Genomic DNA, 225193 nt, shown 5'->3' with positions numbered 1-225193 from the left:
GCCGGCGCCGCCGCCGGAGGGCGGCGGGCAGGGCGCGCAGGGCGGCCAGGGGGCGCCGGACGGGCAGGACGGGCAGGGGCAGCAGCCGCAGGGCGGGCCGCAGTACGGGCCCGGGCCTTACGGTGCGCCGCCGCAGGGGCCGCCGCAGAACGGTCCCGGGCCGCAGGACGCGCCGCCGCAGGGGCAACCGCCGCAGGGCCCGCAGGGATCGCCCGGCGGCGGCCAGGGCGGGCCGCAGCACGGTGGCCCGGGTGGTCAGGACGGCCACGGCAACGGGCACGGCAACGGGCAGAACGGCGGGCAGGACCAGCCGCCGCCCCCGTGGGGCAGCCAGTGGAGCAGCCACCAGCCGCCCCCGGGGCACGGCGGCTGGGGCGGCGGCGACCACGGCCAGCAGGGACCCGGCGGCCCGCAGCACCAGGGTCCTGGCCCCGACGGCTCCGGCGACGGGCCGGGGCCCGGCCGCGACAACGGCCGGGGCAACGGCGACGGGCCGGGGAAGAACCTGCGCTGGGACCCGACCGACCCCGTGCAGCGCCGCTCGCGGTACGCGCTGCTCGCCGGCATGTGGGGCTTCTTCTTCGCCCTCTTCAACTGGTGGCCGCTGGCCCTGCTCCTCGGCTCGCTCGCCCTCTACTGGGGCATCGACGCGCTCCGCGGCAAGTCGCGGGCGCCGGGCAACGGGGCGGCGGCCAACGGCCGTGCCAACGGCGGCGGTACGGACGCCTACGGCCAGCCCGTGCAGCGCCAGGCCCGGGGCGGCCGTCCGCACACCACGGCGGCGATCACCGGCATCGTGGCGGCGGGCATCACGCTGTCCATCGTGCTCATCGGGTTCTCGGTGCAGATCGCGTACCGCGACTACTTCAACTGCCGCAGCGACGCGCTCACCGAGGCGTCGAAGGAGCACTGCAGCAACGAACTGCCCAAGCCCCTGCGGACGTTCTTCGAGCGCGACTGAGCGCGAGCCGCGGAGCAGTCATTCGCGTACGTGCCCGGGCGCCCCGCTGCGGCGGCGCCCGGGCACGGTGCGTACGGCAGGGGCTCCTGCCCGTACGGCGTCGATCTTTCTCGTACGGCGTCAGTCGCCGCCCGGGTCCTCCTCCCACTCCTCCGCCAGCCGGGAACGGGGCTCCCACAGCGGCCAGCCCTGCCGCCCCCACCGCCACCGCCGCGCCCGCATCCGCCCGCCGGGCGCGGCGACCGACGTCGGCATGGGCAGCGGCGCCGCGCCGAACAGCCGGACCGCCCGTACCGTGAGCGCCACCGGCACCCCGACCACCGCCGTCCACGCCACCGCCGCACCGCCTGCCTGCCACCACACCGGGCCGAAGGCGGCGAGCGTCCGGGTGCCGAGCGGCCCGCCGGCGAGCCACGCGACCGCGGCCGTGCCCGCGCCGCAGCAGAGCGCCGCCAGCGCCGTCACCCACACCGTGGGCCACCACCGCCAACTCGGCTCCCGCTCCCGCACCACCGGCGCCGCGGCCGTCCCGGCGAAGCACCCGACGACGATCCCCGCCACCACAGGCACCGCCGCGGCAGCCCAGGTCAGCGGCCCGCCGGGGCCCTCCCCCGGCACCGCGGCGAGCAGCGGGAAGACGGGCTGCACGGGGTAGTCGGCGGCGCTCAGCGGCGTCACCGTGCTCCCCGCCCCGACCGCGAATCCCGGCCCGAGCCCGTACGCCGCCGCCCACATCGCCGCGTTCGGCAGCAGCGCGAGCGCGAGGAGGAAGACGCCGAACCGGCCGGAGACCGTCGTGGACAGGGAGAGGAAGTGCTCCTGCGCGACGGCCGCGTGCGCCACCAGCGCGACCGCGCAGAGCAGGGCGCCGCCGCCGAGCAGCGCGACGACCCCCGCCACCCCGGCCCGCGCGGCGGCCTCCGCGCGCGGCGCCGCGCCGGCCCGGGCCTCGGCCGCGCCCGGATGCCAGCGGCGGGGCAGCAGCACGACGGGCGTCCCGGCCGCGGACCACACGCCTGCGGCGGTGGCCGCCGCCACCGTCAGCGGCACCACGGCGGCGACGCTGAGCGGCGCGGCGTGCAGCGGCCCGGCCAGCGCGTAGCCGGTGACCCCGGCGGCGACGGCGAGGTAACCGCAGGCCACCCACGCGCCCGTGGCCAGTGGCGCGAGCTGCGGCCTGCCGTCCTGCGGGGTGAGCGCGTCGCGCGCACCGCGGTGCAGGAGGAAGACCGGCAGCGCCGTGAGCAGCAGCGGGGTGAGGCCGAGGGGAGCGGGGGTGCCGGTGCGCGTCTCGGTGCGTACGAGATCGGCGCCGTGGGCGAGCAGCCACAGGTCGGCGACGATGTGCAGGGCGCCGCCCGGGCCGCTGTCGGGATACGGGGACGTGATCCACAGCAGCAGCACGAGCACGGCGAGAAAGCCGAGGCCGAGGCCGGCGGCGAGGAACCCGCTCGCCAGCGCCGCGACGACGGCGGCGCTGCGGGCGCCCCGGGTCTGGTGCCGGGGCGATAACGACGGGGCGAGATCGGTCACGTGGCTCACGGCCGCCATGGTGCCAAATTAACCCGTTTCGCCCTGGTAAAGAGCGTTTGCCCGTCGTGTTGGCCACGATAGTGCTATGGACCCTGACATATCCCCGCCGCCCGGGCCGCAGGTCCCGCTCGGGCCCCGGGAGAGGCGCCGGCGGCGGCGCGGGCAGGGGCGGTCTCCCGATCTGGAGGACACCGAGGAGATCCCGGTCGTGGGCGTGGCCGGGGCGGGGGCGGAGGCGTGGACCGGCGGGACTGGAGCATACGGTCTGGGGCCGGGCGGCGGGACGCCCCGGAACCGGGCCGCGGCGGGCCGGGCGCACCGGGTCGGCGTCTACGGGAACAGGGCGTACCTGGCGGGCCGGCGGGCCGCCGCCGCGCGCAACTCCGCCGCCGCCGCCGACACCGCGGCCGCCGCCGCGGAGGCCGCGTACGACGCGCTCTACCAGCGCTGCGCCGCCGACGTCACGCGGCACACGTTCCTGCTCACCGGCGACCACGCCCTGACCCGCGAGGCCGTCGAGCACGCCTTCCACCTGGCGTGGGAGCGGTGGCCGGAGGTGGCCTCCGACCGCGATCCGCCGGGGTGGGTGCGGGCGGCCGCGTTCGGGTACGTGCAGGAGCCCTGGGAGTGGCTGCGCGCCCGGTGGCGGCGCCGGGTGCGGCGCGGGGAGACGGACCAGGAGGAGCTGGGCGCGGAGGAACCGGGCGAGGAGGCGGACCGGCGGGTGTTCGCCGCGCTGCGGGCGCTGCCGCAGTCGTACCGCAGCGCCGTCGTCGTCCACGACGTCGTCGGGCTCGACCTGCCCGAGGCCGCCGCCGAGCTGGAGGCCAGCACCCTCGCCGCCGCCGGGCGGGTCACGCACGCGCACGAGGCACTGGCCGAGGCCCTACCGGAGCTGGGGGCGCTGCCGGAGGACAGGCGGGCGGAGGAGCTGCGGGCCCGGCTGCGGCGGTTCGCCGCGGCGCAGCCGATACGCACCCTGCCCCCGGGCGCGGCGCGGCAGCGCAGCGAGAGCCGTACGGACCGGCAGTTGCGCCGCTACGCCCTGCTGGCCGCCATCATCTTCCTGCTCGCCGCCGTCGTCTCCGTCATCGGTGAGGTCCAGGCCCGCAACAGAGCCACGTCACCGGCACCGCCCGCGTGGCTGACCAGCCGGTCCGTCTGGCCGCCCGCCCCCGGCCACGGCGCCCCGCCCGCCCCTCCCGCCACGCCGCTCGCGCCGGGTCCAGCCGCCGCGCCCGCCGGCGAGCAGGACCACCCGTCCGTGGGACACGTCCGCGGCACGCCGGGTTGACGCGCGCCTGCCCCGGCGCGCGAGAGCGGGCCCGCCCCGGGTGGGACGGGCCCGCTCTCGTTCCGTAACGGGGGCCTCTGCCGAGACCTGCGCGGCGAGGCGCGTCAGCCCGCCAGCACCTCGCGGGCCAGCCGCGCCGTCTCCGACGGCGTCTTGCCGACCTTCACGCCCGCGGCCTCCAGGGCTTCCTTCTTCGCCTGGGCCGTGCCCGAGGAGCCGGAGACGATGGCGCCGGCGTGGCCCATGGTCTTGCCCTCGGGGGCGGTGAAGCCCGCGACGTAGCCGACGACCGGCTTGGTCACATGTGCCTTGATGTAGTCCGCGGCCCGCTCCTCGGCGTCGCCGCCGATCTCGCCGATCATCACGATCAGGTCGGTGTCGGGGTCGGCCTCGAAGGCTTCGAGCGCGTCGATGTGGGTGGTGCCGATCACCGGGTCGCCACCGATGCCGACGCAGGTGGAGAAGCCGATGTCGCGCAGCTCGTACATCATCTGGTACGTCAGCGTGCCGGACTTCGACACCAGGCCGATCCGGCCGGGCTTGGTGATGTCCGCGGGGATGATGCCGGCGTTGGACTGGCCCGGGGTGATCAGACCGGGGCAGTTGGGGCCGATGATGCGCGTCTTGTTGCCCTTGGCGCCCGCGTACGCCCAGAAGGCGGCGGTGTCGTGGACCGCGATGCCCTCGGTGATGACCACCGCGAGCGGGATCTCGGCGTCGATGGCCTCGATCACGGCGGACTTGGTGAACTTCTCCGGCACGAAGATGACGGTGACGTCGGCGCCGGTCGTGTCGATGGCCTCCTTGACGGAGCCGAAGACCGGAATCTCAGTGCCATCGAAGTCGACCTTCTGGCCCGCCTTGCGGGGGTTGACCCCGCCGACGACGTTGGCGCCGGAGGCCAGCATCCGCCGCGTGTGCTTCTGGCCCTCCGAGCCGGTCATGCCCTGGACGATGACCTTGGAGTCCTTGGTGAGGAAGATAGCCATGGTTTTCTTCTGCCCTCTGTCCTTACTTGGCGGCCAGCTCGGCGGCGCGGTCGGCGGCGCCGTCCATCGTGTCCACCTGCTCGACGAGCGGGTGGTTGGCGTCGCTGAGGATCTTGCGACCCAGCTCGGCGTTGTTGCCGTCGAGCCGCACGACCAGCGGCTTGGTGACGTCCTCGCCCTTGGTCTTGAGCAGTTCGAGGGCCTGCACGATGCCGTTGGCGACCGCGTCGCACGCGGTGATGCCGCCGAAGACGTTGACGAAGACGGACCGGACGTCCGGGTCGCCGAGGATGATCTCCAGGCCGTTGGCCATCACGTCGGCGGAGGCGCCGCCGCCGATGTCGAGGAAGTTGGCGGGCTTCACGCCGCTGTGCTTCTCGCCCGCGTACGCGACGACGTCGAGGGTGGACATGACCAGACCCGCGCCGTTGCCGATGATGCCGACCTGGCCGTCGAGCTTCACGTAGTTGAGGCCCTTGGCCTTGGCGGCGGCCTCCAGCGGGTTGGCGGCGGCCTTGTCCTCGAAAGCGACGTGGTCGGGCTGGCGGAACTCGGCGTTCTCGTCCAGCGACACCTTGCCGTCCAGCGCCAGCACCCTGCCCTCGGCGGTCTTCACCAGGGGGTTCACCTCGACCAGGAGGGCGTCCTCCCGGACGAAGACGGTCCACAGCGTCTGCAGGACCTCGACGACCTGGTCGGCGATCTCGGCGGGGAAGCGCGCGGCGTCGACGATCTCGCGGGCCTTGGCCTCGGTCACGCCCTCGTTGGCGTCGACGGGGATCTTGGCCAGCGCCTCCGGCTTGGTGGCCGCGACCTCCTCGATGTCCATGCCGCCCTCGACGGAGGCCATGGCGAGGAACGTGCGGTTGGCGCGGTCGAGGAGATACGACACGTAGTACTCGTCGGCGATGTCCGCGGTCTGGGCGAGCATCACCTTGTGGACCGTGTGGCCCTTGATGTCCATGCCCAGAATCTGGCCGGCCTTCTCGACGGCGTCGTCGGGGTCGGACGCCAGCTTCACGCCGCCCGCCTTGCCCCGGCCGCCGGTCTTGACCTGGGCCTTGACGACGGCGCGACCGCCGAGCTCCGCGGTCACCTGGCGCGCCGCCTCGGGCGTGTCGATGACTTCGCCGGCCAGCACCGGTACACCATGCTTGGCGAAGAGATCCCTCGCCTGGTACTCGAACAGATCCACGCGCGTCCGTCCCTTGTGATTCAGTCGTGTCGCGTTGTAATGGCAGGGTCGCCTTGCAGGTTAGCCCTGCCCGACAGCCCGGCATAAATTCGGGGTCACACCGGCGCGGTGAGAACGGTCACAAGTGCGGTTCCCGTGTGAGCGGATACGGAGGGGGCGCGGGTGACTGCTGTCCGTGTCTTTCCGAGTCTTTCCGTGTCTTTCCGTCTCTCCGCGTCTCTCCTCGTCTCTACGTCGCCGCGGGGACGGGCAGCGGGCGGCCCTCGAGCGCCGCCGCCATCACCTCGGGGAACAGCTCGGGCGTACAGGCGAACGCGGGTGCGCCGAGAGCGGCGAGCGCGGCCGCGTGATCACGGTCGTACGCGGGCGCCCCCTCGTCGGAGAGCGCCAGCAGCGCGACGAACTGCACGCCGGACGCCTTCATCGCGGCGACCCGCTTCAGCATCTCCTGCCGTATGCCGCCCTCGTACAGGTCGCTGATGAGCACGACCACGGTGTCGGCGGGGCGGGTGATGCGCTGCTGGCAGTAGGCGAGCGCCCTGTTGATGTCCGTACCGCCGCCGAGTTGGGTGCCGAAGAGCACGTCGACGGGGTCGCTGAGCTGGTCGGTGAGGTCGACGACCGCGGTGTCGAAGGCGACGAGGCGGGTGGCGAGGGAGCGCATCGAGGCGAGGACGGCGCCGAAGACGGAGGCGTAGACGACGGAGGCGGCCATGGAACCGGACTGGTCGATGGCGAGGACGACTTCCTTGCGGACGGAGCGGGCGGCGCGCGCGTAGCCGACGAGGCGCTCGGGGACGACGGTGCGGTGCTCGGGGACGTAGTGCTTGAGGTTGGCGCGGATGGTGCGGTCCCAGTCGATGTCGCGGTGCCGGGGGCGCTGCACGCGGGCGGCCCGGTCGAGGGCGCCGGTGAGGGTGGCGCGGGTGCGGGCGGCGAGCTTGCGCTCCAGGTCGTCGGTGACCTGCCGGACGACGGTGCGGGCGGTCTCGCGGGCCTCGTCGGGCATGGCCTTGGCGAGGGAGAGGAGCGTGCCGACGAGATGCACGTCGGGCTCGACGGCGGCGAGCATCTCGGGCTCCAGGAGGAGCGAGGCGATGCCGAGGCGGTCGATGGCGTCGCGCTGCATGACCTGGACGACGGGCGTCGGGAAGTACTCCCGCACGTCGCCGAGCCACCGGGCCACCTGCGGGGCGGACCCGCCGAGCCCGGCCCGCCGCCGGCCGCTGCGGCCGGGCTGCTCGGCGCCGCCGTAGAGAGCGGCGAGCACCTGGTCCATCCCGGCGTCGTCCCCGCCCAGCGCGGCCCCGGTCCCGTCGCCGCCGCCTTCGCCCCCCAGCACCAGCCGCCACCGCCGCAACCGCTCGCCCGCGGGGACGGGGGGAGATGGCGGTGCGGGGGGCGGGATCGTGGGAGGGAGGGCAGGGGCGCGCCGGGGATCAGAGGCAGAGGGTGTCGGGGGGAGGGGAGAAGGGGGCGCGGGGACGGGGGGAGATGTGGGTGAGGGGGGCGGGATCGCGGGGTCGGGGTCGGCGGGGGTGAGGGTGCCGGGGGTGGGGTTGCCGGGGGTGGCGGGGGTCGCGTCTGCGGAGCGGACAGCGCTGGGGGAGACAGAGGAGGCCGGCGGGGCGGGAGTTGGGGTGACGGGGGCCGCGGTCTCGGCGGGGTCGGCGGCGGGGCGCCGGGCGGCGCGACTCGTGGCGGGCCGGGGGGTGGGCATCGTGGGCTCCTCTGCCGGGGGGTGGCGGTCTGGAGACGAACCGGGGGCGGGGTTCACGGTTGTTCCTCCTCGGTGCCGAGCAGGGCGCGGAGCGTGGGCAGGACGGCGGCCGCGCGGGCGGGGTCGATCTCGTCGGCGAAGCCCGGCAGGCCCTCCGGCTCCGCCGGGCCCGCGGCGGAGGCGCCGCGGCGTACCAACTCGCCGAGGGCGCGCCGGGCCCCCGGCTCGTACTCGGCGAACGTCCGCCGCAGCAGCGGCAGCACGTCCGTGAAGGCGTCGCCGGACAACCCGGTCAGCCAGCCGTCGACCAGCGCGAGCAGCCGCTCGTCGTGGACGAGGAGCATGCCGCCGTCGCCGCCGAGGAAGCCCTCGACCCATGCGGCGGCGTCCGCGGGCGGCACGGCGTGCGACAACGCGAGGCCCATGACCCGCTCCGCCTCCGCGGCCGGCATCCGGCCACCGTCGAGGAGCAGCCGCACGGCCCGGCCCCTGATGAGCCCGGGCACGGCGTCCCGGCCCGCCAGCACCCGCAACGCACCGGCCCACCGCCCCCGCAGCGAACCGGACGGGTCAAGGGCCGCCGCCTCCGCCGCCGCACCCTCACCGGCTGCCTCGCCGTCCTCACCTCCGGCCTCTGTGCCACGCCCGCCGTTCACCGCACCGCCGGAGGCGCCCGCCTCCGAACCGGCGGCCCCCGACCCCGCGCCCGCGTCCAGCAGCGCCACCGCCGCGTGCACCGCGTCGACGTGCGTGCGCATCTCCTGCGCTCCGTCCGCGTCGAGACCCACGCACGCGGCCGGGAGGCCGACGAAGACGCGATCGGCCAGACCCGTGGCGACCTCCGCGAGCGCCGCGGTCTCCGTGCCGCGGACGTCGCCGTAGCGCACGGAGCGGGCCAGCGCCGGGAGGGCCGCGGCCAGGTGGCCGACGTCGGTGTCGAGCGCGGCGCGGTCGGCGAGAGCCTGCATGGCGACCGGCAGGGCGTCGGTCAGCTCGGCGAGCAGGCACTGCTCGGCCAGCGCCGTCACCTGCGCGAGCGAACCGGCCTGCGCCGCCTCGTACTCGGCCTTGGCCGTGGCCGCCGCCACCACCGTCGTACCCCAGAGTGCCGCCTCCACGACGCGTACGGACAGGTCGGGCTCCCACCGCAGGCTCCACGTCTCGCGGAACGTGCCGGTGCTCGCCCGGGAGGCCGCGGGCACACCCCAGTCGATGCCGAGCAGCCGCAGCCGGTGCAGCAGGCGGCTGCGCCCGGCGTCGGTCTCCTTGCGCAGGTCGAGCTGGAGCTCGCGCTCCTCCGCCGCCGGCTTGAGCCGCAACGCCCGCTGCGTACGGGCCAGATCCCGCTGCAGCGGCACGGCGGGCGCCGACTCCGGCACCTCGCCGAGCGCGTCCCCCACGACGAGCCGGTCGGCGACGAGCGCCAGCGGCACCTCGGAGCCGTCGCACATCACGGCCCGTACGGCGTCGAGCGTCTCGGCCAGCCCGGCGAGCGGGCGGCCCCGCATCGTGGCCAGCGCGGTGGCGAGCCGGACGGCCTCGATGACGTGCGCCGACGAGACCGTGCGGCCCTCGGCGCGCAGCAGGTCGGCGACCTTGATCAACCAGCGCTCGATGGGCCGGTCCCGCACCTCGAAGAGGTGCGCGTACCAGCCGGGGGAGTCGATACCCGCCCCGTAGCCGCTCTGCCGCGCCAGCCGGCGGTGGGTCCACGGCACCCAGGCCACCTCGGTCTTCACCTTGGGCAGGCCCTTGAGCAGGCGGCGGTCGGCGGTGACGGTGGTGCGGGCCCGCAGCGCCGGCACGTGCCACGCGCCGCAGACGACGGCGACCTGCCCGTCGAACTCGCGCCGCGCCTCCCGCAGCCGCAGCCGCATGTGCGCTTCGCGCACCAGGTCCCGGTCGTGCCCTCCGTCCCCGTACCGCTCGCGCAACGCGCCCATCGCCTCGCCCAGCGCGACGAACGTGGCGGCGGCCGGGCCGCGGGCACCGGTGGGGGCGGCGGAGCCGTCGGCGTCCGGGGCCGCAGCGCCCCCGGTACCGGTCGCCGGCACCGTGCGACCGCCCCGCTCCCCTGCTTCCACGCCCGCGTGCGGCATGCGGTGCTCGATCGCGTCCTCCCACCACCTCTCCGGGTCGTCGTAACCGGCGGCCTCCGCGAGGACCGCCAGCGGGTCGATGCGGAGCGCCTCGGGGTCGAGCCCCGGTCCTGCCCCTCCCTTGCCTTCTGTTCCGCCCCCGTCCTCGGACCGGCTCTCCTCCGGCCCCTCGTCCGGGTCCGGCCCGCCGGGGGCCGGCCGGCCGGCGCCGGCCATCGCGAGAGTGTGGGCGGCGGGGAGGTCGATGAAGCGGACCGGGGCGCCGTGGCGCAGCGCCCAGCGGATCGCGACCCACTCCGGCGAGAAGTGCGCCAGCGGCCAGAATCCCGCCCGCGCCGGCTCGTCCACGGCGTGGGCCAGCAGCGCGACGGGCGGCCGCATGTCCTCGTCGCCGGCGAGGCCGACGATCGCGTCCGCCTCCGGCGGCCCCTCGATGAGCACGACCCGCGGCCGGTACGCGTCCAGCGCCGCGGCGACCCCGCGCGCTGAGCCGGGCCCGTGGTGCCGCACGCCGAGCAGCAGCGGCTCGACGGCCGCGGCGCTCCGCGTGCTCCCCTCCTGCACACCGCTCACGGCCCGCTCCCCCTCCACGACCCCGACTCCCCCGCCCAAGCGCTCCGCACCCCTCTCTGCCACGCCTGCGGCGACTCCCCCGGCCACGGCTCCCGCGCGCCTGCCCGCCGGGCGCCCCGCGGCTTCCCCGGCCACGGGCCCGGTGCCGCTCGCGGCCACGGCCCGCGCGGCTCCCCCGGCCGCGGGCGCCGCGCCTCCCTCTGCCACGGGCCCCGTGCCCTCCTGCCGTGCGTCGGCGAACTCCTCGCCCGCATTCGCCTCTTCCGCCACCTTCACCCCCTCACTCCCTTTCCCTACTTCTTTATGTGCGGCACTGCGGTGGGGTCACGCCGTGAGCTCGCGGCAGGCGCGGTAGAGGTCCTTCCAGCCCTCGCGCTCGCGGACGACCGTTTCCAGGTACTCCTGCCACACCACGCCGTCCGCCGCCGGATCGCGGACCACCGCGCTCTGGATGCCCGCCGCCACGTCGCTCGCGCGCAGCACCCCGTCGCCGAAGTGCGCCGCCAGCGCGAGGCCGCCGGTGACCACGGATATCGCCTCGGCCGTCGACAGCGTCCCGGACGGGGACTTGACCTTCGTCCGGCCGTCGGACGTCTCCCCGTCCCGCAGTTCGCGGAAGACCGTGACGACCCTGCGGATCTCGTCGACCGCCTCGGGGACCGGCGGAAGCTGGAGGGAGGCGCCGATCTGGGCGACGCGCTGGGTGACGATGCCGACCTCGTCCTCGGGGGACGCCGGGAGCGGCAGCACCACCGTGTTGAAGCGGCGGCGCAGGGCGCTCGACAGCTCGTTGATCCCGCGGTCGCGGTCGTTGGCCGTCGCGATGACGTTGAACCCCCGGACCGCCTGGACCTCTTCGCCCAGCTCCGCGATCGGCAGGGTCTTCTCCGACAGGATCGTGATGAGCGAGTCCTGCACGTCGGCGGGGATACGGGTCAGCTCCTCGACCCGCGCCGTCATGCCCTCCGCCATCGCCCGCATCACCGGGCTGGGCACCAGCGCCTCCCGGCTGGGGCCCGCCGCCAGCAACTGCGCGTAGTTCCACCCGTAGCGGATCGCCTCCTCCGGCGTGCCCGCCGTCCCCTGGACGAGCAGTGTGGAATCGCCGCTGACGGCGGCGGCCAGATGCTCCGAGACCCAGGTCTTCGCGGTGCCGGGCACGCCGAGGAGCAGCAACGCCCGGTCCGTCGCCAGCGTGGCGACGGCCACCTCCACGATCCGGCGGGGGCCGATGTACTTGGGCGTGATGGCCGTGCCGTCCGGGAGCGTGCCGCCCAGCAGATACGTGGACACCGCCCACGGCGACAGCCGCCAGCGCGGCGGCCTCGGCCGGTCGTCCGCGGCGGCGAGGGCCGCCAGTTCATGCGCGAAGGCGTCCTCGGCGTGGGGCCGCAGCGCGGCGTCCGCGGCCGCGGACCCGCCGGTGCCCGCGGACCCCGCGGACTCCGGAGCCCCGCCCGCCTCGCCGCTGCCCCCGATGGCCGCGCCTGCCCCTGTCGTGGTCGTCATCGTCCCCTCCTCGCCGACTCGGTCGCAGCCGCCGCCCGCTACCGCCGCGGTGACTGCGGAAACCACCTTGCCGCACGGCACTGACACCGCCCCCGCGCCTGTGGATATCGCAGGTCAGGGCCGTTGTCAGTGGGGGGTCGTAGCGTCGTGGGCATGGAGGGGCTGAGCGAACGGTGGAGCGTGGATCAGGTGTGGGGGCTGGCGCCTGACGCCTCGTCGCGTACGGCGGGCGGCAAGCTCGCCGCGGCCGGGCCGTGGGCGGAGTCGGGGGCCGCGGGCGAGGCGGTGTGGGGGCTGTGCCGCGGGAGCGGCAGCAGGCCGTATCAGACGGTGGTGGATCTGCAGGGCCCGGCGTACAAGTGCAGTTGCCCGAGCCGGAAGTTCCCGTGCAAGCACGCACTGGGGCTGCTGCTGCGCTGGGCACAGGGCGACGTGCCCGAGACCCCGGCGGAAGCGCCTGTCCCGGAGTGGGCGGCGGAGTGGCTGGCGAGCCGCCGGGAGAAGGCGGGGCGCAAGGCCGTGGCCGAGCCCGCGGCGGAGCGGGCCCCGGATCCGGCGGCGGCGGCCGAGGCCCGGCGGCGGGCGGAGCAGCGGCGGCAGCGGATCGCCGCGGGCGCCGTGGAGCTGGAGCAGCGGCTGGCGGACCTGCTGCGCGACGGGCTGGCGGCGGCGCCGCGGGGCGCGGTGTGGGAGGAGACGGCGGCGCGGATGGTCGACGCGCAGGCGCCCGGACTGGCGGCGCGGGTACGCGAGTTGGGGACGCTGCCGGCTTCGGGGCCCGGGTGGCCGGCGCGGCTGCTCGCCGAGTGCAGCCTGCTGCATCTGCTGGACCAGGGGTTCCTGCGGCTGGACGAGCTGCCCGAGCCGCTGGCGGCGACGGTGCGGTCGCGGGTGGGCCTGACGGTCGACGCCGCGGGGCTGCTGCGCGGCGGCACGCTGCGGGACGACTGGCTGGTGCTGGCCCAGGAGGACGCCGACGACGGCAAGCTGGTCACCCGCCGCATCTGGCTCAGGGGCGCGGGCACCAAGCGGATGGCGCTGCTCCTGGCGTACGGGGCCGCGGGCCGGGCGCCGCAGCAGTCGCTGCCGACGGGGCTGGTGCTGGACGCGGAGCTGGCCTATTACCCGGGCGCGTATCCGCTGCGCGCGGCGCTCGGCACGGTCCACGCGGGCCCGCGGACCCCGGCGGCGGTGGGCGGCCGGGAGGAGCGGGCCGTGCCGCCGGGGTCGGGGGTGGCGGCGGTGGCCGCGGCGTACGGGGCGGCGCTGGCGTCGGATCCGTGGCTGGAGGGGATACCGGCGGTCCTGACGGACGTGGTTCCGGTGCCGGAAGAGGGGGGCGAGGGCTGGCAGTTGGCCGAGCGCACGGGCGACCGCGCGCTGCCGCTCCACCCGGCCGCGGGGCGCGGCCCGGGCGTGTGGCAGCTCCTCGCGGTGTCGGGGGGCGGCCCGGTCACGGTCTTCGGCGAGTTCGGCCACGCCGGCTTCCGCCCGCTGACCACGTGGTCGGCGGGCACGGCGGTCCCGCTGACGGGCGCGGTCGCCGCGGCGGCGGAGGCGGGCGTGCCGATCGCCGCGGCGAAGGGCGGAGCCGCATGGCGCTGACGCGGGATCGGGAGGAGCGGCGGCGCAACGGACCGGCGGGGGCCGGCCCGCGGCGCGCGAGGCGTACGGGACAGGCGGCGGCCGTCGTGACGGGGGCGCGCCGGTGCGGGGTCCGGGCGGGGTGCGGGTCTTCTGAGGGGGTCGTATGACGGTGGGGGCGCAGGTCTTCGAGGGCTGGGGCGAGTTGGTCGGTGCGGCTGTCGTCGGGGGCGGGCGGCGGGGGGTCGACGAGGGGGCGCTGCTCGACGCCGCCGCGGCGGCCACCGTGCGGCGGCGGGCCGGGGTCGTGCCGGCACCCGCGCGGCGGCTGCCCGAGCCCGCCGCGCACGATCCGCGGCCCCGGCTGCCCTCCGCCGCGCGGCGGCGGCTCGCCGCGCTGCTCGCGGACCGCTCCGGCACGGGCGGCGGCGCCCGGCGGCGCGGGCCCACGCCCGACCTCGCCGAGCTGATACCGGAGTGGCTGCGGCACGCCGTCGAGTACGGCTACCAGGCGCCGCCCGAGTTGCTGCCCGCGCTGCTCGACGCCGCCCGGGCCCGTATCGACCTGCGGCCGCACGCGCTGGCCCTCGCCGGGCCGCGCGGGCTGTGGCTCGCCGAGCGGGCCCCGCAGTGGGCGCCGCTGCTGCGCGACGGCGCGGCCGGGCCCGCGCTGCCCGACCCGCGCGACGCGGGCGCCGTCCGCGCGCTGTGGGAGGAGGGGCCGCGGACCGGCGGGCCGGCGACCAGCCAGGTGCGCGGTGCGCTCTTCGCCGAGGTGCGCAGGGCCGACCCCGCGGGCGCCGTCGAGTTGCTGACCACGACGTGGTCCGCCGAGAAGGCCGAGGACCGGCTCGCGTTCGTGGAGCTGCTGCGCACGGGGCTCTCCCTCGCCGACGAGCGGTTCCTGGAGGACGCCCTGGCCGATCGCAGCCGCGGCGTGCGGGCCGCGGCGGCCGAACTCCTCGCCGGGCTCCCCGGATCCGCGCTGGCCGGGCGGATGGCGGCGCGGGTGCGGTCGCTGGTGATGCTCGACCGCAGCGAGGAGCCGCCGGTCGTCGCGGTGGAGGCGCCGTACGAGTGCGACGCCGCCATGGAGCGGGACGGGATCGTGGCCACGCCGCCTGCGGGCATGGGCGAGCGGTCGTGGTGGTTCGGGCAGTTGGTCGCGGCGGCGCCGCTGGCGGTGTGGACGGAGGTCTTCGACGACCGGACGCCCGCGGAGGTCGTCGAGCTGCCCGTCGCCGACGGCTGGCGGCCCGACCTGCTCGCCGCCTGGAGCCGCGCCGCCGCCCGGCAGCACGACGCCGTCTGGGCCCGCGCCCTCCTCGGCACCGCCCCGACCTCGCCCCCGAACGAGCCGCCGCCCTTCACCGCGGGCCCGCCCTCCCCCGCGCGCATCCCCGCCCCGGGCAGCACGTCGGGCGGCGGCGAGCACGTCCCCGGGCGGGACCCGGCGCGGCTGCTCACCGCGCTGCCCGAGGCGGAACGGGCCGCGTGGGTCGCGGAGTTCATCTCGGCGCACGGCCTGTCCGAGGCGTTCCGCCTCCTCGGCGCCTGCGCCGTGCCGTGGCCGGAGGAGCTGGGCCGGGCCGTGGTCGACGCCCTGGAGATCGCGCGCGACGGCGGCAGTTACCCGTGGAGCTTCAGCGGCGTGATGGGCCTCGCGGAGCGCTGCCTCGACCCCTCGTACGCCGTCCGCCTCGAACCGCTGGCCGCGATGCACGAGGAGGCGGAGGAGAGTTCGCCCGGCGCCGCCGGTTACTGGTCGGAGGCGTTCCAGCGGCTGGTCGCCACCTTGCGGATACGCGCCGCGATGCGCGACGAGCTGACCACCCCCGCCGCCCTGCGGCCCTGAGGGACGCGGGCGCGCAGCGGGTCACGCGCCGCTCCCGGTGGCGCAACGCGCCACCGGGTCGCGCGTCCCCGGGGCGTACGCCTCAGGCGCCCGCCGGCTCCCGCACGTGCGTCCGCACCCACTCCACCACTTCGGTGGTCGCCGCCCCCGGCGTGAAGATCGCCGCGACACCCAGCCCCTTCAACTGCGGGATGTCGTCCTCCGGGATGATCCCGCCGCCGAAGAGCTTGATGTCCAGCGCGTCCCGCTCCCGCAGCAGCTCCACGACCTTGCCGAAGAGCGTCATGTGCGCCCCGGAGAGGATGGAGAGGCCGATCGCCTCGGCGTCCTCCTGGATCGCGGTGTCGACGATCTGCTCCGGCGTCTGGTGCAGGCCCGTGTAGATGACCTCCATACCGGCGTCGCGCAGGGCCCGCGCGATGACCTTGGCCCCGCGGTCGTGGCCGTCGAGTCCCGGCTTGGCCACCACCACGCGGATCGGACCGGTGCCACTCATCGCTGCCTCCATCGCGCCGTCCCGCGCGTCCGTGAGTCCTTCGAGGGTGTGAACGAACGTTATCCCCAGCATCGCGCACCCAGGCAGAACGCAACATCCGGGGAGGGGGAAATCACACGTGCGGCCACCAGCAAATCGGACAGCCGTGGCCCCGGTCTTACCCTCGGGTACTCGAAAAATCGGGCAAGTGCCCCGAACGCGCCCCGGCGAAACCAAGGAAAGATTGTCGAGCCGTGGGACGCCCGGTACAGTCGCGGCAGTCTCCTGCTCCCGAGGCGAAAGAGAAGTGGTGAACGACCGTCCCCCGCCGGGCTTCCCCACCCCGGCCTCTCCCGCTGGCGACGCCTCCGCCTATGGAAGCCTCGACAGCTACGGGTACGGCTACGACACCTCCGGCCACGGCGGCGGTTCCGGTGAAGAGCCTCTCCATCACGGCTATCAGAGCTACGACCAGAGCTATGACGGCTACGACGCGAGCCACTCGGCCGCGTACGACTCGGGCACCTACGCCACCACCGGCTACGAAGCCGGCGGCTATCCGACGCCCGACGCCACCTCGTCGTGGGACACCGGCACGCAGTCGGCCGACTTCGGCACGTACGGCGCGAACGGCCTCTACGCCACGGCCGATCCCTACGCCGGCGACGCCAACGCCTCCGGCGGCTACGACGTCTCCGCGCTCTGGACGGAAGCCGCCACCGACACACCGGCCGGCGGCATCCCGCGGCAGGCGGGCCCGGCCGACGACTACGACTACGGCTACCCCTCGGCGGGCGCCCCGGCCGCGCAGTGGAACACCACCGGCGAGTGGTCCGACTGGGACACCGGCGCGCAGCACGAGGCCGCGGCGTACGACGGCACGCAGTTCGACGCCGGGCAGCACGAGGTCCCGCAGCACCAAGGCGCGCAGTACGACACCGCCGCCGGCTGGGACACCGGCCACTACGACACCGCGGTGTACGCGGAGGCGGCCACGGACACGACGGGGTATCCGGACGCCACGGCGTACGCCGAAGCCACCGCGTATCCCGAGGCGTTCGGCGACGCCACGGCGGCCGCCGCCGCGTACGACGAGCACGCGGCCTACGCCCAGGACCTCGCGAACGCCGCGCACGCCGACCCCGAGGCGGCCTCCGCCTGGGACTTCACCACCGCACTCGCCGAGCACGACGGCATCGAAGGCAGCGACAAGCAGGGCGGGTTCGACCACCCCGACGCGCCCGAGACCCCCGCGGCGCCCGACCCCGCCCCCGCCGCCGCGCGCCGCCCGGCCGGCGTCCCCGTCGGCCGCGCCGTACGCGCCCGCCGCCGCTGTCCCAAGCGCTCCGCGCTGCTGACCGTGGCCGTGCCGTCCATCGCCGTCGTCGGCGTGGCCGGTGTCGCCGCCGCGAGCGTCACCGGCAAGGGCGGCGCCGAGGGCGACGGCAAGACCACGCAGGCGGCCCCGGACCCGGGCTCCGCGAAGCCCTCGCAGGCCAACGCCGCGCTCGACACGCAGCTTCGCGGCGTCACCGAGGACGCCGACGACTTCGCCGACCGCGCCAGCCGTACCCAGGAGCGCATCGACCTCAAGGAGAAGCAGGAGGCCGAGCGGAAGCGGGAGGCGGAGGAGGCGGCGCGCAAGGAGGCGCTGCGGCCGAAGTTCGCGGTTCCGGTCGACAGCCCGGGGCTCAGCGCGTACTACGGCCAGGCGGGCGTCAACTGGATGTCCGTGCACACCGGCATCGACTTCCCCGTCTCGTACGGCAGCGAGGTGAAGGCCGCCACCGACGGCACGGTCACCACCCGCTACGACTACTCGTACGGGAACATGCTCGTCCTCACCGCGGCCGACGGCACCGAGACGTGGTACGCCCACCTCGACAGCTACGCGATCACCACCGGCCCCGTGCAGGCGGGCGACGTCGTCGCCTACTCCGGCAACTCCGGGAACTCCACCGGACCGCACCTGCACTTCGAGGTGCACCCCGGCGGCGGCTCCGCCATCGACCCGCTCGCCTGGCTGCAGGAGAAGGGCCTCGACCCGCAGTAGGCCCGCACGAGGTGCATGCCGCGCGGGCCGCGCGGCACGGACGGACCGGGGCGCAGCCCCCGCAAACGGGGGCGCGCGGCCCCTACAGCTTCTCGACCGGCGCGTACCGCAGCAGCAGCTTCTTCGTCCGTCCTCCGTCGCCGAAGTCGATCGTCGCCTGCGCGTTCGCGCCCGAGCCCGACACCTCCACGACCGTCCCCATCCCGAACTGGTCGTGCGTCACCCGGTCCCCCACCGACAGCGCGATCACCGGCCGCTCCGTCGCCCGCCCCGTGGCGAAGCCCGAAGGGCCCTGCCGCGTACGGGCCGAGGACGTGGACGACGCCAGCGCCGCCGCCGCGGACTCCATCGGCGACCGCCCCCCGCCGCCGCCCCGGGTGGCCGAGGCGCCCGTGCGCCGCCACTCCACGTAGGCCGGCGGGATCTCGTCCAGGAAGCGCGACGGCGGGTTGTACGACGGCTGGCCCCACGAGCTGCGCATCACCGAGCGCGTCAGATACAGCCGCTCCTGCGCGCGCGTGATGCCGACGTACGCCAGCCGGCGCTCCTCCTCCAGCTCCTTGACGTCGCCGAGGGCCCGCATGTGCGGGAAGACGCCGTCCTCCATGCCGCTGAGGAACACCACGGGGAACTCCAGGCCCTTGGCGGTGTGGAGCGTCATCAGCGTTATCACGCCGGAGCCGTCCGTCTCCTCCTCCGGGATCTCGTCGCTGTCGGCGACGAGCGCGACGCGCTCCAGGAAGTCGGCGAGCGTCCCGGGCCCCTCCTCGCCGCGCTCCTGCTCGAACTCCAGGGCCACGGCGGCCAGTTCTTGCAGGTTCTCGATACGGGTCTCGTCCTGCGGGTCCGTCGACGCCTGCAGCTCGGCGAGATAGCCCGTCTGCTCCAGCACCGCCTCCAGCACCGTGGCGGGCCCGGCGCCGGATTCGACGACCGTGCGCAGCTCCTCCATCAGCGCGTTGAACCGCTTGACGGCGTTCACCGAGCGGGACGCCATCCCGTACGCCTCGTCGACGCGCACCAGCGCCTGCGGGAACGAGATCCGCTCGCGCTGCGCCAGCGCCTCGATCATCGCCTCCGCGCGGTCGCCGATGCCGCGCTTGGGCACGTTCATGATGCGGCGCAGGGGTACGGAGTCCTCGGGGTTGGCGAGCACGCGCAGGTACGCGAGGACGTCGCGGACCTCCCGGCGCTCGTAGAAGCGGACGCCGCCGACGACCTTGTAGGGCAGGCCGACGCGGATGAAGACTTCCTCGAAGACACGGGACTGGGCGTTGGTCCGGTAGAAGACGGCGACGTCGCCGGCGCGCGCCTCGCCGGCGTCCGAGAGCCGGTCGATCTCGTCGGCGACGAACTGCGCCTCGTCGTGCTCGGTGTCGGCGACGTAGCCGACGATGCGGGCGCCGGCGCCGGCGTCCGTCCACAGGTTCTTGGGGCGGCGGGAGGCGTTGCGCTCGATGACGGCGTTGGCCGCGTTGAGGATCGTCTGCGTGGAGCGGTAGTTCTGCTCCAGGAGGATCGTGCGCGCCTCGGGGTAGTCCTCCTCGAACTGCAGGATGTTGCGGATGGTGGCGCCGCGGAAGGCGTAGATCGACTGGTCGGCGTCGCCGACGACGCACAGCTCCGCGGGTCCCTCCGGGCCCGACGTACGGACCGCGCCGCCGTCCTCCGCGGCGGTCTGGTCCTCCTCCGCGGCCCCGCCCTCCCCCGGCGGACCGGCCGGCGGGCCGACCAGCTCGCGCACCAGCATGTACTGCGCCCGGTTGGTGTCCTGGTACTCGTCGACCAGCACGTGCCGGAACCGGCGGCGGTAGTGCTCGGCGACGTCCGGGAACGCCTGCAGCAGGTTCACGGTCGTCATGATCAGATCGTCGAAGTCCAGCGCGTTGGCCTCGCGCAGCCGCGACTGGTAGAGCGCGTACGCCTCGGCGAGGGTCTTCTCGAAGCCGTCGACGGCCTGGGCGGCCCAGCTCTCCTCGTCGATCAGCTCGTTCTTCAGGCTGGAGACCCTGGCGCTGAGCGCCTTCGGCGGATACCGCTTCGGGTCGAGGTCCAGGTCCCGGCAGACCAGGGCCATCAACCGGCGCGAGTCGGCGGCGTCGTAGATCGAGAAGGAGGACGTGAAGCCCAGCTTCTTCGACTCGCGGCGCAGGATGCGCACGCAGGCGCTGTGGAAGGTGGAGACCCACATCGCGTTCGCCCGCGCGCCGACCAGCTCCTCGACGCGCTCCTTCATCTCCCCGGCCGCCTTGTTCGTGAACGTGATGGCGAGGATCTGGCCGGGGTGGGCCCGCCGCTTGGCGAGCAGGTACGCGATCCGGTGGGTCAGCACCCGGGTCTTGCCGGAGCCGGCGCCGGCGACGATCAGCAGGGGCGAGCCGGTGTGCTCCACGGCGGCGCGCTGCTGCTCGTTCAGCCCCGTGAGCAGCGCTTCCGGGTCCGTCACGGGGCGGGGCGCGCCATCGCGGTAGTACGGCTCGGGGGTGCTCGCGGCGAGGGCGAGATGACTGTCGTCGAAGAGGCTGCTCATCGTCCACAGAGTCTAGGGCGCCGCACCGACAACCCAGTCCCGCAGCCCTCTTTCCACCCCCGCCGGGCGACCCGGCCGCCGGCGCCACCGCCCGCCCCGGATGTCCCCCTTGCGCGGAACTGTGCCTCGGATCACGAAACGGTTTCGGGCATATCGAACATCAGACTTCACAGCAGTCCCACCGAGTGGCTACCGTGCACGGCACTGCCCGGACGGAAGGAGTGGCCTGCCTTGGCTTCCCACCGAAAGCCGCGGACCCGGATCCTCGAGTCGCCGGCGGGGCGGCGTACCGCCGTCGGCGTCGGCTCCGCGGCGCTGGCCTCAGCGACGCTCCTCACCCAGGAAGCCGGCGCGACCCCGGCCGAGCGGTCGATCGAGGACGTGCAGAAGGAAGTCGACCACCTCTACCACGAGGCGGAGCGGGCCACCGAGCGCTACAACGGCGCCAAGGAGCGCACCGCGCAGCAGCGCACCCGGGTCGAGCAGCAGCTCGACGAGGTGGCCAAGGAGACCGCGCGGCTCAACGAGTCGCGGCGCGAGCTGGGCCGGCTCGCCGCCGCCCAGTACCGCACCGGGGGCGTCACGCCCACCGCGACGTTCATGCTCGCGCCCGACCCGCAGACCTACTTCGACCAGGCGCACCTCATGGAGCGGCTGACGAACCGCGAGAAGGCCGCGGTCGACCAGTTCCAGGTGCGCCAGGCCGAGGCCGCGAAGAAGCGCACGGAGGCGCAGGAGAGCCTGCGCACCCTCACTGACTCGCAGGAGCAGCTCCAGGAGTCCAAGCAGGAGGTGCAGACCAAGCTGTCCGACGCGCGCAAGGTGCTGGACCGGCTCACCGAGGCGGAGAAGAAGCGCCTCGCCGAGCTGGAGCGCAAGCGCGAGGAGGAGGCGCGGCGCAAGGCCGAGGAGGCCGCGCGCCAGGCGGAGCTGGAGCGGCAGCAGCAGGCCGAGCAGGAGCGCCGCGAACAGCAGCAGCGCGAGCAGGAGCAGCAGCAGGAAGAGGAGCAGCAGGAGGACCCGCCGCCCGCGGACCCCGCTCCCTCGAAGTCGGCGCAGGTGCTGGCGTTCGCCGAGGCCCAGTTGGGCAAGCCGTACGTGTGGGGGGCCACGGGCCCGGACTCGTACGACTGCTCGGGCCTGACCCAGGCGGCCTGGCGGGAGGCGGGCATCTCACTGCCGCGTACGACCTACGACCAGGTCAACGCCGGCACGCAGGTGGCCAAGGCGGATCTGCAGCCGGGCGACCTGGTCTTCTTCTACGACGACGTCAGCCACGTCGGGATCTACGTGGGCAACGGGCAGATGATCCACGCTTCCAAGCCGGGCGACGACGTGAAGTACGAGTCGATCGACTACATGCCGTTCCACAGCGGGGTGCGCCCGGCCTGAAGGCGTGGGTTGCCGGAGGTCGTTGCAGGGGTTCCGAGGGCCGGAGGAACGGTACCGCCCTCAGGTCCAGGTGGTGGCGATGACGACGTTGGCCATGGTGAGGAGTCCGATGGCGGCGAAGTAGGGCTTCGGGATGCGCTCTTCCTTCCGCTTGATGAAGACCGCGACGAGGATGGCTATCAGGATCACGCTCTTGACGCTGATCTTCGTCTGATTGAGTTCCACGTCATCGGCCTCGTTGAGGCTGACGAGGATGAATCCGGTCACCAGCATGACCAGCGCGCCGTGCACCATCGAGGGCGCGATGCGCACGTCGCCCGTGCTCAACGACTTCAACTGGGTGAGCCAGCCGCCCAGCAGTGCGGCGACACCGATGATGTGCGAGGCGACGAAGAGGTTGATGAGTACATCCATGAGACGGGAGCGTAGCGGTCCGTAACAGCTCGCCCCAATGGGGGTGACCACTTCCGGAACATCGGTCACGGAGACCAACCCGCAGATCACTTCGCCGTGTTCGCCTGATCACGATTGGTCACCGCCAGACAGGTCCGGTAAGTCTCTTTCATCCTCTCCTCTCGCGGCGCGCCCTCGGCTTAGCGTCTCCGCTCAGGTGGTCGGCTTCTCACCGCCGCCCGCGTCACCGGCGCGGCAGCCGGCCACCTCCGCCGAGAGCCGGCGGCGGCCCGCTCCCCCGTGCGGGGCGCCGCCGGACCGCAAGGAAGGGGTGAACGCCCGAGTGGCGTCCCACAGAAGGACCAGGGCCCGTACCGCCGGGGCGATCGTGCTCGTCGGCGCCGCCACCGCCACCGCGCTCGGCGGCTTCGCGCACGCCGACCCGCAGCCGACCCCCGCGGAGGTCAGGGCCAGGGTCGACCGGCTGCACCACGAGGCCGAGCAGACCGTCGAGGAGTACAACGGCGTCAAGGAGAAGGCGGACCGTGCCGAACGGACCCTGGACGACCTCCGCGACGAGGCCGCCCGCAAGACCGCGCGGCTCAACGACGCCCGCAACGCGCTCGGCTCCTTCGCCACCGCGCAGTACCGCAACGGCACCGCCGACCCCACCGTGCAGCTCGCCCTCTCCGCCGAGCCGGAGGACTACCTGCGCCAGGCGGCCCTCCTCGAACGGGTCGGCAACAGGCAGGCCACCGCGCTCGAAGGCGTCGGGCGCCGGTTACGGGAGGTGGAGCAGGTGCGCGCGGAGGCCCGTGACCGGCTGGCCGAACTGAAGGAAGCGCGGGCGGAGCTGAAGCGGCACAAGAGCGCGATCGAGGACAAGCTCTCCGAGGCCCGCGCGCTGCTCGACACCCTCACCGCCGAGCAGCGCGACGCCGTCCTCGGCGCCGACGGGCACGGCGGCGCGGCGGGCGACCGGGCGGCGCGCGGCGCCCCGCGCGGCCCGGTGCAGGCGCCGAACGCCCGCGCCGCGCGCGCCGTGTCGTACGCCCAGGGCGCGGTCGGCAGCCCGTACGTGTGGGGCGCCGTCGGCCCCGCCGCCTTCGACTGCTCGGGGCTCACCCAGGCCGCCTGGGGCGCCGCGGGCGTCTCCCTGCCCCGTACGACCTACACCCAGGCCGGGGCGGGCAGCACCGTCCCGCGCTCCGCGCTGGCGCCCGGAGACCTGGTCTTCTACTACTCCGGCCTCAGCCATGTCGGCATCTACGCGGGCGGCGGCCAGATCATCCACGCGCCCCGGCCGGGGGCGACCGTGCGCTACGCGCCGGTGGACTCGATGCCGTTCGTGACGGCGGTACGTCCCGCCTGAGCGCGGGGGGAGGCGCGCGGGGGCGGTCCGTCAGACCAGGCGGCGGGCCGTCGCCCAGCGCGTCAGCTCGTGCCGGTTCGACAACTGGAGCTTGCGCAGCACCGCCGAGACGTGCGATTCGACGGTCTTCACGGAGATGTAGAGCTGCTTCGCCACTTCCTTGTACGCGTACCCCCGGGCGATCAGCCGCAGCACCTCCCGCTCCCGCTGCGTCAGCCGGTCCAGGTCCTCGTCCACCGGCGGCGCGTCCGTCGACGCGAAGGCGTCGAGGACGAAGCCGGCGAGCCGCGGCGAGAAGACCGCGTCGCCCTCCGAGACCCGGAAGATCGCGTCGACGAGGTCCGTGCCGGTGATGGTTTTCGTCACGTACCCGCGCGCGCCGCCGCGGATGACGCCGATGACGTCCTCGGCGGCGTCCGACACCGACAGCGCCAGGAAGCGCACCGGCGCCTCGCCGCTCGGCGACTCCCCCATCAGCCCGGAGCACCGGCGCAGCACCTCGACGCCGCCGCCGCCCGGCAGGTGCACGTCGAGGAGCACGACCTCGGGGCGGGTGGCGGTGATGACCGTCACGGCCTGCTCGACGTCCGCCGCCTCGCCGACGACCTCGACGCCGGTCTCGTCGGTCACCCCGATCTCCGCCTGCACCCCGGCCCGGAACATGCGGTGGTCGTCGACGAGCACCACCCGTACCCGGCGGCCCCCCTCCGGGCCCGCGCCGCTCGCCCGGATCCCGGCCGCCGGGGTCCCCGCCGCCGGTGTGCCGCCCGCTGCGTCGTCCGTCATCGTCCGCTCCTCACTGCGCCCACCGCGTCCGCGTACGCGCTCACTCCGCGCGCTCCATCTCCAGCTCCACCTCGGTGCCCCCGCCCGCCGGCGTGCGCAGCCGGGCGGTGCCGCCGTTGCGCTCCATCCTGCCGATGATGGACTCGCGTACGCCCATTCTGTCGGCCGGGACCGCGTCGGGGTCGAAGCCGGGACCGCGGTCCTTCACCGAGATGAAGACCTGCCGCCCCTCGACCTCCGCGAAGACCTGCACCGGCCCCGCCTCGCCACCGTACTTGGCCGCGTTCACCATCGCCTCACGCGCCGCCTGCAACTGCGCGCTCAGCTTGTCGTCCAGCGGGCAGTCGCCGACGCACACCACCTCCACCGGCACCCCGTGGTGGTCCTCCACCTCCGCCGCCGTCCTGCGCACCCCCTCGGCGAGCGTCCCGGGCCCCGCCCCCTCCTCCTCGTCCTTGCCAGTCCCCTCCGGCTTGTAGAGCCAGGTGCGCAGCTCCCGCTCCTGCGCGCGGGCCAGCTTGCGCACCTCGCCGGCGTTGTCCGCGTTGCGCTGGATGAGCGTGAGGGTGTGCAGGACGGAGTCGTGGACGTGGGCGGCGACCTCCGCGCGCTCCTGCGCCCGGATGCGCATCAGCCGCTCCTCTGACAGGTCCTGCACCATCCGTACGAGCCAGGGCCCCGCCAGCAGCGCCACGCCCACCAGCACCGCGAGCGACGCCTGCACCACCGCGCCGATGTGCCGCGTGGAGCCCTGCATGACGAATATCGCGCTGACCCCCGCCCCGACCAGCAGCACCCCGGCCGCGCCGCGGGCCAGCGGCAGGAACTTCGTGCGCCGCGTGACCGCCGCCCACTTCGCCCGCCGCGCGTTGTCCGCCTGCCGCCAGACCAGGGCCACACCGGCGCCGATGAGCAGCAGCGGCCAGACGAAGGCGTTGGAGCGGCCCAGGTCCAGGCTGCCGGCGAAGATGCCGGCGCCGATGAGCAGGGCGAGGAGGGCGAGGAGTTGGCCCTTGTCGGGTTTGCGGAGCCGCTTGCGCCCGTCGGCGTCGACGTCGACGAGCGGCTTCTCCGCCCTGCCGCCCTGGCCGAGCGGGACGACGAACCAGAAGACCGCGTAGAGCAGCACGCCCAGGCCGTTCGCCATGAGCAGGCCGACGAAGACGATCCGCACCCACGACACCGGCAGCCCGAGGTGCCCGGCGAGACCGCGCGCGACGCCGCCGAGCCAGCGCCCGTCGGCGCTGCGGTACAGGCGCCGGACGGGCCGCTCGTACGGGTCGTACGGGCCGCCGGGCGGGGCGGCGCCCTCGGAGGCGGGCGCGGCGGTGGGGGCGGTCATGCCATGCATCGTCACACGGGTGGGGCGGCGCTGGCATCAGGGTTGGCCCCCATCGGTCCCCGGAGGATTTCAGGGTGGGCTCGGGGTGATCCCGCCTCCCGCGCCGCGGCGGCGTCCGCCACCATGGACCCATGACGGACACGAGCCCCGGCGCGGACGGGGGTGCATCCCCGGGCGCGGGTGCGTCCCCGGACGCGGGCGCGCGGGACGCGGCGGGCGGTCGCGCCGCGGCGGAGGCCCGTATGCGTACCGCACGCGCGGGGGCACGGGACCGGACCGACGGCGCCGCCGGGGACCCGGCTCCCGGGACGCCCGACGGCTCCCCGGCCCGGCCGCGGCTGCGGCGCAGCCGCCGCTACAAGGTCGTCGGCGGCGTCTGCGGCGGCCTCGGCCAGTTCTTCGGCATGGACCCCGTCATCTTCCGCGTCGTCCTCGGCGTGCTCACCGCCACCGGCGGCCTCGGCCTCGTCGCGTACGGCTTCGCCTGGCTGCTGATGCCGCTGGCCGGGGAGGACGACAGCGAGGGCCGCAGGCTGCTCTCCGGCCGGGTCGAGGGCCCGGCGCTGACGGCGCTGCTCTTCGCCATCGTCGGCTGCGGCCTCTTCCTGTCCGTGCTGAACTCGGCGGACACCCACTTCTTCGCCGCGCTGCTGCTCCTCTGCCTCGGCGGCGCCGCCTACTGGTCGCACCACCGCCGGGCGGCGGAGGAGCTGGCCGCCGACGGCGTCCCGGTGGACGACGCCACCGCCCACGCCGTGGCCGACGCACCGCCGGAGACCGCGCCGCCGCCCGTGCCGTACTCCCCGTCCTGGTGGCGCGACCCGCTCACCAAGGACGGCGACTTCCCGCCCTACCTCTGGGGCCCCGACGACGGCGAGGACGCCGGGGACGCGGCGCCGGGCGGACCGCCGGGCACCGGCTCCCGCACGCAGAAGGGGGCGCCGTCCGGCGGCGGCCCGGACGAGCACGAGGCGGCCGGCATCGGCGGCTGGACGTTCCTCGCCGCCGCCGGCACCTGCGCCGTCGTCGTGAACGCCACCTGGGGCGCGGAGCCGCTGGGCACCACCCTGGCGTACGGCCTGGCGAGCGCGCTCGCCGTCTTCGGCGCGGGCTTCACGCTCAGCGCCTGGATCGGCCGCACCGGCGGCGGCACCGCCTTCTGGGCGCTGCTGACGACGGTCCTGCTGGCCGTCGCGCTGTGGCTGCCCGACACCATCACGGCGGAATGGGGCACGCGGAACTGGCAGCCGGCGGCGGCCGCGGACGTGCGCGACCGGTACGAGCTGGGCAGCGGCGAGGCCCGGCTCGACCTCAGCAGGATCGATCCGGGCAGGGACCGGCGGGTCGAGACGGCGGCCCAGGTGGGCCTCGGCCAACTGACGGTCCGGGTCCCCGACGACGTACGCGTGGAGGTGCACTCCCGGGTCGACATCGGCGACATGCAGCTCCCGCCCACCACGGCCACCGAGGACCCCGGCGACAGCGACATCGACGTCTCCCCGGGGCAGGAGCGCACGACGGTGCTGGAGCCGGCGGCCGGGAGGTCCGGAGGGCCGAAGGGGACGCTGGTGCTGGACCTGACGGTCTCGATCGGGCAGTTGGAGGTCCAGCGTGCGGCGTCATAGGTTCGAGCCCGCGAAGCTCGTCGCCGGGCTCGTGCTGCTCTCGGGCGCGGCGTTCGCCCTGCTCGACGCGGCGGACGCGCTGCGGCAGCCGGACTGGGTGCCGCTGGTCGTGGTGCCGCCGGGGCTCGCGCTGGCCGGGCTGGTCGCCGCCGTCGGCTACGGCGCGCGCCGCGCACGCCGGCGGGCGCGGGAGGCGCGCGCGGCGGCGGCGCGGGACCGGGACGTGGACGTGGACGTGGGTGCGGACCTGCGGGGGCTGCCGATGGACGAGCTGCGCGGGACGTACGACGCACGCTTCGGCACCCGGGACGCGGACGGCCCGGGCGCGGGTGGCTCCGGTGCGGACGACTCGGGTGCGGACGACTCCGGTGCGGACGGGGACGTGGACGCGGGCGGCCGGCGGCGCGGGCCGGGGAGCCGGGCGTAGCGGCGGGGAGGGCACATGCGTGATCCGGCGCGGACGCCGGAGCGCCCGCGCTAGGCGAAGAGCTGCTGGCCCTTCCTGCGGCGGCGGACGGCGAGCACCGAGTCCAGTGACCAGTACGGCGCGCCCGCCAGGATCAGCGGGATCCACGCGATCATGTACGGCAGGTCCTGGCCGTAGTAGTACGGGTCCGCCGACCAGCTCATCGTGAACCACAGCGTCATCGACAGCAGCGCCCCGCCGGCCGCCGCCAGCCTCGCCCACAGCCCGGCGAGCGTGCCGAGCCCCACCGCGATCTCGCCGAGCGAGATGGCGATCCCGAACTCCGTCGGCGCCCGCTGCGCCAGGTCCACCAGCGCCGGGATGGCGACGTCGGGCAGGGTGTCCAGGGTGTCGTGCAGCGAGCCGGGGCCGCTGGAGTCGAGGAACGCGTCGTCGGTGAGCTTGTCGAAGCCGGCGTAGACGAACGTGATGCCGAGGAAGATCCGCAGCGGCAGCAGCGCGAACCGGGCGGCGGCGGCGCGGAGGCCGCCGGGCGGCTCTCCCTGGGGCACCCGCCCGAGAACAGTGGTGCCGGACGCTTGGTCCTGTGCCATGTGTAGTCCGCCTCTCCTGCCGTGGACCGTGCCGGTGATCGCCCCGGCGCCGATACTTCATGTGTGGGAGGGGATACGTAAAGCGTTTCGTGAACGCTCAACCGGATCGGGTCGTTCGCGTCCGCTTCAGTCGACGATGTCGAGCAGGTACGGAGCGGACTCCGCGCCTCCGGCGGTGACGACCCGCAACTCCGTGCGGCCCGGCTCCACGTCCACCGGCACCGGGACCGTCAGCCGGGTGGCCGCGGGGTTGGCGAAGCCGCCGGGCACGGGGACCAGCGGTACGTGCACGTGGACGGCCCCGATCCGCACGACCACCCGCGCCAGCAGCTCCGGCGACTCGGCGCCCGGCGGCACGAAGCCGGTGCCGCGGACCTCGATGTCGTCGCCGGTACGGATGGCGGTGTGCAGGTCACCGGGCTCGCGGACCCGGACGACGGAGAGCACGGCGGGCCGCCCGCCGTCGACGAGCCGGGCGGCCAGGTGCACCGCCGCGCTCACCGCGACCAGCGCGGCCACGCCCCAGGGCAGCCCCGGCAACTGCTCGGGCCGGCGGCCGAGTTGCACCAGGGCGAAGAGCAGGGCGGCGGCGGAGACGACGACGTACTGGACGTCGACGGCGGCGGCACGCCCCGCGTCGTCGGTGAGCAGGTCGGCGCCGCGGGGGCGAGCGGCGCGGGTCTTGGTCAGCCCGCCGCTGCGCAGCCGGTACGCGACGACGGCGCGGGCGCCGAGGGCGGCGGCCCACACGACCGCGACGGTGACGACGAGCCCGGCGGCGCCGCCCGCGCCGGCGCCCGAGCCGGACCAGCCGAGGCCGTCGAGGAGCCGGTCGCGGGCCGCGGAGCCGTCGGCGAGGGCCAGCGCGAGGGCGAGGTGCAGCAGGGCGTACCCGGCGAGCAGCGTCCAGGCGCCGGCCGCCGCGCGGCCGGTCGACAGCCGGCCGTCCTCGCCGGCGACGGGGGCGAGGAGCCCCCCGCGGGCGCGGTTGAGCCACGCGGCACCGGCGAGGAGTCCCGCGGTCAGCACGGCGGCGAGCAGCGCAGCGGTACGGGCCCGGGTCCAGCCGGGTCCGAGGGCGGTGAGCCCGATGACGAGGAGGAGGGCGAGCAGGCCGGCGCCGATGACGTACAGACTGCGCCGCCACAGCGACGCCGGCCACGTCCCGCCCGCGGCGGCGCCGCGGGCGGCGAGGGTGTCGGCGGAGCGGGTCAGCTCGTCGGAGACCCACTGGCGGGAGGCGCCGGGCGAGTGGGCGACCCCGGCGGGCACGCCTTCGCCGGCGGCGAAGCCGTCCCGGCGCCGGGCGAACTCGACGGCGGGGTCGGGGGGTTCGGGGGCGGAGGCGGAGGCGGGTTCGGCCCCCGGGGCGACGGAGCCGGACGGCTCGCCACCGGGCCGGGCGGCACCGGATCCGGACGGCTCGCCGGACCCCGGCGGCCCGCCCGCTGTGCCGCTGGCGGGCGGGACGTTCGCGGCGGCTGCCTCGCCCGCCGCCGGCGTACCGCGCGTGCCCGAATCCCCGGAGCCGGGCTGCGCAGGGACCTGCGCGGTCCTCGTGGCCCTTTCGGCGTCCCCCGGCGGCATGCCGCCCGCGGAGCCTCCGTCCGCCGGCCCACCTGCCGCGCCGGCACCGAGCGGTGCCGCGTCGCCCGCACCCGCCGGGCCCGCCGCAGGCGGCCGCGCGTCGTCGCCCCCCGCTTCCACCGCCACCTCGTGCCCCCTTGACCGCAAGCCGTCCATGTGATGAGAGCGAATTCTGCCCTACCGCCGCCGCGGCGAGGGCGCCGGGCCGCTCACTCCCACTCGATCGTCCCCGGCGGCTTCGACGTGACGTCCAGAACCACGCGGTTGACGTCCGCGACTTCGTTCGTGATCCGCGTCGAGATCCGGGCCAGCACGTCGTACGGGAGCCGCGACCAGTCCGCCGTCATGGCGTCCTCCGACGACACCGGCCGCAGCACGACCGGGTGCCCGTACGTGCGCCCGTCGCCCTGGACGCCCACCGACCGCACGTCGGCGAGGAGCACCACCGGGCACTGCCAGATGTCGCGGTCGAGCCCGGCGGCGGTCAGCTCCTCGCGGGCGATGGCGTCAGCCTCGCGCAGCAGGTCGAGCCGGTCCTTCGTGACCTCGCCGACGATCCGGATGCCGAGCCCCGGGCCCGGGAACGGCTGGCGCTGCACCATCGCCTCGGGCAGCCCCAGCTCCTTGCCGACCATCCGGACCTCGTCCTTGAAGAGCCGCCGCAGCGGCTCGACCAGCTCGAAGTCCAGGTCTTCCGGCAGCCCGCCGACGTTGTGGTGGGACTTGATGTTCGCGGTGCCCGTGCCGCCGCCGGACTCCACGACGTCCGGGTAGAGCGTGCCCTGGACGAGGAAGCGCACGGGCGCCCCGGTCTCCCCCGCCGCGGCCACGATCTCGGCCTGCGCCTGCTCGAAGACCCGGATGAACTCCCGGCCGATGATCTTCCGCTTCTGCTCCGGGTCCGACACCCCGGCGAGCGCGGTGAGGAACCGCTCCGCCGCGTCGACGACCTTGAGCTGCACGCCGGTCGCGGCCACGAAGTCCTTCTCGACCTGCTCGGACTCGCCCTTGCGCATCAGCCCGTGGTCGACGTACACGCAGGTGAGCCGGTCCCCGATGGCCCGCTGGACGAGCGCCGCGGCCACCGCCGAGTCCACGCCGCCGGAGAGCGCGCAGATCGCCTGCGCGTCGCCGACCTGCGCGCGGACGGCGGCGACGGACTCCTCCACGACGTTCGCGGTGGTCCAGGTGGGGGCGAGGCCGGCGCCGCGGTAGAGGAAGTGCTCCAGGACGAGCTGGCCGTGGGTGGAGTGCACGACCTCCGGGTGGTGCTGCACCCCGTACAGCTTCCGCTCGTCGTCCTCGAAGGCGGCGACGGGCACGCCCTCGGTCGACGCGGTGACCGTGAAGCCCGCGGGGGCGGCGGAGCAGGCGTCGCCGTGGGACATCCAGACGTCCTGGCGCTCGGGGGTGCCCGTGAAGAGGGTGGAGTCGGGGCGGGTGACGTCGAGTCGCGTACGCCCGTACTCGCGGCTTCCGGTGTTGTCGACCGTGCCGCCGAGGGCCTGGGCCATGAGCTGGAACCCGTAGCACATCCCGAAGACCGGAACGCCGGCGGTGAAGATCGCCGGGTCGATGCCGGGGGCGTCCTCCGCGTACACCGAGGAGGGGCCGCCGGAGAGGATGATCGCCTTGGGGTTCTTCGCCAGGATCTCCGGCACCGGCATGGTGTGCGGCACGATCTCGCTGTAGATCCGGGCCTCGCGCACGCGGCGCGCGATGAGCTGGGCGTACTGGGCACCGAAGTCCACGACGAGAACGGTGTCGGGGGTCGCTGAGGTCACTGCTGCGGCCTTCCGGCGGTGGGCGGGGGAGATGATGCCGAGTCTATCGGCTGGCGCCGTCTCACCATGCGGGCCGCCTTTGGCCACCGGGGGCCGGGGGTGAATACTGGCGGCCATGCGCACGCGGAGCTTCGTCTTTACCTATGGCAACCGGCCCGTCCGGCTGCCATGGTCGTGCGCTTGAGCTGACAAGCGACTTCCCAGGCGCCCCGGGCCGGCAGGCCCGGGGCGCGCTGCGTTTGCCGCCGCCGGGCGGCGGGCTCCGGGGCCTCGACCCCAGGAGTGACGAGATGAACGCAACCCAGTCGGGCGACCGCACCACGGCCCCCGCGAAGACCGGCACCACGGAGAGGACCGGGGCCCGCACGGACGAGGCGGCGACGGAGATCACGGACGCTCGCGAGCGGATCGACGACCTGGACACGCGGATCATCGCGCTGGTCGAGGAACGGATGGCGGTCTCGGCCCGCATCCAGCAGGCCCGCATCGCCTCGGGCGGCCGCAGGGTGAACCTCTCCCGCGAAATGGAGATCCTGGCCCGCTACCGCGACCACCTGGGCCGCCCGGGCACGACCCTGGCAATGACGCTCCTGGAACTCAGCCGCGGCCGGGTATGACGCGGCCGCGGGTACCGGGTGAGGCCCCGGGCCGGGGCTGCTCACGTCACCTTGCCGCCCTCCGGGGCCCACACGCTCGACGCGTCGCGCACCTCCCGAGTACGTCACACCGTGGGAGGGAGACCCCGGACTGGGAGCGGGAGGCCGCGGAGGTCGTGTGCCGTCAGGTCCGGGGGCTCATCGAGGTGCCCGGCGGCAGCACGGGGCGGCTGAGCAGGGAACGGCGCGGGCTCAGCCCTGTGAATGGAGCCTGTCCAGGACGGCTCGGACGCGGTGATCATCACTGCCGCGGCGTGTCAGCGTCGCAAGGCGAGATCGCTTGCCTTGAACAAGAGGGGCACCCCGACTGCACGCCCCGTACTGCAATGCCGGCTCAAGCTGCGATGTCGGCTTCGGGTTGGAGTGCAGGGCCGAGCAGCAGGCCGCCGTCCAGGACGAATTCCGAGCCCGTGGCGAAAGAGGCGTCCTGGGAGGTGATGAAGAGCAACAGGCGGGTGATCTCGGAGGGTTCGGCGAGGCGGGGGATGGCGAACGGGTCGGGTGAGTAGAAGTCGGCGATGGCCGGCCGGCCTGCGACGGTGGGTTCGTTGATCAGCGGTGTGGAGACGACGCCGGGGTGGATGGAGTTGACCCGGATGTTGTCCCGTCCCAGCTCCAGCGCGGCCGTCTTGGTCAGTCCGCGCACGGCCCACTTGCTGGCGGTGTAGGGGGCGTAGAAGGCCGTGCCGGCGTGGGCCACGGTCGAGGCGATGTTGACGATGGTTCCGCCACCGCCCCCGCGCATCGACGGAGTCACGGCCCTGATGCCGAGGAACTGGCCGGTGACGTTGACGCCGAAGGTGTGCTCCCAGGTACGGAGTTCGGTGTGTTCGATAGGGGCCGCCGGGTTCTGGACGCCCGCGTTGTTCACCAGGATGGTGATCGGCCCGAAGTGGCCTTCGACGTCTCGCACCACCGCCGCCCAGTCGTCCTCACTGGCGACATCCAGGTGGACGGAGAGAGCCCGTTGACCGAGCCGAGCAGCGAGATCGCGGCCGGCGTCGTCGTCGCGGCCGGCGATGACGACGTTCGCCCCCTCGGCGTGGTAGCCGTGCACATGACTGCTGCCCATGCCCCCGGTGCCACCGGTGACGATGACGGTCTGACCCTCAAAGCGTCCCATGATGCTTCCCTCCAGGCTTGCATAATGGTGAGCCGAGTGACTCACCTCTTCTCTCACGGTAGGAGCAGGGCCGGAGGTGAGTCAAGTGACTCACCTCGCAGTGGGAGGCATACTGGAGGTCATGACGGCACAGCCTTCGGAATACCACCGGCGCGTCGCAGCCCAGAAGCGGACGTCCATCATCGAGGCGGCGACGAAGCTGTTCCTCGACTCCGGCTACGACGGCACCTCGCTGGCCCGCATCGCGGAGGCGGCCGGAGTGTCGAGGGCGACGCTGTTCAAGCAGTTCACCACCAAGGCGGCCCTCTTCGAGGCGATCGTCACCGAGTACTGGAAGGTCGACGACGGGGAGGCGCCCCTCCCCGAGCCGGGGAACCTCCGCGCAGGGCTTGAGACCATCGGACGCCGATACGTGGCGCTGCTCACCCAGCCCGGCATGGCCGCCCTCTTCCGCATCGTCATCGCCGAGGTACCGCGCTTCCCGGAGCTCGGCGAGACCCAGTTCAAGCTCGGCAAGATGCCCTACTTCGAATCGGTCCGCCGCTATCTGGCAGCGGAGAACGCCGCCGGTACGGCCCGGCTTGACGATGCGGAGATGGCGGCGACCCAATTCCTCGGGATGATCTCCAACTACGTGTTCTGGCCGCGGATGCTGCTCGCACGCTGGGAACCTGACGACTCCGCCCTCACCAACGCGGTCGACCAAGCGGTGCTGACCATGCTCGCCCGATACGGCGCGCCGAGGGCCGACGGCACCTGAGGCACCAGGTGCCCCCATCGCTCTGCGTCACCACCCGATATCTCCCGCACGGGCAGGCGCGTTCGACAGCCCGCGGCCCCGCAGTCGATCGAAGCCACAGGCCGATTGCGGGACAGCCCTTACCGCCGAGGGTGCAGGCGATGGCGGTCGATCGTGTGGTCAGCCGCTCGCGGTGCGGGCGTGGGTGGTGAGGCCGGCGAGGACAAGGGTGAGCCAGCGGGCGCGGGCGGCGGGTGGCTGGTCCGTGGGGGCAGTGGAGAACAGCAGGTAGATGTCGTCCACCGTGACGTCGGAGTGCAGGTCGCCGTCGGACTGGCCGGCCTGGATGAGTCTGGTCAGGGCCGCGCCGGCACGTTCCTCCGTGGCCTTGTGGTCCGGGTCGGCGCCGAGGGCGCGGGCCGCGGCCTTGACGGCCTGGTCGGTGGCGGCGGCCTCGATGACGCGGCCGAAGAAGCCGGTGATCTCGTCCAGAGCGCGGGAGCCCGCCTCCACGCGGGCGCAGGCGGCCTCGGCATCGTCGGCGACAGCCGCGACGGACTGGGCGACGGCGGCGGCGACCAGGTCGGTCTTGGTGGGGAAGTGCCGGTAGAGGGTGCCGACGGCCACTCCGGCAGCGGCGGCGATCTCGTCCATCCCGGCGTCCGGCCCATGCCGGGTTATCTGTTCGTGGGCGGCCGCCAGGATCTTCTGGCGGTTGCGGACCGCGACGGGACGGGGCGTTCGGGGCTGGGCCATGGAAGCTCTCCAGCGGATGGGTGATCGGTGCTTGCGCGTAGGTGAACCACGGTTCATGCTGGTGGGTGAACCACGGTTCACCATCATATTCGTCGGGACATGAGTCGTAGGGAATATGCCATGACCGCCAAGATCGCCCTTGTCACCGGTGCCTCCTCCGGCATCGGCGAGGCCACCGCACTGAAGCTCCAGGACCTCGGCTACACCGTCTACGGCGCCGCCCGCCGCACGGAGCGCCTTGAACCGCTGGCTGACCGTGGTGTCCTGCCGCTGGCGATGGACGTCACCGACGACGCGTCCATGCGTGCCGGCGTCGAGCGCATCATCACCGACTCGGGCCGGATCGACGTGCTGGTCAACAACGCCGGCTACGGCTCCTACGGCGCCATCGAGGACGTGCCGATGGACGAGGCGCGCCGCCAGTTCGAGGTGAACGTCTTCGGCGCCATGCGGCTGGCTCAGCTCGCCCTGCCCCACATGCGTGCCCAGCACGGGGGCACGATCGTCAACATCAGCTCCATGGGCGGCAAGATCCACACTCCGCTGGGTGGCTGGTATCACGGCACCAAGTTCGCCATCGAGGCCCTCAGCGACTGCCTGCGCATGGAGGCCAAGCCCTTCGGTGTCGATGTCGTCGTCATCGAGCCCGGCGGTATCGCCACCGAGTGGGGCGGCATCGCCGCTGACCACCTGCGGGAGACCTCCGGCACGGGTCCCTACGCCAAACAGGCCGACGCTGTGGCCACCTCCCTCAGTTCCGAAGCCAACGCCAAGCGCAACTCCCCACCCCAGGTCATCGCCGACGCCATCGGCAAGGCCGTCACCGCCCGCCGCCCCAGGACCCGCTACGCGACCGGCTTCGCCGCCCGCCCCATGATCGCCGTGCGGCGCATCCTGCCCGACCGCGCCTTCGACGCCGTCATGAGGCGCGCGACGGGGATCCCCGCCTGAACGCCCGCTCGCACACTCGCGACACCGCGGGTTCTTCGCAGGCCCGCGGTGCCGCAGGCGCCTCGTACACGTGACCGCGGGCCGGTCACCTCGTGCCCGCTACGCCGATCAGATGGCCCTCCGGGTCGGTGAAGTGGCCGACCACCAGGGTTCCTGGGGTGCCCTCCGGGCCCATGCGGCGGGTGCCGCCCAGGGTCTCGGCCTTCCGGAGTGCGGCCTCTACGTCGGGGACGCCCACGTAGAACAGGACGCGGCCCTCGTAGCCCTCGCCGCCGCCGACGCCGCCGTTGATCCCTCCGTCCGTCGTGCTGCCGTCCACGAAGCCGTAGTCGCCGGGCTGGGAGACCGCCTCGGTCGCCGCGTCGCCGACGCCGAACTCCCAGCCGAACAACTCGCCGTAGTAGCTCCGGAGCTTCCTGGGGTGGCGTCCGATGATCTCGAAGTGCACCACGGGGTTTCCCATCGGATGTCCTTTCTGCGCTGATTACCGGGTCGCCCATCATCGACCCGGGCCGGCGGCGAAAGTCATCGGTCAGGCGCGTTCCAGGAGCGCGGCGATCTCCGTGAAGCCGCGGTCGGCCGCGTGCTGGAGGGGCGTCACGCCGTCCTTGTCGGCGATGTCCGGGTCCGCGTCGGCGGCGAGGAGGAGCGCGACGATCTCCTGGTGGTCCTTGCCGCCGTCGCCGAGGATCACCGCTTCGAGGAGGGCCGTCCAGCCGAGGTCGTTGACGTGGTCGACATCCATGTCGGTGTGCTCGGTGACCCAGCGGACGTACGCGACGTGGCCGCGTTCCGAGGCCGGGATCAGCGACGTGCCGCCGAAGCGGTTGGTGACCGTCAGGTCCGGGGTGCGGTCGCCGGACATGAGGAGGCGGGCCATCTCCGTGCTGCCGGTGACGCCGGTGACGAGCCAGGCGCTGTCGCTGCGGTCGTCCTGGGCGTCGGGGTCGGCGCCGGCGGCGACGAGGGGGCGGGCGGCGGCGACGTGGTCGCCGAGGGCGGCGAGGAGGAGCGGGGTGCGGCGGTGGTCGTCGCGGGCCTCCGGGCGCGCGCCGGCGTCGAGCGCGGCGCGTACGGCATCGGCGTCGCCGCGCTCGGCGGCGTCGAGCAGGTCGCGGTCCCTGGCCGGGTCGCGGGGGGTGGCGCGGGGGGTGGGGCTGTCGGTCACGAGGTCTCCCGGGGTGGTGGAGGCGGGCGCTGAGCGGGCCGGGGTGGGCGTGGCGGAGTCCGGTTCCGCGGCGCCCGCGCAGCCGGCCGCCGCGACGAGCACCGCGAGCACCGCGCCGGTCGCCGCCCCGCCGCCCGCGCAGCACGCGGCGGCGGGGGGACGGTGCGTACGGACGCCGGGCCATCAGCGGCCCAGTGCGGCGACGCCGGCTTCCGCGTACGCCTCGTCCTGGGCGCCGCTCGGCGCGCCGGCCACGCCGATGCCCGCGATCGGGGCGTCGTCCGCCTGCACCGGGACGCCCCCGGCCAGGAAGAGCGTGCCCGGGATGTCCTTCAGGTTCGGGGCGTCGTCCAGCCGCTCGACGAGGTCGGAGGTGGGGGCGTTCCAGGAGACGGCGGTGTACGCCTTGCGCTCCGCGGACTCGTACGACTGCGGCCCCGCGCCGTCGCCGCGGACGGTGACCAGGGTGTTGCCGTTGCGGTCGACCACGGCGACCGTCACCCTCTGGCCGTCCTTCTCCGCCGCCTTCAGCGCCGCCTGCGCGGCCTCCAGCGCGGCGTCGTCGGTCAGGTGGCGGGTGGTGGTGAGGTCCTTGCCTGCGACGCCGCCCTTGGCGGGTGCCGAGGCCGCAGCCGCAGCCGGCTCCGCCGTCGCGGTCGCGGCGGCGCCCAGGACGCCGCCCCCGGCGACGGCCGCCGCGGCGGCTCCGGTCAGGACTCGGGCGCGGATCGAGAGCTTCTTCATGGTGGGCGTTCCCTCCGGTACGTACGGTACGTGGACTGCGGCCGGGCACGGCGGCCCGCGCCTCCCGGCCCGTACCGCCTGCTCCGTGCCTCCACCCTCCGCCCGCCCCCCGCCCCCGCGGATCGGCGGTGCGGATGCCGTCGGGCGGCAGGTCGGAGGAGACCTGGGTCAGCCGAACGGTTGATGCGGCGTGCTGCCCCCGCGAGGTACTAAACGAAGATGGACGTGCCCACCGACCCCCTCGGCCCGCTCCGGGCCGACCCGGACGCGGGGCGGCTGCGCGCGGTGCTCCACGCCGCCTTCTTCCTGCTGCTCGCCGCCTCCCTCGCCCGCTACCTGCTGCGCCACCCCGGCAGCGGGCTCATCCCGTGGGTCGTGGGGCTGACGGCGGCGCTGGTCGCGGTGTACGTGATCGGGCGCGGCGGACTCGGCGGGCGCGACGGCCCCGGCGGCGGGCCCGCGGGGCGGGTGTGGCTGGGGGTTCTGGTGGGGGTGTGGGTGGTGCTCGTCGTCTTCGCGCCGAGCTTCGCCTGGAGCGGGGTCCCGCTCTTCTACGCCGCGCTGCGGATCCTGCCGACCCGCGCCGCGCTCTGGCTCATCGGGGCGCTCACGGTGCTCGTGGTCGCCGCCCAGGTGCGTATCGCCGGGAACGACGGCGACCTGCCCATCCTCGTCCTCGGCCCGCCCGCGGTCGCCGCCCTGGCCGCGGCGGTCTTCGTCTCCATGCAGCGGCAGTCCGCGCGGCAGCGCGCGCTCATCGACGACCTGGTGCGTACCCGCCGCGAACTCGCCGCCACCGAACGCCGCGAGGGCACCCTCGCCGAGCGGCAGCGGCTCGCCGCGGAGATCCACGACACCCTGGCGCAGGGGCTGTCCAGCCAGCGGATGCTGCTCCAGGCGGCGGAGCGTACGTGGCGGACGGATCCCGCCGCGGCGATGCGGCACGTCGAGGTCGCCGCCGCCGTCACCGACCGCAACCTCGCCGAGGCCCGCCGCTTCGTGCACGACCTGGCCCCCGCGGACCTCGCCGGGGGCGGCGGCCTCGCGGAGGCGCTGGCGCGGCTGGCGGAACGCGAGAGCGGGGCGGGCGGGGGGCCCGAGGTGGTCTTCCGGCAGGACGGTACGCCGCCGGAGCTGCCGGAGCGTACGCAGGCGGCGCTGCTGCGCGTCGCGCAGGGGGCCGTCGCCAACGCCCGCGAGCACGCCGGCGCCGCGCACGTGGCGCTCACCCTCAGCGACCTCGGCGACCAGGTGGTGCTGGACGTCGCCGACGACGGCCGGGGCTTCGACCCGGAGGCCCTCCCGGGCCCGGGGGCGGCGCGGGGGCACGGGCTGCCCGCGATGCGGGCGCGGCTGCGGCAGCTCGGCGGAGGGCTGACGGTGGAGTCGGCACGGGGCGAGGGGACGGTGCTGTCGGCGGCGGTGCCGGCGGGGGGTGCCGTACGCGACGGGAGTCCGGGGGCGGACCCGGGACAGGAGCCGGACCCGGGACAGGAGCCGGGGCCGGGTTCCGGGCGGGGCCCGGGTACGGCGGCGGGTTCCCGGCCGGGTCCCGGGCAGGAGAGGGAAGGGACTTCGTCATGACCGTCCGCGTACTGCTCTGCGACGACCACGCCGTCGTCCGCGCCGGGCTGCTCGCGCTGCTGTCGAGCGCCCCGGACATCGACGTCGTCGGCGAGGCCGGCACGGGAGAGGAGGCGCTCGCGGCGGCGGCGAAGCTGCGCCCGGACGTCGTGCTGATGGACCTCCAACTCGGCCCCGGCATGGACGGCGTGACGGCCACGCGCCGCATCGTCGCCGGACTCCCCGGCACCCGGGTGCTGGTGCTCACGACGTACGACACGGACGCGGATGTCACCCGCGCGGTCGGCGCGGGCGCGACGGGCTATCTGCTGAAGGCGGAACGGCCGGAGGAGCTGTTCTCAGCGATCCACGCGGCGGCGGAGGGCCGCACGGTGCTGTCGCCGCCGGTCGCGGACCGCGTCATGGCCCAGCTCCGCACCCCGCGCCCGGCGCTGACGGACCGCGAGCGCGACATCCTGGCGCAGCTCGCCCGGGGCAGCTCGAACCGGGAGATCGCGCGGGCGCTGTTCATCAGCGAGGCGACGGTGAAGACCCACCTGGGCCGGATCTACGGCAAGTTGGGCGTGGACTCCCGCGCTGCCGCGGTGGCGGTCGCGAACGAGCAGCGGCTGCTGGGCTGAGGGAGCGGCCGGGCGGGGCCCGGCCTCAGGAGATCGGGTCCGGGCCCGCCTGGGGCGTGGTCGGGCGGGAGGGCGGGTCGGCGGGTGTGGGGGCGAAGAGCGGGGCCAGCGCCGCCAGATCCAGGGCCTGGAGCGCCTCCGCCAGCGTGCTGCGGGGGCGGCGCGTGCCCGCCGTGCGCAGCACGCCCGTGAGCGGTCTGGCGTCCGCGACCGCCAGCGCCGCGGCGATCGCCTCCGCCGTGTCCCGTACCTCCGCGAACTGCGCCACCCGCCCCGCGCCGCCCCGCGGCGCCCGCTCAGGACCCCCCGGCGCCGTGCCGCCGCCCGGCGACGCGCTCTGCGCCACGTCCCGTACGGTCGCCGCCACCGCCGCGCCCGACGCGCGCCACGTGAACTCCGCCGTCCGCTCCCCGCCCCGGTACACCGCGATCCCCGCCGCGCCGTCCGCCGCGTACAGCGCCACCGCGGGCCAGCCCTCGCCCCGCGTCATCGCCGCCGCGGCGGCGAGCAGCGCGTCCGGCGACGGCGCCTCCCCCGCCGCCGTACGGCCCCGCGGCCACCGGCCCGAAGCCCGCCCCGGCACGCGCACCGGCGGCCTGCCCGGCGCCGGGCGCTGCCGGGTGCGCAGTTGGGCGCAGGTGCGGGCGCCGCCGGTGGGCGTCAGGCGCAGCCGCAGGTCCGCCGCGTGGGCCGCCTTGGCGACCGCGGCCGGGGGCGCGGTGCAGACGACGATCCCGGCGTACGGGGCCGGCGCGGGCCGGGTGCCGGGCCCGGCGGGCCCGAAGGGGGCCCCGGGGCCGGAGGCGTTGTCCGGGCGGGGGCCGAAGAGCGGGACGCGCCGGGCGAGTTGGGCACGTACCTCCTGGCGGGCGAGGAGGAAGCGGCGCCTGATGGTCTCGGTGTCGTCGCCGGGCCGTGCCCAGGGCACGCCGCGGGCGTCCGAGCCGACAGCGCGGAAGACCTCCAGCGCCTCGTCCCAGCGCCGGGCGCGGACGAGCGCGGCGGCGAGGCAGTTGCGGAAGCCGGCGGCCTCGGCGTCGCCGGGCTCGTAGTGCGCGGACAGCTCCAGCGCGCGTTCGACCGCCCAGGTGGTGGACGAGCCGGGCGCGTCGGCGGGGTCGGGGCCGCCGGACGGTGTGCTACGGGCCCGGCACACGCCGAGCGACGCGGCCTCCAGCGGCAGCGCGTGCAGCAGGGAGCCCGGCAGCGCCTCCTCCGCCGACTCCTCCGCGAAGACCATCAACTCCTCGACGTCCGCGTCTCCGACGATGGCGAGGTAGCGCAACGCCGCGACGTGCGCGCCGTGGTGTCCCGGCGCGCGGACGACCGCCTCGGCGAACCGGGAGACGAACGCCTCCCGCGGCGCGCGTACGGCGGTGGCGTGGTCGAGGGCGATGCGCCACGGCACGGGGTCGCCGGGCGCCTGGGCCGCGGCCAGCCGGACGAGGGGCAGGACGTCGCGCAGCACGGCCCGGGGGTCGGTGGCGGGAAGGCCGCCGGCGCCGTACGGGCCCCGGGAGCGCCGCCCGCCGCCGGGGCCGGCCGCACCGGCGGCTCCGGCGGTCCCGGCGGTTCCTCCCACGCCGGTACGGGGATCCCCGCCCCCCGGCGCCGGTCCCCCCGGTCCGGCGCCGGAGCCGCCCCCCGCCCCCGCGCCCGGTCTGTCGTGCTCCGTTCCCGAACCCGGCCGTCCGTCCCCGGGCCCCGCGCCCGGCACCCCGTACCACGGCCACGACTCCGCGTCGGCCACCCCGGCCCACGCGCCACCCGCCCCGTCACCGTCACCGCCCCCGGCACCGGCCCCCCGGCGGACCCCGCGTCCGCCCACGGCCCCGGGACCGCCCCGCCCCGCCGCCGTACGCCCCAGCCCTCGAACCTCCGTCTGCGCGGCCCGTACTGCTCCGCCCGCCACGCCCGCAGCAGCCGCTCCGCCTCGACCACCGCCGCGTCCCCGCACTCCGGGTCCCGCTCCCGCCACCGCCGCAGCCACCCGTCATCGTCGAGGGCCGCGGTCGCCAACTCCGCGACGTAGGTGTCCCGGCGCTCCCACTCCGCCGCCCGCCCGGCACCGGCGAGGAGTTCGCGGGCCGGGCGGAAGTCGCCCGCCTCGGCGGCCGGGAGCACCGCCCGGACGCGGTGTCCCGGAGCGTCCAGCAGGACGTCTTCGTCGAGGGGCAAGTCGGCGCCGACCCAGGAGTAATGGCGCACCACGCGCGGGAACGTCACAAGGGGCCGGAGGAAGTGCATGGCACTGCATTCAAGGCCATACGAACCCCCGCGTTCCAGACTCCTACGGTGACGATCCGATATCCGAAGGGGAGTCCGGTCCATCCGGTCACAGAATGGTTTCAGCAAGGGGGACGGGCGGGGGCAAATCCGTTCTCACCGGTCACCCGGTCGGCGTCCGGGTGGCGTGACCGCCGCCACACCCGGTTCGTTGGACCGGACGCGGTGACCGGATGCAGGGGACAGCTTCCCGGTCCCGGCAGGATGCGGTCGGCTCCGGGGACGCCCGGACCGGCCGCCCCGCGCCCGCCCCGGCGCGACCGCCCGGGTGCGCGCCGCCCGCGTACGCGCGGCGCGCAACGGCTCGGTACGCACACCCGCCTCAGCGGAACCGCAGCGCCTTCAGCGCGCGCAGCCCGCGGCTCATGAAGGCCGCGTAGCTCTTGTCGTCGTCGTACCGCAGCGGCCCGAGCGCGAACGGCGCCAGCGGTACCACCCGCTGTTCCGCCACCGTCTGCGACTCCGTGTACTTCAGGATCCCCTCCGAGCCGTGCCGGCGGCCGATCCCGGAGTCCTTCATTCCGCCCATGGGCGCCTGCACGCTGCCGTACGCGGCCCCGTACGCCTCGTTGACGTTCACCGTGCCCGACCGGATCCTGGCCGCGATCCGGCCGCCCCGGCGGCCGTCCTTCGTCCACACGCTCGCGTTCAGCCCGTACGGCGTCGCGTTGGCGCGCGCGACGGCGTCGTCCTCGTCGCGGAAGCGGTAGACCGAGACGACGGGCCCGAAGGTCTCCTCGTCGCAGACGGTCATGCCGGGCTCGACGCCGTCGAGGATCGTCGGCTCGTAGAAGTACGGGCCCACGTCGGGCCGCGCCCGCCCGCCGGCCAGCACCTCGGCGCCCTTGCCGACCGCCTCGTCCACGTGCCGGGTGACGGTCTCCAACTGCTGGGCGCTGACCAGCGAGCCCATGTCGGCGCCGTAGCCGAGGATGTTGCCCAGCCGCAGGGCCTTGGTCCTGGCGACGAAGCGGGCGAGGAAGGCGTCGGCGACCGACTCGTGCACGTACAGCCGCTCGACGGAGATGCACAACTGCCCCGCCGACGCGAACGCCGCCCGCACCGCGCCCTCCGCCGCCTTCTCCACGTCGGCGTCGGCGAGCACCAGCATGGGGTTCTTGCCGCCCAGCTCCAGCGAGGCGCCGACGAGCCGGGCCGCGGCGCCCTGGGCGACCTCGCGTCCGGTGCGGGTGGAGCCGGTGAAGGAGACGTAGTCGGCGTGCCGGACGATCTCGGGGCCGACGACGGGCCCCTGGCCGATCACGACCTGCCACACCTCCTCCGGCAGCCCGGCCTCGACCAGCTTCCGGCGCGCCCAGAGGGCGGTCAGCGGGGTCTTGGAGTCGGGCTTCATGACGAGGGCGTTGCCCGCGACGAGGGCGGGCAGGGCGTCGCCGACGGAGAGTTCGAGCGGGTAGTTCCAGGGCGCGATCTGGCCGACGACGCCGCGCGGGTGGCGCAGTTCCGTGACCTTGGTCAGCGTCGGCAGCGCACCGGTGTGGCGCTTGGGGCCGAGGTAGGCGGGGGCCCTGCGGCCGTAGTGGCGGGCGGCCAGCGTGACGGACTGCACCTCCTCGTGCGCGTGCAGCCGCACCTTGCCGGTCTCCAACTGCACGAGGTCCAGCACCTCGTCCTGGTCGCGCAGGAGCAGGTCGTGGAAGCGCAGCAGCACGGCGGCCCGCTCGCGTACGGGCCTGGCCGCCCAGGCGCGCTGCGCGGCGCGGGCCCGCTCGAACGCGGCCTCCACGTCCGCGGGCCCGGCCTCCGGCACGTCGGCCAGCACGTCGCCGGTGAGCGGGGACCGGACGGCGACGGTGCCGGTGCCGGCGACGCCGCGGGTGAGGCGCTCGACGAGCGCGGGCGTGACGAACTCGGCGGCGACGGCGCCGGCGGTGCGGGCGCCGTCGGAAGCGGAAGCGGTGGGGTTGCCTGCGGCGGTCTCCGTCATAAGGCCGAGGGTAGGACTCCGGCGGCGCCTTTGGATACCTGCCGGTAACCGAATTCCGCCAGCGATTGCTGGCTCATACGTGCGGGGCGGTACCGGCGCCGGTCACGGCCGGCGCCCCGGCACCCGCCGGGGCGCACCGGCCGCCGCCACCGGGGCGTCCCGACGACCGCCCCGCCCCCGTCACAGGTCCTGGATGTCGAGCGAGTCGACGACCTCCTCGAAGACCCGGTCGCCGTCCCGCTTGCCCTCGCCCGCGGCCGGCATCTCCACGGTCAGGTGCCAGCCGATGTTGTCGTCGTTGACGTAGAAGAACTCCCGGCTGCGCATCTCGGTCTCGGTCTCGTACCCCTCGTCGCGGGTCCACGTCGTGACCATCACGGCGGCGTCCTTGCCCCGGTACTCGAACTCCTCGACCGCCCCGTCGACGTCGGAACTCAGCTCGGTGCACTCCAGGTTCTCGCCCTTGTCGCACTTCAGCGTCTGGTTGGCCTCGCCCAGCGCACTGTCCTCGTTGCCGGAGGAGCGGGTGAGCCAGAGGCTGGGCGTGCCGCCCGGGTCCGTGTACGTGACCGTGCCCTCGTCGACGCTGCGCCTGTAGTCCTCCGGCACCGCCAGCGACGCCTTGAGCTGTTCCGTCTCGTCGTACGTCTTCCAGCCCTCCGGCGCGCCGTCGCCACCGCCGAACGGGTTCGCCAGCGTCAGCACCAGCGCCGCCGCCACGGCTATCGCCCCGCCCAGCACGGCCAGCCTCCCGCCGCGCCCCTTCGGCAGCGCCGCCGCCAGCTTCCCGCCGCGCCCGCCGCCCGCGCCGCCCGCGCCGCCGCCCACCGGGGCGATCATCGTCGGCGCCGGCACCGGCCTGGCCACCGCCTCCAACTGCCGGCGCACCTCGTCCGGCGCCGGCCGCGCCGCCGGGTCCTTGCGCAGCAACTGCATCACGACCGTGCCCAGCGCCCCGGACCCGCGTGCGGGCGCCGCCGGTTCGGCGGAGAGCACGGCCTGCAGCGTCGCCGGCGCGGTCTGCCTGCGGTACGGGGACATGCCCTCCACGGCCGCGTACATCACCACGCCCAGCGACCACAGGTCCGACTCGGGGCCGGGCCGCTGGCCGAGCACCCGCTCCGGCGCGATGTACTCCGGCGACCCGACGAACGCGCCGGTCTCCGTCAGCCCCTGCTCCCCCTCGATCTGCGCGATGCCGAAGTCGGTGAGCACGACGCGGTCGTGCCGGCCGAGCAGCACGTTGTCGGGCTTGACGTCGCGGTGCAGGATCCCCGCCTCGTGCGCGGCGGTCAGCGCGCCGAGCACGGCGACGCCGATGCGCGCCACCTCGCGCGGGTCGAGGGTGCCCTCGGTGAGCTGGTCGCCGAGGGAACGGCCGCGGACCAGCTCCATCACGATCCAGGGCCTGCCGTCCTCCATCACCACGTCGTGCACGGTGACGACGGACGGGTGGTCGATCCGGGCGGCGGCGCGGGCCTCGCGCTGCATCCGCTCGTACGCCGTCTGCCGCGTCCGCTCGTCGAGGTCGGCGGGCAGCCGGGGCTCCTTCACGGCGACGTCGCGGTCGACGACCTCGTCGTGGGCCCGCCAGACGGTGCCCATGCCGCCGACGCCGAGGCGGGCGGCGAGGCGGTAGCGCCCGCCGATCAGCCGGCCCACCGAAGGATCACCGACGACCTGGGTGGCCGCGGGCCCCTGCGCGATTCCGTCGGCGTTCTGCTGCGGTGGCCGCAGGCCGTAGCTCGTGGGCTCGTCCCCCACCTTGTCCCCCTCGTCCGTCATGGCACCATCAATAGCGCACTACCGCGCGGTCGTTCCCCGGGATATCAGCTCTGTAGAAAACGTGCGACATCCGCGGCCTCCGCCGTGACATCCGCCGCAACCCGGTCGGGGCCCCCGGCGAAGATGCTGACCTGCACGTTTCCGGGCCGCGGGCGGGTCCATGTGCCGGCCGCGCGGCCATTTACGGTAACAGCGGCGCGAATCTGCCCGCCGCCGGGGCGGACGGAGCGGACGAAGTCCCGGGGGATGGCGGCGTCGCGGTCGCGCCAGCCGAGCCAGTAGTCGTCGTAGGCGGGGAGGAGACGCACGTCGGGAGGCGGGCCGGGCTCGTCCGGGCGCCGGTCGTCCGTTCCGGGTTCTTCCGTGCCCTGCCCGTACGGCGCCGGCTCCGGCCAGACGCGGCGGGCCGTGCCCGGTGGCAGGCCGGACCAGGCGGCGAAGTCGCCCGGGGCGGCGGGTCCGTGGCCGCGGAGGTAGCGCCGGACCAGCTCGCGCACCGCGGCGTCGCCGGCCGGCTGCGGTCCTGCCGGGGGCGGCAGCCAGTCGCGCAGCGCGACGTACGTGGGCTCCCCCGCCCGCAGCGGCCCGTGGCAGACCAGCCCCGCGAGCGCCGCCCTGCGGATGACGTGGAACGGTGCCTGCCCGCCGGGCTCGACGCCGGCGCGCGCCAGCCGCTCGGCCAACTCGGCGCGGGTCAGCGGCCCGTGCGCCGCGACGGCGTCCACCACGACGCGCTCCGCGCGCGCGTACACGTCCTCGTCCAGACCGAGGTCGCGGTAGCGCCGGGCGGCGCGGGAGACGAGGCGGGGGCCGTAGAGGGCGAGCAGCCAGTGCACGTCGGCCGCGGGTACGAGGTGCAGCGTGCCGCGCATGAACCAGCCGCGGACCAGGGTCCGCCGCTCCTCCAGCGCCTCGCGCACGGCGGTGCGCGTGAGCCCGTACGCGCGCGCCCGCAGCCCGAGCGCCGCGGCCTCCAGGTCCTGCGCCTGCACGGCGAAGACGCGCGCCACGACCTCCTCCGCGCCGGCGCACCGCACGCCTCCCGCGATGCACTGCGCCCGCGCCCGCGCGAGGAGCACCGCGGAGCCGGTCACCGCGCCGCCTTCCGTCACCGCTCCGCCCACCGTCCCCGTACCGCATACGCCACCGCGCCCGCCGCCAGCACCCCCGCGCCCGCCGCCACCGACACCGGCGGCAGCGAGAACGCCAGCACCACGCACCCCGCCAGACCCACCGCCGGCACCACGCGCGGCGGGCGGCCCTCCTCCGGACGGAGCGTCCACGCCGAGGCGTTGGCCACGGCGTAGTACAGCAGCACCCCGAACGACGAGAACCCGATCGCCCCGCGCACGTCCACTGTCGCAGCCACCACCGACACCGCCGCGCCGACCGCGAGCTCCGCCCGGTGCGGCACCCGGAACCGCTCGTGCACCGCGGCGAGACCGTGCGGCAGATGGCGGTCCCTGGCCATCGCGAGCGTCGTACGGGAGATCCCGAGGATCAGCGCCAGCAGCGAGCCCAGCGCCGCCACCGCCGCCCCGACCCGGACCACCGGCTCCAGCCACCCCGCGCCCGCCGCGGCCGCCGCGTCCGACAGCGGCGCCGTCGCGTGCGCGAGACCGCCGGCGCCGAGGACGGCGAGGACGGCCACCGCCACCGCCGCGTACGCGACGAGCGTGATGCCCAGCGCCACCGGCACCGCGCGCGGAATGGTGCGCTCCGGGTCGCGCACCTCCTCGCCGAGCGTGGCGATGCGCGCGTACCCGGCGAAGGCGAAGAACAGCAGCCCCGCCGCCTCCAGCACCCCCCACGGCGAGGTGTCGCCGCCCGGCCGCAGCCGGTCCGCCTCGGCGGCGCCGCTGGTGAGCGCCGCCACGACGACGGCGGCCAGCACCGCGAGCACGGCCGCGACGATCACCCGGGTGAGGAGCGCGGACTTCTGCACCCCGCGGTAGTTGACGGCCGTCAGCGCCACGACGGCGGCCACCGCGACGGCGTGCTTCTGCTCCGGCCAGGCGTACGCGCCGACCGTCAGCGCCATCGCCGCGCACGACGCGGTCTTGCCGACCACGAACGCCCACCCGGCGAGATAGCCCCAGAAGGGGCCGAGGCGCTCGCGGCCGTAGACGTAGGTGCCGCCGGAGGCGGGGTAGCGGGCGGCGAGACGGGCGGAGGAGGTGGCGTTGCAGTACGCGACGACGGCGGCGGCGGCGAGCCCGATGAGCAGCCCGGAGCCGGCGGCGCGGGCGGCGGGCGCGAGGGCGGCGAAGATCCCGGCGCCGAGCATGGCGCCGAGCCCGACGAGCACGGCGTCGCCGACGCCGAGGCGGCGGGCGAGAGGGGCGGCCTGGTCGGACATGGGCCGGAGGGTAGCGGAGCGAAGTGACGGGAAGGGGGCGCGCGGGATCACGCGGGGGGCGTGTGGCGCGTACGGGACGGAAGGGGCGGGCCCGGCCGGAGGGCCCGCCGCCCCGTCACCCCGTGGGCCGGTAGCTCTCCGCCGCGATCCGGTGGAACCGCTCCACCTCGTCGTTCTTCCCGTCCGGGCCGATCAGCAGGACCACGTGGTAGTGGTCGTCCCAGATCATCGCCAGGTTGCGGGCGTGCACCTGCCGCCCGCTGCCGTCGGTCCAGTCGAACTCGCCCTCCGCCATGACCCGCTGCCCGACCTCGATCCGCCGCAGCCCGTCTGCCTGCGCCCACGCGGAGTCGCGGTACTCGTCCAGCTCCGGCTCGCTCTGCTGCTGGTACGCCATCGGGTCACTGCCGAACTCGCCGACGCCGTCGCGGCCGGGGACGACGAGGAGTTCGTAGTCCCCGCCGACGTAGCTGACCCGGCCGTCGCTCCCGGCGGTGCGCTGCCAGTCGTCGCGGACGGCGACCTCGAAGCCCGCCGGGTCCTCGCGGAGCACGAAGCCGTCGGGCAGTTCGGAACCCTCGCCGCTGCCCTGCCCGTCGTCCTTCGGCTTGTCGGGGGCGTCCCCGGACTCCTTCGGCTGCCCGCGCTCCCCGGCCTCGTTCGTGTCGTCGGGGTCCGCGGGCGGTGCCGCCGACTCCCCCGGCTCGTCCCCGCGGCCCGCGCCGACGGCGCTGCGCTGGTCGCGGCCCGCCTCGTCGGCCCCGGGCATGAACATCGCCGCGTACGCGATCGCGCCCGCCATGGCGACGAAGATCAGCGCGATGAGCGTACGGCCGAGGCTGCGCGGCCCGCGCGGACCGCGCCGCGCCCGGCGTTTGTGCCGCTTCCGCACCGGCACCGGCGACTTGTTCGCGCGCCGTCTGCGCATCAGCTCGCCGCGCCTGCGCAGTATCGGCAGCCGCCGCGGATCGCCGCCGCGACCGGTGCCGTGCTGCGGCACGGTGACCGTACGGCTGCCGATGCCGGGCTCGGGCGCGGTCCGGATCAGGGACCGCAGCCAGCCGCGCAGCTCCTCGAAGTCCGGCCGCTCCGTGGGGTCCTGGCGCAGCAGCGACTCCACGACGGGGCGCAGGGCCCCGCACTCCTCCGCGTGCGCGGGCGGCTCGGAGCAGACGAGCTGCACCAGCTCGGCGACGTCCTCCTCGGGGTACGCGGAGTGCCCCTGGACGGCGCGGAAGAGCAGCGCGCCGAGCGCCCAGAGGTCGGCGGCGGGGCCGACGGGGGGCGCGAGCTGCCAGTGCTCGTGGATGGGCCCGGCCTGCTCGGGCGCCCACCGCTCGGTGACGGCGCCGACGACCTGCATCCGCGTCTGCCGCGCCCGCTCGGCGGCGAGCCGGGTGCTGGGCCCGGGGTAGCGGGTGGCCCCGCCGGCCTCGGGTCCCGGCGGGGCGTCGCGGTCCGCGGGCACGGCCTGCGCGCCGACGGGGACGGCGATGGACGCCCCGGGGCGCACCCCGGGCAGGCTGCCGCCGTAGGAGGCGCCGCCGGGGAGGGAGTCGGGGAGGGACTGCTGCTCGGGCTCGGCGAACTCGGCGGGCCTGGCGCCGGGGTTGCCGTAGGCACCGGGACCGCGACCGCCGGGCCGGCCGGCGGCGGGGTGAGCCCCGGGGGCGCCGGGCGGGCGGGCGCGGTCGGCGGGGTGGTGGCCGCCGGGGCCGGCGCCGCCGGGCGCGGGTCCCGGTCCCGGTCCGCGGGATGCGGCGGGCCCGCCGGGCGCGGGAGTTCCGCCGGCCGTACCCGGACCGCCGTAGGCGGGACCGGAGTGGTCGTAGGAGCCGGACTCGATGCCGCCGTGGGCGCCGGGTGCGCCCGTACCGCGATACGGACCGGGCCCACCGCCCGCGGGCGCACCCGCGGGTACCCCGCTGCCACCGCGCTGCGCGGCACCGCCGGGCGGGCCTGCGCCGTACGAGCCGGGCGCACCGGTGGCGCCGGGCGCGCGGCCGGGCACGGGCGCACCGGGCGCACCGCCGGAGCCGGGGGCGCCGGGCGGGACGGGGCCGCCCGCGTGGGGCGCCGGGGCTGTGGACCCGTACGGGCCGCCGGGGGCGGCCGTCTGCGTGCCGTAGGGGTCCGCGGTGCCGTACTCGTCGTAGCCGTCGTCGCCCGCGTCGTGCGGCAGGTCGTCCCAGGGGGCGCCGGTATCCGGCGAACCGGCGGTCTGCGGGGGCCGGTTGGCGGCGCCGCCCTGCGCGGGAGGACCGCCGCCGATGTCGATGCGGTCGCTGTACGCCGGACCCGCCCCCGCGCCGGGAGGCCGGCCGGCCTCGGGCGTACGCGCGGCCTGCCCCGGCACCACCGGGGGTCTCGCCCCGCCGGCGCCACCGGCGAGGCGCGCCTCGGCGGCCCGCGTACCGGCCTGGTACGCGGCCATCACCCCGGCCCGCGCCGCGGGCACGTCCCCGCCACCGGCGGGGGCCGGGCGACCGCCCGCCTGCCCCTCGCGCGGGACCGGACCGGCACCGCGAAGCCCCTGCCCCGCGGGAGGGCCGCCCTGCGGCCCGCTCCCGTACGGCTGTTGAACCGGCCCACCGCCCGGCTGCCCACCCGGCGTACCCTGCGCGGCGCCGCCCTGCGCACCACCCGCGTACGGCCGTTGGGCCGGGCCTGCGCCCGGGACCCCGGATCCTTGCCCGCGCGCCACAGGGGCACCGCCCTGGTGTCCGCCCTGCGGCGCACCGCCCTGCGGGCCGCCCGCGGGCGGTCGTTGAGCCGGGCCGCCGCGCTCGCCGCCCGTCGCACCCGCTGCCGGGCCGCCCTGTTGCCACGCGCCGAACGGCCAGCCCTCCGCCGCGGCTTCGCCGGTGCCCGCTCCGGTGGCGGAGCCGCCCGGCGCGCCCCGGCCCGGTTCGCGGCCGTCGCCGCCCCGCGGCTCGCCCTCCCCCGGATCGGGGCCGCGGCCCGCCCCGTACGGAGCCGAGCGCCACACCTCGTCGTCCTCGTCGTACGGCGGCGTGCCGTACGGGCCCGCACCGCCGCGCGCCTCCGCGCCGTCGCCGTACGGTCCCCCGCGGTCGTCCCACCCCGGCGGTAAGACACCGCCCTCCGGCCCGCCGGCCGCACCCCGCGGAGCGCCGGGCGCGCCCTGCGCCGGCAGGAACCCCGTCGCCGGGTCCGGGAGTTGCGGCAGGCCCGGCGCGTCGCCGGGACCCGGTTCCGGTCCCGCCGCCTGCTCCACGGTGACGCCGGGGCGGGGCCCCGGGCTGCCCGACGGGCGCGGGGGTTCGCCGCGGCCCGGCGGCGGGGGCAGCGGATCGTAGCCGCACAGCGCCTCTTCCGCCGCGCCCGACGCCAGGCCCGTCAGGACCACCCGGCCGTCGTCGCAGACGAGCACCGTGCGCGTCGTGATGTTCCGGTGCGTCCAGCCGTGCGCGTGCAGCGCGCGCAGCGCCGTGAGGATGTCCGCCGCGACCTCCGCCCCGCGGTACGGGCTCAACGGCCGCTCCTCCAGCAGCCCTTCGAGCGTGCGCGCGGGCACCAGCTCGCTGACGATCCAGAGGCTGCCGCCCTCCTCGAAGACGTCGAAGACCTGCGCCAGCCGGGGGTGGTCCGGAATGGCCGCCGCCGCGCGGGCCGCGTCCATCGCGCGCTGCACCACCGCGCTCGCCGCGCCGCGGCCCGCCCCGTCGCCGTACCCGGAGGGATCCGCGCCGCCGCCGTCCTCCAGGAACTCGGCCTCGACGATCTCCGGCAACGGCACCTGTCCGATGAGGACGTCCTGCCCGCTGTAGGTGTCGAAGGCGCGCGTGTGGATGGGTTCGGCGTCGACGGCAGCCGGTAGCCGGTAACGGTCGGCGAGCACTCGGCCCGCGTAGTCGTCCACGAACGCCTCCCCACAACCGCGCAATGAACCTGAGACCGGGCCAAATGCGGTCGGTATTCAGCCTGGTCCGGATGCGTACGGTCCGCGAGACATCACGATACGTGCTCGACGGGTGGTCTGTGCCCCGCTCGCGCGGGTTAGTCGACCGGCTTGAAGGTTTCGAACGCCGTGTCGCGCAGCCCGCGGCACTCCGCGCCGTTCCACTCGCTCTCCGGACAACTGATCATTATCGCGTAGCCGTGGTTGTCGTCCACGGCGAATCCGCGGTCCAGGACCCTGATCCTCTGGCCGTCCTGCACGCGGCTGAACTGCCAGTCCGCGACCGTGGGATAACCGCGCCACTCGATTTCCTTCATCGAGATCTTGCGGTATCCGGAGCTGGAGGAACTCACGTCGCCCTCTATCTCCTGCCAGTTCGACAGCGCGCCGCCCTCGGTGTTGTTGGGCTGGGACGTGAAGTCGATCTGTACGCGCGGGAAGGAGGACGATCCGCTGAAGATCGCGCCGCCACCGCCCGGCGAGGTGGCGGTGCGCTTCCAGCCGTCGGGGAGGGCCACGGAGAACTTGAACTCCGGCTCCGTGAGCGTCGCGTAACCGTCGGGTGCGTTCGCGGAGCCCTTCCCGGAACCGGATCCGGAACCGTCGTCGCCCTCGTCCTCCTTCTTTCCGGACCCCGGGCCCGAGGAGTCGTCGTCCTCGTCGCCCGCCGCGCCGTCGTCGTCCTGCTTCCGCTCGTCCTCCTGGGCGTCGTTCTCGCCGCTGCCGCCCTGGCCCTTGTCCTGCTTCGCTTCCTTGCCGTCCTGCGTGCCCGCGCCCGCGCTCTGCCCGCCGTCGTTGCCGGACGTGCCCGCGTCGGAGTCGTCGCCGCCGAGCGCCACGGCGAGCACCGTGCCGAGGATCGCCAGCGCCACCACGGCGGCGATGATCGCCAGCGTGCGCCGGGGCAGCGCCGCCACGCGCGCGGCGAGGTCACCGGCGCCCGCCCGCGCCCGGGCCGCCGGCGGTGCGGCGCCCGTGACCGTCGTACGGGCGGCGGGGCCCTCGGCGCCGTACGCACCGGTCTCCTGGCCCGCGGCCCCGGCCGGCCCCGAACCGGCGGCGGCCTCGCCCGGGGTCCCGGCGGCAGCCGCCCCGGACCGCGGCGGTGCCGTCGGCCGATCCGGCGTACCGGGCGCGGCGTCGGGTCGCGGCGGCGTCTGCGGCGGTGCCGGCGCGTCGGCCGGAGCCGCCGCCTGGGCCGCCGCGGCGGCGGAACCCGCACCGGCAGCGGCGGCACCGGCGCCCGACGCGCCCGCGGCCGTCCCGGCCCGTCCCGCCGTACGCCTGCTCCCCTGCGCCCCCGAAGTCTGTCTGCGCGACGTCTTCTTCCGCTCCGTCTTCCGCCGCGCGGGCGCCGCCGTGCCCTGCCCCGCGTCCGGCACCACCGGCAGCGGCACCATCGTCGTGGGCGCCGTCGCCGCCGAGGGCTCGCCCGGCACGTCCTCCGGCGCGTCGACGACGGCGCGCAGCAGCGCCCGCGCGCCCGCGTCGTCGAGCCGCTCGCCCGGGTCCTTGCGCAGCAGTCCGTAGATGACGTCTTCCAGCGGACCGGCGTTCTTGGGCGGGTCGATGGGCTTGGTCATCACGGCGGTCAGGGTGGCGATCGCCGACCCCAGGTCGTACGGAGGATGCCCCTCCACCGCCGCGTACAGCAGCCCGCCGAGCGACCACAGGTCAGCCGGGGGGCCCGGCTTCTGCCCGCGGGCGCGCTCGGGCGAGATGTACGACGGGGCGCCGACGAGCATGCCCGTCGACGTGATGGACGGGTCGCCCTCGACCTGCGCGATGCCGAAGTCGCTGAGCACGACGCGGCCGTCGTCGGAGATGAGCACGTTCGACGGCTTCACGTCGCGGTGGAGGATGCCCTCGCTGTGGGCCGCGCGCAGCACGTCGAGCACGGCGAGGCCGACCTCAGCGGCGCGCCGCGGGGTCAGCGGGCCGTCGTCGCGGGTGAGGTCGGAGAGGGAGCGGCCCTCGATCAGCTCCATGACGATCCAGGGGCGGTCGTCCTCGTCCACCACGTCGTAGACCGTGACCGCGCCGGTGTTCCTGATGCGGGCGATCGCCTTCGCCTCGCGGAGCGTACGCGTGACGAGGCGGCGCTTCTCGTCCTCGTCCACACTGGTGGGCAGCCGCAGCTCCTTGACCGCCACCGCACGGCCCAGCACTTCGTCCGTGGCACGCCAGACGGTGCCCATGCCACCGCGGCCGAGCACCTCCCCGAGCCGATAGCGGCCGGCCAGCAGCCGACCCGTCGCGCCGTCCCCTTCGCGCCCCATCGATCCCCTCAGCGATTCACCCCGGCAGGACCTCCATTGTGTCTTATCGCACGGACACCCCTGAGCGCCGGGCGAGGTTTGCCACGATCGATCTCCCGCCGCGGGCGGCCCGGTCTGCGGCGTTGACCCTGCCCAAGTCCCGTGCCGCGGTTGCTTACATGCACCTGCAACCGGCATGCCGCCACCGCGGCGCCGGCCCCCCGCGGCACCCGCGGGAGCACCGGCGCGCGCACCCCCGCGGGGGCACGGTCACAGCGGAACGTTCACAACGGCACGATCTCCGGCGCGCCCAGCCGCGCCGCGTCCGCCGTCTGGTCGTCCGGCTGCCGCTGCGACTCGCGCTCGGCCTCGACCCGCTTGTCGTAGTGCGCCACCTCGCGCTCGACCTGGTCGCCGTCCCAGCCGAGCACCGGCGCCATCAGCGCGGCGACCTCGGCGGCACACTGCGTACCGCGGTCGAAGGTCTCTATGGAGATCCGGGTACGCCGCGTCAGCACGTCGTCGAGGTGGCGCGCGCCCTCGTGCGAGGCCGCGTAGACGATCTCCGCGCGCAGATAGTCGTCGGCGCCCGTGAGCGGCAGGCCGAGCGAGGGGTCCCGCTCGATCAGCTCCAGCACCTCCTCCGCCAGCGACCCGTACCGGTTCAGCAGGTGCTCCACCCGCGCGACGTGCACCCCCGTCCGCGCCGCGGTCCGTGCCCGCGCGTTCCACAGCGCCTGGTACCCCTCCGCGCCCAGCAGCCGCACGTCCTCCGTGACGCACGGCCCGACGCGCTGGTCGAGCCCGTGCACGGCCTCGTCGACGGCGTCCTGGGCCATCACGCGGTACGTCGTGTACTTGCCGCCCGCGACGACGACGAGCCCGGGCACCGGGTGCGCCACGGTGTGCTCGCGCGACAGCTTGCTGGTCGCGTCGGACTCGCCGGCGAGCAGCGGCCGCAGGCCCGCGTACACGCCCTCGACGTCGTCTCGCGTCAGCGGCACCGCGAGCACGGCGTTGACGTGCTCCAGCAGGTAGTCGATGTCGGCGGAGGAGGCCGCGGGATGGGCCTTGTCCAGGTCCCAGTCGGTGTCCGTGGTGCCGATGATCCAGTGCCGCCCCCAGGGGATGACGAAGAGCACGCTCTTCTCGGTGCGCAGGATGAGGCCGGAGGTGGAGTGGATGCGGTCCTTCGGTACGACGAGGTGGATGCCCTTCGACGCCCGCACGTGGAACTGCCCGCGCTCGCCGACCATCGCCTGCGTCTCGTCCGTCCACACCCCGGTGGCGTTGACGACCTGCCGCGCCCGTACCTCGAACTCCCCGCCCTGCTCCAGGTCGTGCACCCGCGCGCCCACGACGCGCTCGCCCTCCCGCAGGAAGCCCACGACCCGCGCGCGGTTGGCGACCTGCGCCCCGTACTGCGCGGCGGTGCGCACGAGCGTGGCGACGTACCGGGCGTCGTCGACCTGTGCGTCGTAGTACTGCAGCGCGCCGACGAGCGCGTCCTTCCGCAGACACGGCGCGACGCGCAGGGCGTGCGAGCGGGAGAGGTGGCGGTGCGCGGGCATGCCGCGGCCGTGTGCGCGGGAGACGGACATGGCGTCGTAGAGGAGCACGCCGGAGCCCGCGTACGCCCGCTCCCAGGCGCGGTGCTTGAGGGGGTAGAGGAACGGCACCGGCTTGACGAGGTGCGGCGCCAGGCGCTCGGTGAGCAGCCCGCGCTCCTTCAGCGCCTCGCGGACGAGCGCGAAGTCCAGCATCTCCAGATAGCGCAGCCCGCCGTGGATGAGCTTGCTCGACCGGCTCGACGTGCCCGACGCCCAGTCCCGCGCCTCGACCAGCCCGGTGGCCAGGCCGCGGGTCGCCGCGTCCAGCGCGGTGCCCGCGCCGACCACGCCGGCGCCGACGACCAGCAGGTCCAGCTCGCGCTCGGCCATCTGTGCGAGGGCCGCGCCGCGCTCGGCCGGCCCCAGTACCGCTGTCTTCACGGATGCCTCCCGTCCTGTCGCCCCGTTGCGGCAGTCCACGTGCCCACGTCGATTCTGTCCGCACCCGCGCCGTACAGCCACCGTGCGTCGGCCTTCGCGGCGCGGCGCGCGGCCGCCGTACGGCGGGCGCTCGCGGCGCCACGGGCGCCGCAAAGCGCCCAATACTGAATAACAGTCATATATGCCCGTAGCCTGACAAGAGCCTCTATCCACCCCGGGCCCGGCGCCCGGGGCCCTCCGGGAAGGAACGTCCCCCAGACATGCCCGCAGACGTCGCCGTCATCGGACTCGGCCACCACGGCCTGCCGCTCGCCCAGGCCGCGGCGGCGGCCGGCTTCTCCGTCGTCGGATACGACCCCGACCCCCGCGCCGTCGAGGCCCTCGCCACCGGCCGCCCGCCGGTCGGCGGCTCGCTGACGGCCGCCGAGGTACGCAGACTCCTCACCACCGGGTTCCGCGCCTCCGCGGACCCCGCCGACCTCGGCGGGGTCCGTACCGCCGTCATCTGCGTGCCCACCCCGCTCGCCGAGGACGGCGCGCTCGACCTCGGCCCGGTCGCCGACGCGGCGCGCGAACTGGCGCGGCACCTCAAGCCCCGCACCACCGTGCTGCTGGAGTCCGCCGCCTACCCGGGGAGCACCGAGGACCTCCTGCGGCCCCTCCTCCAGCAGGGCTCCGGGCTGCGCGCCGGGCGCGACTTCCACCTCGCCTACTCCCCCGGCCCCCTCGACCCCGCCGACACCGCCTCGGCGCCGAAGGTCGTCGGCGGGCTGACCCCGGGGTGCACGGAGGCGGCGGTCGCGTTCTACGGGCGGTTCGCGGAGCGGGTGGTACGGGCCAGGGGGCCGCGCGAGGCGGAGACGGTACGGCTGCTGGAGGGCAACGTACGGCACGTGAACTTCGCCCTCGTCAACGAGCTGACGTGGTTCTGCCACGACCGGGGCATCGACCTGTGGGACGTCGTCCGCTGCGCCGAGACCCGCCCCTTCGGCACCGCGCACAGCTTCCGCCCGGGCCCCGGCGTCGGCGGCCACGGGGTGCCGGTCGACCCGGGCCGCGTCCCCGTCCCCGTACCGCATCCGGGCGGCAGGACCGCGCCCGGCTTCGACCACCCGCTGCGGATGGTCGACCTCGCCCGCGAGGTCAACGGCCGGATGCCGCGGTACGTCGTCCAGCGCTGCGCCCAGCTCCTCAACGAGCACGGCAAGTCCGCCCGCGGCGCCCGCGTGCTGCTCCTCGGCGTCACGTACGACCCGGACGTCGCCGACCTGGAGCGCACCCCGGCGACGGACGTCGCGGCGCGGCTGACGGAGCTGGGCGCGCGGGTGGGGTTCCACGACCCGTACGTCACGACGTGGCAGGTGCTGGGCCGGCCGGTGCCGCGGACGGGGTCGGTGTACGACGCGGCGGCGGACGCGGACCTGACGGTGCTGCTCCAGCCGCACCGGACGTACGACCTCCAGGCGCTGGCGGTGAAGGCGCAGCTCCTCCTCGACACCCGGGGGGCGACGCCGCCGGGAGCTGCGCACCGGCTGTGAGCGGCGAGCGGCGGGGCGGCGTGCGGCAGGGCGTGCGGCAGGGAGCGTAACCACCTCGGGATCACCCGTCCCGCAGGGTGCCGGAACCCGAGGTGCCGCGGCGGAACTGCTACCGTTCGGCCGTATGGGTGATGCGGTGATGACGGCGGCCGACAGCCGCGCCCGGCTGCTGCAGGCGCTCGCCGTCGGCGCCGCCGCCACCGTGGCGGGAGCGCTGGTTCTGGGCGGGACGCAGGGCCTGGTGGGCGAACGCGGCCTGGAGCTCGGCTACTGGGCGCTGGCCCTCGGCCTCCTCGTCGGCGCCGCCGTGGGCCGCGCGGGCGCGGAGGCCCGCGGCTCGGCGTTCCTGGCGATCCCCGTGGCGCTCGCCGGCGTCTTCCTCACCCAGCTCGCCGCGACGGCCGTGCACCTCGGCACGGTGGACGTGGGCGCGGCGTACGACTTCTGGCGCAGCGGGGTGCTGGGGAAGAACGACATGACGTTCTACCTCGTGGCCGCGGCGGAAGCGTTCCTGGTCAGCCAGCGAGTGTCCGAAGTTCGAAACAGCATGTCGCAGTCGCGTCACGACTCCCCTTAAGGGCTTGTTGTCGGGCACCGCTCAACTGCTAGCGTGCCGCGGGTTGTCCCACTGACCGCGCCCACCACACTGTCCCCGGGCACGGCAGACTCATCTCTCCGGGGGGAAATACCCATGTCCCAGCCCTACCAGCAGCAGCCAGGTCCAGGCGCCCCGGGCCAGCAGCCGTACGGCGCCCCGCCGCCCTACGCGCAGCCGCCGGCCGCCTCCGGCAACACGGGCCTCGCCGTGGGCGTCGGCATCGTCGCGATGATCGTCGGCGCCGTCATCTACGGCGCCATCATGCGCGCGTCCGGGGGAGACGCCGGCGAGTACACGCTGTACGCCTACCCCGCCGCCGCGGCGGGCATCCTCGTCGGCCTCGCGTTCGGCAAGCTCGGCGGCCGGAACCCGGCGCTGCCCTTCGTCGCCATCGTCCTCGGCATCCTCGGCGCCATCATGGGCCAGTTCCTCGGCTACGCGATGCTGATCAACCACTGGACGGACGGCCAGATCGGCATCGCGACCGCGTTCACCGACGAGTTCGACCTGCTGAAGGAAGCCTTCAAGGAGGACTTCGACGCCCTGGTGGCCGCGATGTACGCGGTCGGCGGCGCGGCGGGCTTCGCCCTCACCAAGCGCCTCGGCAACGGCTGAGGCAGCAGCAGACGGCACACGACGCAGGGCCGGGACCGCGTACGTCGCGGTCCCGGCCCTGCGTCGTCGCGCCGTCCGGTCCGGGCGGCGCGTGCTCTGCGTCAGGCGGGCGGCAGGGCGGTGCTCAGCCGGCCGTGCAGCAGCAGGTAGAAGACGTACAGCGACTCCCGGCCGCCCTTGCCGCGGTCGTAGCGGCGCAGGGCGCGGCCGAGGGGGTTCCACACCCGCCCGTCCGGCATCCGTACGCCGACGGGCTGCTCGAAGTAGTCGCGCTGCCGGTCGTCGAGGTCCACCCAACTCCCGCCCCCGGCCCGGACCATGACCTCCCCGACGTACGCCCCGACCCCGCGCAGCGCCTGCGCCACCGCCCGCTCGTCGGCCCCGTGCCCGGCGCGGATCCCGGCGACGATCCGGTCCGCGACGCGGAGGCTCTCCACGGAGTAGTCCAACGGCAACCGCCGCGCCCCCCGCAACCACTCGGCCACCACCCCCTCCACGTACCGGCTCATCCCGGCCGCTTCGGGTAACACATCGCTCGCACGCCCCATGGGAATCCCCTCCACGCTCGTCGGTAGCGACCTTCACATGAACAGCGCCGGGACCCCGATTAAACGTCACACCTCCGAGGCGTGACACTTCCCACACGAGGGGTCACCACCCAGGTCTGGACAAATCCACAACCTGCCGGGTCCGGCAATCAGGAAGACGGCGTGGACCAGCGGGACTTCGGGAATCCCGCGGATATGTCCGGCTTGGCAGGGATGTCCGTGAGCTTGCGGTCGTCCGGTGCCGGGCGTTAATCATGCGGGGGCCGCCATCGGCGTCGTTGCCGGGGAGTTCGCCGATGCGGGAGCCGGTACGGGCGGGGGCGTACCGGGAGCGGGGAGAGCCGGGCCGCCGGGGGGCGGTTCGTGAGCGCACCCCCTGGCCCCGCGGGACTGCCCTCCCGCCGGGGCCGGGGTGGTGCTCGTCAGCGGGAGGCGGCCACCGTGACCTCGACGCGCTGGAACTCCTTCAGCTCCGAGTAGCCCGTCGTCGCCATCGCCCGGCGCAGCGCGCCGAAGAAGTTCATCGATCCGTCCGGGGTGTGCGACGGGCCCAGCAGGACTTCCTCCGTCGTGCCCACCGTGCCCAGGTCCATCACCTTCCCCCGCGGCACGTCCTCGTGGACCGCCTCCATCCCCCAGTGGTGCCCCCGCCCCGGCGCGTCCGTCGCGCGGGCCAGCGGCGAGCCCATCATCACCGCGTCCGCCCCGCACGCCACCGCCTTCGGCAGGTCGCCGGACCAGCCGACGCCGCCGTCCGCGATCACGTGCACGTAGCGGCCGCCGGATTCGTCCATGTAGTCCCGGCGCGCCGCGGCGACATCGGCCACCGCCGTCGCCATCGGCACCTGGATGCCCAGCACGTTGCGCGTCGTGTGCGCCGCGCCGCCGCCGAAGCCGACCAGCACGCCCGCCGCGCCCGTGCGCATCAGGTGCAGCGCCGCCGTGTACGTCGCGCAGCCGCCGACGATGACCGGCACGTCCAGCTCGTAGATGAACTGCTTGAGGTTCAGCGGCTCCGCCGCCGACGAGACGTGCTCCGCGGAGACCGTCGTGCCGCGGATGACGAAGATGTCCACCCCCGCGTCCACGACCGCCTTGGAGAACTGCGCCGTGCGCTGCGGCGACAGCGCCGCCGCCGTGACCACGCCCGACTCGCGGACCTCCGCGAGCCGCCGGCCGATCAGCTCCTCCTTGATCGGCTCGTCGTAGATCTCCTGCATCCGCCGCGTCGCGTCGCGCTCGTCCAGCCCGGCGATCTCGGCGAGCAGCGGCTCCGGGTTCTCGTAACGGGTCCACAGCCCTTCGAGGTTGAGCACCCCGAGGCCGCCGAAGCGCCCGATCCTTATGGCCGCCTCCGGCGAGACGACGGAGTCCATCGGGGCGGCGAGGAAGGGGAGCTCGAAGCGGTAGGCGTCGATCTGCCAGGCGATCGAGACCTCCTTCGGGTCCCGGGTGCGCCTGCTCGGCACGATGGCGATGTCGTCGAACGCGTACGCCTTGCGCCCGCGCTTGCCCCGGCCGATCTCGATCTCAGTCACGGATGCTGCCCTTTCCAGACGGTTGCCGCCCCAGTATCCCCCGGTCGGTCCGGTCAGACCTTGCGGGAGTAGTTCGGGGCCTCGGTCGTCATCTGGATGTCGTGCGGGTGGCTCTCCTTCAGGCCCGCGGAGGTGATGCGGACGAACCGGCCGCGCTCCTTCATCTCCGGGACGGTGCGCCCGCCGACGTAGAACATCGACTGCTTCAGCCCGCCGATGAGCTGGTGCACGACGGAGGCGAGGGGGCCGCGGTACGGGACCTGGCCCTCGATGCCCTCGGCGATGAGCTGGTCGTCGCTCTTCACCTCCTCCTGGAAGTACCGGTCCTTGGAGTACGACTTGGTGCCGCCGCGCGACTGCATCGCGCCCAGCGAGCCCATCCCGCGGTACGACTTGAACTGCTTGCCGTTGATGAAGAGCAGCTCGCCCGGCGACTCCTCGCAGCCCGCCAGCAGGCTGCCGAGCATCACCGTGTCCGCGCCGGCGACCAGCGCCTTGGCGATGTCGCCGCTGTACTGCAGGCCGCCGTCGCCGATGACCGGCACGCCGGCGTCCCGGGCCGCCTGCGCGGCCTCGTAGATCGCGGTGACCTGCGGGACGCCGACGCCGGCGACCACGCGGGTGGTGCAGATGGAGCCGGGGCCCACGCCGACCTTGATGCCGTCGACGCCCGCGTCGACGAGCGCCTGGGCGGCGTCGCGGGTGGCGACGTTGCCGGCGACGACGTCGACCGCCGCGTTCGACTTGATCTTCGCGGCCATGTCGGCGACGAGCCGCGAGTGGCCGTGCGCGGTGTCCACCACGATGAAGTCGGCGCCCGCCTCCACCAGCGCCTGCGCGCGGTCGTACGCGTCGCCCGCGACACCGACGGCGGCGCCGACGATCAGCCTGCCCTCCGTGTCCTTGGCGGCGTTCGGGTACTTCTCGGCCTTGACGAAGTCCTTGACCGTGATGAGGCCCTTGAGCACGTCCCGGTCGTCGACCAGCGGCAGCTTCTCGATCTTGTGCCGGCGCAGCAGCTCCATGGCCTCCGCGCCGGAGATCCCGACCCGGCCGGTGACCAGCGGCATCGGCGTCATGATCGACCGCACCTCGACGCTGCGGTCGGGCTCGAAGGCCATGTCGCGGTTGGTGACGATGCCGACGAGCCGGCCGCCGTCGTCGGTCACCGGTACCCCGCTGATCCGGAACCGGCCGCAGAGCGCGTCCGCCTCGGCGAGCGTCGCGTCGGGGCGGATGGTGATCGGGTCGGCGACCATGCCGGACTCGGAGCGCTTGACCTGGTCGACCTTCTTGGCCTGGTCCTCGATGGAGAGGTTGCGGTGCAGGACGCCGACGCCCCCCTGGCGGGCCATGGCGATGGCCATCCGGGACTCGGTGACCCGGTCCATGGCGGCGGAGAGAAGCGGAATGTTCACCTTGACGTTCCGCGACACATGGCTGGCGGTGTCGATCTCGCCCGGGGCCATGTCGGCGGCGCCGGGCAGCAGCAGCACGTCGTCGAAGGTGAGTCCGATGGTCGCGAACTTGTCAGGGACGTCGGCGGCGCGCTCTGTCATGACACCCTTCCGGTGGGTCTTGCCTGATGGGACTGACCATGGTAACGGCGCGCCGGAGCGTCACGTAACGGGGCTGGTGGCCGGTGCACGAAGGTACGAGGTCCGGGGCCGGCGGGACCTTCGGACCGGCGCCGCGGCCCGCTCTCCGTACGCCGTACGCGCCCATGCCGTACGCCCCGGGCGACGGCCCGTACGCCCCCGCGCCACGGCCCGTCCGTCCGGCGCCTACTGCCGCGCCAGCGCCCGCAGCCTGCTCAGCGCCCGGTGCTGCGCCACCCGCACCGCGCCCGGCGTCATGCCGAGCATCCGGCCCGTCTCCTCCGCGCTGAAGCCCGCCGCCACCCGCAGCAGCAGCAGCTCCCGCTGGTTCGCCGGCAGGCTCGCCAGGAGCTGCTTCGCCCACTCCGCGTCGCTGCTCAGCAGCGCCTGCTCCTCGGGGCCCAGCGAGTCGTCCGGCCGCTCCGGCATCTCGTCGGAGGGCACGGCGGTGGATCCCGGACCGCGCATCGCGGCGCGCTGGAGGTCCGCGACCTTGTGCGCGGCGATGGCGAAGACGAACGCCTCGAAGGGGCGGCCGGTGTCGCGGTAGCGCGGGAGCGCGCAGAGCACCGCGATGCAGACCTCCTGCGCGAGATCGTCGACGAAGTGCCGTGCGTCGCCGGGCAACCGGTGCAGCCGCGTGCGAACATAGCGGAGCGCCAGGGGGTGCACGTGGGCCAGCAGGTCGTGCGTCGCGCGCTCGTCCCCCTCGGCCGCGAGCTGCACGAGTCCCCTGATCTCGACGGGCCTTTCGGCCGTCTGGGAAACAGTGGTCTCGTTGCCGCGCATCCGTCCATGGTGCCTCGCCCCCGAACGTTCCGCGGTGTCGCGGCCGTCGTTGTAGACCGAAGCGTTATGCGCAACCGCGCGGACGGTCACCACGCGCGCCCTCCCTTCGCTGCCCCCGTGCGGGATTCGGCTGTGCCCGATGCGCCTCGTTCCGGAGAACCCATGCCTCAAGCATGCGCCTTCGCGCGGGAAACCGGATCGCCCCGTGGCCCGCGGCCCCGTTCCGCGGGCCCGCCGCCGGCTACGGGGCGGGTGTGCCGGCCCGGGGCGCGAAGCCCCGGCGCGGCGGATGCGCAGCAGGTCAGCGTACGAGACCCCAGCGGAAACCGAGCGCCACCGCGTGCGCCCGGTCGGAGGCGCCGAGCTTTTTGAAAAGCCTGCGCGCGTGGGTCTTCACGGTGTCCTCGGAGAGGAACAGCTCGCGGCCGATCTCGGCGTTGGACCGTCCGTGGCTCATGCCTTCGAGCACCTGGATCTCACGCGCCGTGAGCGTCGGCGCGGCCCCCATCTCGGTGGAGCGCAGCCGCCGCGGCGCGAGCCGCCACGTCGGGTCGGCGAGGGCCTGCGTGACGGTGGCCCGCAGCTCGGCGCGGGAGGCGTCCTTGTGCAGATAGCCGCGGGCGCCGGCGGCGACGGCGAGGGCCACGCCGTCGAGGTCCTCGGCCACGGTCAGCATGATGATCCGGGCCCCCGGGTCGGCCGAGAGCAGCCGGCGCACCGTCTCGACGCCGCCGAGCCCGGGCATCCGTACATCCATCAGAATCAGGTCCGAACGATCGGCACCCCAGCGGCGCAGTACTTCCTCGCCGTTAGCCGCCGTCGTCACGCGCTCGACGCCGGGCACGGTCGCAACCGCACGGCGCAGCGCCTCTCGGGCGAGTGGGGAGTCGTCGCAAACGAGGACGGAAGTCATGGCCGCCCTCCGGAGCTGATGCGCGTCACCTTGAGCCTCCAGGGCTGGTACGTATCGTCACCTTCGGCGGTCGACCGCGCGTCGGGCGCGCCCGGGACGAACGCGCTCGCAGTCAACCGCTTCCGCACTCTCAACGACGGTCACCCGAAAGAGTTACGGGGGCTGGTGGCACCTGTTGCAACGGCCGTCGCCACGGGGACCGGGGCCACACACGTCGCCACTCTACGTGAGGAAACGGTCACGGAGAAGCAGTCACCGCGCCGCGCCGCGCCATGACCCGAATGCACCTATTCCTGCCGCTCTGATCAGCTCTTTTCCATTTTCCCTATGAGTACTATTTACATCTGGTAAGCCCGGAAGGGTAGTGTCACGACCGATAAGGGTCCCCACGGCGCTCCCAAGGTGATACAAAATGGCTGATTTCTCCCGGCTGCCGGGCCCGAACGCCGATCTGTGGGACTGGCAGCTCATCGCGGCGTGCCGCGGTGTCGACAGCTCGTTGTTCTTTCACCCGGAAGGGGAGCGGGGCGCCGCCCGGAGCGCGCGGGAGGCCTCCGCCAAAGAGGTCTGCATGCGCTGTCCCGTGCGCGCGGAGTGCGCGGCGCACGCGCTGGCGGTTCGTGAGCCGTACGGCGTGTGGGGTGGGCTGACGGAGGACGAGCGCGAGGAGCTGCTGGGGCGCGCCCGGCACCGGACGCCGGCCCCGGGGTCCGCGTCCCCGGCACCCGCGGCGGCACCCGCCCCGGAAGAAGCGCCGACGCGGACGCCGACACCCCACAACTGAGGCGGACCGCCGCGGGGAGTCGCCGGGGCGGCGTCGTCCGTATCCCGCGCGCCTGCTCCGGGTCTTCTCCGCGTCCTACGCGTCCTACGCGTCCCGGGCGTCCTTCGCCGCCGCCGCCAGGCGGTCGAGCATCGCCGCCACCGCCGGCACCCGCGCCAGGTCCGGCAGCGTGAGCGCGACCACCTCCCGCCGCGCCTCCGGCGTCAGCGGCACGGTGACGACCCCCCGCGGCGGCACCGCGCGCACCGCGAGCCCCGGCAGCACCGCGGTCCCCAGCCCGGCGCGCACCAGGCCGACGACGGCGGGGTAGTCGTCGGTCGCGAAGTCGATACGGGGCGCGAAGCCGGCCCGTTCGCACAGCTCCACCAGATGCCGCCGGCACCGCGGGCAGCCCGCGATCACCGGCTGCGCGGCCAGCTCCGCCAGCTCCACCCGGCCCGCCGCGGCGGCGGGGTGGCCCTCCGGCACGAGGCACAGCAGCCGGTCGGCGAGGAGCGGCCGCAGGACGAGGCCGTCCCAGCCGTCGACGGGGTCGCCGACGGGACCGCCGCCCGCGGCGGCGGCGTCGGCACCGCGCTCCGGCACGGTCCCGCCGGCCGGCGGGTAGTGGAACGCCAGCGCGATCTCGCACTCCCCCTCCCGCAGCATCTCCACCGACCGCGGCGGTTCCGCGTCCACCAGCGAGATCCGTGTCCCCGGGTGCGCCTCCCGCATCGCCGCCAGCGCGCCCGGCACGATCGTGGAGCTGCCGCTCGGGAAGGACACCAGCCGCACCCGCCCCGCGCGCAGCCCCGCGAGCGCCGCGACCTCGTCCTCCGCCGCGGCCAGCCCGGCGAGGATGCCGCCCGCGTGCCGGACGAGCGCCTCCCCCGCCTCCGTCAGCCGCAGCTCGCGGCCGGCGCGGACGAGCAGCGGCGTGGCCGCCGTCTGTTCCAGCGCCTTCATCTGCTGGCTGACGGCGGGCTGGGTGAGGCCGAGTTCGCGGGCGGCGGCGGAGAACGAGCCGGTCGCGGCGACGGCCCGGAGAACACGCAGGTGGCGGGCGTCGAACATGCCCCCAGCCTAGGCGAGTCGCGCGCTCGGGCCCGCGCGATCGAAAAGCTCGTTGAGCCTGGCGGGACGGCGCGGTTACGGTCGGGGGATGCAGGTGCTCTCCGTGAACCTCGCCCGCCCGCAGACCGCGCCCGAGATCACCGACGCCCCCGGCTTCCTCACCGGCATCGACAAGCGCCCGGCCGACGGTCCGGTGCGCGTCGAGGAGCCGGGCCCCAAGGGCGTCGGCGGCAGCGCGCTCGCCGGCGACGTCATCGGCGACCTGCGCCACCACGGGGGCACGTACCAGGCGGTGTACGCGTTCGCGCGCGAAGACCTCGACATCTGGGGCGCCGAGCTGGGCCGCGAGCTGCCGAACGGCGTCTTCGGCGAGAACCTGACCACCTCCGGCCTCGACGTCTGCGGCGCGCGCATAGGCGAGCGCTGGCGGATCGGCCCCGACCTGCTGCTGGAGGTCACCAGCTCGCGCATACCCTGCCGCACCTTCGCCGGCTGGCTCGGCGAGCAGGGCTGGGTCAAGCGCTTCACGCAGGCGGCCCGCCCGGGCGCGTACCTGCGGGTGATCGAGCCGGGCGAGATCCGGGCCGGGGACGGGATCCGCATCGAGCACCGCCCGGACCACGAGGTGACGGCCGCGTTCTGGTTCCGCGCGAGCACCCTGGAGCGGGAGTTGCTGCCCCGGCTCCTCGCCGCCGGGGACGCGCTGCATCCGGAGTCCCGGGAGAAGGCCCGCAAGGCGGCGGCCCGCGCGTCCTGACGGCCGCGGTTCTCAGGGCTGACCCGGAGAGCGGGCTCAGGGTTCCCTCCGGGACGTACCCGTGCGATACCCGATGCCCGCCCGCCCATGTGTCAGAAAACTCTGACACATGACAAAGACGAGCGGACCGCGACCGCGGCTCAAGCGCGTACTCCTCACCCTCACCGCGGTGGCGGTCGCGATCGTGACGGTGGTCGTCGGGGCCGGAGCATGGTTCTACGCCACCGCGGACGTCTCCACGGTCGGCAAGGTCGACTTCACCGAAGAGCTGCGGATACCCCCGCTGGAGGAAGGCGAGGTGGAGGCGGACGGCACCCGGGTCTTCCGGCTGGGGATGCGCGCGGGCGAGACGGAGTTCGGGCCCGGCAGGACCACGCCGACCTGGGGGTTCACCAGCCCCGCCACGGCCGCGGACGCGCGGTGGCCCGGGACGTACCTCGGGCCGACGCTGCGCGCCGAGCGCGGCGAGAAGGTCCGCGTCGAGGTGGACAACGGGCTCGACGAGCCGTCCACCGTCCACTGGCACGGCATGCACCTGCCGGCCGCCATGGACGGCGGCCCGCACCAGATGGTCGGGGCCGGCGGCGAATGGCGGCCGCACTGGACCGTCGACCAGCCCGCGGCCACCCTCTGGTACCACCCGCACCCGCACGGACGGACGGAGCGGCACGTGCAGCGCGGGCTCGCCGGGATGTTCCTCGTCGACGACGCGAAGGCGCGCAAGCTCGGGCTTCCGGACGAGTACGGCGTGAACGACGTGCCCGTCGTCGTCCAGGACGTGCGCTTCGACGGCGACCGGTTCGACCACGGCCACCGGATGATGCGGAACACCGGCTTCCTGGGCGACGAGACGATGGTCAACGGCACGCTCGCCCCGTACCAGGAGGTACGCGACGAGGTCGTCCGGCTGCGGCTCCTCAACGCCTCCACCGCGCGCGTCTACGACTTCGGCTTCGCCGACGACCGGGCCTTCGACCTCGTCGGCACCGACGGCGGGCTGCTCGGGGCCCCGTACCGCACCGACCGCGTGCTCCTCTCCCCCGGCGAACGCGCCGAGATCCTGGTGCGGATGCGGCCGGGCGAGCGGACCGTCCTGCGCAGCAGCCCGCCGGGCGGCGGCGACTTCTGGCAGTCCCGCTTCGCCGGCGGCGACGACTCCTTCGACGTACTGGAGCTGCGCGCCGCCCGCACCCTGCGCCCGGCGCCCGCCGTGCCGGCGCGCTTCGGCGACGTGGAGCTGCCGGACCCGGCCGACGCCTCCCGCGAGCGCCACTTCGACCTGCGCACGAGCGGCATCAACGGGCAGCCGATGGCGATGGACCGGATCGACGCGACCGTCGAGCGCGGTGCGACCGAGATCTGGACGGTGCGCAACCGGGACGGCGTCACGCACAACTTCCACGTCCACGACGTGCAGTTCCGGGTCCTGGCGGTGGACGGCGAACCGCCGCCGCCGGAGCTGCGCGGGCGGAAGGACACGGTGTACGTGCCGAACGGGCGGGAGGTGAAGCTCGTGCTGCGCTTCGACGGGCCGCCCGACCCGGACGTGCCGTACATGTACCACTGCCATCTGCTGTCGCACGAGGACGGCGGGATGATGGGCCAGTTCGCGGTCGTGAATCCGGGTGAGAAGGCCGGGCGCCCGCCGGGCGGCGGGGAGGGACACGGCGGGCACTGACCGGGCCCACCGGCCGGCCGCTGACCTCGTGCCGACCGGGATGCCGACCGTGTCCTGACCTCGGACCGCTAGCGTGCGGACATGACGACTGCGCTGATTACGGGATCGACGGCCGGCCTGGGCGCCGCGTTCGCGCGCCGGCTGGCGGCTTCTGGGTACGACCTGGTGCTCGTCGCCAGGACGGCGGAGCGGCTGCACGCACAGGCCGCGGAGCTGCACGAGCGGTACGGCGTCGAGACGTCCGTGCTCCCCGCGGACCTGGCGACGGACGAGGGCATCGCGGCGGTGGAGAAGCGCCTCGGCGAGGCCGGGGCGGGGCAGCCGGTGGATCTGCTGGTGAACAACGCGGGGTTCGGGCTGAAGGGGCGCTTCCTCCAGGTCACGCTCGCCGACGAGCTGACGATGCTGAAGGTGCACTGCGAGGCGGTGCTGCGGCTGACGACGGCCGCGGCGGCGGCGATGCGGGAGCGGTCGCGGGGCGCGGTGCTGAACGTCGCGTCGGTGGCGGCGTTCGTGCCGCGGGGGACGTACGGGGCGAGCAAGTCGTGGGTCGTGCAGTTCACGCAGGGCGTGGCGCGGGATCTGGCGGGGAGCGGGGTGCGGCTGATGGTGCTGTGCCCGGGGTTCATCCGGACGGAGTTCCACGAGCGGGCGGGGATGGGGACGGACGACATCCCGGGGTGGATGTGGCTGGACGCGGACAAGGTGGCTGCGGAGGGGCTACGGGACTTGAGGCGGGGACGTACGGTGTCGATCCCGGATCCGCGGTACAAGGCGCTGATGGGGGCGGCGAAGCTGGTACCGCGGGGGTTGCTGGGACGGGTGTCGACGGGGGCGGGCCGCAAGTACGGGCCTCAGTAGGGATCTGGCCGCCGCCCGGCCGGGCCCGGCACCGTGGGGAGGAGATTTTGTTCCCCGGCCCCGCCCCTTTCCGGGCCCCGGGGGCGCACGCCGCAGGGCCTCGCCCCCTTCGCGGAGGCGAGGCCCTGCGGTGTGTGTTGCCGTGCTACCGACCGGAGGTCAGTGGGAGTGGCCGTGGCCGTGGCCGTGGCCCGCGTCCTCCTCGGGCTCCGGCTTCTCCACGACCGCGCTCTCCGTGGTGAGCAGGAGGGAGGCGATCGACGCCGCGTTCTCCAGCGCCGAACGGGTCACCTTCACCGGGTCGATGACGCCGGCCTTCACCAGGTCGCCGTACTCGCCGGTGGCGGCGTTGAAGCCCTGGCCCTCGGTGAGCTCCGCGACCTTGGAGGTGATGACGTAGCCCTCCAGGCCCGCGTTCTCCGCGATCCAGCGCAGCGGCTCGACCGACGCGCGGCGGACGACCGCCACGCCGGTGGCCTCGTCGCCGGTGAGGCCGAGGCCGTCCTCCAGCACCTTCGCCGCGTGCACGAGCGCCGAGCCGCCGCCGGAGACGATGCCCTCCTCGACCGCCGCGCGGGTGGCGGAGATGGCGTCCTCCAGGCGGTGCTTCTTCTCCTTCAGCTCGACCTCGGTGGCCGCGCCGACGCGGATGACGCACACGCCGCCGGCCAGCTTCGCCAGCCGCTCCTGCAGCTTCTCGCGGTCCCAGTCGGAGTCCGTGGCGTCGATCTCGGCCTTGATCTGCGCGACCCGGCCGGCGACCTCGTCGGCCTTGCCGGCACCGTCGACGATCGTGGTGTCGTCCTTGGTGATGACCACGCGGCGGGCGGTGCCCAGCACCTCGAGACCGACCTGGTCGAGCTTGAGGCCGACCTCCTCGGAGACCACGGTGCCGCCGGTGAGGGTGGCCATGTCGCCGAGCATCGCCTTGCGGCGGTCGCCGAAGCCGGGGGCCTTGACCGCGACGGAGTTGAACGTGCCGCGGATCTTGTTGACGACGAGGGTGGACAGCGCCTCGCCCTCCACGTCCTCGGCGACGATCAGCAGCGGCTTCGCCGAGCCGGCCTGCATGACCTTCTCCAGCAGCGGCAGCAGGTCCTGGATGGAGGAGATCTTGCCCTGGTTGATCAGGATGTACGGGTCCTCCAGCACCGCCTCCATGCGGTCCTGGTCGGTGACCATGTAGTGCGACAGGTAGCCCTTGTCGAAGGCCATGCCCTCGGTGAAGTCCAGCTCCAGACCGAAGGTGTTGGACTCCTCGACGGTGATGACCCCGTCCTTGCCCACCTTGTCCATGGCCTCGCCGATGAGCTGGCCCACCTGCTCGTCCTGCGCGGAGAGCGCGGCGACCGCGGCGATGTCGGACTTGGAGTCGATCGGGCTGGCGGCCTTCAGCAGCTCGTCGGAGATCGCCGCGACGGCCGCGTCGATGCCGCGCTTGAGCGCGGAGGGGGAGGCGCCCGCGGCCACGTTGCGCAGGCCCTCGCGGACCAGGGCCTGGGCCAGCACGGTGGCGGTGGTGGTGCCGTCGCCCGCGATGTCGTTGGTCTTGGTCGCCACCTCCTTCACGAGCTGCACGCCCAGGTTCTCGTACGGGTCCTCGACCTCGATCTCCCGGGCGATGGTCACGCCGTCGTTGGTGATGGTCGGGGCGCCGAACTTCTTGTCGATGACGACGTTGCGGCCGCGGGGGCCGATCGTCACCTTCACGGTGTCGGCAAGCTTGTCCACGCCGCGCTCAAGAGCGCGGCGGGCGTCCTCGTCGAACTTCAGAGTCTTCGCCATGGAACGTGGGTCCTCTCAAGGGGCGCCGTAGGGAGCGCCGACGCCCCGGTCCGTTTCGATATGTCCTGCTCGGCGAACGGATCCGGGGCGCGGCCTGGTGTGGGAAGAAACGGGAAGCGCCCCGATTACTTCTCGATGATCGCGAGCACGTCGCGGGCCGAGAGGACGAGGTAGTCCTCGTTGTTGTACTTCACCTCGGTGCCGCCGTACTTGCTGTAGAGAACGACGTCGCCGACGGAGACGTCGAGCGGAAGCCGGTTGCCGTCCTCGAAGCGGCCGGGGCCAACGGCAAGGACGACGCCCTCCTGGGGCTTCTCCTTGGCGGTGTCCGGAATGACCAGGCCCGAGGCCGTGGTCTCCTCGGCGTCGAGCGGCTGGACCACGATGCGGTCCTCAAGCGGCTTGATGGCAACCTTGGTGCTGGCGGTCGTCACGATCCGACCTCCCCCTTCGGAGATCTCGCGGGGTTGAATGTCTGGGGTGGCGATCCTGGAGGATCCGTCGTCGCGGGTGCCGGATCCGCCTCGTCGCTGTGTTGGCACTCTCCCCGGGGGAGTGCCAGAGCCGAGGTTATGCCGCCCTTTAGCACTCGGTCAAGCCGAGTGCCAGATTGCCACCCGCATCGCCCGCCGCCGGCCGTACAGTCGTACCGGCCGCGCCCCCGTCCGGGTCACATGTAGTCCTCCAGGCGGGCCACCGTGAAGCCCTGCCGCTGGACTTCGCGGACGAACTCCGCCGTCACGTCCGTCATCGTCCGTCCGCCCTGCTGCTCGGGCCCCCGGAAGTGCGCCAGCACGATGTCGCCGGGGCGCAGCCGGTCGCCGCTGCGGTACTCCAGACCGCTCGCCTTCATGTCGGCCCGCCACAGCGGCATCGCGCGGACGCCGCAGGAGGCCGCGGCCCGCAGCGTCGCCGCGTCGTACGTGCCGTAGGGCGGCCGGAAGAGCGTCGGGCGGACGCCGAAGGCGCCGGCGACGCGCTCCTGCTGCCGGCAGATCTGGCGGCGCTGCGCGGCGTACGGGAGGGAGGTGAGGTCGGGGTGGGTGAGGGTGTGGCCGTGGACGGAGTTGCCGAGGCGCCGCAGTTCCTCGAAGTAGCCGTAGTCCCCGCCGGCCGCCGAGTCGGAGAGGAACATGCTGAACGGCAGCCGCAGATCGGCCGCCATCCGGATGAACGCGGGGTCCTTCTCCCAGCCGTCGTCGATCGTGAGGAAGACGACCTTGTCCCGGGTCGGCACCCGGCCCGTGACCGCCGGCAGCCCGGAGTCCCCCGGCCGCACCGGGCGGCTCGCGGGGGGCGTGGGCGGGGCGGCGAGGGGACGGTCGAGGCCCCAGCGGCGGTACGCCCCGGGGCCGGTGGCGCGGGCGGCGTCCTTGCGGGCCGTGCCGTCGCCGCCGGGCAGCGCCCGCGGCGTACGCCCCGCGTGCCGGGCGCCCGGCTTGCCGTCCGCCCGGCCGTCCCCGGGCGCCGCGGACTCCTCCGCGCCCTGCGGGAACCATTCCTCGGTCGGCCTGGCCGCGTCCGCGCAGGCGGTGAGCGCGAGCAGGCAGACGGCGGCTATCGCGGCGGCTGACGACCGCCGCCCGGAGCGGCGGGTGCGCCTCATACGTAGTCCTCCAAGCGAGCAACGGCGAAGCCCTCGTCGTTCGCCTTACGGAGCACCGTACGGAGCATATCGGTCATCGTGCCGCCGAATTCGGAAGGTCCTTCGAAGTGGGTGAGCACGATATCGCCGGGGTGGAACGCGGTGTCCCCGCGGGAGTACGTCCAGCGTCCGGGGAACGCCTCCTGCTGCCAGAGCGGTACGAGATCGATGCCGCACTCCTTCGCGGCGCGCAGGGTGTCGGCGTTGTAATTGCCGTACGGCGGGCGGAAGATCCGCGGCCTGACGCCCATCTCGCGCTCCAGGACGCGCTGCTGGCCGCAGATCTCCTCGCGCTGGGCCGCGTAGGGCAGTTCGCGGAGGTTGGGGTGGTGGAGGGTGTGATTGCTGACGGTGGTGCCGAGGTCGCGGAGGTCGCGGAAGTAGCCGTAGTCGTCGCGCGCGACCTCGTCGGCGAGGAAGGCGCTGACGGGCACGCCGAGTTCGCGCAGCATGCGCAGCAACTCGGGGTCCTTGCGGTAGCCGTCGTCGATGGTCAGGAAGATCACGCGGTCGTCGGTCGGCACCCGGGTGATGACGGGCGGCAGGCCGGTACCGCCGCCGTTCGCCTCGAAGCCGGGTTCGGTGGCGAGCGCGGGTTTGCTGCGCGGCGGGGCCGGCGGCAGCAGCGGGGCGGCCTTCAGGCCCCAGGTGCGGGCGGCGGCGAGCCGCCGCGCGTGGACGCGCTGCTGGTGCTCCGCGGTGCGGGCGAGCGCGCGGGCGGGGGCGACGGCCGGGCCCCCGGCGATGGCGGGCTTGGCGTCCCCGTGGGGGTGGGTGAGGGGGCGGGGGTGGTCGCGCCCGGCGGTGCCGGAGGAGCAGGCGGAGGCGAGGAGCGCGGCGGTGGCGGCCAGGGCGACGAGGCCGGTGCATGGTCGGGCACGTGGGAGCATTTTATCCTTTTGTCGTATTAGTTCCGGAGCCCGCATCCTTCCAGTACGGAACGGGGTGTCACGGCGCCACGCCGTACGGGCGCCCGTACGGCGGACAGCGGACAATGGGCCCATGCACGGCCCCGACGCCCCCGACGACCCCCTCGCCGCCCTCCTCACCCCCGAGGGGCAGGCGCTCCTCGCCGAACTGCGGGAGCACGACCCCGCCGACGAACTGGCCCTCGCCACCCGGCTGCGCCGCACCCACCCCGCGGAGCTGGTCTCCGCCGCGCTCGGGCAGGCCCGGCTGCGGCAGCGCGCGGCGGCGAAGTTCGGGGCGGACGCGGCGCGGATGTACTTCACCCCCGACGGCGTCGAGCAGGCCACCCGTACGGCGGTGGCGGCGCACCGCGCGGCCCGGTTCGCGGCGCTCGGCGTCGACCGGGTCGCCGACCTGTGCTGCGGCATCGGCGGCGACGCGGTGGCGCTGGCGCGGGCCGGGATCGCGGTGCTCGCCGTCGACCGGGACCCGGCGGCGGCCGCCGCCGCGCGCGCCAACGCGACGGCGCTGGGGGTCGCGGGGCGGGTCGAGGTGCGCTGCGCGGAGGTGGGGGACGTGGACATCTCCGGGTACGACGCGGTCTTCGTCGACCCGGCGCGGCGGGTCAGAGGGCGCGGCCGGGTCTTCGACCCCGAGGCGTACTCCCCGCCGCTCTCCTGGGCCGTCGAGGTCGCCGGCCGGGTCTCGCACGGAGCGCTGAAGGTCGCCCCCGGCATCCCGCACGAGGCGGTGCCGGAGGCCGCGGAGGCGGAGTGGGTCTCCGACGCCGGCGACGTGAAGGAGGCCGTGCTCTGGTTCGGCGCCGCATCCGGCGCCGTCTCCCCCGGCCGCCGCCGCGCGACCCTGCTGCCCGGCGGCGCCACCCTCGTGGGCCGCGGCCTGCCCGACCCGCCGCCGGGCCCCGTGGGGCGCTATCTGTACGAGCCGGACGGCGCCGTCATCCGCGCGCACCTCGTCGCCGAGGTGGCGGCGCAGGCCGGCGGGCGGCTGCTGGATCCCACCATCGCGTACGTCACGTCCGACGACCTGGTGCGGACCCCGTACGCCACCGCGTACGAGATCACCGACACGCTCCCCTTCAACGTCAAGAAGCTCCGCGCCCTGCTCCGCGAACGCGGCGTCGGCAGCGTCACCGTCAAGAAGCGCGGCTCCGCCGTCGAACCCGAGGAGCTGCGGCGCAAGCTGAAGCTCACCGGCCCGGCCGCGGTGTCCTGCACCGTCTTCCTCACCCGCGTCGCCGGCGCCCCTACGGTGCTTCTGGGCCGTCCGGCCCCAGCGACGTGAACCGCCACCGGTGCACCGGCCGGGCCAGCAGTCCCGCGTCCGGGTCCCCGAGTTCCGGCATGGGAGCCTCGCGGTTGCCGCAGCCCGCGTCCCACCAGGTGATGACCAGCACCCGGTCCCCCGGCGCGCGGAACGTCTCGCGCCGCAGCGGCCGAACGGGCAGGCGCTCCGCCCGCGCCCACGCCAGCAGTTCGTCGCCACGCCCGGCCGCGGCCTTGGCCTCCCACATCAGCGCGATGACGGTCACGAGTACAGGTTGTCCTTCGCCAGCTCGTGCACGTGGTCGTGGCCGTGCCCGGGTGCGTGCTCGTGCCCCGGTACGTGCGTCTCCGTGACCGGCAGCGACGAGTCCGCCGACAGCTCCCAGTCCGACGCCGCCCGCCCCCGCGCCACCATCTCCGCGCCCAGCGCCGCGACCATCGCCCCGTTGTCCGTGCACAGCTTCGGCCGCGGCACCCGCAGCACGATCCCCGCGTCCTCGCAGCGCCGCTCGGCCATCGCCCGCAGCCGCGAGTTCGCCGCCACGCCGCCGCCGATCATCAGGTGCCCGACGCCGTTGTCCCGGCAGGCCCGTACCGCCTTGCGCGTCAGCACGTCCGCCACCGACTCCTGGAACGACGCCGCCACATCCGCCACCGGCACGTCCTCCCCCGCCGCGCGCCTGGCCTCCACCCAGCGGGCGACGGAGGTCTTCAGACCGGAGAAGGAGAAGTCGTACACCGGATCGCGCGGGCCCGTCAGGCCGCGCGGGAAGCGGATCGCGGCCGGGTCGCCCTCGCGCGCGGCCCTGTCGATGAACGGGCCGCCGGGGAAGCCGAGTCCGAGGACGCGGGCGACCTTGTCGAACGCCTCGCCCGCCGCGTCGTCGATGGTCGCGCCGAGGGGGCGGACGTCGGCGGTGATGTCGGCGGACATCAGCAGCGAGGAGTGGCCGCCGGAGACCAGCAGGGCCATCGTCGGCTCGGGCAGCGCGCCGTGTTCGAGCTGGTCGACGGCGATGTGCGAGGCGAGGTGGTTGACGCCGTAGAGCGGCTTGCCCAGCGCGTACGCATACGCCTTGGCCGCCGACACCCCGACGAGCAGCGCCCCGGAGAGCCCCGGGCCCGCCGTCACCGCGATCGCGTCCAGGTCGCGGGCCGCCACCCCGGCGTCGCGCAGCGCCCGCTCGATCGTCGGGACCATCGCCTCCAGGTGCGCCCGGCTCGCCACCTCGGGCACCACGCCGCCGAAGCGGGCGTGCGCGTCGACGCTGGAGGCGATGGCGTCGGCGAGCAGCGTGTGCCCGCGGACGATCCCGACACCGGTCTCGTCGCAGGACGTCTCGATGCCGAGCACCAGGGGTTCGTCTGCCATGGGGGGCGTCACTCTTTCTCGGTACGGCGCATGACGAGCGCGTCGACGTTTCCTGGCTGGTAGTAGCCGCGCCTGACGCCGATCACGGCGAAGCCGTGGCGCTCGTAGAGGCGCTGCGCGCGCACGTTGTCGACGCGCACCTCCAGCAGCACCTCGCGGCAGCCGAAGCGGCGGGCGGCGGCGAGCAGCGCCTCCAGCAGGCGCGGGCCGAGGCCGGTGCCCCAGTGGTCGCGGGCGGCGGCGATGGTCTGGATGTCGCCGGTGCCGTCGAGCGCGGCGAGGCCGCCGTAGCCGACGACGCGGCCGTCCTCGTCCTCGGCGACGAGGTACGCGCGGGTGGCGCCGGGGCCGCGGGCGTGGGCCAGCTCGGACCAGAACATCGCCGGGGACCAGGCGTCCTCGGGGAAGGTGTCCCGTTCGAGGGCGAGCACGGGGTCGATGTCCCACCACCGCATCTCACGCAGGGCGACGATGGTCATGGGCCGCTCTCGTACGTGTCCGGGCGCGCGGTCATCGCGGGGTGACCGCCTTGTACGCGGCGGGGACCTGCGCGTCGGGGCGGCGCAGGTACAGCGGGCGGGGCGGCAGCAGCTCGGCGCCCGCCGCAAGGCGCTCGGCGGCCAGCGCGGCGAGGGCGGCGGCGTGCGGGTGCGCCGGGGGCCGGGCGTCGGGGAACGCCTCGGGGTACAGCTCCGCGCCCGCCCCGGCGGCGGGCAGGCCCGCGACCTGCGCGGCGAGGTCGGCGGGCCGGTCGACGGCCGGGTCCGTGACGCGGGTGCGGGCGTCGGCGTAGCGCGCCCAGTACACCTCTTTGCGCCGGGCGTCGGTGGCCACGACGAACGGGCCGTCAATGCCGCCGGCGACGCCGTCGACGCCACCGTCGCGGCCGGCGGCGTAGGCGATGCCGTCCAGCGTGCAGACCCCGTACACGGGGACGCCGAGCGTCATGCCGAGGACCTCGGCGGTCACCAGCCCCACCCGCAGCCCGGTGTAAGGACCGGGGCCGACGCCCACGACGAGGCCGGTCAGCTCCCCGAGCCCGCGGCCCGCCTCGGCGAGCACCCGGTCGACGGCGGGCAGCAGCAGCTCGCCGTGGCGCCGGGCGTCGACCTGGTGCGACGCGGCGAGCGCGGGCGACGCGGGGTCGCCGTCGTGGAGCGCGACGGTGACGGCGGGGGAGGCGGTATCCATGGCGAGCAGCACGCCCTTCAGGGTAGTCGCGCGGAAGGGGTGCCCGGAGCGCGTCCGCCGGGCCGGTGACTCCGGCCGCCGCCGCCCCGGGGCGCGCGGCGGCGGGTGCTACCGTCGGGCGGAGCAGGCGGGGCGGACCGGCACGTGCAGAAGAGGACGGGCCGGGGGAAGACTGCGGAAGAGCGGCCCTGCGGCCGCCGTACCGGAAGGGGCGTACCGCGTGGCAGGCAGCGGGAAATTCGTGGCCGGGCTGACGGCCGCCGCCCTGGGCGTGGTCGCCTTCCTCGCCTACCAGGCCAACGCCAACGCCCCCGACTCCCTGGCGCGCAGCCGCCCGGGCGTCGCCAGCCCCGAGCCGACCAAGGCCAAGGAGAAGAAGCTCGAACTGCCCGCGCGCTCGGGGTCCGGGCTGCGGGTGGTGTACGCGCTGAAGGACAAGCGCGTGTGGCTCGTCGGCGAGGACAACTCGGTGCTGCGGACGTACAAGGTGACCCCGAGCACCGTCGACCCGCCGCCCGGCATGTACACCGTGACCTCGCGGTCGCGGCAGATCACCGGCTCGGACGGGGTGCCGGTCGAGCACGTGGTGATCTTCACGGAGTCCGAGGGCACGGTCATAGGGTTCAGCGCCGCCATAGACGGCTCCCGGCCGGAACCGGACGCGACGGAGAAGACGGGCGGCGTGCGCTCGTCGCGGGTGGACGGCAGGGCGCTGTGGCGCTTCGCGACCGTGGGCGTCCCGGTCGCGGTGGTGAAGTAGCGGGGATCCGCCGCCGGACCCCCGCCCCTTCGTCCGTACGTCCTACAGCCCGGCGGCCTCCGCGATGAGCGGGACCTGCGCCACGTCCGGGTTGCAGGGGAAGAGCACCAGCTCGCCGCAGCCCGCGTCCGCGAACGCGGCCTTCGCGGCGGCGACCGCCTCCGGCGAGGTCAGCGCCCCCGCGGCGATCTTCTCGGCGAAGTCGCCGAGGAACCCGTAGTAGTCCAGCAGGTAGCGGCGGGCGTGCTCCTCGGCGTCGGGGCCGAGGCTCACGTACGCCAGCGCCGCCACCCGCGGCTCGCCCTCCCGGCCCGCCTCGCGCCAGGCCGCCCTGGCCTTCTCGGCGCCGCCGGCCAGTTGCTCGGGGCTGCCGCCGCCGAGGATCCACCCGGCGCCGTACTCCGCGACCCGCCGGAAGGTGGCGGGCGCGTTCCCGCCGAAGAGGATCGGCGGCCCGCCCGCCTGCACCGGCGCCGGGCCCACGGGGTGGGCGCGGCCCCGGGGGTCCTGCCGCCAGACGGCGCGCATCTCGGCGAGCTGGTCGTCGAAGATCCGGCCCCGCTCGGTGAACGGCACGCCCGTCGCCTCGTAGTCGTCCTCCCGTCCGCCGACCGCGGCGCCGACGGTGAGCCGGCCGCCGGAGAGCGCGTCGACGGAGGCGAGCTGCTTGGCGAGCAGGGCGCCGTTGCCGCGGTACGGGGCGATGAGGATGGTCGTCGTCAGGCCGATGCGCTCGGTGACGGCCGCCGCGGCGGCGAGGGTGGGGATCGTTTCGAGGTTGCCGTAGACGACGCGGTCGATGGTGCCCAGGGTCGAGAACCCGGCCCGCTCGGCCGCGGCGGCCCACTCGGGGATCAGCGTGCCGGGGATGCCGGGGATGGTGGAGGGAAGTCCGATGCCGATGTCCATGCAGCGCAGCCTAGATGCCCCGGGGCGGGGCAGCGCGATCTTGCGCTACGCGGCGTGCTGTTCCGGCTCGGCGGGGCCCTCCGGGGCCTGCCGCCCGTCCGTCCCGGCCGCCTCGGGTTCGGGCGCGGGCGGCGTCGAGACCGCCTCTGCCGCCGCGCAGGCGGCGAGGAGCTCGGCGACTCCCACGGCGGGGCGCTGCCCGTCTTGCTCAGGTGCCATACGCCCATGGGACCACGCCCGCCGACCTGGGGCAACGATATGCCGACAGCACGTCGGCATATTTGTCGGAACGTCCAGCACTGCTGTTCAGGTGCGGGCGAGCGCGGCCAGCGCGCCGTGCGCCCAGCGCTCGCCGACGCCGGTGACCGTGACGCGCCGTACGTCCGCCTCGCCGGCGTCCGCCTCCTCCTCGGGCGCACCGCCCGTGCGGCGCTCGATGACGACGTGCAGCCGGTCCTCGGCCAGCTCCTCGACCTTGCCCTCGCCCCACTCCACGACCACGACCGACTCCGGCAGCGACACGTCGAGGTCCAGGTCCTCCATCTCCTCCAGACCGCCGCCCAGCCGGTAGGCGTCGACGTGGACCAGCGGCGGCCCGCCCGAGACCGACGGGTGCACGCGCGCGATGACGAACGTCGGCGACGTCACCGCCCCGCGCACCCCGAGCCCCGCCCCCAGCCCGCGCGCGAGCGTCGTCTTGCCCGCACCCAGCGCCCCGGTGAGCAGCACGAGGTCCCCGGCGCGCAGCACGGCGGCCAGCCGGCGGCCCAGCTCCTGCATCTGCTCGGGCGACTCGACGGTCAACTCAACTGCGGTGGTGGTCATGGCGGCGCTCATGGCACTGGATGTTAGAGGGTCCGGCGCGACGTGCCGCGCGGCCGCCGTACGGGCCCCGCCCCCGGCTCCGCCCCGGGCCCGGTGCGCAGCCGCACGCCCGCGCGGGCGAGCAGCGCGGCCAGCGCGTCGTTCACCCGTTCCGGGCGCTCCAGCATGGCCAGGTGGCCGGCGTTCTCGATGACCTCGAACGTGGCGCCGGGCAGCCGCGCGGCGATCCGCTCGCTGTGCTCCGGGGGCGTGACCATGTCGCGGTCGCCGACGAGGACGAGCCCGGGGAGGTCCCGGAGGAGCGCCAGCGCCTCGTCCTTCTCGTGCGCCGCGAACGCCGGGTAGAACTCGGCGACCACGTCTATCGGCGTGCTCTCCAGCAGCCGCTCGGCGAAGCGCGCGACGCCCGGGTCGACGCCCTCGGTGCCGAACGAGTAGTGCTTGATGATCCCCGCGAAGAGGTCGGCCGTCGCCTGCCGGCCGCGCTCGGCCAGCTCGGCGCGGCTGCCGAGGGCCTTCAGGACGCCGGGCACGAAGTGCCGTACCGCCCAGGCGCCGGCCGCCGGCAGGCCGAACGTCACCCGGCCGAGGTCGCCCGCGGAGGTGCCGAGGAACGCGGCGCCGGCCACCCGGTCCCGTACCGCGTCGGGGAACTGGTCGGCGAAGGCCATGATCGTCATGCCGCCCATCGAGTGCCCGACGAGGAGCAGCGGGCCCTCGGGGGCGGCGGCGTCGACGACGGCCTTGAGGTCGCGGCCGAGCTGGTCGATGGTGACCGGCTCGTCGCCGGCGAGCTGGGAGATGCCGTGGGCGGAGCGGCCGTGGCTGCGCTGGTCCCAGTAGACGGTGCGGACGCGGCCGCGGAGCGCGGCGCGCTGGAAGTGCCAGGAGTCCTGGGTGAGGCAGTAGCCGTGGCAGAAGACGACGGTGAGCGGCGCGGGGTCGCGGCGTCCCGCGAAGCGGCGGCGCCGGCGGCGGGGGGCGGCGGCCTGCGGGTCGGGGGGTGTGCCGTCGGGGAGTACGGGCGGGAAGTCGTCCGCCTCCTCGACCTCGTAGTACAGCTCGGTGCCGTCGTCCGCGACGGCCGTGCCCGAGGTGCCGCGGAGGGTGCCGTACGGACCGGCCGCGTCGAGCGCCTGCCGGGCCCTGCGGCGTACGTCGCGGCCCATCGCCAGGCGCTCCACGGCCACGCCCGCGGCGGCCCCGGCGGCGAGCACGCCGATGGCGACGCCGGCGATACCGGCGCGCCGGCCGGCCCTCGCCCAGCCGCCGGGTCCGGAGACGGGGACGGGGACGGGGGTGGCGAGCGGGTCAGCCATGGCGGGGCCCGGGGCGGTCCGTGTCGGTGTCCATGGGGGTGGCATCCCCCGCGCCGCCCACGTACACGCGCGGTACGCGGGGTCCGATCCGCGTGACGATCTCGTACCCGATGGTGCCCGCCGCCCGCGCCCAGTCCTCCGCCGTCGGCTCGCCGTGGTCCCCGGCCCCGAAGAGCACCGCCTCGTCGCCCGCCGCCGCGGTGTCCCCGCCCAGGTCGACGACGAACTGGTCCATCGCGACCCGCCCCGCGACCGTCCGCCACTTCCCGGCGACCAGCACGGGGCCCGTACCGGACGCGTGCCGCGGCACCCCGTCCGCGTAGCCGAGGGGCACGAGCGCGAGGGTGGTCCGGCCCGGGGTGACGTAGTGGTGCCCGTACGAGATGCCGAGGCCGGCCGGCGCCTCCTTGACCTGCGCCAGCGACGCCTTGACCGTCATCACGGGACGCAGCCCGAAGTCCGCGGGAGCGCCCACCTCGGGGCTCGGCGACAGCCCGTACGACGCGATCCCGGGCCGGACGAGGTCGAAGTGGGCCTCGGGGAGGGTGAGCATGGCGGGCGAGTTCGCCATGTGCCGCACCTCGGGGCGCAGTCCCGCGCGGCCGGCGACGGCGAGGGCGTCGTGGAAGGCGTCGAGCTGGCTGCGGACGGAGGGGTGTCCCGGCTCGTCGGCGCAGGCGAAGTGCGACCAGACGCCGGTGACCTCGATGGCGCCCTCGGCCTCGGCGGCGCGGGCGGCGGCGACGAGCTCCGGCCAGTCGGCGGCGAGGCAGCCGTTGCGGCCGAGGCCGGTGTCGGCCTTGAGCTGCACGCGCGCGGTGCGCCCGGCGGCGCGGGCGGCGGGCAGCAGTTCGCGGAGCGCCCACAGGCCGCTGACGGTGATGTCGAGATCCGCCTCGACGGCCTCCCGCCACGGCCCGCCGGGCGTCCACAGCCAGCAGAGGATCCGGCCCCGGTCGCCGGCGGCGCGCAGTTCGAGCGCCTCCCGCGGGGTGGCGGTCCCTATCCACTCGGCGCCGGCGGCGCGCGCGGCGCGGACGCAGGGCAGCATCCCGTGGCCGTACGCGTCGGCCTTGACGACTGCCATGAACTGCGCGCGCGGGGCGATGCCGCGCAGGGCGCGGATGTTCGCGCCGTACGCGGTGAGGTCGATCTCCGCGCGGGCGCGGAGGGGGGAGTCGGTCATCGGTACCCAGTCTCGCATTCCGCCTGATCAGGCTCTACGGATGTCGCGCACGTCGCGCCAGACGGCGGGGAGGGCGTCGGGGAGTTCGTGGGCGGTGATCGGGGCGCCGGCGGCGAGGGTGCGGGCGGCGAGGCCGTGGAGGTACGCGCCGGCGGAGCCGGCGTCGCGGGCGGCGAGGCCGGCGGCGAGGAGGGAGCCGGTGAGGCCGGAGAGGACGTCGCCGCTGCCGGCGGTGGCGAGCCAGGAGGTGCCGGTGGGGTTCTGGCGCACGGGGTGCTCGCCGCCGGGGTCGGCGACCAGGGTGGTGGAGCCCTTGAGCAGGGTGGTCGCGCCGTACGCGTCGGCCAGCGACCGTACGGCGGCGAGCCTGCGGGACTCGACCTCGGCCCGGTCGACGCCGAGGAGTGCGGCGGCCTCCCCCGCGTGCGGGGTGAGCAGCGTCGGGGCGGACCTGCGCCGTACCCGTGCCCTGTCCAGCAGCCGGAGGCCGTCGGCGTCGACCAGCACCGGCACGTCGGTGGCGAGCACCTGCTCCAGCACCTCCTCCGCACCGGGCCCGTCCCCCAGCCCGGGCCCGACGACCCACGCCTGCACCCGGCCCGCCTTCCCGGGCGGCCCGGGGTGGACCAGCGTCTCCGGGTACCGCTCGATGACCGCCCGCGCCGCGGGCCCCACGTACCGCACGGCGCCCGCCCCGCCGCGCAGCGCCCCGCCCACCGCGAGGACGGCGGCGCCCGGGTAGCGCTCGGAGCCGGCGACGACGCCGACGACACCGCGCCGGTACTTGTCGCTCTCGGCGGCCGGCTCCGGCAGCAGCGCGGCGACGTCGGCGTGCTGGAGGGCCTCCAGGTCGGGCACCGGGGGCAGGTACGGGCCGAGCCCGATGTCCACGAGCCGCAGCGCGCCGGCCCGCTCGGCGGCGGGGTCGACGAGGAGCCCGGGCTTGTACGTACCGAAGGTCACGGTGGCGTCGGCGGTCACGGCCTCGCCCCGTACCTCCCCGGTGTCGGCTTCCACCCCGCTGGGCAGGTCGACGGCGAGCACGGGGGCGCCGGTGTCGCGGACGACGCGCATGAGCGCGGCGGCGGCGGGCCGGAGGCCGCCGGAGCCGCCGATGCCGACGATGCCGTCGACGACGAGGTCGACGCGGTCGAACACGCGGCACAGGGGCGACCCCGGGCCGCCGCCCTCCTCGGCGGGCACGACGCGCCCCCCGACGGCCCACAGGGCGGCGAGCCCGCCCTCGTGCGTACGCTCCGGGCGGAGCAGCACGGCCGTCACCCGCGCCCCGCGCCGCGCCAGCCGCGCCCCGGCGTACAGCCCGTCCCCGCCGTTGTCCCCGCTCCCCACGAGCAGCACCACCCGGCGCCCGTACACCCGCCCCAGCAACCCGGCCGCGGCGGCGGCGAGCCCCGCGGCGGCGCGCTGCATGAGCGCCCCCTCGGGCAACCCGGCCATGAGCGCCGCCTCGGCCCGCCGCACCGTCTCCACCCCGTACGCACTCCTCATCCCCCCATCCTCCCCCGCCCCGCAAAGCCCCGCAGCCGCGTCCCCGCCGCCCTCACCGCCGGGCGACCGCCGGCGTCGTGGACGCGGTCCCTGGCGAGCAGCGTGGTCGCCGTGTGCTCGAAGACGGAGGCGTACCGGCCGATCGCCGCCGCCGCGACGAGACCCCCCGGCCGGGTGACGCGGCGGGCCTCGGCGAGGGCCCGGCCGCGGTCGCCGCGCTCCAGCAGGTGGTAGAGCGGGCCGAGGACGGCCGGGGTCTGCGGGTCGTCGATGCGCCGGCCGATGCAGGGGGGGCACGCCGCGGGTCGGTGGCGTCGGCAAGACCGTCTGGGCCGTCATCGCGTACGAGCGGCGCGTGGGGAGGCCGTGACGGCGGCGGCCGGTGCGGTACCGGTAGCCGTTACTCTGCCGCGCATGAGTGGAATCGTCGGGGTCGGGATCGATGTCGCCGAGGTGGGGCGGTTCGGGGCGGCGTTGGAGCGGACGCCGGAGTTGGCGGATCGGTTGTTCCTGCCCGCGGAGCAGGTGCTGCCCGACGGGGGGCGGCGGGGGGTCGCTTCGCTGGCGGTGCGGTTTGCGGCCAAGGAGGCGCTGGCCAAGGCGCTGGGGGCGCCGCCCGGGCTGCACTGGCACGACGCCGAGGTGTGCGTGTACGACAACGGGCGGCCCCACCTCCGCGTCCGCGGCACCGTCGCCGCGCGCGCCGCCGAGTTGGGCGTGCGTACCTGGCACGTGTCGCTGAGCCACGACGCCGGCGTCGCCTCCGCCGTCGTCATCGCCGAGGGATGACCCAGGGGTGACCCAGGGGCTATCTGCCCCACGCCATCCGTTCCACCGCTTCCTGCACCAGGTCCAGGTACTCCACTTCCTCGCAGCGCGGCTTGCTGCCCATGCGGTACAGATCGAGCGACTCGACCAGGTCCTCCCCCAGGTCCTCGTCCGGCAGCTCCGCCGCCAGGTCGCCCCTCACCCGGCCCGCGAACGCCTCGCGCGCGCCCCGGGCCCGCCGCCGCCGGGCGCCCGCCGCCGCGAACTGCCTGCGTCTCTCATGCCAAACCGTCCGCATTACCGACATTCTCGCCCCCCTGGATTCGAATACGCATCCGGACCTTAACCCTCCGCCCGGCCGCCGCCTAGAGGCAGGACACGCCCCGCCCGCGCGTCCCCCCGCACCCCCGCGCACAATGGCCCCGTGGCCTCGCCGACGAGCACGCACAGCCCCTCCCCGTACGTCGACCTCTCCCGCGCCGAGTGGAGCGCCCTGCGGGACCGGACCCCGCTGCCACTGACCGCGGCGGAGGTCGAGCGGCTGCGCGGCCTCGGCGACGTGATCGACCTCGACGAGGTGCGGGAGGTCTACCTGCCCCTCTCCCGCCTGCTCAACCTCTACGTCGGCGCCACCCACGGCCTGCGGGACGCCGTCCACACCTTCCTCCGCGGCCCCGGCGAGACCGCGGGCCCCCAGGCCGGCACCCCGTTCGTCATCGGCATCGCCGGCAGCGTGGCCGTCGGCAAGTCGACCGTCGCGCGGCTGCTCCAGGCGCTGCTCGCGCGCTGGCCCGAGCACCCGCGCGTGGAACTCGTCACCACCGACGGGTTCCTGCTGCCCAACGCCGAACTCGAAGCCCGCGGGCTGATGTCGCGCAAGGGCTTCCCCGAGTCGTACGACCGCCGCGCGCTGACCCGCTTCGTCGCCGACGTGAAGTCCGGGAAGGACGAGGTCACCGCGCCCGTCTACGACCACCTCACGTACGACATCGTCCCCGGCGAGCGGCTGAAGGTGCAGCGCCCCGACATACTCATCGTCGAGGGCCTCAACGTCCTCCAGCCCGCGCTCCCCGGCCGCGACGGCCGCACCCGCGTCACGCTCGCCGACTTCTTCGACTTCAGCGTGTACGTGGACGCCCGTACCGAGGACATCGAGCGCTGGTACGCCGAGCGGTTCCGCAAGCTGCGCGAGACGGCCTTCCAGAACCCCCTGTCGTACTTCCGCCGCTACGCCGAGGTGCCGGAGGCCGAGGCGATGGCGTACGGGAGACGCAACTGGCGCACGATCAACGAGCCCAACCTGCGCCAGAACATCGCCCCGACCCGCGGCCGCGCCACCCTCATCCTGCGCAAGGGCCCGGACCACAAGGTCCAGCGCCTCTCCCTGCGCAAGCTCTGACGCGCACTACGCCACCGCGCCCACGCCCCGCACCACCACCTTCGCCGCGTCGTTCCCCGGCACCGGGTCGAACGGGAACGCCACGCTGCCGTCCGCCGGACGCACCCGTACCCGCCCGACCGCCTCCGGCAGCGAGCGCTCGACGGTCAGCTCGAAGGGGAAGACGACCCGCGCCCCGGCGGGCACCCTGGCCGGCGTACGGCACCAGTAACGCGGGGCACCTGTCCGCTGGTCCGGCAGCGGCCGCCCGTCCCGGGTCATCGCCGCGCACCGCTTCGGCACCGCGGTCGCCGATGTACCCGGCGGAACGCGGAAGTCGATCAGGGCGACCGGCTCGCCGGAGCCCAGGTTGGCGATCGTGGCGGGTCCGCGGTTGCGCATCACGAGGTCGAGCGGGATCGTCTGCCCGGCCGCGCCGGTCAGTTCGGCCCGGCGGACGCGGAAGTCGGCGGTGTTCTCCGCGGCGACCTCGACGGTCGCGAAGTTGTCGCCCGTGTCGGCGTCCTCGGCGTCACCGCCCGGCTCGACGTGCGTGTCGATGCGCTCGGCGTACGCGTCCGGCGCGACGGCCATACGCAGCGGCCGGGGCAGCCGGAAGGTGGCCCCCGGCGCGAGGACGTCGGGGAAGAAGCAGTCGGCGTACTCGTAGCCCCTCGGCAGCGGCGTGTACGTGCACGCCTCGTACCGGGTGACGAACTGCAGGCCGGACGACGCCTGGATGGCCACCCGCACGCCGGCCGCCGGCTGGTCGCCCTTGTTGGTCACCTTCACGGGCACGCGCAGCACGTCACCGGGCTGCACCCCGGTCACCGGCGTCCCCTCGGGGACCGCCAGGTCAGGACCTGGCGCGGCGCCCGCGCCTTCGGCGCCCGCCGCCGTGACGGACGCGAGCAGCACCGCCGCCGCGACGCCGACCACCGCTAAGCGTCTCCGCGCGGATCCCGGCATTCTTCCTGTTGCCATCATTTCCCCCGTTTCCCGGTTGAGAAGTGGATGATGCGATTTGCCGTATAGACCCGTCCCGCCGTCGGACGGTTGTACGGAATCCCGCCTCCCGGCACCCGCTAATCTCGGCGCATGCTGCACCTGCGGATCCAGTGCCCCGCCGCCCGTACCGCAGAGGTCGTCGGGCTCCTGCACAAGACCGTCGGCACCGCCCACCTCGCCGTGCTCCGCGGCGCCTCCCTCGACCCCGAGGGCGACGTCGTGCTCTGCGACATCGCCCGCGAGGCCGCCGACAAGCTGCTCCAGGAGCTGCGCGTGCGCGGGCTGTACGACGAGGGGGCGGTCTGCGTCGACCAGGTCGACCTGACGCTCTCGCGCCGCGCCGACCAGGCCGAGGAGGCCGCGCCGGGCGAGGCGGCGGACGCGGTGGTGTGGGAGTCGCTGGTCGAGGAGACGCACGAGGAGTCGACGCTGTCGCTCACGTACCTCGCCATGCTCGGCGTCGCCACGCTGCTCGCCGCCTGCGGCGTGATGATCGACAGCGCGATCCTCATCGTCGGGGCGATGGCGGTGGGGCCGGAGTTCGGCCCGGTGGCGGGGCTGTGCGTGGCGCTGGTGCAGTGGCGGCCGCGGCTGGTGGGGCGGTCGCTGGTGGCGCTGCTCGCGGGGTTCGCGGCGGCGATGGTGCTGACCGTGGCCTTCAGCGTGATGATGGACGCCTTCGGGCTGTTCACGGAGACGGATCTGGAAGCCGTTCGACCGCAGACCGGGTTCATCTTCGCGCCGGACTGGTTCTCGTTCATCGTCGCGCTGCTGGCGGGCACGGCGGGCACGCTGTCGCTGACGTCGTCGAAGTCCGGGGCGCTGGTGGGCGTCGCGATCTCGGTGACGACGGTGCCGGCGGCGGCCAACGCGGCGGTCGCGATCAGCTACGGCGACTGGGGGCAGGCGCGCGGCTCGTCGGAGCAGTTGCTGCTCAACCTGCTGGGCATCGTCGTCGCCGGGACGCTGACGCTGCTGGCGCAGAAGCTGTACTGGGCCTGGCACACGCAGCAGACGCTCGGCCAGCACCTCCAGCAGAGCCGGGCCGCGGCGCAGCACCCGCAGCGGCGGCTCTGACGCCCGTACGCCGTACGGGGCAGGCCCCCAGCACGGCGTACGGCAACGGCAACCGGAACGACAGCGACAACTGCTGCTGCTGCGGCAACCGCCTCAGCCCAGCGCCGACTTCACCACGTCCGCCAGCTTCCCCGCCACCGACCGCGCCTGGTCGATGTCGGCCGCCTCCACCATGACCCGCACCACCGGCTCCGTACCGGACGAGCGCAGCAGCACCCGCCCCGTCGCGCCCAGTTCGCGCTCCGCCTCCAGGACCGCCTGGCGCAGCTCCGGGGCGCTGGCGACCCGGGACTTGTCGACGTCCCGCACGTTGATCAGCACCTGCGGCAGCCGGTCCATCACCGCCGCCAGCTCCGCCAGCGGCCGGCCGCTCGCGGCCACCCGGGAGGCGAGCAGCAGACCGGTGAGGGTGCCGTCGCCGGTGGTGGCGTGGTCGAGGACGATGACGTGGCCGGACTGCTCGCCGCCGAGGGCGTAGCCGCCGCGCTTCATCTCCTCCAGCACGTAGCGGTCGCCGACCGCGGTCTGGATCAGGTCCACGCCCTCGCGCTCCAGCGCGAGCTTGAAGCCGAGGTTGGACATGACGGTGGCGACGACGGTGTTCTTGCGCAGCCGGCCGGCCTCGCGCAGCCCGAGGGCGAGGACGGCGAGGATCTGGTCGCCGTCGATCTCCTTGCCCGCGGCGTCGACGGCGAGGCAGCGGTCGGCGTCGCCGTCGTGGGCGATGCCGAGGTCGGCGCCGTGCTCGACGACGGCGGCGCTGAGCTGGTCGAGGTGGGTGGAGCCGTAGCCGTCGTTGATGTTGAGGCCGGTGGGGTCCGTGCCGATGGAAATCACCTCGGCGCCGGCCCGCTGGAACGCCTCCGGGGAGACGCGGGCGGCGGCGCCGTGGGCGCCGTCGACGACGACCTTGAGCCCGTCGAGGCGGTGCGGCAGGACGCCCAGCAGATGGGCGACGTAGCGGTCGAAGCCCTGCTCGTAGCGCTGGACGCGGCCGACGCCGGCGCCGGTCGGGCGCTCCCACGGCTCGCCGCGCTCGTGCTTGTGGTACAGCTCCTCGATCTCGTCTTCGAGCTCGTCGGAGAGCTTGTGGCCGCCGCGGGCGATGAACTTCACGCCGTTGTCGGGCATCGGGTTGTGGCTGGCGGAGAGCATCACGCCGAGGTCGGCGCCGAGCGCGCCGGTGAGGTACGCGACCGCGGGGGTCGGCAGCACGCCGACGCGCAGCACGTCGACGCCCGCGCTGGCCAGTCCGGCGACGACGGCCGCCTCCAGGAACTCTCCGGACGCCCGCGGATCGCGCCCGACCACCGCCTTGGGGCGCTGGCCGGCCGGCTGGGCGGCGTCGGCGATGGCGAGCACGTGTGCCGCCGCCACGGACAGCCCGAGGGCCATCTCCGCGGTGAGGTCCGCGTTGGCGACGCCGCGCACGCCATCGGTGCCGAAGAGTCGTCCCACTGATCTCCTCCGAGTGCTCCCGAGTGCTCAATTCTGAGCGAGTACGTTCGGCTACGGACCGTTAAAAGTCCTCACGTGACCATACCCGCGGACCGTATGCCGACCATACAAGCGCGCCCCGGCGCCCTCCCGAAGAACTCTCCGGGGGCCGCCGGGGCTGAGCACAGTAGCAGTACGATGATCGATCAGCGCTTGCTGTACTGCGTTCCCTTACGGGCCTTCTTCAGACCGGCCTTCTTCCGCTCGACCGCACGGTCGTCACGGGTGAGGAAGCCGGCCTTCTTCAGCGGGCCGCGGTTGTTGTCCGCGTCCGCCTCGTTGAGCGCACGGGCCACGCCCAGGCGCAGCGCGCCGGCCTGGCCGGAGATGCCGCCGCCCGCGATGCGGGCGACGACGTCGTAACGGTCGTCCAGCTCCAGCACCTTGAAGGGCTCGTTCACTTCCTGCTGGTGCACCTTGTTCGGGAAGTAGCCCTCCAGGGTGCGGCCGTTGATCTTCCACTTGCCCGAGCCCGGGACGATGCGCACCCGGGCGATGGCGTTCTTGCGGCGGCCGGTGCCCGCGGCCGGCTGCGGGTCACCGAAGCGCGCCGCGACGGACTCGGTGGTGTAGTCCTCGGCGGGCGTCTCGGTCGTGTACTCCTCGACGTCCTCGACGGGCGCCTCAGCGGTGGTCTCAGCCACGATTCTCCTCAGCTTCTCTGTCTCTAGGGGGTGTGGCCGGGACTACTGCGCGACCTGGGTGATCTCGTACGGGACCGGCTGCTGAGCGGCGTGCGGGTGCTCGGCACCGCGGTACACCTTCAGCTTGCTGAGCATCTGACGGCCCAGGGTGTTCTTGGGCAGCATGCCGCGGACGGCCTTCTCGACGGCCTTCTCCGGGTTCTTGTCCATCAGCTCGTCGTAGCGGACGGAGCGGAGACCGCCGGGGTAGCCGGAGTGGCGGTAGGCCAGCTTCTGGGTCCGCTTGTTGCCGGAGAGGTGCACCTTGTCGGCGTTGATGATGATGACGAAGTCACCAGCGTCGACGTGAGGCGCGTACACCGGCTTGTGCTTACCACGCAGCAACTGGGCGACCTGGGAGGCCAGGCGGCCCAGAACGACGTCGGTGGCGTCGATGACGTGCCACTGACGCTGGACGTCGCCGGGCTTGGGGCTGTACGTACGCACGGTCGTAGCCTTCGCTTCTTCAGTGAGTGTTCTCTGACAAGGTCACCCGGAGATCACGACAGCAGGAGACCGCGCCGGCGACGCAAACCGACGGTGATCGCTGATCAATCGTCCTGGTGGACCAGGCGTAACGGCCTCACGCGTGAGAACGAGCAGCCAATACGCACAACAATCCAGCAGAGTACCGGGGCGCGCGGCACCAGGTCAAAACACCCCCGCCGCTCCCGACGGGCGCCGGCCCGGCCCCCGTCGGGCCCGGAAGATCAACGCCGCCGGGCCACCCGGCCCTCGTCCCAGACCGCCTCCGGCGTCTCCCGGACCCGGCCGTCCGCGCCGAAGAGCAGGAACCGGTCGAAGCTGCGCGCGAACCAGCGGTCGTGCGTCACCGCCAGCACCGTCCCCTCGTACGCCTCAAGCCCCTCCTGGAGCGCCTCCGCGCTCTCCAGGTCGAGGTTGTCCGTCGGCTCGTCGAGCAGCAGCGCCGTCGCCCCCTCCAGCTCCAGCAGCAGGATCTGGAACCGGGCCTGCTGGCCGCCGGAGAGCCGGTCGAAGGGCTGCTCCGCCGCCCGGTCCAGCTCGTACCGCCGCAGGGCCGACATCGACGCGCCCTTGTCCTTCGCGTGGTCCTTCCACAGGATGTCCAGCAGCGTGCGCCCCTGCAGCTCCGGGTGCGCGTGGGTCTGCGCGAAGTGCCCCGGCACCACGCGGGCGCCCAGCTTCCACGCCCCGCTGTGCGCCACTGCCTCTCCCGCGGGGCCCCCGGCCAGCAGCCGCAGGAAGTGCGACTTCCCCGAGCCGTTCGAGCCGAGCACCGCGACCCGCTCGCCGTAGAAGACCTCCAGCGAGAACGGGCTCATCAGCCCGCTCAGCTCCAGCTCCTCGCACGTGATCGCCCGCACCCCGGTCCGCCCGCCGCGCAGCCGCATCCGGATGTCCTGCTCCCGCGGCGGCGCCATCGGCGGGCCGGCCTCCTCGAACTTCCGCAGCCGCGTCTGCGCGGCCCGGTAGCGCGAGGCCATGTCCGAGTTGAACGCGGCCTTCTGCTTGTACATGATGACCAGCCGCTTGAGCTTCGCGTGCTCCTCGTCCCAGCGCCTGCGCAGCTCCTCGAAGCGCTCGAAGCGCTCCTTGCGCGCCTGGTGGTACGTGCCGAAGCCGCCGCCGTGCACCCACACGTCGCTGCCCGCGGGACCCGGCTCGACGCTGACGATCTTCTCCGCGCTGCGCGCCAGCAGCTCCCGGTCGTGGCTGACGAACAGCACCGTCTTCGGCGTCTCGCGGAGCTGCTGCTCCAGCCACAACTTGCCCGGCACGTCCAGATAGTTGTCCGGCTCGTCGAGCAGCAGCACCTCGTCCGTGCCGCGCAGCAGCGCCTCCAGCACCAGCCGCTTCTGCTCGCCGCCCGAGAGCGTGCGCACCTCGCGCCACTGGGCCCGCTCGTACGGCACGCCCAGGGCGGCCGTCGTGCACTTGTCCCACAGCGTCTCCGCCTCGTACCCCCGGGCCTCCGCCCAGTCGCTGAGCGCCTGCGCGTATGCGAGCTGGGCGCGCTCGTCGTCCCGCTCCATGATCGCCAGTTCGGCCTCGTCGACCGCCGCGGCCGCCGTCCTGATCCGCGGCTGGGCGACGGAGACCAGCAGGTCACGGACCGTACGCTCGTCCCGCACCGAGCCGACGAACTGCGGCATCACACCCAGCCCGCCGCCGGTCGAGATGCTGCCGCCGTGCGGCTGCAGCTCCCCGGCGAGCAGCCGCAGCAGCGTCGTCTTCCCCGCCCCGTTGGCCCCCACCAGCGCCACGGCCGCGCCCTCGCCGACGCGGAACGAGACGTCGCCGAGCAGCGGCCGCCCGTCCGGCAGGTAGTACTCCAGGTGCGCGGCCTCCAGGTGTCCCATGCACCCCATCCTCGCGGCCCGTGGCGCCCCGGCGAAACGGGTTTTCCGCGCCGTACGGGACCCGCCCGTTTCCCGTACGCCCGCGGACCGGTCCCAGGACCGCTCCCCGCGGCGCCCCACGCCCCCACGCCGCCGTCCGGGTGACGGCGGGCCCGGTTAAGATGCCCGCCATGAGCTTCGGGCAGGGGGGCGGCTACGGCGGCCCCGGGGGGCAGGGGCAGGGATCGGGCTTCGGTCCGCCGGGATCCGGCGGGCCCGCGCCCGACTGGAGCGCGCTCGCCGACTCCGCGGCCGCCGAGCGGCGCCGCAAGCGGCGGCTGTGGACGATCGTCGGCGGGGCGCTGGCCACCGTCGTGATAGCCGGCGCCGTCGCCGCGGCCGTCGTCACCACCTCCGGCGGCGACGACGATCCGTCGAGCAGCGCCTCGGAGGACCGGATATCCGGCGCGGGGAGCGAGAGCGGCAAGGGCGACCCGTCGTTCTCCTCGGTGGCTCCGCCGCCGGACCCCAAGGAGTTCATCGCCTCCGCGGACAAGGACACGGCCCCGCTCACCGTCGACAGCTTCTTCCCCAACGCGGAGATCACCGTCAGCGGCCACACGTACGAGCGCAGGGCCACCCACAACACCCGCGACTGCGCGTCCGGCGCCTCCAGCAAGCTCGGCAAGATCCTCACCGCCAACGGCTGCGACCGGCTGCTGCGCGCCACCTACACCCGCGAGGGCACCGCGGTCACCGTCGGCGTCGCCGCCTTCGCCGACGAGGGCCCGGCCGCCCGCACCGCCGAGCAGGCGAAGGGCAACCTGGAGTCGCTGCCCGGCCAGGGCGTCCCCGAGTTCTGCCGCGCCACCGCCTGCCGGCTGACGAGCAACACCCTCGGCCGCTACGCCTACTTCACCATCGCCGGCTACGCCGACGGCAAGGCCGTCACCGCCGACGACGCCCCGACGAGCGAGGCCGTACGGGACACCGGGGCGTACGTCTACCGCCGCATCATGGACCGCGGCCGGGAGCAGGCCCTGAAGTCAACCGAGCAGTAGCTCCGCCAGTCTTTCGGGCGAGGACGGCCCCCCGAACGGGGCAACGCGCGTGGTGCGCGGGCGCGCGCGGTGATCCGCTGGACCCATGAAGATCCTCGTCACCGGCGCCACGGGCGCCCTCGGCAGCCGACTCGTACCCCTGCTCAACGCGGCCGGACACACCGTCACCGGCACCACCACGAGCGAGGCGAAGACAGAGCGGCTGCGCGCGGCGGGCGCGGAGCCGGTCGTCCTCGACGTGCTCGACGCGGCCGCCGTACGCGAAGCGGTGGCGAACGCCGCCCCCGAGGTGATCGTGCACGAGGCCACCGCCCTCTCCCAGCGGACCAGCCTGAGCGCCCGCGAACTCCGCCGCCTCGACACCGCCTTCGCCACCACCAACAGGCTCCGCAGCGAGGGCACCGACAACCTGCTGACGGCGGCCGCCGAGACCGGCACCCGCCGGTTCATCGCGCAGAGCTTCGCCGGCTGGCCGTACAAGCGCGAGGGCGGCCTGATCAAGACCGAGGAAGACCCGCTCGACACCACCCCGCCCCCCGGCGCCGAGCAGAGCCTGGGCGCCATGAAGCACCTGGAGGAGGCGGTCACCAGCGCCCCCGGCATCGAGGGCATCGTCCTGCGCTACGGCGGCTTCTACGGCCCCGGCACGACGATCTATCCGGGCGGCGAGCAGGCGGAGATGGTGCGCAAGCGCCTCCTGCCGCTGGTGGGCCGCGGCGAGGGAGTGATCTCGCTGATCCACATCGACGACGCGGCGGCGGCGACGGCCGCCGCGGTGGAGCGGGGCACGCCGGGCATCTACAACATCACGGACGACGACCCCGCGGCGCAGAAGGAGTGGCTGCCGCGGCTGGCGGCGGCGATGGGCGCGCGGCCCCCGCGGCGGCTGCCGGTGTGGCTGGCGCGGCTGGCGGCGGGGAAGTGGGTGACGACGGTGATGACGGAAGGCCGGGGGGCGGCGAACGACAAGGCGAAGCGCGAGCTGGGGTGGCAGCCGGGGCACCCGACGTGGCGGGAGGGGTTCACGGAGGTGTTCGCGGCGAGGTAGGGGCGCGACGGGGGCGGGGGTCCCGCGGGAAGACCGGAAATGCCGCGGCCGGCACCCCGCCCGCCCCTTCAGTAGGGCCGAAGCCCGGCCCCGTACCGGAACAGGGGATTCGCCCCCGCCTCCCGGGAGGCGGGGGCGTCCGCCGCCCGGCGCGGCCAGGTGACCGGCAGCCGCCCGCTGAACCCGGCCCCGAAGAGCGCGTCCGTGATCCCGCGCGCCTCCGTCCCGGGCAGCCACGCCGCCACGAAGGCGTCCGTGCGCGCCAGCGCCTTCCCCAGCACCAGCGGCCGCCCGGAGTACAGGACGCCCACGCAGGTCTTCGCGCGCCCGCACACGTCGGCGAGACCGGCCTCGTTCCGCGCGCCCAGCGCCAGGGTCGCGGAGTCGCCGAACCACTCGGCGTACGGGTCCTCGCCGCCGACCCAGATCCCGACGTCGCCGCGCCCCTCGGTCGCCACCTCGATGCCGGTGCCGGCGGTGGCGGCCCGCAGCGCCTGGAGGAACGTCGTCCCCCGCGTCGTCCGCCCCGTACCGCCCTGCCAGCCGACCGACCAGCCGCCGAGCTGCCGCCCCAGGTCGTCGGCGCCGTTGCCGCCCACGACGATGCGGTACGGGCCGCGCCGCGGCAGCGGCAGCGCGCCGCGTTCGTTGCGGAGCAGCACCTGCGAGGCCCGTACGGCCTGCCGCGCGACGGCGCGGTGCCGGGGGGAGCCGACGGCGGCGGTGCGGGCGGGATCGGTGAAGGGGTGCTCGAAGAGCCCGAGGCGCTCCTTGGCCGCGAGGATGCGGCGTACGGCGTCGTCCACGCGCCGCCGGGGGATGTCCCCGCGGCGGACGCCGCCGACGAGGGCGCGGTGCACGCCGCGGTAGTCCCTGGAGACCATGACCATGTCGATGCCGGCGTTGACGGCCCGCGCGACCTGGGCGGCGAGGTTACTGCCGGGGAGCTGCTGCACGGCGTCGTAGTCGCTGACGACGAAGCCGCGGAAGCCGAGTTCGCCCTTGAGCACGCCGGTGAGGAGCCGCCGGTCGCCGTGGGTCTTCGTGCCGTGGAGGCTGCTGTAACTGGCCATGACGGAGCCGACGCCGGCGGCGACGGCGTCGCGGTACGGGGCGAGGTGCACGCGGCGCAGCTCGGCTTCCGTGACGCGTACGTCGCCCTGGTCGAGGAGCCGGCCCTCGCCGGTGGCGGTGCCGTAGGCGGTGCCGCCGTCGCCGAGGTAGTGCTTGGCGGTGGCGAGCACGGAACGGGGGCCGAGGGCGGGCCCCTGGAACCCGCGCACGGAGGCGGCGCCGAGCGTCCCGACGAGGGCGGGATCCTCGGCGTACCCCTCGTAGGTGCGCCCCCACCGCACGTCCTGCGGCACGCACACGCACGGCGTGAACGCCCACCGCACCCCGGCGCCGAGCGTCTCGTCCCGCGCGACGCGCTCGGCGCGGCGGACGAGAGCGGGGTCGCGGGTGGCGCCCATGCCGATGTGGTGCGGGAAGATCACGGACCCGGTGGTACCGCTCATGCCGTGCACGGCGTCGGCACCGTAGAGCAGCGGAATGCGCAGCCTGCTGCGCAGGGCGGCCCGCTGATACCCGTCGACCATCCGGGCCCACGCGTCGGCGCCGTCGCGTGGGCCGCGGGGCCCGCCGTCGTCGCCGGCGCTGAGCATGGCGCCGATGCCGAGACGGGCGAGGTCGCGGGGGTCGCCGAGGAAGGCGTTCTGCACCTGGATCATCTGCCCGGCCTTCTCGGGGAGGGTCATGTGACGCAGGCAGTCGACTCCGCGACAGGGGGCGGGGGGCCGGGCGTCGGGGGCGAGGGAGGAGGGGCCGGCGCAGGCGGCGAGGAGAAGAAGGCAACAGAGCCCGGCGAGAAAACGCATGCCCCCACCCAACCCATGCCGGGGGCGCGAGGGTCCCAGGGACACGGGGCGGCGGGCACGGGTCACCCGGCGGGGGGCGGAATGGCGAAGGGGGCTGGACGCCGTCAGCACAGCCGGGCGGACGAGGGAGCACGGAGGGGCCGGGGCGAAGCCCTGGGTTTCGGGGGTGGCCGAGAGATCGGCGACCGGCATCCATGCCCCCGGCCCCCGTGACTCAGGGGGCCCGGGGGCGAAGCCCCCAGAGTGCGCAAGCACACGCGGGGGCCCGGGGGCGAAGCCCCGGTTTCGGGAAGGGGCGGGATCGGGGACAGACCCCCACCCAGCCCCGCCCGGTGTCCCGGCCCGCTCCGGCCCGCCCGCGACCCCGCAGCCGCGCCGCGGGGGGTCCGGGGGCCGAGCCCCCGGAGTCGGGGTGGGGGACAGACCGCTAGACCCCGCCCAGGGTGCGGAGGCGGCGGGAGGCCGTGTTGCGGGCTGCCAGGGCCTCGTCCGCCGGGTAGCCCACCTCCTCCAGCGTCAGCCCGTGCGGCCGCACGACCTGCACCGCCGAGTCCCGTACCGCCGCCCCCAGCACCCGCCCCACCCACTCCGGCTCCCGGTGCCCGTCGCCGACGAAAAGCATCGCCCCGACCAGCGCCCGCACCATGTTGTGGCAGAAGGCGTCCGCCTTCACCGTCGCCTCCAGCACCCCGTCCGCCCGCCGCGCCCACCGCAGGTCCAGCAACCGCCGGATCGTCGTCGCCCCCTCCCGGCGCTTGCAGAAGGCCGCGAAGTCGTGTTCCCCGAGCAGCAGCTCCGCCGCCGCGTTCATCGCGGCGGCGTCGAGCGGCCGGTTGTGCCACAGCACGTGGCCGCGGAGCAGCGGATCGACGCCGCCGGGGTCGTCGCCGACGCGGTACGCGTACCGGCGCCAGATCGCCGAGAACCGGGCGTTGAAGTGCGGCGGCGCGGCGGTCACCCGCCAGACCCGGACATCGTGCGGCAGCCGCCCCGCCAGCCGCCGCAGCAGCAGTTCTCCCCGCTCCCCCTGCGCCGCCCACACCGGCTCCGGCAGGTCGACGTGCGCCACCTGCCCCCGCGCGTGCACCCCCGCGTCCGTACGCCCCGCCACCGTCAGCTCGTACGGCACGGGCGCCCGCAGGACGACGCGCAGCGCCGTCTCCAGCTCCTCCTGCACCGTCCGCTGCCCCTCGCGCTGCCGCGCCCAGCCGGAGAAGCCGCTCCCGTCGTACGACAGGTCCAGCCGCACCCGTACGAAGCCGGCCGCCACCTCGTCACTCACTGCCCTGTTCCTCCCAGCGCGACGGGCCCGCTCCCCCGGAGGGAAACGGGCCCGTCGTCATGCACGAAACGCGTGTCAGGCGTTCTTGGCGTCCTTGCCCTCGGCGGACTCGGCAGCCTCGCCGGCCTCGGACTCCGCGGCCCCGGCCTCGGTGGCGTCCGCCGCCTCGGCGGCCTCCGTGTCCTTCTTCAGACCGGCCGCCGCCTCCTCGCCCGCCACGTCCTTCGCGGAGCGCTTCGTCGCCGCCTCGGCCTCGCCGACCGCTTCCTGCTGCACGGTCAGCGCCTCGACCAGCTCGATCACAGCCATCTTGGCGTTGTCGCCGCGACGGTTGCCGATCTTGGTGATCCGGGTGTAGCCGCCCGGGCGGTTGTCGTACCGCGGGCCGATCTCGGTGAAGAGCGTGTGGACCACGCTCTTGTCCGAGATGAGCTGCATGACCTGGCGGCGGTTGTGAAGGTCGCCCTTCTTCGCCTTGGTCACCAGCCGCTCGGCGTACGGACGCAGCCTGCGGGCCTTGGCCTCGGTCGTGGTGATGCGACCGTGCTCGAAGAGAGCGGTGGCCAGGTTCCGCAGCATGGCGCGCTCGTGCGCCGCGCCGCCGCCCAGTCGGGCGCCCTTGGTGGGCTTCGGCATGGTGTTTCTCCTTTACCGCACCGGCCGTGTCAGGTACCGGTGATCGGGGTCCGGGGGGCGTCGCGCCCCCCGGGACATCAGTACTGCTCGGTCTCGACGAAGCCGGCGTCGGCGTCGTCGTCGGCACCGAAGGTGTCGGCGGCCGAGGTGGGGTCGAATCCGGGCGGGCTGTCCTTCAGGGCCAGGCCCATGCCGGCCAGCTTCGCCTTGACCTCGTCGATCGACTTGGCGCCGAAGTTGCGGATGTCGAGGAGGTCCGCCTCGGAGCGGGCCACCAGCTCGCCCACCGAGTGGATGCCCTCGCGCTTGAGGCAGTTGTACGAGCGGACCGTGAGCTCCAGCTCCTCGATCGGCAGCGCCAGGTCCGCGGCCAGGGCGGCGTCCGTGGGGGACGGGCCCATGTCGATGCCCTCGGCGTCGATGTTCAGCTCGCGCGCCAGGCCGAAGAGCTCGACCAGGGTCTTGCCGGCGGAGGCCACCGCGTCGCGGGGGCGCATGCACGGCTTGGACTCGATGTCGACGATCAGCTTGTCGAAGTCCGTGCGCTGCTCGACACGGGTCGCCTCGACCTTGTAGCTGACCTTGAGTACCGGCGAGTAGATGGAGTCGACCGGGATCCGGCCGATCTCCTGGCCGACCTGCTTGTTCTGCACGGCGGAGACGTAGCCGCGGCCGCGCTCGACGGTCAGCTCCATCTCCAGCTTGCCCTTGCCGTTGAGCGTGGCCAGGACCAGGTCCGGGTTGTGCACCTCGACGCCGGCCGGCGGGGCGATGTCGGCGGCGGTCACCACGCCCGGGCCCTGCTTGCGCAGGTACATCACGACGGGCTCGTCGTGCTCGGAGGAGATGACGAGCTGCTTGATGTTGAGGATGAGGTCGGTGACGTCCTCCTTGACGCCCGGCACGGTGGTGAACTCGTGCAGAACGCCGTCGATCCGGATGTTGGTGACCGCGGCACCCGGGATCGAGGAGAGGAGCGTACGGCGGAGGGAGTTGCCGAGGGTGTAGCCGAAGCCGGGCTCCAGCGGCTCGATGACGAACCGGGAGCGGTACTCCTCGACGACCTCTTCGGTGAGTGAGGGACGCTGAGCGATCAGCATGTGTGTGTTTCCTTCAGTCGTGGGCGCCCGCTATTTGACGCCCGCTGTACCGACCAGGGTACGGGCGGCACGACGCAAACGCGCCATACCGCCCGTACCTGCGAGCTTCCGCCCGAAGACTTACTTCGAGTAGAGCTCGACGATGAGCTGCTCCTGCACCTGGGTGTCGATCACCTGGCGCTCGGGCAGGCTGTGCACGAGGATCCGCAGCTTCGACGGGATCGCCTCCAGCCAGGCCGGGACGGTCCTGTCGCCGGCCTCCGCCTGCGCCACCGCGAAGGGGGTCAGGTTCCTGGAGGACTCGCGGACCTCGATGATGTCGCTCGGCACGACGCGGGCCGACGGAATGTCGGTCTTGCGCCCGTTGACCGTGATGTGGCCGTGCCGGACGAGCTGGCGGGCGTGGTCGCGGGACTTGGCGAAGCCGGCCCGGTAGACCACGTTGTCCAGCCGCGTCTCGAGGATGCGCAGCAGGTTCTCGCCGGTCTTGCCGGACTGCCGGTTCGCCTCGTTGTAGTAACCGCGGAACTGCTTCTCCAGCACCCCGTAGATGCGCGCGCACTTCTGCTTCTCGCGCTTCTGCAGCAGGTACTCGCTGTCCTTGGTGCGCCCGCGCCCGTGCTCACCCGGGGGGTAAGGACGGATCTCGATCGGGCACTTAGCGCTCTCGCACTTGGCTCCCTTGAGGAAGAGCTTCTGCTTCTCCCGACGGCAACGCTTGCAGTCGGCCCCGGTGTAACGCGCCATGTCTTGTCGTCTCCTACTTCGCTTTTCTCAGACCCGGCGGCGCTTCGGCGGGCGGCAGCCGTTGTGCGGGGTGGGCGTGACGTCCTGGATGGACCCGACCTCGAGGCCGGTGGCCTGGAGGGAGCGGATCGCGGTCTCACGGCCGGAGCCGGGACCCTTCACGAAGACGTCGACCTTGCGCATGCCGTGCTCCTGGGCACGGCGCGCGGCGGACTCGGCGGCCATCTGGGCGGCGAAGGGCGTCGACTTGCGCGAGCCCTTGAAGCCGACATGGCCGGCGGAGGCCCACGAGATCACGTTCCCGGACGGGTCGGTGATCGAGATGATCGTGTTGTTGAACGTGCTCTTGATGTGAGCGTGGCCATGGGCCACGTTCTTCTTTTCCTTGCGGCGGACCTTCTTGGCCCCTGCCGCTCGGCTCTTCGGAGGCATTCGGTGTTATCTCCCGTGGAGGTGGTCGGTCCTGCAGCGATGCGGGCGCACGGAGCGGACCGCTGCGGACTACTTCTTGCCCGGCTTCTTCTTGCCGGCGATGGCGCGACGCGGACCCTTGCGGGTGCGGGCATTGGTGGAGGTGCGCTGACCGTGGACGGGCAGTCCGCGGCGGTGCCGCAGGCCCTGGTAGCAGCCGATCTCGACCTTGCGCCGGATGTCCGCCTGGATCTCGCGGCGGAGGTCACCCTCGGTCCTGAGGTTGTTGTCCACGAACTCGCGGATCTTGACGAGCTCTTCCTCGGTCAGATCGCGGACGCGGGTGTCGGGGTTCACCCCGGTCGCGGCCAGCGTCTGCTGGGAGAGCGTCCGGCCGATGCCGAACACGTAGGTGAGGGCGACCTCCACGCGCTTCTCGCGCGGGATGTCGACACCTGCAACGCGTGCCATTGAAGGCTCCTGTGTCTTGTCGGAGGTCTTCCGCAGCACCGTTCCCGTATTTCGCTACGAGCCGGGTCCCCGGCCTCCGAGCCGGGGGTTTCGTCCCACACACGTTCGTGGGGGTCGGGTGACTGCTTCTTTACTTGTTCGCTTGTTGCGTCGCGCGATGAGCTGCGAGCGGTGCGAGGCGTTCGGTCGGCGTACGTCAGCCCTGGCGCTGCTTGTGGCGCAGGTTTTCGCAGATGACCATGACCCTGCCGTGGCGGCGGATCACCTTGCACTTGTCGCAGATCTTCTTGACGCTCGGCTTGACCTTCATGTGTCTGGAGGTTCTCCGGGTCGGTGCCCCGCCCCACGGGAGCGGGACGAAGCAAGATCTACTTGTAGCGGTAGACGATCCGTCCGCGCGTCAGGTCGTACGGAGACAGCTCCACCACGACCCTGTCGTCGGGAAGGATACGGATGTAGTGCATCCGCATCTTGCCGCTGATGTGCGCGAGGACCTGGTGCCCGTTCTGGAGCTCCACCTTGAACATCGCGTTCGGCAGAGACTCGACGACGGTGCCCTCGATCTCGATGGCCCCTTGTTTTTTGGCCATGCTTGAGCGCTTCACCTTCCGGATTCGGCTACCTGGATGGTCCTGGGCACACGGGTGCACGGGGACCGACGAGTCAGTCTACGCGACCGCACCAGAAAGGCGAAATCGGGAGTGTGCCCGCTCCGCAAGATCGTTAAGCCCCCGGCGAACCGGGCGCCCCCGCGCGCGCCGCCGCCTCAGGCCAGCGGGTCCGGGGCCGCCGTGATCCCGTACGCCGCGAGCTTCTCGCGGCCGCCGTCCGGGGCGGTCAGCACCAGCGGGCCGGCCTCGGTGAGGGCCACGGAGTGCTCCCAGTGGCTCGACCAGCTTCCGTCGTCCGTCTTGACCGTCCACTCGTCGGCCAGCACGTGCGTGCGCGGGGTGCCGAGGCTGACCATCGGCTCGATGGCGATGCAGAAGCCCGGGACGAGCTTGGGGCCGCGGCCGCGGCGCCTGTCGACGTAGTTCAGCAGGTGCGGGTCCATGTGCATCTGCGAGCCGATGCCGTGGCCGCCGTAGTCCTCGACGATGCCGTACTTGCCGGCGGCCGGGCGCGGCTGGCGGCGGATGTAGCCCTCGATGGCCGCGGAGATGTCCACCAGCCGGTTGCCCTTGCGGACGGCCGCGATGCCGGCCCACATGGACTCCTCGGTCACCCGGCTCAGCTCGTGCAGCTCCGCCTTGTGCCCGGAGCCGACGAAGGCCGTGATGGCGGCGTCCGCGTGCCAGCCGTCGACGATGGCGCCGGCGTCGATGGAGATCACGTCGCCCTCGCGCAGCACGGTCTCGCGGTCGGGGATGCCGTGGACGACGACGTCGTTGACCGACGTGCAGATGTTGCCGGGGAAGCCCCCGTACCCCAGGAAGTTCGGCTTGGCGCCGTGGTCGGCGAGGACCTTGGCGGCGATCTCGTCGAGGTCCTTCGTGGTGGCCCCGGGTACGGCGGCGGCGGCGCACGCCTGGTGCATGGCCGCGACGACGAGGCCGGCGGCCCGCATCTTGGCGATCTGTTCCGGGGTCTTGATCTCCACCATGACGGCTGCTGCCTCCTGGGCCGGCGAGGGACGTCTCCCCCGTCCACGATACGTGCCCGCCGCGGGCCGCCGGGCGGGGGCCGGTGCGGTGGGCGTAGAGGGGTCGTACAGGGGTCGTACGGGCCCGTGGCGCAAGGAACGTACGCCCAAGGGGCCACGGGCCGCGCGGGGGTCCGTACGGGCCGTGGAAGCGCGTCAGCCGGCCCCCGCGGGCGGGCGGGGACCGGCTGGATGTTCCGCGGCTGCTACGGGCGGCTCAGGACCGGTCCGCCGGCACCTAGGGGCTGTCGCCAATCTCGCGCCTGCGGCGCCTGGCACGCACGCTCGCCGCGTTGTCGGGATCGACCGAATAGGCCCACTATGCGGTCGACCCTCCGCCTTGCGATCGCACGCACCAGACGCCGCGCCGCCCGCCCTTCGGGCGAACAACGCGAGATTGACGACAGCCCCTAGCCCGGCAGCGCCTCCATCGCCCGCCGGGTGACCTCGGCGACCGAGCCGAGCGCCGAGATCGTCGTCACCAGGCCCTGGGCCTTGAAGTAGTCGATGATCGGCTCGGTCTCCTCGTGGTAGACCTCCAGCCGGCGCCGGACCGTGTCCTCGTTGTCGTCGTCGCGCTGGTACAGCTCGCCGCCGCAGATGTCGCACACGCCCTCGCGCTCCGGCGGGGAGTACGTGACGTGGAAGACGTGGCTGCTGTCGTTCCGGCAGATCCGCCGGCCGGCGATGCGCTTGACGACCTCGTCCTCCGGCACCTCCAGGTCGAGCACGGCGTCCAGCTCGAGCCCGGCCTCCTTCATCAGCCCGTCGAGCGACACCGCCTGCGCCACGTTCCGCGGGAAACCGTCCAGCAGAAAGCCGCCGGCAGCGTCGGGCTGCTCCATGCGGTCCCAGGCCATCCCCACGGTCACCTCGTCCGGAACCAGGTTGCCCGCCTCCATGTACGCCTTCGCCTGGCGGCCCAGCTCCGTGCCCTTGCTGATGTTGGCACGGAAGAGGTCACCGGTGGAGACGTGCGGAATGGACAGGTTCTTGGCGAGCAGGGCGGCCTGCGTGCCCTTGCCCGCACCGGGAGGCCCGACGAGGACGATTCGCATCAGCGGAGGAACCCTTCGTAGTGATGCTGCTGCAGCTTGCTCTCGATCTGCTTCACCGTCTCCAGCCCGACACCCACGATGATGAGGATGCTCGTACCGCCGAAGGGGAAGTTCTGGTTCGCGTTGAACAGCACCAACGCCACTGTCGGTACCAGTGCGATCAGACCCAGATAGAGCGAGCCCGGCCAGGTGATCCTGTTGAGCACGTAGCTCAGGTACTCCGCGGTGGGACGGCCGGCCCGGATGCCCGGGATGAAGCCACCGTACTTCTTCATGTTGTCGGCGACTTCCTCGGGGTTGAACGTGATGGCCACGTAGAAGAACGCGAAGAACACGATCATGAGGAAGTACGTGATGATGTAGATCGGGTGATCACCGGTGACGAAGTTCTTCTCGACCCATTGCGCCGCGCCCGAATTGGAGCCGGTGAACTGGACCACCAGGGCGGGGATGTAGAGCAGCGAGGACGCGAAGATCACCGGGATGACGCCCGCCTGGTTCACCTTCAGCGGGATGTACGTCGAGGTGCCGCCGTAGGAACGGCGCCCGATCATGCGCTTCGCGTACTGCACGGGGATGCGGCGCTGCGCCTGCTCGACGAAGACCACCAGGCCGACCATCGCCAGGCCGAGCGCGATGACGACGATGAACTCGCCCCAGCCGTCGATGATCTTGCCGGACTGCTTGATGTTCCACAGGGCGCCGGGGAAGCCGGCGGCGATCGAGATGAACATCAGCATCGACATGCCGTTGCCGATGCCGCGGTCGGTGATCAGCTCGCCGAGCCACATGACCATCGCCGTACCGGCGGTCATGCAGATCACCATCGTGATGACGATGAAGATCGAGTCGTCGGGAATGATCTGGTCGTTTACCTGACACTGCGGGAAGAGCGAGCCGCTGCGCGCCGTGGCGACCAGGCCGGTGCCCTGCAGAATGGCGAGGGCGACGGTCAGGTAGCGCGTGTACTGTGTGATCTTCGCGGTGCCGGACTGGCCCTCCTTCTTGAGGGCCTCCAGCCGCGGGATCACCACCGTCAGCAACTGCAGGATGATGCTCGCCGTGATGTACGGCATGATCCCCAGCGCGAAGATGGTGATCTGCAGGAGGGCCCCACCGCTGAACATGTTGACCAGGCCGAACAGGCCCTGGTTGGCGTTGGCCTCGTCCATGCATTGCTGCACGGCCTGGTAGTCGGTTCCGGGGACGGGAACCTGCGCACCGAGCCGGTAGATCACGATGATGCCCAGCACGAACAGCAGCTTCTTGCGCAGGTCGGGTGTCTTGAACGCCCGGGCGAACGCGGTGAGCACGGTGCCTCCTGCGGCCCCCGTGCTTGATCACGGGGGCTGACGGGTCATTTGTTCAGCGGATGGTCGGTAGACGTCCCACGCAGGCGTACGCCCACATGGGTAGGGACAGTGCACGCCACCTTACCGGGGGGTGCGGCTGCCGTGGAACGACCAACCGGGGATGCCCATGCGGGACATCCCCGGTTGCTCGTCACACTCAGACGCGCTCGGTGACCGAGCCGCCGGCAGCGGTGATCTTCTCGCGGGCGGAGCCGGAGACCTTGTCCACGGCCACCTGCAGCGCCACGGAGACGTCCCCGTTGCCCAGCACCTTCACGAGCTCGTTCTTGCGCACCGCGCCCTTGGCGACCAGGTCGGCCACCGTGACCTCGCCACCCTCGGGGTAGAGCTCGGCCAGCTTGTCCAGGTTCACCACCTGGTACACCTTGCGGGCGGGGTTCTTGAAGCCCTTGAGCTTCGGCAGCCGCATGTGCAGCGGCATCTGCCCGCCCTCGAAGCGCTCCGGCACCTGGTAGCGGGCCTTGGTGCCCTTGGTGCCGCGGCCCGCGGTCTTGCCCTTGGACGCCTCGCCTCGACCCACACGGGTCTTCGGCTTCTTGGCGCCCGGGGCCGGCCGCAGGTTGTGGATCTTCAGCGGCTTCTGCTCCGCCGCGTCCTGGACGGCCATGTCAGTCGACCTCCTCGACCGTCACCAGGTGGCGGACGGTGTGCACCATGCCGCGCACCTGGGGACTGTCATCGCGGACCACGCTGTCGTTCAGCCGGCGCAGGCCGAGCGTACGCAGCGTGTCCCGGTGGTTCTGCTTGCTCCCGATGTAGGACTTGCTCTGGGTGATCTTGAGCTGTGCCATCAGCCGTTCACCCCAGCGCGGGCGCGCAGCATTGCGGCGGGCGCCACGTCCTCCAGCGGCAGGCCACGGCGGGCGGCGATCTCCTCGGGGCGCTGCAGGCCCTTCAGTGCGGCCGTCGTGGCGTGCACGATGTTGATCGGGTTGGACGAGCCGAGCGACTTGCTCAGCACGTCGTGGATGCCCGCGCACTCCAGCACGGCACGCACCGGCCCACCGGCGATCACACCGGTACCCGGCGACGCCGGCTTCAGCAGCACGACACCCGCGGCCTCCTCACCCTGGATCGGGTGCGGGATGGTGCCCTGGATCCGGGGGACCTTGAAGAAGTGCTTCTTGGCCTCCTCGACACCCTTGGCGATGGCGGCCGGCACCTCCTTGGCCTTCCCGTACCCGACACCCACGGTGCCGTCACCGTCGCCCACCACGACCAGCGCGGTGAAGCTGAAGCGACGACCACCCTTCACAACCTTGGCGACTCGGTTGATCGCGACAACGCGCTCAACATACGCGGTCTTGTCGGCAGCAGCGCCGCCGTCCCGGCCCTTCCGGTCCCGCCGCTCGCCGCCGCCGGCGCCGCCACCGCGGCGCTGGGGTCCAGCCATTGGTCTTCCTCTCTCAGAACTTCAGCCCGGCATCGCGGGCGGCGTCGGCCAGAGCGGCAATGCGCCCGGCGTACTTGTTGCCACCGCGGTCGAACACCACGGCCTCGACTCCGGCGGCCCGCGCACGCTCGGCGACCAGCGCGCCGACCTGCTTGGCCTGCGCCGTCTTGTCGCCCTCGGCGCCGCGGATGGACGTGTCCATCGAGGAGGCCGAGGCCACCGTGTGGCCGGCGATGTCGTCGACGACCTGCGCGACCATGTGGCGGTTCGAGCGGGTCACGACCAGACGCGGGCGGTCCGGCGTACCGGAGATCTTCTTCCGCACGCGGATGTGCCGGCGCTTGACGGCGGCCGCCTTGCGGGCACTGCCCTTGGCGATCTTCACACCGTATGCCATGGCTTACTTACCCGCCTTTCCGACCTTGCGCTGGATGTACTCGCCCTCGTACTTGACGCCCTTGGCCTTGTACGGGTCGGGCTTGCGCAGCTTGCGGATCTTCGCGGCGACCTCGCCGACCTTCTGCTTGTCGATGCCCTCGACGCTGAAGTGCGTCGGGTTCTCGACCTTGAAGGTGATGCCCTCGGGGGCCTCGATGAGGATCGGGTGGCTGTAGCCCAGCGCGAACTCCAGGTTGGAGCCCTTCGCCTGGACGCGGTAGCCGACCCCGCTGATCTCCAGCTTCTTCACGTAGCCCTGGGTCACACCGGTGACCATGTTCGCCACCAGGGTGCGCGACAGGCCGTGCAGCGCCCGGCTCTTGCGCTCGTCGTTCGGGCGGCTGACGACGATCGTGCCGTCGTCGCCACGGGCGACGTCGATGGGCGCGGCGACGGTGTGCGAGAGGGAGCCCTTGGGGCCCTTCACGTTGACCGTACGGCCATCGATGGTGACGTCCACGCCGGCGGGAACCTGGATGGGCAGCTTGCCAATACGCGACATGGCTTTACCTCCGTTCCCTTCCGTTACCAGACGTAGGCGAGGACTTCCCCGCCCACGCCCTTCTTGCCTGCCTGCTTGTCGGTGAGCAGCCCGTGGGAAGTGGAGATGATCGCCACGCCCAGGCCGCCGAGCACCTTCGGCAGGTTGGTGGACTTTGCGTAGACCCGCAGACCCGGCTTCGAGATCCGCTTGATGCCCGCGATCGAGCGCTCGCGGTTCGGGCCGTACTTCAGCTCCAGGACGAGGCTCTGGCCCACCCGGGCCTCCTCGGTCTTCCAGCCGCTGATGTACCCCTCCTGCTGGAGGATCTCCGCGATGTGCGTCTTGATCTTGCTGTGCGGCATCGTCACGGTGTCGTGGTACGCCGAGTTCGCGTTCCGCAGACGGGTCAGCATGTCTGCGATCGGATCGGTCATGGTCATGTGATGGCCTTCGGCCTCTCTCGCCGCGGTTTCCTGTCTGCACCGTCCCTCTCCCTCGCTACGAGGACGGGTGTGGTGCGGGGACCTACGGCGTAGTAGTCGGTCAAAGCGTCCCGGTGATCCGGCGGATCACCAGGAGCTCTTGGTCACGCCCGGCAGCTCGCCCCGGTGCGCCATCTCACGCAGGCACACGCGGCACAGGCCGAACTTGCGGTACACGGAGTGCGGACGGCCGCAGCGCTGGCAGCGCGTGTAACCGCGCACCTTGAACTTCGGCTTACGGCCGGCCTTCGCGATCAGGGCCTTCTTTGCCACGGCTCATGCCTCCTTGAACGGGAAGCCGAGGAGACGAAGCAGGGCGCGGCCCTCGTCGTCGTTGCTCGCCGTGGTGACCACGGTGATGTCCATGCCCCGGACCCGGTCGATCTTGTCAGGGTCGATCTCGTGGAACATGACCTGCTCCGTGAGACCGAAGGTGTAGTTGCCCCGGCCGTCGAACTGCTTCGGCGACAGGCCGCGGAAGTCGCGGATGCGCGGCAGCGCGAGCGACAGCAGCCGGTCGAGGAACTCCCACATCCGGTCGCCGCGGAGCGTGACGTGGGCGCCGATCGGCATGCCCTCGCGCAGCTTGAACTGCGCAATGGACTTCCGGGCCTTGGTCACGGACGGCTTCTGGCCGGTGATCGTGGCGAGGTCCTTGATGGCGCCCTCGATCAGCTTGGAGTCGCGGGCGGCATCGCCCACGCCCATGTTGACCACGATCTTGGTGAGGCCGGGGATCTGCATGACGTTCTCGTACGAGAACTCGTCCTTCAGCTTGGCCTGGATCTCGTCCCGGTAGCGCTGCTTGAGGCGCGGGGGCGTGCCCGCGGCGGTCGCAGTGGTGGCAGTCATCAGATGTCCTCACCCGTCCGCTTGGCAACGCGGATCTTGTTGCCCTCGTCGTCGAAGCGGTAGCCGACCCGGGTCACGACCTTCTGGCCGTCCTTCTCCACCACCAGCTGAACATTGCTGACGTGAATCGGGGCCTCGGTCGTGATGATCCCGCCGGTCTTGGACCCGCGGGCCGTCTGGCCGGCCTTGGTGTGCTTCTTGACCCGGTTGACACCCTCGACCAGGACGCGGTCCTCGCGCGGGAAGGCCGCGATGACCTTGCCCTGCTTGCCCCTGTCCTTGCCGGTGATGACCTGAACCAGGTCGCCCTTCTTGATCTTCATGTGCTACAGCACCTCCGGCGCGAGCGAGATGATCTTCATGAACCTCTTCTCGCGCAGCTCACGGCCGACCGGGCCGAAGATACGGGTGCCGCGGGGGTCGCCGTCGGCCTTGAGGATGACGGCGGCGTTCTCGTCGAAGCGGATGTACGAGCCGTCCGGCCGGCGGCGCTCCTTGACGGTGCGCACGACGACCGCCTTGACGACGTCGCCCTTCTTGACGTTGCCACCCGGGATCGCATCCTTGACGGTGGCGACGACCACGTCACCGATACCCGCGTAGCGGCGGCCCGATCCGCCGAGCACACGGATGCAAAGAATCTCCTTTGCACCCGTGTTGTCGGCGACCTTGAGTCGCGACTCCTGCTGGATCACGTCTATCTCCTGATCGTCTGCCGGTTCCCGGCGGGACCCGTGGTAGCGGGAACCCGCCGAGCCTGGCGGAACCGTCCTGGGGGCTCCCCCCAGGAATACTTACTTGGCCTTCTCGAGGATCTCGACGACGCGCCAGCGCTTGGTCGCCGACAGCGGCCGGGTCTCCATCAGGAGGACGCGGTCGCCGACGCCGCAGGCGTTCTGCTCGTCGTGCGCCTTGAGCTTGTTCGTACGGCGGATGACCTTGCCGTACAGCGCGTGCTTGACGCGGTCCTCGACGGCGACGACGACGGTCTTGTCCATCTTGTCGCTGACGACGAGACCCTCACGGGTCTTGCGGAAGCCGCGCTCGGTCTTGGTCTCTTCGGTCACATTCGTCTCGCTCATGAGGCGCTCTCCACCGTGTCGATGCCCAGCTCACGCTCGCGCATCAGGGTGTAGATCCGGGCGATGTCCTTGCGGACGGCCTTCAGCCGGCCGTGGTTCTCGAGTTGTCCGGTCGCCGCCTGGAAGCGGAGGTTGAACAGCTCTTCCTTGGCCTCGCGCAGCTTCTCCACGAGGTCATCGTTGGAGAGCTCACGCAGCTCGGTCGCCTTGGTACCGGCGGCCATCACGACTCACCACCCTCGCGCCGGACGATCCGGCACTTCATCGGAAGCTTGTGAGCCGCGCGGGTCAGCGCCTCACGAGCGGTCTTCTCGTTCGGGTACGACAGCTCGAACATCACGCGCCCCGGCTTGACGTTCGCGACCCACCACTCCGGCGAGCCCTTGCCGGAGCCCATGCGGGTCTCGGCGGGCTTCTTCGTCAGCGGGCGGTCCGGGTAGATGTTGATCCACACCTTGCCGCCACGCTTGATGTGCCGCGTCATGGCGATACGCGCGGCCTCGATCTGCCGGTTGGTGACGTACGCGGCCGTGGCGGCCTGGATGCCGTAGTCGCCGAACGCCAGCTCGGTGCCGCCCTTGGCGAGACCGCGGCGCTTCGGGTGGTGCTGCTTGCGATGCTTGACCCTGCGAGGGATGAGCATGGGTCAGCCCTCCGTTCCGGTGCTTTCGGCAGCGGGAGCGGCGGCAGCGGCCTCGGCCCGGGGGGCCTCGGCAGCCGGAGCCTGCTGCTGCTCGCGCTGCGGACGACGGCCACGGCCACCGCGCTCACCGCCGCGACGCGGACGGTCGCCACCGCCGCCACCGCCACCGCGGGACGGGCGGTTGCCGGCACGGGCCGCGGCGTTCTCGGCGCGGACCTCGGCGATGTTCTTCACGTCGCCCTTGTAGATCCAGACCTTCACGCCGATGCGGCCGAAGGTCGTACGGGCCTCGAAGAAGCCGTAGTCGACGTTGGCGCGCAGGGTGTGCAGGGGCACACGGCCCTCGCGGTAGAACTCCGAGCGGGACATCTCGGCGCCGCCGAGCCGCCCGCCGCACTGGATCTTGATGCCCTTGGCGCCCGCCTTCATCGCGGACTGCATGCTCTTGCGCATGGCCCGGCGGAAGGAGACACGCGAGGAGAGCTGCTCGGCGACGGCCTGGGCCACGAGCTGCGCGTCGGTCTCGGGGTTCTTCACCTCGAGGATGTTGAGCTGCACCTGCTTGCCGGTGAGCTTCTCCAGGTCACCGCGGATCCGGTCGGCCTCCGCGCCGCGGCGGCCGATGACGATGCCCGGCCGGGCGGTGTGGATGTCGACGCGGACGCGGTCACGGGTGCGCTCGATCTCCACCTTGGAGATGCCGGCGCGCTCCATGCCCTGCGTCATCATCCGGCGGATGGCGACGTCTTCCTTGATGTAGTCCTTGTACAGCTTGTCGGCATACCAGCGCGACTTGAAGTCGGTGGTGATGCCAAGCCGGAACCCGTGCGGGTTTACCTTCTGGCCCATTACCGGGTCCCTTCCTTGCTGCCGACGACCAGCGTGATGTGGCTGGTGCGCTTGCGGATCCGGTACGCCCGGCCCTGCGCGCGGGGCCGGAACCGCTTCCAGGTCGGGCCCTCGTCGACGTACGCCTCCTTGACGAAGAGGCTGTCGACGTCGGTGTGGTCGTAGTTGTGCGCCGCGTTGGCGATGGCGCTGTCCAGCACCTTGCCGACGGGCACGCTCGCGGCCTGCGGGGCGAAACGCAGGACCGCCTGAGCCTCCGTGGCGTTCATGCCACGGATGAGGTCCACCACACGGCGGGCCTTCATGGGCGTGACGCGCACATAGCGCGCGGAGGCCCTGGCTTCCATGGTTGTCCCTTCGGTGTGAGTCATGGTCTTCGCACTCCGCAGGTCAGCGACGACGCGACTTGCGGTCGTCCTTGACGTGGCCCTTGAAGGTGCGGGTAGGCGCGAACTCGCCGAGCTTGTGCCCGACCATCGACTCGGTGACGAACACCGGGACGTGCTTCTTGCCGTCGTGCACCGCGATCGTGTGCCCCAGCATGGCCGGGACGATCATCGAGCGGCGGGACCAGGTCTTGATGACGTTCTTGGTGCCTGCTTCGTTCTGCGTGTCCACCTTCTTGATGAGGTGGTCGTCGACGAAGGGCCCCTTCTTCAGACTGCGCGGCATCTCTACTCCACCCGCTCCTAGCGCTTCTTGTTCGTCTTGCGGCGGCGGACGATGTACTTGTTGCTCGCCTTCTTCGGCGAACGCGTACGACCTTCCTTCTGGCCCCAGGGCGAGACCGGGTGGCGACCACCGGAGGTCCTGCCCTCGCCACCGCCGTGCGGGTGGTCGATCGGGTTCATCACGACACCGCGGACGGTCGGGCGCACGCCCTTCCAGCGCATGCGGCCGGCCTTGCCCCAGTTGATGTTCGACTGCTCGGCGTTGCCGACCTCGCCGACCGTGGCGCGGCAGCGGATGTCGACCAGCCGGATCTCGCCGGACGGCATCCGCAGGTGGGCCATGCGGCCCTCCTTCGCCAGGAGCTGCACGTGCGCACCGGCGGAGCGGGCGAACTTCGCGCCGCCGCCGGGCTTCAGCTCGATGGCGTGGATGACGGTACCGACCGGGATGTTGCGCAGCGGCATCGCGTTGCCCGGCTTGATGTCCGCGCCGGCGCCGTTCTCGATCCGGTCGCCCTGCTTCAGGCCGGCCGGCGCGAGGATGTAGCGCTTCTCGCCGTCTGCGTAGTGCAGCAGCGCGATGCGCGCGGTGCGGTTCGGGTCGTACTCGATGTGCGCGACCCGGGCGGGGACGCCGTCCTTGTCGTGCCGACGGAAGTCGATCACGCGGAAGGCGCGCTTGTGGCCACCGCCCTGGTGGCGGACGGTCACACGACCGGAATTGTTTCGGCCGCCCTTGCTGTGCAGCGGGCGGACCAGCGACTTCTCCGGCGTGGACCGCGTTACCTCGACGAAGTCGGCGACGCTGGCGCCACGACGGCCAGGAGTCGTCGGCTTGTACTTGCGGATACCCATTTCTTCAGTCCTCGTCCGTGACGGACAGCCCTGTCGGTCCCCGTCAGGAGACCGGGCCGCCGAAGATGTCGATGCGCTCGCCCTCGGCGACGGTCACGATGGCGCGCTTGGTGTCGGCGCGCTTGCCGTAGCCGGTGCGGGTGCGCTTGCGCTTGCCCTGGCGGTTGATCGTGTTGACCCCGATGACCTTGACCTGGAAGACCTTCTCCACGGCCTGCCGGATCTGGGTCTTGTTCGCCCGCGGGTCGACGATGAACGTGTACTTGTTCTCGTCGAGCAGCGCGTAGCTCTTCTCCGAGACGACGGGCTTCAGCAGCACGTCGCGCGGGTCGTCGTAAGTCTTGCTGGTGACGGTGAACTCCGCCGCCGTCTCGTCCGCGGCCTCGGCCCCGGTCTTGTCCATGTCGACCATCAGGCGTCGCTCCCTTCAGCCTTCTGGAGCTCGACCTCGTCGGCAGGAGACTGGCTCTTGCCGCCGCCCTTGACGGGGCCGGCCACGAACCGCTCGAAGGCGGCCTGCGTGAAGACCACGTCGTCGGAGACGAGCACGTCGTACGTGTTGAGCTGACCGGCGTCCAGGATGTGCACGTCGGGCAGGTTCCGGGCGGACAGCAGCGACAGGTCGTCGTCCCGCTCGATGACCAGCAGCACGTTCTTGCGCTCGCTGACCTTGCCGAGGAGGGTCCTGGCGGCCTTCGTCGAGACCTCGCCGTCGACCACGCCGGTGACGACGTGGATCCGGCCGAGGCGCGCCCGGTCCGAGAGGGCGCCGCGCAGCGCGGCGGCCTTCATCTTCTTCGGGGTCCGCTGCGAGTAGTCGCGCGGCACGGGGCCGTGCACGATGCCGCCGCCCGCGAACTGCGGGGCGCGGATCGAGCCCTGGCGGGCGCGGCCGGTGCCCTTCTGGCGGTACGGCTTCTTGCCGCCGCCGCGGACCTCGCCGCGGGTCTTCACTTTGTGCGTGCCCTGCCGGGCAGCGGCCAGCTGGGCGGTGACGACCTGGTGGATCAGCGGAATGCTGACCTGCGCGTCGAAGATCTCCGCGGGGAGTTCGACGGTCCCGGCCTTCTCGCCCGCCGGCGAAAGGATGTCAACGGTGCTCATTACCTCAGGCCCCCTTGGCCGCGCTACGGACCAGGACGAGGCCGCCGTTCGGACCGGGGACGGCGCCCTTGATGAGCAGCAGTCCCTTCTCCGCGTCAACGGCGTGGACGGTCAGGTTCTGGGTGGTGACCCGCTGGTTGCCCATCCGGCCGGCCATCCGCATGCCCTTGAACACGCGGCCCGGGGTGGCGCAGCCACCGATGGAGCCCGGCTTGCGGTGCACGCGGTGGGCGCCGTGGCTGGCCTTGCCGCCGGCGAAGCCGTGGCGCTTCATGACACCGGCGAAGCCCTTGCCCTTGCTCTTGCCGGTCACGTCGACCTTCACGCCGGCCTCGAAGGTCTCGGCGGTCACCTCCTGGCCGAGGGTGTACTCGGAGGCATCCGCGGTGCGGATCTCCACCAGGTGGCGGCGGGGAGTGACGTCGGCCTTGGCGAAGTGGCCCTTGAGGGGCTTGTTCACCTTGCGCGGGTCGATCTCGCCGAAGGCGATCTGGACGGCGTCGTAGCCGTCGGAGTCTGCGGTGTGGACCTGGGTGACGACGCAGGGGCCGGCCTTGACCACGGTCACGGGGACGACACGGTTGTTCTCGTCCCAGACCTGGGTCATGCCGAGCTTCTCGCCCAGGACACCCTTGATCTGCTTAGCCATCTCTTCGCGACCTCTCAGAGCTTGATCTCGATGTCGACGCCGGCCGGAAGGTCCAGGCGCATCAGCGAGTCAACGGTCTTGGGGGTCGGGTCGAGGATGTCGATCAGACGCTTGTGGGTGCGCATCTCGAAGTGCTCGCGCGAGTCCTTGTACTTGTGCGGCGACTTGATGACGCAGTACACGTTCTTCTCAGTGGGCAGCGGCACCGGGCCCGCGACCGACGCACCAGTGCGGGTCACCGTCTCGACGATCTTCTTCGCCGAGGAGTCGATGACCTCGTGGTCGTAGGCCTTGAGCCGGATGCGGATCTTCTGTCCCGCCATGGCTTCTCAGCAGTCCTGTTCTCGTAGCGCTCCGGCGCCCGGTGGTCTCGCCGCGTACCCGTTCCCCGACCCACGCGGTCGGGCGTGTCGCAACCCTCCCCGCATTGATCCCGCGAAAGCATTTCTCCTACGGATGTCCACGGAGATCCGCGGTCCGCAGGAGTTTTCCTTGCAGGAAGAGGGGGGAAGATCCCACCGAGTGCCCTGGCCTGCACCCCGCTGACGCTTCCCGGAAGATTCCCGTACTTCCGCCCCTGATGAGGGGCGACGAATACGTGGGACTCGCTTCCGGTCCTCCCGGCGGGAGGCGCGCAGCATCGACGCTCAGCCGAGCAACCCGGATAGTGTGCCATACGGCGCTCGGCTCGCGCCAATCGGCCCAAATACCACACGGCCCCGGTGGCCGCCCAGGGACCGGGCGCCGTAGCGGCGCCCCGGGTGCTCCTAGGCGCCGGCAGGGCCCCGGCCGCGTACCGGCGCGTGGTAGCACTCGACTTCCCAGTATCCGTCCTGCGGGGAGCGCCCGCGGGGCAGGATGCGGATGCCGGAGGCGAAGGTCACGTTGCGGTCGGCGGACAGGGCGAGGAGCACCGAGAGGTGCCGGTGGGTGAACTCGGTCTCCTCCTGGTAGTCCCAGTCGGAGACGACGCCGTGGGAGTCGCCGTGGAGGAAGGGCCGCTGGAGGAAGTCCTGCACGGCAGGGGGAAAGTTCCCGAGGACGGCGGTGGTCTCGGCGTCGAGCCCGAGGTCGACGGTGGGGAGAGTGCTGCCGCCGCGGGACCCCGCGCGCGTACGGGGGCCGGCCGCCGGCGTACGGGTGTCGAAGGACTGGCGTCGCAGGGCGCCGGGCTCGAGCTGGAGCCGGTGGACGAGGTGGGCCTGCCTGCCGTGCCGGGTGATCGGGGTGGCCTTGCACAGGCCGTCGGGCCCGAGGACGACGGCGCGGGGCCGGCCGGTGCGGTCGAGGCGCGCCCACCACTCCAGGATGGTCCCGGCCTTGGCCTGGAGCCGGGCGCGTACCTCGGGGCCGAGCATGTCCCAGCACTCCTCGCGGGTGGGGACGTCTTCGAGGGGAAGCTCGCCGGGCGGATGGATCCGAGCGGCGGCCTCCTCGCCACGACGCGGGGCGGGGAGACCGCCGCGGGCGGGTAACTCCCGCCGAACCTGGCCCGGCACCTGCCGGGGCACCGGCCGGGCCCGCTCGCGGTCGGGATTCCCGGGGATCTCTGCACGCGCCATGTGTTCCCCCCTCGAATGGACACCTACGTGCAGTATCCGCCGAAGGGCGGCACGCAGCCACGGGGCGCCGGGGCTGCGTGCCGGGGGTGTCCCGGAAGCCGCGAGGGTGGACGGGGCCGAGTACCACCCATCGGTTCGCACCCGCCCGACTCGGTACGCCCCCCGACGCCCCGCGCGATCGCCGTCGGCAGCGGCGGCGCGGAGGCTCCCGCGGAGGTCCTGGACGCGCTGCGGACCGCGGCGGCCGGCGGCGTACGGATCGCGTCCCTGTGCACGGGAGCGTTCGTGCTCGCCCAGGCCGGCCTGCTCGACGGGCGCCGCGCGACCACCCACTGGGGGCTCGCCGACGATCTCGCCACCCGCTTTCCGGCCGTCGACGTACAGCCCGACCGCCTCTTCGTCGAGGACGGCGGCATCTACACCTCGGCGGGCGCGGCGGCCGCTGGACCTGGTGGCGGAGAAGAGCGGCCTGGGCAGCGCGGACTCGCTGCGCAAGCACATGGCCGCGCAGGTCGGGGTCACGCCCACGGCGTACCGCGCAAGCTTCGACCGGTCCCGTACGGGCGCCCGCTGAGGACGGGCACCGTGCGGGACGGGGGCGGGAGTCGTGCCGAGGGCTGGGCGGGGGCTGCGGTCAGGAGCCGGCCGCGCCTCGGAGGGGCCGCTGCTCGCCGGGGGCCGCGGCCGGCAGCGCCTGGCGGCAGAGCCGGTCCGCGGCGCGCGTCGTCTCGGGAAGCCGGTACCGCCTCGCCAGCCCGAGCGTGAGCGCGCACGCGTCGTCCACGCCGATCAGATGGCCGGCGGACACGTATACGGGTTTCACCCCGGCCCGCGTACGAAGCGCTCGCCCCACCGTCTCCGTACCGTCCAGAAGCGGCGTCGAAGAACCCCGCTCGGCTCCCGGCACATCGCAGCGGAAATACAGCGGATTCTTCGCCACGCCGAACGAGGGAATCCCCGTCAGCACCCCCAGGTGACTCGCCAGACCTACGCGACGGGGATGAGCGATGCCGTAGCCGTCGCACACGAACACATCGGGCGGATCACCGAGGTTACGCAGTGCCGCGGCAATCGCGGGAATCTCCCGAAAGGCCAGCAGCCCCGAGACATACGGGAACTCGATCCGCGAAACGGCGGTCACGGAATCGACGACGGCCAGACTCGCCACCTCCATCACGACGACCGCCGCCGCACACGCCCCCGACTCGTCGTCATACGCCACGTCGACCCCGGCCGCCGTGCGCCACTGCGCGACGTCGTGCGCCGGCCCGACCCGTACGAGCCCACGCAACCGCTCCTGCTCCGCCATCGCCTCCTCGACGGTCCGAGGATGGCGAAGCGCGCCGGCCAGTTCCACTCACACCCCTCTGCGGTACTCCGGCGGCCGCACGGTCACCGGCCGGAGTCGCACCTGCCGGGCCTGGTCCTCAAGGACGTGGACGACCACCCCGAACGGGCCACGGTACCCGCCCGTCCCTGACCGGCGGTCACCCCCGAACCGCCTGTACGGCACCGCTGCCGCCCCACCCGGCCCGGCCCCGTACACCGCGCCGCATCCCGCGGCCGCCCCCGCCGTCCCCCGCACCGCCCGGTCGACCTCCTCGCCGCCCGCGCCGGGCAGGTGGCCGCGGGAAGAGAGGCCAGCGCCCCCGCCTCGTCCCGCAGCTTCTGCCGCTCGGTCCCGGCGGCGGCTTCGCGGGTGGCAGACGACTCGGCCGCGGACGCGGGGAAGGGCAATGCGACCAAGATACCCACCACGAACAATGCGGCCAGAATCTCTCGCAAAGACCTCACGGCTCGCACGGTGCCATCAACTCCCGGGTAGAGCGACGATGCGCAAGGAGACTCGACGTTATAGGAGCCCCGACGGCACGCACCACCCCACCATCGGGGCCGTTGACAATGACCACGTGTGGAATTCCATTCGACATGTCGAATTCGGTTACGTGCCCGAACGAGCGGTGCGAACGTCAGCGGACGACGGACTGGATCTCGTCGACTTCCACCTCGGTGGTCGTGCCGAAGGAGCCTTCGGGGAGGCGGTCGCCCGTGTTGCCCGAGCCCTGCCATTCGATGGACCACGTGATCGTCGCCCGGAGCGGGTAGGTCTCGCCGTCCGGCGTGGCACGCAGGTACGTCAGCCCGCACGGCGGGGTCTCCTCCGCCGACCCGGCGGTGTACGGGGTGCCGATGGAGCCGTCGTCGTCGATGGGGCAGGTGCCGGAGGAGGGGTGCAACTCGGCGTCGCCGGTGCCGGGATCGAGGGTGAGGGACACCGGGGTGGCGGTGGTTCTGGCCCATATCCCGAGCACCGGAACCTCCGCGGTGACCGAGACGGGTTCGAAGGTGGCGGCGTCCAGCCAGGCCCAGGTGGGGAGGTTCACCTTCTGCGCGTTCTCGGCGTCGGGCTTGAGGTTGATCTCCGTGTCCGGCACGCGGATGCGGTTGTACGCGATCTCGGAGAGGATCTCCGGGGTGACGGCATTCTCGTACTCGGCCGGCGGCGGATCGCCCTTGTCCAGCCAGAACGGCCCGTCGTTACAGTCCAGCGCGCCGGGGACCCCCGCGCCGCCGTCCGGCACGTAGCCGTCCCACCAGTAGCCGTCGCCGGACTTGGCCATGTTGAAGTCCTCGTAGGTGCCGGGCTTGTCGCCGCCCTGGGAGTACTTCGCGCGCTGCTCGGCGTCCCACTGGTAGCCGGTGGACTCCAGGGACCAGGTGTGCTCCATCTCCTTCTTCAGTTGCTTGGGCGTGTAGAGCGGCGCGTACCAACAGGGCGGCGGCGCCCAGTCCCCCACGGGCTCCAACGCCCCGGTGCCGCCCCCGTTCCCGCCACCCCCGGACCCGTTCTCCGACTCGTCGATCACCACCCCGCCGGCCTCGGCGTTCAGATTCTGCCCTTCGGCACCGCCACCCGGACCGCTAGGTGGCTCTTCGACATTGCCGGTGCCGTTGCCGATCTCACCTTCCGCATGCGCCACGAAGCTGCTGCTCGTGACAGCGGCGACGAGTAACGCCCCGGCTAACGCCGTGCGCGCGAATTTCAGGGCTGACATGATGAAGCCCCCTGTGTTGTTACGTCCGTCATCGTGACCCACGTGCCCTGCTCGTCCTTCCGAAGCGTGGCACCGTGACTGAAGTAGCTGTTCTTCGTGACCGGAGTCTTGTTGACTTCGCCGGTCTTCAGATATTTGTCGAACGCATTGCTCTGGTCTTCGCAGTAGACCAGTGTGGCCGTGCCGTCGTCCCTGATCGTCACGGTCGGCTCGTACAACCGGATCGTTCCGGTGAGGCGTGCCTCCTCATCCACATACGCCTTCACGTACTCTTCTGTCGCAGCGGCAGCCTCCCCCTCCGAGTAGAAGCGGAACGCTGCGTGCGTCGGATCCTGCTCAGCGAGAGCCATCTCGATCGCCGCAATACGCTGCTCCGTGTCTCGCAGTATCGCGTCCTCAGCTGGTTTGCCGGTCTCCGACCAGTCGGCAACGACCCGGACGTCCTCGGGCAGCTTGATCTCCGGTCTGTCCGCCGTCGCCTCCTCCGCGGTCGGCGACGGGGACTCCTTCGGCTTGTCCGCGCCCTGGATCTTGTCGTCCGGCTTGGTGTCGCCGTCCTCCTCGTCGCTGCCGCAGGCGGTCAGCAGCAGGCTCAGGGCGGCGGTGGCCGCCAAGGCGGCAGCGGAAAAGGCGCGGGGGGACACGATCAACTCCCGGTTACGGTGACGATACGTTAGGAAGCCGACGCTATAGGAATCCCCGCAGCGTTCACCACCCCCGCTTTCGGGGCTGTGGATAACCCCGCGCGTTGACGCATTTCGCACCGCTCTCATCAGGCAATTGGAATTCCATTCACCTCTCCCCCAAAGCCGGCTTGCCTGAACAGGCACCCCCCGCCCACGCCAAAGGCCCCGGTCCGCCGTAAGGCGGAACCGGGGCCCCGGGACGTCGTACCGTCAGCTCACTTGAGGATCTTCGTGACCTGGCCGGCGCCCACCGTCCGGCCACCCTCGCGGATGGCGAACTTCAGGCCCTCCTCCATGGCGATGGGCTGGATCAGCTCCACCTTCATGTCGGTGTTGTCGCCCGGCATGACCATCTCCGTGCCCTCGGGGAGGTGCACGACGCCGGTCACGTCGGTGGTGCGGAAGTAGAACTGCGGGCGGTAGTTGTTGAAGAACGGGGTGTGCCGACCGCCCTCGTCCTTCGACAGGATGTACGCCGTCGCCTCGAACTCGGTGTGCGGGGTGACGGTGCCCGGCTTGATGATGACCTGGCCGCGCTCGACGTCCTCGCGCTTGATGCCGCGGAGGAGGAGACCGACGTTCTCACCGGCCTGGCCCTCGTCCAGCAGCTTGCGGAACATCTCGATGCCCGTGACCGTGGTCTTGGTCTTCTCTTCCTTGATGCCGATGATCTCGACTTCCTCGTTCACCTTGAGGATGCCGCGCTCGATGCGGCCGGTGACGACGGTGCCACGACCGGTGATCGTGAAAACGTCCTCGATCGGCATCAGGAACGGCTTGTCGATCTCGCGGACCGGCTCCGGGATGGACTCGTCGACGGCCTTCATCAGGTCGAGGACGGTCTTGCCCCACTCGGCGTCGCCCTCCAGCGCCTTCAGCGCGGAGACCTTGACGACCGGGACGTCGTCGCCCGGGAACTCGTACTCGGAGAGAAGCTCACGGACCTCGAGCTCGACGAGCTCCATGATCTCCTCGTCGTCCACCATGTCGGCCTTGTTCAGCGCGACGACGATGTACGGCACGCCGACCTGGCGGGCGAGCAGCACGTGCTCCTTGGTCTGCGGCATCGGGCCGTCGGTGGCGGCGACCACGAGGATCGCGCCGTCCATCTGGGCGGCACCGGTGATCATGTTCTTGATGTAGTCCGCGTGACCGGGGCAGTCGACGTGCGCGTAGTGCCGCGACTCGGTCTGGTATTCGACGTGCGCGATGGAGATCGTGATACCGCGCTGCTTCTCTTCCGGAGCCTTGTCGATCTGGTCGAAGGCCGAAGCCTCGTTCAGGTCCGGGTAAGCGTCGTGCAGCACCTTGGTGATCGCCGCGGTAAGAGTGGTCTTGCCGTGGTCGATGTGACCGATGGTGCCGATGTTGACGTGCGGCTTAGTCCGCTCGAACTTCGCCTTCGCCACTGGGGTCCTCCTGTGGACTGGTGCTGTACGCCCCCCGCCTTCTACGGAGGGGTTCAGGTGGTCGTTCCGAACCGGTCAGGACCCCTAGGGGGATGCCCTTGACCAGTCCGCCTGTGGTCGGCGGCCGGGGCACCCGCCGCAGCTCCCGGGGGATCTGCGGCGGTATGACCCGTATGCCGTTTGCTACAGCCTACGGCTTCACTCGCCCTTGGCCTTCGCGATGATCTCCTCGGCGACGTTCTTGGGAACCTCGGCGTAGGAGTCGAACTGCATGGAGTAGCTCGCCCGGCCGGACGTCTTGCTGCGCAAGTCGCCGACGTAGCCGAACATCTCCGACAGCGGGACCAGACCGGTGACCAGCTTGGCACCACTCCGGTCCTCCATGGACTGGATCTGTCCACGGCGCGAGTTGATGTCGCCGATCACGTCGCCCATGTAGTCCTCGGGCGTCGTGACCTCGACCTTCATCATCGGCTCCAGCAGGACCGGAGCGGCCTTGCGGGCGGCCTCCTTGAAGGCCATCGAGCCGGCGATCTTGAAGGCCATCTCGGACGAGTCCACCTCGTGGTAGGCACCGTCCAGCAGGCGCACACGCACGCCCGTCAGCGGGTATCCGGCGAGGATGCCGAATTCCATGGCCTCCTGGCTGCCCGCGTCCACCGAGGGGATGTACTCCTTGGGGATGCGGCCGCCGGTGACCTCGTTGACGAACTCGTAGCCGTCGCCCTCCAGCGGTTCGAGCGCGATGATGACGCGCGCGAACTGGCCGGAGCCGCCGGTCTGCTTCTTGTGCGTGTACTCGTGCTTCGCCACCGGCCGGCGCACCGTCTCGCGGTACGCCACCTGCGGCTTACCGACGTTCGCCTCGACCTTGAACTCGCGCTTCATGCGGTCGACCAGCACGTCCAGGTGCAGTTCGCCCATGCCCGAGATGATCGTCTGGCCGGTCTCCTCGTCCGTCTTGACCCGGAACGACGGGTCCTCCTCGGCGAGGCGCTGGATCGCGACGCCCAGCTTCTCCTGGTCGCCCTTGGACTTCGGCTCGATGGCGACCTCGATCACCGGGGCCGGGAAGTCCATGGACTCCAGGATGACCGGATTCGCCGGGTCGCTCAGGGTCTCGCCGGTGGTGGTCTGCTTCAGACCCATGACGGCGACGATGTCGCCGGCACCCACCGAGTCGATCTCTTCGCGCTTGTTGGCGTGCATCCGGTAGATCTTGCCGATGCGCTCCTTGCGGCCCTTCACCGAGTTCTGCACCTGCGAGCCGGCGTTCAGCCGGCCCGAGTAGACCCGGATGAAGGTCAGCTTGCCCAGGTGCGGGTCGCTGGCGATCTTGAAGGCGAGCGCGGAGAGCGGCTCCTCCTCCGAGGGCCGGCGGACGATGACCTCGTCGGGGTCGCCCACGGCGTGGCCCTCGATGGCCTCGACGTCCAGCGGCGACGGCAGGTAGCGCACGATCGCGTCGAGCAGGGGCTGCACGCCCTTGTTCTTGAACGCGGTGCCGCAGAACACCGGGGTGACGGTGGTGCCCTCGCCCTTGCCGGAGTTGATGGTGATACGGCGCACGGCCGCGTAGAGCTGCTCCTCGGTGGGCTCCTCGCCCTCCAGGTACAGCTCCATCATCTCCTCGTCGTTCTCGGCGACGGCTTCGAGCAGCTTGCCCCGCCACTCGTCGGCCGCCTCCAGGTGCGTCTCCGGGATGTCGACGACGTCGTACGCCTCGCCGAGCTTGGCCTCGGGCGACCACACGAACGCCTTCATCCGGACCAGGTCGACGACGCCCTTGAAGTCGGCCTCGGTACCGATCGGGAGCTGCATCACCAGCGGGGTCGCGCCCAGCCGGTCGGTGATCATGTCGACGCAGCGGTGGAACTCGGCACCCGTGCGGTCCAGCTTGTTGACGAAGCAGATACGCGGGACGCCGTACCGGTCGGCCTGGCGCCACACGGTCTCGGACTGCGGCTCGACACCGGCCACGCCGTCGAACACCGTCACCGCACCGTCGAGCACGCGCAGCGAGCGCTCCACCTCGACGGTGAAGTCGACGTGGCCCGGGGTGTCGATGATGTTGATGGTGTGGTCGACCTCGTCGAGCGGCCAGTGACAGGTCGTCGCGGCGGACGTGATCGTGATGCCGCGCTCCTGCTCCTGCGCCATCCAGTCCATCGTGGCTGCGCCGTCGTGGACCTCACCGATCTTGTACGAGACACCGGTGTAGTACAGGATCCGCTCGGTGGTGGTCGTCTTGCCCGCGTCGATGTGGGCCATGATCCCGATGTTGCGGACCTTGGCCAGGTCAAGTGAAGTGGTGGCCATGTTGGCTCAGTCTTCTCTCTCGTAATACGGGGTTCTCGACTACCAGCGGTAGTGCGCGAAGGCCTTGTTGGCGTCGGCCATCTTGTGCGTGTCCTCGCGGCGCTTGACGGAGGCGCCGAGGCCGTTGCTGGCGTCCAGCAGCTCGTTCATGAGGCGCTCGGTCATCGTCTTCTCACGGCGGGCGCGGGAGTAACCCACGATCCAGCGCAGCGCGAGCGTGGCGGACCGGCCGGGCTTCACCTCGACCGGGACCTGGTACGTCGCGCCACCGACGCGGCGGGACTTGACCTCGATGGCCGGCTTGACGTTCTCCAGGGCGCGCTTCAGCGTGATGACCGGGTCGTTGCCGGTCTTGTCGCGCAGGCCCTCCATGGCGCCGTACACGATGCGCTCGGCGGTGGAGCGCTTGCCGTGCAGCAGCACCTTGTTGATCAGCGAGGTCACCAGAGGAGAGTTGTAGACCGGGTCGATGTGCACCGGTCGCTTCGGGGCGGGGCCCTTACGAGGCATGCTTACTTCTCCTTCTTGGCGCCGTAGCGGCTGCGGGCCTGCTTGCGGTTCTTGACACCCTGGGTGTCGAGCGAACCGCGGATGATCTTGTAGCGAACGCCCGGCAGGTCCTTCACACGGCCACCGCGCACGAGCACGATCGAGTGCTCCTGCAGGTTGTGCCCCTCACCCGGAATGTAAGCGGTGACCTCGATCCCACTGGTCAGACGCACACGCGCGACCTTACGCAGGGCCGAGTTCGGCTTCTTGGGGGTGGTGGTGAACACACGCGTGCACACGCCACGGCGCTGGGGCGAACCCTCGAGCGCGGGCGTCTTGTTCTTCTCGACCTTGTCCTGCCGGCCCTTGCGGACCAGCTGCTGGATCGTAGGCACCGTTTCTCCGGTTTCTGTGTGCCGATCTCGATACTTCTAACCTGGGGTTTTGTCCGTGAAGACCGGCCGGCCCCCGACCCACGCGGTCGGGTGTGTCGCAAGCCCCGTACGTCCCCGCCAGTCTCACGGGGAAGTGCAGCTCTTCGGTGTCACAGCCTCGGCGCCTTCGCGGGAGCGCCCCCGCGCACGCGAAGACCCGGGGACACCCCAGGCACAAGGTCAGAGGGTACCTACAGCCACCCGCTCCGGTCAAAACAAAGAGACATAAGGGACGGGAGCCCTGGGTATGGTTATCCCCCGCTGCCGGCCGCGGCGGCCACGATGAGGGCGATGAAGGCGACGAAACTGAGCGTCAGATAGCCGATGACCAGGCCCGCGAGGGCCATGCCCTCGCCCTGCTCGCCGGTCCTGCGGATCTCGGCGCGCGCCTTGTGGCCCAGGACGATCGCCGGGATGAACGTCACGCCGAACGTCGCCGGCACCAGCGCCCCGCACACCATCGCGCCGACCGCCGAGCTGTTCGTACGCCGCGGGGGCGGCAGGACGGGCACGGGCTGGAACGTACGCGGCACCACGGCCGGCATCGTGGGGATGCCGGCGGGGCCCTGCGGCAGGTCGTAGACGAGCGCGTGCAGCTCGCCGTAGGTCTGCGCGTCGTACGCCTGTGCCATGCGCTGCTCGTACTCCGGCTGGGTGAGCCTGCCCTCCGCGAACCCGGCCTTCAGCACGTCGACGGTCCGCTCCCGGTCGGCGTGCGCGGCACGCATGGACGGGGGCCGGCTGTGGTCCCACGGCTGCATGGACACTCAGGAACCTCCCCACCCGCGGTCTCCGCGTACCGCGTGCTTCTATTGTGCTCGACGCACGGGGCGCCGGGGGAGTTCCGGCGCGACACCGAGAAGTTGACGCCACCGCGCGCCCCCCGCGCCCCGCGTCGTCCGGTTCACACGCGGCCGCAGCGCGGCCCCCGGCCGCGCGGGCGGCCGGGACCCGCGCGGCCGCCCAGGGGCCCCGGGAACGCCGCAGGGCGGCTCTCCCGGGGGAGAGCCGCCCTGCGGGGCGTGCGGTGACCGCGGCCGTTACTGGTTGTACGGGCCGTAGTCGTAGTCCTCCAGCGGGACCGCCTGGCCGGAGCCGGTGCCGAAGGGCGAGTAGTCGATGTCGTCGTAGCCGACGGTCGAGTACATCGCGGCCTTCGCCTCCTCGGTGGGCTCCACCCGGATGTTGCGGTAGCGGGACAGGCCCGTACCGGCCGGGATCAGCTTGCCGATGATCACGTTCTCCTTGAGGCCGATCAGGGAGTCCGACTTGGCGTTGATCGCCGCGTCGGTCAGCACCCGGGTCGTCTCCTGGAACGACGCCGCCGACAGCCACGACTCGGTGGCCAGCGACGCCTTCGTGATGCCCATGAGCTGCGGCCGGCCGGAGGCGGGCTGGCCGCCCTCGGCCACCACGCGCCGGTTCTCCTGCTCGAACTTCGAGCGCTCGACCAGCTCGCCCGGCAGCAGCTCCGCGTCGCCGGACTCGATGATCGTCACCCGGCGCAGCATCTGCCGGATGATGATCTCGATGTGCTTGTCGTGGATGGACACGCCCTGGCTGTTGTAGACCTTCTGCACCTCGCCGACCAGGTGGACCTGCACGGCCCGCTGGCCCAGGATGCGCAGCACGTCGTGCGGGTTCTCCGTACCGACGGTCAGCTTCTGGCCGACCTCGACGTGGTCGCCCTCGCCGGCGGTGAGACGGGCGCGCTTGGAGACGCCGTACGCGACCTCGTCGGAACCGTCGTCGGGAGTGACGACGACCTTCTTGGTCTTCTCCGTCTCCTCGATCCGCACCCGGCCCGCGGCCTCCGAGATCGGCGCCACGCCCTTGGGCGTACGGGCCTCGAAGAGCTCGACGACACGCGGCAGACCCTGGGTGATGTCCTCACCCGCCACACCGCCGGTGTGGAAGGTGCGCATCGTGAGCTGGGTGCCGGGCTCGCCGATGGACTGGGCGGCGATGATGCCCACGGCCTCGCCGATGTCCACCAGCTTGCCGGTGGCCAGCGAACGGCCGTAGCACATGGCGCAGGTGCCGACGGCGGACTCGCAGGTGAGCACCGAGCGGGTCTTGACCGTCGCCACGCCGTGCCGGATCAGCTCGTCGATGAGCACGTCGCCCAGGTCGGTGCCGGCCGGGGCCAGCACCTTGCCGTCGACGACGATGTCCTCGGCGAGGCAGCGCGCGTACACCGAGGTCTCGACGTCCTCGGCCTTGCGCAGCACGCCGTCGGCGCCGACCGACGCGATCTCCAGCTTCAGGCCGCGGTCGGTGCCGCAGTCCTCCTCGCGGATGATCACGTCCTGCGAGACGTCCACCAGACGACGGGTCAGGTAACCCGAGTCGGCGGTGCGCAGCGCGGTGTCGGCGAGACCCTTGCGGGCGCCGTGCGTGGAGATGAAGTACTCCAGCACGGACAGGCCCTCGCGGAACGAGGACTTGATCGGCCGCGGGATGGTCTCGTTCTTGGCGTTGGACACCAGGCCGCGCATACCCGCGATCTGGCGCATCTGCATCATGTTTCCGCGCGCACCCGAGTTGACCATCATGAAGATCGGGTTGGTCTTCGGGAAGTTCTCGTTCATGGCCTCGGCGACCTCGTTGGTCGCCTTGGTCCAGATCGCGATGAGTTCCTGGGTGCGCTCGTCCTTGGTGATCAGGCCGCGCTCGTACTGCTTCTGGACCTTCTCGTCCTGGGCCTCGTACCCGGCGATGATCTCCTTCTTCGCCTCCGGCACGACCACGTCCGAGATGGCGATGGTGACGCCGGAGTGGGTGGCCCAGTAGAAGCCCGAGGACTTCAGGTTGTCCAGGGTCTGCGCGACGAGGACCTTCGGGTAGCGCTCGGCGAGGTCGTTGACGATCTCGGAGAGCTGCTTCTTGCCGACGGTGTAGTGGATGAACGGGTAGTCCTCGGGCAGCAGCTCGTTGAAGAGCGCGCGGCCCAGGGTGGTGCGGAGCCGGAACGGGTCGCCCGGCTGCCAGTCCGAGTCGGCCGCGGCCCCTCCCCCGACGCCGTCGTCCGCTTCGGCCACCGGCGGCGTCCAGCCGCGCGGCGGCACGGAGCCGACGGGGAACCGGATGTCGACGTTCGCCTGGAGCGACAGCTCGCCGGCGTCGAAGGCCATGATCGCCTCGGCGACCGACGCGAACGAGCGGCCCTCGCCCTTCTTCTCACCCTCGATCTCGTCGGTGGTGAGGAAGAAGAGCCCGAGCACCATGTCCTGGGTGGGCATGGTGACGGGACGGCCGTCGGCCGGCTTGAGGATGTTGTTCGAGGACAGCATGAGGATGCGGGCCTCGGCCTGGGCCTCCGCGGAGAGCGGCAGGTGCACGGCCATCTGGTCGCCGTCGAAGTCCGCGTTGAACGCGGTGCAGACGAGCGGGTGGATCTGGATGGCCTTGCCCTCGACGAGCTGCGGCTCGAACGCCTGGATGCCGAGGCGGTGCAGCGTCGGCGCCCGGTTCAGCAGCACCGGGTGCTCGGCGATGACCTCTTCCAGCACGTCGTACACGACCGTGCGGCCGCGCTCGACCATGCGCTTGGCGCTCTTGATGTTCTGCGCGTGGTTGAGATCCACCAGGCGCTTCATCACGAACGGCTTGAAGAGCTCCAGCGCCATGGCCTTGGGCAGGCCGCACTGGTGGAGCTTGAGCTGCGGGCCGACGACGATGACGGAACGGGCCGAGTAGTCGACGCGCTTGCCGAGCAGGTTCTGCCGGAAGCGGCCCTGCTTGCCCTTGAGCATGTCGGAGAGCGACTTGAGCGGGCGGTTGCCGGGCCCGGTCACCGGCCGGCCGCGGCGGCCGTTGTCGAACAGCGCGTCGACGGCCTCCTGCAGCATGCGCTTCTCGTTGTTGACGATGATCTCGGGCGCGCCGAGGTCGAGCAGCCGCTTCAGCCGGTTGTTGCGGTTGATGACGCGGCGGTACAGGTCGTTCAGGTCGGAGGTCGCGAAGCGGCCACCGTCGAGCTGCACCATCGGACGCAGGTCCGGCGGGATCACCGGGACGCAGTCCAGCACCATGCCGTTGGGGCTGTTGCGGGTGTGCTGGAACGCGGAGACGACCTTCAGCCGCTTCAGGGCACGGGTCTTCTTCTGGCCCTTGCCGGTGCGGATGATCTCGCGGAGCTTCTCCGCCTCCTCGTCCAGGTCGAAGGACTCCAGGCGCTTCTGGAGCGCCGCGGCGCCCATGCCGCCCTGGAAGTACGTGCCGAAGCGGTCGCGCAGCTCGCGGTAGAGCAGCTCGTCGCCCTCCAGGTCCTGGACCTTGAGGTTCTTGAAGCGGTTCCACACCTCGTCCAGGCGGTCCAGCTCGCGCTGGGCCCGGTCGCGGAGCTGCTTCATCTCGCGCTCGCCGCCCTCGCGCACCTTGCGGCGCACGTCGGCCTTGGCGCCTTCGGCCTCCAGCTCGGCCAGGTCGGCTTCCTGCTTCTTGGCACGGGCCTCCAGGTCGCCGTCGCGGCGCTGCTCGATCTGCTGGCGCTCGACGGAGATCTGGGCCTCCAGCGACGACAGGTCGCGCTGGCGGCGCTCGTCGTCCACCCACGTGATCATGTAGGCGGCGAAGTAGATGACCTTCTCCAGGTCCTTCGGCGCCAGGTCGAGCAGGTAGCCGAGGCGCGACGGGACGCCCTTGAAGTACCAGATGTGCGTGACGGGCGCGGCCAGCTCGATGTGGCCCATCCGCTCACGGCGCACCTTGGCGCGGGTCACCTCGACGCCGCAGCGCTCACAGATGATGCCCTTGAAGCGGACGCGCTTGTACTTGCCGCAGTAGCACTCCCAGTCCCGGGTGGGGCCGAAGATCTTCTCGCAGAAGAGGCCGTCCTTCTCGGGCTTGAGGGTGCGGTAGTTGATGGTCTCGGGCTTCTTGACCTCGCCGTGTGACCAGGTCCGGATGTCGTCCGCGGTCGCCAGGCCGATCCGCAGCTCGTCGAAGAAGTTGACGTCGAGCACTCTCGTCAATCCCTCTCAGGGTCGTGTGTCAATGGTCTGATCGCGGGTCGCGGGGAGGGGGTGCCTCCTCCCGGGCCCGCTAGGGCCGAGGGGGTGGCGGGAGCTTCGAGGGAAGCCCCCGCCGGACCCGTCAGACCTCTTCGACGCTGCTCGGCTCACGCCGGGACAGGTCGATGCCAAGCTCTTCGGCGGCACGGAAGACGTCCTCGTCCGTGTCGCGCATCTCGATGGACATGCCGTCGGAGGAGAGCACCTCCACGTTCAGGCACAGGGACTGCATCTCCTTGATGAGCACCTTGAAGGACTCAGGGATGCCCGGCTCGGGGATGTTCTCGCCCTTGACGATGGCCTCGTAGACCTTCACGCGGCCGGTCACGTCGTCCGACTTGATGGTGAGCAGTTCCTGCAGTGCGTAGGCGGCGCCGTACGCCTCCAGGGCCCACACCTCCATCTCGCCGAACCGCTGGCCGCCGAACTGCGCCTTACCGCCCAGCGGCTGCTGGGTGATCATCGAGTACGGGCCGGTGGACCGGGCGTGGAGCTTGTCGTCCACGAGGTGGTGCAGCTTGAGGATGTACATGTAGCCGACGGAGATCGGCTCCGGGAACGGCTCGCCGGAGCGGCCGTCGAAGAGCTGCGCCTTGCCGGACGGCTGCACCATGCGGTCGCCGTCGCGGTTGGGCAGCGTGTTCTGGATGAGGCCGGCCAGCTCGTCCTCACGGGCGCCGTCGAAGACCGGCGTCGCCACGTTCGTACCGGCCGCGACCTGGTCGGCGCCGATGCCCTGCAGGCGCTCGGCCCACTCCTCCTTGATGCCGGAGACGTCCCAGCCCTGGGCGGCGAGCCAGCCCAGGTGGATCTCCAGCACCTGACCCGGGTTCATCCGGGAGGGCACGCCGAGCGGGTTGAGGATGATGTCGACCGGGTGGCCGTCCTCCATGAACGGCATGTCCTCGATCGGCAGGATCTTGGCGATGACGCCCTTGTTGCCGTGCCGGCCGGCGAGCTTGTCGCCGTCGGTGATCTTGCGCTTCTGGGCGACGTAGACCCGGACGAGCTGGTTCACGCCGGGCGGCAGTTCGTCGCCCTCCTCGCGGTCGAAGACGCGGACGCCGATGACGCGGCCGGTCTCGCCGTGCGGGACCTTCAGGGACGTGTCACGGACCTCGCGGGCCTTCTCGCCGAAGATCGCGCGCAGCAGCCGCTCCTCCGGGGTCAGCTCCGTCTCGCCCTTGGGCGTGACCTTGCCGACCAGGATGTCGCCGGCGACGACCTCGGCGCCGATGCGGATGATGCCGCGCTCGTCGAGGTCGGCCAGGACCTCCTCGGAGACGTTCGGGATGTCCCGGGTGATCTCCTCGGGGCCCAGCTTGGTGTCGCGGGCGTCGACCTCGTGCTCCTCGATGTGGATCGAGGACAGGACGTCGTCCTGCACGAGGCGCTGGCTGAGGATGATGGCGTCCTCGTAGTTGTGGCCCTCCCACGGCATGAACGCCACCAGGAGGTTCTTGCCGAGCGCCATCTCGCCCTCGTCGGTCGAGGGGCCGTCGGCGAGCACCTGGCCCTCGATGACGCGGGAGCCCTCGTCCACGAGCACCTTCTGGTTGAAGGAGGTGCCCTGGTTGGAGCGATGGAACTTGTTGACGCGGTACGTGGTGTACGTGCCGTCGTCGTTGGCGACGGTGACGTAGTCCGCGGAGACCTCCTGGACCACACCGTCCTTGTCGGCCTTGATGACGTCGCCGGCGTCGACCGCGCAGCGGTACTCCATGCCGGTGCCGACGAGGGGGGCCTCGGCCCGGATCAGCGGCACGGCCTGGCGCATCATGTTGGAGCCCATGAGCGCGCGGTTGGCGTCGTCGTGCTCCAGGAAGGGGATCATCGCGGTCGCGACCGACACCATCTGGCGCGGCGAGACGTCCATGTAGTCGACGTCGTCGCCGGGGATGTAGTCGACCTCGCCGCCGCGGCGGCGGACCAGGACCCGGTTCTCGGCGAAGTGCAGGTCGTTCGTGAGCGGCGCGTTGGCCTGCGCGATGACGAAGCGGTCCTCCTCGTCGGCCGTCAGGTAGTCCACGTCGTCGGTGACGACGCCGCCGACGACCTTGCGGTACGGGGTCTCGATGAAGCCGAAGGCGTTCACCCGGCCGTACGAGGCGAGCGAGCCGATGAGGCCGATGTTCGGGCCTTCCGGCGTCTCGATCGGACACATGCGGCCGTAGTGCGACGGGTGCACGTCGCGGACCTCGAAGCCGGCCCGCTCACGGGAGAGACCGCCGGGGCCCAGCGCGTTGAGCCGGCGCTTGTGGGTGAGCCCGGACAGCGGGTTCGTCTGGTCCATGAACTGCGAGAGCTGGCTGGTGCCGAAGAACTCCTTGATGGAGGCGACGACCGGCCGGATGTTGATCAGGGTCTGCGGCGTGATCGCCTCGACGTCCTGGGTCGTCATGCGCTCGCGCACGACGCGCTCCATACGGGCGAGGCCCGTACGCACCTGGTTCTGGATCAGCTCGCCGACGTTGCGGATGCGGCGGTTGCCGAAGTGGTCGATGTCGTCGGTCTCGACGACCACGGACTGGCCGTTGTCCCCGACGGTCTCGACCTCACCGGCGTGCAGCTTCACCAGGTACTTGATCGAGGCGATGATGTCCTCGACCGTCAGCGTGCCGGCGTCGAGCGGCGCGGCGGCGCCCAGCTTCTTGTTGATCTTGTAGCGGCCGACCTTGGCGAGGTCGTAGCGCTTGGGGTTGAAGTACAGGTTCTCCAGCAGCGTCTGCGCGGCCTCCTTGGTCGGCGGCTCGCCCGGACGCAGCTTGCGGTAGATGTCGAGCAGCGCGTCGTCCTGGCCCTGGGTGTGGTCCTTCTCCAGGGTGGCGCGCATGGACTCGTACTCGCCGAACTCCTCGAGGATCTGCTCGTTCGTCCAGCCGAGGGCCTTGAGCAGCACGGTGATCGACTGCTTGCGCTTGCGGTCGATGCGGACACCGACCATGTCGCGCTTGTCGATCTCCATCTCCAGCCAGGCGCCCCGGGAGGGGATGACCTTGACGGAGAAGATGTCCTTGTCGGAGGTCTTGTCGATGGAGGAGTCGAAGTAGACGCCCGGGGACCGGACGAGCTGCGAGACCACGACACGCTCGGTGCCGTTGATCACGAAGGTGCCCTTGTCCGTCATGAGCGGGAAGTCGCCCATGAAGACCGTCTGGGACTTGATCTCCCCGGTCTCGTTGTTGGTGAACTCGGCGGTGACGAAGAGCGGCGCGGCGTAGGTGAAGTCGCGCTCCTTGCACTCGTCGATGGAGTTCTTCGGGGGCTCGAAGCGGTGGTCGCGGAAGGTCAGCGACATCGACCCGGAGAAGTCCTCGATCGGGGAGATCTCCTCGAAGATCTCCTCGAGGCCGGACTTGGTGGGGACGTCCTGTCCATGATCCAGGGCCTCCTCGACACGAGCCTTCCAGGCGTCGTTGCCGAGGAGCCAGTCGAAGCTCTCGGTCTGGAGCGCAAGAAGGTTCGGAACCTCGAGGGGTTCCTTGATCTTCGCGAAAGAGATGCGCAGCGGGGCGGTGCTGGCGCCGTTGTTCGTACTAGCGGTCGAGGCGGTGCGCGAGGCGGCCAAGAGGGGTCCTTCCGAGGGCTCGGACTCACTACGCGCGTACCGGTCCCAAAACCCACACGGGGAGGAGAACGCCCAGGTCAAAGCGTGTCTCTCAAGATCGTACGAGCTCTGGACAGACCCCTGGTGACGGGCAGGGGGCAGTTAACAGGCAGCGCAAAGGGTCAGTGTAGCGACTCGCCACACTGATGTCCAGCGGAGGCTGGAGACCAGCAAATCTTCGATCTCTCCCTGCCTGAGGAGCGCCCGCCTCGCGTGGGGCCTCCCCTGAAGTTATGCCGAATACCGGATGCCTTCGCGCTTGAAGCCATTCCCACTCGGTCACCGATCCATGCCTCGGAGTACGGACCGATGTGACGACCTGAGATGTGACGACCTGAGAATCGCGCGCCGCTGGCCGTTCGTCAAGGCCCCCCTGCCCCAGGGAGATCATGTCGGCCGCCCCGGCCGGTGAAGATCACCATACCCGCCGGTGCCCGCGGGGCAAGCGCTCCGGCCGGGGCCCCGGCAACGCAGCGAGGGCGACCACCCGCATGGGTGATCGCCCTCGGTTGCGGCAACGGGGCCGTCAGCCCCGGCGGTCCTGGCTCACAGCGCCCCGACCGGCCGGGACGAGGTCACTTGACCTCGACGGAGGCGCCGGCGCCCTCGAGGGACTCCTTGGCCTTGTCCGCGGCCTCCTTGTTGACCTTCTCCAGAACCGGCTTCGGCGTGCCGTCGACCAGCTCCTTGGCCTCCTTCAGGCCGAGCGAGGTCAGCTCGCGCACGACCTTGATGACCTGGATCTTCTTCTCGCCGGCGCCGAGCAGGACGACGTCGAACTCGTCCTGCTCCGGGGCGGCCTCGGCGGCGGCGGCGCCACCGCCCGGGGCGGCGACGACGGCGGCCGGCGCGGCGGCCTCGACGTCGAACTTCTCCTCGAACTTCTTGACGAAGTCGGAGAGCTCGAGGAGGGTCATCTCCTCGAACTGCGCGAGCAGGTCTTCCTGGCTGAGCTTCGCCATGGTGGCGGTCCTTCCACTAAGTCGGCTGGTGCCGGTTGTGCTGATGCATCGGTACGGCGGGCGTTCGCGGTGCCCGCTGAGCCACGAGGAGCGCTTCCGCTACTCCGCGGCGTCGGCGGGAGCCGGCGTACCGGCACCGCCCTGCTCGACCTTGTCGCGCAGCGCGTCCGCGGTGCGGACGAACTTCGTGAGCGGGGCCTGGAAGGTCGCCGCGGCCTTCGCCATGGACGCCTTCATGCCGCCGGCCAGCTTGGCGAGCAGCACCTCGCGGGACTCGAGGTCCGCGAGCTTGTTGATCTCGTCGGCGGTCAGAGCCTTGCCGTCGAGCACACCGCCCTTGATGACGAGAGCGGGGTTGTCCTTGGCGAAGTTACGCAGCCCCTTGGCCGCCTCGACCGGGTCACCGGTCACGAAGGCGACAGCGGTCGAGCCCTGGAGGTGCTCGTCGAGCTGGTCGAGCCCGGCCTCCTTCGCCGCGATCTTGGTCAGCGTGTTCTTCACCACTCGGTACTGCGCGTTCTCGCCGAGAGAACGGCGCAGATCCTTAAGCTGCGCCACGCTCAGTCCGGTGTACGCGGTCACGACGGCCGCGTTGGAGCCGCGGAGCTTGTCCGCGATCTCCTTGACGGCCTCGACCTTGTCCGGCGTCGCCATGAGCCTCAGCCTCCTTCCGGGTGATGGGACCGCCCTTCGGATGCACGAGGCCCTCGCACACGGCAAACGCCCCGGCGCAGGCGCTCGGGGCGTGACTCGACCGCACGGGCCCGGGGCCCGGCGGGAGGTCTTCCTCGTTCACCTGCGCGGGCCGTCCGCGGCGTACGCGGAACCTTCGGCCACCGCACTCCCCTGCGGGCGTACGGCGGCGGCCAGCGGTCTTTGGCTACAAGCGGGAATCGTACGGCAGCGGCCGACCCGCGGGCAAATCGCCCCCGGGACGGCCGGTCCGTACGCGACGTGGACTCAGGCGCTACGCGCCGCTCCCCGCGTCCGCTTCCTTCATCATGGCGTCCATGTCCGCGGTCTCGGCGGCCGGCGGGGCCTCCACCGTGACGGGCTCGTTGTAGCTCAGGAAGGTCATGGTGGTGTCCAGCGGGCCCTCCTTCGTCTCGGCCTGCATGCGGAACTGCTTGGTGTGGTCCTCGCCGTCGATCCACATGTCCATGGTGAACTCGTCGACGCCCTGCTCCGCCATCTCGTCGATCTGCTCCTGGCGGTCCTTCTTGGTCTTCGCGTCCTTGCCCTCGAGGTCCGCGCGGAGGTCGTCGAGGGTGATCGTGCCGGTGTACCGGGTGGTCCGGACCCCCTCCACCTTCTCCTCGCCGACCCTCTCCAGGTCCTCGGCCGCGTTCATCATCTGGGCTTCCTCGGCGGGGTTGTCGTCCGCCTGCTTCAGCTCCAGCAGCGGGTTCTCGCCGCCGCCCGCCCCGCCGTCCGACATGCCGATCTTCAGCCAGGTCTTGCCGTCCAGCTCGGCCGCGGCCTCGGGGCCGGCATTCATGTACATCGCGTCGTCGACGAGGCGTATCTCCACCTCGCCGCTCTCGTCGGCGGTCGCCCCGTCCACCGTCATCTTCATCTGCATGGCCGGCGGGTCCATGCTGATGGCCCCGGTGCCCTCCATCGTGCCCTCACCGGGGACGTCGCCGGCCATCCGGTACTCGAGGGAGGTGAAGTCCTCCGCCTTCTCCGTGGCCTTGCGGACGGCGGCTGCGGGCGTCACGTCGACCGGCTGGGCGGCGTTCCCGCCCTTCCTGCCGCCCGCCTTGCCGTCTCCGTCGTCGTCGCCGCAGGCGGTGAAGGCGGTCAGGGCGAGGGCGGCCGCGCCGAGCGCGGCTCCGCCCCGTACGAAGGTCGAGCGCATGGTGATCCTTTCCCTCCGGGTACGCGTGTCCCGGGACATGGAGGGGAACACGCTATCGGATACGGGGAAACCGCCCGTCTGTTACTGGATTTCGGTGAAGTCGATGCTCTCCGCCGCGGACGGCTCCTCGACGTTCACGTCGACGCCGTAGTCCGAGTAGTAGACGGTGGTGCTGAACTCGCCGCCCGTCATCTTCCCGGACTCCTCGCGCTTGATCATCAGGTCGTTCTCGTCCACCCAGATGTCGACGGTCTGCGTGGTGACGCCGGAGGCCTCAAGCTGGTCCTCCAGGTCGGAAAGCTGCTGCTCGCTCAGCGTCTTGGAGGACGCGCGCGCCAGGTCGGAGACGTCCACGGTGCCGGAGTAGTGCGTGGTCTGGACGCCGCGCACGTCCTCCTGACCGACCTCCTCGACGTCCTCGGAGGCCAGCAGGAGCTTCACGGCCTGCCCCGGGGTGCTGTTCTGCATCTGGTCCTTCATGTAGTCCCCGGACGGGCCCATGAACTCCGACAGGTCGTCGTAGTCGTAGCGGATCCACTTCTTGTCCGGGTACTGGGTCTGGAACGCGCCCTCGACGCCGGCGTAGTAGGCGTCCGGCAGGTAGCGGGCGTCCAGCGTGCCGTCGTCGTCCATCATCTGGATCGAGGAGGCCATCTGGCCGTCGGTGTACTTGACGGTGGCGGTGCCTATCGCGCCGTCGGCCCAGTCGAGTTCGCCCTCGTTCTCGGTGGTCATCGCCTCGCCCATGACCATGGTGCTCTCGAACTTCGACGACTCCGCGCCGGTGGTCTTCTCGTCGATCGCCTTCAGTGCGGCCTGGGCGCCCCGTATCGTCCCGCTGCCGCCGTTGCCGCCGCCGTCGCCGCCCCCGTTGCCGGAACCGCCGTCACCGCCGCCCGAGTCGGACCCGCAGGCCGCCGCGAACGCGAGCAGCAGCGCCGCCCCCAGAGAGACACTTGCGCGCTTCACGGTCGTGTGCATGGGAATCCCCGCCCCCTCGTGGTGATCGTTCTCGTACGGGCAGGTGTTCTGCCCGTACGGGCCAGTGAACACCAGAAACGGGCCGGACCCGGTGCCCCATGGGCGTTCCGGATCCGACCCGTTGCAGGGCCGTGACAGATGATGCGCGGTTGTCGAACGGGCGGTGCCCGTCAGACCGCGGGCTCCTCCGACAGCAGGTTGCGCACCCGCGCGGGGTCCACCGGGATGCCGGGGCCCATCGTCGTGGTGATCGTGGCCTTCTTGATGTAACGGCCCTTGGCGGCCGACGGCTTGAGCCGCAGCACCTCCTCCAGCGCCGCACCGTAGTTCTCCACCAGCTTCTGCTCGTCGAACGAGGTCTTGCCGATGATGAAGTGCAGGTTGGAGTGCTTGTCGGTGCGGAACTCGATCTTGCCGCCCTTGATCTCGGTGACGGCCTTCGCCACGTCGGGCGTGACCGTGCCGGTCTTCGGGTTCGGCATCAGACCGCGCGGGCCGAGGAACCGGCCGAGGCGGCCGACCTTGCCCATGAGGTCCGGGGTGGCGACGACCGCGTCGAAGTCGAGGCGGCCCTTCTGCACCTCCTCGATCAGCTCGTCGGCGCCGACGATGTCGGCGCCCGCGGCCTCCGCGGCCGCTGCACGGTCACCGGTCGCGAAGACCAGGACCCGGGCGGTCTTGCCGGTGCCGTGCGGGAGGTTCACGGTGCCGCGGACCATCTGGTCGGCCTTGCGCGGGTCGATGCCCAGCCGCATGGCGACCTCGACGGTGCCGTCGAACTTCGTCGTGGACGTCTCCTTGGCGAGGCGGACGGCCTCGAGGGGTGCGTACTGCCGCGTGCGGTCGACCTTGGCGTCGCCGCTGCGGAGTGCCTTGCTGCGCTTCACTGCTGCTCCTGATGTGTCGGTACGGAGTCGTGGTCCGGGCCGGCGCACGGCCCTGCCACAGGGTGCTGCGGGTGGCGCGGGGCGCTCAGCCCTCGACCGTGACGCCCATGGAGCGGGCGGTGCCGGCGATGATCTTCTCGGCGGCGTCCAGGTCGTTGGCGTTGAGGTCGGCCATCTTGGTGGTGGCGATCTCGCGGACCTGGTCGCGGGTGATCTTCGCGACCTTGGTCTTGTGCGGCTCGCCGGAGCCCTTCTCGACGCCCGCGGCCTTGAGGATCATCTTCGCGGCCGGCGGGGTCTTGGTGATGAAGGTGAACGAACGGTCCTCGTAGACCGTGATCTCCACCGGGATGACCCAGCCGCGCTGCGACTCGGTCGCGGCGTTGTACGCCTTGCAGAACTCCATGATGTTCACGCCGTGCTGGCCCAGCGCGGGGCCGACCGGCGGGGCCGGGTTCGCGGCACCGGCCTGGATCTGGAGCTTGATCAGCCCCGTGACCTTCTTCTTCTTGGGAGGCATGTCTCTCCGGGTCCTTGAATGAGAGGTTTTGGGCCTCGATCCGGTGATTTGCCGATCGCCCGGACGGAGGCATACCGCACCACGATAGCCGTCTCGGGTACGGGTCCTGAAACCGAGCAGGTCAGAGCGGCTGTGCAGCCGTCTGACCTGGTCGGAAGCGTGGCGGGCGGGGTGCCCTCAGTCGTTCTTCTGGATCTGGTCGAAGCTCAGCTCGACCGGGGTCTCCCGGCCGAAGATCTCCACCAGGCCCTTCACCTTCTTCGAGTCGGCGTTGATCTCGTTGATCGTCGCCTGCAGCGTCGCGAACGGCCCGTCGGTGACGGTGACCGAGTCGCCCACGGCGAAGTCGAGCACCTGCACCTCGACCTTGCGGGACGGCGCCGGCTTGCCCTCGGCCTCCGCGGCCTCGCGGGCGGCCTTCTCCTCGGCCTCCGGGGCGAGCATGCGGACGATCTCGTCGAGCGTCAGCGGGTACGGGTCGTAGGCGTTGCCGACGAAGCCGGTGACGCCCGGGGTGTTGCGCACGACGCCCCACGACTCGTTCGTCAGGTCCATCCGCACCAGGACGTAGCCCGGGAGCTTGTTCTGGCGGACGTTCCTGCGCTCGCCGTTCTTGATCTGGACGACCTCTTCCTCGGGCACCTCGGCCTGGTAGATGAAGTCCTCGACGTTCAGGGAGACGGCGCGCTGCTCGAGGTTGGCCTTGACCCGCTTCTCGTAGCCCGCGTAGGTGTGGATCACGTACCACTCGCCGGGCAGGCCGCGCAGGTCCTGGCGGAGCGCCTCGACGGGATCGACGGCCTCCTCGGCCTCCTCGGCGGCTTCGTCGGTCTCGTCGGCCTTCTCGTCCGCGTCCGCGGCGGCCTCGTCGCCGACAGTCTCGTCGCCGGCCTCGGCCTCGTCCGCCTCGCCGGCCGCGCTCTCGGCGCCGTCCTCGGCCTGCTCGGTGGCGGCCTCGGCTTCCCCGGCGTCTTCGCGTCCGGCCGCCACCGCCGCCGTCTCGGCCGCCTCCACCTGCTCGGCAGGCTCAGCCTGCGCAGCGCCGGCGACCTCGTCGGTCGCGACTGCGTCGTTCAGGTTCGGGTCAGACACGGTAGCTGCTTCTTCCTGGCTCAAAAGGGGATGTGCACATGCAGTCGCCTACCTTACGTACCTTACGGGGCGGCGTACGCGAATCGGTCAGCCGAAGACGTACTGCATGAGTTCGGTGAACCCGAAGTCGATCACCGTCACGATGCCGATCATGACCACCACGAAGATGATCACGACGGTCGTGTACGTCGTGAGCTGGTTCCGCGTCGGCCAGACGACCTTGCGCAGCTCCGCGACGATCTGGCGGTAGAAGAGCGCCAGGCGGGCGAACGGGCCCTTCCGGCCGCGCTTGCCGCCGCGGCGAGCGGGTCGCGCGTCGCCTTCGGGGCGGTCAGGCGTCGCGGTGGAGGCTTCCGTCACTCGTCCCTCACCTGGATCCCGGTTCGTTGACCTGCCGCGCCCGGTGGTGCAGCACGGCGGGGCTGCTGTGAACTGCGTACGCACCCCCTGAAGGGGATGCGCGTAGCAGGGCCGGAGGGACTTGAACCCCCAACCGCTGGTTTTGGAGACCAGTGCTCTACCAATTGAGCTACGACCCTTTGTGTCATCCCAACCTAACGCATTCCTGCAGGGGCTTCACGAGCGCGTGCAAGATCTGCACCAGGGCTGGCACGGTGGTTGAGTGTACGGGTTTCACGCCCCGCCGTCGAACGAGTACGCCGCGCGCCCCGCGTACGAGCCGTGCAACCCACGTGCCCGGCCCCCCGCCCGTCTGGAACGATGGGCGTCATGACCGCTGCAAACACCGCGTCCCAGTCCCCGACCGAACGACGGGTGTCGGCCCGCGTCGGCGCCATCTCCGAGTCCGCGACGCTCGCCGTGGACGCCAAGGCCAAGGCCCTGAAGGCGGCCGGCCGGCCGGTGATCGGCTTCGGCGCCGGCGAGCCCGACTTCCCGACGCCCGACTACATCGTCGAGGCCGCGATCGCAGCGTGCACCAACCCGACGTACCACCGCTACACGCCCGCAGGCGGGCTCCCCGAGCTGAAGGCCGCCATCGCCGCGAAGACCGCGCGCGACTCGGGGTACGAGGTGGAGCCGGCCCAGGTGCTCGTCACCAACGGCGGGAAGCAGGCGATCTACGAGTCGTTCGCCGCCCTGCTCGACCCGGGCGACGAGGTCATCGTCCCGACGCCGTACTGGACCACCTACCCCGAGTCGATCCGGCTGGCCGGCGGCGTGCCCGTCGACGTGGTCGCCGACGAGACCACGGGCTACCGGGTCTCCGTCGAGCAGCTCGAAGCCGCGCGCACCCCGCGCACGAAGGTGCTGCTCTTCGTCTCCCCGTCCAACCCGACCGGCGCGGTCTACGCCCGCGAGCAGGTCGAGGCGATCGGCCGCTGGGCCGCGGAGCACGGGCTGTGGGTGCTGACCGACGAGATCTACGAGCACCTGGTGTACGGGACCGCCGAGTTCCACTCGCTGCCGGTGGTGGTGCCGGAGCTGCGCGACAAGTGCGTCGTCGTCAACGGCGTGGCCAAGACGTACGCGATGACCGGCTGGCGGGTCGGCTGGGCCATCGGCCCGAAGGACGTGATCAAGGCCGCGGCGAACCTGCAGTCGCACGCCACGTCCAACGTCTCCAACGTCGCCCAGGCCGCCGCGCTGGCGGCCGTCTCCGGCGACCTGGACGCGGTGGCGAAGATGCGCGAGGCGTTCGACCGGCGGCGCAGGACGATCGTGCGGATGCTGAACGAGATCGAGGGCGTGGAGTGCCCCGAGCCGGAGGGCGCGTTCTACGCGTACCCGTCCGTGAAGGGGCTGCTCGGCAAGGAGATCCGCGGCCGGCGGCCGGCGAACTCGGTGGAGCTGGCCGAGGTGATCCTGGAGGAGGCCGAGGTCGCGGTGGTCCCGGGTGAGGCGTTCGGGACGCCGGGGTACCTGCGGCTGTCGTACGCGCTGGGCGACGAGGACCTGGTCGAGGGCGTCTCGCGGATGCAGAAGCTGCTGGCGGAGGCGGAGTAGAGCCTATGCTGGCCTAGTAGCGTCACTAGACTGACGGCATATGCCACTGACCCGTACACCACATGCGGGGCTTGCCCGGACAACCGTCCGGGCAAGCCCTCGTTCGTAGGTGCCGGTGTCGCCGCCCCCCGCGGATGCGGCAAGATCTCTCCATGGAGCACGACCACCGCGCCGCCGCACGAGACGTACGCCGCCTGCCGAAGGCACATCTCCACCTGCACTTCACCGGCTCCATGCGCTCCGCCACGCTCATCGAGCTGGCCGGGAAGTACGGCGTGCACCTGCCCGAGGCGCTGAGCAGCGGCGAGCCGCCCAAGCTGCGCGCGACCGACGAGCGCGGCTGGTTCCGCTTCCAGCGTCTGTACGACCTGGCCCGCTCCTGTCTGCGTACGCCCGAGGACATCCAGCGGCTGGTGCGCGAGGCCGCGGAAGAAGACCTCGCGGACGGTTCGGGGTGGCTGGAGATCCAGGTCGATCCCACCTCGTACGCGCCCCGCCTCGGCGGGCTGATCCCGGCGCTGGAGATCATCCTCGACGCGGTCGAGACCACGGCCAGGGACACCGGCCTCGGGATGCGCGTGCTGGTCGCCGCGAACCGGATGAAGCACCCGCTGGACGCCCGCACCCTCGCCCGGCTCGCCGTGCGCTACGCGGACCGCGGCGTCGTCGGCTTCGGGCTCTCCAACGACGAGCGCCGCGGCTTCGCCCGCGACTTCGACCGCGCCTTCGCCATCGCCCGCGACGGCGGCCTGCTGGCCGCCCCGCACGGCGGCGAGCTGGCGGGCCCGGCGAGCGTCCGCGACTGCCTGGACGACCTGGACGCGCGCCGCATCGGGCACGGCATCCGCGCCGCCGAGGACCCGCGGCTGCTGTCGCGGCTCGCGGCGGCGGGGGTGACGTGCGAGGTGTGCCCGTCGTCGAACGTCGCCCTGGGGGTGTACGAGCGGCCGGAGGACGTGCCGCTGCGGGCGCTGTGGGACGCGGGGGTGCCGATGGCGCTGGGGGCGGACGACCCGCTGCTCTTCGGCTCGCGGCTGGCGGCGCAGTACGAGCTGGCGCGTACGCACCACGGGTTCACGGACGAGGAGCTGGCGGAGCTGGCGCGGCAGTCCGTACGGGCCTCGGTGGCGCCTGAGGACGTGCGGCGGAGGCTGCTGGCGCGGGTGGACGACTGGCTGTCGGGAGAGCCGGAGGCCGGCCGTCAGGCGGCCGGCGGCGCCGCGGGCGGGGTCGCCGGGGGTGCGGCTGCCGCGGACGGCGGGGCGAGCGCGGCCCAGAGCGTACGGGACAGCGCCGCGGCGAAGTCGTCCGCCGGCTGAACCGCCGCGGGCCCGCCGAAGGCCACGAAGAACGCCCGCTGGAAGCACGCGCCGAGCAGCATCCCCGCCGCGGCCCGCGGGTCCGCGTCGGCGCGGATCCGGCCGCGCTCGCGCTCCCGGAGCAGGTAGTCGGTGAGCGCGTCGCCCGCCTCGTACGGCCCCTTGCGCCCGACCGCGGCGAGTGCTTCGGCGAACCGCGTGAGCAGCCCCGGCTCGGCGAGCAGCGCGCCCACCATGGGCAGCATCTCCTCGTAGAAGTCCGCGGCCTTGCGGGCGACGGCCGTCAGGCGCTCCTCGACGCCGCGGGCGCCCGGCCCGACGGCGTCCTCGGCGTCCTGGTCATCGTCGGCCAGCTCGGTGAAGAGCGTGGTCAGGCGGGGCAGCCGCTCGATGAGGACGCGGAGGAAGATGTCCTCCTTGTTGACGAAGTGCTTGTAGAGCAGCGCCTCCGAACAGCCCGCCTCGCGCGCGATCTCCTTGGTGGTCGCGTGGACGAACCCGGCGGTGCGGATGAGCCGCTCCGCGGCGTCGACGATGCGCTCCGGAGCCGGTCTTGACGGCGACGTGGGCATTCACTCACCCTAACAGGGGGTGGGTGAGTACCCACTTACGGGAGGGACCATGAAGCTCACGGTCTTGGGCGCGTCCGGCGGGACCGGCCGGGAGGTCGTCCGGCAGGCGCTCGCCGCCGGGCACGAGGTGACGGCAGTGGTGCGCAAGGGGGCGCGGAGCCTGGCCGCGGTGGCGGGCGCGGACCCCGGGAGCGGCGCGGCATCGGGCGGGAAGGGCCGTGGCGCGGCGGACGGCCCGGACCGGGGCGGACAGGGCGGCGGGCGCGGGCGGCTGACGGTGATGACCGTCGAGGACCTGACGAACCCCGTGGCCCTCGGCCCCGTCGTCAGGGGCCGCGACGCGCTGCTGTTCTGCCCCGGGCTGCCGGGCGGCGGCCGGCCCACGGGCCGCCTCGGCGCCGCCGCGCACGCGCTGGTACGGGCCGCGCGGGCGGCGGGCGTACGGCGGCTGCTGGTCGTCAGCACGGCGCCGGTCGGACCGCTGCCGCCGGACGAGGGAGTGCTGGGGCGGGCGGTGTCGCCGGTGCTGCGGACGCTCTTCAAGGACGTGTACGCGGAGGCCGCCGCGATGGAGTCGGAGCTGGCGCACAGCGGTCTCGACTGGACGGTGCTGCGACCGGGCAAGCTGACGAACCGGCGCGGCAAGGGGCGCTACCGGCGCCGGGTCGGCGGCAACGTGCCCGGTACGGGGACGCTGGCGCGGGCGGACCTGGCGCGGGCGGTGCTCGACCTGGTGGACGACCCGGCGGTGCGGGGGCGGACGGTGGGGCTCGGGTCGGCGCGGGGGTGAGGGCCCGTACGGCCGCCGCGGGCTGACGCCGGACCGCCGGCTGCGGGCAGACGCCGATCGTCGCCGCGGGCAGGGGCCGGCCGTCGCTACAGGCTGACGCCGACCGTCACCGGCTCGTTGACCAGCGTGACGCCGAAGGCGTCCCGTACGCCGTCGCGCACCTCGCGGGCGAGCGCGAGCAGGTCTTCCGTCGTCGCCGAGCCGCGGTTGGTCAGGGCCAGGGTGTGCTTGCTGGAGATGCGGGCCGGACCCGTCCCGTAGCCGCGGGTGAAGCCGGCGTGGTCGATGAGCCAGGCCGCGGACGTCTTCGTGCGCCCCTCCCCCGCCGGGAACGCGGGCGGGCGGGCGTCGGGGCCGAGGCGGTCGGCGACGCGGGCGAGGAAGGCGGCGTGCGCCTGCTCGTCGAGGATCGGGTTGGTGAAGAAGGAGCCCGCCGACCACGTGTCGTGGTCCTCCGGGTCGAGCACCATGCCTTTGCCCGCGCGCAGCTTCAGCACCGCGTCCCGCGCCTGGGCGGCCGGCACCCGCTCGCCGGGCGCGACGCCGAGCATGCGCGCCGTCTCCCCGTACCGGATGGGCGCGGAGAGGCCGCCCTCGTCGGCGAGCCGGAAGCGGACGCGCAGCACGACGAAGCGGTCGGGGTCGGCCTTGAAGCGGCTGTGCCGGTACGAGAAGCCGCAGTCGGCGCCGGGGACGGTGACGGTCTCGCCGGTGGTGCGGTCGTACGCGACGACCTCGGTGATCGTCTCCGCGACCTCCTGGCCGTACGCCCCGACGTTCTGGATCGGCGTCGCCCCGGCCGAGCCGGGGATGCCGGCGAGGCATTCGACGCCGGCGAGCCCCGCGTCGACGGTGCGGGCGACGGCGTCGGACCAGTTCTCCCCCGCGGCCAGTTCGAGCGCGGTGCCGTCGAGGTCGAAGCCGGTGGTGGCGATGCGCAGCGCGGTGCCGGGGAAGCCGGCGTCGGCGACGACGAGGTTGCTGCCGCCGCCGACGACCAGCAGCGGTGTCCCGGCGGCGTCGGCCGCGCGCACGGCCTCGACCACCTCGGCGTCGGTCGTCGCGGTGACGAGCCGGGCGGCGGGGCCGCCGAGGCGGAGGGTGGTCAGCGGGGCGAGGGGGGCGTCGTGGCGTACCTGCACGAGGCCAAGGTTACGGGCCGGGGGTGACAGCGCGCGTAGGCGGTGCCGGGAGGCCGAGGGCGGGGAGCAGCTCGCGCTCCTCGTACGCGAAGTGGGCGTCGAGGCGGGCGGCGAGGGCGCGCAGCTCGGCGCGGACGGGGGCGGCGGCGGGAGCGGCAGCGGCTTGCGGCGCGGCGGCGGCCAGGTCGCGTACGCGCTCCAGCATCGCGGTGACGTCGCGGTGCTCCTCGCGGATGCGGGCGACGGCGGGGGCGAGGTGGGGGAACTGCCGCTCCATGGCGCCGAGTGCGCCGTCTTCCGCGCCGTGGTGCTCTTCGAGGGAGCCGCAGTAGGCGAGGCAGTGGCGGCGGAGGTCGCGGAGGGCGGGGTCCCGGGCGGTGTCCGCGGAGGCGCCTTCGGCGGCGGCCAGCACGCCTGCCAGCTCGCGGCGCAGCTCTTCGTGCGCCTTGAGCAGTTGTTCCCCGGCGGCCAGGCGGCGCTGCGGGTCGGCGAAGGGGTTGGGGTCGGGATCGGCGGCGGGGTCGGGGGCGGGGTGCAGGGCGACGACGGGGATGGTGCGGGCGGTGGCGCGCTCGTACGCGGCGAAGGCGGGGTCGAGTCCGGCCTGCACCGCGTACATCCGGTCGCGCTCCGCGGCGGGCAGCGGGACCGCGTCGGCCTCGTACGCCGTCGTGCCGCCGGGGGCGTCGGCGTCGCGGATCTCGACGGTGACGCGGGGGTGGGCGAGGAGGTTGTGGTACCAGGCGGGGTGGTGGTCGGCGCCGCCGTTGGAGCCGAAGACGAGGAGGCGGGCGCCGTCGCGGAGGTAGACGACGGGGTTGGTGCGGCGGGTGCCGCTGCGGGCGCCGGTGGTGGTGAGCAGCACGAGGGGTGCGCCCTCGAACATGCCGCCTACGCGGCCGCCGTTCGCCCTGAACTCCTCGATGACCAGCCGGTTGAACTCCGCCGGGCTGGGCGGCTGCTGCTGCTCGGTCGTCACGGGGACCGCCTCTCGCGCTCGCGGGTAGCATCGCGCTCACGCCGTAGGAGATTTTGCTTTGAAAGCAAAGAAGCTTTGATCATAAAGCTAAAGAAGGGAGCGCCGCGGTGTCAACCGCAGGGCCGGACGTCGACGACGCCATCCGTACGCTGCTGCTGCTCATGCCGCGCATGGTCGGGCGCGCGAAACGGCTGCCCGTCCCCGCGGAGCTGCAGTCCCTCGCCCTCGCCCCGCGGCACCTCTCCCTCCTCGCCTACCTGCTCTTCGACGGCGAGTCGAGCGTCAACGAGCTGGCCGAGCGGCTGGAGGTGGCCCCGACGACCGTGAGCCTCATGGTCGGCGAGCTGAGCCGCAAGGGCGTCCTGGAGCGGCGCGAGGACCCGGCGGACCGGCGGCGGAAGCTGGTCAGCATCACGGCGGCGTGGCGCCCGGCGATCGACGGCTGGCTGGGGCGGAGCGCGGCGGCGTGGCGGCTGGCGCTGGGGCCGCTCACGGCGGCCGAGCGGCGGACGTTCGTGGAGACGCTGACGGCGTACGAGCGGCACCTGGGCGGCGACCCGTCGTAGGGCCGGACGCCGGAGCGGTACGGGCTACGCGCCCTAGCGCGGCGCCCGGTGGCGGCCGCGTCCCGCGGTCACGGCCCGCAGGGTGAAGAAGAGCACCACCGCGAGGGCGACGACGCCCAGGACCACCTTGGAGTACACGCCGACCAGGTCGCTGATCTCGTGCCAGCGCGAGCCCAGCCAGTAGCCGGCGAGGACGAACACCGTGTTCCACAGCGCGCTGCCCGCGGCCGTGAGGCCGAGGAAGACCGGCACCCGCATCCGTTCGACGCCCGCGGGCACCGATATGAGGCTGCGGAAGATCGGGATCATGCGGCCGAAGAAGACCGCCTTCGTGCCGTGCCGGAGGAACCACGCCTCCGTACGCTCGATGTCGCGCACCTTGAGCAGCGGCAGCTTCGCCGCCAGCGCGACGGTCCGCTCGCGGCCGAGGAGCGCGCCCACCCAGTAGAGCGCGAGGGCACCGACGACGGAGCCGATGGTGGTCCAGACGAGGACCGCCGCCAGGTTCAACCCGCCCTGGCTGGCCGTGAATCCGGCGAGCGGGAGGATGACCTCGCTGGGCAACGGCGGGAAGAGGTTCTCCAGCGCGATGGCCAGCCCGGCCCCCGGCGCCCCGAGATCCTCCATGAGCCCGGCGGCCCACCCGGCGACGCCACCGCTGGGCGGCTCTCCCGCAGCGATTCCGATCATGGCGATGACGTTACGTGGCCGGTCCGGCAACCGGAATCCGGGGTCCCACCCAGGCCCGTACGGAAAACCGCACCCTCCGGCTGTGCGGGACCGCACCCCCGCGTTCGTGCGGAAAGCCGCAGTGCGCACCTCCCCCGCCCGCGGTTAGCGTGACCGCATCATGCGTCCGATCCTGCTCCGCCGCCTGCGTACCGCGGCGGGGGTCCTCACCGGCGGCCTCACCGCCCTCGTCGAGCTGCCGCTGGCCGCCCTCTGCGGGCTGTGGCTCCTCGCCGCCTGGCCGTGGCAGGCCGCGGCCGGCGGCGCCCCGCGCGCGACGCGCCTCCCGTACGCGGCCGCCGCCCGGCTGGCGACGGCGGAGCGCGCGCGCATGACGTACTTCTACGGCAGCGAACTCGCCCCGCCCCGCGCCACCCCCCGCGCGCTGCAGTACCTCGCGCTGCGCTGGGGCGTCGGCGCACTCGGCGGCGCGGTGCTCCTGACGGCGCTGATCGGCGCGTTGTACGGATCGACGCTGTTGTGGATCTGGTTCGTCGCGCGGGACGCCAACCCCTTCGTCATGCTCGCCTCCGGCCTCGGCGGCCTGTTCCTCCTCTTCCTCTCCGTCCAGGGCGTGGAGAGCGTCGCCGCGCTCGACAACCACCTCGCCCACCGCTTCCTCGGTCCCAGCCCCGCCGACCTCCTCCAGCGCCGCATCGGCGAACTCGCCGCCACCCGCGCCGGGATCGTGGCCGCCGTCCACGACGAGCGCCGCCGCATCGAACGCGACCTCCACGACGGCGTACAGCAGCGGCTCGTCGTCCTCGGCCTGCTCCTGGGCCGCGCCCGGCGCACCGGGGCCGCCGACCCGGACAAGGCGCGGGACCTGCTCCGCCAGGCCCACGAACAGTCCCAACTGGCGCTCACCGACCTGCGCGAGGTCGCCTGGCACGTCTATCCGGCGGCGCTGGACGACACGGGCCTGCGCGCCGCGCTGGAGGCGCTGGCGGAGCGCTCGGAGCTGCCCGTACGGATCGACTACGCGCTCGCGGACCCGCTGCCGGAAGCGGTCCGTACGGTCGCGTACTTCACCGTCTCCGAGGCCGTCACGAACGCGATCAAGCACGCGTCCGCCACGCTCGTGACCGTACGGCTGACGCGGGATGCGACCATGGCGCGGGTGAGCATCGAGGACGACGGCACGGGCGGCGCGGACCCCGGCGGCGGCGGTCTGCTGGGCCTCGCCCGCCGCGTCGCCGCCCTCGACGGCCGGCTCGCCGTCTCCAGCCCGCCCGGCGGGCCCACCACCGTCACCGCGGAGCTGCCGTGCGCGTAGTGCTGGCCGACGACTCGACACTCCTCCGCGAGGGCCTCGCCCGCCTCCTCGCCGACGAGGGCCACGAGGTCACCGCCGCAGTCGGCGACGCCCCGGCCCTGGTCGCGGCCGTCGCCGCCGACCCGCCGGACGTCGCGGTCGTCGACGTCCGCATGCCGCCCGGCCACTCCGACGACGGCCTGCGCGCGGCGCTGGAGATCCGCGAACGGTGGCCGGAGACGGGGGTGCTGGTGCTGTCGCAGTACGTCGAGCGGCGCTACGCCACCGAGTTGGTCACCGGCAGCACGGGCGGCATCGGCTACCTGCTGAAGGACCGCGTGGTCCAGGTCGACGAGTTCCTCGACGCCCTCGACCGCGTGGCCGCGGGCGGCACGGCCCTCGACCCCGAGGTCGTCCGCCGCCTCCTGGCCCACAGCACCCGCACGGACCCCCTGGACCGCCTGACGCCGCGCGAACGCGAGGTCCTGGACCGCATGGCCCAGGGCCACACCAACGCCACGATCGCCGCCCGCCTGCACGTCTCGCAGAGCGCGGTGGAGAAGCACGTCAACGCGATCTTCGACAAGCTCGACCTGGGCCACACGCAGGGCTACAGCCGCAGAGTCCTGGCCATCCTGCGCTACCTGGAGCCGTGAGCCCGGGGGCACCGCCGTTGCCGTCGTCGTCTCCGTCGGCTCCGCCGTCACCGTCGGCTCCGTCACCTCCGTACGGACTCGGCACGCCGGGCGGAACGCGGGCCGCCGTGCGACGCTGCCGCTGGGGAGGTGGCGGCGGACGGGCCGGACGTACGGAGGCGACATGGGCCCTGGCGGACAGGAGACACCGCGGCACGGCGCGGCAGACGGGCCGGGGCTGCGCCGCAGGACCCTGCTGAAGGCGGGCGCCGGGCTCGTCCCCGCGATCGCCGGCGCCTGCGGCGCCCCCGCCACCGGCGAAGGGGACGCGTCGTCCGCACGCCGCCCCGAGGAGGAGCGGGACCGGTCGGGGACCTCCGACTGGCGTATCCGCTCCCAGGGTCCCGCGGCAGCCGTCGCCGCGTATGCCGACCGGGTGAGCGTGACGCCGGGCGAGGAGTGCGGCCTGTACGTGTCGACGACCGCCCCGTCCTTCAAGGTGTCGGCCTTCCGCATCGGCTGGTACGGCGGGGCGGGGGCGCGGCTGGTGTGGTCGTCCGGGCGGGTACGGGGCCGGGCCCAGTCCGGGCCCCGGCTGCTGTCCGGTACCCGTACGATCCGGGCGGAGTGGCGGCGCACGATGAGCCTGGACACGGAGGGCTGGCCGGAGGGCGCGTATCTGCTGCGGCTCGACACCCGGGACGGCCACCAGCGCTACGTCCCGCTGGTCGTGCGCTCGGAGCGGGGCGAGGGCCGGACGGTGCTGATGCACGCGCCCGCGACCTGGCAGGCGTACAACCGGTGGGGCGGCTACAACCTCTACGAGGGCGCCTCCGGTTCGTACGAGAAGCGGTCGCTGGCCGTGAGCTACGACCGGCCCTACGACCGGGACGGCGCGGAGAAGTTCATGGTGTACGAGCGGCCGCTGGTGGTCCTCGCCGAACGGCTCGGCATCCCGCTGGCGTACACGACCGGCAACGACGTGCACCGCGACCCGCGGGTGCTGCGCGGGGCCGCCGCGGTCGTCTCCCTGGGCCACGACGAGTACTGGACCCCGCGGCAGCGCCGGCACCTCACCGAGGCCCGCGACGCCGGCACCAACGTGGCCTTCCTGGGCGCGAACACCTGCTACCGCCGCATCCGCCTCGAAGAGGACAGGGTGGTCTGCTACAAGTCCTCCTTCAAGGACGACCCCTGCTACACCACCCGCCCCGCCGCGGTGACCGCCGACTTCCGCCAGGACCCCGAGCCCGATCCGGAGTCCTCGCTGACGGGCGTGCTCTACGAGGGCTACCCGACGGACGCCCCGTATGTCGTCCACACCGCGGGCCACTGGCTCTACGAGGGAACGGGCGTACGCCGCGGCGACCGCTTCGACCACCTCGTCGGCGTCGAGTACGACCGGGTCACCCCGGAGTCGCCGCACCCGGAGTCCATCGAGATCACCGCGCACTCCCCCCTGGTGTGCAACGGCCGCCGCAGCAGCAGCGATTCGGCGTACTACACCGTGCCGGGCGGCGCGGGCGTCTTCGCGACCGGCACCATGCGCTGGGTGGAGGCCCTGACGGCCCGGACGCCCCACGCGGGCCGCGTCCACGGCATGGACGCCCGCACCCGTACCTTCGTCACCCGCACCACCGAAAACCTCCTGCACGCCTTCGCCGAGGGCCCCGCCGCCCGCCACCGGCCGAAGCCGGACCCGAACGTGAAGGAGATGTACGAGAAAGGCAGACTGCGCGACCCCCGCAGGCTGCTGAGGCCCGGGTTCCGGGGCGTCCCGGCAGGGGAAGCCCGTACCTGACGGCGCGGGAGGGGACCGTCAGATCCCGGAGGCCACCAGGTTCGGCTCGCCCGCCACCGCCAGGCGCCGGTGCCGGCCCTCGCCGAAGAGCTCGCCGATCACCATCCCCGGAGACTCGATCGGCTCGGTGCGCCCCCGCAGCGCCACCCGCACCCGCCACTGCTCGCGGCGATGCTCCACGAGCACGTCCGCCCATTCGCGTGAGGGAACCACCACTCCGCGGAGCGCGGGGCCGCCTTCGGGCCCGTACTCCCTGAACGCATGGACGAACGGGAGCTCGGCGAGCAGCCACGCCACATGCGCCCACGCAGGCGAGGCGGGCAGCGGCGCCCACTCCGCTCCGGCCCGCTCGCGGTCGTCGGCGGGCACGGCACCGGCCTCGCCGACCGGGACCAGCGGATCCGGCTCGGGCACCTTGCGGAAGGCGAACGTCTGGCCGACGGCGTCCGCGCGCGTCAGCTCGATGCCGAGCGGACCGCCCTTGAACGCCATGTCCGAGACCTGCCGGAAGAACGCGGAGACCGCCTGATCCCGCGCCTCCGCCGCCCCGCCCCCGGCCTCCGGCCCGTCCAGCGGCCGGTACGAGCCCAGGTATCCGATCCGGCTCCCGCCCATACCTCTCCTCCCCCTTCGTCCGGGTCGATTCTGCCGGAAGGCGGCGGTCCGCCGGTGGCCGGCGAACTTCCCTGCCGCGCAGGCATGCACGAGGTTTGCGGCCCGTCAGCCGCGGTGCCATTGTGATGCGTTCGGTCGAGTAAGGAATGGGGGGCGCTGAATGCGTGCGACGAGGTGGATCGCCTGCGCGGCGGTGGTGGTGGCGTTACTGGCGGGCTGCTCGGACTCCGGAGAGGACGAGGGGAACCCCGGGGCGAAGGACGGCAAGCGCACCGGCCGGTCGCCGAGCGCCGAGGCGACGCCGCCCGGCACCCAGCTGGACGTGCCGGCGCTGTACGACACGGGGCGCGGCTGGGAGTCGACGGAGGAGGGCACGCAGTTGCCGCTCCCGCGGACCGGCGCGGTGGCGGTGTACTGGGAGCGGCCGGGCGAGGGTGGACCCGACGAGTACGGCTTCACGGTCCTGGACGCCGCAACGGGCGAGAAGCGGTGGAGCAGCGTCCCCGTCAGCCCGCTGGAGAGTACGGACCTGCCGTACATTAGGGCGACCGTGGACGGCAAGGAGTATCTGGCCCTCTGGTCGTCCGGCACCACGGACGACGATGCCATCAACCGCGGCAAGGAGGTCGTCGCCCTCGACATCTTCCCGGCGGATGCGTCCGGTGACGGCGTACGACCGGTCCACGTCGAGGTGGACGGCGAGGGCAAGGTCCGCGACGGCGGGGCCGGCCTGCTGGTGCAGAGCGGCGACGACACCGTGGTGGCCGTCGACCCGGCGACCGGGGACACCACCGAGTACAGCCTCAACGACCAGGAGCCGCCGGCCGACTGCCCCGAATGTGAGAGCAGTTGGCAGGTGAAGGGGCTCACGGACGACGGTCTGCTCATCGGCACCAGCATCGACATCGACTACAACGGTTTCTGGGTCCCCGGCGCCTGGACCTCCGCCGACCTCCGGCCGAAGGGGGTCGCCCCGGGGGAACCGTCCGGTGTCCAGGTCATCTCGGACGACCTCCTCGTCGTCGACTGGGGCCAGGAGCGGAACTCCGAGGCGATCGTGTGGAGCGCCGTCGACAGTTCCTCCGGCAAGACGCTCGCCACGGTCCGCTGCGAGGGAGACACCACCCCGGGCGACCACCACCTGTCGTCCAACGGCCGGTATCTCGCCCACGGGGGCCGGGTGTTCGACCTGGAGAAGGGCACAGGCGTCTGCTACGAGCGCACCGACAGCACCAACGCGGTCGAGTTCCGGCTCGCCACCGACGAGGGCGTGGTGTACGGGAACGCCATCGGCTCCGAGGGGTTCATCTCCTCGGAGGATCCGGTGCAACTCGACATGAGGACCGGCAAGATCGAGGAGTTCGAGGACGTCACCATCGACTTCCCCTTCGGCGACACCGCCGGCTTCGGCCTCTTCTGGGACGAGGCGTCGAGGACGATGGTCGCGTACCCGCACACGAACTGACCCCCAGCGCGGCCCGCCCCGCAGCGGTGCCGGAGGACGCGACGATGCGCGCCCTCCGGCACCGCTGCGCCACGCTGATCAGGCACCGGGAGAGGGCGAAGACGCCTCCGGCCTCACGCCCATGAGCCGCCCGAACGGGATCGTCGCAGGTCAGCGGCGCACCTTAACGGTAGTTGACGAACTGGACGGCGAAGTCGAGGTCCTTGCCCTTGATGAGGTTGATGACCTCCTGGAGCGAGTCCCGGCTCTTGGAGGTCACCCGCAGCTCGTCCCCCTGCACCTGGGCCTTGACCCCCTTGGGCCCCTCGTCGCGGACGATCTTCGCGAGCTTCTTCGCGTCGTCCTGGGAGATGCCCTCCTTGACGGTGGAGTACAGCTTGTACTCCTTCCCGGACGCCTGCGGCTCCCCCGACTCCAGAGCCTTCAGCGAGATCCCCCGCTTGACCAGCTTGGACTGGAAGATGTCCAGCACGGCCTTGGCCCGCTCCTCGGCGTTGGCCCGGATCTCGATCCGCTCCCCGGACCAGGCGATGGAGGCGCCGACGCCCTTGAAGTCGTAGCGCTGCGAGATCTCCTTGGCCGCCTGGTTGAGAGCGTTGTCGACCTCCTGCCGATCGACCTTCGAGACGATGTCGAAACTGGAGTCGGCCATCTTCGGTGCGCTCCTCGTGCACTGGTTCCCTGGTACCGCACCCCGGTCCCCGGGGCCGTAGCCCAGCCTAGCCACCCCACCCGACCCACGAGCCCCACAACCGAGTGGCGAACCACCCCCGGCCATCGGGTATGGTTGACGACGTTGCCGGGCGGCCCAGCGGCCGGACCAGGCGACATTCCCAGGCGGTGTGCCCGAGTGGCCAAAGGGAGCAGACTGTAAATCTGCCGGCTCAGCCTTCCCAGGTTCGAATCCTGGCGCCGCCACACCTGGAGAAGGGCCCGTGACCAGCATGCATGCTGGGCGGGCCCTTTCGCATTCCCCCTCTCCGCGCTAAGTGCCGCGTTCCGGCCAGGCGTTGTGCCGTGGTGCTCGATTGGCTCTCGTGGGGGTGCGTGGGGCGGGTGGTTTGTTTAGGTTTGGGCTGTATGGGGCTCGGAGCGGAGGGACCTCTATGGCCGGTTGGACGGATGACGAGCTTGAGCGGATCGAGAGTGCCGAGGAGTTGAACCTGCAGTCGTTGCGGGGCGACGGCACTCTGCGGGACCCCGTGACCATGTGGGTCGTACGGGACGGGGACGACGTCTACGTGCGGTCCGTGAAGGGGGCGCAGGGGCCGTGGTTCCGGGGGACTCGGTCGCGGCTGGAGGGGCGGATCCGGGCGGGGGGCGTCGACAAGGACGTCGCCTTCGTGGACGTGGGGGACGGGGGCGAGACCACGTCGCGGTTGGATGCCGCGTACCGGGCGAAGTACGGGCGCTATCCCGCCGACATCTTCGGCAGCGTCGTGACGCCGCAGGCGCAGGCCGCCACCCTCCGGCTCGTGCCGCGCTGAACCGGGTGCGGGCCCCGCGCCAGGTCCGGGCGCGCCACCGTGCCCGGTCCGGGCGCCGCCCCGTGCCCGGCTCAGGCGCCACCGCCGCGCGTCTCGTCGGGTCGCCCCGGCGGGGTTACCTTGTGCGCACTGCTCGCGTGTCGTACAGGGGTGGGTGCCATGGCTGAGAACCACGCGCCGGTCGACGATTCCGTGCCGCATTCCGCGCGGATATGGAACTACTGGCTCGGCGGCAAGGACAACTACGAGCCCGACCGCGCCGTCGGGGACCAGATCGCCGCCGCGAATCCGCAGATCGTCGAGATCGCGCGGGCCCAGCGGGGGTTCCTGAAGCGGGCGGTGCGGTGCCTCGCCGCCGAGCACGGGATACGGCAGTTCCTCGACGTCGGCACCGGGCTGCCCACCGCCGACAACACCCACGAGGTCGCCCAGCGCGTCGCCCCCGGGTCGCGGATCGTCTACGTCGACCACGATCCCCTCGTCCTCGCCCACGCCCGCGCGCTGCTCGCCTCCGCGCCCCAGGGCGCCACCGACTACATCGACGCCGACCTCCACGACCCCGACGCCATCCTGGCGCGGGCCGCCGAGACACTGGACCTGAGCCGGCCCGTCGCCCTCGTACTGCTGGGGATCACCGCGCACGTCACCGACGACGCCGCGTACGACATCGTCGGGCGGCTCATGGCCGCGCTCTCTCCCGGGAGCTTCCTCGTGCTCTGCGACGACACCGAGGTGATCAGGCCCGCCGAGATGCGGGAGATGATCCGGCAGTGGAACGAGGCCGGGGAGAATCCCCGGATCAACCGCAGTCCCGCCCAGCTCGCCCGGTTCTTCGACGGGCTGGAGATGCTGGAGCCGGGGCTGGTGTCCGTGTCGCTGTGGCGTCCCGACGCCGCCGAGGTCGGCGCCCCCACCGCGGTCGACGATTTCGGTGCGGTGGCCCGTAAGCCCTCGCTATAGGCTGCCCGCACACCTGTTCCTCGCGGAGGGAGCCGCCGTGACCGGCCGCGTCGAGCTGACCTTTCTGTCGCGCGTCGCCTTCCACGGGCGGGAGATCACCGCGCCGCGCGTACGCAGCCTGCTCGCCCTGCTCGCCGGGGAGCTGCGGGGCGGGTGCAGCGTGGGGCGGCTGGTCGACGGGCTCTGGGGCGAGGAGCTGCCGGCCGATCCGGCGAACGCGCTGCGGATCCTCGTCTCCCGCGCCCGCGCCCAGGTCGGGGCGGACGTCGTCGTCAGCACGCCGACCGGGTACCGGCTGGTGCTGGCGCCGGAGCAGGTCGACACCGCGGCCGTCGCGCGGTGCGCCGAGGACGCGGCGCGCGCCGTACGCGCCGGGGACCACGCCGCCGCCCTCGCCGCCGCCGAGGAAGGACTCGGGTACTGGGACGCGCCGCCGGAGGCGGAGGGACTGCCCGGGGATCCGGTGGCGGAGCTGCGGGCCGAGCACGCCGCGGCGTACGCCGATCTCGTACGGGCCAGGGCCCTCGCCCTCGCCCGGACCGGCCGGCGCGCGGAGGCCGCCGCGCCGCTCGCCCGGCTCCACGCCGGCGCGCCCCGCGACGAGGAGGTGCTCGCGGAGCTGCTCCGCGCCGAGGCCGCGTCCGCCGGGCCCGCGGCGGCGCTCGCCCGCTACGACGCGTACCGGCGCCGGCTCCGCGACGACCTCGGCACCGACCCGGGCGCCGCGCTCAAGGCCGTCCACCAGGAGCTGCTACGGGCCGGGGCCCCCGCCGTCCGGCACGGCGTGCCGCACGACCCCAACCCGCTCCTCGGCCGCGACGCCGACCTCGCCGCGGTCGGCGCCCTGCTGCGCTCCTCCCGGCTCACCTCGATCGTCGGGCCCGGCGGCCTCGGCAAGACGCGGCTGGCGTACGCCGTCAGCCGGCGTGCGGAGCAGCAGCTCGTGCACTTCGTCTCGCTGGCCGGCGTCCGCGCCGACGAGGACGTGGCCGGCGAGGTGGCCTCCGCCGTGGGCGGGGGCAGCGGCACCCCCGGCGCCGACGTCCACGCCACCCTCGTCACCGCCCTCGGCGGGCAGCCCGCGCTGCTCGTCCTCGACAACTGCGAGCAGGTCGTCCACGGCGCCGCCGATCTCGTACGCGACCTGCTGACCAGCGCCGCCGACCTGCGCGTGCTCGTCACCAGCCGCGCGCCCCTCGGGCTCAGCTCCGAGGCCGTCCACCACCTCCCCCAGCTCACCCCCGAGACCTCCGCGGAGCTCTTCGCCCAGCGCGCCCGCGCCGCCCGCCCCGACGCCGAACTCCCGCCCGCCGCCGTCGCGGAGCTGTGCCGGCACCTCGACGGGCTGCCGCTGGCCGTGGAGCTGGCGGCGGCGCGGGTGCGGGTGCTGTCCGTACCGGAGATCGCGCGGCGGCTGGGCGACCGGTTCGCGCTGCTGCGCGGCGGGTCGCGGGACGCGCCCGAGCGGCACCGCACGCTGCACGCCGTCGTGGAGTGGAGCTGGAACCTGCTGGAGGAGGACGCCCGCGCCGCGCTGCGGACGCTGTCGGTCTTCCCCGGCGGCTTCACCGCGGAGACCGCGGAGCGGTTGCTGACCGGCGGGGACGCGCTGGAGCTGCTGGAGCAGCTCGTCGGCCAGTCGCTGCTGAAGGCCGCGGACACCGAGGCCGGGATCCGCTTCCACATGCTGGAGACGGTGCGGGAGTTCAGCGCCGCCCGGCGCGCGGCGGCCGGTGAGGACGAGGAGGTCACGGCCCGCTTCCTGGGCTGGGCGCGGGACTTCGGGGTCGCCCACCACGACGCGCTCTTCGGCCCGGAGCCGCTGCACCACTGGGCCCGCCTCCGCGCCGAGCAGGACAACCTCGTCCTCGCCCTGCGCTACGCCCTCGCCCGCGGCGACCACGCCGCGACCGCCGCGGCCGGCGCCGTCCTCGCCGGCGTCTGGATCACCGACTCGGCGAGCTTCCACCGCACCTTCGCCCTGGCCGCCGACACCGCACGGCCGCTCTCGCACTACCGCCCCGACCCGCGCCACACCGAGGTCACCCGCACCCTGTGCGCCCTGTGCGCCGCCGCCCCCTTCATGGGCTACGGGCCGCTCCACCCGCGCCACCTCGCCGCCCTGCGCCGCCTCCCGCCCGCCGAGCCGGACACCCTGCTGCGGGCGCTCGCCGTCGTGCTGTGCGCCGTGCCGGACGTGCGCCCGCCCCGCTTCGAGGCGCTGGACGAACTCCGGGCGAGCGACGCCCCGTTGCTCGCCGGCATCGCCGAGTGCGTCGTCAGCTACCTGCTGGAGCACGCGCACGAGCCGGAGCGCGCGCTGGCCGCCGCGCGCCGGATGCTCGTCGCGGTCGACGCCGTGCCCAACCCGTCCCTCAGCCTCCTCGCCCATTCCCGCTGCAGCGAGCTGTGCCTGGAGGGCGGCCTGGGCGAGGAGGCGTACGAGCATCTGCTGGCGGCGCGGGACGCGATGGCGCACCTGAGCGACCAGTCGCCGGTGACGGGGCTGCGGCGCGGGCTGGTGCTGGCGTGCCTCCAGCGCGGGAAGCCGGACGAGGCGGAGGAGTGGCTGCGGCTGGTGGAGGAGGCGCGGTCGCCGGCGGAGCAGCCGGAGCTGCTGGCGGCGGAGATGGCAGCGTGGGGCGAGATCGCGCTGTCGCGCGGGCTGACGGAGCTGGGGCTGAAGCGGTGGCGTACGGCGGTGGAGAGGCTGCGCTCCGGGCGGCCGTCGGAGCCGCCGTACCCGCCGGTCGCGGCGCCGGGGGCGGCGGCAGCGCCCCCCGCGTCACCGCCGGCCGCGCCTTCCGCCGCGCCGCCCGATCCCCTCGATGACTCCTGGGGCCTGCACGTCGCCGCCGCGGCCGTCGCCGCCCACGCGTACGCCGGCCGCCTGGAGCCCGTCGCCGGGCTCGTCGCGGAGGTGGAGCGCCGGATACGTACCCTCCTCTCCGACACCCCCGGCCACGGCTCCCGGCCCGACGGGGAGGTCCCCGCCGAAGCCTCCGTCGACGGCACCGCCGTGCTCTGCCTCGGCCTCGTCCGCCTCGCCGCGGGCGAGCCGGAGGCCGTACGGCTCCTGGCGCTCGCCGACCGGCTGTACGTACCGCAGGCGTTCCACCCCACGCTCTCCGTCGACCGCGCCCGCCGCGCCGCCCGGGACGCCGACGGGGCGGCGTACGCCGACGCGGTGTCGGAGTACGCCGCCCTGGGGCGGAGCGAGCTGCGCGAGGTGGCGCGCGGGCTCATCGCGCCTACTTCGGGTCGCGGTTGAACGACGCCTTGGACCACAGGTAGCCGAGCACGACCAGTCCCACGCACCAGGCGACGGCCAGCCACCCGTCGTGCCCGATCTCCGTGCCCAGCAGCAGCCCCCGCAGGGTCTCGATGGCCGGGGTGAACGGCTGGTACTCGGCGATCGGCCGGAACCACCCCGGCATCGCGTCGAGCGGCACGAACGCGCTGGACAGCAGCGGCAGCAGGATCAGCGGGGTGGCGTTGTTGCTGGCACCCTCGGCGTTCGGGCTGACGAGCCCCATGCCGACGGCGACCCAGGTCAGCGCCATCGCGAAGAGCGCCAGCAGCCCGAAGGCGGCGAGCCACTCCAGCACGGTCGCGTCGGTGGAGCGGAAGCCGATGGCCACGGCGATGGCGCCGACGAAGACGACGCTGGCCAGGCACTGCAGCACGCTGCCGAGGACGTGCCCGATGAGCACGGAGCCGCGGTGGATCGCCATCGTACGGAAGCGGGCGACGATGCCCTCGGTCATGTCGGTGGCGACGGAGACGGCGGTGCCGATCGTGGTGCTGCCGATGGTCATGAGCAGCAGTCCCGGCACGACGTAGGCGATGTAGACGTCGCGGTCGGGGGCGCCGCCGGCGAGGCCCGCGCTCATGGTGTCGCCGAAGACGTAGACGAAGAGCAGGAGCAGCATGACCGGGGTGAGCAGCAGGTTGAGGGTCATGGAGGGGTAGCGCCGGGCGTGCAGCAGGTTGCGGCGCAGCATGGTGGCGGAGTCGCGTACGGCCAGGGCGGGGGTGCTCATCGGGAGGCTTCCTTCTCGGGCGCGGCGGTCAGGGCGAAGAAGACGTCGTCGAGGTCGGGGGTGTGGACGGTGAGGGTGTCGGCGTGCACGTCGGCGGCCTCCAGCCAGTCGAGGATCGCGCGCAGCTCCCGCTGGGTGCCGTCGCTCGGTATCTGCAGCGTCAGCGCCTGGTCGTCGCGTACGGTCTCGCGCAGCTCGCCCGCGGCCCGCTCGTACGCCCCGGGGTCCTCGAAGCGCAGCCGCACGTGGCCGCCGGGGACGAGCCGCTTCAACTCGGCGGCGGTGCCCTGCGCGGCGATCCTGCCGCCGTGCAGCACGGCGATGCGGTCGGCGAGTTCGTCGGCCTCTTCGAGGTACTGGGTGGTGAGGAAGACGGTGACGCCGTCGGTCAGCAGCTCGCGGATGATCTGCCACATGTTGTGGCGGGAGCGCGGGTCGAGGCCGGTGGTCGGCTCGTCGAGGAAGATGATCCGGGGGCTGCCGACGAGGGTCATGGCGATGTCGAGGCGGCGGCGCATGCCGCCGGAGTAGGTGGCGGCGGGCCGGGCGGCGGCGTCGGTGAGGTCGAAGCGCTCCAGCAGTTCGGCGGTGATCCGGCGGCCCTCGGCGCGCGGCAGGTGGTGCAGGTCCGCCATGAGGCGCATGTTCTCCTCGCCGGTGATGAGGTTGTCGACGGCGGAGAACTGGCCGGTGACCCCGATCGCGGCGCGTACGGCGTCGGCGTGGGTGGCCGGGTCGTGGCCCGCGACGCGGATGGCGCCGGCGTCGGCGGTGATGAGGGTGGAGAGGATCTTCACGGCGGTGGTCTTGCCGGCCCCGTTCGGGCCGAGGAGGGAGAAGACGGTGCCTTCCGGCACGTGCAGGTCGATGCCGTCGAGGACGGTCTTGTCGCCGTACGACTTGCGCAGCCCGGTGGCGGCGATGGCGGGTGAGTCGGTGGTCGTCGTCATGCCCCGAAGCGTGCGGGGCACCGCGCTCAACGGCCTTTCAGCGCGATGTCAACGCCGGGCGGGCACGGAAAGCCGGTGAAATGCACAGGTCACGGCGGGCGCGGCGGCTGTTCGTGAGGGAACCGTGACGGCCGTTCGTACAACCGTGACATGAATCACGGCCTTGTGGGACTCCACGACCCATATACCCGATTCTCCGGTCTAGTCCAGACATGCGGTCACCGCTAGATTCCTCGCCTCCACTCTGCGTTCACCTGGAGGATCTCGTGAGTATCTGCTTCTTACCGTTCAGAAAGTACGTGGACTTCACCGGGCGGGCGGGCCGGCGGGAGTTCTGGTCGTTCATGCTGCTCACCCTGCTTCCGGGCGGCGCCCTCGTGACGGCGGCGGACTTGACCGGGTCGCTCGCGGTCTCGCTGGCGACCACCACCTACTTCCTGGCGACCTTCCTGCCCTCGCTCGCGGTGAGCGTCCGGCGGCTGCACGACTCGGGCATGTCGGGCTGGTGGATTCTCGTGGGGTTCTTCGGACCGTTGGGCTGGCTCGTGTACCTCGGCTTCATGCTGCGGAAGAGCGGCCTGGGAGACAACCGGTACGGGCGCCATCCGGATGCCGCTCCGATTCCGGTGCGCGAAGCGCCCTGGCCCCAGGCGAGCAGCATGCCGCGCGCCGACGGAGTGTGAGTCCCACACACCCGGGGTGTGGCGGCGGCCCCGCGGTCCTTCCGTCGGGTTGAATCCCCTTCGTCGGCCGGGTGGAGGGAGTGGTGGCGGTGGAGCGTGGTGAGGAGCGGTTTCTGCGGCGGGCGTTCGAGCTGGCGGCGCAGGCGCGCGGCGAGGGGAACGGGCCGTTCGGCTCGCTGCTCGTGGGGCCCGGCGGGGACGTGCTGGCGGAGGAGCGGAACACCGCCGCCACGGACGGCGACATCACCGCGCACCCCGAGCTGAAGCTCGCACGGTGGGCGGCGCGGGAGCTGGACGCGGAGACCGCGGCGGGGACGACGATGTACACGAGCTGCGAGCCGTGCGGGATGTGCGCGGGGGCGCTGGCGCGGTCGGGGCTCGGGCGGGTGGTGTACGCCCTGTCGGCGGGACAGCTACGGGACGTGCAGCCCGCCGCGGGCCTGCCGGCGGTGCGGAGCGAGGGGCCGTATCTGTACGACGAGGCGAGGCGCGTCGTCGAGGGGTACGTGCCGTAGCCGGGGGCCGTCCCCGTAGAAGACAATCGGGATGTGTAGCATCCCCTTTATGAACATGGGCGAAGGCGTCGAGTGGGGGCTGCACAGTTGTCTCACCTTGGCCTGGCTGCGGGACGCGGGGCCGGTGCCCATCCGCAGGCTGGCCGTCTGGTTCGACCTGCCGCAGGAGTATCTGAAGAAGCGCCTCCAGGCCCTCGCCCGCGCCGGGATCCTCGACTCCACGCCCGGCGCGCGCGGTGGGTTCTCGCTCGCGCGGGAGCCCGAGCGGATCACGCTCATGGACGTGGTGACCGCCCTGGAGGGGCCGCTGGAGCCGTTCGTCTGCACCGAGATCCGGCAGCAGGGGCACGGGGGGCAGGGCGCGGGGCGGGAGTTCGCCCGGCCGTGCGGGGTGGCCACGGCGATGCGCCGCGCGGAGCTGGCCTGGCGGCGCGAGCTGGCGGGGCAGACGGTCGCCGATCTGATGGCCGCCGCGCCGAGGGCGAGCGCGGAGCGCACGCGGCGGCAGTACGCCCGGCTGACAGGCTGAGCACGCCGCGCCCCTGCACGCCGTATCCCTGACGCCGTATCACGTACGCGACGCACGAAAGGAATGGGGATGTCAGATATCCCGGTCAACGGGCCCGCGGAGCCGGCCGCAGCCGCCCCGGCGCGCGGGCTCTCCGCCACCCTCGTCCTCGCCCTCGGCACCTTCGCCGTCGGCACCGACGCCTTCGTCGTCGCCGGCTTCCTCCCCGCCATGGCCGGCTCGCTCGACGTCTCCGAGTCCGCCGCCGGGCAGTCCGTCACCGTCTTCGCCGCCGCGTACGCCGTCCTCTCCCCCGTGCTCGCCACCGCCTGCGCCCGTGTCCCGCGGCGGACGCTGCTCGTCGGCGCCCTGCTCGTGCTCGCCGCCGCCAACCTCGGCTCCGCGCTCGCCCCCGACTTCGCCGTACTGATGGCAAGCCGCGTCCTCGCGGCCGCCGGGGCGGCGGCGTTCACGCCCGGCGCCGGGGCCGTCGCCGCCGCGCTCGCGCCGCCCGAGCGGCGGGCGCGGGCGCTGGCGGTCGTCATCGGCGGCCTGACCATGGCCACCGCGCTGGGCGTGCCGCTGGGCACGCTCGCCGAGCGGGCGGTGGACTGGCGCACGGCGCTGGGGCTCGTCGCCGCGCTCTGCGCGGTGTGCGCGCTCGGCGTCTACGCCGTCATGCCCCCGCTGCCCGGCGGTGCGCCGGTGCCGCTGCGGGCGCGGCTGCGCGCGCTGCGCCGTCCCGGGGTGCTCGCCGTGCTGCCGCTCACCGCGCTGGGCATGGGCGCGGGGTACACGGTCTACGCGTACACCGTGCCCGTCCTGGCGGACGTGGGCGTGGACGCCTCGGGGGTGGTGTGGATGCTCTGCCTGTACGGAACCGGGGCGGTGGCGGGCAACTTCGCCGCCGGTCTGGCCACCGACCGCTGGGGTGCGGTGCGGGTGCTGGCTTTCGGGTACGCGCTGATGGCGGCGGGCCTCGGCGTCCTCGCGCTCTCGGCCGCGGCGGGGCTGCGCTTCCTGCCGCTGACGGCGGCGGCGATGGCGGCGTGGGGCGCGAGCAGTTGGTGCCAGACCCCGCCGCAGCAGCACCGGCTCATCTCCGCCGCGCCGCAGGAGACGGCGCTCGTGGTGGGGCTCAACGCCTCGGCGATCTACACCGGCATCGGGCTCGGCACGCTGCTCGGCGGGGCGCTGCTGCCGCTCGGTACGGCGGAGGCCGCGACGGCGGGGGCGGTGCTCGCGGTGGCGGCGGGGGCGTGGCTGGCGGGCACGCGCCGGTACCGCTGAAGGCGGGCCGGGGCGCGTGCGCGCCGGGCAGGCCCCGTACCCGCGCGGGCCCTCAACTCCGCCGCGCGGGCACCCCGTTGGCGGAAGCCGACGACCGTACGCGCCGAGGACTGTGGCCCCGGCGCACCTCCGCCGCGGCGGCCGCCGTGCTGCAATCGACTATGGCCACGACCACCGACGGCACCCCACCGGCCACCCCGGACGAGCCCGCGCACCGGCTGCGTACCGAAGTGGAGCGGTTACGCGAGGACGCGACGCGGCAGCGGAAACTCGCCCACCGCAGGGCCGAGTTCTGGGCCAGGGCCGACATCGCCCTCGGCCTCCCGGCCGCCCTCCTCGCCGCCGTCTCCGGCGCCGCCGCGCTGGCGTCCGCGGACGCGCGGGTGCCGGCGGCGCTGGGCACGCTGGTCTCGGCGGGGTTCGCGGCGGGGGCGGCGTTCCTGCGCAGCGAGCGGCGGCGGCTGGCGAACAAGTGGTCGCGGCAGGCGTGGGCCGCGGTGGAGGCGCGGGCCACCGTACTGCTCACGCGGGACGACATCGGCGCCGCGGACCTGGCCGGCCTGTTCGAGCTGCGGCAGGCGGCCCTCGCGGCGTACGAGGGCGACGAGACCCGTTCCTGAAGGCTGAGCGGCAGCGAGCCCCGCCACCACGACTCACGGTCAGCCGAGACGCCCCGAACGGTGCTGAGCCCCCTGACGCCGGCGTTCGCCCCGTATCCGACGCGCACTGACCGAGTCCGTGGTCCGGGAACGCGGGGCAGAGTTCCGCGGCCCGCAACCGGTGGAGAGCGTGGCGTTCTGCATGAGGACCATCGAGTACCCGGGCGAGGTGGGCACGGCCCGCCAGGGGCCGTGCCCGTCGCTTCAGAAGTCGACGATTTCGCCGCCCATGGACTGCCAGCCGGCCGGGTTCCACCCGCTGCCGGCTACGCCCTGCCATCTGACCATGATTGTTCCTTCGGTACCGCGGGCGTAGACATCGAGTCGCCCGTCCGAGTTCCGGGCCACCGCGGGAGCACTCGTCAGATTGCCGCCGAGCGACTCCCAGGAAGACCAGCCGTCGCTCGGATTGATCTGCCAGATGTGCCAGATGGCTTGGTCAGGGCCGAGGCAGAAGATCTCCAGCCGCCCATCGGCGTTCTGAGCGACCACGGGGTCGGAAGCCAACTCCCCCACGGGCGGTCGGCCGAGGGACCTCCAGCCCTCGTTCCAGCCGTTGCTGGGCGCGACCTGCCACCTGACGTACAGCTCGCCGTCGGCCCCGAGCGCGTAGACGTCCAGCCGCCCGTCCTGGTTCAGCCCGGCAGACGGATTCCCTCGCAGCGTGAGGGGACTGCCGTCCTCTGTTCTGCCGTCGAGCGTCCCCCACTCCTCCACCCAGTCCTTGTCACCATCGGGATGGGTCTGCCAGAGGTTTCGCAGGACGCCATCGTTGTCGATGGCGAAGATCTCCAGTCGGCCATCTGCGTTCCTGGCCACCACGAGGTTGCTTGCCATCCTGTCAGGCAACTGCTCCCAGATATCCCTGTATCCGGTATTGTCAGGCTTTTGCCACTTATGCCAGATGGTGTTGTCGGTGCTGCGGACGAACGCATGGAGTCGGCCATCGGCGTTCTGTGTCACCACAGGGTCCGCAGCCAGCGCCCCACCTGGCGGTTGACCGAGGGACCTCCAGCCCTCTGCGTTCCAGCCGTTGCTGGGCGCGACCTGCCATCTGACGTACAGCTCGCCGCCGGTCCCGCGGACGTAGACGTCCATCCGGCCGTCTCTGTTCATGGCGGCAACCGGCTCGCCACCCGCAACCGAGCTTCCGTCCAGTTGCTGCCACTCGTCCTGGTTCCAGCCGTTGCCGGGCGCGGTCTGCCATCTGTGATAGATGGTCTTGTTACCCGCGCGGCCGAATATCTCCAGTCGCCCATCTGCGTTGGGAAGGACCCTGACGCGCGAAGTGGCCGGCTGCTGCATCTTTAAGCTCCTTGAGGTCGGTACCCCCGGCCAGCTTCTCCGGGACACTCCGCAGTCGCACGACGGCCGAGCCGAACGAGTGAACCGGTGCGGCGCCGACCCGCTCCCCCCATTGAGGCGACCTTGCTCCCGCCCCGCAGCGGCCTGGCCCGCCCCGGCTCACGAACCGGCCCGACGGCCAGACACCGACCCCTGCCGCTGACCGCGACCCCGGGAAGGCCGAGGGCGACGAAGGGCGCCGCCTATCGCAGCCCGGACGCACTCGCCCACGCGCGCCAGAACATGCCCGCGCACACCCGACCGCCGGCGGTGGACAACCCCGCCGATACGTAGGAGATTTCCTACGTATTATCTGCCGCATGAACATCACCCATGCGCAGTTCGTGACCCTGCCCGTCGCTGACCAGGACCGGGCCAAGACCTTCTACACCGGCGCCCTCGGCTTCGACGTCGTCGCCGACCGGCGGATGGGGCCCGTCCGCTGGCTCGCCGTCGCGCCGAAGGGCGCGCAGACCCACTTCGTGCTCGCCGCCGCGGAGCAGGGCTTCACCCCCGGCAGCGTCCACGGCACGGCGCTCGTCAGCGCCGACCTCGACGGCGATTGCGCTGCTCTGCGCGCCGCGGGCGCTAAGGTCGAGGGCCCGGACGACCAGCCGTGGGGCCGCCAGGCGACTCTGGAGGACCCCGACGGCAACCGGTTCGTGCTCTCCGCGGAGGGCTGACGCCCGGGGAGAGAGGAGACGGCGGACTTGCCTGCGACACAGGACACCCGCGGCGAGGACCGCGTCTTCGGCGCGCTGTCCAGTCCCGTACGGCGCGAGGTGCTGCGGCTGCTGCGTGACGAGGGCCCCCAGCCCGTACAGCAGTTGGCGGCGCACTTCGACATGCGGCGGCCCAGCCTCTCGGAGCATCTGAAGGTGCTGCGGGAGGCCGGGCTGGTCAGCGAGGAGCGGGCGGGGCGGCAGCGGATCTACCGGCTGGAGGCGGAGCCGCTGACGGAGGTACGGGACTGGCTGGGGCCGTACGAGCGGTTCTGGCGGGCGAAGCTGGCTGGCCTGGCGGAGCTGCTGGACGACCTGCCGGAGGCGGACGGCGACGGGGGCGGGGGCCCTGCGGATCGTGCCGATGGTGCGGATCGTGCGGGCGGATCCGGGGCCGGTGCATGAGCGTCCCCGGCTTCCCCGAGCCCGCGGACCCCACCGAGATCCGGCTCGACGCCTTCCTCCCCCACCCGCCCCGCACGGTGTGGCGGGCCCTCACCGAGCCCGGACTGCGCGCCCGCTGGCTCATGCCGGGCGACTTCCGCCTCGAAGTCGGCCACCGCACCACGATGCGGGCACTCCCCCGCCCCGGCACCGGCTTCTCGGGCACGGTCGCGGAGGAAGTCCTCGCGTACGAACCGGAGCGGATGCTCCGCGTCCGCTGGACCGACGCGGAGCCGGGCGCCGAGGGCGGCACCGGGGACGGGACCGGGCCCGTGACCGCCGACTGGACGATCACCTGGACCCTCGCCCCCGAGGGCCGCGGCACCCGCCTCTTCCTCGTCCACGCCGGCTTCGACCCCGACGACCCGCTCCAGCGCCGGGCCCACCGGATCATGGGCGGCGGCTGGTCCTCGCAGGTGCTCCCGGCGCTGGCGGAGATGCTGCGGAAGGGCTGACCCGGGGCGGCGGCCCCGCCGGCCGCGGCTATTCCCTGGCCGCCACCGCCGCGACCGCGTCCAGCACCGGAGTGCTGCCCTCGACGAGTTCCAGCGTCAGGCCCACCGTCCGGGGCTCGTCCAGGAGCGCGACCAGCACCGCGGCCACGTCGTCGCGCGGGACCGCGGAACGGCCCGTCTTCGCGGCGAGGTTGACCAGGCCGGTACCGGCGTCGTTGCGCAGCGACCCGGGCCGCAGGATCGTCCAGTCCAGGCCGTCCCGGGCCTGCACGTACTCGTCGGCGGCGGTCTTCGCCCGCAGGTACGCGGAGAACACCGGGTCACCGCCGGCCGGGGGCTCGCTCCCGGCGCCCATGGACGAGACGACGAGGAAGCGCCGCACGCCGGCCGCCACCGCGGCATCGGCGAAGAGCACGGCGGCACCGCGGTCGACGGTGTCCTTGCGCGCCTCACCGCTGCCGGGTCCCGCACCGGCGGCGAACACCGCGGCGTCGGCGCCTTCGAGGAGCCGGACGACCTCGTCGGCGCCCGCGGACTCCAGGTCGCAGACGAGGGGTTCGGCACCGGCGGCCCGCAGGTCGTCGGCTTGCTCCGGGCGGCGGATGATCCCCGCGACTTCGTCGCCCCGGGCGGCGAGCAACCGCTCAAGCCGCAGGGCGATCTGACCGTGTCCTCCAGCGATGACGATGCGCATGGCTCCGACCGTAACGCCTGACCGCCCGACACGCGCGACGTGCGGCAACTGGCGGGCCGGGAGCCCGCGTCGCCTCCCCCGCCACACCCCCGGGCCCTGCGCCGCACGCGCCACGGGCGGGACTCCCACCCGCACGCCCCCCGCGCGCGTTCCCCACCCGCACGCCTTCCCCTCACACACCGTCACCCGCACGCCCGCCCAAGGGTATGCGCCCCCTCTGACAACGACGGCCGGCCCGCGGCCGCCCGCCCCTCCCCCGGGTCGCCCCCAGGGGCCCCGGGGGCCACCCGCCCCCGAGCCTGAAAAGCCGGTCCTCAGCCCGCCGTACGCCGCAGGCCCTGGCGGGGCAGGTCCAGGTCCGCGGCTCCCGAGTCGCAGTACTCCCGCACCGCGCTCGTACGGGCCACCACCCGCCCGCGGTGGATCACGACCCGGCTGTACCCCAGCGACAGCGCACCCGCGACCGAGTCGCCCCGCACCGCCAGCAACTCCGCGGGGAATCCCGCCTCCACCCGCACCTCAGGCAGCCCCAGCACCGCGCGCGCCTGCCCGGCCACCGTCGCGTACGCCGCCGCCGGGTCGGCGTCGCCCGCCGAGGCGAGGAGGTACGCGGACTGCAGCGGATCCCCGCGCCCCACGGGGTTCGCCCCGTCGCGTACGGCACCGGTCCCCGCCGCGACGCGCACGCCGGCGGCGCGCAGCAGCCGCACGGGGGCGTACGCGAACGGCCGCGCGCCGCGAGCCGGACCACCGCCACCCGCCCCCCGCACCGCACCGCAGTCGCCCTGCGGCAGGCACACCACCGCCACGCCCGCACCCGCGAGCCGCTCGGCCACCCCCGCCGCCGTCTCGTACGGCACCCGCGCCAGCCCGCCGCACGGCCCGACGGCCACCCCGCACCGCAGCTCCCCCGCCACCGCCGCCACCCGGTCGAGCCGTGCGGGATCCGTGCCGTCGCAGTGCAGGTCGACCGCGCACCCGTGCTCCGCGGCCACGCGCAGCACCGCCTCCGCGTACCCCGCCGGGTCCGGGTCCAGGTCCGGGCAGCCGCCGACCGCCGTCGCGCCCATGGCGACGGCGTCCTGGAGCAGCGCCCGCCCCCGGGCCCCCGCGACACCGGTCAGCACCGGGGCCACGGCGACCACGGCGACGTCGGCGAGCCCCCGCAGCGCGGCCCGGGCGGCGAGCACGGCGCGGAGGCCGTCGAGCCCGGCACCGGCGCCGATCCGTACGTGCGTGCGCAAGGCGGTGGCGCCGTGCCCGAGTTGGAGCAGCGCCGCCTCGACGGCCCTCCGCTGCACACCGGCACCGGCAGCCCCCGCACCCCCGCCGGCCCCCGGGGCACCCACGCCCGCACCCGCACCCGCACCCGCACCCTCACCAGAGCCCACCCCAGAACCCACCCCCGAACCCGCACCCGCCGCATCCCCCGCCCCCGTCAACGCCACGTCCAAGTGCGCATGCGCCTCCACCGGCGCCGGCAGCAGCACGTACCCCCGAGATCCACCCGCGCCCCGCACCCGCCCGCCGGCCCCGCCAGGCTCCCCGCCGGCCCCACCGCCAGGATCCGGCCGCCCCCGAGCCGCACGTCCACCGTCCTGCCGTCCGCGAGCCGCGCGCCGCACAGCACAGGTGTTCCCTCCTCCTCCTGCGCGGACCCGTGCCGGGGCTGGTACGGAGGGCTGCTGGGGGGCATGTGACTCCTGCGGGCAGGTCAGGGTAAACATCCATGATGTGAGCAAAATCGCACAGTCATGATCAAAAGCCATCAGACTGTATCGAGCAGCGCGAACGAGCCTAGGCGGGGCGGGCGCGCACGCCGTGGAGGAGGGAAAAGTCGTATCGGCGTGGCAACCGGCAGGTCCCGCGCACCGCCGGCGCAGGTCCGCCCACGGGCGGTGATCGGCGTGTTCGAGCGGGCGCGATCAAGGGAGGGTTACTGATTTCACCTTCGGCCGCTCAGCGTGTAGTGTCTTCATCGCTCGCCCCAATAGCTCAGTCGGCAGAGCGTCTCCATGGTAAGGAGAAGGTCAACGGTTCGATTCCGTTTTGGGGCTCTGATGCGGTTCGCACCTCGCTATCCTGGGAGGCGCAGAGCATCGCAGCGGTGTAGCTCAGTCGGTAGAGCAAGCGGCTCATAATCGCTGTGTCACCGGTTCAAGTCCGGTCACCGCTACTCACCTCAAGTAGCCGATTGCAGGGTCGGACCTTCGATCGGCTACGCTTTCTGCGTTGAAGAAGCTGTCCGTTCGTCAAGGAGCACTCACGTGGCTGCCACAGACGTCCGCCCGAAGATCACGCTGGCCTGCGTGGAGTGCAAGGAGCGGAACTACATCACCAAGAAGAACCGGCGCAACGACCCGGACCGTCTTGAGATGAAGAAGCACTGTCCTCGCTGCAACGCCCACACGGCGCACCGCGAGACTCGCTGAACGCAGGCCATCGAACCCCTCGTCCCGTCCGGGACGAGGGGTTCGCCGCGCTTCACCCCGCGCACGCACAGCCGCCACCCCCACCCCACACCCCGCCCCCGGCCCCGCCCGCGCGACAGGAGGGTTCATGCCGCTCGATCAGTCCTTCGTGGGCCGGAGTTATCCGCCCACCGCCCCCTACGAGGTGGGCCGGGAGAAGATCCGCGAGTTCGCGGAGGCGGTCGGCGACGCGAACCCCGTGTACACCGACCCGGACGCCGCGAAGGCCCTGGGCCACCCCGACGTGATCGCGCCGCCGACGTTCGTGTTCGCGATCGCGTTCCGGGCGGCGGGACAGGTGATCGCGGACCCGCAGTTGGGGCTCGACTACAGCCGCGTGGTGCACGGGGACCAGAAGTTCGCGTACAGCCGTCCGGTACGGGCCGGCGACCGGCTCTCCGTGACGTCGACGATCGAGTCGATCAAGTCGATGGCCGGGAACGACATCATGGACGTGCGCGGCGAGGTCCGCGACGAGTCGGGCGAGCACGTGGTGACGACGATCATCAAGCTGGTGGCCCGCGCCGCCGGGGAGGACTGAGGGCCGATGGTGGCGAAGGTGGCGTACGACGCCGTCGAGGCCGGTACGGAGCTGCCGGCGCAGTCGTTCCCGGTGACCCGCGAGACGCTGGTGCGCTACGCGGGCGCGTCCGGGGACTTCAACCCGATCCACTGGAACGAGCGGTTCGCCAAGGAGGTCGGGCTGCCGGACGTGATCGCGCACGGCATGTTCACGATGGCCGAGGCGATCCGGGTGGTCACGGACTGGGTCGGCGACCCGGGCGCGGTGGTGGACTACGGGGTCCGCTTCACCAAGCCGGTGGTGGTGCCGGACGACGGCGTGGGCGCGGTGATCGAGGTGTCGGGCAAGGTCGCGCAGAAGCTGGACGACGAGGCGCGTACGGTCCGGGTGGACCTGACGGCGACGAGCGCCGGGCAGAAGGTGCTGGGGATGTCGCGGGCCGTGGTGAGGCTGGCGTAGCGGCACGAGGGCGGGGCCCGCACGAGCGGCCGGGGTTGACAAGTTAGTGATTGGTCAATAACTTACTTCTCATGGCAAGGATGAGCGCAGAAGAGCGACGCGAGAGCGTCATCCGCGCGGCGATCACGGAGTTCGGCCGCGGCGGCTACCACGGCACGTCCACCGAGTCGATCGCCAAGCGGGTCGGCGTCTCGCAGCCGTACCTCTTCCGCCTCTTCCCCAACAAGCGCGCCATCTTCCTCGCCGCCTCCCTGCGCTGCATCGAGGAGACCGCGGCCGTCCTCCGCGCCGCCGCCGAGGAGGCGCCGGCGGGGACCGAGGAGAAGGCGATGGCCGTGGCGTACCAGCGGCTGATCGAGGACCGCGACCGCCTGATGATGCAGATGCAGATGTACGTCGCGGTGGCCACGGCCGAGTCGGCGGGCGACCACGAGTTCGGCGAGCCCATCCGGGCCGCCTGGTCCGACCAGCTCTACGACTTCGCGCTGCTGACGCTCGGCGGGGACGCCGACACGGCGGCCACCTTCCTCGCGTACGGAATGCTGATCAACACCCTCGTCGCCCTCGGCTACGCGCCGCGGGAGCGGGTGTGGGACGGCTTCTGGCCCGAGACCCTGCCACGCACCTAGCGCGCCCCACCCCGCCACACCCGGCACCGGCACACCCGGCCCGCACACCGCACACGCATGCCCGCGAAAGTTATTGACTGATAACTAATCCGGAGGGAACCCATGCCCGCCCCAGCCAGCACCGGCGACCGCCGCCGCCTCGGCCCCACCTTCTGGGCCCTGCTCCTCACCAGCCTCGCCAGCTTCATGGGCGCGCTGGACAACCTCGTCGTCACCACCGCGCTCCCCGCCATCCGCGACGACCTCGGCGGCGGCATGGAGGACCTGGAGTGGACGGTCAGCGCGTACACGCTCACCTTCGCCGTCCTCCTCATGCTCGGCGCCTCGCTCGGCGACCGCTTCGGCCGCCGCCGGATGTTCGCCGTCGGCATCGGCGTCTTCACCGCCTCCTCCGCCGCGGCCGCGCTCTCCACCGGCATCGACGGCCTGGTCGCCGCCCGCGCCGTGCAGGGCGTCGGCGCCGCGCTGCTGATGCCGCTCTCGCTGACCCTGCTCTCCGCCGCCGTACCCGCCGCGCGCCGCGGCATGGCGCTCGGCGTCTGGGGCGCGGTGCAGGGCCTGGCCGTCGCGTCCGGGCCGCTGGTCGGCGGGGCGCTGACCGAGCACATCTCGTGGCACTGGATCTTCTGGCTGAACGTGCCCGTCGGCATCGCGCTCATCCCGCTGGTCCGGCTGAAGCTGGCCGAGAGCCACGGCCCCAACGACCGCCTCGACATCCCCGGCACCGTGCTCGCCAGCACCGCGCTCTTCGGCCTCATCTACGCCCTGGTCCGCGGCAACGCCGACGGCTGGACCGCCGCCCCCGTTCTCGCCGGGCTGATCGCGGCGCCGGTGCTGCTGACCGCCTTCGTCGCGTACGAGCTGCGCGCCGCGAACCCCATGCTGCCCATGCGCCTCTTCCGCAACCGCAGCTTCAGCGCCGTCAACGCGGCGAGCGTGCTGATGTTCGTCGGGATGTTCGGCTCGATCTTCCTGCTCAGCCAGTTCCTCCAGGGCGTCGGCGGCTACTCGCCGCTGGAGGCCGGCCTGCGCATGCTGCCGTGGACCGCGATGCCGCTGATCGTCACCCCGATCGCCGGCGCGCTCTCCGACCGCATCGGCGGCCGGCCGATCATCGCGGCCGGTCTGGCGCTGCAGGCGGTGGGGCTGGTGCTGTGGGCGGTGGCGGTCGAGGTGGGCTTCTCCTACGGGTCGATCCTGCCGGCGCTGACGGTGAGCGGCGTGGGCATGGCGATGTACTTCGCGCCCTCGGCGAACGTCGTCCTGTCCAGCGTCGCCCCGGAGGAGCAGGGCATCGCCTCGGGCGCGAACAACGCGCTCCGCGAACTGGGCGGCGCGCTGGGCATCGCCCTGCTGGCGGCGGTCTTCTCCGCCCAGGGCGGCTACGAAACGGGCCAGAGCTTCGTCGACGGCCTGACGCCGGCACTGTGGGTCGGCGCGGCGGGGTGGGTCTGGGTGCGCTGCTGGCGCTGCTGATCCACAAGCACCGGAGCCCGGCGGCGTCCGCGCCGCTGGCGGCGCCGGAGGAGGACCGTACCCCGGTGGGGGTCTGACCCTGCTGCTCTCGGGGCCGCCCCGCGCTTTCCTTGGCGCGGGGCGGCCCCGTCCCGTCCCGCGCTGCGTTTCCGTCCGGGCGGCGGACGTGCCGATAATTGATATCGACGGACCGCAGCCAAGCGAGTGTCCGGGAGAGGTGCCGATCATGAAGCCCCTGAATCTCCTTTTGAACGTCCTGTGGCTGATCTTCTGCGGAATCTGGATGGCGATCGCCTACACGGTCGCGGCGCTGGTGTGCTTCATCCTGATCATCACGATCCCGTTCGGCATCGCGTCGCTGCGTATCGCCGGCTACGTACTGTGGCCCTTCGGCCGCACGACGGTGGAACGCCCGGGCGCGGGCGCGCCCTCGGTCGTCGGCAACGTGATCTGGGTGATCTTCGCCGGCTGGTGGCTGGCTCTGGGCCACCTGCTGACGAGCATCCCGCTCTTCCTGTCGATCATCGGCATCCCCTTCGGCTGGGCCAACCTGAAGCTGATCCCGATCTCCCTGATGCCGCTGGGCCGCGAGATCGTCTCGACGGACGAACGCTTCGGCTACGCCCCGCGCTGACACCGGAGGTCTCCCGCCATGACGGGGGGGTGGTTGACCGCGTCCGCGTTCTCTACGCTCCGGCTCCGGCGACTTGTATCCGCTTTGTATGCGCGGCTCCTTGAATCGTCGGATCACCGATGACAAGGGGAGAACCGTGCGCAGACGTATCCGCCGGCTGCCGGCCGGGACCGCAGGCGCAGCCGGAACCGGGACCGCAGCCGGAACCGTGACCAGGACCGGGCCGAGGTCCGTCCGTCTCGCCGCCGCCGTCGCCGCCGTCACCTCGCTGGCGATCGGCAGCGCCGCCGGTTCACCGCTCTCCGCCGCGGGCGCGTCCGAGGCCGCGCCGAAGGCGGCCACCGGCACCGGCGAGGTCTCCCCCCTGGCGCACGAGTCGGCCTTCCAACTGGCCGACCCCGACACCGTACGGGCGAAGGACGGCAGGTTCATCACGTACGGCACCACCGTGCCCGCCGGGCGCGGGCAGCGGTGCGAGGGTGCCACCGGGCGGCTCTACGTCCCCGTCCTCGTGCACGGTTCCGGCAACACGGTCGGCATGACCGACTGCGCCTCCGGCGACGCGCTGCCCGGCGGGCCGGGCGCCTGGGCCGAGCCGGGCGGCGCCATCTGGGCGCCCGGGGTGGCCCGTTACGGCGACCGGTACTTCATGTTCTACACCGCCTCGCGCAAGGACTCCGGGCAGAAGTGCATCGGCCGGGCGATCTCGTCGTCCGCCCGCGGCCCGTTCCGCAACGCCGGCGAGTGGGCCTGCCCGCCGGGCGGGCGGTGGGCGATCGACGCCAACCCCTTCGTCGGCGGCGGGTCCCTGTACGTCACGTACCGGGACGACGCAATCGCGTCCGGCGCCGAGACCGGCATCTCGACCGTACGCACCGACAGCGAGGGCCGGGCCGTCTGGAGCACCCGCAGGGACGTGCTGAAGAGCACCGACATCACCTGGGACACCCGCGGGACCAGCGGCGGCACCCACGTCGTCGAGAACCCGTCGATGTGGCGGCGGGCCAACGGCACCTGGTACCTGATGTACTCCGGCAACAACTGGGACAGCGCCCGCTACGCCACGGGCATCGCCGAGTGCGGCACCACCCCGCTCCCCTCGTCCCGCTGCAAGCCCCTCCGCAACGGCGTGGAGCGCCCGTACTTCGGCTACACCGGCTCCGGCGGCCTCGGCCCGTACCGCGGCCTGCCCGGCAACCACCGCGGGCCGGGCGGCATGGACGTCTTCGCCGTCCCCGACGGCAGCTTCCGGGTGGTGTGGCACTGGTGGGACGGCGGCCCCCGGTACCTGATCAACGGAGCGCTGCGTCTCGACGACGGCGGCTACTACGTCCAGTAGCGACCCGGCCGAAGAGCCGGCACCCGTACGGCACTCGAAGTCCGCGGAGGGAGAAGTCGTGGCAGGGATCACCAGGAGACGCGCCCTCGGGCTCGGCGGCGCGGCCGTCGCCGGCACCGCCGGGGCCCTGGCCGCCGCCGGCAGCGCCGACGCGGCCGACGGCTGGCAGCGGCTCGTCGTCGTCACCGCCAACATCGGGCGCACCGACCTCGGTGAACGGGAACGCGCCATCCGCGACGTCCGGCACGCCGTGACGGTCGACGGCCGGCTCACCACGCCGCTGGTTGCCTGGCAGGAGATCGGCGAAGGGGACGCCGACGGGCAGGAACCGCGGTGGATCAACCGGTACTTCGGCACCGCGTACCGGAACGTCTTCGTGAACCACGACAGCGCCGGCCGGGTGCCGATGTCGATACCCAAGGCGTACGACATCGTGGACCGCAGGGTCACCTTCGTCCACGGCGGCAAGGCGGGCGTCTCGCCGCACCGGGTCATCACCGAGGCCGTGCTGGCGCGGGCGGACGATCCCCGGACGAGGTTCGTCTTCGCCAACACCCATTACGTGGCGGGAGCGTTCAACGGCAGGCAGGACCCGTACGAGGCGTGGCGGGTCGACATGTGGCAGCAGCACTTCCGCAAGCACCGCGACGAGGTGCTCGGGTACTGGCGCGCCCGCGGCTTCCCGGTGATCTGGGCCGGCGACGTGAACCGCAGCCCGATGCCGCTGCTCCTGCCCAACTACGAGAAGCGCGCCTTCGGCAGCGGGATCGACCAGATCGGCTGGGTCCCGGGCACGAACGGCACCCAACTGCGGCTGCGCTGGACGAAGGTCGTCCCCATGTACGTGGACGGCCACGACGCCCGCGTCGCCGTGATGCAGGTGCGCCGCGTCTGAGGGGCCCGGCTGAGGAGCAGGGCGGACCGCCCCGTTCCCGGCTCCCTACCGCACCGCCCCGCCCGCCCCCATCCGCCACGTGACGGCCACCGCCGCCGCCAGTCCTCCCACAGCCAGAACGCTGCTGGTCAGGAACGGGTTGCCGGCGTCCAGGGCCGGGGCGAAACCGGTGCCCACGTACAGCGTGACCCCCGTGGCGCCCCCCAACTGGTCCGCCGCCCGCTGGACGCCCGAGGCCATGCCCGCGTCGGACTCCGTCACCCCGCTCACCGCCGCGTACTGCAAGCCGATGATCCCGAAGCCCAGGCCCGCCGCGATCAGCAGCATCGCCGGGATCATCGCCAGTGGGCCCCCTTCGACGTGGGTCACGAACGCGAGCAGCAGCAACGCCAGCCCCGTCAGCCCGATCCCCGTCAGCGCGCACATCCGCGCCCCCCAGCGGCCCAGCAGCCCGGGCACGAGCACCGACGCCCCGATCAGCGTGAACGCCAGCGGCAGCATCGTCACCCCCGCCTCCAGCGGGCTGAGGCCCCGGTGCTCCTGGAGGTAGTACGTGAAGAGCAGGAACGACGTCGACAGCGCCGCGCTCAGCAACGCCGTCGCCAGGTTCGCCCGCACCCGCGGGCCGTTGCGGAAGAACCCGAGCGGCACGAGCGGGTTCGCCGAGCGGCGTTCCGCCGCGGCGAATCCCACCGCCGCGAGCACCGCGCCCGCCAGGGACACCGGCGGCAGCCACGACCCCGCCCCGTCGCCCTCCCCCGCCTCGACGACGCCCACCGCGAAGAGCAGCGGAGCCGCGGTCAGCAGCAGCGAGCCCGGCAGGTCCATCGGGGTGCGGGCCGGGGGCGGGTCTGCCGGTACGAGGAGGAGCGTCGCCACCAGGACGACGACGATGAACGGTACCGACACCAGGAAGATCCACCGCCATCCGAACAGCTCCGTGATCACCCCGGAGAGCACGAACCCCAGCACCAGCCCGCAACTCGCCACCGCCCCCCACACGCTCAGCGCCCGCGACCGCCGCGGGCCCTCCGGGAACATCAGCACCACCACCGCCATCGCCGCCGGCAGAGCGACCGCCTCGCCCGCGCCCTGGAGCAGCCGGGCCGCCACCAGCCAGGCGAACGACGGCGCCAGCCCCGCCAGCAGCGACGCGAGGCCGAAGAGCGCGGTGCCGGAGAGCAGGACGCGGCGGCGGCCCAGGACGTCGCCCAGCCGGCCGCCGAGCATGAGCAGCCCGCCGCCGGTGATGGTGTATCCGACGACCACCCAGGTCAGCCGGCGGTCGTCAGCCGCGAAGTCCGCGCCGATCGACGGCAGGGCGATGTTGACCACGGTCACGTCGACCGCGATGAGGAACTGCAGCATGGCCATGCAGCACAGCACCAGCCATGCGCGCGCCGGGGACGCGGAGTCCGCGCGCGCGGAGAGAATGCCTGAGAACACCTGGAAGCTCCGTTGCTCGGAAGACGAGTTCCGGGCAGCACAAAGAGGCCGCTCCGGTCGATCGCTCGCGAAGCGACGGATTCGTACGAACCATCCACGGAGCCCGCGGCGACGCGGAGACGCGTCTACGGGCGCACAAGTGACGTACGTCCCGCCGCTAGCGGGACGTCCTCGTCACACCGGCGCAGCCGGCTCCAGAAGCACCTGACATGGGTCCTACGCTAACCCACCCGGTCCACGGGCAGCAGCCCCTCAGTGCCCCAGGTCCCTGCCCGCCATGCGCTCCAGCCGGGCGATACGTTCCGCCATCGGCGGGTGCGTCGAGAACAGCCGCGACATGTTGCCCGAGCCCCGCCGGAACGGGTTCGCGATCATCATGTGGCTCGCCGTCTCGATCCGCGGCTCCGGCGGCAGCGGGAGCTGCTTCGTGCCCGCTTCGAGCTTCCGCAGGGCGCTCGCCAGGGCCAGCGGGTCGCCGGTGAGCCGGGCGCCGGTCTGGTCGGCCTCGTACTCGCGGGAGCGGCTGACCGCGAGCCTGATGATGCTCGCCGCCACCGGGCCCAGGAAGAGCACCAGGAGCATGCCGAACGGTCCCGGCCCGTTGCCGTTGCGGTCGCCGCTCGGGATCAGCCAGGCGAAGTTCACCAGGAACATCACCACCGACGCGAGCGCGCCCGCGATCGACGAGATGAGGATGTCCCGGTTGTAGACGTGCATCAGCTCGTGCCCGAGGACGCCGCGCAGCTCGCGCTCGTCGAGGATCTGCAGGATGCCCTCGGTGACGCAGACCGCCGCGTTGCGCGGGTCGCGGCCGGTGGCGAAGGCGTTCGGGGCCGGGGTCGGCGAGATGTAGAGCCGGGGCATCGGCTGGCGGGCCTCGTTGGAGAGCTCGCGCACGATGCGGTAGAGATTCGGCGCCTCGATCTCGCTCACCGGGCGGGCGCGCATCGCGCGCAGGGCCAGCTTGTCGCTGTTCCAGTACGCGTACGCGTTGGTGCCGATGGCGACGACGAGCGCGATGACCAAGCCCGTACGGCCGAAAATGCTGCCGATGAGCAAGATCAGCGCTGACATGCCGCCCAGGAGCGCGGCTGTCTTCAGCCCGTTGTTCGACCGGTGCACGGTGTGCCCTCCAAAGCCTGCCGGCGCGAGTGTCGGCCGTCTCCTTCCAGTGGACCCCTCCCACGCACAGAACGCCCGGCCCACCGGCCAAGTTCCCTGGTCAGCGCAGATTCCCCGGGCGCCGTGCGGGTGAGGCGGCGCTACAGCAGGGCTTCGCCCGCAAAGCGGAGGACGAGCTGCGGCGCGCCCGAGAGCGCGACGCCGAGCGCCGCCGTCAGGCCGATGGCGCCGCGCAGCGGGGCGGTCAGGGCGGTACGGACCGGGGCCGGACCGCCGTCCGGAGCCGCGGGCGCCGGGCGGAACAGCAGCGCCGTCCACTGCAGGTAGTAGTACAACCCCACCACCACGTTCGCCGCCATGATTACCGCCAGCCACCCGAGACCCGCGTCCACCGCGGCGCCCAGGACCGTCACCTTCGCGAAGAGGCCGATGATCCCCGGCGGCAGCCCGGCGAGGTTGATCAGGAAGAACGCGAGCGCCAGCGCGACCGGCAGCCGCGTCGCCGCCAAGCCCCGGTAGTCGGTGATCCGGCCGCCGCGGCCGCCCTTCGCGGCCACCGCGGCGACCACGGCGAAGGCGCCGAGGTTCACCACCCCGTACATCAGGGCGTACGAGAGCGTGGAGCCCACCGCGCGCTCCGGCTCGTCGGCGTAGGCCGCGGCGGCGATGGGGACCAGCAGGTAGCCCGCCTGCGCCACCGACGACCAGGCCAGCAGCCGGACGGCGCTGTGCGGGGCGTCGACGCGCTGGCGCAGGGCGGCCACGTTGCCCACGGTCATCGTCAGCGCCGCCAGGACCGCGATCGCCGGGCCCCACACCTCGTCGTACGCCGGGAAGGCCAGCACGGTGACGAGGATCAGCCCGCTGAAGCCCACCGCCTTGCCGACGACCGACAGATACGCGGCCACCGGGATCGGCGCGCCCACGTACGTGTCGGGCACCCAGAAGTGGAACGGCACCGCCGCCGTCTTGAAGGCGAACCCGACCAGCGTCAGCACGACCCCCGCCGCCGCCAGCGTCTCCAGCCGCTCCGGTGCCGTCGCGAGCCCGTCGGCCAGCCGCGCCAGGTGCAGGCTGCCCCCGGCGGCGTAGACGAAGCTGATGCCGAGGAGCATGACGGCGGTCGCGGTGACGGAGGAGAGGAAGAACTTCAGCGCCGCCTCGGACGACAGCCGGTCCCCGCGGCGGAGGCCGACCAGCGCGAACGCAGGCAGCGAGGCGACCTCCAGGGCGATCACGAGCGTGGCCAGGTCGCGCGCGGCGGGCAGCAGCGCCGCGCCCGCGGCCGAGGCCAGCAGCAGGAACCAGAACTCCCCCGCGGGCAGCTTCGTCGCCCGCACGTCGTGCACGGAGAGCAGCGCGGCGAGCAGCGCGCCCGCGAGCACCAGGAGCTGCACGACGAGCGCGAAGCGGTCGGCGGTGTAGCTGCAGACGCCGGGATCGCCGGTGAGACAGAAGGTGCTGCGGTCGCCGTCGAGGAGCGGCAGGAGCGCGAGGAGGGAGACGGCGAGGGCGGCGACCGCGCCCCAGCCCAGGAGGTGCTTGGCGCGCTCGGGTACGAAGAGGTCGGCGACCAGCAGCGCGACGGCGGCCACGGCGACGATCGTGGGCGGCGCGACGGCGAGCCAGTCGACGGACTGCACGACGGACTCGGCGAGGACCGTGTCCGCCCTCCCGCCTGCCCCGGTCCCGCCGGATGAGGGTGCGGCGGCGTGTGCGTACGTCATCAGCTTCCTCCCGCGAGGAGCTTCTGCACGGCCGGGTCGGTGAGGCCGAGGAGTGCGGCGGGCCAGAGGCCGGCGAGGACGGTGAGGGTGACGAGCGGGCTCCAGGCGGCGATCTCGTACCGGCGTACGTCACCGAAGGCCGGCCGCTCCCCGGCGTCCTGTCGCCCATGCAGACGCGGCGGACGACGACCAGGAGGTACGCGGCGGTGAGCAGGGTGCCGAAGCCCGCGACGGCCATGGAGACCAGGTACGCGGGCCGCGGGAGCCCGGCGGCCGGGTCGTACGCCGCGAACATCGCCAGCATCTCGCCCCAGAACCCCGCGAGCCCCGGCAGCCCCAGCGACGCGACGGCGCCGAAGACGAGCAGCGCGCCCAGGCGCGGGGCGCTGCCGTAGAGGGCGGCGCCGGTGCGGCCGGCGAGGGCGTCGAGGTCGGTGGTGCCGGTGCGCTCCTTGAGGGCGCCGACGAGGAAGAAGAGCAGGCCGGTGATGAGGCCGTGGGCGATGTTGGCGAAGAGCGCGCCGTTGACGCCGGTGGGGGTGAGCGTGGAGATGCCGAGGAGCACGAAGCCCATGTGGCCGACGGAGGAGTAGGCGATGAGCCGCTTGAGGTCCCCGCGCGCGCCGTTCCTGGCGAGGGCGAGGCAGGCGAGGGAGCCGTAGAGGATGCCGGTGACGCCGAAGGCGGCGAGGTAGGGCGCGTACGTCTCCATGCCGTCGGGGGCGATGGGCAGCAGGACGCGCACGAACCCGTACGTGCCCATCTTCAGCAGCACGCCGGCGAGGAGCACGGAGCCGACGGTGGGCGCGGCGGTGTGGGCGTCGGGGAGCCAGCTGTGCAGCGGCCACATCGGGGTCTTCACGGCGAGGCCGGCGCCGATCGCGAGGACCGCGATGAGCTGCGTGGTGTGGGTGAGCTCGGCGCCGTTGTCAGTGGCGAGTGCCACCATGTCGAAAGTGCCGCCCTGGAACCCGACGAGGAGGAGGCCGAGGAGCATCACGACCGAGCCGAGCAGCGTGTAGAGGATGAACTTCCAGGCGGCGGCGGTCCGTCCGGCGCCGCCCCAGCGGGCGATGAGGAAGTACATCGGGATGAGCACCATCTCGAACGCCAGGAAGAAGAGCAGCAGGTTGAGGACGGCGAAGGTGGCGAGCATGCCGCCTTCGAGGACGAGCAGCAGCGCGACGAACGCCCGGGGTGACGGCCCGGCGGGCATGGCGAAGTAGCCGTAGACCGCGCAGAGGAAGGTGAGCAGCGCGGTGAGGACGAGGAGGGGGAGCGATACGCCGTCGACGCCGAGGTGGAGCCGGATCCCGAGGGCGGGGATCCAGCCGACGTCGGAGTCGGCCTGCATGGTGCCGGCGTCGTCGTAGTCGAAGCCGGCGGCCAGGACGACGGACAGGACGAACACGGCGCCGGTGACGGTGACGCCGTGGCGCAGCACGGCCTGGTCGGGGCTCTTGCCCTTGAGGCCGGGCGGCGCGGGGAAGAGGGCGGCCAGGGCGCCGAGAAGGGGGAGGACGACGATGGCGGCGAGGACGAGCTGCATCGCGGTGTGGTTCATACGCGGGTGACCTCCGCGGCTTCGGAGGACGGCCGGGGCGCGGGACGGATACGGCGGGCCGGGCGGCTGCCGGGGCGGTGCCCGGGCGGGCTGGTGTCCATACGGCGTCAGCCTCCCGTGACCGACGTGGTGGCGACGACGACCGCGACGGCCAGGACGAGCGCGCCGCCGAGCAGCGCGCTGAGGTAGCTCTGCACGTTGCCGGTCTGCGCACGGCGGACGGCGGCGCCGAGCAGCCGGGGCGCGGTGCCCGCGCCGCGTACGTACGTGTCGACGACCTCGCGGTCCAGGAAGCGGACCAGCCGGGCCGCGGCCCGTACGGGGCGGACGAAGAGCGCGGTGTACAGGGCGTCGACGTGGAAGCCGCGGGCGGCGTGCCGGTAGAGGGGGGCGCCGAGCAGTATGCGGCCGGGGTCCGTGGCGGTGCCGTCGGGGGCGGCGCCCGACGCGGCGGTGCCCTCGTCCGACGGGCTGCCGTACACCGTCTCGTGCGTGGCCTCCGCCTCCACCTCGGTGAGGGCCGGCTCGGCGTCGGGGTGGGCGGTGACCGCGCCGGCGGGGACGCGGGCGGCGAGCCCGGCGGTCTGCTTCCACGCGGCGTACGTCGCCATCATGCCGACGAGCGCCAGTCCCGTGCCGAGGACGGCGGTGGCGAGCGTCGGGGTGAGGGAGTGGTCGCCGAGCCAGTCCGGCAGCGTCCAGACGCTCAGCCCGAACGCGAGGGTGGGCACGAAGAGCAGCCACAGCACGGCGTTCATGACGACCGGGGTCCGCACGGGGTACCCCGCATCGGCGACGTTGTCAGTGGCGGAGGCTGGTGTCGATGGCAGTGGCGTCGCGGCGCCGGAGGCTGGTGCACCGGCCCTGCCCATTCCCCGCGGAGGCGGGGGTGATCCGGCGAGCAGCCACAGCCGGGCGGCGTAGGCGGCAGTGAGCAGGGCGGTGGCCAGTCCGGCGACGAGAACGACCCAGCCGACCCCGGCCGGAACGCCCTCGACGTCCCCCCTGGCCGCGTGCTCTGCGGCGGCGAGGATCGCCTCCTTGGAGAAGAAGCCGGCGAAGGGCGGGATGGCGGCGAGGGCGAGGAGGGCGGCGGTCATGGTCCAGTAGGCGTCCGGCACGCGGTGGCGCAGGCCGCCCATCCGGGCCATCGCGGCGAGCGAGTTGGTGCCGGCGGCGTGGATGACGACGCCGGCGGCGAGGAAGAGCAGCGCCTTGAAGGCACCGTGCGAGAGGAGGTGGAAGACGGCGGCGTCCCGCGAGCCCGCGGCCAGCGCGCCGGTCATGTAGCCGAGCTGTCCGACGGTCGAGTACGCGAGCACGCGTTTGATGTCGTCCTGCGCGAGCGCGGCGAGCGCCGAGCCGACCATCGTGACGGCGGCCATGACCGCCAGCACCACCAGCGCGGCGGCCGAGGCGGCGAAGACGGGCAGCAGCCGGGCGACGACGTAGACGCCGGCCGCGACCATCGTCGCCGCGTGGATCAGCGCGGAGACGGGCGTGGGACCCGCCATCGCGTCGGGCAGCCAGGTGTGGAGCGGGAACTGCGCGGACTTGCCCGCGACCCCGGCGAGCAGCAGCAGCGCGATGACCGTGGGGTGCGCGAGGCCGTCGCCGGAGCCGGCCGCGGTCACGATGCCGCTGATCCGGAACGTACCGGCCTCGGACGCGAGCGCGAAGATGCCGATGAGGAAGGGGACGTCGCCCAGCTTGGTGACCAGGAACGCCTTGAGCGAGGCGGCGCGCGCGACTTCCGTGTCCCAGTAGTGGCCGACGAGGAAGTACGAGCAGATGCCCATGATCTCCCAGCCGACCAGCAGCACCATCAGGTCGCCGGAGTAGACGACGAGGAACATCGCGGCGGTGAAGAGGGAGACGAGGGCGGCGTACGAGGAGTAGCGCGGGTCGTCGCGCAGGTAGCCGGTGGAGTAGATCTGCACGCACGAGGCGACGACCCCGACGAGTACGGCGACGAGCACCGCCATGCCGTCGAGGTGCAGCGCCAGGTCGATGGGTACGGAGCCGGTCGGGGTCAGCTCGGTGGCGGCGGTCACCGGCTCGTCGCCGCCCTGCCGCGCCGCGACGAGGGCGGCGAGCACGGCGGCGGTCACGGTTGGGAGCACGGCCAGCGGCTGCACCATGCCCGGCGAGCGGCGGCCGAGGAGCAGGCCGGCGACGGCGCCGAGGAACGGCAGCAGGGGGACGAGTGCGGCGAGGGTGGTGGTGGTCACGCGGTGGCCTCGGCCTTCTTCGACGCGGTCCCGGACTCGCCGCCGTCGGTGGCGCCTTGGGCCGCGTTCCCTGCTGCCGCCTCGTGGGCTGAATCCTCCGCTCCGTCACCGGCGCCGCCCGCGTCCGTGTCGGCGAGGTCGCGCAGGCGGTCGACGGCGGAGGTGCCCCGGTTGCGGTACACCATCAGCACGATGGCCAGCCCGATGCCGATCTCCGCCGCGGCCAGCGCGATGATGAACAGGGTGAACGACTGCCCGGAGCGCAGGGCGTCGCGGAACGCGACGTCGAAGGCGACGAGGTTGAGGTTGACGGCGTTGAGCATCAGCTCGACGGACATCAGCACCAGGATGGCGTTGCGCCGCGCCAGCACGCCGTAGAGGCCGACGCAGAACAGCAGCACCGCCAGCACCGCCGGATACGCGAGATGCATCAGCCCTCCCCGCCGTCGTCGGCGGCCCCGGCGGCCCGGGTGCTTTCGTCCGCGTCCCCGGCCGCGGACCCGCCGTCCTTGCGGGACAGCACGATCGCCCCCACCAGCGCCGCCAGCAGCAGCACCGACAGCGCCTCGAACGGCAGCACCCAGTGCCGGAAGACACTGGCCCCCAGCAGGTCGGTGGTGCCCTTGGGCTCGTCCAGGTCGATCCACGTCGTACGGAACGCGTCCACCACCAGCGTCACCAGCAGCACCGCAGCCGCCCCCGCCACGCCCAGCGCCACCCACCGGTTGCCCGAGTCGGCGTCCGGTGAGCGGCCTATCGGCGCGCGGGTCAGCATCAGCCCGAAGAGCAGCAGCACGACCACGGAGCCGACGTAGATCAGCACCTGCACCCAGGCGACGAACTCGGCCGTCAGCAGCAGGTACTCGACCGCCAGCCCGCCGAGCGCGACCACCAGCCACAGCGCGGCGTGCACCAACTGCCGCGTGGTCACGGTGATCACGGCGGCGCCGAGGGTCACCAGGCCGGTGAGGAGGAAGACGATCTCGACGCCGGTGGGCGACAGGAAGCCGTGGGTCTCGGCGGCGAGGGTCATGCGTCGTCGCCCTCCCCGGCCGGGGGCTCCCCCGCGTCCCGTACCCGCGCGGCCTCCGCCTTCTCCGCCGCCTTGCGCGCCGCGCCCAGCTCCTTCGGCTCCTCCCCCGCCGGGTCCGGCGCGGGCGGGACCGGCACGGTCCACATCCAGTCCCGCAGCCGGTCGCGCTCGTGGGTCAGCTCAAGGATGTCGGTCTCCGCGTACTCGAACTCCGGCGACCAGAAAAGCGCGTCGAACGGGCAGACCTCGATGCAGATCCCGCAGTACATGCACAGCGCGAAGTCGATCGCGAAGCGGTCGAGCACGTTGCGGCTGCGCTCGCGCCCGCCGGGGGCGGCGGGCGGCACGGTCTCCTTGTGCGAGTCGATGTAGATGCACCAGTCCGGGCACTCGCGGGCGCAGAGCATGCAGACCGTGCAGTTCTCCTCGAAGAGCGCGATGACGCCGCGGCTGCGCGGCGGCAGCGCGGGGAGGGTGTCGGGGTAGTGCGCGGTGTGCGAGCGCCGCGTCATCGTGCGCAGCGTGACCGCGAGCCCCTTGGCGAGCCCCTTCACCGTCAGATCACCACCTTCACGATGCCGGTGAGCGCGATCTGCGCGAGGGCGAGCGGGATGAGGGTCGTCCAGGCGAAGCGCTGGATCTGGTCCTCGCGCAGCCTCGGGTACGTGACGCGCAGCCAGATCACGGCGAAGGCGAGGATCCCGGTCTTCAGCAGCGTCCAGAGCCAGCCGAGCCCGTCGGCGTACGGGCCGTGCCAGCCGCCGAGGAAGAGCACGGCGGTCAGCGCGCTGAGGACGACGATGCCGGCGTACTCGGCGAGGAGGAAGAGCGCGAAGCGCAGCCCGGAGTACTCGGTGTACGCGCCGAAGATGATCTCCGAGTCGGCGACGGGGGCGTCGAAGGGCGGGCGTTGCAGCTCGGCGAGCCCGGCGGTGAAGAACACCACGCCGCCGACGAGCTGCCACGGCAGCCACCACCACTCGAACCCGTCGACGATCCCGACGAGCGAGACCGTCCCGGCGGCCATGGCGACGGAGGCGGCGGCGAGCAGCATGGGCAGCTCGTAGGCGAGGAGCTGCGCGGCGGTGCGGAGGCCGCCGAGGAGGGAGTACTTGTTGGCGGACGCCCAGCCACCCATGAGGGACCCGAGGACGCCGACGCCCATGACGGCCAGCACGAAGAAGATGCCGGCGTTCAGCGCCTCGCCGACGCCGCCGTCGGGGTGGAAGGGGATGGCGACGAGGACGATGAGGTACGGCAGGAGGGCGACGGCGGGCGCGAGCTGGAAGACGCGGCGGTCGGCACCGGCGGGGACGACGTCTTCCTTCTGCACGAACTTGAGGCCGTCGGCCACGAGTTGCGCCCAGCCGTGGAAGCCACCCGCGTACATGGGGCCCACGCGGCCTTGCATGTGGGCCATGACCTTGTGCTCCGTCTGCCCGACGACGAGCGGAAAGAGCAGAAAGACGACGAGCACGCCGAGGAGGGTGACCAGGATTTCGAGCCCGTCGTTCACGGGGACTCACCGCCTTCGCCGTCCTCGGGGGCGGAGGAGGGTTCGCCTGCGGCGGGCTCGGCGGGTGGGGGCGAGCCGTCGTCGGGTTGCGGGCGTTGCCAGGGGGCGTCGGGCGTACGGGTACGGGAGCGCGGCTCCCGGCCCGCGGCGGCGGGCCCGCCACCGGCGGCCCGCTGCGACGCGGAACCCCCACTCGCGGAACGCGCCCGCCGCGCACCGCGCGGCCGGCCGCCGGCCCCGGCTTCGCCGGGAGTCGCGCTCGCAGCCTCGCCCGGTGTGCCGCCGGCGTTCTCGCCGTCCTGCGTTTCGCCCGAAGTCTCCTCGGCCGCCCGCTGCGAGGCGGAACCCCCGCTCGCCGAGCGGGTCCGCCGGGCGCCGCGGGCCGGGCGGTCGGTGCCGGATTCGGCGGGCGGTGCGGTGGCGTTGTCCTCCTGGGCCGCCGCGGCGGCCCTTCTCGTGCCCGCGCGGCGGGCGGGGCGGGCGGGGGGTGGGGGGAGGGTGCCCTTCTGGGGGCCCCAGTCGTTGGGGTCCGGCACGCCCGGGGGCTGCATCTGGCGCCGCTTCGGGCCCCCCGCGTGGGACTCGCCCGGCTCCTTCGCGCCCGGCCACGCCTTCGCCACCCGCGCCGCCAGGACGAAGTCCTTCCGCAGCGGGTGGCCCTCGAACTCCTCCGGCAGCAGCAGCCGCACCAGGTGCGGGTGGCCGGGGAAGTCGACGCCGAACATCTCGTGCGTCTCCCGCTCGTGCCACGCCGCCCCCGCGTAGACGCCCGTCGCCGTCGCCAGCGCCGGGGCCGCGTGCGGCACCGTCGTGCGGAGCAGCAGCCGGCGCGGCGGGGTGCCGACGGCGACGACGTGGGCGGCGATGCGGAAGCCCTCGGCCGGTTCGTCGACGGCGCTGAGCCAGTCGAAGAACGTGCAGCCCAGTTCGGAGCGCGCCGTCCGCAGCGCCTCGGTCCAGGCGGCCGCCGGTACGTCCACCGTGAGGACGCCGTACGCCTCCTTCGCCACCGCCTCCGGGCCGAACAGTTCCGTGGCCGGCCGTGGGAGCCAGCCCTCCCCCTGCTCCGTCATCCGGCGTCCTCCGGCGGCTTCACCAGCCCGCTCGTCAGCGCACCCACCGGCGCCCCGGACGGTGCCGTCCCGTACCGCTCCTCCAGCGACTCCCGCGCGATCTTCTCCTGGAGCTTCAGGATCCCCTGGAGCAGCGCCTCCGGCCGCGGCGGGCAGCCGGGCACGTACACGTCCACCGGGATGATCTGGTCCACGCCCTTCGTCACCGCGTACGAGTCCCAGTACGGCCCGCCGCAGTTGGAGCACGCGCCGAAGGAGATCACGTACTTCGGCTCCGGCATCTGCTCGTACAGCCGCTTCACCGACGGCGCCATCTTGTCCGTCACCGTGCCGGACACCACCATCAGGTCCGCCTGCCGCGGGCCGGGGGCGAACGGGATGACGCCGAGGCGGATGAAGTCGTGCCTGGCCATCGACGCGGCGATGAACTCGATCGCGCAGCAGGCGAGGCCGAAGTTGAAGACCCACAGGCTGTAGCGGCGGCCCCAGTTGAGCACGACCTTCATCGGCTGGGGCGCCAGCCGCTGGAGCACGCCCACGCGCTGCACGGGGGCGGGCTCGGGGGCAGCGGCCGGGGCGGGGGCGGCGGCGGGGTTCACGTCCATTCCAGGACGCCCTTCTTCCAGGCGTACAGCAGGCCCACGGCGAGGAAGCCGAGGAAGATGAACATCTCCACGAGCGTCACCGCCCCGTACCCCGGCGCCGCGAAGACCGTCGCCCAGGGGAAGAGGAAGATGACGTCGACCGCGAAGATCACGTACAGGAAGGCGTACACGTAGTAGCGGACCTGGGTGTGCGCCCAGCCCTCCCCGACCGGGTCCACCCCGCACTCGTACGTCAGCAGCTTCTCCGGCGTCGGCACCGCGGGCCGCAGCAGCCGGGCGCCGCCGAAGGCGACGCCGACGAAGAGCAGGCCCAGCACGGCGACGAGGCCGACCACCCCGTAGCCGTCGAAGTACCCGGCGGCGAGGGCGTCGGCGGCGAGCATGTCCGGCACGTCCGCTCCGCTCCTGACTGCTGTAGCTGGCTGACCCGTGCGCATTCGGTCAGGACATCGACCTGTACGGGCAAGGAGTGTAGGCCCTGCCCCGGGCCCCGTGGCCATCCCGTGTACGCCACTTCCCGCGAGCCGTACGCCTGCCGCACCGCCGGGCACCGAACCGGAGACTTCTCCGCAAAGGGTGGGGTTAACCCCCGCACGTTCCCCGGTACACCCCCCATGGCGCCCCCGCGCCCCGGCGCGGCACCCTGGGAGGATGAGTCACAGCCGCCCGGGTGCGGAGCCGCCGGCCAAGCCGGGCGGCGACAAGCCGCTGCCCCCACCGCGCCCGCCGCTCAGCGGCACGACCTGGCGTGAGATCGTGCACCTGCTGGTGAACCTCCCCCTGTCGATCTTCGCCTTCACCTACGTCTCGATCTGGCTCTACGCCGGCGCGCTGCTGTCCATCACGGTGATCGGCCTGCCGCTGCTGGCCGCCGGCCTCGCCGGCGCCCGGGGGATCGGTGCGTGGGAGCGCGCGCGGGCGCGGGCGCTGCTCGGCGTGCACGTCGAGTCACCGACGCCGATCCGGCGCAGCACGTACGGAGGCTTCCTGCCGTGGCTGTGGGCGACACTGAAGGACCCGGTCGGGTGGCGGACGACGCTGTACAGCGTGATGCGGCTGCCGTGGGGAGTCCTCACGTTCGCCCTCATGTCCGTGTCGCTCTTCGTCCTGTGGCCGCTGCTGCCGTGGCTGGCGCGCGGCCTGAGCGACGTCGACCGGGCGATGGTCCGCGGGCTGCTCAGCCCTTCCGACCCGCTGGAGCGGCGGATCAAGGAGCTGGAGGAGAACCGTGGCGTCGTGGTCGACACGGCGGCGGCGGACCTGCGGCGCATCGAGCGCGACCTGCACGACGGCGCGCAGGCCCGGCTCGTGGCCCTGGCCATGGGTCTCGGTCTGGCGAAGGAGAAGCTGCTGGAGGATCCCGAGGCCGCCGCCGAGATGGTCGGCGAGGCGCACGGCGAGGTGAAGCTCGCCCTGGAGGAACTGCGCGACCTGGCCCGCGGCATCCACCCGGCGATCCTCACCGACCGCGGCCTCGGCCCGGCGCTCTCGGCGGTCGCCGCGCGCTGCACGGTGCCCGTCTCGGTGACCGTCGACCTCAAGGACCGCCCCGCGCAGGCCATCGAAGGCATCGCGTATTACACGGTCTCCGAGCTGCTGCAGAACATCAGCAAGCACAGCGGTGCGAAGAGCGCGAGCGCCGACGTGTGGCGGGCGGAGGGGCGCATCATGGTGCAGGTCACCGACGACGGGAAGGGTGGCGCCCGGCTGGACGGCGGCACGGGTCTGTCGGGTCTTGCGGAGCGGTTGGGCTCGGTGGACGGGCTGCTGGTCGTGGAGTCGCCGACGGGCGGTCCCACGGTCGTCACCGCCGAACTCCCCTGGCGCAACCGCGAGTCCCAGGCGCAGGCGCGCGCGTAGCCGCACCGCCGAAGGTGGGGTTTTCCCCCGTACCGAGAGACCGACCTGCTCCATGGCCCGCGGCGCCCCCGCCGAGGAGGCTGGAGGCACAAGCTCGACAGACCCGTCACCAGCGCTCCGGCAGAAGGACTTCCGACGATGGACAGCACCGCGTACGCACCCGAGGCCCGCCGCCCGCGGCTTCCCCTCGCCCTGCGCGCCCCCTTCGAGGCACGCACCTGGCGCGAGTTCCTCTACCACCTGCTCAGCCTGCCGGTGTCGATCGTGTTCTTCGTCTACACGATCACGATGCTGTCGCTCGGCCTCGGTCTGCTGATCACGTTCCTCGGCGTCCCGGTGCTCGCCGCCATGCTGGCCGGCTGCCGCGGCATGGGCTACGTCGAGCGGACCCGCGCCCGGCTGCTGCTGGACCTGCACGTCGACGACCCGGACCCGCTGCGCCGCCGCGCCTCCGGGTTCATGGGCTGGGTCGGGTCGCTGTTCCGCAGCGGCGAGTCGTGGCGGACGATGCTCTACGGGCTGCTGCACATGTTCTGGGCGGTGTGCTCCTTCGCCCTCTCGGCGGGCGTGATGTTCTGGAGCTGGTCCATGGTCACGTACCCGCTGTGGCAGTGGGTCTTCCCCGCGCACTGGGGCCAGGACGGGCTCCAGGTGTACGGGAACGCGGACGGCGACGGCTGGTACCTGGACTCGCCGCTGGAGCAGCTCTTCGCGGTCGGCGTCGGCGCCGTGTTCCTGCTCGCCTCGCCGTGGGTGGTGCGCAGCCTGTCGTACGTGGACCGGGCGATGGTCGTCGGGCTGCTGGGCCCGTCGAAGCTGGCCACCCGGGTGCAGGAGCTGGAGACGGACCGCGGGGTCGTGGTGGACACGGCGGCGGCGGACCTGCGGCGCATCGAGCGCGACCTGCACGACGGCGCACAGGCCCGGCTCGTGGCGCTGGCGATGGACCTGGGGCTGGCGAAGGAGAAGCTGCTGGAGGACCCCGAGGCGGCCGCCGCCATGGTCGACGAGGCGCACGGCGAGGTGAAGCTCGCGCTCCAGGAGCTGCGCGACCTGGCCCGCGGCATCCACCCGGCGATCCTCACCGACCGCGGCCTGGGCCCGGCCCTGTCGGCGGTCGCGGCGCGCTGCACGGTGCCCGTCTCGGTGACGGTGGACCTGCTGGAGCGGCCGGCGCAGTCGATCGAGGGCATCGCGTACTACACGACCTCCGAGCTGCTGCAGAACATCAGCAAGCACAGCGGCGCGAGCCGGGCCATGGTCGACCTGTGGCGCGCGGAGGGACGGCTGATGATCCAGGTGACGGACGACGGCAACGGCGGCGCGCGGCTGGACGCGGGGTCGGGGCTCTCGGGTCTTGCGGAGCGGCTGGGCTCGGTGGACGGGCTGCTGGTCGTCGACTCGCCGCCCGGCGGCCCGACGGTGGTCACCGCGGAGCTGCCCTGGCGGGCGTGAGCGGCGCCACGGGGACGGGGCCGGCCCGCGGGCCGGCCCCGTCCCCGTACGCCTGCCGCCCGGCGCCCCCGGCCCCGGAAGCCCGCGCCGTCCCGCGCGGCAGCCCCGGCCCGCCGCCGGGCGCTCCCGCGCGCCCCGGCGCCACGGCCGTTTTCCACCCTTTACCTGCCGTTTTCCGCCTCCGGCGCCTCCCCCGCCGCGGAATCCTGGGATGCTGGAGGTCTACACATCTTCGTATGGGGGGCAGGCAACGGTGGAGGACAGCGTGCGGGTGGTCATCGCCGAGGATTCGGTGCTGCTCCGGGAGGGGCTCACCCGGCTGCTCACCGACCGGGGCCACGAGGTCGTCGCCGGCGTCGGCGACGGCGTGGCGCTGGTCAAGACGGTCGGGGACCTGGCCGCCGAGGGCAGCGCGCCGGACGTCGTCGTCGCCGACGTGCGGATGCCCCCGACGCACACCGACGAGGGCGTCCGCGCGGCCGTTCAACTGCGGCGCGAGCATCCGGACGTCGGCGTGCTGGTCCTCTCGCAGTACGTCGAGGAGCAGTACGCCACCGAGCTGATCGCCGGCTCCAGCCGCGGCGTCGGGTATCTGCTGAAGGACCGGGTGGCGGAGGTCCGCGAGTTCGTCGACGCCGTCGTGCGCGTCGCCGAGGGCGGCACGGCGCTCGACCCGGAGGTCGTCGCCCAGCTCCTCGGCCGCAGCCGCAAGCAGGACGTGCTGGCCGGGCTCACCCCGCGGGAGCGCGAGGTGCTGGGCCTGATGGCCGAGGGCCGGACGAACTCGGCGATCGCCGGGCAGCTCGTGGTGAGCGACGGCGCGGTGGAGAAGCACGTCAGCAACATCTTCATGAAGCTCGGCCTGGCGCCGAGTGAGGGAGATCACCGTCGGGTGCTCGCGGTCCTCACGTACCTCAACTCCTGACCGGGCCGCGCCACGGCGCCGCGCCTCGGCCCCCGCTCCGGTGACAAGGGATTGTCACACTGGCGGATGGGGTCAAGAGGGGCATTAGATAGCGACAAAAGGGGATATAGCCGGACGTCTCGCCACCGTCCAGTTTGCGGACGGACTGAGGAAGGCATGCCTAACCCGCGTACGATGTTCACTGGGTCAGGCGGTCGGAATCCCGTTCCCGAGCGGCCGCCGCGAGGGAGGTCCACGAAGGTGACCAGCGAGGTCAACAGCAAAGAGGTCAAGCGCCTGGACCGGGTGATCATCCGGTTCGCCGGTGACTCCGGAGACGGGATGCAACTGACCGGCGACCGCTTCACCTCGGAGACCGCGTCGTTCGGCAACGACCTGTCGACGCTCCCGAACTTCCCCGCCGAGATCCGCGCCCCCGCAGGCACGCTGCCGGGGGTTTCCAGCTTCCAGGTGCACTTCGCCGACCACGACATCCTCACCCCTGGCGACGCGCCCAACGTGCTGGTGGCGATGAACCCGGCCGCCCTGAAGGCGAACATCGGGGACGTCCCGCGCGGCGCCGAGGTGATCGTCAACACCGACGAGTTCAACAAGCGCGCGATGGCCAAGGTGGGCTACGAGGCGAGCCCCCTGGAGGACGGCTCCCTCGACGGGTACAGCGTGCACGAGGTGCCGCTGACCACGCTCACGGTCGAGGCGCTGAAGGAGTACGGGCTCTCCCGCAAGGACGCCGGCCGCTCCAAGAACATGTTCGCGCTCGGCCTGCTGAGCTGGATGTACCACCGCCCCACCGAGGGCACGATCGGGTTCCTGCGGGCCAAGTTCGCCAAGAAGCCGGACATCGCCGAGGCCAACATCGCCGCCTTCCGCGCGGGGTGGAACTTCGGCGAGACGACGGAGGACTTCGCCGTCTCGTACGAGGTCGCCCCGGCCCAGTCCGCGTTCCCCGCCGGCACGTACCGCTCGATCTCGGGGAACCTGGCGCTGGCGTACGGCCTGATCGCCGCGGGACAGCAGGCGGACCTGCCGCTCTTCCTCGGCTCGTACCCGATCACGCCCGCCTCCGACATCCTGCACGAGCTGAGCCGGCACAAGAACTTCGGCGTGCGCACCTTCCAGGCCGAGGACGAGATCGCCGGCATCGGCGCCGCGCTCGGCGCGGCCTTCGGCGGCGCCCTGGGCGTGACGACCACCTCGGGCCCCGGCGTCGCGCTGAAGGCCGAGACCGTGGGCCTGGCCGTGTCGCTGGAGCTGCCGCTGCTCATCGTGGACATCCAGCGCGGCGGCCCCTCGACCGGGCTGCCCACCAAGACCGAGCAGGCGGACCTGCTCCAGGCGATGTTCGGGCGCAACGGCGAGGCGCCGGTGCCGATCGTCGCGCCGGCCACGCCCTCGGACTGCTTCACGGCGGCCCTGGACGCGGCCCGTATCGCGCTGACGTACCGCACGCCGGTGATGCTGCTCTCCGACGGCTACCTCGCCAACGGCTCCGAGCCCTGGCGGATCCCGGAGGTCGACGACCTGCCGGACCTGCGGGTGCAGTTCGCCAGCAAGACGAACCACACCCTGGACGACGGCACCGAGGTCTTCTGGCCGTACAAGCGCGACCCGCAGACCCTCGCCCGCCCCTGGGCGATCCCCGGCACGCCGGGCCTGGAGCACCGCATCGGCGGCATCGAGAAGGAGGACGGCTCCGGCAACATCTCGTACTCGCCGTCCAACCACGACCTGATGGTGCGCACCCGCCAGGCGAAGGTCGACGGCATCGAGGTGCCCGACATCGAGGTCGACGACCCGGAAGGACCCTCGGGAGAACGAGCGCGCACGCTGGTGCTGGGCTGGGGCTCGACCTACGGGCCGATCACCGCGGCCGTACGCCGCGTGCGCCGCGCCGGCGACCAGATCGCGCAGGCCCATCTGCGCTACCTCAACCCGTTCCCGGGCAACCTCGGCGAGGTGCTGGCCGCGTACGACAAGGTCGTCGTCCCCGAGATGAACCTCGGCCAGCTCGCGACCCTGGTCCGCGCCAGGTACCTCGTGGACGCCTTCTCCTACAACCAGGTCAACGGCATGCCGTTCAAGGCCGAGCAGCTCGCCACCGCCCTCAAGGAGGCCATCGACAATGGCTGAGACGACCGCCGAGGGACCGGCGATCGACGCCCTTTCGCTCATCCCCAAGGCCGAAGCCAAGCAGTCCATGAAGGACTTCAAGACGGACCAGGAAGTGCGCTGGTGCCCCGGCTGCGGCGACTACGCCGTCCTCGCCGCCGTCCAGGGGTTCATGCCGGAGCTGGGCCTGGCCAAGGAGAACATCGTCTTCGTCTCCGGCATCGGCTGCTCGTCCCGCTTCCCGTACTACATGAACACGTACGGGATGCACTCCATCCACGGCCGCGCCCCGGCCATCGCCACCGGGCTGGCCAGCACCCGGCGCGACCTGTCCGTCTGGGTCGTCACCGGCGACGGCGACGCGCTGTCCATCGGCGGCAACCACCTGATCCACGCGCTCCGCCGCAACGTCAACCTCAAGATCCTGCTCTTCAACAACCGGATCTACGGGCTGACCAAGGGGCAGTACTCGCCGACCTCCGAGGTCGGCAAGGTCACCAAGTCCACCCCGATGGGCTCGCTGGACGCGCCGTTCAACCCGGTCTCGCTGGCGCTCGGCGCGGAGGCGTCGTTCGTCGCCCGTACCGTCGACTCGGACCGCAAGCACCTCACCGAGACGCTGCGCGCGGCGGCGGCCCACCCGGGCACGGCGCTGATCGAGATCTACCAGAACTGCAACATCTTCAACGACAACGCCTTCGAGGTGCTGAAGGACCGCCAGCAGGCGCAGGAGGCGGTGATCCGGCTGGAGCACGGACGGCCGATCCGCTTCGGCGCCGACGACCACAAGGGCGTCGTGCGGAACCCGGCCACGGGCGACCTGGAGATCGTGGAGGTGACGCCCGAGAACGAGGCGGACGTCCTCGTCCACGACGCCCACGCCGCCACCCCGACGACGGCGTTCGCGCTCTCCCGGCTGGCCGACCCGAACACGCTGCACCACACGCCGATCGGCATCCTCCGGAACGTGAACCGGCAGGTGTACGACACGGAGATGGCGGAGCAGCTCGACGACGCGGTGCAGCAGAAGGGCAAGGGCGACCTCGCCGGACTGCTCGCGGGCGGCGACACGTGGACGGTCCTCGGCTGAGCCGCGCCGCCGGCACGGCGGGCTGACGGTCGCGCGAGCGCCGGTCCCCCGCCGCTACGACCCGGGCCCGGGCCTGAGCACCTCAGGTCCGGGCCTCGTCGTACCCCTCCCGCGCCGCGGTCACCGCCGGCACGCTGTCGTTCGCCCAGATCGCCAACGGCCGTACCCGCAGGGCCGCCTGCTCGCCGAGCGGGGTGAGCGAGTACTCCACGTGCGGCGGGATGACGGGCTTCGCCTCGCGCAGCACGAGGCCGTCGCGCTCCAGCGTCTGCAGGGTCTGGGCGAGCATCTTCTCGCTCACGCCGCCGATCCGCCGCCGCAGCGCGCTGAACCGGATCGTGCCCTCCAGCAGCGCGAGCAGCACCAGCACGCCCCAGCGGCTGACGACGTGCTCCATGATGTTCCGGGCGGGGCAGTCGGCCGTGATCACGTCCGGAAAGTCCCGCAGCCGGAGTGCCGCCTCTCCCTCTGCCTGCATGCTTACCTCCACACCAGTACCTTACGTGAAAGTGGGTACTTTCTCTCCGTAAGTGTGCAGCCTACGGTGGCGGACATGAAGATCACCGTCACCGGAGCCACCGGACACCTCGGCCGCCACGTCATCGCCGCACTCCTGGAGCAGGTGCCCGCGGAGCGGGTGGCCGCCGTCGTACGCAGCAGGGAGAAGGCCGCGGACCTCGCGGCACGCGGGGTGGAGGTGCGGGTCGCCGACTACGACGAGCCGGCCACGCTGGCGGACGCCTTCCGCGCGGGCGAGCGGGTGCTGTTCGTCTCGGGCAACGCGGTCGGGCGGCGGGTGCCGCAGCACCGGGCCGTCGTCGACGCCGCCGCGGCGGCGCGGGTGGCGCTGCTCGCGTACACCGGCATCCTGGGCGGGCCGAAGGCGGACTTCCTGCTGGGGGACGAGCACAAGGCGACCGAGCAGTTCGTCCTCGACTCCGGCCTGCCGTACGTCTTCCTGCGCAACGGCTGGTACCACGAGGTCTACACCGACCAGCTCGCCGCCGTGCTCGACCACGGCGCCGTCCTCGGCAGCGCGGGCGCCGGCCGGATCGCCTCCGCCTCCCGCGCCGACTACGCCGCCGCGGCCGCCGCGGTGCTGACCGGCGAGGACCACGAGGGCCGGGCGTACGAGCTGAGCGGCGACACGGCGTGGAGCTTTCCGGAGTACGCGGCGGAGGTCGCCCGGCAGTCGGGCGCCCGGGTCGGCTACCGCGACCTGCCGCCCGCCGAGCACCGGCAGGTCCTGCTCGGCGCCGGGCTGCCGGAGGCGATGGCCGACATGCTCGTCGACGTCGACGCGGCGGTCTCCCGCGGACTGCTGGCCGGCACGTCCGGCGAGCTGTCCCGGCTCCTCGGCCGGCCGACGACGCCGCTGGCGGACGCGGTCGCGGCGGGCCTCGCGACGGTCTCGGCGACGGGGCGATCGTAAGGACCCAAATGCTGATACAGATATGACAATGGGCTCTCGCGCCCGCTACCGTCGGCACGGTGCCCGCCGTGCGGGCAGCGGAACGGGAGGGCGGTCGTGGGGTCATCAGGCGAAGCACCGGCGCGCGCGGCGAGCGAGGCCCGGCTCGGGCTCCTCTACGGCTTCGCCGCGTACGGCAGTTGGGGCGTCATCCCGCTCTTCTGGCCGCTGCTGGAACCCGCGAGCCCGGCGGAGATCCTGGCCAACCGGATGGTGTGGTCGCTGGTCGCGTGCATCCTGCTCCTGCTGGTGCTGCGCCGCTGGGCCTGGATCCGGCCGCTGCTGCGCGAGCCGCGGCGGCTGGCGCTGGTCGCGGGGGCGGCGGCGACGATCACCGTCAACTGGTTCGTCTACATCTGGGCCGTCAACTCGGGCCACGTCGTCGAGGCGGCCCTCGGCTACTTCATCAACCCGCTGGTGAGCATCGCCTTCGGCGTGCTGCTGCTGCGGGAGCGGCTGCGCGGGCTGCAGTGGATCGCGGTCGCGGTGGGCGCGGCGGCCGTGGTCGTGCTGACGGTGGGCTACGGGCGGCTGCCGTGGATCGCGCTCGTGCTGGCCTTCTCGTTCGGGACGTACGGGCTGATCAAGAAGCGGATCGGGCTGGAGGGCATCGAGTCCTTCGCGGCCGAGACGGCGGTGCAGTTCCTGCCGGCGCTGGTGTTCATGCTGGTCCTCGGCGCCCGCGGGGACTCGACGTTCCACACGGAGGGGACCGGCCACGCGCTGCTCCTGGCGAGCTGCGGCGTGATCACGGCGTTCCCCCTGATCTGCTTCGGCGCGGCGGCGGTCCGGCTGCCGCTGTCGACGATCGGCCTGATGCAGTACCTGGCGCCGACGCTGCAGTTCATGCTGGGAGTCCTGTACTTCCGCGAGTCGATGCCGGCGGAGCGCTGGGCGGGCTTCCTGCTGGTGTGGCTGGCGCTCGCCCTGCTCACGTACGACGCGCTGCGCACGGCCCGCCGCGGCCGGCTGGAGCTGCGCCGGGCGGAGGCGGAGGCGCGGGCGGCGGCCGCGGGGGCCGCGGGCGGTGCGGGCGGCGGGGCCGAGCCGGCCGCGGCCGGCGTGCCGGAAGCGGCGAACCCGGGCCGTCCCGCCTGAGGGACGGACGGTCCGGCCGGGGATCGGCGGTGCACGCGCTGCCCGTGTGCGGTGTACGTGACGGTGGCCGGGCACCGGCGTGGGGGCCGCGCGTAGGGTGCGGGGATGGGGCGTGAACGGGTGGATGCGGCGAAGCTGCGGGAGCAGGTGGGGACCGCGGGGGTGATGGGCGCGCTCGCCGGGGCCGCGCTCGCGGGCGGACGTGGAGCGCGGGTGGCGATCGCGGGTGCCGCGGCCGGGGCGGTCGGCCTCGGGGTGGCCGAGGCGGTCGCCCGGGTACGGCAGCGGCCGGGCGAGATCCCGGCGCTGTGGCAGCGCATCGCCGCGAGCGGCGCGCTGGCCGCAACCGCGGGCTGGGCGGGCGCCCTGCTGACGGGCGCGGGCCCGGTGGCGGTGGGCACCGTGGCCGGTGCGGCGGCGGGCGCGCTGGGCATACGGCCGCACAAGGTGGCGCTGGGCCCGGTGGTGGGCGCGGCGGTCGGCGGCGCGTACGCGCTGCGCGGCGGCGCCGCGGGCGCGAGGAGCAGGATCGGGGGAAGCGGGAACCGCACGGTTGCGCCCGCCTCTTCACCGCGGGACCGCGCCGGCGGCGCGGGCCACGCGGCACCGCGCACGCCCGGGTCCGGGGCCGTCGCCGCGCGGGGGGCCGCCGTGGCGGCGGGGGCCGTGGTGGCGTTCCGGGTGGTCTCCGCGCTGGTGTTCCGGGAGGCGCAGGTCAGCCTCGTCGCCGAGGAAGCCGCCACCGAGGACCTGCCGTTCGTCGTGCCGCTCGAAGCGCGGTCCGCGTACGTCGGCACCTCCTACGTACGCGAACTCGCGGGCGTCCTCGGCGGTACGTACACCGCCGACGCCCCCGACGTCGGCATCGTCGAGTCGCTCGACGCCCTCGCCGGGCCCGGCTTCGACCCGGCGGAAGTGGATCCGCGGGTACGGGAGTTCTACGAGCACACCGCCCGCTTCACCCTCGACATCGAGCCCCGCTGGCGCCTGTGGGTCCGCCCCGGCTACCTCCTCTACCGCACCCTCGTCGCCCGGCCCCTCGGCCAGGCCAACGTGCCGATGAACCAGCGCGAGGTGCTGCGCGGCATGCGCAGCCGCATCGACACCATCACCCCCGCACCGGACAAGGCGGCCACCGGCCAGACCGCGATCCGCGGCTGGATCCGGTCCTTCGCCGACACCGACGACCCCATCTACGTCGGCATCTACACCACGTACCGGCACGGCGACCGCGGCTACGTCAGCGTCGGATTCCCGCTCCCCCACGCGAGCTTCACCGCCACCCTCCTCCCCCGCGCCCGCCACGGCGGCGGCCTGACGCTCACCAGCCACGCGGCGGACGAGGCCGGCGCCGGCGGCACCGACCACCCCGGCCACTACCTCACGTACATCGACCCCGAGACCCGCGAGCTGACCACCCTCGGCGTGCACGGCTTCGCCGAGCGGCTCGACGTCCACGTCGGCGGCGACGGCCGGCTCCGCGCCGAACACGCCTTCTCCGTCTTCGGCATCCCGTTCCTCGTCCTGCACTACCGAATGGAGCGCAAAGCGTGACACCCCTCCTCCCGGACGACACCGAGTGGACGCCGGTCACCACGGGCGAGTCGGGAGCCGCCGTCTTCCGCAGCACGGACGGCACGCGCTACGCCAAGTGCGTGCCCGCCGAGGTGGCCGCGGAACTCACGGGCGAACGGGACCGTATCGCCTGGCTGGCCACCCAGGGCGTGCCGGGGCCCCGCGTGCTCGACTTCCGCTCCGACGACGCCGGCGCCTGCCTGGTGACCGGCGCGGTACCCGGCGTGCCCGCCGACCAACTCTCCGCGGCCGACCTGCGGGCCTGCTGGAAACGCATCGCGGACGCGGTCCGCGCGCTGCACGAGGTGCCGATCGCGGAGTGCCCGTTCCGCCGGGATCTGGACCTGATGATCTCGGTCGCCCGCACCGTCGTCGCCGTCGACGCGGTGAACCCCGCCTTCCTGCCCGTCGAGCAACAGACCACGCCCGCACCACAGTTGCTGGCCCGCCTCGAACCGCAGCTCGCACGGCGCCGGGCGCAGGAGGCGGCCGACACGGTCGTCTGCCACGGCGACCTCACCCTGCCGAACATCGTCCTCGACCCCGGAACCCTGGACGTGGCGGGCTTCGTCGACCTGGGCCGCCTCGGACTCGCCGACCGCCACGCCGACTTGGCGCTGCTCCTGGCCAACTCCCGCGAGACCTGGCCGGACGAGGCCGAAGCCCGCGCCCAGGACGCGGCGTTCGCCGAGCACTACGGCACGGCCCCCGACCCCGACCGCCTCCGCTTCTACCTCCACCTCGACCCCCTCACCTGGGGCTGACCCCTCCCGGAGAGACCGTGTCCCTACCACGCTCCGCCACCGGCACCCTCGCCGCCGCGGCCCTCCTCACCGGCGCGTGCAGCAGCGGCGGCGACGACGCCCCCGCCCTGCCGCGCCTGCCGGCCGACGCCCAGTACGTGACGACGCCCGAGGCGGCGCCGGCGTTCACGGGTACCCGCCCCGTCCGGCTCGACGGCGAGTCCACCGTCGCCGGGCTGGTGCGGAAGGTGACGCTCAAGAAGGTCCGTACGGCACAGGGCATATCCCCGGCGGCGACGCCCACCGACCCGTTCGAGACGCCCGCGGCCGACAAGATCGACAGCGATGCCCCGCCGCCGGAGGCGGGCGGAGCGGCGGGTGGCGGGCGGGAGTTACTGGTCGCGGAGTTGGAGGTGGACGAGCTGAGCGCGCTCTTCGCCCACGGCTCCCCCGGCATCGAGAGCAAGCTCGCGCTGAAGGTGAACGACAAGACCCGCGACATGCCCGGCCTCCTCGGCCAGGACTCGAAGGACACGATGACCCTCGTCGCCAACGTCCCCAAGGGCGCACCGGTCGACCTCGTACTCATCGAAGAGGGCCGCACGCAGAGCCTGGACCTCCGCACCGGCCGTCGCGGCGACGACGCCGTGGCAGAGCTGCAACGCCCCGTACTGGCCGGCCCGCGGGAAGCCGTCCGCTGGACGGTGACCGTCCGGATCGCCTTCGCGGGCGAAGCGGCGCCCCGCGTGGACGAGAAGAGGCTCGGCTGGGAAGCCCGCAAGGCGGACGCCCCGGACGGGGAGACCGGGTCCGGACTCCGGCTCGTGCCGTACTCCCCCGGGGCCGGGTGGGCGCCCGAGGGCAAGATGTGGCTGGAGCTGGGCGGCGTCTGGGGCGCCGAGGAGGAGTGGTTCAGGTACGACACCGACGAGAAGCGCAGCTACGCCGTCGAGGCGGCGGACGGCACGGCCTACCGTGGGCGTCACTACGACGGCAGCTTCACCGTGGTCTTCCTGGTCCCCGCCGACTTCCGCAGCGGCACGCTCCGGATCACCCCGCAGGGCGAGGCAACGGGCAGCGAGCACCTGGGCCGCTTCGACGCGGAAGTCATCGACTCCACCGCCTCCCCCGCCACCCCCTCCAGCATCCCCATCCGGCTGACGCCCACCGGGCCCTGACCCTCACGCCGGAGCCCCCGCCCTGATGAGCCGGACGTGCGCCTCCTGGAGCCCCTCCGGGAGGGCGTCCGGGCTGAACCACTCCGCCGCCAGGATCTCGAAGCCGTCGAGCTTGAGCGTTCCGCCCACGTGCAGCGCCTCGTACGCGATCTCCGCGCGGAGCCGGTAGCCGCTGGCCACCTGGACCAGCCTGCCGGGCACGACGTCGAGTCCCGTCTCCTCCCGGACCTCGCGCACGACGGTCTGCGGGAACTCCTCGCCCTTGACCGCGAAGCCGGTCGGCAGCCCCCAGGGGCGGGAGTCGGGCCACATGCGGTGCTTGAGGAGCAGCACCTGGCCCCGCTCGTTCCGCACCACACCCGTCACGCCGATCATGAACTTGGCCTGGGTGAGCCAGAGGATCCGCCACTGCACGGGACCGCGCAGGAGCTTCCAGGCCCGGGCGACGACACGCTTCATGTGGAGCATCTTGTCAGGAGTCGTCCGCTTCGCGCCGGGCTCTCAGGGTGCGGACCTTGTGGCGGTTGCCGCAGCGCTCCATGGAGCACCAGCGGCGGCGGCCGGGGCGGGAGGTGTCGGCGAAGAGGAGGTAGCAGCGCTCGCCCGCGCACTCGCGGATGCGGTGGGCGTACGGGCCGGAGAAGAGGTCCACCGCGTCGCGGGCGACCGTCGCCAGGAGCCGGGCCGTCGTCGCAGGTCCCGGCGCCCACGACGGGGTGCCGTCGGGGGTGAGGCGGGGGGCCAGCGGGGGTTCCGCCGCGGCGGCGTTGAGGACGGCGAGGTCCGCGGCGGGGAGGGGCTCGGCGCGGGCGCGGGCCTGGGTGAGGCGGAAGAGTGCGTCGCGCAGGTGGCGTACGGCCGGTACGTCGTCGTCGGTGACCGCCAGCTCCGGCACCGGGCGCAGCCTGCTCGCCGCCGCCCACGCGGCGACGTCCGCGGGGGTGCGCAGCACCTCGTACCGCGCGAAGGGGCCCGGGCCGCCGGTCGTCAGCAACTCCAGGCTGAGCGCGCCCGGATCGAAGCGGAAGACCTGGCCGTCCGGGGGTCGCATCTCGATGCCCGGGGCGCGGGCGCTTGCCTCGTCCACCATGTAACCAGTATAACCGGTACATGGTTCCCACACACTGGAAGCTCGTCATCGACGCCACCGACCCGCACGCCCAGGCCGACTTCTGGGCCGCCGCCCTCGGCTACGAGGTGGAGGACAACAGCCCGCTCATCGAGCAACTCCTCACGGCGGGCGCCGTCCCCGAGGACGTGCTCACCCGCCACCGCGACCGCCGCGCCTGGCGCACCGCCGCCGCCGTCCGGCACCCCGACGACCCGTACGACCCCACCTCCGGCACCGGACTCGGCCGCCGGCTGCTCTTCAACCAGGTCCCCGAGCCCAAGCCCGCCCACAAGAACCGCCTCCACCTCGACCTCCACCCCGAGTCCGGACGGCGCGAGGAGGAGACGGCCCGGCTGGCGGAGCTGGGGGCAGCCGTCGTACGGCACGTGAAGGAGCAGGGCGGCGAGTGGACCGTCATGACGGACCCCGAGGGGAACGAGTTCTGTGTGCACTGACGGGGGCGCACGCGAAGGCCGCCGCGTGCCGGGGAGGCGCGCGGCGGCCCTTGCGGTGCGGTCCTGCGGTCAGCCCGCGGCGGCCTCCAGGGCCTCCGGGGTGACGGCGCCGACGTAGACCTTGTCGTCCGTGATCAGCACGTTGACCAGCCGGCTCTCGAAGACCCGGCCCGCGTCCGTCTTGTCCGTGAAGAAGTCGAGGGCGGCCCCGGCCCCGTCCTCGCTCAGCGTGCCGCCGGGCAGCGAGATCTCGGCGATCGAGCCCCAGCCCTCGCCGTGGACCTTCACGTCCTCCAGGCCGCCGGGCGTGCCGCCCCCGGCCCGGTCGCCGCCGCTCCAGTCCCCGCCGGACCAGTCGCCGCCGAAGCCGCCGAAGCCCTTGCCGAAGTCCCCGCCGTGGCCTTCGCCGAAGCCCTCGCCCGAGCCCTTCTCGGTCACGTCGGCCCCGGCGGGCGGCGCGAACAGCCCGGCGTCCGGCTTGTTGAAGTCGACCTTCGTGAAGCCGGCGTCCAGGACCGTGTTGCCGTCGTCCGCCGTCAGCGCCACCCGCAGCGGCACGCCGTTGTCGGCGTCCACCGCGATGGTGACGTCCCGGACCGTCGACTCGTCCTGCTTCGGCGTCAGCCGCAGCTCGTACGCGTCCTGCCCGGCCACCTGCGCCGTGCCGGCGACGTCCACGTCCGTCGTCTCGTCCGCGGCCTTCAGCAGCCGCTCCGCCAGCTCCTGCGGGGTGGCGTCCTTCAGGTCCTCCGGCAGCCCGAGGCCGTGTTCCTTGCCGTCCTTCTTCCCCGCGTCCTTCGGCAGCGTGGAGTGGGACACCTCGTCCGAGCCGCCGCCGAACGTCCACACGTCCGTGCCGTTGCGCACCACGGTCCGGTCGCCGTCGGAGCCGGTGAGCGTCACCCGCTGCTTCTCCGGGCCGTCGGCCGCGACGTGCAGCTTGGTGTCGCCGGCGAGCAGGCGCGAGAGGTCCGCGCCTTCGCCACCGCCGCCGAACGGTATCGAGGGCAGGCCCAGGTCGGTGCTGACCTTCACCGTGCCGTCGACCGATTCGACCTCCGAGTCCAGCGCCTTGGCGATCAGTTCCTCGGCCGTCACGTCGTCCTTGCTCGGGCCTTCGTCCTGGGCGAGCGCGGGCACCAGGCCGATGGTGGCGGCGGCGAGCCCCGCGATACCCAGGGGCACCCCGTACCGCACCGCCTTTCTGCGCCGGGCCGCGGCGAGGTCCGCGGCGCGGTCCTCGGCCTCGTCGGCGGGTCGCTCCGGTGGGATCAGTGCCATGGGATGTACCTCCGTCTCCGCGAGGGTCCGCGGAAAGTCATTCGCTGCGTCACGGCTTCCCCTCCATCACAACAAACCGGACGGCCCGTGGCGTCAGCCCCTGGGTGCAGCTTCGATTACTCCTGTCGTATGACGGCATCCGCCCCGGGAGGGGGGATCACCCCGACCCTTGTACGGGCCATCCGCCCCCGGACCGCGGCCGGCACCGCTACCCCGCGCGGTCCACCACCGCGTCGCAGAGCCCCTCCAGGGCCGTCCGCGCCGGGCACGCCGGCAGCGCCGTCAGGATCGCCCGCGCCTCCGCCGCGTACCGCACGGTGTCCCGCCTGGCCTGCTCCACCGCCGGGTGGACCCGGAGCCGGGCCAGGGCCTCCGCGTGCCGCGAGTCGTCCGTCAGGTCGTCGGCGAGCAGCGCCGCCAGCTCCAGGTCCGCCCGCTTGCGGTGGCGCTGGGCGGCGGCGCGCAGGTGCAGCACCGGCAGCGTCGCGACGCCCTCGCGCAGGTCGGTGCCCGGGGTCTTCCCCGACTCGGTGCCGTCGCTGGTGATGTCGAGCAGGTCGTCCGCGAGCTGGAAGGCGATGCCGATGCGCTCGCCGTACTGCGTCAGCACCTCCACCACCGACTCGTCCGCACCCGCGGTCAGTGCGCCGAAGCGGCCGGAGACGGCGATGAGGGAGCCGGTCTTGCCGGCGAGCACGTCCAGGTAGTGGTCGACCGGGTCGCGGCCCTCGGTCGGCCCCGCGGTCTCCAGGATCTGCCCGGTGACCAGCCGCTCGAACGCCTGGGCCTGGATACGGACCATCTCGGGGCCCAGGTCGGCGAGGAGCCGCGAGGCGCGCGCGAAGAGGAAGTCGCCGGTGAGAACGGCGACGGAGTTGGCCCAGCGGCTGTTGGCGCTGGGGACGCCGCGGCGTACGGCCGCCTCGTCCATCACGTCGTCGTGGTAGAGCGTGGCCAGGTGGGTCAGCTCGACGACGACGCCGGAGGGCGCGACGCCCGGCGCGTGCGGGTCGCCGAACTGCGCGGCGAGCATGACAAGCAGGGGGCGGAATCTCTTGCCGCCCGCGCGGACGAGATGCCGCGCGGCCTCGGTGATGAACGGCACATCGCTCTTCGTGGCTTCGAGCAGCCCCTCTTCGACGGCCGCCAGTCCGGCCTCGACATCGGCTTCCAAGGCTCGGTCCTGAACGCTGAGCCCCAAGGGCGCGACCACGGTCACGAGGGCTCCTCCTGTCTGCAGACGTTCACGTGGAACAGATTGTCGATGTGTCGTTAGCAACCACCATGCACCACGTTCGCAGCGTATCCGGTCACGCGACGATCACGTCGGGCGGCTTCCCCTAGGCCGACCTGGGGGTCGTAACCTGAGGTCCCCAGCCCGCCGACCACGATGAGGCAGGATCCCGCGATGTCCGAGCACAGCCCGCTCGACGTGCCTGAAGGCGATCCCTTCGGGCCGCACAACCTTCCGTACGGTGTCGTCTCCACACCCGGCGGCACGGCCCCCCGCGTAGGCGTGCGCTACGGCGATTTCGTCCTCGACACCGCCGCCGTCGCGGCGGCCCTCGGCTCCCCGCACGCCGCGCTGCTCGCCGCCCGGACGCTGGCGCCGCTGATGGCCGCGGGCCGGCCGGTGTGGCAGGCCGTACGGGCCGAGGTGACCGGCTGGCTCACCGACCCGGCGCACCGCGCCGCCGTGGAGCCGCACCTGCACGAGGTGGACCGCGTCGTGCCGCACATGCCGTTCGAGGTCGGCGACTACGTCGACTTCTACTCCAGCGAGCACCACGCCGCCAACGTCGGCCGCATCTTCCGCCCCGGCGAGGAGCCGCTGACCCCCAACTGGAAGCACCTGCCCATCGGCTACCACGGCAGGTCCGGCACGATCGTCCCGTCCGGCACCCCCGTCGTACGCCCCGCAGGCCAGCGCAGGCGCGCCGCCGACGACCCCGGCCCCGTATTCGGGCCCAGCGTCCGCCTCGACATCGAGGCCGAAGTCGGCTTCGTCGTCGGCGTACCGTCGCGGATGGGCACGCCCGTGCCCCGTACCGCCTTCCGCGACCACGTCTTCGGCGTCTGCCTGGTCAACGACTGGTCCGCGCGCGACGTCCAGCCGTGGGAGCAGCGCCCCCTCGGCCCGCACCAGGCCAAGTCCTTCGCCACGTCCATCGGCACCTGGATCACCCCCCTCGACGCCCTCGAAGCCGCCCGCGTCGCCCCGCCGGAGCGCACGCATCCGCTGCTGCCGTACCTCGACGACACCGGCCCGGACGCCTCCGCCGACGGCTACGACCTGCGACTCGAGGTACGGATCAACGGCGAGACGGTCTCCCGCCCGCCGTTCGCCTCCATGTACTGGACCGCGGCGCAGCAGTTGGCCCACATGACCGTCAACGGCGCCTCCGTGCGCACCGGCGACCTCTACGCCTCCGGCACCGTCAGCGGCCCCGAACCCGATCAGGTGGGCTCGCTGCTGGAGCTGACGAAGGGCGAGGGCCCGTGGCTGGAGGACGGTGACACCGTCCTGATCGACGGCTGGGCCCCGGGTCCGAACGGCGTGCGCATCGCCCTCGGCGCGGTCGGCGGCCAGGTGAAGCCGGCCGGCTGGACCCCGCCGCGGGACTAGCGGGCGGCGGGACCAGCGGGCTCCGGGGTCCGGGGGCGGCGCCCCCGGACCCCGCGGCTCAGCGGACGAACACTCCCGCGTCCCCGGCCAGATCCAGGAAGTACTGCGGCGCCACGCCCAGCACCAGCGTCGCGGCCAGGCCGACCGCGATGGCGGTGACGGTGAAGGCACTCGGCACGGTCACCGCGGGGCCCTCGGGGCGCGGCTCGCTGAAGAACATCAGCACGATGACGCGGACGTAGAAGAACGCGGCGATGGCCGAGGCGATGACGCCGACGACGACCAGCGGCGTCGCGCCGCCGTCCGCCGCCGCCTTGAACACCGCGAACTTCCCGGCGAAGCCGCTGGTCAGCGGAATGCCCGCCATCGCCAGCAGGAACACCGCGAAGACCGCCGCGACCAGCGGCGAACGCCGGCCGAGCCCCGCCCACTTGGACAGGTGCGTCGCCTCGCCGCCCGCGTCCCGCACCAGCGTGACGACGGCGAACGCGCCGAGCGTCACGAAGGCGTACGCGGCCAGGTAGAAGAGCACCGAGGAGATGCCCTCCTCGTTGGCCGCGGTGACACCCGCGAGGATGAACCCCGCGTGCGCGATGGACGAGTACGCCAGCAGCCGCTTCACGTCGGTCTGGGTGATCGCGAGGATCGCGCCGATGACCATCGTGACGATCGCGACGCCCCACATCACCGGCCGCCAGTCCCACTTCATGCCCGGCAGCACGACGTACAGCAGCCGCAGCAGCGCGCCGAACGCGGCGACCTTGGTGGCCGCGGCCATGAAGCCGGTGACGGGGGTGGGGGCGCCCTGGTAGACGTCCGGGGTCCACATGTGGAACGGCACGGCGCCCACCTTGAAGAGGAGGCCGAGCAGCACCATCGCGCCGCCGATGAGCAGCAGCGCGTCGTTGCCCATGGTGTCGGCGAGCGCCGGGGTCATGTGCTGCGGGTTGCCCGCGACGACGTCGGCGATCTCGGCGTAGCGCACGCTGCCCGCGTAGCCGTAGAGCAGCGCGACGCCGAAGAGCAGGAACGCCGACGAGAAGGCGCCCAGCAGGAAGTACTTCACCGCCGCCTCCTGCGACATCAGCCGCTTGCGGCGGGCGACGGCGCAGAGCAGGTACAGCGGCAGGGAGAAGACCTCCAGCGCGATGAAGAGCGTCAGCAGGTCGTTCGCGGCCGGGAAGATGAGCATGCCGCCGGTCGCGAAGAGCAGCAGCGGGAAGACCTCGGTGGTGGTGAACCCGGCCTTCACCGCGGCCTGTTCCGCCTTGCCGCCGGGTACGGCGGCGGCCTCGGCGGCGAAGGAGTCGACCCGGTTGCCGTGCGCGACCGGGTCCAGCCGGCGCTCGGCGAAGGTGAACACCCCGAGCACGCCGACCAGCAGGATGACGCCCTGGAGGAAGAGCGTCGGGCCGTCGACGGCCAGCGCGCCCATCGCGGCGGTCTGCGCCTCGTCGGTGCCCTTGCCGGTGGCGGCCAGGGCGACGACGGCGCCGAACGCACCGGCCATCGCGAGCGTCGCGAGCCCGACCTGGACGGCGTACCGGTGCCGCCGGGGCAGGAACGCCTCGATGGCGATGCCCAGCACGGCCGCGCCGATGACGATCAGCGTGGGCGCCAGCAGGTCGTACTCGATGTGCGGCGCCTTGATCTTGTCGACACCGTCCTGCGCCATCCACAGGCTGTGGACACCCCTACTCATGCGCGGCCTCCACAGGGTTCACATCGGGCTCCGGGTCGGACTTCTGCACGTCGGACATGGTGTGCTCGACGGCCGGGTTGACGATCTCGGTGAGCGGCTTCGGGTACACGCCGAGGCCGATGAGGAGCGCGATCAGCGGCGCGACCACCAGCACCTCGCGCACCCGCAGGTCGGGCAGCTTCGCGACCTTCTCGGTGACCGGCCCCGTCATCGTCCGCTGGTACAGGACGAGGACGTAGATCGCGGCCAGCACGATGCCCACGGTGGCGATGATGCCGATCGCCGGGTAGCGGCTGAACGTGCCCACCAGCACCAGGAATTCGCTGACGAACGGCGCGAGCCCCGGCAGCGACAGCGTGGCCATGCCGCCGATGAGGAAGGTGCCGGCCAGCACCGGCGCCACCTTCTGCACACCGCCGTAGTCGCCGATGAGCCGCGAGCCGCGCCGGGTGATGAGGAACCCGGCCACCAGCATCAGGACGGCGGTGGAGATGCCGTGGTTGACCATGTACAGCGTCGCCCCGGCCTGGCCCTGGCTGGTCATCACGAAGATGCCCAGCACGATGAAGCCGAAGTGGGAGATCGAGGCGTACGCGATCAGCCGCTTGATGTCCCGCTGCCCGATCGCGAGCAGCGCGCCGTACAGGATGCTCACCAGCGCGAGCACCAGCACCACCGGCGTCGCCCAGTCGCTCGCCTCGGGGAAGAGCCCGAGGCAGAAGCGGAGCATGGCGAACGTGCCGACCTTGTCGACCACCGCGGTGATGAGCACGGCGACCGGCGGGGTGGACTCGCCCATGGCGTTGGGCAGCCAGGTGTGCAGCGGCCACAGCGGCGCCTTCACCGCGAAGGCGAAGAAGAAGCCGAGGAAGAGCAGCCGCTCGGTGTTCGTCGAGATGTCCAGGTCGCCGTTGGCGCGCGCCTGGAGGATCTCCTGGAGCGAGAACGTGCCCGCGCCGAGCTGGTCGTTGGTGACGACGAAGAGGCCGATGACCGCGGCCAGCATGATCAGGCCGCCGGCCAGGTTGTACAGCAGGAACTTCACGGCCGCGTACGAGCGCTGCCGCGCCGCCTCTTCCTCGCCGTGTTCGTGCGCCTTGTCCCCGAAGCCGCCGATGAGGAAGTACATCGGGATGAGCATGGCTTCGAAGAAGATGTAGAAGAGGAAGACGTCCGTGGCCAGGAAGCTGACGATCACCATCGCCTCGACGGCCAGGATCAGCGCGAAGAAGCCCTGGGTGGGGCGCCAGCGGGACGACTTCGTCTCGGCCGGGTCCGCGTCGTGCCAGCCCGCGAGGATGACGAACGGGATCAGCAGCGCCGTGAGCGCCACCAGCACGACGGCGATGCCGTCGACCCCCAGCTCGTATCGCACCCCGAAGTCGGCGATCCACGCCCGCGACTCGGTGAGCTGGAAGCGGTCGCCGTCCGGGTCGTACCGGACCGCGATCACCGCGGCCAGCACCAGCGTCGCCAGCGACACGCCCAGCGCGAGCCACTTGGCCAGCTCGCGCTTGGCCGCCGGCACCGCGGCGGTGGCGATCGCGCCCACGGCCGGGACCGCCGCGGTGATCGTCAGCAGCGGGAAGGAAGAATCAGCCATGGGTTCAGACCGCCCTCATCAGCAGGGTGGCGGCGATGAGGACCACCGCGCCCCCGAACATCGAGACCGCGTAGCTGCGGGCGTAGCCGTTCTGGATCCGCCGGGTCCTGGCGGAGAGCCCGCCGAACGCCGCCGCGGTTCCGTTGACGATGCCGTCGACCAGCTTGTGGTCCAGGTAGACCAGGCCGCGGGTCAGGTACTCGCCGGGCTTGACCAGCGCCACGTGGTTGAAGTCGTCCTGCAGCAGGTCGCGCCGGGCGGCGCGGGTGAGCAGGGAGCCGCGCGGTGCGGCGGCGGGGACCGGGCGGCGGCCGTACTGCAGCCAGGCCACCGCGACACCGAGGACCATGCAGGTGACGGTGGCGCCGGTGACGATGCCGACGCTCAGGCCGTCCGGCAGGTGCCCGTGCTCGAAGCCAGTGACCGGCTCCAGCCAGTGCACGAACCGCTCGCCGATGTCGAAGAACGCGCCCGCGCCGACCGAGCCGATCGCCAGCACGATCATCGGGATCGTCATCGTCTTCGGCGACTCGTGCGGGTGCGGCTCCTTGCCGTTCGCGTCCGGCTCCCAGCGCTTCTCGCCGAAGAACGTCATGAGCATCACGCGCGTCATGTAGTACGCGGTGAGCGCCGCGCCCAGCAGCGCCGCGCCGCCCAGGATCCAGCCCTGCGTACCGCCCTTGGCGAACGCGGCCTCGATGATGAGGTCCTTGGAGAAGAAGCCCGACAGGCCCGGGAATCCGATTATGGCGAGATAGCCGAGGCCGAACGTGATGAACGTGACCGGCATGTACTTCCGCAGGCCGCCGTACTTGCGCATGTCGACCTCGTCGTTCATGCCGTGCATGACGGAGCCCGCGCCGAGGAAGAGCCCGGCCTTGAAGAAGCCGTGGGTCACGAGGTGCATGATCGCGAACGCGTAGCCGATCGGGCCGAGCCCGGCGGCCAGGATCATGTAGCCGATCTGCGACATGGTCGAGCCGGCCAGCGCCTTCTTGATGTCGTCCTTCGCGCAACCGACGATCGCACCGAAGAGGAGCGTGACCGCGCCGACGATCGTGACGACGAGCTGCGCGTCCGGCGCCGCGTCGAAGATCGCGCCGGAGCGGACGATCAGGTAGACACCCGCGGTCACCATCGTGGCGGCGTGGATCAGCGCGGAGACCGGCGTGGGGCCCTCCATCGCGTCGCCCAGCCAGGACTGCAGCGGCACCTGCGCGGACTTGCCGCACGCCGCGAGAAGCAGCATCAGGCCGATCGCCGTCAGCTTGCCCTCGCTGGTCTCGCCGACCGAGTTCATCACCGGCTCGAACGCGAAGGTGCCGAAGGTGACGAACATCAGCATGATCGCGATGGAGAGGCCGACGTCGCCGACGCGGTTGACGATGAACGCCTTCTTGGCCGCCGTCGCCGCGCTCGGCTTGTGCTGCCAGAAGCCGATCAGCAGGTACGAGGCGAGACCGACGCCCTCCCAGCCGACGTACAGCAGGAGGAAGTTGTCCGCGAGGACCAGCAGCAGCATCGCCGCGAGGAAGAGGTTCAGATAGCCGAAGAACCGGCGGCGGCGCTCGTCGTGCTCCATGTAGCCCACGGAGTACAGGTGGATGAGCGAGCCGACGCCGGTGATCAGCAGCACGAACGTCATCGAGAGCTGGTCGAGCTGGAACGCCGCTTCCGCCTGGAACCCCTCGACCGGAATCCAGGTGAAGAGGTGGCTGTGCAGCGCCCGCTCCTCGCCGTCCTTGCCGAGCATGTCGGCGAAGAGGACGAGGCCGAGGACGAAGGAGGTGAAGGCCAGGCCCGTACCGAGCCAATGGCCCGTGCGATCCAGCCTCCGCCCGCCGCAGAGCAGCACCGCCGCGCCGAGCAGCGGCGCCGCGACGAGCAATCCGATGAGTGACTCCACTGGTGCGTCCCCTTACAGCTTCATCAAAGCGGCGTCGTCGACCGAGGCCGAGTGGCGGGAGCGGTAGAACGACACGATGATCGCCAGGCCGACCACGACCTCGGCGGCGGCGACGACCATGGTGAAGAACGCGACGATCTGGCCGTCGAGGTTCCCGTGCATCCGGGAGAACGTGACCAGCGCCAGGTTGCAGGCGTTCAGCATCAGCTCGATGCACATGAACACCACGATGGCGTTCCGCCTGATGAGCACCCCGGCCGCGCCGATGGTGAACAGCAGCGCGGAGAGATACAGGTAGTTGACCGGGTTCACTCGCCCTCTCCCTTTCCGGCCTTACCGCCGGCGTTCGCGCCGACGGAGCCGTCTCCGTCGTCGTCGCCGGTGTCCGGTTCCAGGGCCTTGCCCTGGTAGTCGGCGGTGCGCTGCTCTATGGCGGCGAGATCCGCCAGCGCCTGCGCGGAGACGTCCCGGATCTGGCCGCGGTCGCGCAGCGTGCGGTTGACGGTCAGCTCGGACGGCGTGCCGTCGGGCAGCAGGGCCGGGAGGTCCACCGCGTTGTGGCGGGCGTAGACGCCGGGCGCGGGCATCGGCGGCACCTGGACGCCGTCGCGTACGCGCTGCGCGGCCTGCTCGCGCTGGGTCGGGGTGCGCTCGGTCTTCTCGCGGTGGGTGAGGACCATGCCCGCCACCGCGGCGGTGATCAGCAGCGCGCCGGTCAGCTCGAAGGCGAAGACGAAGTCGCGGAAGATGAGCGCGGCCAGACCGTGGACGTTGCCGCCGGAGTTGGCGTCCTCCAGGCCCTCGAAGGTGTCGAGGCTCGCGTTGCCGATGCCGGCGATCAGCAGGATGCCGAAGCCGACGCCGCAGGCCATCGCCAGCCAGCGCTGGCCCTTGATGGTCTCCTTCAGCGAGTCCGCCGCGCTGATGCCGACGAGCATGAGCACGAAGAGGAAGAGCATCATGACCGCGCCGGTGTAGACGACGATCTGCACGACGCCGAGGAAGTAGGCGCCGTTGGCGAGGTAGAAGACCGCCAGGATCACCATCGTCCCGGCGAGGCAGAGCGCCGAGTGCACCGCCTTCTTCATCAGCACGGTGCCCAGCGCACCGGCGACGGCGAAGACGGCCAGCACCCAGAACTGGGTCGCCTCCCCGGTGGACGTGGTGTAGCCGGCCTGGGCGAGGGCGTTCATGCCTGGGCTCCTTCGGAGTGCGGCGCCGGCTCCGGTGCCGACTCGCCCTTGCTGACGGCGACCTGGCGCTCCGTACCCGGGGCGGCCTCGGTGACCAGGCCGCTGTAGTAGTCCTTCTCCGTCATCCCCGGGTAGATGGCGTGCGGCGAGTCGACCATGCCCTCCTGGAGACCGGCGAGCAGCTCGTCCTTGGTGTAGATGAGCGACTCGCGGCTGCGGTCGGCCAGTTCGTACTCGTTGGTCATGGTGAGCGCCCGGGTGGGGCACGCCTCGACGCAGAGCCCGCACAGGATGCAGCGCAGGTAGTTGATCTGGTAGACGCGGCCGTAGCGCTCACCGGGCGAGTAGCGCTCCTCGTCGGTGTTGTCCGCGCCCTCGACGTAGATCGCGTCCGCCGGACAGGCCCACGCGCACAGCTCGCAGCCGATGCACTTCTCCAGCCCGTCCGGGTGCCGGTTGAGCTGGTGGCGGCCGTGGAAGCGGGGCGCCGTCGGCTTCTTGTACTCGGGGTACTGCTCGGTCAGCCGCTTCTTGAACATGGCCTTGAAGGTCACGCCGAAGCCGGCCACCGGGTTGACGAACCCCTGCTTGTCCTTCTTCTCGTCAGCCATTGTCGGCCTCCTCAGTGTCGCCTCCGGGACCGTTCGTGCCCACCAGCTCGCGCTCGCGGCGCGAGGGACGGCGGGGCACGGGCGGGAGGGTCTGACCGGGCAGCGGCGGTACGGGGTAGCCGCCCGCCATCGGGTCGAACTCCGGTGTGGGCTTGGCCGCCTCGCGGGCCGCCTCCTCCTTGTCCTTGCGGTCGCGGAAGATGTCCACGACGAAGGAGAGCAGCAGGATCACCAGCAGCCCGCCGGCGATGTAGAGCACGATCTCGGTGAAGTCCACGTCCTCGTTGCGCAGCGCCCGGACGGTGGCGACCAGCATGAGCCAGACCATGGAGACCGGGATGAGGACCTTCCAGCCCAGCTTCATGAACTGGTCGTAGCGGACCCGTGGGAGCGTGCCGCGCAGCCAGACGAAGACGAAGAGGAGGACGAGGACCTTGCCGGTGAACCAGAGCAGCGGCCACCAGGCGGTGTTGGCGCCCTCCCAGACGGTGCTGATCGGCGCGGGCGCGCGCCAGCCGCCGAGGAAGAGCGTGACGGCCACGGCCGAGAGCGTCACCATGTGCACGTACTCGGAGAGCATGAACATCGCGAACTTGATCGACGAGTACTCGGTGGAGTACCCCGCGACCAGGTCGCCCTCGGACTCCGGCATGTCGAACGGCAGCCGGTGCGCCTCGCCGACCATCGCGATGAGGTACACGATGAACGAGACCGGCAGCAGCACCGCGAACCAGCGGTCGTCCTGCGCCGCGACGATCTCCGACGTCGACAGCGACCCGGAGTAGAGGAACACCGCGGCGAAGGAGAGGCCCATCGCGACCTCGTACGAGATCACCTGGGCCGTCGCGCGGACGCCGCCGAGCAGCGGGTACGTCGAGTTGGACGCCCAGCCCGCGAGCACGACGCCGTAGGCGGCGATGGAGGCGGTGGCCAGCACGTACAGCATGGCGACCGGAAGGTCGGTGAGCTGCATCGCGGTGCGCTCGCCGAAGATCGACACCTGGTTGTCGGCCGGCCCGAAGGGGATGACCGCGATGGCCATGAAGGCGGGGATCACGGCGAGCAGCGGCGCCAGGATGTAGACGACCTTGTCGGCGCCCTTGACGATGATGTCCTCTTTGAACATCAGCTTCACGCCGTCGGCGAGCGACTGCAGCAGGCCCCAGGGGCCGTGCCGGTTCGGGCCGATGCGGAGCTGCATCCAGCCCAGGACCTTGCGCTCGAAGACGATCGCCATGAGGACCGTCACCATCAGGAACGCGAAGCAGAAGACCGCCTTGAGGAGGATCAGCCACCAGGGGTCGCCCCCGAAGAAGCTGAGATCCTCCGCGGCGAGGACGCTCGCGCCCTGCGCCGCGGATGCGCTTGCGATCACCGTCGTGCCTCCGTCATGTACGCATCTCCGCCGCGCGATCGCGCGCAGCGCTTCCGCATCGCACTCACGCTTCGACCTCCTTGGATACGGCGGACAGGCGGACCAGGTCGCCGGGGTTCGCGCCCGTGGCCGCCGTCACGCCCGGTGCGGTCGACTTCATCGGCAGCCAGACGACCTGGTCCGGCAGCTCCGCGGTGACCCGCAGCGGGAGCGTCACCGTGCCGGCGGGTCCGGTGACCGCGAGCGGGTCGCCGTCGGCGACGCCGGTGGCCTCCGCGGTGGCGGGCGAGAGCCGGGCCGCCGCCTCGTGGCGGGTGCCGGCCAGGGCCTCGTCGCCCTCCTGCAGCCGGCCCTCGTCGAGCAGCAGCCGGTGGCCCGCGAGCACCGCCTCGCCGGCGCCGGGCTGCGGCAGCGGCGCGGCCCGCTCGTCCGGCGGCGTGGGGCGGGGGCCTTCGGTGCGGACGCCGAGGCGGGCCAGCTCGGCCCGTGCCGTACGGGCGTCCGGCAGGCCCAGGTGGACGTCGAGGGCGTCGGCGAGCATGTGCAGCACCCGCTGGTCGGCGGGGGCGAGCCGGCGGGTCATCTGGTCCGGCTTCAGCGCGGCCTCGAACGGCCGGGCGCGGCCTTCCCAGTTGAGATAAGTGCCCTGCTTCTCGGCGACCGCGGCCACCGGGAAGACCACGTCGGCCCGCTCGGTGACCTCGCTGGGCCGCTGCTCCAGGCTGACCACGAACACGGCCCGGTCCAGCGCCTCGCGGGCCTTCTCCGGGTCCGGCAGGTCGGTGACTTCGACGCCGCCGACGAGCAGCGCGCCGATGTCCCCGGCCGCCGCGGCGTCGAGGATCCGGCCGGTGTCGCGGCCCGCCCCGGTGGGCAGTTCCGCCAGGCCCCAGGCGGCGGCCGTCTCGCGGCGGGCCTCGGTGTCGGTGCCGGAGCGGCCGCCGGGGAGCATCCCGGGCAGCGCACCGGCCTCGATCGCGCCGCGCTCGCCCGCGCGGCGCGGGATCCAGGCGAGGGTGGCGCCGGTGGCCTCCGCGGTGCGTACCACGGCGGAGAGCGCGCCCCGTACCCCCGCCAGCCGCTCGCCGACGAGGATCACCGCGCCCTCCTGGCGCAGCGCGTCGGACGCGGCCTTGCCGTCCTCGCCGAGCCCGGCGCCGGAGCCGAGGGCGTCGAGCCAGCTCGGCTCGGTGCCGGGGGCGGCCGGCAGCAGCGTGCCGCCCGCCTTCGTCAGGCCGCGGGTGGCGAAGGGGGCGATCGAGTAGACCTTCAGGCCCTTCTTCCGCCACGCCTTGCGCAGCCGGAGGAAGACGCCGGGCGCCTCCTCCTCCGCCTCGAGACCGGCGAGCAGCACCGCGGGAGCCTTCTCCAGCGCGCCGTACGTGACGCCGCGGCCGCTCCCCGCGACCTGCGCGGCCAGGAACGCGGTCTCCTCGGCGCTGTGCACCCGGGCGCGGAAGTCGATGTCGTTGGTGCCGAGCGCGGCGCGCGCGAACTTCGCGTACGCGTAGGAGTCCTCCAGCGTCAGCCGCCCGCCGGTGAGCACCCCGGCCCGCCCGTGGGCCGCCGCGAGCCCCGCGGCCGCGGCGCGCAGCGCCTCGGGCCAGCTCGCCGGCTGCAGTTCACCGCTGTCGTCGCGGACCAGCGGCTGGGTGAGCCGGTCGGGGAGCTGGGCGTAGCGGAAGCCGAAGCGGCCCTTGTCGCACATCCACTCCTCGTTGACCGCCGGGTCGTTGGCGGCGAGCCGCCGCATGACCTTGCCGCGGCGGTGGTCGGTGCGGGTGGCACAGCCGCCGGCGCAGTGCTCGCAGACGGACGGCGAGGAGATCAGGTCGAAGGGGCGCGAGCGGAAGCGGTACATCTTCGAGGTGAGCGCGCCGACGGGGCAGATCTGGATGGTGTTGCCCGAGAAGTACGACTCGAAGGGCACGCCCTCGCCCGTGCCGACCTGCTGGAGCGCGCCGCGGTCCAGCATCTCGATCATCGGGTCGCCCGCGATCTGGTTGGAGAACCGGGTGCAGCGCGCGCACAGCACGCAGCGCTCGCGGTCGAGCAGCACCTGGGTCGAGATCGGCACCGGCTTTTCGAAGGTGCGCTTCTGGCCGTCGAAGCGGCTCTCGGCCTGCCCGGCGGACATCGCCTGGTTCTGCAGCGGGCACTCGCCGCCCTTGTCGCAGACCGGGCAGTCCAGCGGGTGGTTGATGAGCAGCAGCTCCATCACGCCGCGCTGCGACTTCTCGGCGACGGCCGAGGTGAGCTGGGTCTTGACCACCATCCCGTCGGTGCAGGTGATGGTGCAGGACGCCGACGGCTTGCGCTGGCCCTCGATCTCGACGATGCACTGGCGGCAGGCGCCGACCGGGTCGAGCAGCGGGTGGTCGCAGAACCGCGGGACCTCGATGCCGAGCTGCTCGGCGGCCCGGATGACCAGGGTGCCCTTGGGCACGCTGACTTCGGCGCCGTCGATGGTCAGCGTGACCATGTTCTCCGGAGCGGCGGCCTTCTCCGGTGCCTTCTCCGGCTCCGTGACGGTCACGCGGTCACCTCCTGGTGGGTCGTGGAGCCGGGGGTGTCGGCCCAGGCGGTGGATCTGGCCGGGTCAAAGGGGCAGCCGCCGCCGGTGATGTGCTGCTCGTACTCGTCGCGGAAGTACTTCAGCGAGGAGAAGATCGGCGCGGCGGCGCCGTCGCCGAGGGCGCAGAAGGACTTGCCGTTGATGTTGTCGGCGATGTCGTTGAGCTTGTCGAGGTCGGCGAGGGCGCCCTTGCCGGCCTCGATGTCGCGGAGGAGCTGGACGAGCCAGTACGTGCCCTCGCGGCAGGGGGTGCACTTGCCGCAGGACTCGTGCTCGTAGAACTCGGTCCAGCGGGTGACGGCCCGCACCACGCAGGTCGTCTCGTCGAAGCACTGGAGCGCCTTGGTGCCGAGCATGGAGCCGGCGCCGCCGACGCCCTCGTAGTCGAGGGGGACGTCCAGGTGCTCGTCGGTGAGCATCGGGGTGGACGAGCCGCCGGGGGTCCAGAACTTCAGCCGGTGGCCGGGGCGCATGCCGCCGCCCATGTCGAGCAGTTGGCGCAGGGTGATGCCGAGCGGCGCCTCGTACTGGCCGGGGCGGGCGACGTGGCCGGAGAGCGAGTACAGCGTGAAGCCCGGGGACTTCTCGCTGCCCATCGTGCGGAACCACTCCTTGCCCTTGTTCATGATGGCGGGAACGGAGGCGATGGACTCGACGTTGTTCACCACAGTGGGGCAGGCGTACAGGCCCTCGACGGCCGGGAAGGGGGGACGGAGCCGGGGCTGGCCGCGCCGGCCCTCCAGCGAGTCGAGCAGCGCGGTCTCCTCGCCGCAGATGTACGCGCCGGCGCCGGCGTGCACCGTGACGTCCAGGTCGAGCCCGGAGCCCAGCACGTTCTTGCCGAGGAAGCCCGCGGCGTACGCCTCGCGCACCGCCTCGTGCAGCCTGCGCAGCACCGGCACGACCTCGCCGCGCAGGTAGATGAACGCGTGGTTGGAGCGGAACGCGTAACAGGCGATGACGATGCCCTCGATGAGGGAGTGCGGGTTGGCGAAGAGCAGCGGGATGTCCTTGCAGGTGCCCGGCTCCGACTCGTCCGCGTTGACGACGAGGTAGTGCGGCTTGCCGTCGCCCTGCGGGATGAACTGCCACTTCATGCCGGTCGGGAAGCCGGCGCCGCCGCGGCCGCGCAGACCGGCGTCCTTGACGTACGCGATGACGTCGTCGGGCGACATCGCGAGGGCCTTGCGCAGCCCCTGGTAGCCCTCGTGCCGCCGGTACGTGTCCAGGGTCCAGGACTCCGGGTCGTCCCAGAAGGCGGAGAGCACCGGGGTCAGCAGCTTCTCCGGCGAGTCGACGGTCATCACGCGCCCTCCTCCTCGGTGGGCTCATCCGCGGACGCGGTGGGCGGGTGCGCCGGGTCGGACGCGGAGGTCTGCTGCGGCGCGTCGTGCGAACTGGGGTGGCCCGCGGGCGGCTGGTCCTCCAGCGCGTCCGCCGGCGGGTGGGCCGGGTGCGGCTCGGCGCGCTGGCTGACCACGCGCGCGGCCGGCTCCTCGCCCTTGGCCATGCGCAGCCCGATGAGCGAGGCGGGGCCCGCGCCGCCGGACTCCGCGACGGCGCCAGGGCGCTCGTCGGGGAATCCGGCCAGGATGCGGGCGGTCTCCTTGAACGTGCACAGCTTCGCGCCGCGGGTGGGGTGCACCTCCGCGCCGGCGCGCAGATCGTCCACGAGCCGCTTGGCGGACTCGGGGGTCTGGTTGTCGAAGAACTCCCAGTTGACCATCACCACGGGGGCGAAGTCGCACGCGGCGTTGCACTCGATGTGCTCCAGCGTGACCTTGCCGTCCTCGGTGGTCTCCTGGTTCCCGACGCCCAGGTACTCCTTCAGCTCGTCGAAGATGGCGTCGCCGCCCATCACCGCACAGAGCGTGTTGGTGCAGACTCCGACCTGGTAGTCACCGGAGGGCTTGCGCCGGTACATGGTGTAGAAGGTGGCGACCGCCGTCACCTCGGCGGCGGTCAGGTCCAGCATCTCCGCGCAGAACTGCATGCCAGTGCGCGTGACGTGGCCTTCCTCCGACTGCACCAGGTGGAGCATCGGCAGCAGCGCGGACCGGCTGTCCGGATAGCGGGCGATGATCTCCCTGGCGTCCGCGGCCAGCCGCTCACGCACCTCGGCTGGATAGTCCGGGGCCGGCAACTGGGGCATGCCCAGCGACACGGCCGCCTGGCCCTGCTCTGCTGTCGTCATCGGTCGACGCCTCCCAGCACCGGGTCGATGGACGCGATCGCCACGATCACGTCGGCGACCTGGCCGCCCTCGGTCATGGCCGCGATGGCCTGCAGGTTCACGAACGACGGCTCGCGGAAGTGCACCCGGAACGGGCGGGTGGCGCCGTCGCTGACGGCGTGCACGCCCAGTTCGCCCTTGGGCGACTCCAGGGCCACGTACGCCTGCCCCGGTGGCACCCGGAAGCCCTCGGTGACCAGCTTGAAGTGGTGGATCAGGGCCTCCATCGAGGTCCCCATGATGTTCTTGATGTGGTCCAGCGAGTTGCCGAGGCCGTCGGGCCCCAGCGCGAGCTGCGCGGGCCAGGCGATCTTCTTGTCGGCGACCATCACCGGGCCCGGCTCCAGCCGGTCCACGCACTGCTCGACGATCCGCAGCGACTGGCGCATCTCCTCCAGCCGGATGAGGAACCGGCCGTAGGCGTCGGCGGTGTCCGCGGTCGGGACGTCGAAGTCGTACGTCTCGTAGCCGCAGTACGGGTCCGTCTTGCGCAGGTCGTGCGGCAGCCCGGTGGCGCGCAGCACCGGGCCGGTGACGCCCAGGGACATGCAGCCGGCCAGGTCCAGATGCGCGACGTCCTGCATCCGGGCCTTGAACGCCGGGTTGTTGGTGGCCAGCGCGTCGTACTCCGGGAAGTTCTTGCGGAGCGTCTTGATCGTCTCGCGGATGGAGTCGACCGCGCCGGGGGGCAGGTCCTGGGCGAGCCCGCCGGGGCGGATGAACGCGTGGTTCATCCGCAGTCCCGTGATGAGCTCGAAGAGGTCGAGGACCAGCTCCCGGTCGCGGAACCCGTAGATCATGACCGTGGTGGCGCCCAGCTCCATCCCACCGGTGGCGATGGCCACCAGGTGGGAGGCGATCCGGTTCAGCTCCATCAGCATCACCCGGATGACGGTGGCCCGGTCGGGCACGTCGTCGGTGATGCCGAGCAGCTTCTCCACCGCCATGCAGTACCCGGCCTCGTTGAAGAACGAGGTCAGGTAGTCCATGCGGGTCACGAAGGTGGAGCCCTGGGTCCACGTGCGGTATTCGAGGTTCTTCTCGATGCCGGTGTGCAGGTAGCCGATGCCGCAACGGCACTCCGTCACGGTCTCGCCGTCGATCTCCAGGATGAGCCGCAGCACGCCGTGGGTGGAGGGGTGCTGCGGTCCCATGTTGACGACGATCCGCTCGTCGTCGGCGCGGTGGACCGACTCGACGACCTCGTCCCAGTCACCGCCGGTGACGGTGTAGACGGTGCCCTCGGTGGTCTCCCGGGCCGCCCCGGTCGTGTGGGTGGTGCTCATCGGTACGACCTCCGCTGGTCGGGAGCAGGGATCTGGGCACCCTTGTACTCGACGGGGATGCCGCCGAGGGGGTAGTCCTTGCGCTGCGGATGGCCCTGCCAGTCGTCCGGCATGAAGATCCGGGTCAGCGCCGGGTGGCCGTCGAAGACGATGCCGAAGAAGTCGTAGGTCTCGCGCTCGTGCCAGTCGTTCGTGGGGTAGACCTCCACGACGGACGGGAGGTGCGGGTCGTCGTCGGGCACGCTGACCTCGACCCGGAGCAGCCGGGAGTGGGTGAGCGAGCGCAGGTGGTACACGGCGTGCAGCTCGCGGCCCTTGTCGCCGGGGTAGTGCACGCCGGAGACACCGGTACAGAGCTCGAAGCGGAGCGCGGGGTCGTCGCGCAGGGTCCGCATCACGCGGACCAGGTGCGCGCGGTCGACGTGGAAGGTCAGCTCGTCGCGGTCGACGACGACCTTCTCGATGGCGTTCGCGGGGAGGAGCCCCTGCTCTTCGAGGGCACCCTCCAGTTCGTCGGCGGCCTCGTCGAACCAGCCGCCGTACGGGCGCGCGGACTCGCCCGGCAGCCGGACGCTGCGCACGAGACCGCCGTAGCCGGAGGTGTCGCCGTCGCCCTCGGAGCCGAACATGCCGCGCTGGACGCGGATGGTCTCGCCGTGATCGCCGCGCCTGCCGGGCAGGTTCTCGGCGTTCACGTCCTGGTCGGGGTTGACCCCGTCCGCGCTCTCCCCACTCACCGGAGAAGACCCTTCATCTCGATCGTCGGGAGCGCCTTCATCGCGGCCTCCTCGGCCTCCCTGGCGGCCTCCTCGCGGTTCACGCCGATCTTCTCGTGGCGGATCTTCTCGTGCAGCTTGAGGATCGCGTCCATGAGCATCTCGGGGCGCGGCGGGCAGCCGGGCAGGTAGATGTCGACCGGCACGACGTGGTCGACGCCCTGCACGATCGCGTAGTTGTTGAACATGCCGCCGGACGAGGCGCAGACGCCCATGGAGATGACCCACTTGGGGTTCGGCATCTGGTCGTAGACCTGCCGCAGCACGGGGGCCATCTTCTGGCTCACCCGGCCCGCGACGATCATCAGGTCGGCCTGGCGGGGCGAGCCGCGGAAGACCTCCATGCCGAAGCGCGCCAGGTCGTAGCGGCCGGCACCGGCGGTCATCATCTCGAACGCGCAGCAGGCCAGCCCGAACGTCGCCGGGAACACGGACGACTTGCGCGCCAGCCCCGCGGCCTGTTCGACCGTGCTGAGGATGAACCCGCTCGGGAGCTTTTCTTCAAGTCCCATTCGTAGTACCCCCTAGTCCCATTCCAGTCCGCCGCGCCGCCACACGTAGGCGTACGCGACGAAGACGGTGAGCACGAAGAGCAGCATCTCCACGAGCCCAAAGATCCCCAGGGCGTCGAACGAGACGGCCCAGGGGTAGAGGAAGACGATCTCGATGTCGAAGATGATGAACAACATCGCCGTCAGGTAGTACTTGACCGGGAAGCGGCCCCCGCCGGGGGGCATCGGCGTCGGCTCGATGCCGCACTCGTAGGCCTCGAGCTTGGCCCGGTTGTAGCGCTTCGGACCCACCAGCGCCGCCGCGACCACGGAGAACACCGCGAAGGCCGCCGCAATGGCTCCGAGCACGAGGATCGGCGTGTATACGTTCACCGCTGGCCCCGCTCCTCTCCAGTCGACGATGACTGCCTGCAAGTCCACACCGGACTCGCGTTCCTGCCCCACCAAGATCGCTCACATGTGAGGCAGTTCACAAGCCCTACTGATGGGCATCTTATGCCCATCGCTCTGTGATCTGTGACACGGGGGTCCCCTACGGCTTTGTGATCTTAACCACCCGGTGATCGATCGGACGGCCGAATGCCCGCGGAGCAGGCCCCGCGGTGCGACGGAACGATCACCGGATCGCCGGCACCGGTGGCCGGCCGCAGGTCAGCGAGGTGGGGGCGGTGGGGTTCGAGAGGCGGCGGATTTCACCGTGGCGCGGCCGGAGGGCGAATTCGAGCGCCGTCGCGCTCAATTGTTATTCGGCCGTCCCGGCCCGTACG

211 protein-coding genes, 4 tRNA genes and 6 pseudogenes (1 of these 221 cut by a window edge) are annotated in these 225193 nt (G+C 72.9%); 72 read left to right on the top strand and 149 right to left on the bottom strand.

Annotated features, from left to right (window positions below):
• On the top strand, nt 1–961 hold the 3' portion of the coding sequence (locus DMB38_RS22690; protein ID WP_240662416.1) for a hypothetical protein. 65 nt of this gene lie to the left of the window's left edge; the window shows 961 of its 1026 coding nt (coding positions 66–1026); its start codon lies off the left edge, out of view; its stop codon occupies nt 959–961.
• Nucleotides 962–1081: 120 nt separating this feature from the next.
• Here the strand turns inward: DMB38_RS22690 and DMB38_RS22685 are convergent, their stop codons facing one another.
• Nucleotides 1082–2503, bottom strand: coding sequence for a DUF6350 family protein (locus DMB38_RS22685; protein ID WP_125936712.1), 1422 nt, complete (start codon nt 2501–2503; stop codon nt 1082–1084).
• A 76-nt stretch (nt 2504–2579) separates the two neighbouring features.
• Here DMB38_RS22685 and DMB38_RS36225 point away from each other — a divergent pair, with 76 nt between their 5' ends.
• The gene (locus DMB38_RS36225) at nt 2580–3788 is read left to right on the top strand and encodes a hypothetical protein (RefSeq protein WP_164716082.1); all 1209 of its coding nucleotides are present in this window, start codon (nt 2580–2582) and stop codon (nt 3786–3788) included.
• A 104-nt stretch (nt 3789–3892) separates the two neighbouring features.
• Here the strand turns inward: DMB38_RS36225 and sucD are convergent, their stop codons facing one another.
• From sucD to DMB38_RS22655, 5 genes are all read right to left on the bottom strand, one after another.
• A complete protein-coding gene (gene sucD, locus DMB38_RS22675) occupies nt 3893–4777 on the bottom strand; it encodes a succinate--CoA ligase subunit alpha (protein WP_125936711.1) in 885 nt (294 codons plus the stop codon).
• A gap of 22 nt (nt 4778–4799) precedes the next feature.
• Entirely contained in the window at nt 4800–5972 is a 1173-nt protein-coding gene (sucC, locus tag DMB38_RS22670; RefSeq protein WP_047017640.1) for an ADP-forming succinate--CoA ligase subunit beta, read from the bottom strand.
• A gap of 229 nt (nt 5973–6201) precedes the next feature.
• Nucleotides 6202–7380: a VWA domain-containing protein gene (locus tag DMB38_RS22665; protein WP_125939199.1), complete on the bottom strand. Its 1179-nt coding sequence runs from the start codon at nt 7378–7380 to the stop codon at nt 6202–6204.
• A gap of 365 nt (nt 7381–7745) precedes the next feature.
• Nucleotides 7746–10364 (bottom strand): DUF5682 family protein, encoded by a 2619-nt coding sequence (locus DMB38_RS22660; RefSeq protein ID WP_206337727.1) that lies wholly within the window; start codon nt 10362–10364, stop codon nt 7746–7748.
• Nucleotides 10365–10688: 324 nt separating this feature from the next.
• Nucleotides 10689–11873, bottom strand: a complete 1185-nt coding sequence (locus tag DMB38_RS22655) for an AAA family ATPase (protein ID WP_125936710.1) — start codon at nt 11871–11873, stop codon at nt 10689–10691.
• A gap of 147 nt (nt 11874–12020) precedes the next feature.
• Here DMB38_RS22655 and DMB38_RS22650 point away from each other — a divergent pair, with 147 nt between their 5' ends.
• Both DMB38_RS22650 and DMB38_RS22645 read left to right on the top strand, forming a co-directional pair.
• Nucleotides 12021–13478, top strand: a complete 1458-nt coding sequence (locus DMB38_RS22650; protein WP_125939197.1) for an SWIM zinc finger family protein — start codon at nt 12021–12023, stop codon at nt 13476–13478.
• A 145-nt stretch (nt 13479–13623) separates the two neighbouring features.
• Nucleotides 13624–15312: a DUF5691 domain-containing protein gene (locus DMB38_RS22645; RefSeq protein WP_164716081.1), complete on the top strand. Its 1689-nt coding sequence runs from the start codon at nt 13624–13626 to the stop codon at nt 15310–15312.
• An 82-nt stretch (nt 15313–15394) separates the two neighbouring features.
• On the opposite strand, the gene DMB38_RS22640 is transcribed toward DMB38_RS22645, so the two are convergent.
• Nucleotides 15395–15808, bottom strand: coding sequence for a cobalamin B12-binding domain-containing protein (locus tag DMB38_RS22640; protein WP_047017636.1), 414 nt, complete (start codon nt 15806–15808; stop codon nt 15395–15397).
• A gap of 289 nt (nt 15809–16097) precedes the next feature.
• On the opposite strand from DMB38_RS22640, the gene DMB38_RS22635 reads away from it, so the two are divergent.
• The gene (locus DMB38_RS22635; RefSeq protein ID WP_125936709.1) at nt 16098–17840 is read left to right on the top strand and encodes a M23 family metallopeptidase; all 1743 of its coding nucleotides are present in this window, start codon (nt 16098–16100) and stop codon (nt 17838–17840) included.
• Between the two features lie 82 nt (nt 17841–17922).
• Here the strand turns inward: DMB38_RS22635 and pcrA are convergent, their stop codons facing one another.
• Complete coding sequence (gene pcrA, locus DMB38_RS22630; protein ID WP_125936708.1) at nt 17923–20370, bottom strand: DNA helicase PcrA; 2448 nt, start codon at nt 20368–20370, stop codon at nt 17923–17925.
• 231 nt (nt 20371–20601) lie between these two features.
• Between pcrA and DMB38_RS22625 the strand changes: the two genes are divergently transcribed.
• A complete protein-coding gene (locus DMB38_RS22625) occupies nt 20602–21762 on the top strand; it encodes a C40 family peptidase (protein ID WP_125936707.1) in 1161 nt (386 codons plus the stop codon).
• Nucleotides 21763–21822: 60 nt separating this feature from the next.
• Here the strand turns inward: DMB38_RS22625 and DMB38_RS22620 are convergent, their stop codons facing one another.
• Nucleotides 21823–22176 carry a hypothetical protein gene (locus DMB38_RS22620; RefSeq protein ID WP_125936706.1) on the bottom strand — a complete coding sequence of 118 codons (354 nt, stop codon included), beginning with the start codon at nt 22174–22176 and terminating at the stop codon, nt 21823–21825.
• Between the two features lie 310 nt (nt 22177–22486).
• Here DMB38_RS22620 and DMB38_RS22615 point away from each other — a divergent pair, with 310 nt between their 5' ends.
• Entirely contained in the window at nt 22487–23527 is a 1041-nt protein-coding gene (locus DMB38_RS22615; protein ID WP_125936705.1) for a C40 family peptidase, read from the top strand.
• Between the two features lie 30 nt (nt 23528–23557).
• Here the strand turns inward: DMB38_RS22615 and DMB38_RS22610 are convergent, their stop codons facing one another.
• Together DMB38_RS22610 and DMB38_RS22605 are read right to left on the bottom strand one after the other, a co-directional pair.
• On the bottom strand, nt 23558–24313 hold the full coding sequence (locus DMB38_RS22610; protein ID WP_047017631.1) for a response regulator transcription factor: 756 nt from the start codon (nt 24311–24313) through the stop codon (nt 23558–23560).
• A 40-nt stretch (nt 24314–24353) separates the two neighbouring features.
• Nucleotides 24354–25655 (bottom strand): ATP-binding protein, encoded by a 1302-nt coding sequence (locus DMB38_RS22605; RefSeq protein WP_125936704.1) that lies wholly within the window; start codon nt 25653–25655, stop codon nt 24354–24356.
• Between the two features lie 131 nt (nt 25656–25786).
• On the opposite strand from DMB38_RS22605, the gene DMB38_RS22600 reads away from it, so the two are divergent.
• Both DMB38_RS22600 and DMB38_RS22595 read left to right on the top strand, forming a co-directional pair.
• Nucleotides 25787–27280: a PspC domain-containing protein gene (locus DMB38_RS22600; RefSeq protein WP_125936703.1), complete on the top strand. Its 1494-nt coding sequence runs from the start codon at nt 25787–25789 to the stop codon at nt 27278–27280.
• Nucleotides 27267–27707, top strand: coding sequence for a hypothetical protein (locus DMB38_RS22595; protein WP_125936702.1), 441 nt, complete (start codon nt 27267–27269; stop codon nt 27705–27707). Before DMB38_RS22600 ends, DMB38_RS22595 begins: the two co-directional genes overlap by 14 nt.
• A 50-nt stretch (nt 27708–27757) precedes the next feature.
• Here DMB38_RS22595 and DMB38_RS22590 read toward each other — a convergent pair whose 3' ends face one another.
• The 3 genes from DMB38_RS22590 to guaA form a co-directional block, all read right to left on the bottom strand.
• Nucleotides 27758–28300: a DoxX family protein gene (locus DMB38_RS22590; protein ID WP_125936701.1), complete on the bottom strand. Its 543-nt coding sequence runs from the start codon at nt 28298–28300 to the stop codon at nt 27758–27760.
• A 126-nt stretch (nt 28301–28426) separates the two neighbouring features.
• Nucleotides 28427–29887 carry a hypothetical protein gene (locus tag DMB38_RS22585; RefSeq protein ID WP_125939195.1) on the bottom strand — a complete coding sequence of 487 codons (1461 nt, stop codon included), beginning with the start codon at nt 29885–29887 and terminating at the stop codon, nt 28427–28429.
• 209 nt (nt 29888–30096) lie between these two features.
• Nucleotides 30097–31671 (bottom strand): glutamine-hydrolyzing GMP synthase, encoded by a 1575-nt coding sequence (guaA, locus tag DMB38_RS22580; protein WP_047017626.1) that lies wholly within the window; start codon nt 31669–31671, stop codon nt 30097–30099.
• Nucleotides 31672–31961: 290 nt separating this feature from the next.
• Here guaA and DMB38_RS22575 point away from each other — a divergent pair, with 290 nt between their 5' ends.
• The gene (locus DMB38_RS22575; protein ID WP_125936700.1) at nt 31962–32288 is read left to right on the top strand and encodes a chorismate mutase; all 327 of its coding nucleotides are present in this window, start codon (nt 31962–31964) and stop codon (nt 32286–32288) included.
• 373 nt (nt 32289–32661) lie between these two features.
• Here DMB38_RS22575 and DMB38_RS22570 read toward each other — a convergent pair whose 3' ends face one another.
• A complete protein-coding gene (locus DMB38_RS22570) occupies nt 32662–33450 on the bottom strand; it encodes an SDR family oxidoreductase (RefSeq protein WP_125936699.1) in 789 nt (262 codons plus the stop codon).
• Nucleotides 33451–33571: 121 nt separating this feature from the next.
• Between DMB38_RS22570 and DMB38_RS22565 the strand changes: the two genes are divergently transcribed.
• Nucleotides 33572–34210, top strand: a complete 639-nt coding sequence (locus DMB38_RS22565) for a TetR/AcrR family transcriptional regulator (protein WP_125936698.1) — start codon at nt 33572–33574, stop codon at nt 34208–34210.
• A 159-nt stretch (nt 34211–34369) separates the two neighbouring features.
• Here DMB38_RS22565 and DMB38_RS22560 read toward each other — a convergent pair whose 3' ends face one another.
• Nucleotides 34370–34945, bottom strand: a complete 576-nt coding sequence (locus DMB38_RS22560) for a helix-turn-helix domain-containing protein (protein WP_125936697.1) — start codon at nt 34943–34945, stop codon at nt 34370–34372.
• A 120-nt stretch (nt 34946–35065) separates the two neighbouring features.
• On the opposite strand from DMB38_RS22560, the gene DMB38_RS22555 reads away from it, so the two are divergent.
• On the top strand, nt 35066–35896 hold the full coding sequence (locus DMB38_RS22555; RefSeq protein ID WP_125936696.1) for an oxidoreductase: 831 nt from the start codon (nt 35066–35068) through the stop codon (nt 35894–35896).
• Between the two features lie 85 nt (nt 35897–35981).
• On the opposite strand, the gene DMB38_RS22550 is transcribed toward DMB38_RS22555, so the two are convergent.
• The 3 genes from DMB38_RS22550 to DMB38_RS22540 all read right to left on the bottom strand — a co-directional run bounded on the left by DMB38_RS22550 (nt 35982) and on the right by DMB38_RS22540 (nt 37808).
• Nucleotides 35982–36359: a VOC family protein gene (locus DMB38_RS22550; RefSeq protein WP_125936695.1), complete on the bottom strand. Its 378-nt coding sequence runs from the start codon at nt 36357–36359 to the stop codon at nt 35982–35984.
• 69 nt (nt 36360–36428) lie between these two features.
• Nucleotides 36429–37064 carry an ankyrin repeat domain-containing protein gene (locus DMB38_RS22545; protein WP_206337726.1) on the bottom strand — a complete coding sequence of 212 codons (636 nt, stop codon included), beginning with the start codon at nt 37062–37064 and terminating at the stop codon, nt 36429–36431.
• Between the two features lie 183 nt (nt 37065–37247).
• Complete coding sequence (locus tag DMB38_RS22540) at nt 37248–37808, bottom strand: heme-binding protein (RefSeq protein ID WP_125936694.1); 561 nt, start codon at nt 37806–37808, stop codon at nt 37248–37250.
• Nucleotides 37809–38027: 219 nt separating this feature from the next.
• Between DMB38_RS22540 and DMB38_RS22535 the strand changes: the two genes are divergently transcribed.
• Together DMB38_RS22535 and DMB38_RS22530 are read left to right on the top strand one after the other, a co-directional pair.
• Nucleotides 38028–39392 carry a sensor histidine kinase gene (locus DMB38_RS22535; RefSeq protein WP_125936693.1) on the top strand — a complete coding sequence of 455 codons (1365 nt, stop codon included), beginning with the start codon at nt 38028–38030 and terminating at the stop codon, nt 39390–39392.
• The gene (locus DMB38_RS22530; protein ID WP_125936692.1) at nt 39389–40012 is read left to right on the top strand and encodes a response regulator transcription factor; all 624 of its coding nucleotides are present in this window, start codon (nt 39389–39391) and stop codon (nt 40010–40012) included. Before DMB38_RS22535 ends, DMB38_RS22530 begins: the two co-directional genes overlap by 4 nt.
• A 25-nt stretch (nt 40013–40037) precedes the next feature.
• Here DMB38_RS22530 and DMB38_RS22525 read toward each other — a convergent pair whose 3' ends face one another.
• From DMB38_RS22525 to DMB38_RS22490, 8 genes are all read right to left on the bottom strand, one after another.
• On the bottom strand, nt 40038–41594 hold the full coding sequence (locus DMB38_RS22525; protein WP_240662415.1) for a hypothetical protein: 1557 nt from the start codon (nt 41592–41594) through the stop codon (nt 40038–40040).
• 1026 nt (nt 41595–42620) lie between these two features.
• Nucleotides 42621–44246: a succinic semialdehyde dehydrogenase gene (locus tag DMB38_RS22520; RefSeq protein ID WP_125936691.1), complete on the bottom strand. Its 1626-nt coding sequence runs from the start codon at nt 44244–44246 to the stop codon at nt 42621–42623.
• Between the two features lie 180 nt (nt 44247–44426).
• The gene (locus DMB38_RS22515; RefSeq protein ID WP_125936690.1) at nt 44427–46031 is read right to left on the bottom strand and encodes a serine/threonine-protein kinase; all 1605 of its coding nucleotides are present in this window, start codon (nt 46029–46031) and stop codon (nt 44427–44429) included.
• 44 nt (nt 46032–46075) lie between these two features.
• A complete protein-coding gene (locus DMB38_RS22510; RefSeq protein WP_240662414.1) occupies nt 46076–47143 on the bottom strand; it encodes a winged helix DNA-binding domain-containing protein in 1068 nt (355 codons plus the stop codon).
• Entirely contained in the window at nt 47140–48390 is a 1251-nt protein-coding gene (locus tag DMB38_RS22505; protein ID WP_125936688.1) for an APC family permease, read from the bottom strand. Before DMB38_RS22505 ends, DMB38_RS22510 begins: the two co-directional genes overlap by 4 nt.
• Before the next feature lie 115 nt (nt 48391–48505).
• Entirely contained in the window at nt 48506–52273 is a 3768-nt protein-coding gene (locus tag DMB38_RS37520; RefSeq protein ID WP_125936687.1) for a protein kinase, read from the bottom strand.
• A 137-nt stretch (nt 52274–52410) separates the two neighbouring features.
• Nucleotides 52411–54591 (bottom strand): serine/threonine-protein kinase, encoded by a 2181-nt coding sequence (locus tag DMB38_RS22495; RefSeq protein ID WP_125936686.1) that lies wholly within the window; start codon nt 54589–54591, stop codon nt 52411–52413.
• 263 nt (nt 54592–54854) lie between these two features.
• The gene (locus DMB38_RS22490) at nt 54855–56561 is read right to left on the bottom strand and encodes a glycerol-3-phosphate dehydrogenase/oxidase (protein WP_125936685.1); all 1707 of its coding nucleotides are present in this window, start codon (nt 56559–56561) and stop codon (nt 54855–54857) included.
• A 260-nt stretch (nt 56562–56821) separates the two neighbouring features.
• On the opposite strand from DMB38_RS22490, the gene DMB38_RS22485 reads away from it, so the two are divergent.
• The 3 genes from DMB38_RS22485 to DMB38_RS22475 all read left to right on the top strand — a co-directional run bounded on the left by DMB38_RS22485 (nt 56822) and on the right by DMB38_RS22475 (nt 59312).
• Nucleotides 56822–58099, top strand: coding sequence for a nucleotide sugar dehydrogenase (locus tag DMB38_RS22485; RefSeq protein ID WP_125936684.1), 1278 nt, complete (start codon nt 56822–56824; stop codon nt 58097–58099).
• Between the two features lie 124 nt (nt 58100–58223).
• On the top strand, nt 58224–58676 hold the full coding sequence (locus tag DMB38_RS22480; protein WP_240662413.1) for a hypothetical protein: 453 nt from the start codon (nt 58224–58226) through the stop codon (nt 58674–58676).
• A gap of 114 nt (nt 58677–58790) precedes the next feature.
• On the top strand, nt 58791–59312 hold the full coding sequence (locus DMB38_RS22475; RefSeq protein WP_047017613.1) for a hypothetical protein: 522 nt from the start codon (nt 58791–58793) through the stop codon (nt 59310–59312).
• Nucleotides 59313–59413: 101 nt separating this feature from the next.
• Here DMB38_RS22475 and DMB38_RS22470 read toward each other — a convergent pair whose 3' ends face one another.
• From DMB38_RS22470 to DMB38_RS22450, 5 genes and pseudogenes are all read right to left on the bottom strand, one after another.
• Entirely contained in the window at nt 59414–59821 is a 408-nt protein-coding gene (locus DMB38_RS22470) for a hypothetical protein (RefSeq protein WP_125936683.1), read from the bottom strand.
• 461 nt (nt 59822–60282) lie between these two features.
• Nucleotides 60283–61398 (bottom strand): GuaB3 family IMP dehydrogenase-related protein, encoded by a 1116-nt coding sequence (locus DMB38_RS22465; RefSeq protein ID WP_125936682.1) that lies wholly within the window; start codon nt 61396–61398, stop codon nt 60283–60285.
• 53 nt (nt 61399–61451) lie between these two features.
• Entirely contained in the window at nt 61452–62957 is a 1506-nt protein-coding gene (gene guaB, locus DMB38_RS22460) for an IMP dehydrogenase (RefSeq protein WP_125936681.1), read from the bottom strand.
• 246 nt (nt 62958–63203) lie between these two features.
• A pseudogene (locus DMB38_RS22455) lies at nt 63204–63785 on the bottom strand (sigma-70 family RNA polymerase sigma factor); the annotation flags it as partial.
• 301 nt (nt 63786–64086) lie between these two features.
• The gene (locus DMB38_RS22450) at nt 64087–64698 is read right to left on the bottom strand and encodes a response regulator transcription factor (protein ID WP_026276081.1); all 612 of its coding nucleotides are present in this window, start codon (nt 64696–64698) and stop codon (nt 64087–64089) included.
• A gap of 412 nt (nt 64699–65110) precedes the next feature.
• Here DMB38_RS22450 and DMB38_RS22445 point away from each other — a divergent pair, with 412 nt between their 5' ends.
• The gene (locus tag DMB38_RS22445; protein WP_125936679.1) at nt 65111–65482 is read left to right on the top strand and encodes a WhiB family transcriptional regulator; all 372 of its coding nucleotides are present in this window, start codon (nt 65111–65113) and stop codon (nt 65480–65482) included.
• An 84-nt stretch (nt 65483–65566) separates the two neighbouring features.
• Here DMB38_RS22445 and DMB38_RS22440 read toward each other — a convergent pair whose 3' ends face one another.
• Nucleotides 65567–66535, bottom strand: coding sequence for a LysR family transcriptional regulator (locus tag DMB38_RS22440; protein ID WP_125936678.1), 969 nt, complete (start codon nt 66533–66535; stop codon nt 65567–65569).
• 88 nt (nt 66536–66623) lie between these two features.
• Here DMB38_RS22440 and DMB38_RS22435 point away from each other — a divergent pair, with 88 nt between their 5' ends.
• The 3 genes from DMB38_RS22435 (at nt 66624) to DMB38_RS22425 (ending at nt 69831) form a co-directional block, all read left to right on the top strand.
• Nucleotides 66624–67292: an MOSC domain-containing protein gene (locus DMB38_RS22435; RefSeq protein WP_125936677.1), complete on the top strand. Its 669-nt coding sequence runs from the start codon at nt 66624–66626 to the stop codon at nt 67290–67292.
• 109 nt (nt 67293–67401) lie between these two features.
• Nucleotides 67402–68970 carry a multicopper oxidase domain-containing protein gene (locus tag DMB38_RS22430; protein WP_206337725.1) on the top strand — a complete coding sequence of 523 codons (1569 nt, stop codon included), beginning with the start codon at nt 67402–67404 and terminating at the stop codon, nt 68968–68970.
• A gap of 81 nt (nt 68971–69051) precedes the next feature.
• A complete protein-coding gene (locus DMB38_RS22425) occupies nt 69052–69831 on the top strand; it encodes an SDR family oxidoreductase (protein ID WP_125936676.1) in 780 nt (259 codons plus the stop codon).
• Between the two features lie 159 nt (nt 69832–69990).
• Here DMB38_RS22425 and groL read toward each other — a convergent pair whose 3' ends face one another.
• The 4 genes from groL to DMB38_RS22405 all read right to left on the bottom strand — a co-directional run bounded on the left by groL (nt 69991) and on the right by DMB38_RS22405 (nt 74151).
• Nucleotides 69991–71616: a chaperonin GroEL gene (gene groL / locus DMB38_RS22420; protein ID WP_125936675.1), complete on the bottom strand. Its 1626-nt coding sequence runs from the start codon at nt 71614–71616 to the stop codon at nt 69991–69993.
• Between the two features lie 125 nt (nt 71617–71741).
• On the bottom strand, nt 71742–72050 hold the full coding sequence (gene groES / locus DMB38_RS22415) for a co-chaperone GroES (protein WP_047017603.1): 309 nt from the start codon (nt 72048–72050) through the stop codon (nt 71742–71744).
• 236 nt (nt 72051–72286) lie between these two features.
• The gene (locus DMB38_RS22410) at nt 72287–73222 is read right to left on the bottom strand and encodes a polysaccharide deacetylase family protein (protein WP_125936674.1); all 936 of its coding nucleotides are present in this window, start codon (nt 73220–73222) and stop codon (nt 72287–72289) included.
• Entirely contained in the window at nt 73219–74151 is a 933-nt protein-coding gene (locus tag DMB38_RS22405) for a polysaccharide deacetylase family protein (protein WP_125936673.1), read from the bottom strand. The genes DMB38_RS22410 and DMB38_RS22405 overlap by 4 nt, the downstream gene beginning before the upstream one ends.
• A 112-nt stretch (nt 74152–74263) precedes the next feature.
• Here DMB38_RS22405 and DMB38_RS22400 point away from each other — a divergent pair, with 112 nt between their 5' ends.
• Nucleotides 74264–75475: a class I SAM-dependent methyltransferase gene (locus DMB38_RS22400; RefSeq protein WP_125936672.1), complete on the top strand. Its 1212-nt coding sequence runs from the start codon at nt 74264–74266 to the stop codon at nt 75473–75475.
• Here the strand turns inward: DMB38_RS22400 and DMB38_RS22395 are convergent.
• From DMB38_RS22395 to tsaB, 4 genes are read right to left on the bottom strand one after another with little or no spacing between them, the layout of a single operon-like run.
• Nucleotides 75438–75704, bottom strand: a complete 267-nt coding sequence (locus tag DMB38_RS22395; protein ID WP_125939191.1) for a hypothetical protein — start codon at nt 75702–75704, stop codon at nt 75438–75440. The genes DMB38_RS22400 and DMB38_RS22395 overlap by 38 nt on opposite strands.
• 14 nt (nt 75705–75718) lie before the next feature.
• Nucleotides 75719–76828, bottom strand: coding sequence for a tRNA (adenosine(37)-N6)-threonylcarbamoyltransferase complex transferase subunit TsaD (gene tsaD, locus DMB38_RS22390; protein WP_125936671.1), 1110 nt, complete (start codon nt 76826–76828; stop codon nt 75719–75721).
• Nucleotides 76829–76836: 8 nt separating this feature from the next.
• Nucleotides 76837–77307 (bottom strand): ribosomal protein S18-alanine N-acetyltransferase, encoded by a 471-nt coding sequence (gene rimI / locus DMB38_RS22385; RefSeq protein WP_125936670.1) that lies wholly within the window; start codon nt 77305–77307, stop codon nt 76837–76839.
• A gap of 31 nt (nt 77308–77338) precedes the next feature.
• A complete protein-coding gene (tsaB, locus tag DMB38_RS22380; RefSeq protein WP_125939190.1) occupies nt 77339–78019 on the bottom strand; it encodes a tRNA (adenosine(37)-N6)-threonylcarbamoyltransferase complex dimerization subunit type 1 TsaB in 681 nt (226 codons plus the stop codon).
• Nucleotides 78020–78260: 241 nt separating this feature from the next.
• Here tsaB and DMB38_RS22375 point away from each other — a divergent pair, with 241 nt between their 5' ends.
• Nucleotides 78261–78779, top strand: coding sequence for a hypothetical protein (locus DMB38_RS22375; RefSeq protein ID WP_125939189.1), 519 nt, complete (start codon nt 78261–78263; stop codon nt 78777–78779).
• 42 nt (nt 78780–78821) lie between these two features.
• Here DMB38_RS22375 and DMB38_RS22370 read toward each other — a convergent pair whose 3' ends face one another.
• From DMB38_RS22370 to DMB38_RS37035, 7 genes and pseudogenes are all read right to left on the bottom strand, one after another.
• The gene (locus tag DMB38_RS22370; protein ID WP_125936669.1) at nt 78822–79688 is read right to left on the bottom strand and encodes an LLM class flavin-dependent oxidoreductase; all 867 of its coding nucleotides are present in this window, start codon (nt 79686–79688) and stop codon (nt 78822–78824) included.
• Nucleotides 79689–79733: 45 nt separating this feature from the next.
• Nucleotides 79734–79907: a hypothetical protein gene (locus tag DMB38_RS36220; protein ID WP_164716080.1), complete on the bottom strand. Its 174-nt coding sequence runs from the start codon at nt 79905–79907 to the stop codon at nt 79734–79736.
• Between the two features lie 87 nt (nt 79908–79994).
• The gene (gene tsaE / locus DMB38_RS22365) at nt 79995–80525 is read right to left on the bottom strand and encodes a tRNA (adenosine(37)-N6)-threonylcarbamoyltransferase complex ATPase subunit type 1 TsaE (protein WP_125936668.1); all 531 of its coding nucleotides are present in this window, start codon (nt 80523–80525) and stop codon (nt 79995–79997) included.
• Nucleotides 80526–80536: 11 nt separating this feature from the next.
• Nucleotides 80537–81832: an alpha/beta hydrolase gene (locus tag DMB38_RS22360; RefSeq protein WP_125936667.1), complete on the bottom strand. Its 1296-nt coding sequence runs from the start codon at nt 81830–81832 to the stop codon at nt 80537–80539.
• Nucleotides 81825–83018, bottom strand: coding sequence for an alanine racemase (gene alr / locus DMB38_RS22355; protein WP_125936666.1), 1194 nt, complete (start codon nt 83016–83018; stop codon nt 81825–81827). Before alr ends, DMB38_RS22360 begins: the two co-directional genes overlap by 8 nt.
• 27 nt (nt 83019–83045) lie before the next feature.
• Nucleotides 83046–84527: an NAD(P)H-hydrate dehydratase gene (locus DMB38_RS22350; protein WP_125936665.1), complete on the bottom strand. Its 1482-nt coding sequence runs from the start codon at nt 84525–84527 to the stop codon at nt 83046–83048.
• 71 nt (nt 84528–84598) lie between these two features.
• Nucleotides 84599–84775, bottom strand: a pseudogene (locus tag DMB38_RS37035) (SAM-dependent methyltransferase); the annotation flags it as partial.
• 166 nt (nt 84776–84941) lie between these two features.
• Here DMB38_RS37035 and DMB38_RS22340 point away from each other — a divergent pair.
• Nucleotides 84942–85316, top strand: coding sequence for a holo-ACP synthase (locus DMB38_RS22340; protein ID WP_125936664.1), 375 nt, complete (start codon nt 84942–84944; stop codon nt 85314–85316).
• Between the two features lie 19 nt (nt 85317–85335).
• On the opposite strand, the gene DMB38_RS22335 is transcribed toward DMB38_RS22340, so the two are convergent.
• Nucleotides 85336–85602, bottom strand: coding sequence for a hypothetical protein (locus DMB38_RS22335; protein WP_125936663.1), 267 nt, complete (start codon nt 85600–85602; stop codon nt 85336–85338).
• A gap of 117 nt (nt 85603–85719) precedes the next feature.
• Between DMB38_RS22335 and coaA the strand changes: the two genes are divergently transcribed.
• Nucleotides 85720–86694, top strand: a complete 975-nt coding sequence (coaA, locus tag DMB38_RS22330) for a type I pantothenate kinase (protein WP_125936662.1) — start codon at nt 85720–85722, stop codon at nt 86692–86694.
• A gap of 6 nt (nt 86695–86700) precedes the next feature.
• On the opposite strand, the gene DMB38_RS22325 is transcribed toward coaA, so the two are convergent.
• Nucleotides 86701–87612: a hypothetical protein gene (locus tag DMB38_RS22325; RefSeq protein ID WP_125936661.1), complete on the bottom strand. Its 912-nt coding sequence runs from the start codon at nt 87610–87612 to the stop codon at nt 86701–86703.
• A gap of 159 nt (nt 87613–87771) precedes the next feature.
• Here DMB38_RS22325 and DMB38_RS22320 point away from each other — a divergent pair, with 159 nt between their 5' ends.
• Complete coding sequence (locus DMB38_RS22320) at nt 87772–88758, top strand: DUF389 domain-containing protein (protein ID WP_125936660.1); 987 nt, start codon at nt 87772–87774, stop codon at nt 88756–88758.
• 93 nt (nt 88759–88851) lie between these two features.
• Here DMB38_RS22320 and glmM read toward each other — a convergent pair whose 3' ends face one another.
• From glmM to DMB38_RS22300, 4 genes are all read right to left on the bottom strand, one after another.
• The gene (gene glmM / locus DMB38_RS22315; protein ID WP_125936659.1) at nt 88852–90216 is read right to left on the bottom strand and encodes a phosphoglucosamine mutase; all 1365 of its coding nucleotides are present in this window, start codon (nt 90214–90216) and stop codon (nt 88852–88854) included.
• A gap of 185 nt (nt 90217–90401) precedes the next feature.
• Nucleotides 90402–90899, bottom strand: coding sequence for a 30S ribosomal protein S9 (gene rpsI / locus DMB38_RS22310; RefSeq protein WP_125936658.1), 498 nt, complete (start codon nt 90897–90899; stop codon nt 90402–90404).
• A 42-nt stretch (nt 90900–90941) separates the two neighbouring features.
• Nucleotides 90942–91385: a 50S ribosomal protein L13 gene (gene rplM / locus DMB38_RS22305; protein ID WP_027772201.1), complete on the bottom strand. Its 444-nt coding sequence runs from the start codon at nt 91383–91385 to the stop codon at nt 90942–90944.
• Between the two features lie 263 nt (nt 91386–91648).
• Entirely contained in the window at nt 91649–93280 is a 1632-nt protein-coding gene (locus tag DMB38_RS22300) for an ATP-binding cassette domain-containing protein (RefSeq protein ID WP_125936657.1), read from the bottom strand.
• Nucleotides 93281–93450: 170 nt separating this feature from the next.
• Here DMB38_RS22300 and DMB38_RS22295 point away from each other — a divergent pair, with 170 nt between their 5' ends.
• Complete coding sequence (locus DMB38_RS22295; RefSeq protein ID WP_125936656.1) at nt 93451–94320, top strand: hypothetical protein; 870 nt, start codon at nt 93451–93453, stop codon at nt 94318–94320.
• An 85-nt stretch (nt 94321–94405) separates the two neighbouring features.
• On the top strand, nt 94406–95368 hold the full coding sequence (locus DMB38_RS22290) for an NAD(P)-dependent oxidoreductase (protein WP_125936655.1): 963 nt from the start codon (nt 94406–94408) through the stop codon (nt 95366–95368).
• Nucleotides 95369–95436: 68 nt separating this feature from the next.
• On the opposite strand, the gene DMB38_RS22285 is transcribed toward DMB38_RS22290, so the two are convergent.
• From DMB38_RS22285 to DMB38_RS22115, 34 genes are all read right to left on the bottom strand, one after another.
• Entirely contained in the window at nt 95437–97125 is a 1689-nt protein-coding gene (locus tag DMB38_RS22285) for a glycoside hydrolase family 3 protein (protein ID WP_125936654.1), read from the bottom strand.
• 547 nt (nt 97126–97672) lie between these two features.
• Nucleotides 97673–98527, bottom strand: coding sequence for a tRNA pseudouridine(38-40) synthase TruA (truA, locus tag DMB38_RS22280; RefSeq protein ID WP_125936653.1), 855 nt, complete (start codon nt 98525–98527; stop codon nt 97673–97675).
• Nucleotides 98528–98602: 75 nt separating this feature from the next.
• On the bottom strand, nt 98603–99163 hold the full coding sequence (gene rplQ, locus DMB38_RS22275) for a 50S ribosomal protein L17 (protein ID WP_125936652.1): 561 nt from the start codon (nt 99161–99163) through the stop codon (nt 98603–98605).
• Between the two features lie 77 nt (nt 99164–99240).
• Nucleotides 99241–100263, bottom strand: coding sequence for a DNA-directed RNA polymerase subunit alpha (locus DMB38_RS22270; RefSeq protein ID WP_018834822.1), 1023 nt, complete (start codon nt 100261–100263; stop codon nt 99241–99243).
• A gap of 120 nt (nt 100264–100383) precedes the next feature.
• A complete protein-coding gene (rpsD, locus tag DMB38_RS22265) occupies nt 100384–101010 on the bottom strand; it encodes a 30S ribosomal protein S4 (protein ID WP_047017578.1) in 627 nt (208 codons plus the stop codon).
• Nucleotides 101011–101037: 27 nt separating this feature from the next.
• Nucleotides 101038–101442 carry a 30S ribosomal protein S11 gene (gene rpsK / locus DMB38_RS22260; RefSeq protein WP_018834824.1) on the bottom strand — a complete coding sequence of 135 codons (405 nt, stop codon included), beginning with the start codon at nt 101440–101442 and terminating at the stop codon, nt 101038–101040.
• 69 nt (nt 101443–101511) lie between these two features.
• Complete coding sequence (gene rpsM / locus DMB38_RS22255; protein ID WP_027772208.1) at nt 101512–101892, bottom strand: 30S ribosomal protein S13; 381 nt, start codon at nt 101890–101892, stop codon at nt 101512–101514.
• Between the two features lie 196 nt (nt 101893–102088).
• The gene (gene rpmJ, locus DMB38_RS22250) at nt 102089–102202 is read right to left on the bottom strand and encodes a 50S ribosomal protein L36 (RefSeq protein WP_009740505.1); all 114 of its coding nucleotides are present in this window, start codon (nt 102200–102202) and stop codon (nt 102089–102091) included.
• Nucleotides 102203–102260: 58 nt separating this feature from the next.
• A complete protein-coding gene (infA, locus tag DMB38_RS22245; RefSeq protein ID WP_003948620.1) occupies nt 102261–102482 on the bottom strand; it encodes a translation initiation factor IF-1 in 222 nt (73 codons plus the stop codon).
• A gap of 176 nt (nt 102483–102658) precedes the next feature.
• A complete protein-coding gene (map, locus tag DMB38_RS22240) occupies nt 102659–103495 on the bottom strand; it encodes a type I methionyl aminopeptidase (RefSeq protein ID WP_125936651.1) in 837 nt (278 codons plus the stop codon).
• Between the two features lie 449 nt (nt 103496–103944).
• Nucleotides 103945–104592, bottom strand: coding sequence for an adenylate kinase (locus tag DMB38_RS22235; protein WP_125936650.1), 648 nt, complete (start codon nt 104590–104592; stop codon nt 103945–103947).
• The gene (gene secY, locus DMB38_RS22230) at nt 104592–105905 is read right to left on the bottom strand and encodes a preprotein translocase subunit SecY (RefSeq protein ID WP_125936649.1); all 1314 of its coding nucleotides are present in this window, start codon (nt 105903–105905) and stop codon (nt 104592–104594) included. The genes DMB38_RS22235 and secY overlap by 1 nt, the downstream gene beginning before the upstream one ends.
• A 196-nt stretch (nt 105906–106101) precedes the next feature.
• The gene (gene rplO / locus DMB38_RS22225) at nt 106102–106572 is read right to left on the bottom strand and encodes a 50S ribosomal protein L15 (RefSeq protein ID WP_018834829.1); all 471 of its coding nucleotides are present in this window, start codon (nt 106570–106572) and stop codon (nt 106102–106104) included.
• Between the two features lies 1 nt (nt 106573).
• The gene (gene rpmD / locus DMB38_RS22220) at nt 106574–106756 is read right to left on the bottom strand and encodes a 50S ribosomal protein L30 (protein ID WP_027746238.1); all 183 of its coding nucleotides are present in this window, start codon (nt 106754–106756) and stop codon (nt 106574–106576) included.
• Nucleotides 106756–107358 (bottom strand): 30S ribosomal protein S5, encoded by a 603-nt coding sequence (gene rpsE / locus DMB38_RS22215; RefSeq protein WP_125936648.1) that lies wholly within the window; start codon nt 107356–107358, stop codon nt 106756–106758. Before rpsE ends, rpmD begins: the two co-directional genes overlap by 1 nt.
• A 13-nt stretch (nt 107359–107371) precedes the next feature.
• On the bottom strand, nt 107372–107755 hold the full coding sequence (rplR, locus tag DMB38_RS22210) for a 50S ribosomal protein L18 (protein ID WP_125936647.1): 384 nt from the start codon (nt 107753–107755) through the stop codon (nt 107372–107374).
• 3 nt (nt 107756–107758) lie between these two features.
• Nucleotides 107759–108298, bottom strand: a complete 540-nt coding sequence (gene rplF, locus DMB38_RS22205) for a 50S ribosomal protein L6 (RefSeq protein WP_047017573.1) — start codon at nt 108296–108298, stop codon at nt 107759–107761.
• Nucleotides 108299–108321: 23 nt separating this feature from the next.
• Nucleotides 108322–108720, bottom strand: a complete 399-nt coding sequence (rpsH, locus tag DMB38_RS22200) for a 30S ribosomal protein S8 (protein ID WP_018834834.1) — start codon at nt 108718–108720, stop codon at nt 108322–108324.
• A 129-nt stretch (nt 108721–108849) separates the two neighbouring features.
• Nucleotides 108850–109035, bottom strand: a complete 186-nt coding sequence (locus tag DMB38_RS22190) for a type Z 30S ribosomal protein S14 (RefSeq protein WP_018834835.1) — start codon at nt 109033–109035, stop codon at nt 108850–108852.
• A gap of 3 nt (nt 109036–109038) precedes the next feature.
• A complete protein-coding gene (gene rplE, locus DMB38_RS22185; RefSeq protein WP_047017572.1) occupies nt 109039–109614 on the bottom strand; it encodes a 50S ribosomal protein L5 in 576 nt (191 codons plus the stop codon).
• Entirely contained in the window at nt 109614–109937 is a 324-nt protein-coding gene (gene rplX, locus DMB38_RS22180; protein ID WP_027754750.1) for a 50S ribosomal protein L24, read from the bottom strand. The genes rplE and rplX overlap by 1 nt, the downstream gene beginning before the upstream one ends.
• A gap of 3 nt (nt 109938–109940) precedes the next feature.
• Nucleotides 109941–110309: a 50S ribosomal protein L14 gene (rplN, locus tag DMB38_RS22175; protein ID WP_018834838.1), complete on the bottom strand. Its 369-nt coding sequence runs from the start codon at nt 110307–110309 to the stop codon at nt 109941–109943.
• Between the two features lie 99 nt (nt 110310–110408).
• Nucleotides 110409–110696: a 30S ribosomal protein S17 gene (rpsQ, locus tag DMB38_RS22170; protein ID WP_101422272.1), complete on the bottom strand. Its 288-nt coding sequence runs from the start codon at nt 110694–110696 to the stop codon at nt 110409–110411.
• Nucleotides 110693–110920 (bottom strand): 50S ribosomal protein L29, encoded by a 228-nt coding sequence (gene rpmC, locus DMB38_RS22165; RefSeq protein WP_047017569.1) that lies wholly within the window; start codon nt 110918–110920, stop codon nt 110693–110695. Before rpmC ends, rpsQ begins: the two co-directional genes overlap by 4 nt.
• Entirely contained in the window at nt 110920–111339 is a 420-nt protein-coding gene (gene rplP, locus DMB38_RS22160; protein ID WP_027754754.1) for a 50S ribosomal protein L16, read from the bottom strand. Before rplP ends, rpmC begins: the two co-directional genes overlap by 1 nt.
• 3 nt (nt 111340–111342) lie before the next feature.
• Nucleotides 111343–112188: a 30S ribosomal protein S3 gene (gene rpsC / locus DMB38_RS22155; protein ID WP_125936645.1), complete on the bottom strand. Its 846-nt coding sequence runs from the start codon at nt 112186–112188 to the stop codon at nt 111343–111345.
• The gene (rplV, locus tag DMB38_RS22150) at nt 112188–112535 is read right to left on the bottom strand and encodes a 50S ribosomal protein L22 (RefSeq protein ID WP_047017567.1); all 348 of its coding nucleotides are present in this window, start codon (nt 112533–112535) and stop codon (nt 112188–112190) included. The genes rpsC and rplV overlap by 1 nt, the downstream gene beginning before the upstream one ends.
• Nucleotides 112536–112578: 43 nt before the next feature.
• Complete coding sequence (rpsS, locus tag DMB38_RS22145) at nt 112579–112860, bottom strand: 30S ribosomal protein S19 (RefSeq protein ID WP_027772222.1); 282 nt, start codon at nt 112858–112860, stop codon at nt 112579–112581.
• Nucleotides 112861–112877: 17 nt separating this feature from the next.
• Nucleotides 112878–113714: a 50S ribosomal protein L2 gene (gene rplB / locus DMB38_RS22140; RefSeq protein WP_047017566.1), complete on the bottom strand. Its 837-nt coding sequence runs from the start codon at nt 113712–113714 to the stop codon at nt 112878–112880.
• 43 nt (nt 113715–113757) lie between these two features.
• Nucleotides 113758–114126: a 50S ribosomal protein L23 gene (gene rplW / locus DMB38_RS22135; protein ID WP_047017565.1), complete on the bottom strand. Its 369-nt coding sequence runs from the start codon at nt 114124–114126 to the stop codon at nt 113758–113760.
• Complete coding sequence (rplD, locus tag DMB38_RS22130) at nt 114126–114818, bottom strand: 50S ribosomal protein L4 (RefSeq protein ID WP_047017564.1); 693 nt, start codon at nt 114816–114818, stop codon at nt 114126–114128. The genes rplW and rplD overlap by 1 nt, the downstream gene beginning before the upstream one ends.
• 4 nt (nt 114819–114822) lie before the next feature.
• Nucleotides 114823–115467 carry a 50S ribosomal protein L3 gene (rplC, locus tag DMB38_RS22125; RefSeq protein WP_018834848.1) on the bottom strand — a complete coding sequence of 215 codons (645 nt, stop codon included), beginning with the start codon at nt 115465–115467 and terminating at the stop codon, nt 114823–114825.
• Between the two features lie 14 nt (nt 115468–115481).
• Entirely contained in the window at nt 115482–115790 is a 309-nt protein-coding gene (rpsJ, locus tag DMB38_RS22120) for a 30S ribosomal protein S10 (protein ID WP_003948644.1), read from the bottom strand.
• Between the two features lie 444 nt (nt 115791–116234).
• Nucleotides 116235–117029: a hypothetical protein gene (locus DMB38_RS22115; RefSeq protein ID WP_125936644.1), complete on the bottom strand. Its 795-nt coding sequence runs from the start codon at nt 117027–117029 to the stop codon at nt 116235–116237.
• A 207-nt stretch (nt 117030–117236) separates the two neighbouring features.
• On the opposite strand from DMB38_RS22115, the pseudogene DMB38_RS37025 reads away from it, so the two are divergent.
• Both DMB38_RS37025 and DMB38_RS37515 read left to right on the top strand, forming a co-directional pair.
• A pseudogene (locus DMB38_RS37025) lies at nt 117237–117473 on the top strand (DJ-1/PfpI family protein); the annotation flags it as partial.
• Between the two features lie 7 nt (nt 117474–117480).
• Entirely contained in the window at nt 117481–117603 is a 123-nt protein-coding gene (locus DMB38_RS37515) for a hypothetical protein (RefSeq protein ID WP_276315002.1), read from the top strand.
• Between the two features lie 60 nt (nt 117604–117663).
• Here DMB38_RS37515 and DMB38_RS22105 read toward each other — a convergent pair whose 3' ends face one another.
• From DMB38_RS22105 to DMB38_RS22005, 19 genes are all read right to left on the bottom strand, one after another.
• The gene (locus DMB38_RS22105; protein WP_125936643.1) at nt 117664–118386 is read right to left on the bottom strand and encodes an endonuclease V; all 723 of its coding nucleotides are present in this window, start codon (nt 118384–118386) and stop codon (nt 117664–117666) included.
• 613 nt (nt 118387–118999) lie between these two features.
• On the bottom strand, nt 119000–120085 hold the full coding sequence (locus tag DMB38_RS22100; RefSeq protein WP_125936642.1) for a hypothetical protein: 1086 nt from the start codon (nt 120083–120085) through the stop codon (nt 119000–119002).
• The gene (locus tag DMB38_RS22095; RefSeq protein ID WP_125936641.1) at nt 120073–120729 is read right to left on the bottom strand and encodes a hypothetical protein; all 657 of its coding nucleotides are present in this window, start codon (nt 120727–120729) and stop codon (nt 120073–120075) included. Before DMB38_RS22095 ends, DMB38_RS22100 begins: the two co-directional genes overlap by 13 nt.
• Before the next feature lie 257 nt (nt 120730–120986).
• Nucleotides 120987–122180 (bottom strand): elongation factor Tu, encoded by a 1194-nt coding sequence (gene tuf / locus DMB38_RS22090; protein WP_027771071.1) that lies wholly within the window; start codon nt 122178–122180, stop codon nt 120987–120989.
• A gap of 198 nt (nt 122181–122378) precedes the next feature.
• On the bottom strand, nt 122379–124499 hold the full coding sequence (fusA, locus tag DMB38_RS22085; protein ID WP_125936640.1) for an elongation factor G: 2121 nt from the start codon (nt 124497–124499) through the stop codon (nt 122379–122381).
• A 39-nt stretch (nt 124500–124538) separates the two neighbouring features.
• Nucleotides 124539–125009: a 30S ribosomal protein S7 gene (rpsG, locus tag DMB38_RS22080; protein WP_027771073.1), complete on the bottom strand. Its 471-nt coding sequence runs from the start codon at nt 125007–125009 to the stop codon at nt 124539–124541.
• 2 nt (nt 125010–125011) lie between these two features.
• Nucleotides 125012–125383, bottom strand: a complete 372-nt coding sequence (gene rpsL, locus DMB38_RS22075; protein WP_003948652.1) for a 30S ribosomal protein S12 — start codon at nt 125381–125383, stop codon at nt 125012–125014.
• 290 nt (nt 125384–125673) lie between these two features.
• Nucleotides 125674–126150 (bottom strand): DUF1707 and DUF4190 domain-containing protein, encoded by a 477-nt coding sequence (locus tag DMB38_RS22070; RefSeq protein WP_125939188.1) that lies wholly within the window; start codon nt 126148–126150, stop codon nt 125674–125676.
• 312 nt (nt 126151–126462) lie between these two features.
• Entirely contained in the window at nt 126463–130389 is a 3927-nt protein-coding gene (locus DMB38_RS22065) for a DNA-directed RNA polymerase subunit beta' (protein WP_125936639.1), read from the bottom strand.
• 130 nt (nt 130390–130519) lie between these two features.
• The gene (gene rpoB / locus DMB38_RS22060) at nt 130520–134005 is read right to left on the bottom strand and encodes a DNA-directed RNA polymerase subunit beta (RefSeq protein WP_125936638.1); all 3486 of its coding nucleotides are present in this window, start codon (nt 134003–134005) and stop codon (nt 130520–130522) included.
• A gap of 614 nt (nt 134006–134619) precedes the next feature.
• Nucleotides 134620–135006: a 50S ribosomal protein L7/L12 gene (gene rplL, locus DMB38_RS22050; protein WP_047017548.1), complete on the bottom strand. Its 387-nt coding sequence runs from the start codon at nt 135004–135006 to the stop codon at nt 134620–134622.
• Nucleotides 135007–135105: 99 nt separating this feature from the next.
• Nucleotides 135106–135660 (bottom strand): 50S ribosomal protein L10, encoded by a 555-nt coding sequence (gene rplJ, locus DMB38_RS22040; RefSeq protein ID WP_047017547.1) that lies wholly within the window; start codon nt 135658–135660, stop codon nt 135106–135108.
• A 313-nt stretch (nt 135661–135973) separates the two neighbouring features.
• Nucleotides 135974–136867, bottom strand: coding sequence for a DUF1396 domain-containing protein (locus tag DMB38_RS22035; RefSeq protein WP_240662412.1), 894 nt, complete (start codon nt 136865–136867; stop codon nt 135974–135976).
• A gap of 81 nt (nt 136868–136948) precedes the next feature.
• Nucleotides 136949–137848: a hypothetical protein gene (locus tag DMB38_RS22030; protein ID WP_125936637.1), complete on the bottom strand. Its 900-nt coding sequence runs from the start codon at nt 137846–137848 to the stop codon at nt 136949–136951.
• A 170-nt stretch (nt 137849–138018) separates the two neighbouring features.
• A complete protein-coding gene (rplA, locus tag DMB38_RS22025; RefSeq protein WP_047017546.1) occupies nt 138019–138735 on the bottom strand; it encodes a 50S ribosomal protein L1 in 717 nt (238 codons plus the stop codon).
• An 85-nt stretch (nt 138736–138820) separates the two neighbouring features.
• Nucleotides 138821–139255 carry a 50S ribosomal protein L11 gene (gene rplK, locus DMB38_RS22020; RefSeq protein WP_018834878.1) on the bottom strand — a complete coding sequence of 145 codons (435 nt, stop codon included), beginning with the start codon at nt 139253–139255 and terminating at the stop codon, nt 138821–138823.
• A gap of 177 nt (nt 139256–139432) precedes the next feature.
• On the bottom strand, nt 139433–140347 hold the full coding sequence (gene nusG, locus DMB38_RS22015; RefSeq protein WP_125936636.1) for a transcription termination/antitermination protein NusG: 915 nt from the start codon (nt 140345–140347) through the stop codon (nt 139433–139435).
• An 87-nt stretch (nt 140348–140434) separates the two neighbouring features.
• Nucleotides 140435–140707, bottom strand: coding sequence for a preprotein translocase subunit SecE (gene secE / locus DMB38_RS22010; RefSeq protein WP_027771083.1), 273 nt, complete (start codon nt 140705–140707; stop codon nt 140435–140437).
• A gap of 106 nt (nt 140708–140813) precedes the next feature.
• A tRNA-Trp gene (locus tag DMB38_RS22005) sits at nt 140814–140886 on the bottom strand.
• A gap of 190 nt (nt 140887–141076) precedes the next feature.
• On the opposite strand from DMB38_RS22005, the gene DMB38_RS22000 reads away from it, so the two are divergent.
• Together DMB38_RS22000 and DMB38_RS21995 are read left to right on the top strand one after the other, a co-directional pair.
• Nucleotides 141077–142312 carry a pyridoxal phosphate-dependent aminotransferase gene (locus DMB38_RS22000; RefSeq protein WP_047020283.1) on the top strand — a complete coding sequence of 412 codons (1236 nt, stop codon included), beginning with the start codon at nt 141077–141079 and terminating at the stop codon, nt 142310–142312.
• A 152-nt stretch (nt 142313–142464) separates the two neighbouring features.
• A complete protein-coding gene (locus DMB38_RS21995) occupies nt 142465–143631 on the top strand; it encodes an adenosine deaminase (RefSeq protein WP_125936635.1) in 1167 nt (388 codons plus the stop codon).
• Here the strand turns inward: DMB38_RS21995 and DMB38_RS21990 are convergent.
• Nucleotides 143514–144203 carry a TetR/AcrR family transcriptional regulator gene (locus DMB38_RS21990; protein ID WP_125936634.1) on the bottom strand — a complete coding sequence of 230 codons (690 nt, stop codon included), beginning with the start codon at nt 144201–144203 and terminating at the stop codon, nt 143514–143516. The genes DMB38_RS21995 and DMB38_RS21990 overlap by 118 nt on opposite strands.
• Before the next feature lie 49 nt (nt 144204–144252).
• Between DMB38_RS21990 and DMB38_RS21985 the strand changes: the two genes are divergently transcribed.
• Nucleotides 144253–144993, top strand: a complete 741-nt coding sequence (locus DMB38_RS21985) for an NAD(P)H-binding protein (protein ID WP_125936633.1) — start codon at nt 144253–144255, stop codon at nt 144991–144993.
• Nucleotides 144994–145079: 86 nt separating this feature from the next.
• Here DMB38_RS21985 and DMB38_RS21980 read toward each other — a convergent pair whose 3' ends face one another.
• Nucleotides 145080–146135, bottom strand: a complete 1056-nt coding sequence (locus DMB38_RS21980; protein ID WP_125936632.1) for a UDP-N-acetylmuramate dehydrogenase — start codon at nt 146133–146135, stop codon at nt 145080–145082.
• A 10-nt stretch (nt 146136–146145) separates the two neighbouring features.
• The gene (locus tag DMB38_RS21975) at nt 146146–147114 is read right to left on the bottom strand and encodes a nitroreductase/quinone reductase family protein (RefSeq protein WP_125936631.1); all 969 of its coding nucleotides are present in this window, start codon (nt 147112–147114) and stop codon (nt 146146–146148) included.
• Nucleotides 147115–147221: 107 nt separating this feature from the next.
• Between DMB38_RS21975 and DMB38_RS21970 the strand changes: the two genes are divergently transcribed.
• Nucleotides 147222–147680 carry a MarR family winged helix-turn-helix transcriptional regulator gene (locus DMB38_RS21970; protein WP_125936630.1) on the top strand — a complete coding sequence of 153 codons (459 nt, stop codon included), beginning with the start codon at nt 147222–147224 and terminating at the stop codon, nt 147678–147680.
• Nucleotides 147681–147713: 33 nt separating this feature from the next.
• On the opposite strand, the gene DMB38_RS21965 is transcribed toward DMB38_RS21970, so the two are convergent.
• Entirely contained in the window at nt 147714–148307 is a 594-nt protein-coding gene (locus tag DMB38_RS21965) for a DedA family protein (RefSeq protein WP_125939186.1), read from the bottom strand.
• 223 nt (nt 148308–148530) lie between these two features.
• On the opposite strand from DMB38_RS21965, the gene DMB38_RS21960 reads away from it, so the two are divergent.
• The 3 genes from DMB38_RS21960 to DMB38_RS21950 all read left to right on the top strand — a co-directional run bounded on the left by DMB38_RS21960 (nt 148531) and on the right by DMB38_RS21950 (nt 152100).
• Entirely contained in the window at nt 148531–149685 is a 1155-nt protein-coding gene (locus DMB38_RS21960; RefSeq protein WP_125936629.1) for a histidine kinase, read from the top strand.
• The gene (locus DMB38_RS21955) at nt 149676–150320 is read left to right on the top strand and encodes a response regulator transcription factor (RefSeq protein WP_125936628.1); all 645 of its coding nucleotides are present in this window, start codon (nt 149676–149678) and stop codon (nt 150318–150320) included. The genes DMB38_RS21960 and DMB38_RS21955 overlap by 10 nt, the downstream gene beginning before the upstream one ends.
• A gap of 163 nt (nt 150321–150483) precedes the next feature.
• A complete protein-coding gene (locus DMB38_RS21950) occupies nt 150484–152100 on the top strand; it encodes a N,N-dimethylformamidase beta subunit family domain-containing protein (RefSeq protein ID WP_240662411.1) in 1617 nt (538 codons plus the stop codon).
• An 18-nt stretch (nt 152101–152118) separates the two neighbouring features.
• Here the strand turns inward: DMB38_RS21950 and DMB38_RS21945 are convergent, their stop codons facing one another.
• Nucleotides 152119–152715 (bottom strand): hypothetical protein, encoded by a 597-nt coding sequence (locus DMB38_RS21945; RefSeq protein ID WP_125936627.1) that lies wholly within the window; start codon nt 152713–152715, stop codon nt 152119–152121.
• A 160-nt stretch (nt 152716–152875) separates the two neighbouring features.
• Between DMB38_RS21945 and DMB38_RS21940 the strand changes: the two genes are divergently transcribed.
• Entirely contained in the window at nt 152876–154180 is a 1305-nt protein-coding gene (locus tag DMB38_RS21940) for a hypothetical protein (RefSeq protein ID WP_125936626.1), read from the top strand.
• A gap of 163 nt (nt 154181–154343) precedes the next feature.
• Here the strand turns inward: DMB38_RS21940 and DMB38_RS21935 are convergent, their stop codons facing one another.
• Nucleotides 154344–154832: a YajQ family cyclic di-GMP-binding protein gene (locus tag DMB38_RS21935; RefSeq protein WP_164716078.1), complete on the bottom strand. Its 489-nt coding sequence runs from the start codon at nt 154830–154832 to the stop codon at nt 154344–154346.
• 184 nt (nt 154833–155016) lie between these two features.
• On the opposite strand from DMB38_RS21935, the gene DMB38_RS21930 reads away from it, so the two are divergent.
• The 4 genes from DMB38_RS21930 to DMB38_RS21915 all read left to right on the top strand — a co-directional run bounded on the left by DMB38_RS21930 (nt 155017) and on the right by DMB38_RS21915 (nt 159898).
• Nucleotides 155017–155098, top strand: a tRNA-Tyr gene (locus DMB38_RS21930).
• A 188-nt stretch (nt 155099–155286) separates the two neighbouring features.
• The gene (locus DMB38_RS21925; RefSeq protein ID WP_125936624.1) at nt 155287–155667 is read left to right on the top strand and encodes a DUF2255 family protein; all 381 of its coding nucleotides are present in this window, start codon (nt 155287–155289) and stop codon (nt 155665–155667) included.
• A gap of 159 nt (nt 155668–155826) precedes the next feature.
• Nucleotides 155827–156627: an SAM-dependent methyltransferase gene (locus DMB38_RS21920; RefSeq protein ID WP_125936623.1), complete on the top strand. Its 801-nt coding sequence runs from the start codon at nt 155827–155829 to the stop codon at nt 156625–156627.
• A 37-nt stretch (nt 156628–156664) separates the two neighbouring features.
• Nucleotides 156665–159898 carry a BTAD domain-containing putative transcriptional regulator gene (locus DMB38_RS21915; RefSeq protein ID WP_125936622.1) on the top strand — a complete coding sequence of 1078 codons (3234 nt, stop codon included), beginning with the start codon at nt 156665–156667 and terminating at the stop codon, nt 159896–159898.
• Here the strand turns inward: DMB38_RS21915 and DMB38_RS21910 are convergent.
• Both DMB38_RS21910 and DMB38_RS21905 read right to left on the bottom strand, forming a co-directional pair.
• Nucleotides 159879–160670: an ABC transporter permease gene (locus tag DMB38_RS21910; protein ID WP_125936621.1), complete on the bottom strand. Its 792-nt coding sequence runs from the start codon at nt 160668–160670 to the stop codon at nt 159879–159881. The genes DMB38_RS21915 and DMB38_RS21910 overlap by 20 nt on opposite strands.
• Nucleotides 160667–161620, bottom strand: coding sequence for an ATP-binding cassette domain-containing protein (locus DMB38_RS21905; protein WP_125936620.1), 954 nt, complete (start codon nt 161618–161620; stop codon nt 160667–160669). The genes DMB38_RS21910 and DMB38_RS21905 overlap by 4 nt, the downstream gene beginning before the upstream one ends.
• 299 nt (nt 161621–161919) lie before the next feature.
• On the opposite strand from DMB38_RS21905, the gene DMB38_RS21900 reads away from it, so the two are divergent.
• The 5 genes from DMB38_RS21900 (at nt 161920) to DMB38_RS21880 (ending at nt 165236) form a co-directional block, all read left to right on the top strand.
• On the top strand, nt 161920–162303 hold the full coding sequence (locus tag DMB38_RS21900; RefSeq protein ID WP_164716076.1) for a DUF805 domain-containing protein: 384 nt from the start codon (nt 161920–161922) through the stop codon (nt 162301–162303).
• An 89-nt stretch (nt 162304–162392) separates the two neighbouring features.
• Entirely contained in the window at nt 162393–162818 is a 426-nt protein-coding gene (locus DMB38_RS21895) for a nucleoside deaminase (RefSeq protein ID WP_125936618.1), read from the top strand.
• Nucleotides 162819–162867: 49 nt separating this feature from the next.
• Nucleotides 162868–163347 carry an Rrf2 family transcriptional regulator gene (locus DMB38_RS21890; RefSeq protein ID WP_125936617.1) on the top strand — a complete coding sequence of 160 codons (480 nt, stop codon included), beginning with the start codon at nt 162868–162870 and terminating at the stop codon, nt 163345–163347.
• 69 nt (nt 163348–163416) lie between these two features.
• Nucleotides 163417–164616 carry an MFS transporter gene (locus tag DMB38_RS21885; protein WP_125936616.1) on the top strand — a complete coding sequence of 400 codons (1200 nt, stop codon included), beginning with the start codon at nt 163417–163419 and terminating at the stop codon, nt 164614–164616.
• A gap of 161 nt (nt 164617–164777) precedes the next feature.
• Nucleotides 164778–165236, top strand: coding sequence for a hypothetical protein (locus DMB38_RS21880; RefSeq protein WP_125936615.1), 459 nt, complete (start codon nt 164778–164780; stop codon nt 165234–165236).
• A 243-nt stretch (nt 165237–165479) separates the two neighbouring features.
• On the opposite strand, the gene DMB38_RS21875 is transcribed toward DMB38_RS21880, so the two are convergent.
• A complete protein-coding gene (locus DMB38_RS21875; RefSeq protein ID WP_125936614.1) occupies nt 165480–166580 on the bottom strand; it encodes a hypothetical protein in 1101 nt (366 codons plus the stop codon).
• 359 nt (nt 166581–166939) lie between these two features.
• On the opposite strand from DMB38_RS21875, the gene DMB38_RS21870 reads away from it, so the two are divergent.
• The 3 genes from DMB38_RS21870 to DMB38_RS21860 are packed head-to-tail and all read left to right on the top strand — an operon-like array spanning nt 166940 to nt 168240.
• Nucleotides 166940–167302, top strand: a complete 363-nt coding sequence (locus DMB38_RS21870; protein ID WP_125936613.1) for a VOC family protein — start codon at nt 166940–166942, stop codon at nt 167300–167302.
• Nucleotides 167303–167329: 27 nt separating this feature from the next.
• Nucleotides 167330–167746: a metalloregulator ArsR/SmtB family transcription factor gene (locus DMB38_RS21865; protein ID WP_125936612.1), complete on the top strand. Its 417-nt coding sequence runs from the start codon at nt 167330–167332 to the stop codon at nt 167744–167746.
• Complete coding sequence (locus DMB38_RS21860; RefSeq protein WP_125936611.1) at nt 167743–168240, top strand: SRPBCC domain-containing protein; 498 nt, start codon at nt 167743–167745, stop codon at nt 168238–168240. The genes DMB38_RS21865 and DMB38_RS21860 overlap by 4 nt, the downstream gene beginning before the upstream one ends.
• A 28-nt stretch (nt 168241–168268) precedes the next feature.
• Here the strand turns inward: DMB38_RS21860 and DMB38_RS21855 are convergent, their stop codons facing one another.
• Together DMB38_RS21855 and DMB38_RS21850 are read right to left on the bottom strand one after the other, a co-directional pair.
• Complete coding sequence (locus DMB38_RS21855; protein ID WP_125936610.1) at nt 168269–168934, bottom strand: SDR family oxidoreductase; 666 nt, start codon at nt 168932–168934, stop codon at nt 168269–168271.
• A 314-nt stretch (nt 168935–169248) separates the two neighbouring features.
• A pseudogene (locus DMB38_RS21850) lies at nt 169249–170630 on the bottom strand (hydrolase).
• 288 nt (nt 170631–170918) lie between these two features.
• Here DMB38_RS21850 and DMB38_RS21840 point away from each other — a divergent pair.
• From DMB38_RS21840 to DMB38_RS21795, 10 genes and pseudogenes are all read left to right on the top strand, one after another.
• Nucleotides 170919–170991: transfer RNA gene (locus DMB38_RS21840), tRNA-Thr, on the top strand.
• Between the two features lie 46 nt (nt 170992–171037).
• Nucleotides 171038–171110, top strand: a tRNA-Met gene (locus DMB38_RS21835).
• A gap of 91 nt (nt 171111–171201) precedes the next feature.
• Nucleotides 171202–171366 (top strand): 50S ribosomal protein L33, encoded by a 165-nt coding sequence (rpmG, locus tag DMB38_RS21830; protein WP_004571794.1) that lies wholly within the window; start codon nt 171202–171204, stop codon nt 171364–171366.
• 127 nt (nt 171367–171493) lie between these two features.
• Nucleotides 171494–171946 carry a MaoC family dehydratase N-terminal domain-containing protein gene (locus DMB38_RS21825; RefSeq protein WP_125936609.1) on the top strand — a complete coding sequence of 151 codons (453 nt, stop codon included), beginning with the start codon at nt 171494–171496 and terminating at the stop codon, nt 171944–171946.
• A 6-nt stretch (nt 171947–171952) separates the two neighbouring features.
• On the top strand, nt 171953–172387 hold the full coding sequence (locus DMB38_RS21820; protein WP_047017514.1) for a MaoC family dehydratase: 435 nt from the start codon (nt 171953–171955) through the stop codon (nt 172385–172387).
• Nucleotides 172388–172467: 80 nt separating this feature from the next.
• A complete protein-coding gene (locus DMB38_RS21815) occupies nt 172468–173016 on the top strand; it encodes a TetR/AcrR family transcriptional regulator (protein WP_047017513.1) in 549 nt (182 codons plus the stop codon).
• Between the two features lie 102 nt (nt 173017–173118).
• A pseudogene (locus DMB38_RS21810) lies at nt 173119–174569 on the top strand (DHA2 family efflux MFS transporter permease subunit).
• Between the two features lie 149 nt (nt 174570–174718).
• A complete protein-coding gene (locus DMB38_RS21805) occupies nt 174719–175126 on the top strand; it encodes a YccF domain-containing protein (protein ID WP_125936608.1) in 408 nt (135 codons plus the stop codon).
• A 208-nt stretch (nt 175127–175334) separates the two neighbouring features.
• A complete protein-coding gene (locus tag DMB38_RS21800) occupies nt 175335–176465 on the top strand; it encodes a family 43 glycosylhydrolase (RefSeq protein WP_240662410.1) in 1131 nt (376 codons plus the stop codon).
• Between the two features lie 58 nt (nt 176466–176523).
• On the top strand, nt 176524–177360 hold the full coding sequence (locus DMB38_RS21795; RefSeq protein ID WP_125936606.1) for a hypothetical protein: 837 nt from the start codon (nt 176524–176526) through the stop codon (nt 177358–177360).
• A gap of 45 nt (nt 177361–177405) precedes the next feature.
• Here DMB38_RS21795 and DMB38_RS21790 read toward each other — a convergent pair whose 3' ends face one another.
• The 12 genes and pseudogenes from DMB38_RS21790 to DMB38_RS21735 all read right to left on the bottom strand — a co-directional run bounded on the left by DMB38_RS21790 (nt 177406) and on the right by DMB38_RS21735 (nt 190060).
• Nucleotides 177406–178734: an MFS transporter gene (locus tag DMB38_RS21790; protein WP_125939183.1), complete on the bottom strand. Its 1329-nt coding sequence runs from the start codon at nt 178732–178734 to the stop codon at nt 177406–177408.
• 324 nt (nt 178735–179058) lie between these two features.
• Entirely contained in the window at nt 179059–179928 is an 870-nt protein-coding gene (htpX, locus tag DMB38_RS21785; RefSeq protein ID WP_164716074.1) for a zinc metalloprotease HtpX, read from the bottom strand.
• Between the two features lie 140 nt (nt 179929–180068).
• Entirely contained in the window at nt 180069–181655 is a 1587-nt protein-coding gene (locus DMB38_RS21780) for an NADH-quinone oxidoreductase subunit N (RefSeq protein ID WP_125936604.1), read from the bottom strand.
• Nucleotides 181655–183219, bottom strand: a pseudogene (locus DMB38_RS21775) (NADH-quinone oxidoreductase subunit M). The gene DMB38_RS21780 and the pseudogene DMB38_RS21775 overlap by 1 nt, the downstream one beginning before the upstream one ends.
• A 107-nt stretch (nt 183220–183326) precedes the next feature.
• Nucleotides 183327–185450 (bottom strand): NADH-quinone oxidoreductase subunit L, encoded by a 2124-nt coding sequence (locus tag DMB38_RS21770; protein WP_125936603.1) that lies wholly within the window; start codon nt 185448–185450, stop codon nt 183327–183329.
• Nucleotides 185447–185881, bottom strand: a complete 435-nt coding sequence (gene nuoK, locus DMB38_RS21765) for an NADH-quinone oxidoreductase subunit NuoK (RefSeq protein WP_125936602.1) — start codon at nt 185879–185881, stop codon at nt 185447–185449. The genes DMB38_RS21770 and nuoK (DMB38_RS21765) overlap by 4 nt, the downstream gene beginning before the upstream one ends.
• On the bottom strand, nt 185881–186483 hold the full coding sequence (locus DMB38_RS21760; RefSeq protein ID WP_125936601.1) for an NADH-quinone oxidoreductase subunit J: 603 nt from the start codon (nt 186481–186483) through the stop codon (nt 185881–185883). Before DMB38_RS21760 ends, nuoK (DMB38_RS21765) begins: the two co-directional genes overlap by 1 nt.
• A complete protein-coding gene (locus DMB38_RS21755; RefSeq protein WP_173534941.1) occupies nt 186480–186995 on the bottom strand; it encodes a 4Fe-4S binding protein in 516 nt (171 codons plus the stop codon). The genes DMB38_RS21760 and DMB38_RS21755 overlap by 4 nt, the downstream gene beginning before the upstream one ends.
• A 44-nt stretch (nt 186996–187039) precedes the next feature.
• Nucleotides 187040–187999, bottom strand: coding sequence for a complex I subunit 1 family protein (locus DMB38_RS21750; protein WP_125936600.1), 960 nt, complete (start codon nt 187997–187999; stop codon nt 187040–187042).
• Nucleotides 187996–189072, bottom strand: coding sequence for an NADH-quinone oxidoreductase subunit C (locus DMB38_RS21745; protein WP_125936599.1), 1077 nt, complete (start codon nt 189070–189072; stop codon nt 187996–187998). Before DMB38_RS21745 ends, DMB38_RS21750 begins: the two co-directional genes overlap by 4 nt.
• The gene (locus DMB38_RS21740; protein WP_206337724.1) at nt 189069–189677 is read right to left on the bottom strand and encodes an NADH-quinone oxidoreductase subunit B; all 609 of its coding nucleotides are present in this window, start codon (nt 189675–189677) and stop codon (nt 189069–189071) included. The genes DMB38_RS21745 and DMB38_RS21740 overlap by 4 nt, the downstream gene beginning before the upstream one ends.
• Nucleotides 189668–190060, bottom strand: coding sequence for an NADH-quinone oxidoreductase subunit A (locus tag DMB38_RS21735; protein WP_206337833.1), 393 nt, complete (start codon nt 190058–190060; stop codon nt 189668–189670). The genes DMB38_RS21740 and DMB38_RS21735 overlap by 10 nt, the downstream gene beginning before the upstream one ends.
• Nucleotides 190061–190328: 268 nt before the next feature.
• On the opposite strand from DMB38_RS21735, the gene DMB38_RS21730 reads away from it, so the two are divergent.
• From DMB38_RS21730 to DMB38_RS21705, 5 genes are all read left to right on the top strand, one after another.
• On the top strand, nt 190329–191537 hold the full coding sequence (locus DMB38_RS21730) for a sensor domain-containing protein (RefSeq protein WP_125936598.1): 1209 nt from the start codon (nt 190329–190331) through the stop codon (nt 191535–191537).
• A 138-nt stretch (nt 191538–191675) separates the two neighbouring features.
• Nucleotides 191676–192992 (top strand): sensor histidine kinase, encoded by a 1317-nt coding sequence (locus DMB38_RS21725; RefSeq protein ID WP_125936597.1) that lies wholly within the window; start codon nt 191676–191678, stop codon nt 192990–192992.
• Between the two features lie 265 nt (nt 192993–193257).
• A complete protein-coding gene (locus DMB38_RS21715) occupies nt 193258–193917 on the top strand; it encodes a response regulator transcription factor (RefSeq protein WP_047020276.1) in 660 nt (219 codons plus the stop codon).
• Nucleotides 193918–194157: 240 nt separating this feature from the next.
• Nucleotides 194158–196047: a 2-oxoacid:acceptor oxidoreductase subunit alpha gene (locus tag DMB38_RS21710; RefSeq protein WP_125936596.1), complete on the top strand. Its 1890-nt coding sequence runs from the start codon at nt 194158–194160 to the stop codon at nt 196045–196047.
• A complete protein-coding gene (locus DMB38_RS21705; protein WP_125936595.1) occupies nt 196040–197116 on the top strand; it encodes a 2-oxoacid:ferredoxin oxidoreductase subunit beta in 1077 nt (358 codons plus the stop codon). The genes DMB38_RS21710 and DMB38_RS21705 overlap by 8 nt, the downstream gene beginning before the upstream one ends.
• Nucleotides 197117–197198: 82 nt before the next feature.
• On the opposite strand, the gene DMB38_RS21700 is transcribed toward DMB38_RS21705, so the two are convergent.
• On the bottom strand, nt 197199–197594 hold the full coding sequence (locus DMB38_RS21700) for a helix-turn-helix domain-containing protein (protein WP_125936594.1): 396 nt from the start codon (nt 197592–197594) through the stop codon (nt 197199–197201).
• Nucleotides 197595–197669: 75 nt separating this feature from the next.
• Here DMB38_RS21700 and DMB38_RS21695 point away from each other — a divergent pair, with 75 nt between their 5' ends.
• From DMB38_RS21695 to DMB38_RS21675, 5 genes are all read left to right on the top strand, one after another.
• The gene (locus DMB38_RS21695) at nt 197670–198548 is read left to right on the top strand and encodes an NAD(P)H-binding protein (protein ID WP_125936593.1); all 879 of its coding nucleotides are present in this window, start codon (nt 197670–197672) and stop codon (nt 198546–198548) included.
• Nucleotides 198549–198644: 96 nt separating this feature from the next.
• The gene (gene rarD, locus DMB38_RS21690) at nt 198645–199685 is read left to right on the top strand and encodes an EamA family transporter RarD (RefSeq protein WP_125936592.1); all 1041 of its coding nucleotides are present in this window, start codon (nt 198645–198647) and stop codon (nt 199683–199685) included.
• A 105-nt stretch (nt 199686–199790) separates the two neighbouring features.
• Nucleotides 199791–201239: a hypothetical protein gene (locus tag DMB38_RS21685; protein ID WP_240662408.1), complete on the top strand. Its 1449-nt coding sequence runs from the start codon at nt 199791–199793 to the stop codon at nt 201237–201239.
• Nucleotides 201236–202024, top strand: coding sequence for an APH(3'') family aminoglycoside O-phosphotransferase (locus DMB38_RS21680; protein ID WP_125936591.1), 789 nt, complete (start codon nt 201236–201238; stop codon nt 202022–202024). Before DMB38_RS21685 ends, DMB38_RS21680 begins: the two co-directional genes overlap by 4 nt.
• Nucleotides 202025–202041: 17 nt before the next feature.
• Complete coding sequence (locus tag DMB38_RS21675; RefSeq protein ID WP_125936590.1) at nt 202042–203181, top strand: hypothetical protein; 1140 nt, start codon at nt 202042–202044, stop codon at nt 203179–203181.
• A 3-nt stretch (nt 203182–203184) separates the two neighbouring features.
• Here the strand turns inward: DMB38_RS21675 and DMB38_RS21670 are convergent, their stop codons facing one another.
• Both DMB38_RS21670 and DMB38_RS21665 read right to left on the bottom strand, forming a co-directional pair.
• Nucleotides 203185–203640, bottom strand: coding sequence for an NUDIX domain-containing protein (locus tag DMB38_RS21670; protein ID WP_125936589.1), 456 nt, complete (start codon nt 203638–203640; stop codon nt 203185–203187).
• Nucleotides 203641–203653: 13 nt separating this feature from the next.
• Nucleotides 203654–204271 (bottom strand): CGNR zinc finger domain-containing protein, encoded by a 618-nt coding sequence (locus DMB38_RS21665; RefSeq protein WP_125936588.1) that lies wholly within the window; start codon nt 204269–204271, stop codon nt 203654–203656.
• Nucleotides 204272–204291: 20 nt separating this feature from the next.
• On the opposite strand from DMB38_RS21665, the gene DMB38_RS21660 reads away from it, so the two are divergent.
• The gene (locus DMB38_RS21660; protein ID WP_047017488.1) at nt 204292–204747 is read left to right on the top strand and encodes a VOC family protein; all 456 of its coding nucleotides are present in this window, start codon (nt 204292–204294) and stop codon (nt 204745–204747) included.
• Between the two features lie 69 nt (nt 204748–204816).
• Here DMB38_RS21660 and DMB38_RS21655 read toward each other — a convergent pair whose 3' ends face one another.
• Nucleotides 204817–206028, bottom strand: coding sequence for an outer membrane lipoprotein carrier protein LolA (locus DMB38_RS21655; protein ID WP_125936587.1), 1212 nt, complete (start codon nt 206026–206028; stop codon nt 204817–204819).
• 208 nt (nt 206029–206236) lie between these two features.
• On the bottom strand, nt 206237–207247 hold the full coding sequence (locus tag DMB38_RS21650; protein ID WP_125936586.1) for a polyprenyl synthetase family protein: 1011 nt from the start codon (nt 207245–207247) through the stop codon (nt 206237–206239).
• 189 nt (nt 207248–207436) lie between these two features.
• On the opposite strand from DMB38_RS21650, the gene DMB38_RS21645 reads away from it, so the two are divergent.
• Complete coding sequence (locus DMB38_RS21645) at nt 207437–208654, top strand: fumarylacetoacetate hydrolase family protein (RefSeq protein WP_125936585.1); 1218 nt, start codon at nt 207437–207439, stop codon at nt 208652–208654.
• A gap of 58 nt (nt 208655–208712) precedes the next feature.
• Here the strand turns inward: DMB38_RS21645 and nuoN are convergent, their stop codons facing one another.
• The 14 genes from nuoN to DMB38_RS21575 all read right to left on the bottom strand — a co-directional run bounded on the left by nuoN (nt 208713) and on the right by DMB38_RS21575 (nt 224798).
• Nucleotides 208713–210356 (bottom strand): NADH-quinone oxidoreductase subunit NuoN, encoded by a 1644-nt coding sequence (gene nuoN, locus DMB38_RS21640; protein WP_047017484.1) that lies wholly within the window; start codon nt 210354–210356, stop codon nt 208713–208715.
• On the bottom strand, nt 210349–211959 hold the full coding sequence (locus DMB38_RS21635; protein ID WP_125936584.1) for an NADH-quinone oxidoreductase subunit M: 1611 nt from the start codon (nt 211957–211959) through the stop codon (nt 210349–210351). Before DMB38_RS21635 ends, nuoN begins: the two co-directional genes overlap by 8 nt.
• A gap of 4 nt (nt 211960–211963) precedes the next feature.
• The gene (gene nuoL / locus DMB38_RS21630) at nt 211964–213865 is read right to left on the bottom strand and encodes an NADH-quinone oxidoreductase subunit L (protein ID WP_125936583.1); all 1902 of its coding nucleotides are present in this window, start codon (nt 213863–213865) and stop codon (nt 211964–211966) included.
• A 12-nt stretch (nt 213866–213877) separates the two neighbouring features.
• Nucleotides 213878–214177 carry an NADH-quinone oxidoreductase subunit NuoK gene (gene nuoK, locus DMB38_RS21625; RefSeq protein WP_047017481.1) on the bottom strand — a complete coding sequence of 100 codons (300 nt, stop codon included), beginning with the start codon at nt 214175–214177 and terminating at the stop codon, nt 213878–213880.
• A complete protein-coding gene (locus tag DMB38_RS21620; protein ID WP_125936582.1) occupies nt 214174–215058 on the bottom strand; it encodes an NADH-quinone oxidoreductase subunit J in 885 nt (294 codons plus the stop codon). Before DMB38_RS21620 ends, nuoK (DMB38_RS21625) begins: the two co-directional genes overlap by 4 nt.
• Nucleotides 215055–215669, bottom strand: coding sequence for an NADH-quinone oxidoreductase subunit NuoI (gene nuoI, locus DMB38_RS21615; protein ID WP_125936581.1), 615 nt, complete (start codon nt 215667–215669; stop codon nt 215055–215057). Before nuoI ends, DMB38_RS21620 begins: the two co-directional genes overlap by 4 nt.
• A complete protein-coding gene (gene nuoH, locus DMB38_RS21610; RefSeq protein ID WP_125936580.1) occupies nt 215662–217044 on the bottom strand; it encodes an NADH-quinone oxidoreductase subunit NuoH in 1383 nt (460 codons plus the stop codon). Before nuoH ends, nuoI begins: the two co-directional genes overlap by 8 nt.
• A 64-nt stretch (nt 217045–217108) precedes the next feature.
• Nucleotides 217109–219580 carry an NADH-quinone oxidoreductase subunit G gene (locus DMB38_RS21605; protein WP_125936579.1) on the bottom strand — a complete coding sequence of 824 codons (2472 nt, stop codon included), beginning with the start codon at nt 219578–219580 and terminating at the stop codon, nt 217109–217111.
• Nucleotides 219577–220923, bottom strand: a complete 1347-nt coding sequence (gene nuoF / locus DMB38_RS21600) for an NADH-quinone oxidoreductase subunit NuoF (RefSeq protein ID WP_047017476.1) — start codon at nt 220921–220923, stop codon at nt 219577–219579. Before nuoF ends, DMB38_RS21605 begins: the two co-directional genes overlap by 4 nt.
• Nucleotides 220923–221813: an NADH-quinone oxidoreductase subunit NuoE gene (gene nuoE / locus DMB38_RS21595; RefSeq protein ID WP_047017475.1), complete on the bottom strand. Its 891-nt coding sequence runs from the start codon at nt 221811–221813 to the stop codon at nt 220923–220925. The genes nuoF and nuoE overlap by 1 nt, the downstream gene beginning before the upstream one ends.
• On the bottom strand, nt 221810–223138 hold the full coding sequence (locus tag DMB38_RS21590) for an NADH-quinone oxidoreductase subunit D (RefSeq protein WP_047017474.1): 1329 nt from the start codon (nt 223136–223138) through the stop codon (nt 221810–221812). Before DMB38_RS21590 ends, nuoE begins: the two co-directional genes overlap by 4 nt.
• Nucleotides 223135–223875, bottom strand: coding sequence for an NADH-quinone oxidoreductase subunit C (locus DMB38_RS21585; RefSeq protein WP_125936578.1), 741 nt, complete (start codon nt 223873–223875; stop codon nt 223135–223137). Before DMB38_RS21585 ends, DMB38_RS21590 begins: the two co-directional genes overlap by 4 nt.
• Nucleotides 223872–224426 carry an NADH-quinone oxidoreductase subunit B gene (locus tag DMB38_RS21580; RefSeq protein ID WP_047017472.1) on the bottom strand — a complete coding sequence of 185 codons (555 nt, stop codon included), beginning with the start codon at nt 224424–224426 and terminating at the stop codon, nt 223872–223874. Before DMB38_RS21580 ends, DMB38_RS21585 begins: the two co-directional genes overlap by 4 nt.
• 12 nt (nt 224427–224438) lie before the next feature.
• Nucleotides 224439–224798 (bottom strand): NADH-quinone oxidoreductase subunit A, encoded by a 360-nt coding sequence (locus tag DMB38_RS21575; RefSeq protein ID WP_018840719.1) that lies wholly within the window; start codon nt 224796–224798, stop codon nt 224439–224441.
• Nucleotides 224799–225193: the final 395 nt, after the last annotated feature.

Origin of the sequence: Streptomyces sp. WAC 06738, assembly GCF_003945505.1 — a bacterium.
In the GTDB taxonomy this organism is placed as follows: domain Bacteria; phylum Actinomycetota; class Actinomycetes; order Streptomycetales; family Streptomycetaceae; genus Streptomyces.
The sequence above is the reverse complement of the archived record's forward strand: the minus strand, read 5'-3'. Positions and strand labels throughout refer to the sequence as shown.

Bases quoted from the DNA above. Each gene is read 5' to 3' on its own strand.
- DMB38_RS36225 (WP_164716082.1), top strand. From the start codon at position 2,580: ATGGACCCTGACATATCCCCGCCGCCCGGGCCGCAGGTCCCGCTCGGG.
- sucD (WP_125936711.1), bottom strand. From the start codon at position 4,777: ATGGCTATCTTCCTCACCAAGGACTCCAAGGTCATCGTCCAGGGCATG.
- DMB38_RS22655 (WP_125936710.1), bottom strand. From the start codon at position 11,873: ATGACGACCACGACAGGGGCAGGCGCGGCCATCGGGGGCAGCGGCGAG.
- DMB38_RS22645 (WP_164716081.1), top strand. From the start codon at position 13,624: ATGACGGTGGGGGCGCAGGTCTTCGAGGGCTGGGGCGAGTTGGTCGGT.
- DMB38_RS22640 (WP_047017636.1), bottom strand. From the start codon at position 15,808: ATGAGTGGCACCGGTCCGATCCGCGTGGTGGTGGCCAAGCCGGGACTC.
- pcrA (WP_125936708.1), bottom strand. From the start codon at position 20,370: ATGAGCAGCCTCTTCGACGACAGTCATCTCGCCCTCGCCGCGAGCACC.
- DMB38_RS22620 (WP_125936706.1), bottom strand. From the start codon at position 22,176: ATGGATGTACTCATCAACCTCTTCGTCGCCTCGCACATCATCGGTGTC.
- DMB38_RS22610 (WP_047017631.1), bottom strand. From the start codon at position 24,313: ATGACGGACGACGCAGCGGGCGGCACACCGGCGGCGGGGACCCCGGCG.
- DMB38_RS22605 (WP_125936704.1), bottom strand. From the start codon at position 25,655: ATGACCGCCCCCACCGCCGCGCCCGCCTCCGAGGGCGCCGCCCCGCCC.
- DMB38_RS22600 (WP_125936703.1), top strand. From the start codon at position 25,787: ATGACGGACACGAGCCCCGGCGCGGACGGGGGTGCATCCCCGGGCGCG.
- DMB38_RS22590 (WP_125936701.1), bottom strand. From the start codon at position 28,300: ATGGCACAGGACCAAGCGTCCGGCACCACTGTTCTCGGGCGGGTGCCC.
- DMB38_RS22585 (WP_125939195.1), bottom strand. From the start codon at position 29,887: ATGCCGCCGGGGGACGCCGAAAGGGCCACGAGGACCGCGCAGGTCCCT.
- DMB38_RS22575 (WP_125936700.1), top strand. From the start codon at position 31,962: ATGAACGCAACCCAGTCGGGCGACCGCACCACGGCCCCCGCGAAGACC.
- DMB38_RS22570 (WP_125936699.1), bottom strand. From the start codon at position 33,450: ATGGGACGCTTTGAGGGTCAGACCGTCATCGTCACCGGTGGCACCGGG.
- DMB38_RS22565 (WP_125936698.1), top strand. From the start codon at position 33,572: ATGACGGCACAGCCTTCGGAATACCACCGGCGCGTCGCAGCCCAGAAG.
- DMB38_RS22560 (WP_125936697.1), bottom strand. From the start codon at position 34,945: ATGGCCCAGCCCCGAACGCCCCGTCCCGTCGCGGTCCGCAACCGCCAG.
- DMB38_RS22555 (WP_125936696.1), top strand. From the start codon at position 35,066: ATGACCGCCAAGATCGCCCTTGTCACCGGTGCCTCCTCCGGCATCGGC.
- DMB38_RS22550 (WP_125936695.1), bottom strand. From the start codon at position 36,359: ATGGGAAACCCCGTGGTGCACTTCGAGATCATCGGACGCCACCCCAGG.
- DMB38_RS22540 (WP_125936694.1), bottom strand. From the start codon at position 37,808: ATGAAGAAGCTCTCGATCCGCGCCCGAGTCCTGACCGGAGCCGCCGCG.
- DMB38_RS22535 (WP_125936693.1), top strand. From the start codon at position 38,028: ATGGACGTGCCCACCGACCCCCTCGGCCCGCTCCGGGCCGACCCGGAC.
- DMB38_RS22530 (WP_125936692.1), top strand. From the start codon at position 39,389: ATGACCGTCCGCGTACTGCTCTGCGACGACCACGCCGTCGTCCGCGCC.
- DMB38_RS22520 (WP_125936691.1), bottom strand. From the start codon at position 44,246: ATGACGGAGACCGCCGCAGGCAACCCCACCGCTTCCGCTTCCGACGGC.
- DMB38_RS22515 (WP_125936690.1), bottom strand. From the start codon at position 46,031: ATGACGGACGAGGGGGACAAGGTGGGGGACGAGCCCACGAGCTACGGC.
- DMB38_RS22505 (WP_125936688.1), bottom strand. From the start codon at position 48,390: ATGTCCGACCAGGCCGCCCCTCTCGCCCGCCGCCTCGGCGTCGGCGAC.
- DMB38_RS22495 (WP_125936686.1), bottom strand. From the start codon at position 54,591: ATGGGGCGCGAAGGGGACGGCGCGACGGGTCGGCTGCTGGCCGGCCGC.
- DMB38_RS22485 (WP_125936684.1), top strand. From the start codon at position 56,822: ATGCCCGCAGACGTCGCCGTCATCGGACTCGGCCACCACGGCCTGCCG.
- DMB38_RS22480 (WP_240662413.1), top strand. From the start codon at position 58,224: ATGGGTGATGCGGTGATGACGGCGGCCGACAGCCGCGCCCGGCTGCTG.
- DMB38_RS22475 (WP_047017613.1), top strand. From the start codon at position 58,791: ATGTCCCAGCCCTACCAGCAGCAGCCAGGTCCAGGCGCCCCGGGCCAG.
- DMB38_RS22470 (WP_125936683.1), bottom strand. From the start codon at position 59,821: ATGAGCCGGTACGTGGAGGGGGTGGTGGCCGAGTGGTTGCGGGGGGCG.
- guaB (WP_125936681.1), bottom strand. From the start codon at position 62,957: ATGACAGAGCGCGCCGCCGACGTCCCTGACAAGTTCGCGACCATCGGA.
- DMB38_RS22450 (WP_026276081.1), bottom strand. From the start codon at position 64,698: ATGACTTCCGTCCTCGTTTGCGACGACTCCCCACTCGCCCGAGAGGCG.
- DMB38_RS22445 (WP_125936679.1), top strand. From the start codon at position 65,111: ATGGCTGATTTCTCCCGGCTGCCGGGCCCGAACGCCGATCTGTGGGAC.
- DMB38_RS22440 (WP_125936678.1), bottom strand. From the start codon at position 66,535: ATGTTCGACGCCCGCCACCTGCGTGTTCTCCGGGCCGTCGCCGCGACC.
- DMB38_RS22435 (WP_125936677.1), top strand. From the start codon at position 66,624: ATGCAGGTGCTCTCCGTGAACCTCGCCCGCCCGCAGACCGCGCCCGAG.
- DMB38_RS22430 (WP_206337725.1), top strand. From the start codon at position 67,402: ATGACAAAGACGAGCGGACCGCGACCGCGGCTCAAGCGCGTACTCCTC.
- DMB38_RS22425 (WP_125936676.1), top strand. From the start codon at position 69,052: ATGACGACTGCGCTGATTACGGGATCGACGGCCGGCCTGGGCGCCGCG.
- groL (WP_125936675.1), bottom strand. From the start codon at position 71,616: ATGGCGAAGACTCTGAAGTTCGACGAGGACGCCCGCCGCGCTCTTGAG.
- DMB38_RS22410 (WP_125936674.1), bottom strand. From the start codon at position 73,222: ATGAGGCGCACCCGCCGCTCCGGGCGGCGGTCGTCAGCCGCCGCGATA.
- DMB38_RS22405 (WP_125936673.1), bottom strand. From the start codon at position 74,151: ATGCTCCCACGTGCCCGACCATGCACCGGCCTCGTCGCCCTGGCCGCC.
- DMB38_RS22400 (WP_125936672.1), top strand. From the start codon at position 74,264: ATGCACGGCCCCGACGCCCCCGACGACCCCCTCGCCGCCCTCCTCACC.
- DMB38_RS22395 (WP_125939191.1), bottom strand. From the start codon at position 75,704: ATGTGGGAGGCCAAGGCCGCGGCCGGGCGTGGCGACGAACTGCTGGCG.
- tsaD (WP_125936671.1), bottom strand. From the start codon at position 76,828: ATGGCAGACGAACCCCTGGTGCTCGGCATCGAGACGTCCTGCGACGAG.
- rimI (WP_125936670.1), bottom strand. From the start codon at position 77,307: ATGACCATCGTCGCCCTGCGTGAGATGCGGTGGTGGGACATCGACCCC.
- tsaB (WP_125939190.1), bottom strand. From the start codon at position 78,019: ATGGATACCGCCTCCCCCGCCGTCACCGTCGCGCTCCACGACGGCGAC.
- DMB38_RS22370 (WP_125936669.1), bottom strand. From the start codon at position 79,688: ATGGACATCGGCATCGGACTTCCCTCCACCATCCCCGGCATCCCCGGC.
- DMB38_RS36220 (WP_164716080.1), bottom strand. From the start codon at position 79,907: ATGGCACCTGAGCAAGACGGGCAGCGCCCCGCCGTGGGAGTCGCCGAG.
- tsaE (WP_125936668.1), bottom strand. From the start codon at position 80,525: ATGAGCGCCGCCATGACCACCACCGCAGTTGAGTTGACCGTCGAGTCG.
- DMB38_RS22360 (WP_125936667.1), bottom strand. From the start codon at position 81,832: ATGGCTGACCCGCTCGCCACCCCCGTCCCCGTCCCCGTCTCCGGACCC.
- alr (WP_125936666.1), bottom strand. From the start codon at position 83,018: ATGACCGACTCCCCCCTCCGCGCCCGCGCGGAGATCGACCTCACCGCG.
- DMB38_RS22350 (WP_125936665.1), bottom strand. From the start codon at position 84,527: ATGAGGAGTGCGTACGGGGTGGAGACGGTGCGGCGGGCCGAGGCGGCG.
- DMB38_RS22340 (WP_125936664.1), top strand. From the start codon at position 84,942: ATGAGTGGAATCGTCGGGGTCGGGATCGATGTCGCCGAGGTGGGGCGG.
- DMB38_RS22335 (WP_125936663.1), bottom strand. From the start codon at position 85,602: ATGTCGGTAATGCGGACGGTTTGGCATGAGAGACGCAGGCAGTTCGCG.
- DMB38_RS22320 (WP_125936660.1), top strand. From the start codon at position 87,772: ATGCTGCACCTGCGGATCCAGTGCCCCGCCGCCCGTACCGCAGAGGTC.
- DMB38_RS22300 (WP_125936657.1), bottom strand. From the start codon at position 93,280: ATGGGACACCTGGAGGCCGCGCACCTGGAGTACTACCTGCCGGACGGG.
- DMB38_RS22295 (WP_125936656.1), top strand. From the start codon at position 93,451: ATGAGCTTCGGGCAGGGGGGCGGCTACGGCGGCCCCGGGGGGCAGGGG.
- DMB38_RS22290 (WP_125936655.1), top strand. From the start codon at position 94,406: ATGAAGATCCTCGTCACCGGCGCCACGGGCGCCCTCGGCAGCCGACTC.
- DMB38_RS22285 (WP_125936654.1), bottom strand. From the start codon at position 97,125: ATGACCCTCCCCGAGAAGGCCGGGCAGATGATCCAGGTGCAGAACGCC.
- rplQ (WP_125936652.1), bottom strand. From the start codon at position 99,163: ATGCCGAAGCCCACCAAGGGCGCCCGACTGGGCGGCGGCGCGGCGCAC.
- DMB38_RS22270 (WP_018834822.1), bottom strand. From the start codon at position 100,263: ATGCTGATCGCTCAGCGTCCCTCACTCACCGAAGAGGTCGTCGAGGAG.
- rpsD (WP_047017578.1), bottom strand. From the start codon at position 101,010: ATGGCGCGTTACACCGGGGCCGACTGCAAGCGTTGCCGTCGGGAGAAG.
- rpsK (WP_018834824.1), bottom strand. From the start codon at position 101,442: ATGCCTCCGAAGAGCCGAGCGGCAGGGGCCAAGAAGGTCCGCCGCAAG.
- rpsM (WP_027772208.1), bottom strand. From the start codon at position 101,892: ATGGCACGCGTTGCAGGTGTCGACATCCCGCGCGAGAAGCGCGTGGAG.
- rpmJ (WP_009740505.1), bottom strand. From the start codon at position 102,202: ATGAAGGTCAAGCCGAGCGTCAAGAAGATCTGCGACAAGTGCAAGGTG.
- infA (WP_003948620.1), bottom strand. From the start codon at position 102,482: ATGGCCAAAAAACAAGGGGCCATCGAGATCGAGGGCACCGTCGTCGAG.
- map (WP_125936651.1), bottom strand. From the start codon at position 103,495: ATGGTGGAGATCAAGACCCCGGAACAGATCGCCAAGATGCGGGCCGCC.
- DMB38_RS22235 (WP_125936650.1), bottom strand. From the start codon at position 104,592: ATGCGAATCGTCCTCGTCGGGCCTCCCGGTGCGGGCAAGGGCACGCAG.
- rplO (WP_018834829.1), bottom strand. From the start codon at position 106,572: ATGGCCGTCCAGGACGCGGCGGAGCAGAAGCCGCTGAAGATCCACAAC.
- rpmD (WP_027746238.1), bottom strand. From the start codon at position 106,756: ATGGCACAGCTCAAGATCACCCAGAGCAAGTCCTACATCGGGAGCAAG.
- rpsE (WP_125936648.1), bottom strand. From the start codon at position 107,358: ATGGCTGGACCCCAGCGCCGCGGTGGCGGCGCCGGCGGCGGCGAGCGG.
- rplR (WP_125936647.1), bottom strand. From the start codon at position 107,755: ATGGCATACGGTGTGAAGATCGCCAAGGGCAGTGCCCGCAAGGCGGCC.
- rplF (WP_047017573.1), bottom strand. From the start codon at position 108,298: ATGTCGCGTATTGGCAAGCTGCCCATCCAGGTTCCCGCCGGCGTGGAC.
- rpsH (WP_018834834.1), bottom strand. From the start codon at position 108,720: ATGACCATGACCGATCCGATCGCAGACATGCTGACCCGTCTGCGGAAC.
- rplE (WP_047017572.1), bottom strand. From the start codon at position 109,614: ATGACTGCCACCACTGCGACCGCCGCGGGCACGCCCCCGCGCCTCAAG.
- rplX (WP_027754750.1), bottom strand. From the start codon at position 109,937: ATGAAGATCAAGAAGGGCGACCTGGTTCAGGTCATCACCGGCAAGGAC.
- rpsQ (WP_101422272.1), bottom strand. From the start codon at position 110,696: ATGAGCGAGACGAATGTGACCGAAGAGACCAAGACCGAGCGCGGCTTC.
- rpmC (WP_047017569.1), bottom strand. From the start codon at position 110,920: ATGGCCGCCGGTACCAAGGCGACCGAGCTGCGTGAGCTCTCCAACGAT.
- rplP (WP_027754754.1), bottom strand. From the start codon at position 111,339: ATGCTCATCCCTCGCAGGGTCAAGCATCGCAAGCAGCACCACCCGAAG.
- rpsC (WP_125936645.1), bottom strand. From the start codon at position 112,188: ATGGGCCAGAAGGTAAACCCGCACGGGTTCCGGCTTGGCATCACCACC.
- rplV (WP_047017567.1), bottom strand. From the start codon at position 112,535: ATGGAAGCCAGGGCCTCCGCGCGCTATGTGCGCGTCACGCCCATGAAG.
- rpsS (WP_027772222.1), bottom strand. From the start codon at position 112,860: ATGCCGCGCAGTCTGAAGAAGGGGCCCTTCGTCGACGACCACCTCATC.
- rplB (WP_047017566.1), bottom strand. From the start codon at position 113,714: ATGGGTATCCGCAAGTACAAGCCGACGACTCCTGGCCGTCGTGGCGCC.
- rplW (WP_047017565.1), bottom strand. From the start codon at position 114,126: ATGGTCGACATGGACAAGACCGGGGCCGAGGCCGCGGACGAGACGGCG.
- rplD (WP_047017564.1), bottom strand. From the start codon at position 114,818: ATGAGCACCGTTGACATCCTTTCGCCGGCGGGCGAGAAGGCCGGGACC.
- rplC (WP_018834848.1), bottom strand. From the start codon at position 115,467: ATGGCTAAGCAGATCAAGGGTGTCCTGGGCGAGAAGCTCGGCATGACC.
- rpsJ (WP_003948644.1), bottom strand. From the start codon at position 115,790: ATGGCGGGACAGAAGATCCGCATCCGGCTCAAGGCCTACGACCACGAG.
- DMB38_RS22115 (WP_125936644.1), bottom strand. From the start codon at position 117,029: ATGGCGCGTGCAGAGATCCCCGGGAATCCCGACCGCGAGCGGGCCCGG.
- DMB38_RS22100 (WP_125936642.1), bottom strand. From the start codon at position 120,085: ATGTCAGCCCTGAAATTCGCGCGCACGGCGTTAGCCGGGGCGTTACTC.
- fusA (WP_125936640.1), bottom strand. From the start codon at position 124,499: ATGGCCACCACTTCACTTGACCTGGCCAAGGTCCGCAACATCGGGATC.
- rpsG (WP_027771073.1), bottom strand. From the start codon at position 125,009: ATGCCTCGTAAGGGCCCCGCCCCGAAGCGACCGGTGCACATCGACCCG.
- DMB38_RS22070 (WP_125939188.1), bottom strand. From the start codon at position 126,150: ATGCGTGCCGCGCACGCCGACCGGGAGCGGACCGTCGACGTGCTGAAG.
- rplL (WP_047017548.1), bottom strand. From the start codon at position 135,006: ATGGCGAAGCTCAGCCAGGAAGACCTGCTCGCGCAGTTCGAGGAGATG.
- rplJ (WP_047017547.1), bottom strand. From the start codon at position 135,660: ATGGCGACGCCGGACAAGGTCGAGGCCGTCAAGGAGATCGCGGACAAG.
- DMB38_RS22035 (WP_240662412.1), bottom strand. From the start codon at position 136,867: ATGCGCTCGACCTTCGTACGGGGCGGAGCCGCGCTCGGCGCGGCCGCC.
- DMB38_RS22030 (WP_125936637.1), bottom strand. From the start codon at position 137,848: ATGCACACGACCGTGAAGCGCGCAAGTGTCTCTCTGGGGGCGGCGCTG.
- rplK (WP_018834878.1), bottom strand. From the start codon at position 139,255: ATGCCTCCCAAGAAGAAGAAGGTCACGGGGCTGATCAAGCTCCAGATC.
- DMB38_RS22000 (WP_047020283.1), top strand. From the start codon at position 141,077: ATGACCGCTGCAAACACCGCGTCCCAGTCCCCGACCGAACGACGGGTG.
- DMB38_RS21995 (WP_125936635.1), top strand. From the start codon at position 142,465: ATGGAGCACGACCACCGCGCCGCCGCACGAGACGTACGCCGCCTGCCG.
- DMB38_RS21990 (WP_125936634.1), bottom strand. From the start codon at position 144,203: ATGCCCACGTCGCCGTCAAGACCGGCTCCGGAGCGCATCGTCGACGCC.
- DMB38_RS21985 (WP_125936633.1), top strand. From the start codon at position 144,253: ATGAAGCTCACGGTCTTGGGCGCGTCCGGCGGGACCGGCCGGGAGGTC.
- DMB38_RS21965 (WP_125939186.1), bottom strand. From the start codon at position 148,307: ATGGAGGATCTCGGGGCGCCGGGGGCCGGGCTGGCCATCGCGCTGGAG.
- DMB38_RS21960 (WP_125936629.1), top strand. From the start codon at position 148,531: ATGCGTCCGATCCTGCTCCGCCGCCTGCGTACCGCGGCGGGGGTCCTC.
- DMB38_RS21950 (WP_240662411.1), top strand. From the start codon at position 150,484: ATGGGCCCTGGCGGACAGGAGACACCGCGGCACGGCGCGGCAGACGGG.
- DMB38_RS21945 (WP_125936627.1), bottom strand. From the start codon at position 152,715: ATGGGCGGGAGCCGGATCGGATACCTGGGCTCGTACCGGCCGCTGGAC.
- DMB38_RS21940 (WP_125936626.1), top strand. From the start codon at position 152,876: ATGCGTGCGACGAGGTGGATCGCCTGCGCGGCGGTGGTGGTGGCGTTA.
- DMB38_RS21935 (WP_164716078.1), bottom strand. From the start codon at position 154,832: ATGGCCGACTCCAGTTTCGACATCGTCTCGAAGGTCGATCGGCAGGAG.
- DMB38_RS21925 (WP_125936624.1), top strand. From the start codon at position 155,287: ATGGCCGGTTGGACGGATGACGAGCTTGAGCGGATCGAGAGTGCCGAG.
- DMB38_RS21920 (WP_125936623.1), top strand. From the start codon at position 155,827: ATGGCTGAGAACCACGCGCCGGTCGACGATTCCGTGCCGCATTCCGCG.
- DMB38_RS21910 (WP_125936621.1), bottom strand. From the start codon at position 160,670: ATGAGCACCCCCGCCCTGGCCGTACGCGACTCCGCCACCATGCTGCGC.
- DMB38_RS21905 (WP_125936620.1), bottom strand. From the start codon at position 161,620: ATGACGACGACCACCGACTCACCCGCCATCGCCGCCACCGGGCTGCGC.
- DMB38_RS21890 (WP_125936617.1), top strand. From the start codon at position 162,868: ATGAACATGGGCGAAGGCGTCGAGTGGGGGCTGCACAGTTGTCTCACC.
- DMB38_RS21885 (WP_125936616.1), top strand. From the start codon at position 163,417: ATGTCAGATATCCCGGTCAACGGGCCCGCGGAGCCGGCCGCAGCCGCC.
- DMB38_RS21880 (WP_125936615.1), top strand. From the start codon at position 164,778: ATGGCCACGACCACCGACGGCACCCCACCGGCCACCCCGGACGAGCCC.
- DMB38_RS21875 (WP_125936614.1), bottom strand. From the start codon at position 166,580: ATGCAGCAGCCGGCCACTTCGCGCGTCAGGGTCCTTCCCAACGCAGAT.
- DMB38_RS21870 (WP_125936613.1), top strand. From the start codon at position 166,940: ATGAACATCACCCATGCGCAGTTCGTGACCCTGCCCGTCGCTGACCAG.
- DMB38_RS21860 (WP_125936611.1), top strand. From the start codon at position 167,743: ATGAGCGTCCCCGGCTTCCCCGAGCCCGCGGACCCCACCGAGATCCGG.
- DMB38_RS21855 (WP_125936610.1), bottom strand. From the start codon at position 168,934: ATGCGCATCGTCATCGCTGGAGGACACGGTCAGATCGCCCTGCGGCTT.
- DMB38_RS21825 (WP_125936609.1), top strand. From the start codon at position 171,494: ATGCCGCTCGATCAGTCCTTCGTGGGCCGGAGTTATCCGCCCACCGCC.
- DMB38_RS21820 (WP_047017514.1), top strand. From the start codon at position 171,953: ATGGTGGCGAAGGTGGCGTACGACGCCGTCGAGGCCGGTACGGAGCTG.
- DMB38_RS21815 (WP_047017513.1), top strand. From the start codon at position 172,468: ATGAGCGCAGAAGAGCGACGCGAGAGCGTCATCCGCGCGGCGATCACG.
- DMB38_RS21805 (WP_125936608.1), top strand. From the start codon at position 174,719: ATGAAGCCCCTGAATCTCCTTTTGAACGTCCTGTGGCTGATCTTCTGC.
- DMB38_RS21790 (WP_125939183.1), bottom strand. From the start codon at position 178,734: ATGGCCATGCTGCAGTTCCTCATCGCGGTCGACGTGACCGTGGTCAAC.
- DMB38_RS21780 (WP_125936604.1), bottom strand. From the start codon at position 181,655: ATGACGTACGCACACGCCGCCGCACCCTCATCCGGCGGGACCGGGGCA.
- nuoK (WP_125936602.1), bottom strand. From the start codon at position 185,881: ATGCATCTCGCGTATCCGGCGGTGCTGGCGGTGCTGCTGTTCTGCGTC.
- DMB38_RS21760 (WP_125936601.1), bottom strand. From the start codon at position 186,483: ATGACCCTCGCCGCCGAGACCCACGGCTTCCTGTCGCCCACCGGCGTC.
- DMB38_RS21755 (WP_173534941.1), bottom strand. From the start codon at position 186,995: ATGACGCGGCGCTCGCACACCGCGCACTACCCCGACACCCTCCCCGCG.
- DMB38_RS21745 (WP_125936599.1), bottom strand. From the start codon at position 189,072: ATGACGGAGCAGGGGGAGGGCTGGCTCCCACGGCCGGCCACGGAACTG.
- DMB38_RS21740 (WP_206337724.1), bottom strand. From the start codon at position 189,677: ATGGACGTGAACCCCGCCGCCGCCCCCGCCCCGGCCGCTGCCCCCGAG.
- DMB38_RS21735 (WP_206337833.1), bottom strand. From the start codon at position 190,060: ATGCTCGCCGCCGACGCCCTCGCCGCCGGGTACTTCGACGGCTACGGG.
- DMB38_RS21730 (WP_125936598.1), top strand. From the start codon at position 190,329: ATGAGTCACAGCCGCCCGGGTGCGGAGCCGCCGGCCAAGCCGGGCGGC.
- DMB38_RS21725 (WP_125936597.1), top strand. From the start codon at position 191,676: ATGGACAGCACCGCGTACGCACCCGAGGCCCGCCGCCCGCGGCTTCCC.
- DMB38_RS21705 (WP_125936595.1), top strand. From the start codon at position 196,040: ATGGCTGAGACGACCGCCGAGGGACCGGCGATCGACGCCCTTTCGCTC.
- DMB38_RS21700 (WP_125936594.1), bottom strand. From the start codon at position 197,594: ATGCAGGCAGAGGGAGAGGCGGCACTCCGGCTGCGGGACTTTCCGGAC.
- DMB38_RS21695 (WP_125936593.1), top strand. From the start codon at position 197,670: ATGAAGATCACCGTCACCGGAGCCACCGGACACCTCGGCCGCCACGTC.
- DMB38_RS21685 (WP_240662408.1), top strand. From the start codon at position 199,791: ATGGGGCGTGAACGGGTGGATGCGGCGAAGCTGCGGGAGCAGGTGGGG.
- DMB38_RS21670 (WP_125936589.1), bottom strand. From the start codon at position 203,640: ATGAAGCGTGTCGTCGCCCGGGCCTGGAAGCTCCTGCGCGGTCCCGTG.
- DMB38_RS21665 (WP_125936588.1), bottom strand. From the start codon at position 204,271: ATGGTGGACGAGGCAAGCGCCCGCGCCCCGGGCATCGAGATGCGACCC.
- DMB38_RS21660 (WP_047017488.1), top strand. From the start codon at position 204,292: ATGGTTCCCACACACTGGAAGCTCGTCATCGACGCCACCGACCCGCAC.
- DMB38_RS21655 (WP_125936587.1), bottom strand. From the start codon at position 206,028: ATGGCACTGATCCCACCGGAGCGACCCGCCGACGAGGCCGAGGACCGC.
- DMB38_RS21645 (WP_125936585.1), top strand. From the start codon at position 207,437: ATGTCCGAGCACAGCCCGCTCGACGTGCCTGAAGGCGATCCCTTCGGG.
- nuoN (WP_047017484.1), bottom strand. From the start codon at position 210,356: ATGAGTAGGGGTGTCCACAGCCTGTGGATGGCGCAGGACGGTGTCGAC.
- DMB38_RS21635 (WP_125936584.1), bottom strand. From the start codon at position 211,959: ATGGCTGATTCTTCCTTCCCGCTGCTGACGATCACCGCGGCGGTCCCG.
- DMB38_RS21620 (WP_125936582.1), bottom strand. From the start codon at position 215,058: ATGAACGCCCTCGCCCAGGCCGGCTACACCACGTCCACCGGGGAGGCG.
- nuoI (WP_125936581.1), bottom strand. From the start codon at position 215,669: ATGGCTGACGAGAAGAAGGACAAGCAGGGGTTCGTCAACCCGGTGGCC.
- nuoF (WP_047017476.1), bottom strand. From the start codon at position 220,923: ATGACCGTCGACTCGCCGGAGAAGCTGCTGACCCCGGTGCTCTCCGCC.
- nuoE (WP_047017475.1), bottom strand. From the start codon at position 221,813: ATGACGACAGCAGAGCAGGGCCAGGCGGCCGTGTCGCTGGGCATGCCC.
- DMB38_RS21590 (WP_047017474.1), bottom strand. From the start codon at position 223,138: ATGAGCACCACCCACACGACCGGGGCGGCCCGGGAGACCACCGAGGGC.
- DMB38_RS21580 (WP_047017472.1), bottom strand. From the start codon at position 224,426: ATGGGACTTGAAGAAAAGCTCCCGAGCGGGTTCATCCTCAGCACGGTC.